The 230,686-nt window shown below is 42.8% G+C and carries 219 protein-coding genes, 1 pseudogene and 2 riboswitches (1 of these 222 running past the window's edge); of the genes and pseudogenes, 172 read left to right on the top strand and 48 right to left on the bottom strand.

All coding sequences use genetic code 11. The annotated features are described in order from the left end of the window. The 3 genes from MHI27_RS17650 to MHI27_RS17640 all read left to right on the top strand — a co-directional run. On the top strand, positions 1–2,340 hold the 3' portion of the coding sequence (locus MHI27_RS17650) for an ATP-binding protein (protein WP_405174331.1). The gene continues 771 nt to the left of window position 1, outside the view; the window shows 2,340 of its 3,111 coding nt (coding positions 772–3,111); its start codon lies off the left edge, out of view; the stop codon is at positions 2,338–2,340. Between the two features lie 3 nt (positions 2,341–2,343). Continuing rightward, positions 2,344–3,435, top strand: coding sequence for a response regulator (locus MHI27_RS17645; RefSeq protein ID WP_405174330.1), 1,092 nt, complete (start codon positions 2,344–2,346; stop codon positions 3,433–3,435). A gap of 142 nt (positions 3,436–3,577) precedes the next feature. After that, positions 3,578–7,690: an S-layer homology domain-containing protein gene (locus tag MHI27_RS17640; protein ID WP_405174329.1), complete on the top strand. Its 4,113-nt coding sequence runs from the start codon at positions 3,578–3,580 to the stop codon at positions 7,688–7,690. Positions 7,691–7,802: 112 nt separating this feature from the next. Here the strand turns inward: MHI27_RS17640 and MHI27_RS17635 are convergent, their stop codons facing one another. Continuing rightward, on the bottom strand, positions 7,803–8,288 hold the full coding sequence (locus MHI27_RS17635; RefSeq protein ID WP_076298799.1) for a DUF2975 domain-containing protein: 486 nt from the start codon (positions 8,286–8,288) through the stop codon (positions 7,803–7,805). Positions 8,289–8,509: 221 nt separating this feature from the next. On the opposite strand from MHI27_RS17635, the gene MHI27_RS17630 reads away from it, so the two are divergent. From MHI27_RS17630 to MHI27_RS17620, 3 genes are read left to right on the top strand one after another with little or no spacing between them, the layout of a single operon-like run. Further along, a complete protein-coding gene (locus tag MHI27_RS17630) occupies positions 8,510–9,028 on the top strand; it encodes an ankyrin repeat domain-containing protein (protein WP_405174328.1) in 519 nt (172 codons plus the stop codon). A gap of 1 nt (position 9,029) precedes the next feature. After that, on the top strand, positions 9,030–9,392 hold the full coding sequence (locus MHI27_RS17625) for a DUF4180 domain-containing protein (RefSeq protein ID WP_076283444.1): 363 nt from the start codon (positions 9,030–9,032) through the stop codon (positions 9,390–9,392). Between the two features lie 31 nt (positions 9,393–9,423). Further along, positions 9,424–9,801 (top strand): iron chaperone, encoded by a 378-nt coding sequence (locus tag MHI27_RS17620; protein ID WP_405174327.1) that lies wholly within the window; start codon positions 9,424–9,426, stop codon positions 9,799–9,801. Between the two features lie 85 nt (positions 9,802–9,886). Here MHI27_RS17620 and MHI27_RS17615 read toward each other — a convergent pair whose 3' ends face one another. After that, complete coding sequence (locus MHI27_RS17615; protein WP_076298801.1) at positions 9,887–10,825, bottom strand: transcriptional regulator; 939 nt, start codon at positions 10,823–10,825, stop codon at positions 9,887–9,889. A 145-nt stretch (positions 10,826–10,970) separates the two neighbouring features. Here MHI27_RS17615 and MHI27_RS17610 point away from each other — a divergent pair, with 145 nt between their 5' ends. After that, the gene (locus MHI27_RS17610) at positions 10,971–13,724 is read left to right on the top strand and encodes a glycoside hydrolase family 2 protein (RefSeq protein ID WP_405174326.1); all 2,754 of its coding nucleotides are present in this window, start codon (positions 10,971–10,973) and stop codon (positions 13,722–13,724) included. A gap of 97 nt (positions 13,725–13,821) precedes the next feature. Here the strand turns inward: MHI27_RS17610 and MHI27_RS17605 are convergent, their stop codons facing one another. Continuing rightward, a complete protein-coding gene (locus MHI27_RS17605; protein ID WP_341055462.1) occupies positions 13,822–15,516 on the bottom strand; it encodes a M3 family oligoendopeptidase in 1,695 nt (564 codons plus the stop codon). A gap of 299 nt (positions 15,517–15,815) precedes the next feature. Here MHI27_RS17605 and MHI27_RS17600 point away from each other — a divergent pair, with 299 nt between their 5' ends. From MHI27_RS17600 to MHI27_RS17565, 8 genes are all read left to right on the top strand, one after another. Next, the gene (locus MHI27_RS17600; protein WP_076298804.1) at positions 15,816–16,238 is read left to right on the top strand and encodes a VOC family protein; all 423 of its coding nucleotides are present in this window, start codon (positions 15,816–15,818) and stop codon (positions 16,236–16,238) included. 226 nt (positions 16,239–16,464) lie between these two features. Next, positions 16,465–17,649, top strand: coding sequence for a GntR family transcriptional regulator (locus tag MHI27_RS17595; RefSeq protein ID WP_405174325.1), 1,185 nt, complete (start codon positions 16,465–16,467; stop codon positions 17,647–17,649). A gap of 234 nt (positions 17,650–17,883) precedes the next feature. Beyond that, positions 17,884–19,149: a glycoside hydrolase family 125 protein gene (locus tag MHI27_RS17590; protein WP_405174324.1), complete on the top strand. Its 1,266-nt coding sequence runs from the start codon at positions 17,884–17,886 to the stop codon at positions 19,147–19,149. 43 nt (positions 19,150–19,192) lie between these two features. Then, a complete protein-coding gene (locus MHI27_RS17585; RefSeq protein ID WP_405174323.1) occupies positions 19,193–20,497 on the top strand; it encodes an ABC transporter substrate-binding protein in 1,305 nt (434 codons plus the stop codon). A 65-nt stretch (positions 20,498–20,562) separates the two neighbouring features. Next, on the top strand, positions 20,563–21,450 hold the full coding sequence (locus tag MHI27_RS17580) for a carbohydrate ABC transporter permease (protein WP_042188999.1): 888 nt from the start codon (positions 20,563–20,565) through the stop codon (positions 21,448–21,450). Positions 21,451–21,483: 33 nt separating this feature from the next. After that, on the top strand, positions 21,484–22,371 hold the full coding sequence (locus MHI27_RS17575) for a carbohydrate ABC transporter permease (RefSeq protein WP_405174322.1): 888 nt from the start codon (positions 21,484–21,486) through the stop codon (positions 22,369–22,371). 33 nt (positions 22,372–22,404) lie between these two features. Then, complete coding sequence (locus MHI27_RS17570; protein ID WP_405174321.1) at positions 22,405–23,460, top strand: glycoside hydrolase family 76 protein; 1,056 nt, start codon at positions 22,405–22,407, stop codon at positions 23,458–23,460. Between the two features lie 12 nt (positions 23,461–23,472). Next, positions 23,473–24,534: a glycoside hydrolase family 76 protein gene (locus MHI27_RS17565; protein WP_405174320.1), complete on the top strand. Its 1,062-nt coding sequence runs from the start codon at positions 23,473–23,475 to the stop codon at positions 24,532–24,534. Between the two features lie 103 nt (positions 24,535–24,637). Here the strand turns inward: MHI27_RS17565 and MHI27_RS17560 are convergent, their stop codons facing one another. Together MHI27_RS17560 and MHI27_RS17555 are read right to left on the bottom strand one after the other, a co-directional pair. Further along, positions 24,638–25,744 carry a glycoside hydrolase family 88 protein gene (locus MHI27_RS17560; RefSeq protein ID WP_405174319.1) on the bottom strand — a complete coding sequence of 369 codons (1,107 nt, stop codon included), beginning with the start codon at positions 25,742–25,744 and terminating at the stop codon, positions 24,638–24,640. A gap of 135 nt (positions 25,745–25,879) precedes the next feature. Beyond that, positions 25,880–26,737: a helix-turn-helix domain-containing protein gene (locus tag MHI27_RS17555; RefSeq protein ID WP_405174318.1), complete on the bottom strand. Its 858-nt coding sequence runs from the start codon at positions 26,735–26,737 to the stop codon at positions 25,880–25,882. Positions 26,738–27,636: 899 nt separating this feature from the next. On the opposite strand from MHI27_RS17555, the gene MHI27_RS17550 reads away from it, so the two are divergent. Next, positions 27,637–28,014, top strand: a complete 378-nt coding sequence (locus MHI27_RS17550) for a DUF1304 domain-containing protein (protein ID WP_405174317.1) — start codon at positions 27,637–27,639, stop codon at positions 28,012–28,014. A gap of 144 nt (positions 28,015–28,158) precedes the next feature. Here the strand turns inward: MHI27_RS17550 and MHI27_RS17545 are convergent, their stop codons facing one another. Beyond that, positions 28,159–29,046 (bottom strand): fructose bisphosphate aldolase, encoded by an 888-nt coding sequence (locus MHI27_RS17545; protein ID WP_341055445.1) that lies wholly within the window; start codon positions 29,044–29,046, stop codon positions 28,159–28,161. A gap of 772 nt (positions 29,047–29,818) precedes the next feature. Between MHI27_RS17545 and zwf the strand changes: the two genes are divergently transcribed. The 3 genes from zwf to MHI27_RS17530 all read left to right on the top strand — a co-directional run bounded on the left by zwf (position 29,819) and on the right by MHI27_RS17530 (position 33,131). After that, positions 29,819–31,354, top strand: a complete 1,536-nt coding sequence (zwf, locus tag MHI27_RS17540) for a glucose-6-phosphate dehydrogenase (RefSeq protein WP_405174316.1) — start codon at positions 29,819–29,821, stop codon at positions 31,352–31,354. A gap of 72 nt (positions 31,355–31,426) precedes the next feature. Next, positions 31,427–32,320, top strand: a complete 894-nt coding sequence (gnd, locus tag MHI27_RS17535; protein ID WP_042188983.1) for a phosphogluconate dehydrogenase (NAD(+)-dependent, decarboxylating) — start codon at positions 31,427–31,429, stop codon at positions 32,318–32,320. Positions 32,321–32,486: 166 nt separating this feature from the next. Then, complete coding sequence (locus MHI27_RS17530; RefSeq protein WP_405174315.1) at positions 32,487–33,131, top strand: class I SAM-dependent methyltransferase; 645 nt, start codon at positions 32,487–32,489, stop codon at positions 33,129–33,131. Positions 33,132–33,211: 80 nt separating this feature from the next. On the opposite strand, the gene MHI27_RS17525 is transcribed toward MHI27_RS17530, so the two are convergent. After that, positions 33,212–33,967: a DeoR/GlpR family DNA-binding transcription regulator gene (locus MHI27_RS17525; protein ID WP_076283464.1), complete on the bottom strand. Its 756-nt coding sequence runs from the start codon at positions 33,965–33,967 to the stop codon at positions 33,212–33,214. Positions 33,968–34,286: 319 nt separating this feature from the next. Here MHI27_RS17525 and MHI27_RS17520 point away from each other — a divergent pair, with 319 nt between their 5' ends. The 16 genes from MHI27_RS17520 to MHI27_RS17445 all read left to right on the top strand — a co-directional run bounded on the left by MHI27_RS17520 (position 34,287) and on the right by MHI27_RS17445 (position 54,783). Continuing rightward, positions 34,287–35,438 (top strand): iron-containing alcohol dehydrogenase, encoded by a 1,152-nt coding sequence (locus tag MHI27_RS17520; RefSeq protein WP_405174314.1) that lies wholly within the window; start codon positions 34,287–34,289, stop codon positions 35,436–35,438. A 27-nt stretch (positions 35,439–35,465) separates the two neighbouring features. Then, the gene (gene rhaB, locus MHI27_RS17515) at positions 35,466–36,932 is read left to right on the top strand and encodes a rhamnulokinase (RefSeq protein WP_405174313.1); all 1,467 of its coding nucleotides are present in this window, start codon (positions 35,466–35,468) and stop codon (positions 36,930–36,932) included. Between the two features lie 38 nt (positions 36,933–36,970). Further along, positions 36,971–38,227 carry an L-rhamnose isomerase gene (rhaA, locus tag MHI27_RS17510; protein ID WP_405174312.1) on the top strand — a complete coding sequence of 419 codons (1,257 nt, stop codon included), beginning with the start codon at positions 36,971–36,973 and terminating at the stop codon, positions 38,225–38,227. A 49-nt stretch (positions 38,228–38,276) separates the two neighbouring features. After that, positions 38,277–39,122 carry a rhamnulose-1-phosphate aldolase gene (gene rhaD / locus MHI27_RS17505; RefSeq protein ID WP_405174311.1) on the top strand — a complete coding sequence of 282 codons (846 nt, stop codon included), beginning with the start codon at positions 38,277–38,279 and terminating at the stop codon, positions 39,120–39,122. 163 nt (positions 39,123–39,285) lie between these two features. Further along, positions 39,286–40,380: an NADH:flavin oxidoreductase gene (locus MHI27_RS17500; protein WP_042188971.1), complete on the top strand. Its 1,095-nt coding sequence runs from the start codon at positions 39,286–39,288 to the stop codon at positions 40,378–40,380. A gap of 107 nt (positions 40,381–40,487) precedes the next feature. Beyond that, the gene (locus MHI27_RS17495) at positions 40,488–41,927 is read left to right on the top strand and encodes an SWIM zinc finger family protein (RefSeq protein ID WP_405174310.1); all 1,440 of its coding nucleotides are present in this window, start codon (positions 40,488–40,490) and stop codon (positions 41,925–41,927) included. Between the two features lie 47 nt (positions 41,928–41,974). Next, complete coding sequence (locus tag MHI27_RS17490) at positions 41,975–43,852, top strand: HEAT repeat domain-containing protein (protein ID WP_405174309.1); 1,878 nt, start codon at positions 41,975–41,977, stop codon at positions 43,850–43,852. A 6-nt stretch (positions 43,853–43,858) separates the two neighbouring features. Continuing rightward, positions 43,859–44,953 carry an AAA family ATPase gene (locus MHI27_RS17485; RefSeq protein ID WP_076298824.1) on the top strand — a complete coding sequence of 365 codons (1,095 nt, stop codon included), beginning with the start codon at positions 43,859–43,861 and terminating at the stop codon, positions 44,951–44,953. Beyond that, entirely contained in the window at positions 44,953–47,292 is a 2,340-nt protein-coding gene (locus MHI27_RS17480; protein ID WP_405174308.1) for a DUF5682 family protein, read from the top strand. The genes MHI27_RS17485 and MHI27_RS17480 overlap by 1 nt, the downstream gene beginning before the upstream one ends. A 2-nt stretch (positions 47,293–47,294) precedes the next feature. Beyond that, positions 47,295–48,515: a VWA domain-containing protein gene (locus MHI27_RS17475; protein WP_076283474.1), complete on the top strand. Its 1,221-nt coding sequence runs from the start codon at positions 47,295–47,297 to the stop codon at positions 48,513–48,515. A gap of 403 nt (positions 48,516–48,918) precedes the next feature. Continuing rightward, positions 48,919–50,505 (top strand): tRNA (N6-isopentenyl adenosine(37)-C2)-methylthiotransferase MiaB, encoded by a 1,587-nt coding sequence (miaB, locus tag MHI27_RS17470; RefSeq protein ID WP_405174307.1) that lies wholly within the window; start codon positions 48,919–48,921, stop codon positions 50,503–50,505. A 28-nt stretch (positions 50,506–50,533) separates the two neighbouring features. Then, entirely contained in the window at positions 50,534–50,983 is a 450-nt protein-coding gene (locus MHI27_RS17465) for a RicAFT regulatory complex protein RicA family protein (RefSeq protein ID WP_042188957.1), read from the top strand. A gap of 165 nt (positions 50,984–51,148) precedes the next feature. After that, entirely contained in the window at positions 51,149–51,919 is a 771-nt protein-coding gene (locus tag MHI27_RS17460) for an NUDIX domain-containing protein (protein WP_042128449.1), read from the top strand. A 30-nt stretch (positions 51,920–51,949) separates the two neighbouring features. After that, a complete protein-coding gene (locus MHI27_RS17455; RefSeq protein ID WP_405174306.1) occupies positions 51,950–52,489 on the top strand; it encodes a cysteine hydrolase family protein in 540 nt (179 codons plus the stop codon). Positions 52,490–52,541: 52 nt separating this feature from the next. Then, positions 52,542–53,993, top strand: coding sequence for a nicotinate phosphoribosyltransferase (locus tag MHI27_RS17450; protein ID WP_076283476.1), 1,452 nt, complete (start codon positions 52,542–52,544; stop codon positions 53,991–53,993). A gap of 100 nt (positions 53,994–54,093) precedes the next feature. Next, the gene (locus MHI27_RS17445) at positions 54,094–54,783 is read left to right on the top strand and encodes a DUF6273 domain-containing protein (protein ID WP_405174305.1); all 690 of its coding nucleotides are present in this window, start codon (positions 54,094–54,096) and stop codon (positions 54,781–54,783) included. 110 nt (positions 54,784–54,893) lie between these two features. On the opposite strand, the gene MHI27_RS17440 is transcribed toward MHI27_RS17445, so the two are convergent. Beyond that, positions 54,894–56,237, bottom strand: a complete 1,344-nt coding sequence (locus MHI27_RS17440) for an amino acid permease (RefSeq protein ID WP_076298829.1) — start codon at positions 56,235–56,237, stop codon at positions 54,894–54,896. Between the two features lie 322 nt (positions 56,238–56,559). Here MHI27_RS17440 and MHI27_RS17435 point away from each other — a divergent pair, with 322 nt between their 5' ends. The 3 genes from MHI27_RS17435 to MHI27_RS17425 all read left to right on the top strand — a co-directional run bounded on the left by MHI27_RS17435 (position 56,560) and on the right by MHI27_RS17425 (position 60,977). Then, a complete protein-coding gene (locus tag MHI27_RS17435) occupies positions 56,560–57,570 on the top strand; it encodes a 2-oxoacid:acceptor oxidoreductase family protein (RefSeq protein WP_076283479.1) in 1,011 nt (336 codons plus the stop codon). Positions 57,571–57,595: 25 nt separating this feature from the next. Further along, positions 57,596–59,902 carry a thiamine pyrophosphate-dependent enzyme gene (locus tag MHI27_RS17430; protein WP_076298830.1) on the top strand — a complete coding sequence of 769 codons (2,307 nt, stop codon included), beginning with the start codon at positions 57,596–57,598 and terminating at the stop codon, positions 59,900–59,902. 370 nt (positions 59,903–60,272) lie between these two features. Then, positions 60,273–60,977 (top strand): hypothetical protein, encoded by a 705-nt coding sequence (locus tag MHI27_RS17425; RefSeq protein ID WP_405174304.1) that lies wholly within the window; start codon positions 60,273–60,275, stop codon positions 60,975–60,977. Between the two features lie 731 nt (positions 60,978–61,708). Here the strand turns inward: MHI27_RS17425 and MHI27_RS17420 are convergent. Then, positions 61,709–62,221 carry a molybdenum cofactor biosynthesis protein B gene (locus tag MHI27_RS17420; protein ID WP_405174303.1) on the bottom strand — a complete coding sequence of 171 codons (513 nt, stop codon included), beginning with the start codon at positions 62,219–62,221 and terminating at the stop codon, positions 61,709–61,711. A 172-nt stretch (positions 62,222–62,393) separates the two neighbouring features. Between MHI27_RS17420 and MHI27_RS17415 the strand changes: the two genes are divergently transcribed. The 3 genes from MHI27_RS17415 (at position 62,394) to MHI27_RS17405 (ending at position 64,567) form a co-directional block, all read left to right on the top strand. After that, entirely contained in the window at positions 62,394–63,419 is a 1,026-nt protein-coding gene (locus tag MHI27_RS17415) for a CobW family GTP-binding protein (RefSeq protein WP_405174302.1), read from the top strand. 94 nt (positions 63,420–63,513) lie between these two features. Continuing rightward, positions 63,514–63,861 (top strand): four-helix bundle copper-binding protein, encoded by a 348-nt coding sequence (locus MHI27_RS17410; RefSeq protein ID WP_042128424.1) that lies wholly within the window; start codon positions 63,514–63,516, stop codon positions 63,859–63,861. Positions 63,862–64,102: 241 nt separating this feature from the next. Further along, a complete protein-coding gene (locus MHI27_RS17405; protein WP_042188942.1) occupies positions 64,103–64,567 on the top strand; it encodes a hypothetical protein in 465 nt (154 codons plus the stop codon). On the opposite strand, the gene MHI27_RS17400 is transcribed toward MHI27_RS17405, so the two are convergent. The 3 genes from MHI27_RS17400 to MHI27_RS17390 form a co-directional block, all read right to left on the bottom strand. After that, positions 64,544–65,797: a winged helix-turn-helix domain-containing protein gene (locus MHI27_RS17400; RefSeq protein ID WP_076298839.1), complete on the bottom strand. Its 1,254-nt coding sequence runs from the start codon at positions 65,795–65,797 to the stop codon at positions 64,544–64,546. The two genes, MHI27_RS17405 and MHI27_RS17400, sit on opposite strands and share 24 nt — an antisense overlap. 107 nt (positions 65,798–65,904) lie before the next feature. After that, positions 65,905–67,992, bottom strand: coding sequence for an ABC transporter ATP-binding protein (locus tag MHI27_RS17395; protein WP_042188937.1), 2,088 nt, complete (start codon positions 67,990–67,992; stop codon positions 65,905–65,907). A 47-nt stretch (positions 67,993–68,039) separates the two neighbouring features. Further along, on the bottom strand, positions 68,040–69,788 hold the full coding sequence (locus MHI27_RS17390) for an ABC transporter ATP-binding protein (RefSeq protein WP_405174301.1): 1,749 nt from the start codon (positions 69,786–69,788) through the stop codon (positions 68,040–68,042). Between the two features lie 546 nt (positions 69,789–70,334). Between MHI27_RS17390 and MHI27_RS17385 the strand changes: the two genes are divergently transcribed. Continuing rightward, positions 70,335–70,652: a HesB/YadR/YfhF family protein gene (locus tag MHI27_RS17385; RefSeq protein ID WP_042188934.1), complete on the top strand. Its 318-nt coding sequence runs from the start codon at positions 70,335–70,337 to the stop codon at positions 70,650–70,652. 77 nt (positions 70,653–70,729) lie between these two features. On the opposite strand, the gene MHI27_RS17380 is transcribed toward MHI27_RS17385, so the two are convergent. Then, positions 70,730–71,245 (bottom strand): hypothetical protein, encoded by a 516-nt coding sequence (locus MHI27_RS17380; RefSeq protein ID WP_042128412.1) that lies wholly within the window; start codon positions 71,243–71,245, stop codon positions 70,730–70,732. A gap of 124 nt (positions 71,246–71,369) precedes the next feature. On the opposite strand from MHI27_RS17380, the gene MHI27_RS17375 reads away from it, so the two are divergent. The 3 genes from MHI27_RS17375 (at position 71,370) to MHI27_RS17365 (ending at position 74,701) form a co-directional block, all read left to right on the top strand. After that, positions 71,370–73,118 carry an ABC transporter ATP-binding protein gene (locus tag MHI27_RS17375; protein ID WP_405174300.1) on the top strand — a complete coding sequence of 583 codons (1,749 nt, stop codon included), beginning with the start codon at positions 71,370–71,372 and terminating at the stop codon, positions 73,116–73,118. Between the two features lie 133 nt (positions 73,119–73,251). Beyond that, complete coding sequence (locus MHI27_RS17370) at positions 73,252–73,770, top strand: sigma-70 family RNA polymerase sigma factor (RefSeq protein ID WP_042194048.1); 519 nt, start codon at positions 73,252–73,254, stop codon at positions 73,768–73,770. Continuing rightward, positions 73,763–74,701 (top strand): DUF4179 domain-containing protein, encoded by a 939-nt coding sequence (locus tag MHI27_RS17365; protein WP_405174299.1) that lies wholly within the window; start codon positions 73,763–73,765, stop codon positions 74,699–74,701. Before MHI27_RS17370 ends, MHI27_RS17365 begins: the two co-directional genes overlap by 8 nt. 77 nt (positions 74,702–74,778) lie before the next feature. Here MHI27_RS17365 and MHI27_RS17360 read toward each other — a convergent pair whose 3' ends face one another. Both MHI27_RS17360 and MHI27_RS17355 read right to left on the bottom strand, forming a co-directional pair. After that, positions 74,779–75,222 carry a DUF441 domain-containing protein gene (locus MHI27_RS17360; RefSeq protein WP_405174298.1) on the bottom strand — a complete coding sequence of 148 codons (444 nt, stop codon included), beginning with the start codon at positions 75,220–75,222 and terminating at the stop codon, positions 74,779–74,781. Position 75,223: 1 nt separating this feature from the next. Then, positions 75,224–76,228 (bottom strand): YpdA family putative bacillithiol disulfide reductase, encoded by a 1,005-nt coding sequence (locus tag MHI27_RS17355; RefSeq protein ID WP_405174297.1) that lies wholly within the window; start codon positions 76,226–76,228, stop codon positions 75,224–75,226. A gap of 180 nt (positions 76,229–76,408) precedes the next feature. Between MHI27_RS17355 and MHI27_RS17350 the strand changes: the two genes are divergently transcribed. The 4 genes from MHI27_RS17350 to rsgA all read left to right on the top strand — a co-directional run bounded on the left by MHI27_RS17350 (position 76,409) and on the right by rsgA (position 80,002). Further along, positions 76,409–77,005: a metalloregulator ArsR/SmtB family transcription factor gene (locus MHI27_RS17350; protein WP_405174296.1), complete on the top strand. Its 597-nt coding sequence runs from the start codon at positions 76,409–76,411 to the stop codon at positions 77,003–77,005. Between the two features lie 121 nt (positions 77,006–77,126). Next, positions 77,127–77,582, top strand: a complete 456-nt coding sequence (locus MHI27_RS17345; RefSeq protein ID WP_405174295.1) for a DUF3939 domain-containing protein — start codon at positions 77,127–77,129, stop codon at positions 77,580–77,582. A gap of 160 nt (positions 77,583–77,742) precedes the next feature. Next, positions 77,743–78,414, top strand: coding sequence for an HAD family hydrolase (locus MHI27_RS17340; RefSeq protein ID WP_405174294.1), 672 nt, complete (start codon positions 77,743–77,745; stop codon positions 78,412–78,414). Between the two features lie 496 nt (positions 78,415–78,910). Beyond that, positions 78,911–80,002 (top strand): ribosome small subunit-dependent GTPase A, encoded by a 1,092-nt coding sequence (rsgA, locus tag MHI27_RS17335; RefSeq protein ID WP_076283500.1) that lies wholly within the window; start codon positions 78,911–78,913, stop codon positions 80,000–80,002. Between the two features lie 118 nt (positions 80,003–80,120). On the opposite strand, the gene MHI27_RS17330 is transcribed toward rsgA, so the two are convergent. Both MHI27_RS17330 and MHI27_RS17325 read right to left on the bottom strand, forming a co-directional pair. After that, positions 80,121–80,747: an FMN-dependent NADH-azoreductase gene (locus MHI27_RS17330; RefSeq protein ID WP_042188917.1), complete on the bottom strand. Its 627-nt coding sequence runs from the start codon at positions 80,745–80,747 to the stop codon at positions 80,121–80,123. Between the two features lie 497 nt (positions 80,748–81,244). Beyond that, the gene (locus tag MHI27_RS17325; protein ID WP_042128392.1) at positions 81,245–81,484 is read right to left on the bottom strand and encodes a hypothetical protein; all 240 of its coding nucleotides are present in this window, start codon (positions 81,482–81,484) and stop codon (positions 81,245–81,247) included. 142 nt (positions 81,485–81,626) lie between these two features. Between MHI27_RS17325 and MHI27_RS17320 the strand changes: the two genes are divergently transcribed. After that, complete coding sequence (locus tag MHI27_RS17320) at positions 81,627–82,295, top strand: hypothetical protein (protein WP_042188915.1); 669 nt, start codon at positions 81,627–81,629, stop codon at positions 82,293–82,295. Here the strand turns inward: MHI27_RS17320 and MHI27_RS17315 are convergent. Beyond that, positions 82,282–83,976, bottom strand: a complete 1,695-nt coding sequence (locus tag MHI27_RS17315) for an alpha-amylase family glycosyl hydrolase (protein WP_405174293.1) — start codon at positions 83,974–83,976, stop codon at positions 82,282–82,284. The genes MHI27_RS17320 and MHI27_RS17315 overlap by 14 nt on opposite strands. A gap of 273 nt (positions 83,977–84,249) precedes the next feature. On the opposite strand from MHI27_RS17315, the gene MHI27_RS17310 reads away from it, so the two are divergent. The 7 genes from MHI27_RS17310 (at position 84,250) to MHI27_RS17280 (ending at position 91,591) form a co-directional block, all read left to right on the top strand. Further along, complete coding sequence (locus tag MHI27_RS17310) at positions 84,250–85,272, top strand: ABC transporter substrate-binding protein (protein ID WP_149647282.1); 1,023 nt, start codon at positions 84,250–84,252, stop codon at positions 85,270–85,272. 52 nt (positions 85,273–85,324) lie between these two features. After that, on the top strand, positions 85,325–86,101 hold the full coding sequence (locus MHI27_RS17305; RefSeq protein ID WP_149647283.1) for an ABC transporter ATP-binding protein: 777 nt from the start codon (positions 85,325–85,327) through the stop codon (positions 86,099–86,101). After that, on the top strand, positions 86,101–86,937 hold the full coding sequence (locus tag MHI27_RS17300; protein WP_405174292.1) for an ABC transporter permease: 837 nt from the start codon (positions 86,101–86,103) through the stop codon (positions 86,935–86,937). Before MHI27_RS17305 ends, MHI27_RS17300 begins: the two co-directional genes overlap by 1 nt. A gap of 95 nt (positions 86,938–87,032) precedes the next feature. After that, positions 87,033–88,019 carry an aromatic acid exporter family protein gene (locus tag MHI27_RS17295; RefSeq protein ID WP_042188904.1) on the top strand — a complete coding sequence of 329 codons (987 nt, stop codon included), beginning with the start codon at positions 87,033–87,035 and terminating at the stop codon, positions 88,017–88,019. Positions 88,020–88,184: 165 nt separating this feature from the next. Then, on the top strand, positions 88,185–89,207 hold the full coding sequence (locus MHI27_RS17290) for an HD-GYP domain-containing protein (RefSeq protein WP_052404322.1): 1,023 nt from the start codon (positions 88,185–88,187) through the stop codon (positions 89,205–89,207). A 225-nt stretch (positions 89,208–89,432) separates the two neighbouring features. Next, positions 89,433–89,990: an outer spore coat protein CotE gene (locus MHI27_RS17285; protein WP_036687755.1), complete on the top strand. Its 558-nt coding sequence runs from the start codon at positions 89,433–89,435 to the stop codon at positions 89,988–89,990. A gap of 707 nt (positions 89,991–90,697) precedes the next feature. Continuing rightward, a complete protein-coding gene (locus MHI27_RS17280; protein ID WP_405174291.1) occupies positions 90,698–91,591 on the top strand; it encodes a putative amidoligase domain-containing protein in 894 nt (297 codons plus the stop codon). Between the two features lie 114 nt (positions 91,592–91,705). Here MHI27_RS17280 and MHI27_RS17275 read toward each other — a convergent pair whose 3' ends face one another. Then, positions 91,706–92,503, bottom strand: a complete 798-nt coding sequence (locus MHI27_RS17275) for a GNAT family N-acetyltransferase (protein ID WP_405174290.1) — start codon at positions 92,501–92,503, stop codon at positions 91,706–91,708. A 275-nt stretch (positions 92,504–92,778) separates the two neighbouring features. On the opposite strand from MHI27_RS17275, the gene mutS reads away from it, so the two are divergent. The 13 genes from mutS (at position 92,779) to glnA (ending at position 109,369) form a co-directional block, all read left to right on the top strand. Next, the gene (gene mutS, locus MHI27_RS17270) at positions 92,779–95,532 is read left to right on the top strand and encodes a DNA mismatch repair protein MutS (RefSeq protein ID WP_405174289.1); all 2,754 of its coding nucleotides are present in this window, start codon (positions 92,779–92,781) and stop codon (positions 95,530–95,532) included. 32 nt (positions 95,533–95,564) lie between these two features. Beyond that, entirely contained in the window at positions 95,565–97,550 is a 1,986-nt protein-coding gene (gene mutL / locus MHI27_RS17265) for a DNA mismatch repair endonuclease MutL (protein WP_341145558.1), read from the top strand. 42 nt (positions 97,551–97,592) lie between these two features. Continuing rightward, complete coding sequence (locus MHI27_RS17260) at positions 97,593–98,372, top strand: class I SAM-dependent methyltransferase (protein ID WP_405174288.1); 780 nt, start codon at positions 97,593–97,595, stop codon at positions 98,370–98,372. Next, a complete protein-coding gene (gene miaA, locus MHI27_RS17255) occupies positions 98,365–99,342 on the top strand; it encodes a tRNA (adenosine(37)-N6)-dimethylallyltransferase MiaA (protein WP_405174287.1) in 978 nt (325 codons plus the stop codon). The genes MHI27_RS17260 and miaA overlap by 8 nt, the downstream gene beginning before the upstream one ends. A 19-nt stretch (positions 99,343–99,361) precedes the next feature. Continuing rightward, positions 99,362–99,601: an RNA chaperone Hfq gene (gene hfq, locus MHI27_RS17250; protein WP_042128368.1), complete on the top strand. Its 240-nt coding sequence runs from the start codon at positions 99,362–99,364 to the stop codon at positions 99,599–99,601. 139 nt (positions 99,602–99,740) lie between these two features. Beyond that, positions 99,741–102,311 carry a PBP1A family penicillin-binding protein gene (locus MHI27_RS17245; RefSeq protein WP_405174286.1) on the top strand — a complete coding sequence of 857 codons (2,571 nt, stop codon included), beginning with the start codon at positions 99,741–99,743 and terminating at the stop codon, positions 102,309–102,311. Positions 102,312–102,521: 210 nt separating this feature from the next. After that, positions 102,522–103,076 carry a DUF402 domain-containing protein gene (locus MHI27_RS17240; RefSeq protein WP_076283512.1) on the top strand — a complete coding sequence of 185 codons (555 nt, stop codon included), beginning with the start codon at positions 102,522–102,524 and terminating at the stop codon, positions 103,074–103,076. Positions 103,077–103,080: 4 nt separating this feature from the next. Then, the gene (locus MHI27_RS17235) at positions 103,081–103,737 is read left to right on the top strand and encodes a YdcF family protein (RefSeq protein ID WP_405174285.1); all 657 of its coding nucleotides are present in this window, start codon (positions 103,081–103,083) and stop codon (positions 103,735–103,737) included. 93 nt (positions 103,738–103,830) lie between these two features. After that, positions 103,831–104,796 carry an AAA family ATPase gene (locus MHI27_RS17230; protein ID WP_042188887.1) on the top strand — a complete coding sequence of 322 codons (966 nt, stop codon included), beginning with the start codon at positions 103,831–103,833 and terminating at the stop codon, positions 104,794–104,796. A gap of 40 nt (positions 104,797–104,836) precedes the next feature. Next, positions 104,837–106,126 (top strand): GTPase HflX, encoded by a 1,290-nt coding sequence (gene hflX, locus MHI27_RS17225; protein ID WP_042188885.1) that lies wholly within the window; start codon positions 104,837–104,839, stop codon positions 106,124–106,126. A gap of 133 nt (positions 106,127–106,259) precedes the next feature. After that, a complete protein-coding gene (locus tag MHI27_RS17220) occupies positions 106,260–107,513 on the top strand; it encodes an aminotransferase class I/II-fold pyridoxal phosphate-dependent enzyme (protein WP_405174284.1) in 1,254 nt (417 codons plus the stop codon). Between the two features lie 83 nt (positions 107,514–107,596). Beyond that, complete coding sequence (locus MHI27_RS17215; RefSeq protein ID WP_042128355.1) at positions 107,597–108,007, top strand: MerR family transcriptional regulator; 411 nt, start codon at positions 107,597–107,599, stop codon at positions 108,005–108,007. A gap of 33 nt (positions 108,008–108,040) precedes the next feature. After that, positions 108,041–109,369, top strand: coding sequence for a type I glutamate--ammonia ligase (glnA, locus tag MHI27_RS17210; protein WP_042128352.1), 1,329 nt, complete (start codon positions 108,041–108,043; stop codon positions 109,367–109,369). Between the two features lie 115 nt (positions 109,370–109,484). On the opposite strand, the pseudogene MHI27_RS17205 reads toward glnA, so the two are convergent. The 3 genes and pseudogenes from MHI27_RS17205 to MHI27_RS17195 form a co-directional block, all read right to left on the bottom strand. Further along, positions 109,485–109,739: pseudogene (locus MHI27_RS17205) on the bottom strand (tyrosine-type recombinase/integrase); the annotation flags it as partial. Between the two features lie 528 nt (positions 109,740–110,267). Then, positions 110,268–110,513, bottom strand: coding sequence for a DUF2642 domain-containing protein (locus MHI27_RS17200; protein ID WP_076298864.1), 246 nt, complete (start codon positions 110,511–110,513; stop codon positions 110,268–110,270). Positions 110,514–110,647: 134 nt separating this feature from the next. Beyond that, a complete protein-coding gene (locus tag MHI27_RS17195) occupies positions 110,648–110,809 on the bottom strand; it encodes a hypothetical protein (RefSeq protein WP_405174283.1) in 162 nt (53 codons plus the stop codon). An 83-nt stretch (positions 110,810–110,892) separates the two neighbouring features. On the opposite strand from MHI27_RS17195, the gene MHI27_RS17190 reads away from it, so the two are divergent. From MHI27_RS17190 to MHI27_RS17160, 7 genes are all read left to right on the top strand, one after another. Then, positions 110,893–111,027, top strand: a complete 135-nt coding sequence (locus tag MHI27_RS17190; protein ID WP_405174282.1) for a hypothetical protein — start codon at positions 110,893–110,895, stop codon at positions 111,025–111,027. Next, on the top strand, positions 111,020–111,163 hold the full coding sequence (locus MHI27_RS17185; RefSeq protein WP_405174281.1) for a hypothetical protein: 144 nt from the start codon (positions 111,020–111,022) through the stop codon (positions 111,161–111,163). The genes MHI27_RS17190 and MHI27_RS17185 overlap by 8 nt, the downstream gene beginning before the upstream one ends. Before the next feature lies 1 nt (position 111,164). Next, positions 111,165–111,371 (top strand): hypothetical protein, encoded by a 207-nt coding sequence (locus tag MHI27_RS17180; RefSeq protein ID WP_405174280.1) that lies wholly within the window; start codon positions 111,165–111,167, stop codon positions 111,369–111,371. A 418-nt stretch (positions 111,372–111,789) separates the two neighbouring features. Then, positions 111,790–112,242 carry an ASCH domain-containing protein gene (locus MHI27_RS17175; RefSeq protein WP_405174279.1) on the top strand — a complete coding sequence of 151 codons (453 nt, stop codon included), beginning with the start codon at positions 111,790–111,792 and terminating at the stop codon, positions 112,240–112,242. Next, on the top strand, positions 112,239–112,670 hold the full coding sequence (locus tag MHI27_RS17170) for a hypothetical protein (RefSeq protein ID WP_405174278.1): 432 nt from the start codon (positions 112,239–112,241) through the stop codon (positions 112,668–112,670). Before MHI27_RS17175 ends, MHI27_RS17170 begins: the two co-directional genes overlap by 4 nt. Positions 112,671–113,058: 388 nt before the next feature. After that, positions 113,059–113,298, top strand: a complete 240-nt coding sequence (locus MHI27_RS17165) for a hypothetical protein (protein ID WP_405174277.1) — start codon at positions 113,059–113,061, stop codon at positions 113,296–113,298. A gap of 151 nt (positions 113,299–113,449) precedes the next feature. Continuing rightward, entirely contained in the window at positions 113,450–113,719 is a 270-nt protein-coding gene (locus MHI27_RS17160) for a DNA methyltransferase (protein WP_405174276.1), read from the top strand. A 136-nt stretch (positions 113,720–113,855) separates the two neighbouring features. On the opposite strand, the gene MHI27_RS17155 is transcribed toward MHI27_RS17160, so the two are convergent. Next, positions 113,856–114,023, bottom strand: coding sequence for a DUF4083 family protein (locus tag MHI27_RS17155; protein WP_231573285.1), 168 nt, complete (start codon positions 114,021–114,023; stop codon positions 113,856–113,858). Between the two features lie 565 nt (positions 114,024–114,588). Between MHI27_RS17155 and MHI27_RS17150 the strand changes: the two genes are divergently transcribed. The 6 genes from MHI27_RS17150 (at position 114,589) to MHI27_RS17125 (ending at position 117,621) form a co-directional block, all read left to right on the top strand. After that, the gene (locus MHI27_RS17150) at positions 114,589–114,771 is read left to right on the top strand and encodes a hypothetical protein (RefSeq protein ID WP_076298766.1); all 183 of its coding nucleotides are present in this window, start codon (positions 114,589–114,591) and stop codon (positions 114,769–114,771) included. Positions 114,772–114,811: 40 nt separating this feature from the next. Further along, entirely contained in the window at positions 114,812–115,246 is a 435-nt protein-coding gene (locus tag MHI27_RS17145) for a hypothetical protein (protein ID WP_405174275.1), read from the top strand. A gap of 24 nt (positions 115,247–115,270) precedes the next feature. Continuing rightward, a complete protein-coding gene (locus MHI27_RS17140) occupies positions 115,271–115,504 on the top strand; it encodes a hypothetical protein (RefSeq protein WP_405174274.1) in 234 nt (77 codons plus the stop codon). 520 nt (positions 115,505–116,024) lie between these two features. Further along, positions 116,025–116,228, top strand: coding sequence for a hypothetical protein (locus MHI27_RS17135; RefSeq protein ID WP_405174273.1), 204 nt, complete (start codon positions 116,025–116,027; stop codon positions 116,226–116,228). A 311-nt stretch (positions 116,229–116,539) separates the two neighbouring features. Continuing rightward, positions 116,540–116,800, top strand: coding sequence for a sigma factor-like helix-turn-helix DNA-binding protein (locus MHI27_RS17130; RefSeq protein WP_341061004.1), 261 nt, complete (start codon positions 116,540–116,542; stop codon positions 116,798–116,800). A gap of 269 nt (positions 116,801–117,069) precedes the next feature. Continuing rightward, entirely contained in the window at positions 117,070–117,621 is a 552-nt protein-coding gene (locus MHI27_RS17125; protein ID WP_405174272.1) for an RICIN domain-containing protein, read from the top strand. Between the two features lie 568 nt (positions 117,622–118,189). On the opposite strand, the gene MHI27_RS17120 is transcribed toward MHI27_RS17125, so the two are convergent. Continuing rightward, complete coding sequence (locus MHI27_RS17120) at positions 118,190–118,444, bottom strand: hypothetical protein (RefSeq protein WP_076298761.1); 255 nt, start codon at positions 118,442–118,444, stop codon at positions 118,190–118,192. 222 nt (positions 118,445–118,666) lie between these two features. On the opposite strand from MHI27_RS17120, the gene MHI27_RS17115 reads away from it, so the two are divergent. From MHI27_RS17115 to MHI27_RS17090, 6 genes are all read left to right on the top strand, one after another. Next, the gene (locus tag MHI27_RS17115; RefSeq protein ID WP_405174271.1) at positions 118,667–118,792 is read left to right on the top strand and encodes a phage terminase small subunit-related protein; all 126 of its coding nucleotides are present in this window, start codon (positions 118,667–118,669) and stop codon (positions 118,790–118,792) included. 119 nt (positions 118,793–118,911) lie between these two features. Beyond that, complete coding sequence (locus MHI27_RS17110; RefSeq protein ID WP_405174270.1) at positions 118,912–119,346, top strand: terminase small subunit; 435 nt, start codon at positions 118,912–118,914, stop codon at positions 119,344–119,346. 559 nt (positions 119,347–119,905) lie between these two features. After that, positions 119,906–120,109 carry a DUF5316 family protein gene (locus MHI27_RS17105; RefSeq protein WP_405174269.1) on the top strand — a complete coding sequence of 68 codons (204 nt, stop codon included), beginning with the start codon at positions 119,906–119,908 and terminating at the stop codon, positions 120,107–120,109. 266 nt (positions 120,110–120,375) lie between these two features. Beyond that, complete coding sequence (locus tag MHI27_RS17100) at positions 120,376–120,999, top strand: DUF4352 domain-containing protein (RefSeq protein WP_076298757.1); 624 nt, start codon at positions 120,376–120,378, stop codon at positions 120,997–120,999. 133 nt (positions 121,000–121,132) lie between these two features. After that, positions 121,133–121,633 carry a cupin domain-containing protein gene (locus tag MHI27_RS17095; protein WP_052404320.1) on the top strand — a complete coding sequence of 167 codons (501 nt, stop codon included), beginning with the start codon at positions 121,133–121,135 and terminating at the stop codon, positions 121,631–121,633. Next, positions 121,630–122,412, top strand: a complete 783-nt coding sequence (locus tag MHI27_RS17090; protein ID WP_371916508.1) for an MBL fold metallo-hydrolase — start codon at positions 121,630–121,632, stop codon at positions 122,410–122,412. The genes MHI27_RS17095 and MHI27_RS17090 overlap by 4 nt, the downstream gene beginning before the upstream one ends. A 125-nt stretch (positions 122,413–122,537) precedes the next feature. On the opposite strand, the gene MHI27_RS17085 is transcribed toward MHI27_RS17090, so the two are convergent. The 4 genes from MHI27_RS17085 to lexA all read right to left on the bottom strand — a co-directional run bounded on the left by MHI27_RS17085 (position 122,538) and on the right by lexA (position 125,119). Continuing rightward, on the bottom strand, positions 122,538–123,116 hold the full coding sequence (locus MHI27_RS17085) for a hypothetical protein (RefSeq protein ID WP_076298755.1): 579 nt from the start codon (positions 123,114–123,116) through the stop codon (positions 122,538–122,540). Positions 123,117–123,350: 234 nt separating this feature from the next. Further along, the gene (locus MHI27_RS17080; protein WP_405174268.1) at positions 123,351–123,731 is read right to left on the bottom strand and encodes a hypothetical protein; all 381 of its coding nucleotides are present in this window, start codon (positions 123,729–123,731) and stop codon (positions 123,351–123,353) included. Positions 123,732–123,880: 149 nt separating this feature from the next. Beyond that, positions 123,881–124,219, bottom strand: a complete 339-nt coding sequence (locus MHI27_RS17075; RefSeq protein WP_042188851.1) for a L,D-transpeptidase — start codon at positions 124,217–124,219, stop codon at positions 123,881–123,883. Positions 124,220–124,492: 273 nt separating this feature from the next. Next, positions 124,493–125,119, bottom strand: a complete 627-nt coding sequence (lexA, locus tag MHI27_RS17070) for a transcriptional repressor LexA (RefSeq protein WP_042188849.1) — start codon at positions 125,117–125,119, stop codon at positions 124,493–124,495. Positions 125,120–125,414: 295 nt separating this feature from the next. Here lexA and MHI27_RS17065 point away from each other — a divergent pair, with 295 nt between their 5' ends. From MHI27_RS17065 to MHI27_RS16980, 18 genes are all read left to right on the top strand, one after another. Next, complete coding sequence (locus MHI27_RS17065) at positions 125,415–125,828, top strand: LysM peptidoglycan-binding domain-containing protein (protein WP_405174267.1); 414 nt, start codon at positions 125,415–125,417, stop codon at positions 125,826–125,828. Between the two features lie 109 nt (positions 125,829–125,937). Continuing rightward, complete coding sequence (locus tag MHI27_RS17060) at positions 125,938–126,147, top strand: DUF896 domain-containing protein (protein ID WP_042188845.1); 210 nt, start codon at positions 125,938–125,940, stop codon at positions 126,145–126,147. A gap of 49 nt (positions 126,148–126,196) precedes the next feature. Beyond that, a complete protein-coding gene (locus MHI27_RS17055; RefSeq protein ID WP_339241616.1) occupies positions 126,197–126,724 on the top strand; it encodes a hypothetical protein in 528 nt (175 codons plus the stop codon). Positions 126,725–126,757: 33 nt separating this feature from the next. Continuing rightward, the gene (locus tag MHI27_RS17050; RefSeq protein ID WP_405174266.1) at positions 126,758–127,543 is read left to right on the top strand and encodes an HAD family hydrolase; all 786 of its coding nucleotides are present in this window, start codon (positions 126,758–126,760) and stop codon (positions 127,541–127,543) included. A gap of 248 nt (positions 127,544–127,791) precedes the next feature. Beyond that, positions 127,792–128,223 (top strand): FixH family protein, encoded by a 432-nt coding sequence (locus MHI27_RS17045; RefSeq protein WP_052404319.1) that lies wholly within the window; start codon positions 127,792–127,794, stop codon positions 128,221–128,223. A 174-nt stretch (positions 128,224–128,397) separates the two neighbouring features. Beyond that, entirely contained in the window at positions 128,398–131,775 is a 3,378-nt protein-coding gene (gene metH / locus MHI27_RS17040) for a methionine synthase (RefSeq protein ID WP_405176759.1), read from the top strand. A gap of 144 nt (positions 131,776–131,919) precedes the next feature. Then, the gene (rnz, locus tag MHI27_RS17035) at positions 131,920–132,867 is read left to right on the top strand and encodes a ribonuclease Z (protein WP_042188838.1); all 948 of its coding nucleotides are present in this window, start codon (positions 131,920–131,922) and stop codon (positions 132,865–132,867) included. Positions 132,868–133,150: 283 nt separating this feature from the next. Then, positions 133,151–133,939 (top strand): HAD-IIA family hydrolase, encoded by a 789-nt coding sequence (locus tag MHI27_RS17030; RefSeq protein WP_405174265.1) that lies wholly within the window; start codon positions 133,151–133,153, stop codon positions 133,937–133,939. Between the two features lie 46 nt (positions 133,940–133,985). Continuing rightward, positions 133,986–134,801: an Fpg/Nei family DNA glycosylase gene (locus MHI27_RS17025; protein WP_042188834.1), complete on the top strand. Its 816-nt coding sequence runs from the start codon at positions 133,986–133,988 to the stop codon at positions 134,799–134,801. Then, positions 134,701–135,648 carry a deoxyribonuclease IV gene (locus MHI27_RS17020; RefSeq protein ID WP_405174264.1) on the top strand — a complete coding sequence of 316 codons (948 nt, stop codon included), beginning with the start codon at positions 134,701–134,703 and terminating at the stop codon, positions 135,646–135,648. The genes MHI27_RS17025 and MHI27_RS17020 overlap by 101 nt, the downstream gene beginning before the upstream one ends. 2 nt (positions 135,649–135,650) lie before the next feature. Continuing rightward, the gene (locus MHI27_RS17015) at positions 135,651–135,995 is read left to right on the top strand and encodes a cyclic-phosphate processing receiver domain-containing protein (RefSeq protein ID WP_076283543.1); all 345 of its coding nucleotides are present in this window, start codon (positions 135,651–135,653) and stop codon (positions 135,993–135,995) included. Next, positions 135,992–136,315, top strand: a complete 324-nt coding sequence (locus tag MHI27_RS17010; protein WP_405174263.1) for a thioredoxin family protein — start codon at positions 135,992–135,994, stop codon at positions 136,313–136,315. The genes MHI27_RS17015 and MHI27_RS17010 overlap by 4 nt, the downstream gene beginning before the upstream one ends. Continuing rightward, positions 136,315–137,097 carry an ATP-binding cassette domain-containing protein gene (locus MHI27_RS17005; protein WP_339271686.1) on the top strand — a complete coding sequence of 261 codons (783 nt, stop codon included), beginning with the start codon at positions 136,315–136,317 and terminating at the stop codon, positions 137,095–137,097. Before MHI27_RS17010 ends, MHI27_RS17005 begins: the two co-directional genes overlap by 1 nt. Continuing rightward, entirely contained in the window at positions 137,094–138,161 is a 1,068-nt protein-coding gene (locus MHI27_RS17000) for an SAM-dependent methyltransferase (RefSeq protein ID WP_405174262.1), read from the top strand. The genes MHI27_RS17005 and MHI27_RS17000 overlap by 4 nt, the downstream gene beginning before the upstream one ends. 119 nt (positions 138,162–138,280) lie before the next feature. Then, positions 138,281–139,780 (top strand): serine/threonine protein kinase, encoded by a 1,500-nt coding sequence (locus MHI27_RS16995; protein ID WP_405174261.1) that lies wholly within the window; start codon positions 138,281–138,283, stop codon positions 139,778–139,780. A gap of 336 nt (positions 139,781–140,116) precedes the next feature. Further along, positions 140,117–141,670, top strand: coding sequence for an ABC-F family ATP-binding cassette domain-containing protein (locus MHI27_RS16990; RefSeq protein ID WP_042188823.1), 1,554 nt, complete (start codon positions 140,117–140,119; stop codon positions 141,668–141,670). Between the two features lie 72 nt (positions 141,671–141,742). Then, entirely contained in the window at positions 141,743–142,783 is a 1,041-nt protein-coding gene (locus MHI27_RS16985; protein WP_405174260.1) for a ThiF family adenylyltransferase, read from the top strand. Continuing rightward, complete coding sequence (locus MHI27_RS16980) at positions 142,728–143,621, top strand: response regulator transcription factor (protein ID WP_405174259.1); 894 nt, start codon at positions 142,728–142,730, stop codon at positions 143,619–143,621. Before MHI27_RS16985 ends, MHI27_RS16980 begins: the two co-directional genes overlap by 56 nt. A 42-nt stretch (positions 143,622–143,663) precedes the next feature. On the opposite strand, the gene MHI27_RS16975 is transcribed toward MHI27_RS16980, so the two are convergent. Beyond that, a complete protein-coding gene (locus MHI27_RS16975; RefSeq protein WP_339241593.1) occupies positions 143,664–144,164 on the bottom strand; it encodes a C40 family peptidase in 501 nt (166 codons plus the stop codon). 326 nt (positions 144,165–144,490) lie between these two features. Then, positions 144,491–145,132, bottom strand: coding sequence for a thiamine diphosphokinase (locus tag MHI27_RS16970; protein ID WP_379424046.1), 642 nt, complete (start codon positions 145,130–145,132; stop codon positions 144,491–144,493). 162 nt (positions 145,133–145,294) lie between these two features. On the opposite strand from MHI27_RS16970, the gene MHI27_RS16965 reads away from it, so the two are divergent. Further along, complete coding sequence (locus tag MHI27_RS16965; RefSeq protein WP_042194033.1) at positions 145,295–145,759, top strand: low molecular weight protein-tyrosine-phosphatase; 465 nt, start codon at positions 145,295–145,297, stop codon at positions 145,757–145,759. A gap of 136 nt (positions 145,760–145,895) precedes the next feature. Here the strand turns inward: MHI27_RS16965 and MHI27_RS16960 are convergent, their stop codons facing one another. Next, complete coding sequence (locus tag MHI27_RS16960) at positions 145,896–146,627, bottom strand: alpha/beta hydrolase (protein WP_405174258.1); 732 nt, start codon at positions 146,625–146,627, stop codon at positions 145,896–145,898. 265 nt (positions 146,628–146,892) lie between these two features. Between MHI27_RS16960 and pdhA the strand changes: the two genes are divergently transcribed. The 9 genes from pdhA (at position 146,893) to MHI27_RS16915 (ending at position 158,773) form a co-directional block, all read left to right on the top strand. Further along, a complete protein-coding gene (pdhA, locus tag MHI27_RS16955; RefSeq protein ID WP_042188812.1) occupies positions 146,893–147,960 on the top strand; it encodes a pyruvate dehydrogenase (acetyl-transferring) E1 component subunit alpha in 1,068 nt (355 codons plus the stop codon). Positions 147,961–147,975: 15 nt separating this feature from the next. Beyond that, positions 147,976–148,953 carry an alpha-ketoacid dehydrogenase subunit beta gene (locus MHI27_RS16950; protein WP_042188810.1) on the top strand — a complete coding sequence of 326 codons (978 nt, stop codon included), beginning with the start codon at positions 147,976–147,978 and terminating at the stop codon, positions 148,951–148,953. Positions 148,954–149,063: 110 nt separating this feature from the next. Beyond that, positions 149,064–150,716, top strand: a complete 1,653-nt coding sequence (locus MHI27_RS16945) for a 2-oxo acid dehydrogenase subunit E2 (protein WP_076283552.1) — start codon at positions 149,064–149,066, stop codon at positions 150,714–150,716. 2 nt (positions 150,717–150,718) lie between these two features. Next, positions 150,719–152,131 carry a dihydrolipoyl dehydrogenase gene (gene lpdA / locus MHI27_RS16940; protein ID WP_042188806.1) on the top strand — a complete coding sequence of 471 codons (1,413 nt, stop codon included), beginning with the start codon at positions 150,719–150,721 and terminating at the stop codon, positions 152,129–152,131. Positions 152,132–152,308: 177 nt separating this feature from the next. Next, the gene (locus MHI27_RS16935) at positions 152,309–153,283 is read left to right on the top strand and encodes a S66 peptidase family protein (RefSeq protein ID WP_405176758.1); all 975 of its coding nucleotides are present in this window, start codon (positions 152,309–152,311) and stop codon (positions 153,281–153,283) included. 107 nt (positions 153,284–153,390) lie between these two features. Then, on the top strand, positions 153,391–154,371 hold the full coding sequence (locus MHI27_RS16930) for a thymidylate synthase (protein ID WP_339241585.1): 981 nt from the start codon (positions 153,391–153,393) through the stop codon (positions 154,369–154,371). Between the two features lie 53 nt (positions 154,372–154,424). After that, positions 154,425–154,916 (top strand): dihydrofolate reductase, encoded by a 492-nt coding sequence (locus tag MHI27_RS16925; protein WP_149647325.1) that lies wholly within the window; start codon positions 154,425–154,427, stop codon positions 154,914–154,916. Positions 154,917–155,146: 230 nt separating this feature from the next. Beyond that, entirely contained in the window at positions 155,147–156,634 is a 1,488-nt protein-coding gene (locus MHI27_RS16920; protein WP_405174257.1) for a glutamate synthase subunit beta, read from the top strand. Between the two features lie 423 nt (positions 156,635–157,057). Next, on the top strand, positions 157,058–158,773 hold the full coding sequence (locus tag MHI27_RS16915; RefSeq protein ID WP_405174256.1) for a proline--tRNA ligase: 1,716 nt from the start codon (positions 157,058–157,060) through the stop codon (positions 158,771–158,773). Between the two features lie 11 nt (positions 158,774–158,784). Here the strand turns inward: MHI27_RS16915 and MHI27_RS16910 are convergent, their stop codons facing one another. After that, on the bottom strand, positions 158,785–159,648 hold the full coding sequence (locus tag MHI27_RS16910; RefSeq protein ID WP_405174255.1) for a pentapeptide repeat-containing protein: 864 nt from the start codon (positions 159,646–159,648) through the stop codon (positions 158,785–158,787). 186 nt (positions 159,649–159,834) lie between these two features. On the opposite strand from MHI27_RS16910, the gene MHI27_RS16905 reads away from it, so the two are divergent. Then, the gene (locus MHI27_RS16905; RefSeq protein WP_379424051.1) at positions 159,835–162,090 is read left to right on the top strand and encodes a DNA topoisomerase 3; all 2,256 of its coding nucleotides are present in this window, start codon (positions 159,835–159,837) and stop codon (positions 162,088–162,090) included. 89 nt (positions 162,091–162,179) lie between these two features. Here the strand turns inward: MHI27_RS16905 and MHI27_RS16900 are convergent, their stop codons facing one another. The 3 genes from MHI27_RS16900 to MHI27_RS16890 form a co-directional block, all read right to left on the bottom strand. Then, on the bottom strand, positions 162,180–162,905 hold the full coding sequence (locus MHI27_RS16900; protein ID WP_341060997.1) for a DsbA family protein: 726 nt from the start codon (positions 162,903–162,905) through the stop codon (positions 162,180–162,182). A 103-nt stretch (positions 162,906–163,008) separates the two neighbouring features. Continuing rightward, positions 163,009–163,755, bottom strand: a complete 747-nt coding sequence (locus tag MHI27_RS16895; RefSeq protein WP_076283560.1) for an HAD family hydrolase — start codon at positions 163,753–163,755, stop codon at positions 163,009–163,011. Between the two features lie 36 nt (positions 163,756–163,791). Beyond that, complete coding sequence (locus MHI27_RS16890; RefSeq protein WP_076283561.1) at positions 163,792–164,709, bottom strand: helix-turn-helix transcriptional regulator; 918 nt, start codon at positions 164,707–164,709, stop codon at positions 163,792–163,794. Between the two features lie 162 nt (positions 164,710–164,871). Between MHI27_RS16890 and MHI27_RS16885 the strand changes: the two genes are divergently transcribed. The 6 genes from MHI27_RS16885 to MHI27_RS16860 all read left to right on the top strand — a co-directional run bounded on the left by MHI27_RS16885 (position 164,872) and on the right by MHI27_RS16860 (position 171,375). After that, on the top strand, positions 164,872–166,026 hold the full coding sequence (locus MHI27_RS16885) for an MFS transporter (protein WP_076283781.1): 1,155 nt from the start codon (positions 164,872–164,874) through the stop codon (positions 166,024–166,026). A gap of 90 nt (positions 166,027–166,116) precedes the next feature. After that, a complete protein-coding gene (locus MHI27_RS16880; RefSeq protein ID WP_076283562.1) occupies positions 166,117–166,842 on the top strand; it encodes a phosphonate ABC transporter ATP-binding protein in 726 nt (241 codons plus the stop codon). Between the two features lie 28 nt (positions 166,843–166,870). Further along, positions 166,871–168,160 carry a hypothetical protein gene (locus tag MHI27_RS16875; protein WP_231573283.1) on the top strand — a complete coding sequence of 430 codons (1,290 nt, stop codon included), beginning with the start codon at positions 166,871–166,873 and terminating at the stop codon, positions 168,158–168,160. Further along, entirely contained in the window at positions 168,153–168,851 is a 699-nt protein-coding gene (locus MHI27_RS16870) for a response regulator transcription factor (RefSeq protein ID WP_042128265.1), read from the top strand. Before MHI27_RS16875 ends, MHI27_RS16870 begins: the two co-directional genes overlap by 8 nt. Next, entirely contained in the window at positions 168,848–170,305 is a 1,458-nt protein-coding gene (locus MHI27_RS16865) for a sensor histidine kinase (RefSeq protein ID WP_405176757.1), read from the top strand. The genes MHI27_RS16870 and MHI27_RS16865 overlap by 4 nt, the downstream gene beginning before the upstream one ends. An 11-nt stretch (positions 170,306–170,316) precedes the next feature. After that, a complete protein-coding gene (locus tag MHI27_RS16860; RefSeq protein WP_052404317.1) occupies positions 170,317–171,375 on the top strand; it encodes a GNAT family N-acetyltransferase in 1,059 nt (352 codons plus the stop codon). A 97-nt stretch (positions 171,376–171,472) separates the two neighbouring features. Here the strand turns inward: MHI27_RS16860 and MHI27_RS16855 are convergent, their stop codons facing one another. After that, positions 171,473–172,696 (bottom strand): glucose-1-phosphate adenylyltransferase, encoded by a 1,224-nt coding sequence (locus tag MHI27_RS16855; protein WP_339241566.1) that lies wholly within the window; start codon positions 172,694–172,696, stop codon positions 171,473–171,475. A gap of 216 nt (positions 172,697–172,912) precedes the next feature. Here MHI27_RS16855 and glgB point away from each other — a divergent pair, with 216 nt between their 5' ends. The 6 genes from glgB (at position 172,913) to MHI27_RS16825 (ending at position 180,638) form a co-directional block, all read left to right on the top strand. Beyond that, entirely contained in the window at positions 172,913–174,850 is a 1,938-nt protein-coding gene (glgB, locus tag MHI27_RS16850; protein WP_405174254.1) for a 1,4-alpha-glucan branching protein GlgB, read from the top strand. A gap of 48 nt (positions 174,851–174,898) precedes the next feature. Next, entirely contained in the window at positions 174,899–176,323 is a 1,425-nt protein-coding gene (gene glgA, locus MHI27_RS16845) for a glycogen synthase GlgA (protein WP_405174253.1), read from the top strand. 328 nt (positions 176,324–176,651) lie between these two features. Beyond that, a complete protein-coding gene (locus MHI27_RS16840; RefSeq protein WP_042188769.1) occupies positions 176,652–177,470 on the top strand; it encodes a transporter substrate-binding domain-containing protein in 819 nt (272 codons plus the stop codon). Between the two features lie 106 nt (positions 177,471–177,576). After that, on the top strand, positions 177,577–178,242 hold the full coding sequence (locus MHI27_RS16835; protein WP_042128253.1) for an amino acid ABC transporter permease: 666 nt from the start codon (positions 177,577–177,579) through the stop codon (positions 178,240–178,242). Further along, positions 178,229–178,951 carry an amino acid ABC transporter ATP-binding protein gene (locus tag MHI27_RS16830; RefSeq protein WP_042188767.1) on the top strand — a complete coding sequence of 241 codons (723 nt, stop codon included), beginning with the start codon at positions 178,229–178,231 and terminating at the stop codon, positions 178,949–178,951. The genes MHI27_RS16835 and MHI27_RS16830 overlap by 14 nt, the downstream gene beginning before the upstream one ends. 157 nt (positions 178,952–179,108) lie before the next feature. Continuing rightward, positions 179,109–180,638, top strand: a complete 1,530-nt coding sequence (locus tag MHI27_RS16825; protein ID WP_405174252.1) for a Ppx/GppA family phosphatase — start codon at positions 179,109–179,111, stop codon at positions 180,636–180,638. On the opposite strand, the gene ppk1 is transcribed toward MHI27_RS16825, so the two are convergent. After that, a complete protein-coding gene (gene ppk1, locus MHI27_RS16820) occupies positions 180,586–182,700 on the bottom strand; it encodes a polyphosphate kinase 1 (RefSeq protein ID WP_339265039.1) in 2,115 nt (704 codons plus the stop codon). The genes MHI27_RS16825 and ppk1 overlap by 53 nt on opposite strands. A 400-nt stretch (positions 182,701–183,100) precedes the next feature. Between ppk1 and MHI27_RS16815 the strand changes: the two genes are divergently transcribed. Continuing rightward, positions 183,101–183,760 (top strand): 3D domain-containing protein, encoded by a 660-nt coding sequence (locus tag MHI27_RS16815; protein ID WP_149647339.1) that lies wholly within the window; start codon positions 183,101–183,103, stop codon positions 183,758–183,760. A 130-nt stretch (positions 183,761–183,890) separates the two neighbouring features. On the opposite strand, the gene MHI27_RS16810 is transcribed toward MHI27_RS16815, so the two are convergent. After that, positions 183,891–184,772 carry a polysaccharide deacetylase family protein gene (locus MHI27_RS16810; protein ID WP_339796117.1) on the bottom strand — a complete coding sequence of 294 codons (882 nt, stop codon included), beginning with the start codon at positions 184,770–184,772 and terminating at the stop codon, positions 183,891–183,893. Between the two features lie 185 nt (positions 184,773–184,957). Between MHI27_RS16810 and MHI27_RS16805 the strand changes: the two genes are divergently transcribed. The 8 genes from MHI27_RS16805 (at position 184,958) to glp (ending at position 191,297) form a co-directional block, all read left to right on the top strand. After that, positions 184,958–185,992 (top strand): NADH:flavin oxidoreductase/NADH oxidase, encoded by a 1,035-nt coding sequence (locus tag MHI27_RS16805; protein WP_405174251.1) that lies wholly within the window; start codon positions 184,958–184,960, stop codon positions 185,990–185,992. Between the two features lie 87 nt (positions 185,993–186,079). Next, complete coding sequence (locus MHI27_RS16800; protein WP_405174250.1) at positions 186,080–186,784, top strand: dihydroorotate dehydrogenase electron transfer subunit; 705 nt, start codon at positions 186,080–186,082, stop codon at positions 186,782–186,784. Further along, complete coding sequence (locus MHI27_RS16795) at positions 186,777–187,709, top strand: dihydroorotate dehydrogenase (protein WP_341060987.1); 933 nt, start codon at positions 186,777–186,779, stop codon at positions 187,707–187,709. The genes MHI27_RS16800 and MHI27_RS16795 overlap by 8 nt, the downstream gene beginning before the upstream one ends. 23 nt (positions 187,710–187,732) lie before the next feature. Beyond that, positions 187,733–188,071 carry a hypothetical protein gene (locus MHI27_RS16790; protein ID WP_341124980.1) on the top strand — a complete coding sequence of 113 codons (339 nt, stop codon included), beginning with the start codon at positions 187,733–187,735 and terminating at the stop codon, positions 188,069–188,071. A gap of 70 nt (positions 188,072–188,141) precedes the next feature. After that, positions 188,142–188,810, top strand: coding sequence for a PspA/IM30 family protein (locus MHI27_RS16785; protein WP_042188756.1), 669 nt, complete (start codon positions 188,142–188,144; stop codon positions 188,808–188,810). Between the two features lie 123 nt (positions 188,811–188,933). Then, positions 188,934–189,338 carry a DUF350 domain-containing protein gene (locus MHI27_RS16780; protein WP_042188754.1) on the top strand — a complete coding sequence of 135 codons (405 nt, stop codon included), beginning with the start codon at positions 188,934–188,936 and terminating at the stop codon, positions 189,336–189,338. Positions 189,339–189,352: 14 nt separating this feature from the next. Continuing rightward, positions 189,353–189,859, top strand: a complete 507-nt coding sequence (locus MHI27_RS16775) for a DUF4178 domain-containing protein (RefSeq protein WP_149647342.1) — start codon at positions 189,353–189,355, stop codon at positions 189,857–189,859. Positions 189,860–190,034: 175 nt separating this feature from the next. After that, positions 190,035–191,297 (top strand): gephyrin-like molybdotransferase Glp, encoded by a 1,263-nt coding sequence (gene glp / locus MHI27_RS16770; RefSeq protein ID WP_405174249.1) that lies wholly within the window; start codon positions 190,035–190,037, stop codon positions 191,295–191,297. A 230-nt stretch (positions 191,298–191,527) separates the two neighbouring features. Here the strand turns inward: glp and xerS are convergent, their stop codons facing one another. After that, complete coding sequence (xerS, locus tag MHI27_RS16765) at positions 191,528–192,610, bottom strand: tyrosine recombinase XerS (protein WP_149647344.1); 1,083 nt, start codon at positions 192,608–192,610, stop codon at positions 191,528–191,530. Positions 192,611–192,774: 164 nt separating this feature from the next. Here xerS and MHI27_RS16760 point away from each other — a divergent pair, with 164 nt between their 5' ends. From MHI27_RS16760 to MHI27_RS16745, 4 genes are all read left to right on the top strand, one after another. Next, positions 192,775–193,320: a GNAT family N-acetyltransferase gene (locus MHI27_RS16760; RefSeq protein ID WP_405174248.1), complete on the top strand. Its 546-nt coding sequence runs from the start codon at positions 192,775–192,777 to the stop codon at positions 193,318–193,320. A gap of 184 nt (positions 193,321–193,504) precedes the next feature. Continuing rightward, positions 193,505–193,606: a sporulation protein YjcZ gene (locus MHI27_RS16755; protein ID WP_197069683.1), complete on the top strand. Its 102-nt coding sequence runs from the start codon at positions 193,505–193,507 to the stop codon at positions 193,604–193,606. Positions 193,607–193,787: 181 nt separating this feature from the next. After that, positions 193,788–194,435, top strand: a complete 648-nt coding sequence (locus MHI27_RS16750) for a TetR/AcrR family transcriptional regulator (RefSeq protein WP_076298730.1) — start codon at positions 193,788–193,790, stop codon at positions 194,433–194,435. A gap of 33 nt (positions 194,436–194,468) precedes the next feature. After that, entirely contained in the window at positions 194,469–194,948 is a 480-nt protein-coding gene (locus tag MHI27_RS16745) for a flavodoxin domain-containing protein (RefSeq protein ID WP_076298729.1), read from the top strand. 288 nt (positions 194,949–195,236) lie between these two features. Here the strand turns inward: MHI27_RS16745 and MHI27_RS16740 are convergent, their stop codons facing one another. Next, positions 195,237–196,172 carry a Gfo/Idh/MocA family protein gene (locus tag MHI27_RS16740; protein WP_405174247.1) on the bottom strand — a complete coding sequence of 312 codons (936 nt, stop codon included), beginning with the start codon at positions 196,170–196,172 and terminating at the stop codon, positions 195,237–195,239. A 111-nt stretch (positions 196,173–196,283) separates the two neighbouring features. Here MHI27_RS16740 and MHI27_RS16735 point away from each other — a divergent pair, with 111 nt between their 5' ends. Next, the gene (locus MHI27_RS16735) at positions 196,284–196,466 is read left to right on the top strand and encodes an HTH domain-containing protein (protein WP_405174246.1); all 183 of its coding nucleotides are present in this window, start codon (positions 196,284–196,286) and stop codon (positions 196,464–196,466) included. Then, the gene (locus MHI27_RS16730; RefSeq protein WP_405174245.1) at positions 196,466–197,239 is read left to right on the top strand and encodes a helix-turn-helix transcriptional regulator; all 774 of its coding nucleotides are present in this window, start codon (positions 196,466–196,468) and stop codon (positions 197,237–197,239) included. Before MHI27_RS16735 ends, MHI27_RS16730 begins: the two co-directional genes overlap by 1 nt. Positions 197,240–197,409: 170 nt before the next feature. Here the strand turns inward: MHI27_RS16730 and MHI27_RS16725 are convergent, their stop codons facing one another. Next, complete coding sequence (locus tag MHI27_RS16725) at positions 197,410–198,645, bottom strand: MDR family MFS transporter (protein WP_405174244.1); 1,236 nt, start codon at positions 198,643–198,645, stop codon at positions 197,410–197,412. Between the two features lie 143 nt (positions 198,646–198,788). Between MHI27_RS16725 and MHI27_RS16720 the strand changes: the two genes are divergently transcribed. The 3 genes from MHI27_RS16720 to MHI27_RS16710 all read left to right on the top strand — a co-directional run bounded on the left by MHI27_RS16720 (position 198,789) and on the right by MHI27_RS16710 (position 202,223). Continuing rightward, positions 198,789–200,564, top strand: a complete 1,776-nt coding sequence (locus MHI27_RS16720) for an ABC transporter substrate-binding protein (protein WP_405174243.1) — start codon at positions 198,789–198,791, stop codon at positions 200,562–200,564. A gap of 287 nt (positions 200,565–200,851) precedes the next feature. Beyond that, positions 200,852–201,775: a ketopantoate reductase family protein gene (locus MHI27_RS16715; RefSeq protein WP_405174242.1), complete on the top strand. Its 924-nt coding sequence runs from the start codon at positions 200,852–200,854 to the stop codon at positions 201,773–201,775. A gap of 34 nt (positions 201,776–201,809) precedes the next feature. Further along, positions 201,810–202,223, top strand: a complete 414-nt coding sequence (locus tag MHI27_RS16710; protein WP_405174241.1) for a VOC family protein — start codon at positions 201,810–201,812, stop codon at positions 202,221–202,223. A 383-nt stretch (positions 202,224–202,606) separates the two neighbouring features. On the opposite strand, the gene MHI27_RS16705 is transcribed toward MHI27_RS16710, so the two are convergent. After that, complete coding sequence (locus MHI27_RS16705; RefSeq protein WP_405174240.1) at positions 202,607–203,002, bottom strand: hypothetical protein; 396 nt, start codon at positions 203,000–203,002, stop codon at positions 202,607–202,609. A gap of 148 nt (positions 203,003–203,150) precedes the next feature. Between MHI27_RS16705 and MHI27_RS16700 the strand changes: the two genes are divergently transcribed. Further along, positions 203,151–204,089 (top strand): GNAT family N-acetyltransferase, encoded by a 939-nt coding sequence (locus tag MHI27_RS16700; RefSeq protein ID WP_405174239.1) that lies wholly within the window; start codon positions 203,151–203,153, stop codon positions 204,087–204,089. Between the two features lie 131 nt (positions 204,090–204,220). Here the strand turns inward: MHI27_RS16700 and MHI27_RS16695 are convergent, their stop codons facing one another. Both MHI27_RS16695 and MHI27_RS16690 read right to left on the bottom strand, forming a co-directional pair. Then, the gene (locus MHI27_RS16695) at positions 204,221–204,397 is read right to left on the bottom strand and encodes a hypothetical protein (protein ID WP_339241515.1); all 177 of its coding nucleotides are present in this window, start codon (positions 204,395–204,397) and stop codon (positions 204,221–204,223) included. Between the two features lie 239 nt (positions 204,398–204,636). Then, positions 204,637–205,095, bottom strand: a complete 459-nt coding sequence (locus MHI27_RS16690) for an Hsp20/alpha crystallin family protein (RefSeq protein ID WP_341060967.1) — start codon at positions 205,093–205,095, stop codon at positions 204,637–204,639. Between the two features lie 116 nt (positions 205,096–205,211). On the opposite strand from MHI27_RS16690, the gene MHI27_RS16685 reads away from it, so the two are divergent. The 4 genes from MHI27_RS16685 (at position 205,212) to MHI27_RS16670 (ending at position 206,877) form a co-directional block, all read left to right on the top strand. Next, a complete protein-coding gene (locus MHI27_RS16685; protein WP_036687577.1) occupies positions 205,212–205,436 on the top strand; it encodes a spore germination protein in 225 nt (74 codons plus the stop codon). A gap of 12 nt (positions 205,437–205,448) precedes the next feature. Continuing rightward, positions 205,449–205,670 carry a spore germination protein GerPB gene (locus MHI27_RS16680; protein WP_076283585.1) on the top strand — a complete coding sequence of 74 codons (222 nt, stop codon included), beginning with the start codon at positions 205,449–205,451 and terminating at the stop codon, positions 205,668–205,670. A 48-nt stretch (positions 205,671–205,718) separates the two neighbouring features. Beyond that, the gene (gerPC, locus tag MHI27_RS16675; protein WP_341060965.1) at positions 205,719–206,339 is read left to right on the top strand and encodes a spore germination protein GerPC; all 621 of its coding nucleotides are present in this window, start codon (positions 205,719–205,721) and stop codon (positions 206,337–206,339) included. Between the two features lie 160 nt (positions 206,340–206,499). Further along, positions 206,500–206,877 carry a hypothetical protein gene (locus tag MHI27_RS16670; RefSeq protein ID WP_405174238.1) on the top strand — a complete coding sequence of 126 codons (378 nt, stop codon included), beginning with the start codon at positions 206,500–206,502 and terminating at the stop codon, positions 206,875–206,877. Between the two features lie 239 nt (positions 206,878–207,116). Here the strand turns inward: MHI27_RS16670 and MHI27_RS16665 are convergent, their stop codons facing one another. After that, complete coding sequence (locus tag MHI27_RS16665; protein ID WP_405174237.1) at positions 207,117–208,073, bottom strand: alpha/beta hydrolase; 957 nt, start codon at positions 208,071–208,073, stop codon at positions 207,117–207,119. 87 nt (positions 208,074–208,160) lie between these two features. After that, positions 208,161–209,483, bottom strand: a complete 1,323-nt coding sequence (locus MHI27_RS16660) for an APC family permease (protein ID WP_076283589.1) — start codon at positions 209,481–209,483, stop codon at positions 208,161–208,163. Positions 209,484–209,610: 127 nt separating this feature from the next. Between MHI27_RS16660 and MHI27_RS16655 the strand changes: the two genes are divergently transcribed. After that, entirely contained in the window at positions 209,611–210,507 is an 897-nt protein-coding gene (locus MHI27_RS16655; protein ID WP_076283788.1) for a LysR family transcriptional regulator, read from the top strand. A gap of 63 nt (positions 210,508–210,570) precedes the next feature. Next, positions 210,571–211,476 carry a tyrosine-type recombinase/integrase gene (locus MHI27_RS16650; RefSeq protein ID WP_076283590.1) on the top strand — a complete coding sequence of 302 codons (906 nt, stop codon included), beginning with the start codon at positions 210,571–210,573 and terminating at the stop codon, positions 211,474–211,476. A gap of 90 nt (positions 211,477–211,566) precedes the next feature. On the opposite strand, the gene MHI27_RS16645 is transcribed toward MHI27_RS16650, so the two are convergent. After that, the gene (locus MHI27_RS16645) at positions 211,567–212,490 is read right to left on the bottom strand and encodes an L-lactate dehydrogenase (RefSeq protein ID WP_042188714.1); all 924 of its coding nucleotides are present in this window, start codon (positions 212,488–212,490) and stop codon (positions 211,567–211,569) included. Between the two features lie 172 nt (positions 212,491–212,662). Here MHI27_RS16645 and MHI27_RS16640 point away from each other — a divergent pair, with 172 nt between their 5' ends. From MHI27_RS16640 to murB, 15 genes are all read left to right on the top strand, one after another. Further along, a complete protein-coding gene (locus MHI27_RS16640; RefSeq protein ID WP_076283591.1) occupies positions 212,663–214,045 on the top strand; it encodes an amino acid permease in 1,383 nt (460 codons plus the stop codon). Between the two features lie 26 nt (positions 214,046–214,071). Beyond that, a complete protein-coding gene (locus MHI27_RS16635) occupies positions 214,072–215,361 on the top strand; it encodes a WD40/YVTN/BNR-like repeat-containing protein (RefSeq protein WP_405174236.1) in 1,290 nt (429 codons plus the stop codon). 241 nt (positions 215,362–215,602) lie between these two features. After that, positions 215,603–215,779, top strand: coding sequence for a hypothetical protein (locus tag MHI27_RS16630; RefSeq protein ID WP_179085723.1), 177 nt, complete (start codon positions 215,603–215,605; stop codon positions 215,777–215,779). Positions 215,780–215,970: 191 nt separating this feature from the next. Beyond that, the gene (locus tag MHI27_RS16625; RefSeq protein WP_042194012.1) at positions 215,971–216,363 is read left to right on the top strand and encodes a DUF2500 domain-containing protein; all 393 of its coding nucleotides are present in this window, start codon (positions 215,971–215,973) and stop codon (positions 216,361–216,363) included. 213 nt (positions 216,364–216,576) lie between these two features. Then, positions 216,577–217,008, top strand: a complete 432-nt coding sequence (locus MHI27_RS16620) for a cell wall hydrolase (protein ID WP_076283592.1) — start codon at positions 216,577–216,579, stop codon at positions 217,006–217,008. A gap of 125 nt (positions 217,009–217,133) precedes the next feature. Next, positions 217,134–217,595: a spore coat protein GerQ gene (gene gerQ, locus MHI27_RS16615; RefSeq protein ID WP_076283593.1), complete on the top strand. Its 462-nt coding sequence runs from the start codon at positions 217,134–217,136 to the stop codon at positions 217,593–217,595. A 311-nt stretch (positions 217,596–217,906) separates the two neighbouring features. Continuing rightward, a complete protein-coding gene (locus MHI27_RS16610) occupies positions 217,907–219,223 on the top strand; it encodes a hemolysin family protein (protein ID WP_042188644.1) in 1,317 nt (438 codons plus the stop codon). A gap of 159 nt (positions 219,224–219,382) precedes the next feature. Further along, positions 219,383–220,135 carry a thioredoxin domain-containing protein gene (locus MHI27_RS16605; RefSeq protein WP_042188642.1) on the top strand — a complete coding sequence of 251 codons (753 nt, stop codon included), beginning with the start codon at positions 219,383–219,385 and terminating at the stop codon, positions 220,133–220,135. Further along, positions 220,132–220,596 (top strand): disulfide oxidoreductase, encoded by a 465-nt coding sequence (locus MHI27_RS16600; protein WP_042128176.1) that lies wholly within the window; start codon positions 220,132–220,134, stop codon positions 220,594–220,596. The genes MHI27_RS16605 and MHI27_RS16600 overlap by 4 nt, the downstream gene beginning before the upstream one ends. 197 nt (positions 220,597–220,793) lie before the next feature. Continuing rightward, a riboswitch (cyclic di-AMP (ydaO/yuaA leader) is annotated at positions 220,794–220,952 on the top strand. Between the two features lie 123 nt (positions 220,953–221,075). After that, positions 221,076–222,893 carry an APC family permease gene (locus tag MHI27_RS16595; RefSeq protein ID WP_076298722.1) on the top strand — a complete coding sequence of 606 codons (1,818 nt, stop codon included), beginning with the start codon at positions 221,076–221,078 and terminating at the stop codon, positions 222,891–222,893. A 202-nt stretch (positions 222,894–223,095) separates the two neighbouring features. Further along, entirely contained in the window at positions 223,096–224,103 is a 1,008-nt protein-coding gene (locus MHI27_RS16590) for an ABC transporter substrate-binding protein (protein WP_405174235.1), read from the top strand. A 221-nt stretch (positions 224,104–224,324) separates the two neighbouring features. After that, positions 224,325–225,380 (top strand): FecCD family ABC transporter permease, encoded by a 1,056-nt coding sequence (locus MHI27_RS16585; RefSeq protein WP_405174234.1) that lies wholly within the window; start codon positions 224,325–224,327, stop codon positions 225,378–225,380. Continuing rightward, positions 225,380–226,414 carry a FecCD family ABC transporter permease gene (locus MHI27_RS16580; protein WP_405174233.1) on the top strand — a complete coding sequence of 345 codons (1,035 nt, stop codon included), beginning with the start codon at positions 225,380–225,382 and terminating at the stop codon, positions 226,412–226,414. The genes MHI27_RS16585 and MHI27_RS16580 overlap by 1 nt, the downstream gene beginning before the upstream one ends. A gap of 75 nt (positions 226,415–226,489) precedes the next feature. Continuing rightward, positions 226,490–227,290 carry an ABC transporter ATP-binding protein gene (locus MHI27_RS16575; protein ID WP_042188632.1) on the top strand — a complete coding sequence of 267 codons (801 nt, stop codon included), beginning with the start codon at positions 226,490–226,492 and terminating at the stop codon, positions 227,288–227,290. 151 nt (positions 227,291–227,441) lie between these two features. Then, positions 227,442–228,353: a UDP-N-acetylmuramate dehydrogenase gene (gene murB / locus MHI27_RS16570; RefSeq protein ID WP_405174232.1), complete on the top strand. Its 912-nt coding sequence runs from the start codon at positions 227,442–227,444 to the stop codon at positions 228,351–228,353. A 60-nt stretch (positions 228,354–228,413) separates the two neighbouring features. Here the strand turns inward: murB and MHI27_RS16565 are convergent, their stop codons facing one another. Then, positions 228,414–228,749 carry a hypothetical protein gene (locus MHI27_RS16565; RefSeq protein WP_076283600.1) on the bottom strand — a complete coding sequence of 112 codons (336 nt, stop codon included), beginning with the start codon at positions 228,747–228,749 and terminating at the stop codon, positions 228,414–228,416. A gap of 213 nt (positions 228,750–228,962) precedes the next feature. On the opposite strand from MHI27_RS16565, the gene MHI27_RS16560 reads away from it, so the two are divergent. Both MHI27_RS16560 and MHI27_RS16555 read left to right on the top strand, forming a co-directional pair. Further along, positions 228,963–229,811, top strand: a complete 849-nt coding sequence (locus MHI27_RS16560; protein WP_405174231.1) for an ABC transporter ATP-binding protein — start codon at positions 228,963–228,965, stop codon at positions 229,809–229,811. Next, positions 229,808–230,494, top strand: a complete 687-nt coding sequence (locus MHI27_RS16555; protein ID WP_076298719.1) for an ABC transporter permease — start codon at positions 229,808–229,810, stop codon at positions 230,492–230,494. Before MHI27_RS16560 ends, MHI27_RS16555 begins: the two co-directional genes overlap by 4 nt. A gap of 74 nt (positions 230,495–230,568) precedes the next feature. Next, positions 230,569–230,612: riboswitch (PreQ1 riboswitch) on the top strand. The last annotated feature ends 74 nt before the right edge of the window (positions 230,613–230,686 follow it).

The raw sequence follows: 230,686 nt of genomic DNA, 5'->3' as shown, positions 1-230,686 counted from the left end.
TATCATGGCTTGATTGGAGAACGTTCGCTGTTACTGTTTTTCCCAAACCTTTCGTTCATTGTGTTATACAAAGTGAAGGATATTAGCTCCATATCGTGTTTTATTGTTCTGGCTATATTTTTCTACCAAATGCACAAAAGCATAATCTCTTTAAAACTTACGCAATTCGTAACGATTATACTAGGCAGCTTTATAATATTGGTAGCAATCCTGCCTATTCGTACTTACACGCTTTTCTCTACCTATGTGATTATTGTATATGAATTGATGTTAATTTGGATGTTGTTTAGAGTGGCTATCTTGTATATCAGAAGTCCAGAAGTAAATCGAATCAAATCGTTGCTGCTGTTCTTGGCGATTCTTGCTATCAATCTGTACTCGATAGACATCATTCTGTTTGCTCTTTCGATGAAAGAAAACCTTTGGCTAGGACAGTTTTACATTGTAGCCTTTAATATCATTATGATCGTTCTGATTGTTCTCCGTTTTTTCGAGGCTTATCATACGATAGATGAAATGAAAAACCAGCTGATCGGTCTGGACAAAATTAAGGACGAATTTCTATCCAATACCTCTCATGAGCTGAAGACACCACTAAATGCCATAGTGAACATTACTGCTACACTACTTAATGGGGTTGAAGGTCCAGTTACCGAAAGGCAAGCGCAGAATCTAGCGATCGTAATGGGAAGTGGAAGAAGATTAACTTATATGGTAAACGAATTGCTCGATTATTCCAAAATGAAGCATGGAGATATCACCTTATATAAAAGCACCCTAGATCTGAAAGCTGTTGTAGATTCTGTTATCGGTATACATTCGTTTCTGCTCGGAGAAAAGTCGATCTTTCTCGTAAACAATGTTGCTTCAGAGTTTCCACCTGTACATGCAGATGGCAACCGTTTGATTCAGATTTTACACAACTTGGTAGATAATGCGATTAAATTCACGGAGCAGGGTGAAATAAATATTAGTGCCAGATTTACTCATGAATGGGTTGAGGTTCGTGTGGCAGACTCGGGAATCGGAATTGCACCGGATATGCAGAAACGTATTTTTATGGCCTTTGAGCAAGTGGACGAAGCTGAAATTTACAGTCATGGTGGAACAGGTCTCGGACTAAGCATTACCAAGAAGCTGGTTGAGTTACATGGCGGGAACATTAGAGTGGACTCTGTTGCTGGTACAGGATCGGTCTTTATATTTACTCTTCCACGATGGGATCGAACATCTAATCAAGTCACGGGTCCAATCGTGGATAAGACTCTTCCTTATAGAGAAGTTTTCTTTCCGCGCCAGGAGTATCCTATATATATCCAAGGTAAAATCAATGAGCCGATTTTGGTCGTGGACGATGATTTTGCCAACCTGCAATCTATGATCAACTTGTTCAAGCTTGAGGGATATTCCATTGTTGTTGTGAACCGCGGGCAGCTGGCACTTGATGAGTTATCGAAGAATTCAGACTTCTTTCTCGTTGTACTGGACATTACAATGCCGGATATTTCTGGCTATGAGGTTCTGCAAAGGATTAGAGAGAGATTCACACCCTTTGAGCTGCCTGTGTTAATGCTAACGGCGAAGAATAGAGTTAACGATATGAAAATGTCCATGGATAATGGGGCAAATGATTATGTGGGGAAGCCGTTTGAAGCGGAAGAATTAATGGCGCGTGTGAAAAGCCTGACCCGATTGAGAGCTTCTGTGAAGAAAGCTAAAGATGCCGAAATTGCCTTTTTACGTTCTCAGATCAAACCACATTTCTTGTACAATGCCCTGAATTCAATTGCTGCATTATGTGTGGAAGAACCTGAGCAGGCGGAAGAATTAACGCTGGAGCTGTCACAGTATTTGAGAAGCAGCTTTGACTTCAAACAGTTGGATTCGTTAACTACCTTGGAGGGTGAGCTAGAGCTAGTTAAAGCATATATTAATATTGAAAAAGTGCGCTTTGGTGCTAGATTACAAGTGGAATATGATATAACCGCAAATACGGATAGCCGGATTCCCCCACTTATCCTACAACCATTAGTAGAAAATGCTATAAGACATGGACTGATGTCCAATTTACGGGGAGGAAAGGTAACTATATCTGTGAAAGAGTCGGATCCTTCTGTGGTCAGCTTTGTTGTAGAAGATAATGGACGCGGAATGAGTGAGCACAAGCTGGAGGAAATCATGAAATCAGATGTAGATAAAAGAGGCGTAGGGCTTTGGAATATTAGTCAACGCATCAAACTTCTCTATGGAAAGAACATTCGTATTCAAAGTGTTGAAGGAAAAGGCACACGGGTTTCTTTTGATATCCCCAAACAACACATGAAGCGGATAGGAGGTTGAAGTATGCTGCGAGCCATTATCGTGGATGATGAAGAATTATCAGTAAAGCGCTTAAAAAGGATATTATCTCAGAGTGGAGAGATTGAAGTATACGATACTTTTCTGGATCCGACAGAAGCCTATGAATTTGTGAAGGGGAATTCGATTGATGTAGCTTTTTTGGACATTTCCATGCCTGACACAAATGGAATGAAGCTTTCCACCCTTTTGCATGAACTAGATGAATCGATTAATGTGGTTTTTGTTACAGGGTATGACGAATACGCACTGCAAGCCTTCGAACTGAGTGCTGTGGATTATTTGCTGAAGCCTGTAACTGCACAGCGTTTAACTAAAACTTTGGATAAGATCAAAAAAATGAATAGAGGTGTGACGGTTCAGCCCGTCATAGAAGTTCTCTTATTTAATGGACTAAAGATATACCGCCGTACGCAAGATAGAGAGCCCATCAAGCTAAGGAGCCCAAAAACCGAAGAATTGTTTGCCTTTTTGATTAGTAAAGGGACGGTTAGCCGAGATGAAATTATCGATACCTTATGGAGCGGGCTGGAGCCTGATAAAGCGTTGAAGAATCTGAACTCAACCCTATACTATATTCGAAAAGCAATCGGAACTAGCTTTATTAAAGCCAGCAGAACCGAAATTAGTATAGAGGAACGCAGTATTTATTGTGATTTGTATGAGTTTAAGCGACAGCTGAAGCAAATTAGGCAGGTCTCGAAAAAAGATTCTGAATGGTTCAATCAAGTAGAAACATTGTATACGGGGTCCTTTCTCAAAGGTAAAGCATACGATTGGGCTAGTGGGAAGACACGCCGACTTGAACAGGATTTTATTGGACTGCTGGAACTAGCTGCTAGATTTCATATGGAGCAGAACGAGCGTCAACAATCGCTGCACTACTTTGAGAGAATCTTGAAATTGGATCCCCTGAGAGAAGATATCCATCAGGAAATCATTCATTTGTATATTGAACTAGGGCGTATGAATGAAGCTTATCAGCGATATGGGCAATTGGAAGAGACCCTTCAACAGGAGCTTGGAACTTCACCTGATCCTAAGCTCAAAGCTCTGATTAAGAAGATGATGAACTAGTATAAAGAAAAAGAGAACCGACGAATCGATTAGAATTCGAAGGTTCTTTTTTTGTTTATTTTTCGTTTATCATAATTTTGTATAATACTCTCGATTATTGTCGAAATGATGACATGATTTAAGCTAGAGGGGGAAAAAGAGTTTGAAGCCATCATTTATGAAAATAGGCATTAGTATTTCGTTAGCCACTGGAGTTGTGGTGCAAGGTGTGGGGCCGATCCACACTCAAATAGTGAGTGCAAAATCGGACTTTGGTTGGATCGTGAATAGCCCAGCTGTGATACCGTCCATCAATGAAGACGATTCTTCCAACGCAGGCGTTGTTGTTTCCAGTCTTTTGTCAGGAAAGGTAACCGATCCAGCGACAACAGGGATTGCTGTGGTTTCTTTAGATAATACCAATGGTGCCTGGCAATATTACAACACATTGGGAAACATCTGGTATAATATCGAGCCAGTGTCTGACACTAAAGCTTTTCTGCTGCTGAAATCGGAGAAAATTCGTTTTGTCCCCGCTAAAGACTGGAACGGAACAGCTTCCATTGACTTTAAGCTATGGGACACTACAGCAACAGGGTATCAAAATTATCAAAAAAATGCGAATACCACTGTTTCTGCAGCATTCAACCCAGATCTAGGCACTGCTACAATTACTGTAAATCCAGTGAACGATGCACCTTATCTGACAGAACTGAATGGTGGGGACTATCTTAGTTTTGACGGCAATGGGGATTATGTGACGTTCCCAGATCAGCTGTTATACAAGAATTCTTTTACAATTGAAGGTAATTTAAAAGTCAATGGTTTTAATACCTGGATGAGATTCTTCGAATCTTCAATCGGTGAGGCAAACCACAATATATTTGTGGGTTTTAACGGAAAAAAAATGAGCTTCATAGCGTATACCAATAAAGGTGAGATTAACGTCACTGAAGATTTCCCGACTTCTAAATGGGTTCATGTTGCAATTGTTTATGATCACAGTCAGAAAAAGGGACGAATTTATTGGGATGGTGTTCTTAAGGCAGAAGGGGCTATGGATTTAAGTACAGTTGGAAATATGGCACGTCCGAACAACTGGCTTGGTAAAAGCACCTGGAGACAGGACGGAGATTACAGCGGTGGGATGAGAGACGTAAGGTTTTGGAGTAAAGCTAAAACCCAGAGCGAAATTGTTCGCGAAATGAACGTCGATTTGAATGGATCAGAGCAAAATCTGGCTTTGAACTATAAATTTTCGAATAGCAATGATGGTATTATTGCTGTCAATACACCGGCTGGTTCAGGTAAGAACGGTACCATTACGGGAGCAAGCTGGAAGCAGGACACAGGCTTTATGGGAAGTACTACAACGGAAAAAAATAAATCTGTATCACGCTCCTTTAAGGTCATTGATGTGGATGGGGATGACCTAAATGTATCAGCTACATCTTCTAATACTTCCCTAATTCCGAATAATGGACTGAAAGTAAGTGGAAGTGGGGATGTGCGGACGTTAGAAATAACACCAGCGAAGAATGCCTACGGAAACAGTGTGATTACTGTTACTGTAAATGATGGCACTATAAGTAGTTTATACACCTTCAATGTGCAGGTAAACGATGTGGGAGATGTCCTCGTAACTGGAGTGACTTTGAATAAAACATCACTTAGTTTAACAGAGGGTGAAGCAGGGGCTACACTAAATGCTGTAATAGAACCTGTTAATGCCACGAACAAAACAGTAACTTGGAGCTCCAGTGATGTAACTGTCGTGACAGTTGTTAATGGAGTGGTAACACCAGTTGGCGTAGGAACGGCAACGATCACAGCAACAACAACGGACGGAAGTTATACTGCGACATCCACCGTAACTGTGAGTGCTCCAGTTGTGAACGTAACCGGAGTGAAGCTTGATCAAGAGACGCTCAACTTAACTGCTGGTGAAGCAGATGCCTTACTAAAGGCGACAATAGAACCTGCAAATGCGACAGATACAGATGTGATCTGGAGCTCCAGCGATGAAACTGTTGCAACAGTCGTGGATGGAGTGGTTACACCAGTTGGTGAGGGTATAGCAATTATTACTGTAACGACTAAGGATGGAAGTTTTAAGGCTTCAACAACTGTGAATGTGGCAGCACCTAAGCCACCAATTGTTATAGTAACCGGAGTAACCTTAGACCAGCCAACACTTGATTTAACAGTTGGAGAAGGTGATAAAACGCTACAAGCGACAGTCGCACCTGCCGATGCAACCAATAAGGGGGTAATCTGGAGCTCCAGTGATGAAACAGTAGCTAAGGTTGTTTACGGAGTAGTAACCCCGGTTGGTGTTGGAACAGCCACCATTACGGTTACGACTAAAGATGGCAGTTATACCGCTTCAACAACAGTACATGTAAGTGAACCAATTCCACCAGTTGTGAATGTAACTGGGGTGAGGCTAGATCAGGAGACGCTCGATTTAACAGCTGGTGAAACTGTGGGAATACTAAAAGCGACAATAGAGCCTGCAAATGCAACAGATCAAGACCTGATCTGGAGCTCCAGCGATGAGACTGTAGCCAAGGTTGTGAATGGAGAAGTAACTCCAGTTGGTGAGGGAACAGCCATCATTACGGTTACAACGAAAGATGGAAGTTATAAAGCTTCAACAACCGTTACTGTGAAGGCTCCTGCTAAGCCAATTACAGCACCGGGTATTCCAACATCCGTAACTGCAACTGCAGAAAATGGTCAAGCGATCATCACCTTTACGCCACCAACCAACGATGGAGGAAGCGAAATCACAGGTTATCTTGTAACGGCTAATCCGGGAGAATTAACGGTTTCTGGAACTGGAAGTCCGCTTACTATCAGTGGCTTAATGAATGGTACTAGCTACACCTTTACGGTACAGGCCATCAATAAGGCTGGCTTTAGCGAATCATCTGCTGAATCCAATACAGTCATCCCGAGCGCTCCATCCAGTGTTGATGTTCCTTCTCAACCAACTCCATCAGCAACGCCGGCACCTGTAGCAAATGATGCTTCCATTTTAATCAATGGTAAAGCGGAAACCGTGGGAACTGCAACGAATGGTAAACGGAATGATCAAACGCTAACCACCATTGCTTTAGACCAGAAGAAGCTGGAAGACAAGCTCGCCGCTGAAGGTAAAGGTGCTGTGGTTTCTATCACTGCCACTAGTAAATCTGATATTATCGTTGGCGAACTAAACGGACAAATGGTTAAAAATATGCAGGGAAATCAAGCTGTACTTGAAATCAGAACGGGAGTTGCGACATTTACACTGCCTGCTGGGCAGATTGATATTGAGGCCTTATCCGCGCAGATTGGTAAGTCTGTAGCTTTACAAGATATTAAAATACAGATTGAAATCAGCGCACCAACTGCCGATCAAGTTAAGGCATTAGGAGCTGCTGCACAAAACGGATCATTTTCATTAGTCGGCGCTCCAGTAAACTTTACAGCTAGAGGTATTTACGGAGATAAGAGTATTGAACTTTCTCAATTCAATACGTATGTGAAACGTACAATTGCTATTCCGGATGGGATGGACCCGAATAAGATTACAACCGGTGTGTATATTGATCCTGATGGCTCAGTGCATCATGTACCTACTAAAGTGATAGTCATTGAAGGCAAATATTTTGCTACAATCAACAGTCTTAGTGGTGGCACTTACTCTGTAATCTGGCATCCGCTTGAATTCAGTGATGTTGCTAATCACTGGGCAAAAGATGCAGTGAATGATATGGGTTCCCGTTTAGTTGTCGAAGGGACTGGCAATGGTCAATTTACACCTGATCAAGCGATTACTCGCGCAGAGTTTGCGGCGATTGTCGTTCGCGGTCTCGGACTAGGATTGAGTCAAACAGCAACACCATTTTCGGATGTTAAAACTACGGATTGGTATAACAGTGCGATCAATACTGCATATGCATATCAATTAATCAATGGTTTTGAAGATGGCATGTTCCGCCCTGATGACCAAATTACCCGTGAACAAGCGATGCTAATTATCGCCAAAGCGATGAAAATTACAGCGCTAAAGGCTAACCTTCCTAATCAATCCGTTGAAGGATTCTTGAACCCATATACCGATGCCGGCAAAGCATCTGACTGGGCGATTAGCGCAATTGCTGACTGCTTGCAGGCAGGCGTAATCATGGGACGAAGCAGTAATGTACTTGCTCCCAAGGATGATATGACCAGAGCTGAGGTTGCAGCGATCGTTAAGCGGCTTCTTCAAAAGTCTGATTTAATTTAAAAATTGGCTCACAATATACATTGAAAAGAAAGAGTATTCATTCGATAACCTTCGAATGAATACTCTTTTCTTTTGGCTATATTAAATTCTAATGTTGATATTTGACTGCTAATCATACATTTTTTGGCTTTATATCTGGGGCATTTTTTAATGGCTTTTGAAGTGCGTCCACAATGGCTGCGATGATACTTGTTGCTAAAAGACCCATTAGACATAATGATGTAGGACCCGCTGGATCATCACTATCTGTAACTTTTGCAAGCACCCTTAAGCTTACTAGTCCTAACAAAATGAGGAAAATGACTGTAAAAGCACATTTCTTTATAATCTTCAAAGAGTTAAGGGATAATTCAGAGAAAGCATTGTTCTTTTCAATGTTGTTTAATAGTTTATATGCTTGGTACAGCGCAACAGAAAACGCAATACAGAATCCGTAAGCACATACTAAAAAGGGAATCAGGAAGTAAGCCGTATCTGGATGTACTTTTGCATCTCTTACCGCTATCTCAGGCAACCAGATACACAAAGCAAGCACTGCAATTCCAACCAGAAAAATAATTACTTTTAAAAAAGTGGTTGAACCTCGTTTAACATTCATTTAAAACACCTCACTTATTTAATGACTTCATGATTTTAGCATTTAATTTATTGATTTACAATAAATTTGTATTGTTTTTTGTGTTTGTTATTTTACGAGAAATGGTTATCGTCTTTAAAAGACGACAACATCATTTCTTCTTGTTAGCAGGAGAATGGCTTAACTATCCAGAAAAAATAAGCTAAATCATTTCTTCATCAATTGAAAAGAGGCGAAATCTAATGGAACTACGGCAAAGTATTAATGAAGTTTTTCAGTCGGCACAACATGGTGATGCTGCACGACTAACAGGAATTTTAGAATTCCATCCGGCTCTTGCAAATACGGAAAATAACGAGGGCCTTACACCTTTGGGATATGCAGCACATTTCGGTAAAGAAGCAGCGGTGCAGGTATTGATAGAACATGGTGCTGAGGTTGATGCAGTATCCCATTCCAAGATTAATTTCATTCCTTCAAATACTGCACTTCATGCTGCAATTGCTGGGGAGCGGAATATGGGTGTTATCCAACTGCTATTGAACAAGGGTGCTCAGACACATATTTTTGATAGCGATGGGCACACTGCCTTGCATTCTGCAGCTTTTCATTCGGATAATGTGGAGCTGATACGCTTGTTAATCGAACACGGAGCTGACATCCATGCTAAAATTGAAGGTGGTGAATCAGTATTAGCTATAGCTATCCAACAAGGAAACCACAACGTAAAAGAATTTCTTATTGAAAAAGGAGCAATTTAGAATGCAAATCACATTAAACCGTAAAGACAATTCAACAGTAGCTTTGATTTCCAGCGAAGGTATTGTAATTAATAATGTAAATGATGCACTCGATCTAATGGCAAACGTGAGATATCAAGAATGCGATAAAATGATTCTAAGAAAAGAGCAAATCACAGATGATTTTTTTGAGTTAAAGACGGGCCTTGCCGGAGAGATTCTTCAAAAGTATACAAACTATCAGATGCGAGTTGCTATTGTGGGAGAATTTACTGGCTATAATAGTAAAAGTCTGAATGATTTTATTTACGAATGTAATCAGGGGAATAAAATATTGTTCAAGAGTACAGAAGACGAAGCATTGGCAGCACTTCATCAAAGTTAAATATGAACTTGAAACAGAGAGGGGACTTACCATGGACGCTAAAATCACGTATGAATCGATCGATGACTATATTTCAAAGTTTCCATCTGAGATTCAGGAAATCCTTAGTACAATAAGAAAAGTAATAAAAGAAGCGGCACCTGATGCGATTGAAAAGATTAGCTATCAGATGCCTACTTTTACACTGCACGGAAATTTAGTGCATTTTGCGGCTTTCAAAAACCATATTGGATTTTATCCAACGCCTAATGGTATTGACGCTTTCAAAGAAGAATTATCAGTCTATAAAGGAGCAAAAGGATCCATTCAATTCCCTCTTAATCAGCCGATGCCCTATGAATTAATTAGTAAGATCGTGAAATTTAGAGTGGCTGAGAATATCAAAAAAGTTGAAGATAAGCGTAAGTAATTGGTGTGTAAAGAAAACATTGTCCACTGGCACATCTGAAGCTTTCGATCTACACTGGTTTCAGGTGTGCAATTCTTACGTGTTATCATGTACTCGATACTGAACGACGCACAAACGACAGGATAATATCCTGTGAGTAGTCTCCGAAACCACTTCCGAATAGATTAAGTCCTCGTCTATTGAGGGCATCCTCACGAATCTCAAATCGTACTCGAATGGGCTCATTAAATGCCAGCTTCAGTGAGCTAATTGTAGTAGGGGAAGAAGCAGTTCCATTTATTTTGCTACCCTGTTCTGAGATACTCCACTCTGTCAGCATTCCATATTCTGTACCCCCCTTCCATCGTTCGGGTGTTAACTTTCCTTTCCGGTTACCGAAATCTGATGGACAAGTCCAAGTACCGACATGTAGGTCATTTATAGTTAATGTGATGTCACTTGCCCAATCTTCCCGAAATGCAGGTGCTTCAGAACAAACCTCAGCCGAAATCCGAATCTCATCAAGCTCGACACCAGGGGGTAGTGGATTGGCAAAATAGTATTCGACATAGCCAGAGTCAGCGAACCATAAGAGAGATGCATCAACTCGTTCCGGCATGTAGAATACCCGTGGATCATCCTGAGAACCGATGACTCCGCCGTCTTTTCCAGTCATACCACAAGAGGGTTGAATAGAACAGTGGGAGAACATCCCGATGGGCATATGTATTTCTTCCGTTTGATGCAGACCATCGCCTAGCTTCGAAGGAAGATCGAGATGGATGGATCGGCAGGTGACCGCACATATTTTCTCGCGATTTGCACCCTGTGTAGATGAGATTAAGTTAACTTGCTCAAGGGTCTGTACATTGATTGAAATTGTTGGTTGAGCTACGCCAAGTGTCTCGGCCAATTGACTGACACTCATGGGCTTGTCACCAAGGGCTTCAAGAATACGGACTCTGACATCTCCAGAAAGTGCTTTAGCAACATCTAAGATGCGTGATGCGGGGTACCGTATCGTTTCTTGCGAAATATCATTCATTGGTTGTATTCCTTTTCGTTAGGATAGGTTGAGGATATTGTACACTGAAGATTCTATATTGTAAAATTATAATATACATTGCGAATTTTATATACTGGTGCTAAAATGAGCTCAACTTCTTATTTTGAAAGGCTGTGCTCATATCATGACAACTTCCGTACTGAATGTTGAGAGTCTTCCGATTCCTCGTCCCGAACATCCGCATCCACATTGGCAGCGCAACGAATGGATGAATTTGAATGGGGAATGGTCATTTAGCTTTGATCCGAGCAATGAAGGAATTAGCGAACATTGGTATTCCAATTCCGAAATCGCTTACAGTTCGATGATTACTGTTCCTTTTTCTTGGGTAAGTCCATTATCAGGTATTGGCAGTGATCATAAAGGGATAGGATGGTATCGGCGGACTTTGAAATGGCAGACTACCGACTCACAGACACGACTATTTTTGCGATTCGGGGCAGTAGATTATTCATGTGACGTTTGGATTAACGGAGTGCATGTTGGTTCACACCAAGGTGGATATGGTTCATTTGAGTTCGAAGTTACTCAGTACTGGGTTGAAGATTTAGACAATACAATTGTCGTTAGAGTAGAGGACTTCGATCATGATTACCAAACGCGTGGCAAACAAGGTTATGGAGAAATTCGCGGAATCTGGCAGCCCGTATGGCTAGAATCTCGGCCTCAGACTTATATGAAAGATGCTAAGTTTGTGACCACTATTGATGGGCAAGTGAACGTGACCACAAGAATCTTTGCACAAGAAAATGGATCGGCAGATTTCACGCTGAAATTCGCAGAGAATTCTATATTGCATACTGAGAAAATAGATCTTATCGCAGGGGAGAATGAATTTAAGCTCTCTATTCATATAACAGATCCAATTTTGTGGAGTCCAGATACCCCTTATTTGTACGAAGGCGAACTACAACTTAACGGATCTTTTGGCACAGACACAGTCAGTACCTATTTCGGAGTTCGAGAAATCCAAACTGTGCGTTTTGATGAGCGTGGTTATCGCTGGATTACCCTCAATGGTAAGCCGATTTATTTAAACGGTACCCTTGACCAGTCTTATCACAAAACGGGATATTTCACTTATCCGTCTGATGAAGATATGCGGGATGAAATCTATCTAATGAAACGTTTGGGACTGAACTTTGTGCGTATTCATATCAAGCCAGAAGAACCACGCAAACTATATTGGGCGGATAAACTGGGTATTTTGGTGATGGAAGACATGCCTTGCTTTTGGGGAAATCCCGATGTAAAAGCACGTAACGCGTATGAACGTGAAGCACTCGAGGTTATTGAACGAGACTATAATCATCCATCGATTTTCTCTTGGGTAATGTTTAACGAGACATGGGGTTTGAAGACGAACGCTCAGGACACTAGTCTGACGAGTGATGTACAGCAGCAGAACAGTTATTTCAAAGTAACACAGGAATGGGTTCGGGAACAATATCGCTGGGCAAAACGACTAGATCCATCTAGAATCGTTGAAGATAACTCACCTTGTAACTATGATCATGTGGAATCTGATATCAATACTTGGCATTTCTACATTAATGGTTATGATCAGCTTAGAGCTCATTTGAATGAGGTTGTAGACAAAACTTTTCCGGGTTCAGACTTTAACTGTATCGGAGGTAATGTACAATCTGATGCCCCGCTTATGAACAGTGAATGTGGTAACGTGTGGGGAATCGAAGGCGGGGCAGGGGATAGTGATTTAGCGTGGCATTACCGCTATATGATGAATGAATTCCGGCGGCATGATAAGTTATGTGGTTTTGTGTTTACCGAATTTCGCGATGTTACGAACGAGTTCAATGGTTATTATCGGTTAGATGGCAGCGATAAAGATTTTGGTTATGATGACTTTGTTCCCGGGATGACGATTTCTGATCTGCATTCTCCGGACTTCATCGTGATCGATGCACCGCCGTGTCAGACCGTAAACGCAAAGGATGAAGTTAAAGTTCCGCTCCTTCGTTCCAGCTTCTCAGATAAATATCATGGACAGCATGTGCAGATGAAGTGGGAGCTTTGGTACGACAATTTGGGAACAAGAGTTGTTGCACAAAGTGAGCATATGTCAGTGAATTGGGACGGATATGGAGTAGCAGATTTACCACCACTATTTATTATTATGCCCGATCAGGATGCAGTTGCAGTGCTAGCAGTTTCTTTGATAAATAATAAGGGAGAGGTAATCACTCGCAACTTCATTACGTTTGATGTAAGAAGCGGTAATCAGGGTGTAAGGTTTGAAGGGGATGGAGATTGTATTAGTATCCCTGTTGGTGCGTATAAAGAACACAACTTTAATCAACAATGGGAAGCTATTCAATGCGCAAAAATCAATGGAGCTGGGCAAGGCCGTTATGCATATGGTGTAACTCTTCCAGATGGTATGGAGAAAAAGATGATTGGCGAGATCGAAATCATGTTCGAAGCCAGCGCAAAGCGAGTATTGGCTCGAAATGTTGAAGGCGCAAAGCAAAATGAAATGGGACTTGATCTCATGCATGGTGCAGATGCTAGGGTGGAGTATAATCCGAATACGTATTATATGACCGACGAAGAACGTCATCCTTCACGTGTGAATGTTCTGATAGAAGGTCAACGGATTGGCTCCTTCTATTTGCCAGATGATCCGGCCGACAGCCGAGGTGTATTATCTTGGCATTATCAGCCATTAGCGAATAAGTTGGATGAGGCGGGCTCTTACGGCTATCTGTGTAAAGTAAGTGTACCGGGGCAGTTAGCAGCTAAACTAGATCGCAATCGTACTTTCCGTTTGGAGCTTCAAGCAGAGGGTGGAGGCTTAGCCTTATATGGTCGCAATGCGGGTCGCTACCCTATAGATTTATTGATTCGTTATCGATAACATACATGGGTGAAGTTGGATCATTCAATTTTAAAAAGCAATCCAAGCCATAAGGCAAGGATTGCTTTTTTTTGTGTTGAGCTTACCAGAGAATGGATTAAAGCTCTTTATCATTAATGCTGTTCAGCCAACCTTCAATATCCCCAATAACGGAGCTAATGCAGCCATCTTCAAATGGTGAAGTCAGACCCGCTAGTTCAACCAGTTTAATAAAGGACTTGCTTCCACCAGCTTGGCATAGCTCCAAATAATCGCTCCAAGCAGATTTGAAATCTTCGTTCGAACGTTTCCAGAATTGGAAGGCACATAGCTGTGCTAGTGTGTAGTCAATGTAGTAGAACGGTGAGGCAAAGATGTGGCCTTGTTTATGCCAGAAGCCCCCTTGTTCCAGATAAGTGTTACCTTCATAATTACGATGTGGTAAGTATTTCTTCTCGATGTCTCTCCAAGCTTGCTTGCGTTCAGCAGGAGTTGCTTCAGGGTTGCTATAAACAAAATGTTGGAATTCATCGACAGATACCCCGTAAGGAATAAACTGAAGGCTATCAGATAAGTGATTAAAGCGGTATTTATCTGCATCTTCTTCAAAGAACAAATTCATCCAAGGCCAAGCGAAAAATTCCATACTCATCGAATGAATCTCACATGCTTCATAGGTTGGAAAAGCATATTCTGGCACATTAATATTGCGGCTTTCATAAACCTGGAACGCATGACCCACTTCGTGAGTTAAAACATCAATATCCCCTGAGGTTCCGTTGAAATTTGAGAAAATAAAAGGGGCTTGGTATTGGCTGAAATAGGTGCAATATCCGCCGCCTTGTTTTCCTTTTTTGCTTACTAAATCCACCAGATTATTGTCCAGCATGAAGGTGAAAAATTCATCCGTTTCAGGGGAGAGTTCTTTGTACATCTTCTTACCGTTAGCTACAATCCAGTCTGGATCCCCTTTAGGGGTAGCGTTCCCGGTCTTAAAGCTAAAGTTCTCGTCGTAATATTTCAATTCATCTAGACCCAGTCGTTCAGTCTGACGTTTCTTTAACTGCTGGGAGACAGGTACGATATATTCAAGAACTTGTTTGCGGAAATTAGCAACCATTTCAGCATTATAGTCGGTACGCATCATACGGTCATAACCTAGCTGAACAAAGTTACTGTACCCAAGCTTTTTAGCTATGCGGTCACGGACCTTTACGAGCTCATCATAGATGCGGTCAAATTCAGTCTCGTGTTCTGACATAAAACCAAAACGAGCTTCAGAAGCACTTTTACGCATATCACGGTCTGTAGACAATTCGAAAGGTGCGAGTTGAGGCAGTGTACGCTCTTCACCTTCGAAAAGAATCTTGGCAGATGCGATAAGCTGGGAGTATTCAGTTGATAGTTTGTTCTCCAATTGTAAATCTTCAATGATTTCCGGACTAAACGTCCGCAGCGAGACTTCAGCAAGCTGGAGTAACTGCGCACCCCATTCCTTTTCAAACTCGGCTCTATATTTGGAATGTACGAGTGCTTTGTAGTAGTCAGTTATGTATTCCTGAACGACAGGCCCGATTTCGTCCATGAATTCTTGTTCGGCTTTGTAAAATTCATCTGTCGTGTTGATAGAATGACGAACGCTAACCAATGTCTGCATCGTGTCAAACTCATTGCGAAGCTTGTTAATGGCAGTGACGGAAGCTTTTTGCACCTCTAGTGGTGATGTGTCGTTGAGATCTTTCAGCAGGGCGTTAAAGTCTTGCTTGAATTTCTCTACATCCGGTCGCTCATAGCGGTAATCATCAAATTTCATAAAAAAATCAACTTCCTTTCTATACCAGATAGTCTCTATTATATAATCTGAACAGCCATTTACGATAGACCTGTGTAAGCTTTTTATGGTCGAAAAAAGAACAAATCTACAAAAGTGTAAAAAATTGTTAAGCAGAATGTGGTTTGATATTATCTATGAATATAGTAGATCTTATCAAGAGAAAATGGTCCATCCAGTTACGTGAGAGCAGATGAAGATGCATTGGGAAGAAGTACTGAACACAATTAATGAGCGCACTCGTACAACTTAACGAAGCGAAAATAGGAGGCTCGATATAGATGAAACCCCGAATTACAGTAATAACACTAGGTGTGGATGATTTGGAGAGAGCTTTGGTTTTTTACAGGGATGGATTAGGATTCCCGACCGAAGGGATCATTGGCAAAGAATTTGAACATGGAGCTGTTGCCTTTTTTGATTTGCAGGCAGGCTTGAAGCTGGCACTTTGGAATCGGAAAGATATGGCCTATGAGGCAAAGGTTCCATTATCCCCAGCCAGTTCAACAGAAATAACGATTGGCCACAATGTAGGAAGTAAAAAGGAAGCAGATCAGGTTATGGAGCTCGCTCAAAAGGCTGGTGCGAAGATCGTTGACCCTTTACATGATACCTTTTGGGGAGGGTATTCCGGTCACTTTATGGACCCCGATGGGCATTTGTGGGAAGTCGCATGGAATCCGGAATGGGAGCTCGAGAATTAAAGGAGTCTATTCAGAGCTTTGTTACTTAGTCTCTCTTAAACCGTATTCTCAGAATACGGTTTATCTCTGTTTCTATACGAATCTTTGAATTTTTTCACTTTACACTCTGAACCCTTCCTCCCTCTTTTTTTAACTGCTTCAGTACAAATGTCGACAAACTTAATATATCATGATATATTATTATGTATAAAGATGAAAAAATTAGAGTCAGGAGATAACGAAAGTTATGAATGAGACAACGTCATCCAAACCGATGTATGAAAAAATATTTGATGAAGTGAAGCAGCTTATTGTAAATAAATCCTATGGACAAGGGGAGCGAGTTCCTTCAGAAAAAGAACTGGCCGAAACCTATAATGTAAGTCGGATTACGAGTAAAAAAGCTCTGGAAATGCTAGCGGCCGAGCATTTAATTGTGAGAAAACCGGGAAGAGGTTCGTTTGTGGTTGATCCGGCAGTTGACTACATAGATTCAGTATTGTCTCCAAAGACGACCTCCGACGGGACGGTTTTTAATTCCTTTAACCATGAGGAAAAGACAATTGGTCTGATTATTACCGACTTTGGCAACAGTTATGGAACAGGCTTGATTTATGGGATGGAACAGGCTTCCCGTGATAATGATTGCTTCCTCGTTCTACGAAGAACATTTGGCGTACCAGAGAACGAAGAACAGTCTATTCAGAAGTTGCTTAGCTTGGGTGTAGATGGTCTGATTGTTTTTCCGGCTCAAGGCGAATTTTTTAATGCTGAGATTCTAAAATTGGTGATCGGCCGTTTCCCTTTAGTTCTGGTAGATCGCCATCTGAAAGGAGTAGCGGCTGCTTCGATCGGCACGGATAACATAAAGGCTGCACTTAAAGGGACGGAGTACTTATTTGATCTTGGGCATACTCATATCTCTTTCCTCTCTCCACCTCCAGCGGATACGACGGCTCTTGAGGAGCGGGTGGAGGGATTTATACAAGCACATGCGGAGCGGGGGATAGCTGTAGATAAGGGGTTGTGGGTTAGTGATTTAACCTCAACATTACCAAATTCCTTTAATGAAGAGAATATTGAACATGATATCTCACGGCTAGTTTCTCATTTACAAGAGAATCCAACAATAACGGCGCTTTTTGCTGTGGAATATAATATTGCCCTTCTGGCTAGAACTGCGGTTGAACGTCTTGGGCTGCGGATTCCAGAGGATATTTCGATCATTTGCTTTGATAGTCCACCAACTCCACTCGGATCGGGTTATGCGTTCACTCATTTGCGGCAGAATGAAGAAGAAATGGGGCGACTGGCAGTTGAGAATGTCCTGCAAATTATGAACGGCCAGACTGTATCGAATAAGATAATGCTGGAAGCTGAGTTGATTTCTGGTGAATCTACGGGTTCTGCTAAACCATCTAATTCTAATTAATTTTATGCGATTATCCATAAATTAGTTGTTATAAAAACCTATCTTTTTGGATGGGTTTTTTTGTTTGTTTTAGATAGATATTTATCATTATAGAAGTATTGATATATCATTATCAATAAATAAACATATTGACATACTAACCATATGACAATATACTAATTTGTGAAAGCGCTTCAAAGGAAAAAGAAAAAGGGGGTATTATAACTGAAAGCAACCAGAGAAATCCCTGAGTCGATGAAGAAACTGGCATCTAATGTAAAAGCGCAGCTGAGTGATCGTCCAAAATTAGCCGAAATGTTCGAGAAATGTATGGCTAACACCTGGAATACAACCTTAAAAAGAATGACGAATGGCACCACTTTTGTCATTACCGGAGATATTCCAGCGATGTGGCTGCGGGACTCGGCCGCTCAGGTTAGACCCTTTCTGATCCTTGCCTCCGAGGATGAAGAAATTGCGGACATGATTGAGGGACTTGTACTAAGACAATTCGCATGTATTCAGCTTGACTCTTATGCGAACGCGTTCAATGAAGAAGAAAATGGGAATGGCCATCAGGAGGATCTTACAGAGATGAGCCCAGGAGTATGGGAAAGAAAATATGAGATTGATTCATTATGCTATCCGATCCAACTGGGTTATCTGCTCTGGAAGAATTCGGGCCGAACTAGTCAGTTTAATGATTCATTTGTTAAGGGTGTAGAAAGAATTATTGCATTATGGACTACTGAACAGAAACATGAGAGCGATTCCAATTATCTTTTTCAACGGATGAACTGTCCACCTACGGATACATTAGCGCGTGAAGGCAAAGGAACGTTGACAGCATATACAGGAATGACTTGGTCTGGATTTCGTCCTAGCGATGATGCCTGTGAATACGGGTATTTGGTTCCTGCAAATATGTTCGCTGTGGTTGTTTTAGAGTATGTGTGTGAAATTGCCCGAGAAATCCTAAGGGATCAGGAACTGGAATTGAAAGCTAGAAGACTTTCTGAACAGATTAATGAGGGAATACGCCAGTATGGAATCGTAGATCACCCAGAGTTTGGGTCAGTCTATGCATATGAAGTAGATGGCCGTGGACAGGTGAATTTGATGGATGATGCAAATGTGCCGAGTCTGCTCTCAATCCCTTATTTGGGTTATGTGTGTACCGAGGATCCTATCTACAAAAATACCCGAAAGCTTATTCTAAGTAGCAATAATCCTTATTTCTTCGCTGGAAAGGAGGCTTCTGGTATTGGTAGTCCACATACGCCTAGTCGTTATATCTGGCCTATAGCTTTAGCGATCCAGGGTATGACATCTACCAGCAATGAGGAACAGGAATCCTTGCTTAATCTGCTGGAGAAGACGGATGCGGGCACCGGATTTATGCATGAAGGGTTTCATGTGGATAATCCTGACGAATTTACACGTCCATGGTTCTCATGGGCAAATATGATGTTCTGCGAGCTGGTGCTTATGTGCTGCGGGTTACAAGTTAAGCGAGGTTAATGTCTACAAGTTTTTTTAATCGACTCTAAAGGGGATAGAGAACATGAAAAAATGGCTGGTTACCACACTTGCTTTGGTTATGACAGCTTCACTTGCATCGGGCTGTGGTGGCAATAATGGGTCTACCGGTAAAGAGTCCGGAACTGCAAGTAAACCTGGAAGCAGTGATGGGAAAAAGACGGAGCTTACCTTCTGGGGGGATTGGGGCGGTGAGGGGCAGAAGCAATTTGAGACCATGGTTGATGCCTTTAATAAATCGCAGGATAAGATTCATGTAAAGTATGTGCTGCAGCAGGATATGATCACAAAGTTCCTGACTTCCGCAACCAATGGCGGCACTCCTGATGTGCTGTTTTGGGATCGCTGGAGAACTTCATTGTATGCTCCAAAAAACGTCCTGCATCCGGTTGACGAATACTTAACACGGGACGGTATTTCCAAAGATGACTTCTACAGCGAATCCCTTCGTGAGCTTTCATACGATGACAAATTATATGGGCTGCCGCTTACCGTAGATGCTCGTGCTCTTTTCTATAATAAGAAGCTGCTCGCAGATGCAGGACTTCAGCCTCCAACAACATGGGATGAGCTAGAGACGGCTGCTACGAAGCTCACCAAATGGAACGGCAATAAATTGGAAATTGCAGGTTTTTCAATGGGGGATTTGGGGCTTTTTAATATGTATCTTCAACAGGCTGGCGGTACCATGCTTACGGAGGATGGAAAGACCAATTTTAATAATGATAAAGGCAAACAGGTGCTAGAGTTCTGGGATCGCCTGATGAACAAAGATAAGGTGTATAAAGTAGGGTTTGAGCTTGGACTTGGGGAAGGGCAAGATGCTTTTGTCACAGGCAAAGTTGCTATGTTGTATTCCGGTCCGTGGATGCTCAGCACTTATAACAAATACGGTAAAGATCTAGATTATGGAATCGTTCCCCCTCCAGCTGGACCAAACGGGGATAAAGGCAGTGTTATGGGCGGATTTGGTCTGGTGATTCCAGAAGGCTCCAAACATAAGGAAGAGGCGTGGGAGTTCATTAAATGGTGGACAGCGAACAAGGATAACGCATTGCTCTGGGCCAAGACCAGTCTGAATCTGCCTGGCTATAAGCCGTCTATGGAAGATCCATTCTTCAAAGATGATCCCAAGTGGCAGCCGTTTCTAGAAACACTGGAGTTCGCTAAGGTTCGTCCAAACCACCCTGGTTATTCCGTGATGGAAACCGACGCGTTGGCACCTAATTTGCAGCTAAACCAGCAGAACAAGCTGAGTATTGACGAAACCTTGAAGAAATCACAAGAAGAAGGCGACAAAATGCTAAAGGATAATGAGGTAGTGAAGTAATAAGTAAGACATTTGAAGTAAGGGGGAGGTCTTGCCTCCCTTTTGCTTAGGAGGGGGTAGCTGAAATGGCTTCCATCAGAAAGCTAGAGAAACATCAGGCGCGGACGGCTTATTTGTTTATCACACCGACGGTGTTGCTGTTTACAGTATTCACGGTCATCCCCGTGGTAATGGCGCTGTATTTAAGCTTTACCAATTACGATGTACTTAGTAGAAATGATTGGATCGGTTTTGATAACTATCGCCGTTTGATAGAGGACAGTTTGTTATGGAAAACATTCCGAAATGTATTTTTTTATTCGATCATTTTCGTTCCGCTAAATATCCTGATTTCGCTGCTCCTCGCGATTCTACTTAGTCGAAGCTGGCGTGGGGTGAAGCTGTTCCGCACTCTGAATTATCTGCCAACTCTTACATCCGCCGTTGCTGCTGCTACCGTTTGGATCTGGCTTTTGCATCCTGAATTTGGTTTGGTTAACGGATTGTTGTCCTATGTTGGGATTACAGGTCCAGCTTGGTTATCCGAGACCCGAACGGCGATGTTGTCCATTATTATGCTTACCCTCTGGCAGTCGGTAGGTTCTAATATGATTATCTACTTGGCAGGTCTGCAAGGTGTGCCTGACTATTTGTATGAATCCGCAAGGCTGGACGGTGCCAATAAACTGGATTGTTTCCGGTATATTACTTGGCCGCAGCTACGTCCTACGACCTTTCTAGTCAGCACGATGGCAATCATTGGTGCGTTACAGTTGTTCGACCAAGCTTTTGTGCTGACGCAGGGTGGTCCAGCGAATATGACGAAGACTCCGGTTTATCTGATCTATCAACAGGGCTTTAATCAATTGCAAATGGGGTATGCGTCTGCACAAGCTTTTGTGCTTGCTGTGGCGATTCTCATATTCTCACTTATAAACATGCGGATCACAAAGGCGGAGGAGTCCATTGTATAAGCCGGGCTTGTCATGCAGAAAGGGGATAGAGGTATGGATACTAGTGGAAGTTCGTTATTAAAAAAAAGCTTAAGTAAATCTATTTATTATATAGTGTGCATTGTTATTGCAATCGTAATGTTTCTACCTTTCTATTGGAGTGTTCTTACATCTTTGAAGCCTGACGAAGAGATATTCGCCATGCCCATTCGGTGGTTTCCTTCACATTTGACCTTAGAGCATTATCGTAAGGCGTTTACAACGGTTCCATTTGCCCTCTTTTTCTGGAATTCACTTGTGCTTGCTGTAGCGGGTGTACTGGCGAATCTGTTTTTTGGTTCGATCAGCGGCTACGCATTCGCAAAGTTGAATTTTAAGCTCAATAAGCCAATATTCCGCGTGCTGCTAGCGGCGATGATGATACCGGGCATAGTGACGATGATCCCTACAGTTTATGTCATGCGTCATATTCCATTTTTCGGAGGTAACGATATTTTTGGCAGTGGGGGGAACGGGTTGATGAACTCCTTCTGGGGGATTATTCTTCCGGGAGCTTCAGGAACTTTTGCTGTGTTCTTTATGCGGCAATTCTTTCTTACCCTACCTAGTGACATGATGGAAATGGCCCGGATCGAAGGCTGTGGAGAGTTTAAGATATTTTGGCGCATTTATTTGCCGCTGACCAAACCAGCGCTGGCGACTTTAAGCATCTTTACTTTTCAAGCGGGCTGGAACAGCTTCCTATGGCCCATGATTGTACTAAATGACCCGGATAAAGCAACGATCCAGATGGGACTTCAAGCCTTCTCCTATAATTTCCAAACAGATTACGGTCCAATGATGGCTGGTGCGCTTGTTGCGATTCTGCCGATATTGGTGCTCTTTCTGGCACTTCAGCGTTATTTTGTGCAGGGGATTGCATTCAGTGGCATAAAAGGTTAATTCTATAAAAATCGAATCAGGGAGAGAGTTTATATGAACCAATTGGAGATCGGGATTTGGGAGGAACGGGCGAATCAAGCACAAGCTGCGCTGGATTCATTATTCTGGAATGAAGCGATCAAAATGTACAATATAGAAACACCTTGTCCAAACGGAGAATGTAATACCATTTTTCATTATTGGTGGATGGCTCATGCTGTGGATGTATTGGTAGATGGATTGCAGCGAACTAGAGAGGAATGGTATGCCGAACGGCTTTCCGCGCTTCATGAAGGTCTTTTGCGACGAAATGGGGGAGTGTGGCCCAACGAGTTGTATGATGATATGGAATGGATGGCTCTCGCGTGGCTCCGTGCCTATCAAGCAACAGGAGAGGAAGTTTATAAAGATACAGCCCTTCTTTTATGGGAAGACATTCAGACAGGCTGGAACGAGCATATGGGTGGTGGGATCGCTTGGCAGAAGTCACAGTTGGATTATAAAAATACACCTGCTAATGCACCGGCAGCTATACTGGCGGCTCGTTTGTATCAAGCCTTCGGTGAAGCTGAGAATCTAGAATGGGCGCTAAAAATTTATAGATGGCAAAAAAAGCATCTGGTAGACCCGACGACGGGTTTTGTATGGGATGGCATGAATCGCACGGGCAATGGCCAGATCGATAAGGATTGGAGATACTCCTATAACCAAGGTATCTATATTGGCGCAGCTGTAGAACTCTATCGTATCACTAAGGACCCATCCTATTTGGAGGATGCCCGATTAACTTTTTCCGCTGCTGCTCATGAGCTTGCTGAGGCTAAGGCGGGTGTACTTCCAGACGAAGGAAATGGAGATGCTGGATTGTTCAAAGGAATCCTGATTCGGTATACGGCAGAATGGGTCAAAGCTGATGCCGCAGCTGTTGAAGCTGTCGATTTTCTGCGTAGGAATGCTGAATCTCTCTGGAAGCAAGGAAAGTCAGAGGACGCAGCTTTGTTTGGCACGGATTGGACTTTGTCATCTACTGGTGTAATTCAGCTCAGCTCCCAGCTTAGTGCAATGAAGTTATTGGAGAAGATGGCTGAATTAACTAAGGATCAGATTTGAGGTGAACTTTTAATGACACAAGCAAAAGAAGCCCTAAAAGCGCTTAACTGGCAGGAAAGGTCGGAGTGGTTCCAACAATGTCTAGAACGTAATTATTATAATGCGGAGACGGGGATCATGAATCAATGGTATCCCAGAGAGTATAACGTTGCAGGTGAGAATTTTTATTACTGGTGGCAGGCTCAAGTCATTGATATTCTAGTGGATGGCTACGAGCGTAGCGGAGATCCTGCATATTCACTGAGAATCAAGGAATTGAGTGAACATCTCCAAGCTTATAACGGTGGGACTTTCAGGCATAATTACTATGATGATATGGAATGGACAGCATTGGCGCTGCTACGAGCTTATCGGGCAACTGGATATGAATCCTACTTAGGTGCTGTGCTAGATCTATGGGAGGATATAAAATCAGCTTGGAATGAACATTTTGGAGGCGGTTTGGCCTGGAAGAAGGATCAGCTCGATTATAAAAACACACCTGCCAATGCACCAGCCGTCATTCTAGCAGCTAGGTTATATGAACTTTTTCAAAAGCAGGAGGATCTGGAGTGGGCACTCCGTATCTATGAATGGAACAAAACATATTTAGTGGATCCTGCGACTGGTTTTGTGTGGGATGGAATGAACAGACTCGGGGATGGCCAGATTGATTTCGATTGGGAATTTACTTATTGTCAGGGAGTGTTTCTAGGTGCGGGCTTAGAGCTGTATAAGAATACGGGGGATGTCCATTACTTAGAAGATGCGAATCGAACTGCTAATACATGTATTGATCGTCTATGCGATCCGATGAATATGATGTTGCCTGATGAAGGCATCGATGATACTGGATTGTTCAAAGGGATTCTGATTCGTTATCTGGTTCAACTTTGTGGAGAGGTTCCTGAGGCTAGCAGGATTCGTGAGGTAATCATGGCCAATGCTCGGCAGTTGTGGGAAAAAGGTCTGGATAAACAGCCGGGTCTTTGTAGTCCATCGTGGGAATTGAAACCGGAGCTTCCGGTTCAACTGAGCATTCAACTCAGTGGCTTGATGTTGCTGGAAGGGGCCGCTGTACTCATGAGGGAATAGCTTAAAGGCGTATAAAGAAGCTTCTCATTTTAAATGGTGCAGTGATCTTCCATTTAATGTAGAGAAGCTTCTTTTTTGTTATTATAAATTAATCGTTTATCTGTTAGAAAATCCGATGTTTCCAACCATTCAATTTAGCGACAGCTTCAATATAATAGTAGTCTCCATAGATCAGCGATACATCGATAAAGGAAGTGCCGCTGCCCGTTCCATGCAATAAAATCGCTTCATGCTCTGGCTGCTCCCAAGTCGCGTAATTTTCGGTCAATGAGCGGAGGATTCGCTCCGCTGCATTAGCGTAGAGACTTTTTTCGCCTACAGGTACGATCGCTGCAAGCTCTAACAAACCTGAAGCGGCGATAGATGCCGCAGAGCTATCTTTGAACATCCGTTCGTCATCCGCTAGACGGAAATCCCAATAAGGAACTTGATCCTCAGGTAAAGCCGAGATGAAATAATGGGCAATCCGCTTTGCGGTGTTCAAGAACCGTTCATCTCCACTGTGGCGATAGGTATTGATGAAGCCGTACAGCCCCCAAGCCGTTCCACGGCTCCATGAGGATTCAGCTGAAAAACCTTGACCGCCAAAATTCTCAATATATGCCCCAGTCTCCGCATCGAAAGATAGAATATGTTTGGTTGATCCATCCTCGCGAATACCATATTGCATCGTCGTCTCCGCATGGCTAATAGCAATATGCTTATACCGTGGATCACCAGTTACTTTGCTCGCCCAGAATAGTAGAGAGATATTCAACATGCAGTCGATAATTGCCCAGCCATATTTATCTTCATTCCATGCGCGGATGAATTTGCCTACAGGATTATAGCGGGCAGCGAGGAAATTCGCCGCTTCAATCCCCCTACGCAGGGCATCTTCGCCACCCGTAATCGTATGTTTGATTACAGCTGTCGGAAGGAATTGAAATCCTACATCGTGATGCATCTCAACCGTTGGTTTGATAAACCATTCCTCCAAGGTTCCGTCCCAATGCCAAGCGGCTTTCTTGTATAAGTCTTTTCCAGTCATATCATGCATGATCCAGAGTAGCCCAGGCCAGAAGCCAGTGGTCCACCAGTCTGAACCAATATCATCAAATTTTCCATCTTTCCCTGCAAAATGTGGGCATTTGTCACCAATCTGCTCTACCATCTGTTCTACTTTTGTGTCGAGTCTGCACATAAGCTCTTGCCAATAGGATGATGTCATAATTACTGCCTCCAGTGTGGTGGTTAAGATATTATGAGTATAGCTTTCCTAGTGGCTGAAAAGTTTTGTTTTGCTACAATGAAATGTTCGAATATTGTCATGATGGAGGGTTGGAGGATGGTGAAAATGTTGGCGTTAATTATTCTTTCTATATTTTAATGGCGTTGTTCCGAGGACTTTTTTGAACAAGTGATTGAAATAGGAGGCGTTCGGGAAACCGACAATGATTCCGATTTGCTCCACAGGCAGGTCTGTCGTTCCTAACAAGCGGCAGGCTTGTTTGATTCTCCGGGCTGTTAAATAATCCACGAGCCGTCCGCCGGTCTCTTGATGAAAGATTCTAGAGATATAGGATTTGGACAAATGAATTTCCTCAGCCAGCTGATCCAGATTAACCTCCTCATGATAATGCTCTTCGATAAAGCTCATGATTTTTTCAGAATAGCGCAAGGTCCGCCGTTCTCCTGATTGGAATATCTGCTGATCTCCAGTCTTGATACTGCTCAATAATTGAAGGATTAACATCGAAATGTCTTCGGTATTTTCGCTTGAATTGCTTTTTTTATTGAGATCATATTGCTCCAGAGTCCACTCCGCAATCTCAACACGATCTTCAAGATCAATGGCGCAATGCGTGTTTTCACCTCGCCAAAGTGTTGTGAATAAAGCTTTTCTTTTCGAAAAGCCCACTAGCAGGTTCTCCGCAACATGTGGATCAATATAGAAGATGGATCTTTCAAAAGGACAAGCGGGAGAGACCTCAGAATAGATCCGGTGCAGCTGATAGGGCTGGAAAAAGAATAACATCCCCCTGCGGATATCGTACATCTGCTGATTGACAACAACATTTCCCTGACCGCCATGCACGAACATGATTTCACAGCATTGATGCCAGTGATAATAACCTTTGTAATAGTCGTCTGTATATATTTTGTAATCCCAAACTAAGGTCTTATGTTCTTCAAAAACAACGGGTTCGAATAGCTGCTTCATAGGCCCTCCAAGATGACAAAATACAAACATTTTTTTATTCCATTATAACTTTAAGGGTTATGAAAGCGATACAATAAAAATGAAATGAGTGATTCTATCGGGAGACATGCCGCCATGTTAGATTACATAAACAGAAGCCCAGAATCCAGAATTCAAAAGCTTAAAGCTGAACTCGACTTGAAAACTGCAAAAGTGCAGTTTTTATCAGTTAATTAGGTGTTGGTTAAGGATATTGCTGCAAATATACACGAATATGACTCTAAATTAACCTTGGTTATCTTAAAATTAGTGAAAAACTGTATTTATGCAGGAAAACTCCTCCGTGGATGAATAAAGGACTTAAAAGATGTAAAATTGCAGGATTTCTACAAGCGGTTCATCGCGTTGGGCTGGAGTTCATACTTTACAACAGATGATTGATATTTAAATGAATCTCTACATCAATTGGGCGTAATGGGCGAGCAAGCGTATAGGCAAGTCGGATGATTTCCCGTTCCGCCACACTCTCCAGACTAACTGACATGTGGACCAAAACCTTTGATTTCGATGACTAGCTTCACATACCAAGTGATGTATGCAAAGTCACAGAAATAGGATTGACCCCGCCAATCGAGCACTTCGAATTCAACAAAAGAACGTCCCGATCCATTCAAAAAGGAATGAATCGGGACGTTCTTCGTCTCGTACATTTAATTATAGTTAAGATTCTATTAGTTGACCAGACGAATATGACTTTAAAACTTCATAAATCAGTAGCTTGATTTCCGCATTCTTTTGTTGATTACTAAGAAGGGGATTTGAGTGGCTTTAATATGAAAATGATGATGGAATGTACAACTTTTAATTAATATGTGATACAATTAAATTGTACACAAATTAAATTAAGGAGAGTTAATCAAATGATCATAGCAGGTAATATCATGGTCGGTCTTGTTGCGTTAATACATATTTATATTGTCTATTTGGAAATGTTCGCTTGGTCAAAGCCCAAAGGGCTTCGAGTTTTTGGAATGACGCAGGAAGTTGCGGATGCTTCTAAAACTCTAGCAGCGAATCAAGGGTTGTATAATGGATTTTTAGCTGCTGGTTTAATTTGGGGACTGGTTCATCCAAATGTGAATTTCGGCCACCAAATTGTAATCTTTTTCCTCTGCGCTGTTATAGTGGCGGCGATTTATGGTGCACTGACGGTGAAAAAATCTATTTTGTTTATGCAAGGCCTTCCAGCTTTCATCGCTTTAATACTAGTAGTTTCGACTTGTTTTCCTGTGACTTAAGCAGAAGCGGCAACTAACTGTTTGCGAGCAATAACCTTAAAAAAAGTTAATCCAAAATAAAAAAAGGCTGTTTCCCGGCAGGTAATTACCTGTCAGGGAAACAGCCCTTTTTATGTCTTACTTCTTCACGAGGGGAAGAGCTACTTATTGAATAGAGGCAGCATAAATCGCTTCGACAGATTTGGAGAGGAGCGCGTTAAACTCTTCGTCTGACTGCCCAGAACTTAATCCTTGCGATAAAGCACGTGAGAAGCTGGCGATTAATCCTTGATTATGGGCGAGCTTATCGTTGGCCTCAGCTTGAGTGTAACCGCCGGACAAAGCGACAATTCTTAAAACGTGAGGATCGTCCATTAACTCGCGGTAGAAGTTATTCTCCGTGGGTATGGAGAGCTTAAGCATGACCTTTACGTCTTGGCCCAGCTTAGACAATTGAGCTGAAAGTTCTTCTTTTAACAGCTTTTCCGACGCTGTTTTATCAGCAGAATGGATATCAACCTCAGGCTCGATAATCGGAACCAGTCCCGCTTCTAAAATTTGCTTGCCGACTTCAAACTGCTGTTCAACTACTTTTTTGATGCCGGAAGGATTGGCTTCTTTAATCACCGAGCGCATTTTCGTTCCAAAGATATTCCGTTCGTTGGCCCGCTTCAGAAGATCACTTAAGCCGGGAATTGGCTTCATGAGCTGTACCCCGTTTTCTGGCTCGGCAAGTCCTTTATCGATTTTCAGAAATGGGACAATGCCTTTTTCCTCCCACAGATAATCAGCAGTATATTTTCCGTCGATGAGACGGTCCATTGTGTTCTCAAATAAGATTGCACCCAGTATATTCTTCGAATCAAATGCAGGGCTTTTGATAATGCGCGTTCGCATCTCGTGAACCATTGCATACATTTGATCTTCATTGGAGTAGCTGTCCTCTTTAATGCCATATTGCAGCAGCGCTTTAGGTGTACTTCCACCACTTTGGTCCAAGGCAGCTATAAATCCCTGTCCCGTCCGAATTCGATCCCATTGCTTCATATTCATGAAAAAATCTCCTTCCTTTCGTAAACTGAATGGAAATTCATGCGTTCTTTAATTATAACACTTAAAATACTGGCCTTAAACAAGAGGCAGGGTGAACAAGGAGGTAACCGTCCAACATGAGTTGGTAGCAACCAAAGAATTAAGGACTTCTTAGTCCGAATCAACCAAGGAGATCAGCGCGAGTTGACGTAAAGGACTGCATTGCAGCTATTTGTTTAGTTGGCGCATTTTTGAGAGAAATCGGACTGTAATAGCTCTTATCATCTCTCCGAAGCGTACTCTGATAATCTTCCTCGAAGATGACCTTTTTTATGCTTAAAAATCTAAGTTGAGATTAAAAGAAAGATCGATTTGTAATATTTTATGGACGTCGTCCATTTCAAAATGATCAATTACTTAAAGTTAGTTTGAAGATACGAGGGAGCGCGAGTAAAGGTGGCGACTGGAAATTTTATTCTTGTTACAAAGTGGCTGGTGTGATGATTTTCTAATCGGAGGGGGTAGATCGAAATTGGCTAAAGCCGCACTGGGATTGAGATTTTTCTTTAATCAACGTGAATATCCGAGTAATTTAATGCGAATGATCCAATACTATTTTCTTTGTGACATTAATCATAATTACCAATTCATAGCTTTGTGAAAATAATAACTTTTCGTAAATGTCGAAATGAGGTTGACGTATGAAAATATCAGTCGTATGATTGATTCTACTGAGTATGTTAGTAATTAAAAGTAAGTATATAAATAATGTATAACAACAGGAGGAATGAAAGTGGAATCATCAACATTTGTGCTATTCGGCGCTACAGGAGATTTGGCAAAACGTAAAATCTATCCTGCACTATATAACCTCTTTTTAGATGGTCAAATTTCAGGTCCTCTTTCTGTGATTGGATTAGGAAGAAGAGAAGTTTCGAACGAAGCCTTCCGTAAGCAAGTACTGCAATCCTTACAGACTTTTTCTAGACAACCAGCCGTTGACTCACCGCAATTGCAGGTGTTCTTGGAGGCTTTTGAATATAGCGTACTAGACGTAGGGAATACCGAAGATTACTCCAAGCTGCTGGAGCATGTTAAACGTCGCGAGCAATTTTTCAATATTCCGGAGAATCGGATGTTCTATTTGTCTGTGGGTCCTGAGTTCTTCAAGGAAATCGCAGCTAATATTCACTCAAGCGGTCTGGGCTCCACGAAAGGCTGGAAGCGTCTGATTATTGAGAAGCCTTTTGGCACAGATTTGAAATCAGCAAGAGAGCTGAATGATAGCTTGAATGCCGTATTTACTGAAGAAGAAATCTTCCGGATTGACCACTTCCTAGGTAAACCGATGGTGCAAAATTTAGAAGTTCTGAAGTATTCTAATCCAGTGCTAAGAGCGCTGTGGAAAAATAGATATATCGCGAATGTTCAAATTACGGCGAGTGAGACTGTCGGCGTTGAAGAGCGGGCAGGCTATTATGATAAAGCTGGCGCACTTCGTGATATGTTCCAGAACCATATGCTGCAGTTGATGATGATGATGGCAATGCAGCTTCCTAAAGGCAGTACACCTGAAGAAATCCGTGGGAAGAAAATATACGTCATGGAGCATCTTATTCCAATTAGCAAAGATGAGGTTAATAAACATGTTGTCCGTGGACAATATACAGAAGGTGAAATCAAAGGTAACCCTGTTGCAGGTTATTTAAATGAGCCGGGAATTAACCAATCCTCGCAAAATGAGACGTTTATCGCAGCGCGTTTATTTATAGATGATCCGCTCTGGAATGATGTACCTTTCTATGTTCGTACAGGTAAGAGAATGAAGGAGAAGTCCACACGTATTGTTATTGAGTTTAAAGAACCGTTTAATGATAGTAATAACTTGAACAAAGGAAATGACGTACCGAATTTACTGATTATCGAGATTGGACCGAATGAAGCTATAACGCTACAACTTAACACGAAAGATCAGCTGCAAAAAGGAAAGCTTGAGCCTGTCCGCGCTACTTATGAAGCGGGTACTTCAGATGTTCCGGAAGCCTACGAGAATCTAATCTTCGATGCACTTCGTGGAGATGCTACCTTCTTCGCTCACTGGAGAGAAGTAGAACTGTCATGGCAGTGGGTTACACCTATCCAGGAAGCGATGGAAGAGGGGCTTATGCCACTTCACACTTATGCTTCAGGTTCATATGGTCCAGATGCAGCTATGGAGCTATTGGGTGAAGATCGCTGGTGGTTCGATGAGGCAGATCAGGAGACAGAAGTTCTCTCTGCTCAGGCAGAAGTTGCAGCAACAGAGGAATCTATACGGCCAGGGGCGTAAGCCCCTGCCTGTTTTTTTTACCAATTTTGGAGAAATTACATCATAAGAATCTATATATCGGAGGGGAATTACATGAAAGTAGGATTAGTTGGATTAGGAAAAATGGGCTTCAATTTGGGTCAGAATTTGCTGGATCATGGACATGAGGTTGTTGCATTTGATTTGAATGCACCTGCTGTTGAGGAAATGAAAGCTAAAGGTGCCAGTGGAGCAGTAACGCTCCCTGAGTTGGTACAACAATTGGAAACGCCTAGAATCATTTGGATTATGGTTCCACATCAGGTTGTGGACTCTGTCATTGCTGAGATCACACCTTTGTTATCAAAAGGAGATATCGTCATTGAAGCGGGCAATTCACATTATAAGGAATCCATTCGCCGATATGAGCAATTGAAGGAACATGGAATCAGCTTCATGGACGCAGGTACATCCGGAGGGATGGAAGGAGCGCGTAACGGCGCTTGTTACATGGTTGGTGGAGATCCTGAAGCTTGGGAGGTTGTGGAGCCCATCTTCCGTGATACGGCTGTGGAAAGCGGCTTTTTATATGCCGGCAAAGCTGGTAGTGGCCATTTTCTAAAAATGGTTCATAACGGTATCGAATACGGCATGATGGCTGCCATCGGTGAAGGCTTTGAGGTGCTGGAAAAGAGTGAGTTTGATTATAACTTTGAGGAAGTCGCCCGGGTGTGGAATCATGGTTCTGTCATCCGTTCTTGGCTGATGGAACTGGTTGAACGTGCGTTCTCGAAAGATGCTAAATTGGATGAGATCAAAGGGATTATGCACTCCTCCGGAGAAGGCAGATGGACGCTCGAAACTGCATTTGATCTGCAAGCTGCAACACCAGTGATCGCGATGGCGTTATTAATGCGCTACCGTTCACTAGAGACCGATACCTTCACTGGTAAAGTAGTGGCTGCACTTCGTAATGAATTTGGTGGACATGCCGTTGAAACGAAGTAAATAATGTTAATCATTAGCCCGAATTTCCTCGCAATTCATTCTGCGGTGAAATTTGGGCTTTTGTTTTGCAAAAATTAATAAATGGAGAGAATAGATCGAGTACGACTTTAATCTTTTTAACATATTTTAGAGTTAGATGGGGAAATTACGATAAGGGGGAGTTGACATGCGAAGCGGAATTCGAGAAAGACTTCATTTTCTGTATAAATTTCTGCATGCGCCCCGACAATTAGGAAGCGTGACTCCCAGTTCGCGCTGGCTGGCAAAAACGATGCTCGACATCATTCCGTGGCAACAAATTCATAATATAGCTGAACTGGGTGCGGGTACTGGAGCCATCACAAGATTTATTCCAAGCGGGGAAGAGACCGAGATGAATGTGCTCCTGTTTGAGAAGGATCCTGATTTTCGTCATCAACTAAGACTTAATTTCCCTGACCGTATTTTTTATAACGATTGTTTGCGGCTACGGCTTGCGCTTCATAATAGAAGGTTGGAGAAGTTAGATTGCATTGTAAGCAGTTTGTCTTTTAGGAATTTCTCAGTCTCAGATCGGACGCTTTACATTGAGCAAATCATATCTTCTTTAAAAGAGGGCGGTTGGTTCATCACTTTTGAATATTTTCCTCAAATGAAGAAGGAATTAATGCAGCATTTTGATATTGTGAGTGTTAAATGGGTGCTGTTAAATTTCCCGCCAGCGCTTGTTTATATTTGCAGGAAGAAGGCTTCTACACAAGTAAAGCAATCAGATCATATTCATTCTTCCATAGATGTAATATCAATTTCTCAGGTTTCTACGGAAAGATAAGGATGAAAAATTCAACAAATGCCGTCACCCATACTCACTGGGGAACGGCATTTTTTAGGCTCAGTATGTTATTACCTCTGTTAATAGAGAACCTCAATATTGTCCTCGTTCAGACGTTTTAGCCAAGCTTCAGAAGGCTTACGGTCAGTAATCAAGAAATCAATATGGGCAAGCTCAACCAGCTTTGTAAAAGCAGTTTTATCGAATTTGGTGTGATCCGCCAGGAGTATGACCTTATTAGCTTGTCGTAGCATGTACTTCTTGAGCTCACACTCTGGTTCGTTGGAATCTGTGATGCCTCGTTCCATATCCATTCCTTTGCAACTGATTACCGCTGTATCCACATTGTATCTTTGAATGGTGTCATGGGCTACCGGTCCCACCAGCGACAACGATCGGTAACGAAGTGAACCGCCAGTAGAGATGATATCCATCCCTGAATTCGAGAACTCATGCAAAATATTAATAGAATTTGTGATGATGGTTAGATTGTTTTTGTTTCCCAGCAATTTTAGAAACTCAAAGGCTGTAGAGCTTGGATCTACCATTAATGTATCTCCATCATTGATTAAATCGAGCGCCTTCAAGGCGATTCCCCGTTTAATATCTGTATTCAAGGCATTACGTGTAACAAAAGGCAGATCCTCATTCGTATGGCGATTCAGCATAGCACCGCCATAGGTACGACTAAGGATGCCATCCTTCTCTAGCTTCTCCAAATCTCTGCGTATCGTCTCTTCAGTGACCTCAAACATTTTACTTAGATCGGATACTAGAACGCGTTTATCTTGATGGACGAGATCTATTATTTTTTTGCGTCTTTCGGCTGCAAGCATAGGAATCACCTTTCCAAAGCTATATTTTACAATCATAGCGCTTAATATCTGTGTTTTGCAATAAAAACAACTTAAAAACATCTGTACTTTCCAATAATATTCACAAAACAGATATAAAACAAACAAAAACAACATAAATAATATTTAAAAAGTTGACAATAAAGATTTAGGGGCATACGATGAAGAAGGAAAAAATTGCCTTAGAGATTAATCGAGTTAGTGTGATGCAAGGCCGGCCCAGCTGCTATTCAGAGGCCAGCCTGAGGCGCAGCAGACGGAATACAACGATTATTGAACTCATTAGGAGGCTGGTCAAGCAATGAGCACGCATGTGTATTACGTTCCATCGATCAATATTATGGGCAAGGGATGCTTACAGGAGATTGGTCCTTACATTCAAGAACTTAATTTGAAGAAGGCACTTGTAGTTACAGACAAATTTCTTATGAAGAGCGGTATTGCTGGTAAATTGCTGACAGTCTTGGATGAAGCGGGTATTGAATATGCCATTTATGATGAAGTGAAGCCCAATCCAACCTGTAAAAATGTTCATGATGGCGTGGATTATCTCAAATCACAGAATTGTGACTATCTGGTCTCCATCGGTGGTGGGTCGCCACAGGATACTGCTAAAGCCATTGGTATCCTTGCCACAAATGGCGGTCACATCAAAGAATATGAGGGCGTACACAAGTCGAAACATAAATCGCTGCCGATCGTTGCTGTGAATACCACCGCAGGGACTTCAGCTGAGGTCACTATTAACTATGTAATCACAGACGAAGAACGCAAAGTGAAGATGGTAATGGTGGATAAGAACAGTATTGCTACAATCTCAGTTAACGATCCAGAGCTTATGGTAGATAAACCCGCTGCACTTACGGCAGCAACAGGAATGGACGCTTTGACGCATGCAATTGAGGCACTAGTAACGCCAGGAGCATATCCGGTAACTGACGCTACGGCACTAGCCGCAGTGGAGATTATTTTCGCTAACTTGGCCCGTACCGTGAAGAATGGCCATGATATTGAGGCTCGTGAGCAAATGGTGTATGCGATTTTCCTAGGCGGACTTGCCTTCAATAATGCAGGGCTTGGTTATGTGCACGCGATGGCGCATCAGCTTGGCGGTGTATATGATCTGCCACATGGCGTATGTAACGCAATGCTACTCCCATATGTGGAAGAAGAGAATGCCAAATATGTGCCTGAGAAATTCAGGGCTATTGCTAAAGCGATGGGGTTAAACGTTGAGAGTCAAACTGATAAGGAATGCGCGGACTTCGTAATTGAGTCGATCAAGGCGTTGTCTAAAGAAGTAGGCATTCCATCTAAACTATCTGAGCTTGGAGTAGATGAGGTCGATCTTGATCTTTTAGCAGAGAACTCAATGAAGGATGCTTGTGCACCGGGTAACCCTTTTATTCCAACGAAGGAAGAAGTTATTACTCTATTCAAAAAAATACTATAACTCATCCCTTACTTTAGGAGATTCTTTATGAATAATCATATCGCCGTTGATATTGGTGCCTCTAGTGGGCGGTTAGTACGCGGAATACTGCAAGAGGGCGTCCTCACCTTAGAGGAGCTTCATCGGTTTAGCAATCGTTTTATAGAACAAGAGGATTCTTGTTTCTGGGACATAGATTATTTATTCGAGCAGATTATTATAGGGCTTCAGAAAGCCAAGGGGCAAGGCATTACAGCGTGTACGCTGGGTATAGATACATGGGCTGTAGATTATGTTCTTGTGGATGCAGAGGGAACCCGTATTCAAGAGGTTTACGCTTATCGTGATCGTAGAACCGATCTGGCTATGGATAAGGTAGCAAAGCACATTTCACCTCAAACCATATATGAAAAGACTGGTATTCAACAGTTATCTTTTAATACGTTGTATCAGATTTATGTTCACTGTGAAGAAGAAATAGCCAAAGCGGATCAAATCTTACTCGTGCCTGATTATCTGTATTACAGATTAACGGGTCGCAAAATCAATGAGGTTACTAACGCATCTTCTACTCAGCTATTGAATCTAGAGAGTCGAGATTTCGACCATGACCTGTTGGATTTTCTGGATATTAAAAGAGAGCAGTTCGCTACATTGACTGAACCGGGAGTAATTATTGGCCCCCTCGATGAAGCACTAATTCAGGAATATGATCTTCCGGATTGCCAACTGATCTGTGTAGCCACACATGATACAGCTTCTGCAGTGCTGGGTGCTCCTCTCCAAAAGAACTCAGCGTATATTAGCAGCGGAACATGGTCTTTACTCGGTGTGGAACGAACTCAGCCTCTTAATTCTATGAAAGCCATGGAGGCCAACTATACCAATGAGTGGGGCGCATACGGAACCTACAGATTCCTCAAAAATATTATGGGCCTATGGCTCATCCAAGAGGTTCGCAGGTTGATGAACGAACGATATAGCTTTGCGGAGCTAGCCGATCTTGCACATGGAGAAGAAGGCTTCCGGAGCCTGATCTCCTGTAATGATCCAAGATTTCTCAATCCTTCAAATATGATAGAAGAGATTCGTAATGCCTGCGCAGAGAGCGGGCAGCCTGTTCCTGAGACGCCAGGTCAGTTGGCTCGCTGTATTTTTGACAGCTTAGCATTATCGTACCTTACTTACTTGGAAGAACTAGAAGAACTATTAGAAAGCCGAATCGAGGTTCTGCAAATTGTGGGTGGAGGTGCTAACAACAGCCTGTTATGCCAACTGACTGCTGATGTTATAGGCAGAGAAGTTAAGGCTGGCCCAACGGAATCCACAGCACTTGGTAATATAGTGGTGCAGATGATTAGCGCGGGAAGCATAACTGATATTAATGAAGCAAGAGATATTATCGCCGAATCATTTGAGATAAAGGCGTTTACACCGCGCCCGACCGCCCATCTTGAAGACATTCTAATTCGCTGGAAAGAGCTTCAGTTGTCCAAAATACAACATCAAATCTAATTAAACTTACGCTATATGATTTTAGGAGGAACTACAGCATGGATCAGAGTATTATCACTAGCTATAATGAAGCCAAAAAATTATACGCAGCCCATGGGATTGATGTGGAGAAAGTGCTGGAGCGGCTCGCGCAAATTAAGATTTCCATCCATTGCTGGCAGGGCGATGATGTACAAGGGTTTCTTTTTAAAGATAAAGAACTAAGCGGGGGAATAGCAGTAACAGGAAGTTATCCCGGTCGAGCTGGCACGCCAGATCAATTGCGCCAAGATTTAGAAAAGGCATTATCCCTCATTCCAGGCAAGCACAAAGTAAATTTACATGCGATCTATGCGGATACAGATGAAAAAGTTGATTTAGATGAATTGGAGCCGCGCCATTTCCAATCTTGGGTAGACTGGGCGAAGGAGCAGAGGCTGGGACTTGATTTTAACCCTACTTGTTTCTCACATCCTAAATCTGCGGACGGTTTTACGCTAAGTCACTCGGACGATGAAGTTCGTAACTTCTGGATTAAGCATTGTAAGGCTTCTCGGACGATTGCCGAGTATTTTGGTAAAGAACTGGGTCAACCGTGCGTGACTAACTTTTGGGTACCAGACGGATATAAAGATACACCAGTCGATCGTTTAGCTCCAAGAGTGCGGTTAAAGGAGTCACTGGATGAGATTTTTAGTGTGGAAATAAATCCTCTCTATAATATTGATGCTGTAGAAAGTAAATTGTTCGGAATCGGTTCTGAGAGTTATGTGGTTGGTTCGCATGAGTTCTATATGGGCTATGGTTTAACTCGCGGCAAAGCCATCTGTTTGGATGCCGGACATTTCCATCCTACTGAGATGATCTCAAATAAGCTATCTTCGATTCTTATGTTTAGTGAGCAGCTGCTGCTGCATGTAAGCAGACCCATCCGTTGGGACAGTGACCACGTTGTAACTATGGACGACGAGCTGCTGGAAATCGCCCGTGAATTGGTACGTGGGGATTTACTCTCCCGAACGAATATCGGACTTGATTTCTTTGATGGCAGTATTAATCATATCGCTGCTTGGGTGATTGGTACACGTAATACCATTAAGGCGTTACTTCGCGCAATGCTCGAACCGGTGGAAGAATTGAAGCGAATCGAGCGGCTTGGTGATTACACTTCACGACTAGCGTTGGTGGAAGAATTCAAATCGTATCCGTTTGGAGCCGTGTGGGATTATTATTGTGCATCACAAGATACACCCGTTCGGGAGCAATGGCTGGCTGAAGTGAAGCGTTATGAACAGGAAGTTCTGTCTGCAAGATAGAGTGCTTGAGTGGACGTGGAGAGCAAGATATACAAAGGAGAGATTGACAATGAGTACATCTGTATTAGAATCCAAAGGTTATATTGCCAGTAGTGAGGCTCCATTTATTCAGGAAATGTCAGAGATTACCCGTCATATGTGGGAGCTTGGCTGGGATGAGCTGAATGGCGGTAATGTCAGCTATCTGCTGGATGAGAATCAGGTTGCTAAATATATTAACGTTCTAGAACCACTACGCACCATTAAACTTACCTTCCCTGTAAAAGAATTAGCCGGCAAATACTTCATCGTGACAGGCTCTGGCAAGTATTTTAGAAATGTGATCAAAGACCCGGAAGCCAATCTTGGTGTGCTTCGTGTAAGTGCGAATGGTGAAAGCGTGGAAGTGTTATGGGGATTACGGAACGGCGCTGTACCTACTAGTGAATTGGCTTCCCATTTCATGAGCCATATTGAGCGACTGAAGGTGGACCCTACGCACCGTATCGTACTGCATACACATGCTACGAATGTTATCGCGATGACCTTCACGCATGATCTAGATGAATTGAAGTTTACGAAGACGCTTTGGGAAATGTGCACAGAGTGCCTTGTTGTTTTCCCGGATGGCGTTAGTGTCATTCCATGGATTGTTCCTGGCAGCAGTGAAATCGGCCGCGAAACCGCGAAGAAAATGAAGGATCACCGCTTGGTCATCTGGCCGCAGCACGGGATTTTTGGCACTGGCTCCACTATGGATGCCACCTTTGGTCTAGTTGAGACTGTAGAAAAGGCTGCTACGATCTACAACTTGATTGGCGGAAGAGAAATTAAGCAAAAGATCACGGATCAGCAACTGTGGGATTTAGCTAAGGCGTTCGGAGTAACTCCAAAAGCTGGTATTCTTGAGGTTTAAGAAGTTCGTAATGGGATAAAACCCGGGCGTTCGCAGATTTTGCGGGGTCCGGTTTTCTATGATTTTCCCTACATAAAGATCTTAAAAATTTGCATTTTCCATCTTCTGGGGAGATAATTAGCCTTACTTAAAGTAATCAAATAATCAATTGGAGGTAATATGTATGAACACAGAGCTATTATTTTCACCTATTCAAGTGGGAAATCTTTCGCTGTCAAACCGAATCGTCATGGCGCCGATGACTCGTGTATACTCACCGGATGGTGTACCAGGAAGTAATGTTGCCGCATATTACCGTAGACGGGCAGAAGGTGGAGTAGGATTGATCGTTACCGAGGGTACAGCTATTAATCATCCTTCGGCAGTCAGCCACGCCAATATTCCCAATATACATGAAGAAGCAGCTTTAGAGGGCTGGAAGCAGGTAGTAGAAGAAGTTCACGCAGCTGGAGGTAAGATCATACCCCAATTATGGCATGTGGGAATGGCGCGAACTATAGGGGAAGGTCCAAATGTTGAAGCCCTTCCTATTGGCCCTTCGGGTCTGAATTTAGCAGGAGAACCTGTGACTGAGCCACTGACTACAGCTGAAGTTGAAAGCTTAGTCTCAGCATTTGCTCAAGCGGCAGCGAACGCGAAAAAAGTGGGTTTTGATGGTATCGAGATTCATGGTGCACATGGTTATCTGATAGACCAGTTCTTCTGGGAAGGAACGAACAAACGTACCGATCGTTACGGTGGCGATTTGGTTGGTAGAACTACATTTGCAGTAGAGGTTATTGAAGCGTGCCGTAAAGCGGTTGGGCCAGATTTTCCGATCGTGCTACGCTTCTCTCAATGGAAATTGGGTGCCTATGATGAGAAGCTGGCAAAAAATGCAGATGAGCTCGAAAGATTCCTTACTCCACTTAGCGATGCTGGCGTTGATATTTTCCACTGCTCCACTCGTCGCTTCAGCCAACCTGAATTTGAGGGATCTGAGCTTAATCTCGCAGGGTGGACCAAGAAAATCACGGGGAAACCATCAATTACGGTGGGTTCTATCGGTCTTCACAGTGATTTTTTTGCAGAAGACTCAGCTCAGAAGACAGAAGATAACATTAATGAATTACTAGAAAGAATGGACCGTGAGGAATTTGATTTGGTTGCTGTTGGCAGAGCATTAATAAGCGATCCGGCTTGGCCTGCCAAAGTTCAAAGTGGAGCAATAGACGAGATCATTCCATTCACAGCTGAATCGACAAAAACTCTATACTAAAGGGAAAGAACAGCGGGTTATGGACAGCTCTGTTTTTAGAATAATTTTCATTAAGGGCTAATATTATCATAGATATTAAAAAGCGTAATAGGTAAGGAGGATATGGGTTGATAGATATCACAGAAGTCTTCATAGATACTCTAGCACCGAACAGTGCAGCAATTAAGAACGGGCAAGGACTAGTTAAGAAGAGACGATTCGTCCAATTGAATCAGTCGGAAGACGGCGTGGTTCTGTTTGGTGAATGTGGTGGTAGCGGTAGCAGCAACTATTATCCTTCTGCTGATTTTGTTGTTTCTGACAAACCGGTGATGCGTTGTACTTGTCCAAGTAGGCAGATTCCTTGTAAGCATGTCCTCGGATTGCTATATGCCTATGTAGGCAAGGAGACTTTCGTATCTGCAACGATTCCTGAAGATCTTGCTGTTAAACGAGAAAAGATGAGTAAGCGTGAAGAACGAAAATCTGAGCTTGCTGCGGAAGGGGCTAATGTTAAGCCCAAGAAAGTGAACAAGTCCGCACTTAAGAAAAAGATTGGAGCTCAACTGGAGGGCTTGGCTGTACTGGAGAAATTGACCCAATCGCTTATACGTGCAGGACTTGGAACAATAGACGCCAAAGGTGTAAAGGATATTCAGGTGCACGTGAAGATGATGGGCAATTATTACTTAACTGGTGCACAAATTGAATTAAGACGATTAGCTTTATTGCTCTCTTCTTCTGACAATCGTGAGAAAACTTATTCATTAGCAATAGAGCAGCTAACCCGAATTCATGCGTTCATTAAGAAAGGGCGCGCTCATTTAACTATGAAGCTGGAAGATCCGGATATGTCTTTGAATCATGAATCTACGATTGAAGAATGGCTTGGTCATGCTTGGCAGCTAACGGAGCTTAAGGAATGCGGTCTGATGAGCTCAGATGTAGAGCTGATCCAGCTTTCATTCCTCAGCTATGATGATGAAGCCAGACAGGAATATGTAGACCTCGGCTACTGGATAGAAAAATCTACAGGTGATATACATCGTACGCTCCAATATCGTCCTTATAAAGCAGCTAAGTATATTCATGAAGAAGATAGCTTCACTGATGTTGCACTTATTCCTTCCTTCTATCGTTATCCTGGTGACCGGAACCGGAGAGTTCGTTTCGAGAATATGTCAACACGGCCTCTGACTAATCAGGATGTAGAGTGGATCGTTTCTAAGGCAGTTCATTCTTATTCCGACTGCTTCAAGCAGATAAAAAATCAGTTGAAGAATCCGCTAGCGGACAAGAATCCTGTGTTGCTGCTGCATGTGAATAAGATTAGCAAATCGCAGCAAGATCAGTTCGTCATTACGGACGAATCGGGCCAGCATTTGGTGTTAGACCAAATAGTAGCACTCGAGCAGGATACACTTGCACTGTTACAATACTTTACACTCGAAGAATTATCGGATACTACGATGCTGCTTATGTTTGAACATCAACTCGATACAGGACGATTGAAAGCACAACCGTTAACCCTTATCAAAGGGATGGAGATGATCCGTCTCTTATATTAAAAAAATTAAGAAAGCATAGTTTCACATAAACTTTGGGAGGAATATCCATGAGTACAGCTTTACTACAAGAGCTTCATCAAGAAGTAAACCGGCTGTATATAGCTGGAAGTGAGCTCGCTGCTGAGGATTTCCGCTTAAAGCGGCTATTGCCACAGTTTCAACAGTTAGGTGAACGTGCTCCCATATTCAAAAGGTTAGGAGAGGGAATCGTTGCGGTCATTGAACCAGATCATTCCGAGGGATCTTCCTCTGCTCAGAACCTACAGGAGCTCAGTGTGCTGCTTAGCTCGGTGCTATATACACAGGGGGCGACTTCGCCTGATGGTGAACTGCTTGAGGTGGAAGTCCATCCGGTGAGATTGCCTACTCGGTTCTCATATCGTAAGCTGTCAGCGGTACAGACGGCATTAAAGACTCGCGGGGGAGGACGATATGAGATTATCAAGGAAGCTTTTGAGACAGGACTGTTTCAAGATCTTCGAATGATTCATCCCGCGTTAGCAGCCCTCCAAGATCCATATGTTGAGATCGCCGAGCTTGTAATGAAGCAGATCCTGCCAGCTTATGGGCCTCAGATTATTCCGATCCTTATCGATCAATTTGATCCTGCTGGAGGAATAGTAGAGACGAGAAAGCTGTACGTGATCGCAGTATTAGGTGGTGATAGCGTTCAGGATCTGATCTATCAAGCTGCAGATTCAGGATCAGAAGATGTTCGAGCCATGGCTATTTCTCTGCTCGCAGGTCAGGGACAATATGAAATCGAATTACTGGCTTGGAGTACAGATAAGAAGAAAAAGATTCGCGAAGCTGCCTATAATGCGCTGGCTAAGAGCGACTCGGTAAATGCGGTGAACCGGCTGCATGAGGCATTTACGGGAAAAGATAGTGAACTTGTAGTTCCTGCATTGAGACAATGTCAAGCCCAAGAGCTCACAAAACGACTTGTTGTAGAGTTATCAGATATGCTTCAAACTGTCTCAGAGATTATGGGCGATACGAAGAAGAAAGACGGATTATGGAATAAGGTAGTCCAGTATCTTCGGGTTTTATCTTACAAACGCAGTCCTGAACTAGAGAAACTATATTTTAATGTTCTCGAGCAGTATCCATTATATATGAATCAGCTAAAGTGGAATTCATTGATCGAGGAAGCAAACTCCTATTTTAGACAGATAGATTCTATCGAAGCGAGACGTATATTACAGCAAACACTTGAGCGTGATCTTGTCTACTATAGAAACAATAGAAGATATGTGAATGATGTTTTTAAAGATGCGTATCTCTACTTGTCACCAGAGCGTGTGTATGAACAATATGTTGAAGTTCTAAAGCATTATGCGCCATCTTCAACTAGCAATGCTTCTTCAATGGCGCAGCAACTGCTGCGCACCATATCTGAAGTTGTAGTTCAACGATATCATGGAACTTATGATGCAGTTTGGAATTCACCTGTAGACCAGATTCAATATATGTATAAGGTCGTAATGCAGCCGCCCGAGGTACTGGCTGTTCAATGGGATTCACGGTGGCTTGACGCTTTTATAGAACTGGATCAATACGAACTGGTAAGTGCCTTTGCAAGGCCGGGACATGCCGAAGCAATGCAGTATTTGCTTCGTAAATTGACCGATAATCCTGAATTCCGCCATCGGTTTTCCAATATTCTCTTGATGGGCTTAGCACGTACAGGGATAAATAAACAACATTTGCAAGAAGCTCTCCTAGTGGCTTTGGAAGATGATAGAAATACAGAATGTCGATTAATTGAACCGTATACATTTGAACAGCTATGTCAGCTTCCAGCGAGTTTTGCGAGTCGAATAATAACTGTTCTACCTCGATTTAGTGAGGTTGCAGAAGAACAACTTGAGTATGTCATTCGTCTCATGCAAGGACCATCAAACCCAAATGAAGAGGTGTAGCTAACGATGAGTCAAGAACTATTACAAGATATTATGAGGCTTCCAGCAGAAAGACTGTATGAGCATGAGTTGGAAGCGCTTCGTAAAGCGGACACTGGTAAGGTTCCAGCAGGATGGCAGATGTCGCCCCAATCAGTACTGAAGTTTATCGTTGGCGGTAAAGCAGGGAGTACCGAGATTACACCTAAGTACATTGGTAACAAACGATTAATAGAGATGGCGATAGCCACGCTGGTAACTGATCGTGCACTGCTATTAATCGGTGAGCCGGGTACAGCAAAGTCATGGTTATCTGAGAATTTATCAGCTGCTATATATGGACAATCAGGACTTGTCGTACAAGGTACTGCAGGTACGAGTGAAGAGCAGGTGCGCTATTCGTGGAACTACGCAATGCTGCTTGCACAAGGCCCTACGCCGGAAGCGCTAGTGAAGAGCCCTATTATGCGAGCGATGGAGGATGGGGGCATTGCACGTTTTGAGGAAATATCTCGTTGTGCATCTGAGGTACAGGATGCGTTGATATCCATCTTATCGGAGAAGACGATATCCGTTCCTGAGCTAGGTAAGGAGATGAGTGCGCGCAAAGGCTTCTCGATCATTGCAACAGCTAATACGAGAGACCGTGGTGTAAATGACATGTCAACTGCCTTGAAGCGACGGTTTAATATTATCGTCCTTCCAGCCCCTGCGGATTTGTATACTGAAGTTGAGATTGTGAAGAAACGAGTTCGTGAAATTGCCTCTTCCTACGATTTGCAAGCGGCGCTCCCTGCAGACGAAGCTTTACATAAGGTCGTGACCATCTTCCGTGAGTTGCGTAGCGGGATGACATTGGATAAGAAGGAGAAGGTGAAGTCTCCAGCAGGTGTGATTTCCACAGCTGAAGCGATCTCGCTCTTAACGAATAGTATGGCGCTGGCTGCAAGCTTCGGTAATGGAGAACTGACGGACGAAGATCTGGCCGCAGGGCTGCAAGGTGCCATTGTGAAAGATGATGATAAGGATCAACTTGTCTGGAGAGAGTATCTCGACAATATTATGAAAAAACGTGGCGCAGATTGGCGGGGGTTATATACAGCTTGTAAGGAGATGAACTAGTGGAGAGCGAAACTACTGGAGCTGGCGTGCATATTTTTGGGGTGCGGCATTTGTCTCCTGGTGGTGCGCAGCATCTATTGAGCTTCCTTCATGAAATAGAGCCCACAGCTGTGTTAATTGAGGGTCCATCGGATGCCACACCTGAGATTCGCCATGTCATCAACATGACAACCAAACCTCCTATTGCCATTCTAGCTTTTACGGAGGAAGTTCCTGTGCGTACAGCCCTTTGGCCGCTTGCGCTATATTCCCCCGAATATCAAGCGATGAGATGGGCGGAGCAGCAAGGGGCATATACAGCTTTTATAGATTTACCTTCATCAGTGGTCATCGCGTTACAGGATATACGAACCAAAAGTAGAGATTCTGTTGAACAGAGCGATGAATCTGAAGTTAACAATACGGTTGAGAAGGCTGCTGAAGAAGCATCTCTATATGATAGAGTAGCTGAGCTGGCTGGTGAGCTTGATTATGATATGTATTGGGAGCGCAATTTCGAACACAACACTAACAAAGGTGCATATCAGGAAGCAATTATTTCCTTCTCATCCCAAATGCGTCAGATTTCTGAAGAAAATGAGAGACATAACAACATAGTAGAATATGCACACAATACGATACGTGAAGCTTATATGCGTCGTCAGATTCAGGATACAATCGCTGCTGGCCATCAACCAAATAAGATCGTTGTTGTATGTGGAGCATACCATGCAGCGGCGCTTGTTGATCTGGCATCTGGTATGTCGGATGAGGAAATAGATGCTCTTCCTTCTCTAAATTCGAAGCTAACACTTATGCCCTACACGTACTATAAGTTATCTTCTTTGTCTGGCTACGGAGCAGGTAACCTCGCTCCTCATTATTATCAAATGATGTGGGAACGTATGATGAATGGCTCACTTGAAGACTTGCCGAATCATTATCTGTCTACCGTAGCCAGATACTTGCGTAATACAGGGACACACCGTTCCACAGCGGAAATTATCGAAGCCGTTCGCTTAGCTGAATCATTAGCTGCCCTTCACGGTGGAAGTGCTCCGACGTTAAGAGATCTAAGAGATGCTGCGCTGACTTTACTGGGGCGTGGAGAGCTAAGTGTGATCGCAGAAGCGCTTGCTCGTACAGATATCGGTACTGCTATTGGTGAGTTGGCAGAGGGGATTAGTCAGACGCCGATTCAAGATGATCTGAATCGGCAATTAAAGCGCTTGAAGCTTGAGAAATATAAAACCCCAGTGGCAAATGATCTTGAACTAGATCTCCGAGAGAACCGAAGAGTGTCTTCTGAGGAAGCAGCTTATTTAGACTTAAATCGTTCCTTTCTTTTTCAAAGGCTCAGATTACTTGGGATCGATCTAGTGAACATAAGAGCAAGTGGTCAGACTGGCGCAACGTGGGCAGAGCATTGGGTAATGAAGTGGTCTCCTGAAGTTGAGATCCAGGTCGTTGAATCTACGCTACTTGGGGAAACAATTGAGATTGCTTCAGCTTATGTATTGCAACAAAAATTAGATGGCAGCAGTACCATTGCGGAAGCGTCAGCACTTATTCGAACGGCTTATGAGTGTGGAATGATACACCAGATGGAAGCCGGACGGCAGACGCTTCAGCGTCTAGCTGTTGATACTCGAGATGTGGTGCAGATTGCTGCTTCCATTCATGAGTTATCTCTTCTGATTCAATATGGCGATGTTCGACGGATTGATACCAAGCCGCTCATTCCTTTGCTTGAACAACTGTTCAGACGAGCCTGTCTGTTCTTGCTGGATGCGAGCCAATGTAACGATGAGGCTTCAGGTGAGATGCTTAAAGCTATGAACATACTGAATCAGGCAGCTATTGCGCATAGTGAGGAATTAGATGAGCTGTTGTGGATACAAGAGCTGAAACACTTGTCAGAGAGGGATGACTGCAATCCGCGTTTATCTGGAGTGGCGTGTTCCATTTTATTGGAGCGTAATGCGATGACTGCACAGCAATGTTCAGAAGAAGTATCGAGGCGCCTGTCGCCAGGTATACCCGCAGAACTTGGAGCAGGCTGGTTCGAAGGGATGTCTATGCGTAATCGATATGTACTGTTGTCTCGATTAAGTCTGTGGGAACAATTGAATGAGTATATTAATTCATTAGATGATGAAGAATTTGTACGTGCATTAGTATTTTTACGGCGTGCTTTCAGCACCTTTGAACGAAGAGAAAAGACGATGATTGCCGAACTTCTAGGGGAGTTGTGGGGTGTGAACACCGAGCAGGCTGCTGAGATTCTGACGGGTGAGCTGAAGGAGGCCGAAGCGAAAATGATTGAGGATTTGAATGAATTTGACTTTGGAGATATATGACGATGAGTACATCCGTGGATTCAAGTGTTGTAGCTCGGTGGCGCCTTATTCTTGGTCAGTCTGCAGAAGAGCAATTGACGGTTTCTAGCGGAAACGCAAGTATTCACCTGTCTGAAGATGAACTCATCATGGACCAAGCACTGGCTGCTATCTATGATGAGACGAGCGATATCGTAAATAGTGGTGCTGCTAACTCTTCGGCTACAGGACAAAGAGGAGCGGGATCAGGTAAATCTGCACCCCGGTTGGCAAAATGGTTAGGAGATGTTCGCAATTTCTTCCCAGAGGATATCGTATCGGTTATTCAACATGATGCGATGGAGCGGAAGGGCTGGAAGCAATTATTGTTTGAGCCGGAAGTTCTGGCAACAGTGAAGCCTGATATACAGCTAGTAGGTACACTACTTTCGCTAAAAGGGAAAATTCCTGAGAAGACAAAAGATACGGCTCGCCTGTTAGTGAAGGCGGTTGTGGATGATCTTGTAAAGCGTATGGAGGAAGATCTGCGTCGGGCGGTGACGGGTGCACTGAATCGCAGAGAGCATTCTCCATTACCGTCACTTAGTGGTATAGACTGGACACGGACGATAAAACGCAATCTGAAGCATTATGATGCAGAGCGACAACAGATTATCCCTGAGAGATTCTACTTTTATGATCGGGCAAGACGCAGTAAGGAATGGACAGTCATTGTGGATATCGATCAGAGTGGTTCTATGGCAGAATCAATTATTTGGGCTTCAGTAGTTGGTTCTATTTTTGCAAGCATCCCTTCGCTCAGTACCCGAGTAGTTGTATTTGATACAGAGGTCGTTGATCTGACAGAGCAATGTGCGAACGATCCTGTTGACATGTTATTCGGGATTCAGTTAGGTGGCGGTACAGATATACAAAAGTCTGTTGCTTATTGCGAACAGTTTATCGATCAACCGAAGAAGACATTATTTATCGTTATTTCGGATCTTTATGAAGGTGGGAACCAGGCAGGCTTAATCCGTCGTATGCGTCATCTGAAGGAATCTGGAGTTAGAACGATGTGCTTGCTGGCTTTATCTGATGAAGGCAAACCTTTCTATGATGAGCATGTGGCGAGATCTTTGACTCGCGATGGAACACCCTGTTTTGCGTGTACACCTGCACTGCTGCCACAGTTAGTAGAAGGTGCACTAAAAGGACAGGATCTTACTGAATTAGCAAAGAAACTTGGTACAAAAGGGATTTAAAAAGAGTCGTGCTATTACAAGTTTCATTAAAAGCGATATTCAGACAAGAACTGTGATTCATTACAGTTTTTGTGGCGTATATAAATATCATACCCCCCTTTATACAATATAATTTGGCCCTGTCGCTCGTCGGCAGGGTATTTTTTTATGGAAGTCTTTTAGAAGAGCTATTATCCTGACCTATTAAAATTTTCTTTTAGAGTATGCTCTGCTCTCACGCTGTGGTAAAATAGACCTGATTTTTCAAAAAAATACGCAAGTTAAGTTTTTGCTTGATAAGCCTAAATCAGTGCATATTGGAATTGACATCTAAGATGGATGTAATGTTATAGAATGTGCTATAATTTTATATTAGGTTAAAACAACAATAAGCTACATTTTAGATAGAGGACGTGAAAACAGCATGACTAAGGGGAACCATAACTCACCGGACTTAAAATCCGGCAAGGGTTCGAAAGATTATTCGAAATATTTTGATTTTAGCGATGCGAAGGTAATTAGTGAAGAAGAAGGTAAGATTACTTATCGGATTAAAGGAAGAAACGTTCAAATTAATAGCCAGCCTGATTATAAAGAAGGAAAACGGCGTGGCAAGGAAGAAATAGAAGTGCATTATGATTTCGAGATTCCTGAAGAGATGCAGAATTTCGGAGTAGACAAATATTATCATATAACGACTTATGGCTGCCAAATGAATGAGCATGACACGGAAACGATGAAGGGCCTGTTGGAACAGATGGGCTACAAAAGCGTCGATGATCGGAATCATGCGGATCTCATTCTGCTCAATACTTGTGCGATTCGTGAGAATGCCGAGGATAAGGTGTTTGGAGAGCTTGGTCACCTTAAGAACTTGAAGATTGAGAAGCCAGGTCTTTTGCTGGGCGTGTGTGGCTGCATGTCGCAGGAGGAAGGCGTAGTTAATCGAATTATGTCTAAGCATGGATTCGTGGATATGATCTTCGGTACGCATAATATTCACCGTCTGCCACACCTCATTAAAGAAGCTGTATTCAGTAAAGAGCTTGTGGTGGAGGTATGGTCTAAAGAGGGCGATATTATTGAGAACTTACCGAAAAAACGTGAAGGCATGCGGGCTTGGGTAAACATTATGTATGGCTGTGATAAGTTCTGTACGTACTGTATCGTACCTTTTACACGAGGAAAAGAACGCAGCCGCCGTCCGGAGGACGTTATTGCTGAAGTAAGAGAGCTCGCGCGTCAAGGATTCAAGGAAGTGACTTTGCTGGGGCAGAACGTAAACGCATACGGTAAGGATTTTACAGACATCGATTACACCTTTGGTGACCTAATGGATGATATGCGTTTAATTGATATTCCGCGCATCCGCTTTATGACATCGCATCCACGTGATTTTGACGATAAATTGATTGAAGTACTCGGCAGAGGCGGCAACCTGGTGGAGCATATCCATCTACCGGTTCAATCGGGAAGTACTGCCGTACTTAAGAAAATGAGTCGCAAATATACTCGTGAAGCTTATCTGGAGTTAGTTCGTAAGATCAAGATAAGTGTGCCTAATGCGGTATTAAGTACCGATATTATCGTTGGTTTCCCTGGTGAGACGGATGAGCAATTCGAAGATACTCTTTCGCTAGTGCGCGAGGTTGGGTATGATATGGCATATACGTTCATTTATTCACCTCGTGAAGGTACCCCTGCAGCTGCTATGGAGGACAATGTACCGATGTCAGTGAAGAGCGAACGTCTGCAAAGACTCAATGATCTCATTAAAGAGAATAGTCGGATCATTAATGACCGTATGCTAGGTGAAGTCGTCGAGGTACTGGTAGAAGGCGAGAGTAAGAATAACTCGGAAGTCCTTTCTGGCCGTTCCCGTGCGAACAAGCTGGTCCATTTTGAAGGGTCGAAGGAGCTTATTGGCACATTTGTAAAAGTGAGAATTACAGATACCAAAACATGGTACATCAAAGGGGATATTGTGGCAGAAGCTGCTGCTGTTCATTAATCATCACATACGAATGGGGAGATGGCTTGTGAGTACAGAAGAACAACGTTTGAATAAATATGGAATGAAGACTTATAATACCCGTGACTTGATCGTACGCGAGGATATTATGGGTAAAGCCAAAGAACTGGCTACATTGATCTCGACAAGTGAAGAAGTAAAGCATTTTCAGCAGGCTGAGCAAAAAATCCTGAACCACGAGCGTGTACAAGGCCTGATTGCAACGATTAAGAAAAAGCAGAAGGAGATTGTTGCCTTCGAAAGCTTTAAAAATAAAGATATGGTAGCCAAGATCGAGCGTGAAATTGAAGTGTTGCAGGATGAAATTGACGGCATTCCAGTCGTGAACGAATTTCAGCAGAGCCAGAGTGACATCAATTATCTACTCCAGCTTGTCATTTCCGTGATTAGAGATACCGTTTCGGAAAAAATAAATGTGGAAGCCGGCACCGAGGCGCCTCCGACCACATGCGGATAACCCACACTCAGTTTAGGGGGCGGATGCAGATCCGCCCCTTTAAGTTTCACACTATACATAATCCTAATCTTTCTATGTCCAGTTGTTGATTTTAGAAGTTAAGGTTTGGTACATTTAAAGATACGAATTAGTAAAATTATAGCTTCGGAAAAGGATGGGGCAAATATGAGCGAAAATGGGGAACAAACCTATAACGCCAAAAAATATCGTACACCGGACGGAGTTCCGGCCGACATCGTAATGTTTACACTGACCAAACGCGAACGTAAGACGGTCACGAAGACGCTTCCCTTACGTGAGCTTAAGGTAATGTTAATTAGACGAAAGAAATGGCCATGTGCTGGAATGTGGGCTCTCCCAGGCGGATTCTGTCAGGAGGATGAGTCCATTTATGCTGCGGCTACACGTGAACTCAAAGAAGAGACTGGTGTAGATGGTGGTCATTTGGAATATCTGGGCGTTTACAGTACACCAGGCCGCGACCCTCGCGGATGGATTATCAGTCATGCTTTTTTTGCCCTTGTAGAAGAATGGATGTTGGAGCAAAGACAAGCTTCGGATGATGCTGGCGAGGTAGGTTTATTTACATTGCAGGAAGCACTTGAAGAGCTGGAGCTCGCTTTTGACCACCATGATATCATCAAGGATGCATACTTGCGCATTCAACAACAAATGCTTCAGACTACGATCGCAAGACAGTTTTTACCTAGACATTTTACCCTTAGTGAGCTCTATCAAGTCATTCAAACGGTAGTGCCGGAATTTAAGGAACCGAATTTTATTCGTAAAATCACTTCAACACGTAGTCGTCAGGGTATATTAAAAGAAGTAAGAGATGAAGAGGGAAATGCGCTTAGTTCAAATCAATACTCCCAGCGTCCCGCACAGCTCTATATGTTCACAGATCATGAGCCTTTGTTATCCATCTACACGTAGTGGCTTAAATCAGGAGAGGGGATTAATCTCATGAAAGCACTAATAGTGATCGACTTTACGAATGATTTTGTTAACGGAAATCTGCCGGTTGGTCAGCCAGCCGTAGATATCGAGCCTAGAATCAGCCAATTAACGTCGGAGTTTGTCCAAAGTGGCGATTATGTCGTTATGGCCGTGGATTTACATGAAGAGAATGACCCTTACCATCCGGAGAGCAAACTTTTTCCTCCTCATAATATAAGCGGGAGTGAAGGACGTGAGTTGTTCGGAAGTTTGAAATCTGTGTATGAACACAACCGCGATTCCATCTATTGGATGGACAAAACGCGTTATAGCGCTTTTAGTGGAACTGATCTGGAAATCAAGCTGCGGGAGCGTGGCATTACTGAACTACATTTAATTGGGGTCTGCACCGATATTTGTGTACTGCACACAGCAGTGGATGCATATAACAAAGGGTTTGCAATTATTGTGCACGAAGATGCAGTTGCCAGCTTTAATCCAAATGGACATACTTGGGCGTTAGAACATTTCCGGGGAAGTTTAGGAGCAGACGTTGTTAAGGCATAATACTAGAACAGAATATACACATATAGCAGCGTAGATATTAGGAGATGAGGACTTGAGAAGAGAACTTGCGCTACATACGGATAAATATCAGATCAATATGATGTACGCTCACTGGGTGAATGGAACTCATAAACGGAAGGCTGTATTTGAGGCTTATTTCCGGAAGCTACCTTTCGGTAACGGCTATGCTGTGTTCGCAGGGTTAGAGCGTATTGTTGGTTATATCGGCGGCTTGCGGTTTACCGAAGATGATATCCGTTATTTGTCTGAGCAAGAAGAAAACTATGCTCCCGCTTTTTTGGAGGAACTGTTGCAGTTTCATTTTCAGGGAACCGTTCATTCGATGAAAGAAGGCGCTTTGATTTTTCCAGATGAGCCATTAATCCGTGTGGAAGGGACAATTATGGAGGCTCAGCTGGTGGAGACAGCCATTCTGAACTTCATGAACTACCAGACGTTGATCGCTACTAAGGCTTCACGAATTAAGCAGGTGGCTCCGAATGACATCTTGCTGGAGTTTGGTACCCGGCGTGCGCAAGAAGCCGATGCAGCGGTGTGGGGGGCTAGAGCAGCCTATATTGGCGGCTTTGATGCTACTTCAAACATGCTGGCAGGCAAAATGTTTAGTATTCCGACCAAGGGAACACATGCACATTCCTGGGTTCAGAGCTTTGGCAGCGAGCAGGAGGCTTTTGATGCCTATGCTAAGGTGATGCCGGACGAAGTTACGCTATTGGTCGACACCTTCGATACACTCCGTAGTGGGGTGCCTAATGCAATCAATACAGCCAAGAAGCTGGAGGCACAAGGTAAAAAAATGGTTGGTATCCGTTTGGATAGTGGTGACTTGGCTTATCTATCCCGTCAAGCGCGTAAGATGTTGGATGATGCTGGCCTGGATTATGTGAAGATAGTCGCTTCCAACGATTTGGATGAGAACACGATCATGGATCTGAAGCTGCAAGGCGCAGCGATTGATACTTGGGGTGTGGGTACACAACTGATCACCGCCTCTGACCAGCCCTCTCTGGGTGGCGTCTATAAGCTGGTGGAAATTGAGTCCGCTACTGGAGAAATGATCCCGACGATCAAGATTTCTTCCAATCCTGAGAAAGTATCTACGCCTGGCAAGAAGGACGTATTCAGGATTATCGGTAAAAATGGCAAAGCGCTTGCGGATTATATCTGCTTTCCAGAAGAGGAAGCTCCACGTAACGGTGCGCGGTTGAAGCTGTTTAATCCGCTGCATCCATACATGCATAAGTATGTCGAGCGTTACGAGGCATTGCCTATGCTAGAACCGATATACGTTAACGGATTCCAAGTGTATACTTTGCCGGATTTGAATGAGGTTCGACGTTATCATCGGGAGCAAAAGGATCTATTCTGGCCGGAGTATCAACGTAAGCTGAATCCCGAAGTATATCGGGTGAATTTGAGTGAAAAGGTCTGGACTAGCAAGCAGCAGTTAATCGCTGAGCATATACGACCGGATATTGAATAGATTTTGCAGGATTAATTCTGTCAACAGTGTTAACGCGGGAGAGTGATATACCCGCGTTTTTTTGTTTTTACAGAGGCTTGTAAATAAGGAGGAGAACTTAATGGAAGAGGGGAAGCTTGCTTTAGCGCCGAACAGGAACGTTAAGCCAGGCGAAATCATTACTTTCGGCACGTATTCACAATCGAAGGATGGTAAAGAGCTGCCGATTGAATGGCGTGTTCTCCATAACTCAGGTAGCGAACTGTTCGTTTTGAGCGAGGACATTTTGGAATGCAAGAGGTATCACGGCAAGAGCGCAGATATTAAATGGCGTGATTGCGTGGATATTACGTGGCACGACTGTGATTTGCGTGAGTGGCTGAACGATGAATTCTATAACAGCGCATTCAATGCTGCCGAGAAGGTATTAATAAAAACGACCCGTTGCTCAGATAACGGAGAGGGTACCCCAGATACAGAGGATAACGTTTTTTTGCTTAGCGTTGATGAGATAAAGGCATTCTCAGAGATACACGGAAAAGAACTACGGCGTGCGGTTGGCACGGAATTTGCTAAAATGAAAAAGCACGATGGATGCAGCCTATACATTTACGATAAAACGGATAAAGATAACTATATAATTAAAGACGGCGAAGAAGTTGGCTGCTCTTGGTGGTGGCTGCGAACACAGGGAAACAAACCTTCGCGTGCGTTTTTTGTCGGACCGAGTTACAGTATTCGCAGCTATGCGAATGTCAGTGTAGCCCGTGACGGCGTCCGTCCCGCTATGGTAATTAATCTTCCACGATAAAGACAATCGGTTTAGAGTGGCAATAATTAAAAAGAGGCGTGTCCCTCTCTTCGCTAGTGTGAAGAACAAGGGATACACCTCTTTTTGATACATCAGCCAAGCTAAATACTTCAGTTTTTCTTCTTAAATTTCACGAAGGACCAGATCGTAAGCATCAACAGAACTGCTAGGCATGTTCCTATACTGATACGGTTCTGAACATCGAAGAGAAAAGAAACCGCGATAACAGTTAAACAAACCAGTGTAACAACGGTTATATAAGGGAATCCCCATACCTTAAAGGTTGGTTCTTTCGGATAAGATTTTCTCAGTTTAAGTTGTGACATACAAATGCTGATCCATACGAGAATAACCACAAAGCCTGGAACAGCCATTAGCAAACGGAACAATCCATCCTGGGCGAAGTACGCTAACAAGGAACCAATAACAAGAACAACGGCACAGAGCTTCAGACTGTTGATGGGTACACCTTTTGCAGAGGTTTTTGCCAAGCTGCGTGGTGCTTCGCCCTGTGACGCCATAGAATGCAGCATCCGAGTGGCGCCATAAATACCAGAATTGGCCGCAGAGAGCACCGCTGTAATCAGAATAAAGTTCATGATGTGATCGGCACCCTTAAGTCCTGTTGCGGCTAATACCTGAACAAACGGGCTTGTATGCTCATTCAGTTGATTCCATGGTATTAATCCACAGATGATTAGGATCGGCAAGGTATAGAACAGAATAACGCGCAGAATGAAGCTTTTGACAACCTTAGGTAAGACCTTCTCTGCATCCTGTGTCTCCGTCAAGGTAAGTCCAATCAACTCTGACCCACCGTAGGAGAACATAACGACAAGAAGGGCAGAGAAGATGGGGGTCCAGCCTCGTGGGAGAAATCCACCATAGTCTGTAAAGTTGTGTAAGTAAGGCGTAGCTTCAGTCATTGGCAACAGCCCGAAAATTAATGAGCTTCCTAAGATAATGAAGATGATGATCATAGCAATTTTGATACCTGCTAACCAAAACTCCGTTTCTCCATAACCACCTACACTCATCATGTTGATGCCGATAATTAAAGCGCCACTTGCAAGACTGAGCAGCCATAAAGGAACATCCGGTAACCAGTATTGCAAGAAGCTGCCTGCTGCCAGCACTTCAATCACACAAACGGTCAACCACATGAAGCAATATAACCAGCCCACGATAAAGGAGAGTCGTTCTCCAAAAGCCTCACGTATGAAGTCCTTCATATTCCTATTCGGGTACACCGTAGCCATTTCGGCTATTGCCCCCATGACCACTAAGAGTAGCAGGCCTGCTAATACATAAGTAAGAATAACCGCAGGTCCGGCAATACTTATGGTCTCAGAACTTCCTTTAAAAATCCCCGTACCGATTACTCCGCCCATCGCCATAAAGCTGATATGCCGAGGAAGCAATTTCTTCTGTAATGATGCTTCGTTTGACTTCACAATTAATGCCTCCTAAGCTGTCTTCGAAAAATTACACCAAGCATCAGTTTATCCTGAAACGGACTAGTTGAAAAGTAAAAATAACACACATTTTTATGAAGAGGCGCGACTTTTCACTGGAGTGTGATATTTATCATGCAGAATGTGATGAATTTAACATCTTAATTTTTAATTTTATTGCTAAATAAAAGTAGCTAAATAAGCTTAGGTAACACATGGAAAATGCAAGATTTGTCACTTCGCGACTTGCAAAATCAAGATACAATCGTTGAAAAAGTCAAAAGGATATTATACTGATGACATTCTGAAAGGGGCTATGTCGGTGGTACAGTTACCAAAAGTGAACGAACTCGGATTTTTTGAGATTCGTCTGGAATCAATTGGAGGGCTAGGCGCGAACTTAGCTGGTAAAATGCTTGCAGAAGCAGGCGTTGTCGGTGCTGGAATGAATGGAGTGAGCTTTTCATCCTATGGTTCTGAGAAAAAGGGATCAGCGGTAAAGGCACATATCCGTTTTTGTGATTTGAACACACATATTCGTGACACTTCACCGGTAGAACGACCTCACGTCGTAGGCATATTCCATGAAGCGTTGGCAAAGACCGTCAACGTGACTAGCGGAATTTATGATCATAGCACGGTGCTAGTGAACTCGGCTAAGTCGCCAGAAGAATTGAAGTCCTCCCTGAACATGATGGCAGGAACTATAGCTGTCGTTGATGCTACATCGATCGCATTAGATGAGAAGAACCGCGTAAACATGGCAATGTTAGGTGCGTTGTTCCGGATGTGTGATTTCTTGGATCCTGAAATTATGAAGGGGGTTATCGAGAAATCACTTGGCAAAAAATATCCGCAGGCTGTTCAATCCGCACTAACTACTTTCGAACGTGGATTTAATGAAGTTACTTTCATGCATTTCCCTTTGCCTGAAGGTGCGATTATGCCTGAGTTCGTTCGGTCCGATATTTCGGCCTTAGGTTATGAAACTCAGCCTATTGGTGGTACCATTACGAATCCTGGCAGCAGCTTTTTAAAGAATCTTAGCATTTCAAGATCCGGTTTATTGCCTCATTTTAAATTAGAGGATTGTATTCATTGTGCGCAGTGCGATACGGTATGTCCTGATTTATGTTTTGTTTGGGATGAGCAGCCTGATAAGAAGGGACGTCCGCAAATGTTCCTGCAAGGCATCGATTATCAATACTGCAAAGGCTGTTTAAAATGCGTAGAAGCTTGTCCTACAACGGCTTTGTCTGGCGAACGCGAGGAAGATGGCTACGCTGAGAGCCATACGGTCCGGCATATTTTTGATCTTGTTACTGAGGCTTAATTAACGGAGGAAAGGTGGAACACACGTGGCTATTGATTATGAAAAAGAAGTAAGCTCTACGAAGGTTGAGCAGAAATTCCTATATGAATCCGGCAATGAAATGGCGGCTTATGCAGCCCATCAGATAAATTATCATGTCATGGGTTATTTTCCGATCTCCCCATCGACAGAAGTCGCTCAATTTCTAGATACCATGAAAGCGAACGGTCAGCATGATATTATGCTTATTCCATCAGATGGCGAACACAGTTCTGCAGGAATCTGTTATGGGGCTTCGACGGCTGGTGGACGTGTATTTAATGCTACCAGTGCTCAAGGTTATATGTTCATGCTAGAGCAATTGCCGGTACAAGCTGGTACACGGATGCCTATGGTAATGAATTTGATCTGCCGCTCGATATCCGGTCCGCTTAATATTCATGGTGACCATTCTGATTTGTATTTTGCGCTAAATACGGGCTGGCCGATTCTGATGTGCCGTGATCCACAATCCGTTTATGATATGAATCTGATGGCACTTAAGCTTGCTGAGCACGCCAAAGTGCGTCTTCCAGTAATGGTAGCATCAGATGGGTATTTTACTTCTCACCAGAAACGTCGAGTACAGGCATTTACTCACCGTGAGGATGTTCATAAATTCGTTGGCCCACAACCACCGGTAGGCTTCACAGATACACTAGACCGCAATAATCCAGTTACCGTAGGTCCTTACATGAACGAACCTGATTATATCAACAACCGTTATCAGCAGTCGGTAGCGATGTATAATGCGGGTGAAGTCTTCGAAGAAATTGCTAAGGAATTCGCTGAATTGACTGGACGCCACTATCCAATGATCGAAGAGTATCGGATGGAAGATGCGGAAGTAGCCGTATTCTTGATGAACTCTGCCTCAGAGATTATTAAAGATGTTGTGGATCAGCTTCGTTTGCAAGGGATCAAAGCAGGTGCAATTTCGCCGAATATGATTCGTCCTTTCCCGCAGAAGCAAATGGCTGAAGCGCTGAAAAATGTTAAGGCAATCACCGTAGGCGACCGTGCGGATTCGGTTGGTGGTCACGGCGGTAATATGGTAAATGAGATCAAGGCAGCCTTGTTCACCTATGGTAACACTACTACAAAGGTAATTAGCCGTATTTACGGGTTGGGCGGTAAGGACTTCTACGCAGAAGATGGTCATGCATTCTTCCAATTAGCATTGGATGCCGTTGCTGCAGACCGTGTTGAAGTTCCATTTGACTACTATGGTCACAATCCAGGTGCACCGGACAAAGCGCCACAGCGTCTATTGAAGCCGATGGACTTTGATTCGCTGAAGACAGGATTAATTACGGTTAAACAGGATGAAGCAACAGGGAAATTAAGTGTGCGGATACCCCCACTGCGCAGCTTGACGAAGAAACCTAAACGGCTTGCACCAGGTCATGGCGCTTGTCCAGGCTGTGGGATTTTCTCAGGACTGGAGACGTTCTTCAAAGGCATCGAAGGGGATATCGTAGCGCTTTATCACACGGGTTGTGCGATGGTAACAACTACGGGTTATCCATATTCTTCTCATAAATCTACGTTTATTCATAACCTGTTCCAAAATGGTGCAGCTACCTTATCCGGTGTCGTAGAAATGTTCTGGGAACGCAAACGCCGTGGTGAATTGGACGGACTTGGGCTTCAAGACGACTTCACATTTGTAATGGTAACTGGTGATGGCGGTATGGACATCGGAATGGGACCTGCGATTGGGGCTGCACTACGCGGTCACAAAATGATTATCGTAGAGTACGATAACGAAGGTTACATGAACACAGGTGCACAGCAGTCCTATTCCACACCACTGGGTCATCGTACATCTACATCCAGCATTGGTAAGAATCAGCAAGGTAAAGTTACACAGCATAAGGATACTGCGCAAATCATGGCAGCTACTAACATTCCATATGTCTTCACAGGTTCCGAAGCTTACCCGCAGGATCTTGTGAAGAAAGCGGCAAAAGCACAATGGTACGCTCAGAACGAAGGACTTGTGTACGGTAAAATCCTGATCGCATGCCCACTGAACTGGATGTCTGAGGATAAAGAGGGTACCAACATCGTTTCGCTGGCTGTTGAATCTTGCTTCTTCCCTCTATATGAAGTGGAGCACGGTTCTACGAATATTACGTACAATCCAGAGGATAAGGGCAAACGCGTTGAGCTCTCCGCTTGGTTGAAGACAATGGGCAAAACCCGTCATTTACTGAAGCCTGAGAATGAGCCAGCTTTACGCAGCTTCGAGGCAGAAGTGGAGCGTCGCTGGAATCGTCTGAAAGCGAAACATGAGCATCCTGATTTGTAAAATATAATGATTCATAACCCGGCAGATTAGTCTGTCGGGTTATTTTTTATTTAACTTTATAGAACAGATTTGTCATTGACATTAAATACGTCAAAATTATCGCTAATACTTCGTATGTGGATGCTGTACAGGAGATTCAGGGGGGTTCAAGGGTTCGGAAGATCGGAATGCTTATGAACAGAATTCACAAAGCGTCCTTCTTTAGATGGGAGATCTCTGATGTCATGATTCAATTTGTAGCCAATTATCCAGATTCTTTTTTAAGGGCTGAGTAATAATTTGGAGTTGTAAGACATGCTGGGAGTCCTCTTGGTGCCACCTTGGATGTGGTATTATATGGAGAATGTAGGAGAGAGGAGAACTGATTTTAATGAGCTGGATCTTTTGGATTTGTTTTATTGTTTCTTTACTAGTTTCCTATTGGGATCAGCGAAAAACATTGAGATTAAAGGATTGGGCGTTAATTATTGGGGCTTTTTTACTTTGTGAGTTCTACGTCAATTTCTTTGGGTTACTGATTCCTGTGGGTTTTATCATTGGATTGATTGTTATGAAAAAAAAGAAGCAGTTTCTTTTTTCAAAAGCACTTATTTTTGGGTTGATTAGTGTCTGTGTTATTTTCTATGGTCCTAAGATTAGTTTGAATGAAATCCATGAGCTAACGAAGGCTAATAAATATACTGAGCAATTTAATCAGATTAAATCCGTTTCACAATTTTCCGTCGAATCAGATATTAACGATGTACTTCGGACGTCTGTAAATCAATTAAAAGTTAATAATCCAAAGTCAGAAATACCTGTAGAGGATCCTCATGTAGCCTTCAGTATATGGGTTCTCCAGCATAGAGATGTAGCAATTAAGGATTTAGATTGGTTATGGTATGAGGCTCCGTTAGAATTACATTATTATTGGCAATCTAACCGCCCAGATCAGCGGGTTACATTGGAATACGTTTTTTTTAATGAGGTTGGATACATGGGTGTGTTTGAAAGAGAGAATGAGAAGGAACCCTACTATCTGCGGAAGATATATGAGTTTGATCGGTTGAAAACATTTAATCCACAGATCCCTTGATCATATAAAAATGGAGGTTATTCACTAAACTACGACTTATGAAGGGATATTTACGCGTAAAAAGTCAATATCGGACACAGTTGACCTTAAACGCAGCTTTTTTGCACATTTCAAATGTTAACGGACCCCAGTGCAGCTATTAGCATGAAAAACAACAAAAAAGAGCCCTTTTCGAAGAAATAGGGACTCTGAAGTCCGAAACTCTTCTAAAAAGGCTGAAAACTAGCGAATAATGTCAACTGGGTCCGACAGACTCTGGGAATATAATCTAAATACACAAAGCAGCGAATCTATGAAAATAGAATAATACACAAGCAGTCAAATGTTTTCTACAGAAAAAAGCGAGAGAAGACCCAATGCATTTTGCACGGGTCTGTCTCTCATTTATAGGGGACTTTTAATAGTGTTGTGAAGTAGAGTTATCTTCCGCCTCTAGGCATCATGGAGTTATCAACAAATACATCTTTAACAGAATAAGTGTAGCAATGGCGAGGTACTGGTACACAGTGGTGACGTCTTACGATTTCAACTGGATGAATCACATTTACTACTTGTGGGTGGAAGTGATCTTGATAAACCACCTTAGGTGGGTCAGTAACCGTTTGGGCCGGGCATTTTGGACATTCAGACATTTCCTTCAGCTCCTTTTGTGTGTGGACTTACCGTATTATACGCACAGAACAAAAGCCTGCTTGGTTGTTTGTCTATTGTATTTAAAAATGGGTATTTGCTTAACGCTTGTAAATTTCACGCATAACATGGCGAAGTTCCGGGATAATTAGCCGTTCCATAGCCAGTTTTACGGCTCCAGTAGAGCCGGGCATAGAAAAGATAGCGGTCTTTCCCATGGTGCCTGCAATGGCTCGACTAAGAATAGCTGCCGAACCGATGTCCTCTGTGAAGCTTAGCATCCGAAAAATTTCACCGAAGCCAGGTAATGTTTTATCTAGCAAAGAGGCAACAGCTTCATACGTCGTATCCCGTGGAGAAATCCCTGTTCCACCTGTCAGGAGTACAGCTTCTATTCCAGCGTGGTCAACACATTTATATAATAGCTCACGAATATCTTGATAATTATCTTTCGTAATGGTGCTGCCTATCACTTCATACCCGGCTTCTTCGAGCATAGAATTAATCAAAGCTCCTCCGGTATCTGTTTCAATAGTTCTGGTGTCCGAGACAGTAATGATATAGCAGGAAACGGTTTGAGGCGCTTCTTTCCGATGTTCTTCAACAGATGACAAATGGCTCAACTCCTAGATTAGAGATGTTATCATGATAGGGTATGGCAGAAGTAAAGACAAGCTTACTTGTACTCACAAAATTCAGCAGGAATTTGGGGTGCCGCTTGCGTGCTTCGCGCGCATGTAGTACACTCGCTACACATAACTGTAATTTGCTGGGGAGCGATGAAACATGGAACAGGTCGTACCTGTGTATATATTGTCAGGATTTCTGGGGAGCGGCAAAACAACACTGCTGCAGCGCCTACTAGATCATTGGAAAAATCAGGGTTTACGCCCTGCAGTAGTGATGAATGAGCTGGGTGAAGTGAATTTAGATGGATTGTTAGTTGAGCAAACTGTCCCTATGGCAGAACTACTTGGTGGATGCATATGCTGTTCTATCCGAAGTGATCTTAGTACAGAACTCGCATCACTGATCAAGAAGGAGACTCCGGATGTCGTAGTGATCGAGGCAACAGGCGCTGCGAATCCGCTGGAAATTGTGGATGGCGTAACCGAGATTTCGTTGTATCAAAAAGTAGAACTGAAAAGCTTGATCACCGTCGTTGACGCCGCGCATCTTCTTGAACTGTATCGCGCACAGCAGGGGGCAACTTATCGTTTGATGCAGGAGCAGATTCGCTGCGCTTCTGTCTTGCTATTGAATAAAATTGACCGTGTAACCGCTGAAGAGGCGGAGGAGGTTAACGCTGTACTGCGGAAATGGAACGCTTATGCACCCATTCTGCCAACTGTGCGTTGTGAGGTGGAACCGGAGGAACTGCTGCGTGATGCAGGTGGAGTTCTTACGGATAAACAGCTGGAAGAGGTTGAGGACGCGAGCGAAAGCTTCTTGCATGATGAAGATGAACACACTACTGGTGGCACACATACTAGCCACGATCATGTGATGGCGTACACACATTATTTTAAACGTTCAGTAAACAGTGAAGAATTCGAACAATTCGTTAAGGAATTGCCGCGTGATGTTTACAGAGCTAAAGGTATTGTGACCTTTAATGACACCTCCAGCCGGTTTCTTTTCCAATATGCCTATCGTGAAGCTGATTTTATGAAAATCACACCACAAGGCGAAGTGCCTGACGTTGCCGTATTTATCGGCGAACATTTCTCATCAAATGAACTGCGCACTAGGTTACTGGAGATGGAGGGACGTACCTTCGTTCGTCCTAGTACAGTTAAGAGAAGTCTATAATCAGATCTCCTTGTCAGAAGTTGTAATGGTTCATTCCTAATCTTGTAGGTTAATAGTATCGCATACCCTATAAAAATACAGGAGGTTTAAGGCTATGACCCGAATTCAATATCAGGAGTGCATTGACGCTTGTTTAGAAAGTATGAATGCCTGTAATTATAGCTATGTCTCAAGCCTAAAAGAATATGATCTTGCTTCTCTGCGTGAAAGCATGCGGCTAGATCGTGAATGTGCGGATATTTGTTCATATGCCGTACAAGCGATGACTCGCCAAAGTCCGTTTGTAGCCGGAATTCTCCGTCTGTGTGCCGAAATTTGTGAAGCCTGTGCAGATGAAAGCAGCAAGCATATACATACACATTGTCAGGAATGTATTGATGCCTGCCGTAGATGTGCTGAGGCGTGTCGTTTGATTAGCGATGCGGTTGAAGTATACGCGTAAGGTTGTATACCCAACCTAACTATATAATAAGCAAATGACCAGACCATTGCTGTGGATGTACAGCATGGTCTGTTTTTCTTTTTAGCACAAGGCTAGATTAAATTTCGTTTCTAGAAGAGGAAATATGTAGGGAACTGGAGAATTAACAGTAGATATGAAGCGAACATAAACTTCTCCGAATCACCTGGATGATATCAGTTTATTATAGCTCTGGCAGGCCGAATAGAAGTGGAGGGGAAAGATGAAGCATACACAAGTACCAGAGAGTGAACAATCCAAGGAGTTATTTGCGTATTTTGGACTAGCAGTTTATTATGGTCAAGCTCTAGAACAGCAGTTGACCAATTTGTTATTGCTCACCAAATTATCACAAGGGAAGACGCCCACTGAAGCAGATCTGACTGATTTGTATCAGCGAAAACTCAGCAATTCACTCGGTCAACTCATCAAAGAAATCCAGCATCACTTTCCTTTCTCAGAGCAAGAAACCGCTCAGCTAGAAGAAGTGTGGAAGCAGCGTAACCATATCGTTCATGATTATTTCAAGGAACGGATACAAGAAACGTTCACCCCCGCTGGAAGGGCGAAAATGATTGAGGAGTTAAAACGATTCAAAAATAAAGCAAGAAGGCTAGAAATCAAATTACAAGGCTATTGTACAGAAATGTTCACGAAACTGGGGTTAGAAGAGGAGACTTTGCACTAATAACCCTTCTAATCCGCACTCCTCTACAACCTCCGGTCTAAAATGAATCTTAGAAGCTCTAACGCAGCGTGACAGTGCAGATAGAGCTTCGCCTAATGCCGGAAGCATCTCTGGCGTTAGGTGTTCACCTGGTTCCCACCACCAATTCATAATGTTCAATGTTTGGCTCTTCTTATCCATCACCGGTTCAAATCTCGCAATAAAACGATCATTATATAATATAGGCAGTACATAATAACCATACTCCCGTTCCAAGGCTGGTTTATAGACTTCCCAGCGGTAATGAAATCCAAATAATTGTCGGATCAGCTCTCGATCCCATATCAAGTTATCGAGTGGAGCCAAGACAGCCGCAAACGAATAACTTGAATGACTCTCAGCATCTTCAGACTCCTGCTGTATTACAGCTTCTAAAGTTAGAGCGTCCATGCTACGGATGTAGAGTGGAAGTTTAATACCCTCCACTAGAACTTCTCTGAGACTGTCCGCCATTAACAGTCTTTGAATCGCTTCAGTACGTTCCTTGCTCTTTAGACCAGAAATTCCAAGCCATCCGTCGCCAGATTTATTCCATAACAGTCCGATGCTACCTATTCTACGCAGCACATACCAATCATTAAATTGTTCATCAGTGGGGTTAGGGTCTTCAGTGTTTAAAAGATTATGAGGAAGCAGGCGTTCAGTGAAATCGTAATACCGACGGGTATGAACACGATGATGAACGACTACTTCCCCCCAAAAGTACATACTTTCCAAAGCGGCCCGGGTTAATCTAGCCGGAGCCCAAGCCCAATCCACCTTATCCTTACCATCTAGATCCAGAGAGGAGAGGGGACCGCGCTTTAATAGCTCTTCACGAACCTGTTCTACTGTAGCCATTACTGGCTCATTGGCCCGATGGCGTGTGGCTGATGCCTCTCTTCTGCGTTTAAAATAAGGCCAGTCCTCTGTACAATAAATGGACATGTTCTTGTCCCAGCCATCTATTAGAAGTCGGTCTTGATACAGTAGCTCTTGGGCTTGCTCAGGTGTGAAACCGGGAACTCGTGCTTGGAGGACAAGCTCATGGTTATGGCCTGCGATGTTAAGTGGATCATATTGGATACAGCCTACGTGACGAACGTAATCATAAACACTAAGTTTACCGGCAGGAAGAGCGCCCCTAGTTAACTTTTGGTGAGCCAGGAGAAAAAGTCGAGCTTGCTTCTTAGTTATAGTGTATGTACGCATCAAAAGCCTCCTTCACCTATATGTATTATTTTTCATTTTACAGAACAAACGTTCTAATATCAAGTATAGAAAAACCCTGAATCACAGGATGTGACTCAGGGGATCGATTACATCTTCTCTAACGATGGTTGCAAGCTGCCTAACGAAGGTCGGGAGGGTGCACCATTGTTATTGTCTATGCTGTTAGAACCAGCACCTACTTGTAGCTGGTACATCCGGAAGTATCTACCGCCGAGTGCCATCAGCTCATCGTGGCTACCGCGCTCTACGATCTCTCCGTGATGCAGAACAAGAATCTGATCTGCGCTGCGAATTGTAGATAGACGGTGCGCGATGATGAATGTGGTACGTCCTTTTTTGAGGACTTCTAATGCATCTTGAATGACGCTTTCTGTCTCCGTGTCGATATTGGAGGTAGCTTCATCAAGAATCAGAATAGCTGGGTCGAAGGAGAGCGCTCTGGCAAACGAAATCAATTGCCGCTGACCTGCAGAAAGGGTGCTCCCTTTTTCAATAACCGGTTCATCAAAACCTTGAGGAAGGTGGGCCAGCAATTTATCTGCTCCGACTTCCCGTAAAGCCCGTTCAACCCGTTCGCGTGAGATTCGTTCATCCCCCAGGCTGACATTGGAAGCAATAGTACCAGTGAAGAGGTAAGGGTCTTGAAGAACAATCCCCATGTGATTGCGTAGCCATTGCTTCGGAATATCTGTAACCTTCTGGCCATCAATCGTGATTTCACCTTTCTGTGGATCATAGAACCGGAATAATAAGTTGATTATCGAGCTTTTTCCGGAACCGGTGTGACCTACTAGTGCAACAGTTTCGCCTGGGCGTGCTTCAAAGGAAATATCGCGAAGGACGAAGTCTTTTTTATAAGCAAAAGATACGTTCTTAAACTCCACTTTTCCTTTATAGCGCGGCATGGAACCATCGGTAACATTCTCCCCAGGCTCATCCATAAGAGTAAACACACGACCCGCAGACACCATAGAAGTGTCGAGATTTGCAAGCTGATTCACCATACCTGTAATCGGTTGGAACAAACGTCCAAGCACATCGACGAAGGCGTATAGAACACCTAAAGATACAAATGTAGAACCCGTAATACTGCCATGTCCGAAATACCAAAGCACCATCACAAAAGAGAGACTGCGTAGAGAGTTCACCAGGTTGTGGGAGGTGAAGGCATTCAGATTCAGCATTTTATTCTGATATTTCAAGTAGTCATCGTTCAGATGCTCAAATTCTTCACCAAGCTGCTTCTGACGGCGGAATATACGAACAATGGACATTCCTTGAATCGATTCATTAATGATAGCGTTAATCTCACTCAGACGGGAGCGGATGATCGTATTGTATTTTGTAGCGATTTTGCGGTAGAGCACGATCCAAAGAATAAGAATCGGGATGATGAACAAGCTGATCAGACCTAGCCGAACATCGAGCAGGAACAAGGCGATGTATACACCAGTAATATTAATAATACCAGTACTGAAATTAGAGAGAACGGCAATAAATAGATCCTTAATCGCCTCGGTATCATTAGTTACACGTGACACTACCTTACCTGCTGGCAAGTTGTCAAAAAAGTAAACCGGAAGTCGCTGGATATGCGCATACACATCTGTTCGTAGTTTTCGGATTACCTGATTCGCCGAAGATTGCAGCCAATAGGTTTTACCGAATTCGGCAAAGATCGAGATGACCAGGAAGATAGCGTACAAACCGACCAGCTGATAAATACCAGGGAGCTCAGGTTTGTAAAAATCAAATAGTTCATCCGCTGAAAGTTTAACCGCAGGATAGATGACTTCATCCTGGCCGCGCGTGATATGCATTTCACCATTACTGAACTTTCTCTCACCATCGGACTGTGTTACGGCTTCATTGATAAAGTAGAAACTTCGTCCCGATTGAAGAATGCGAATTTCTTGACCCTTAGCTTCCCCGGGTTCAAAACGGTCTCCGCGTTTGTAATAAGCGTTGTTATACTGAACCGCCTCATCTGGTGATGCAGTACTAAAATAAGGCTTTTCGATGGCCAACATATGATTGTCAATCATGCTTTTGGCAATAAATGGACCTGCCAGTTCAGCCGCTACCCCGATGGAGAGGAGTAGAAGGGCTGCGATAAAGGTTTTTTTTGCGGTCAATGCGTATTCAAGCAGGCGTTTGCCTGTACTCTTTGTCAACGGTGACACCTCCTAAAAGTTTTGCATAGTCATAGCTAGTATGTCTTTTAATCATTCGATAAATTATTCTCTACTTGTTGCCGGTCATACTGCTCGCGGTACCAGCCATTCAGATCCAGCAGCTCTTGATGCGTACCACGTTCCACGATATGTCCGTTATCAAGTACGACGATCATGTCGGCATGTTGAACAGCAGAGAGGCGGTGCGTAGAGATCAATGTAGTCTTTCCCGCACGCTCTTGGCGAATATTCTCAATGATCTGAGCTTCAGTACGAGCGTCAACAGCGGATAAGGCATCGTCCAGAATCAGTACATCTGGATTTGCGATAAAGGCTCTGGATAAGGATACACGTTGTTTTTGTCCACCGGATAAGGATACTCCACGTTCACCAACCAACGTATCTAAACCATCGGATAATGTTCCTAAGTCATTTTGGAAGGCGGCAGCTGTGATAGCTTTCATGATCGTATCGTCATCCGCGTTGTCTAGACCAAATTGAATATTCTGACGTACTGATTTGGAGAAAAGGATCTGCTCTTGAGGAACATAACCCATCCAGCTGTGTAGCTGATCCAATGAAATCTGTTGAATCGGAACTCCAGAGATGAGAATTTCACCATTACCTGTCGGATATTCACGAAGCAGCTGTTTGAGGAGCGTTGATTTACCGCTTCCCGTACGACCGACTACACCTAGTGTTTGCCCTTGGTTTAAGGTCAGACTGACATTGCTTAGATTGTCAATCGTCGATGAGGGATAACGGAAGGTCACATCGTTAAGTTCAATTCGGGTAGGATTAGCAACTTGAACCGGATTGGCCGTACTTTGAACATCCGCTTTGGAGTTTAGCGTCTCATCAATACGTTCGAGAGAAGCACCACCACGTTGCATGATGTTAATAAGCTCTCCAATAGCGAACATCGGCCAAACGATCATTCCGAGGTACATGTTAAAGGAGACAAGATCCCCTAGGGTGATCTGATTACGGAACACAAGATATATCCCATAGGTAAGACCGATAATGTAGCTGAGCCCTACGCAGAACCGAATCGTCGGTTCGAAGAAGGCATCGACACGGGCGACGGCCATGTTCTTGTTGTATACATCTTCTGTAATATCCGAGAATCGTTTCTCATCAAGTCTCTCTTGTACATAAGCACGGATAACTCGCACACCTGAGACAGACTCGAGAACCTGATCATTCATATCTCCGAACGCATCTTGTGCTAAGCTGTAACGATCATGGATCGCTTTACCATAAAAAATCATAGCTATTGCAATTAGTGGTAATGGTAAGACTGCTGCAAGTGTCAGCTTCCAGCTGACAAGAAAACCCATTGCGAATAGTACGACAGTGAGGTAAATTGTAGAATCCACCAGGGTGAGCATCCCGAATCCAACGGTAGCTGAGACAGCTCTGATATCATTGGTTGCCCGAGCCATCAGGTCGCCGGTTCTATTGCGTTCGAAAAACGACGGGGTCATGGTCATCAAATGATTCATAAATCTCGAGCGCAGCAGGCGCTCTACGAGGTTGGAGCCTCCGAATAATTTGTGCATCCATATGTAGGTAATCCAATAAATGACTAGCAGCAAAATGAGGATCATACCGATGTACTTGGCTAACGATGCTGTAGTAATAGAACCGCGTACTATGTCGTCAATGGCATTGCCTAGCAGACGTGGGGGGAATAATTCAAGAACACCTACACCAATAAGTAAGATAAGGCCAATCAGGTAACGCCTTTTTTCTCGGCGAAAGAACCAGCCGAGATTACGGAGAACGGAGAACAAGTAAATCCCTTCCTTTCGAGTTAAAGTACTAGCTGTGATGTTGGAAAAAAGCGCAAGTGGTTATCTCAACAGCAACGAAAAAACGACGTTGTCGTCCTTCAAAGATGACAACCGACAAAAAAGGCATATCATCCGAAAACGGACGATATGCCTGTAATTTACAGCTATCATGCGCACGGTGCTATACAGCACCAGGCATGTGAGAGACCTTCAAGAACTAAAGTTATACGATCAATTACACTCGCAGGGAACTTCAGGATGGTTTCACCACTTGGGCTGCTTCGGTATTCGGTTGATTGGAAATTCCAACAATAGTTATTTGATATGGCTGTAACTTCGTAAACACCGCGCTCACCCCTTTCATTGATTTAATAATAACTTTTGGTAATAACTAGTAGACCGTTAGTTATGATCAGAGTTTATCACTCGGTTCGCAAAGTTGTCAAATTAATTTTTGAAGAGCTTGGGAAAACATTAATTGTATAAAGGTGTTTGAATATCGATTCATTTTCAGTATGATTAGACTATACAAAGGAGCTGAGAGAGATGAACATGGAAATTAGTCAAGCAGCGGCAGCTTGGTTTAAAAGAGAACTGGATCTTAAGAATGGAGACTATATTCGTTTATTTCCCCGCTATAGCTCGGGAGGTGGACTTCACCCTGGTTTCTCACTGGGTATCGGGACGGAGGCACCAGGACGTCCGGCAATACAAGTTGAACAAGACGGTATTGTGTTCTACATGGAAGAGCAGGACTTATGGTATATGGAAGGTTACGGCTTAACTATTGTGTATTCTGAGGCAGACGATGACATTGAATATAAGTATGAAGCCAAATCGGTGCCTGGCGGAGTACAGGTTTAAATGTCTTAATTTTGTTTTTTTTTACTAATGTGAAAAGCCCTTGCCAAAAGGCAGGGCTTTTTCTAGTGTTGATATAATCAGTGCGAATTGCGAAACGTTTCTTCCTCCATAGCAAAATCGAAATCGTCAATGTCGTATACTTGAACAGGGACTCCACCTTCAATAATGCGTTGAATCAGCTCGAATTGATCTGTAAGAATAGGCACCTTCTCACGTTGTGAGGACAATAGAAGCTCCGTTTCGATAGGATCGAACGTTTCGCCGTAGACAGCGGTATCCATGCTGTTAATGATGGTAATCTTTGATTGTCCGCCTAGTAGAATACCAGAGCTTTTTGCCCAAGGAACGGCCAGACAGCGGTTGATTTTTTTAGCATTAAGTGGCTCTTCAAAATAGGCAATGAGCTCACCAATCTTGAGTTTGACATGCTTGTCATCATCTGGACGGTTCATTAACGGATCATCACTGTCCCGCAGTTCGTATAATTCCATCACGGTCGTATAAGGCACTATATATTCTACAGGGCTGCTCGATATGAGAAGCTGGCCGTAAATCGCCATCATGACGGCTTCCGTCACAAATTGTCTAGACATCTTTATCCTCCTGAAGTTCGGGTACTGCTATCGTACTTATGGACTTAAAAATATAAAAACACTGTAGAGCGCAAAAGTCAACTGTACTTAGCAACTCAGTAAAGAGAAAGGACAGAATATCCCTGTGAAGCAATGGAAATCATATTTTACTTTTGTACAGCCTTACATGAAATGGATTGTGTTTACGCTCTTTATAGGTATGATCAAGTTCAGCATCCCGTTGACACTGCCTATGATTCTGAAATACGTAGTCGATGATCTGCTGATGAACCCTGCCATGAGTGCCCAGGAGCGGGTATCGCAATTGATGCTCATCCTCGGAGGCGCTTTTGTTTTATTCGTAATTGTAAGGGGACCGGTGGAGTATTACCGGCAGTATTTTGCCCAGCTGATCACAAGTAAGATATTGTTCGATATGCGGAATAAGCTATACAGTCACTTACAGCGGTTATCGCTGCGGTATTATCAGAATACAAAAGTGGGCGAAGCGATTTCAAGATTTATAAATGATGTGGAACAGACTAAAAATTTAGTAGAAGTCGGAATGATGAATGTATGGCTGGATTTATTTACGCTAGTGTTTGCGCTTGGTTTTATGTTTTATTTGAATCCAGTGCTGGCGCTAGTATCTATCGCTGTACTTCCGTTCTACGCCTTTGCGGTAAGTAAACTATATAAACGACTTAAAGTGTTAACGAAAGACCGTTCACAGGCTCTGGCTGGCATTCAAGGCTATCTTCATGAACGGATTCAAGGCATTTCGATCATCCGCAGCTTCACCATGGAAAAAGTGGATCAGAAGCAGTTCGAAGATATCAACGGTAACTTTCTCAAAAAAGCGATGGCTCAAACTCGTTGGAATGCGATTACCTTCGCGATTATTAACACACTAACGGATATTGCACCACTGCTAGTCATCGGATACGGTGGTTATCAAGTGATTCATGGTAATTTGACTGTGGGAACCTTTGTTGCTTTCTTCGGCTATCTGGACCGGATGTATGCGCCGCTGCGTCGATTGATTAATTCCTCGACAGTGCTCACGCAAGCCTCGGCTTCCCTTGAACGGGTGCTTGAGCTGCTGGACGAGCCTTATGATATCGTGGATAAACCGGGAGCAAGACCTCTGACGAATGCACGTGGTGAAATTGATTTTCATAATGTTTGGTTCAAATACAACGAAGAAAATGATTGGGTACTGAAGGATATTAATTTAAGTATCAAACCTGGTCAGACGGTCGCTTTTGTTGGAATGAGTGGTGGCGGGAAGTCCTCTCTCATAAGCTTGATCCCGCGATTCTATGACATAAGCAAAGGTAGCCTCCAGATGGATGGTCAGGATATACAGGGTTTGACGCAGGAGAGTTTGCGAAGAGCCGTTGGGATGGTGCTTCAAGATAATTTCTTATTTAGTGGGTCTGTACGAGATAATATCTTGTTCGGCAATCCTAATGCTACAGAGGAGCAAGTCCTCTCGGCGGCGAGAGCTGCCAATGCGCATGATTTTATTGAGCAGCTGCCGCTAGGCTATGATACAGAAGTGGGAGAACGTGGAGTGAAGCTGTCCGGTGGGCAAAAGCAACGGGTTGCCATAGCAAGGGTGTTTCTTAAAGACCCTAAGGTTCTTATATTAGACGAAGCTACGTCAGCGCTGGATCTGGAATCAGAGCATTTAATTCAACAAGCGCTGCAATCCCTCTCGTCTGAACGTACTACACTCATTGTTGCGCATAGACTGTCTACCATTACACATGCTGATCAGATCGTGGTGCTTGAGAACGGTGAAATCACAGAACGTGGTACACATGAGGAACTAATGGGACTGGACGGAAGTTATGCGAGATTGTTTAACGTACAGCATTTGGATACATGATAAGATCTAACATTATAATAAATTACTTAGGTGGTCTTCTCGGGAGAGAGGGCCATTTTTTTAAATCCATTTGAGTCTTTTTGAATATCACGTGCGTCTAAAAAATATAAGCAACATGAAAGGTAGTGAGAACTTGAATACAACAGAGCTGGAGGAAAAGGCGATAGCGGGTGATGAAGACAGCTTTACTGCATTGATAGACGGGATGCAAGAGCGTCTTTACCGTATGGCGTACTCCTATGTGAGGAATAAGGATGATGCGCTGGAGATTGTACAGGAGACCGTCTATAAAGCGTTCATCTCAATTCATAAACTGCAGCAACCTCAATATTTTAAAACTTGGCTCACAAAAATAGCCGTCAATTGTGCCTTGGACTTTATCCGAAAATCTAAAAAAATCGTGTATATGGAGAAAGATCCCGAAGGCAGCTACGCTTCAGAACCCATAGAGGATGTCATTGATCTTCAGGAGGCGCTAAGAGTTCTTGATAAAAGATCAAGAATGATCATTGTGATGAGGTATTTTGAAGACTTGCCCATAAAGGAAATTGCCGGGGTATTGGACATGCCAGAGAGTACGGTGAAAACCGTCATCTATCGGGGATTAGGGAAATTAAAAATTAATATGAAGGGGAGTGAGTACTTTGGATAATCAACTTGAACGTTTACAGAAAGCATACAACGATATTGAAATCCCCGAAGAAGTATCACAAGCTTCTCGAAAAGGTATTGAAAGAGGAAAACGCTATAAACAACAGAAAAGAGGAGTAAAAATGAGCGGATTAAAATGGACAGGATCAGTTGCAGCAGCAGTTATCATTTCTTTTACAGTGGGTGTAAATACTGTACCCGCTTTCGCGGATAGTATGAATCAAGTGCCCGTTCTAGGTAAGCTGGTAAGTGTATTGAAATTTACGGATGGAAGTGCAGGCGGCGGCACGATTCAGGATGGAGTAGATGTCAATTTCATTTCGTTGAAACATCAGAAGAACAGTGATCAAATGATTTTAAACTTTGCAAATTCGGACAATACACAAGACCTTGCAAGCTCTTATAACGTAAAATTCACTGACAATCCTTATACAATGACCGTAACCGTGAGTGGGGCAAGGAACTTCTCAGCTGTTAAAGATCTTGAGACATTAAAAGAAAGCAAGTATGTTCAAGATGCTTATCCTTTAATTACATTGGATGACTCGATGATACGTTTCAATGTAACCTTCAAAGAGCCAGTTGCTTATGAGGTAAAGGAATATAAGGAGCCGGCACAGGTGGCGATTACATTGAAGGATAAGAAGGGTGACGTGGAAGAAGGAACTTCTATCTATTCACTTAGAACAAACTCAGAGCCTTCCGGCGAGAGTCAAGGTATGGCTGAAGAGATGTTATACGGGTTAGAGAACGTGCGCGTATTAAAGGATCAGAAGGGATTATTCCTAGTGGAAGCTGGGTATTTCAATACAGAAGCAGAAGCTTTGGCCCAACTGAAAAAAATTCAAACAGAGCATGGGGTTGGTGATCTATTGTTTGTAGAAAAACGATCGTCTCAGGAGATTCCACAATCCATTTCTCAGGCTGAATAAAAATAAAATAGAGCAGCGATTCTCTCGATAGTGGAGAATTGCTGCTCTATTTTTGTGTTGAATGGTTGCTCCACCTTTTACATTTTGCCAATCAAGAGCGACAAAATACCGGCTGCGATAAGCGGTCCTACAGGGACACCCTTGAACAATGCAACGCCAATCACTGTTCCGATCAGGAGACCCGCAACAACTGTGGGCTGGTTGGTCATAAGGATGGCTCCGCGCCCACCAAGATAAGCGACGAGAATGCCGATCGCAATCGCAAGAAGAGACTTCCAGTGGAGGAAGGACTGACCGACCATCTGTAGCGATATTTTTCCGTTGGCCAAGGGCGTCATGACCCCGATCGTAAGAATGATAATCCCAATGGTTAAACCATATTTCTCAAGCCAAGGGAAGGTCTGCTGCAGGCCAAGAACTCTTAGCAGTAGTAGGACGACCATTGCTATTGTTACAGGGGAATTACTGCTTATAATACCGAGCGCAGCAAGACCAAGCAAAAGCAAAGAGGTCATGTCCATCTTAAACGTTCAACTCCTTATTGTGAGAACTGCGCTTCGCAAGAATGTGATCTGCGATAAGTTTACCATGCCCACGTCCTGTCTCAATAAATACTTCATTCGCATTGCGACCTGAAGCGATTACTCCAGCAACATAAAGACCTGGAACATTACTTTCCATAGTTGAAGGATTAAAAGCTGGCTTATCCATATCGTCATCCATAACTACGCCGGCAGAAGTGAGAAGCACCCGGCTAGGCCGGAAGCCTGTCAAAGCAAGGACGAAATCATTATCTATGGATTTTTTGTCTCCATTATGACTCGTAACTATAACCGAACAAGCCGTAATTTCAGTAACACGTGATTCCAGATGTAGAGTGATTTTACCCTTTTGTACCATCCCTTCAAAGATTGGCCGAACCCAAGGCTTAATATTCGAGGAAATGCTCTCACCACGATAGACCATATCGACTGTAGCTCCAACGCGCATAAGTTCCAGTGCTGCATCTACCGCTGAATTACTGCCACCAATGACAGTAACTTTCATCCCTGTATATGGATGGGCTTCACCGAAATAGTGGGTAACTTTAGGAAGTTCTTCCCCTGGAATACCGATCATATTCGGTTGATCAAAATAACCTGTAGCGATAACGACATTTGCAGTGATTCGTGTGTGATGCTCACCACGCATATTGGACGTATGTACAGCATAGGTTCCATCTTCCAGAGGCTCAATGGATAACGCTTCTTCGTAAGCGGCGATATCTAGACCATACTGCTTCGCAGCCCGGCGGTAATAGACAAGAGCTTCATGGCGGTATGGTTTATCATTGGTCGAGGTGAAAGGAACGTCTCCGATTTCTAATAACTCAGCGGTACTGAAGAATTGCATATTTGTTGGATACAAATAAATGGAGTGTACGATAAAGCTTTTTTCAATAATGAGACTGGACAGTCCTTGGCGCTGGCATTCGATAGCTGCCGAGAGGCCGCAAGGACCTGCACCGATAATAATTACATCTTTCATACAGTGGGTTACCTCCTGATTGTTACTATCTTTTCTTTAAATCCTACCCTAAATTCATTCATTTTGCCATAAGCATAAGATTAAACACAATAACCATTGCAAGCATAATGTTGATTGTTATATAATTAGATATATATCTAATGTGTATCTAGCTTATGAAGGTGAAGGAGTGTGATTCCAATGCAGTTAGAAAAAATAGTGAACTATCATAAAGCTTTGGCTGACCCAACACGTCTTCGTTTATTGTTGCTTCTGTCACAAGGAGAAATGCACGGACAAGCGCTGGCTGAGAAATTGAATTTATCACAACCAACGGTAACTCATCATGCAGCGAAATTGCGTGAAGCAGCTCTAATAAAGGAACGACGTGACAAAAATACAGTTTATTTTAAGTTGAATCCAGATTTCATTAGTAGTGGCGCTGAGGCTTCACTTCAGTTTATTTTTTCGAAAGGAGCGAGAAATATGGAAGAGAAATCACCTGAAAATAGTCTAAAGGAGTCTGTGCTGCGTAACTTTTTTTCGAAGGATGGGCGGCTTCGGCAAATCCCGGCACAATATAAGAAGAAACTGATCGCACTTCAGTACATGGTTGAGAAGCTAGAGCCAGGGGTAGTTTATAGTGAGAAGGAAATTAACGAGTTTATTAAGCAGTTCCATGAAGATTTTGCTACCATTCGGCGTGAATTTATTATGCATCAGTTTATGTATCGTGAGAATGATAAATATGAACTTAATCCCCAAGAAATTTGGACACGTTGGGAAGATGTCAAATAATGATCATAAAGTTGTTAACAATTTGTGTCTGTTGGAAATATGCTGATTAAGAGGGAGGAATTCGAATATAATAGAATTGTAAGCGTTAACAAAGATAGTTTTTCGAAAGGAGACTTGTCTTATGTTTTTTAAACGCACAAAAAAACAACCCCAATCCGATCATATTACCGTTACCTTAACCCAAGTCAAGCAGGCGATCAGACAGTTTGAAGAAGATATGCCTGCGCTCATTAATAGAACAGCCTTAATCCTTGAAGACAAAAGAATAGATTTGAGCAGACTAAAACGGTATTTAGGAGGAATTCCAGAGCAGAATTTCTATATGTCACGCGAGACCTATGAAGTTTTCGAGGAACAAGATAAGCTTGTTCCGTATTACCTTGATATGGTTCAGTCCGCTGTAGACAATTACATCAGTGATACAGGACAGTTGCCACTTGTTGAAGATGCATGGTTACCTGAGGTTCATTATCGTTTGCTAGCCACAGAAAGTTATCTCAAAGAAACCCCTCCTTTCCCTCTGTATATCACAGAAGAGGAAATGATGCTGACACATCGTGCGGAGCATTTTGAGTAAATGAATAAATCAAATATAAAGCCTATAAAGACTGTTCAGTAGAAGGGGAGACAGCTGTTCCTTTTTACAGAATGGTCTTTTCATTGTCTTCAAAGGCATAGTACAATAGATTTCTGTAAGTTAAATTTTATAATCAACAGCATATAAGGGGAATCGCTTGATGAAAGAAGTACAAGCTATATTATTTGATTTGGATAATACTTTAATGGATCGTGACCATACATTTCGCAGTTTTAGTACTCAGTTTGTTCAGGATTTTCTAGGACATTTGGAAGCTGAAGAAGCGCAGAAGGTAGTAGAAGATATGATTCACAGAGATGCTGATGGTTACCGTGATAAGGACGGATTCTTCGTAGAGCTAAGCGAGGTACTGCCTTGGGAAACACCAGTTACGGCTGAACATATTCGTGCATATTATGATGCGAGTTATATCAATCATGGTGCTACGATGAAGGATGCTGTGGACGTTCTGAAGTACTGCAAAGAGCGCGGTTATATACTTGGTCTGGTTACCAACGGCAAAGTAGATATCCAGAACACCAAAATTGATACCCTTGCCCTGCGAGAGTACTTCAAGGCTATTGTCATTTCTGGAGAAGTAGAAATCGCTAAGCCTGATCCTAAGATTTATCAACTTGCATTAGACAGATTGGGAGTTACTGCGGATCAGACATTGTTTATTGGAGATCACCCCGTGAATGATATCTGGGGTGCAGGGAAAGCAGGGCTACAAGGCATTTGGCTGCAAAGAAAACATACTTGGGACGATCAATTGGACATACAACCTTGGAAGATAATATACGAGTTGAATGAGCTTAAGTCCATTTTGTAATTTTATCAAAATTTATAGTTGACATTATACGGCAGCGCCGTTTATGATAACAGCATCTTATTTCGGAAGGAGACGATGTTTTATGACAGTTCTAAATGTAATGAACTCAACTGTTGTGGATACGTGTCTTCCGGGAACAGCGGCTGCCGAATAAGTTATTCGTGCAGTTTAGCAGGTAAGCTCTATTACGCTTATTAGAGCCGCGGGAACCGTATTGGGTCCGGCGGCTTTTTTGCGTATATAGAATCGATAGGAATTGTAGTTAATTGTCTATTTCTCTATATATCGCACGGGAAAATGAACTTATCCTTGTCTTTAGGATTAGACATTTTCCTGATTATGTGTACACTTTTTGTCCTTTTCGTTCTAGAAGAGTTCATGAAGTGTGACCGCCGCCGGAGTCTTAAATTCCGACGGCTTTTTGTGTTCTCGGAAAATGCTAGCAGTACATGGTAAATAAAAACAAAAACTTAAACAGATCTTTAGGAGGATTCAAATGACTAACATACAGCAATATGGTTGGAATGAAAATTGGAGTTCAAAATGGGATGAAAAGTGGAAGGAGACGGAGGATAAACGGCTTGTACCCGGAAGAATTGTAGGCGATTTTGGCAGTAAGTATAGGGTGATGACTGATTTGGGAGAGACATGGGGGGAGCTATCAGGCAAGCTGAGACATACGTTTGTCGCTTCAGGTGATTTTCCAGCGATCGGCGACTGGGTGGCTCTTTCAATGCAGGATGGCGGTGAGCATGCGATTTTACATGGGATTTTGCCTCGGCATAGTGTCATCTCACGCAAGGTAGCTGGTAACACACAAGAGGAGCAGATTGTTGCCTCGAATGTAGACACTTTATTTCTGGTCAGTGCTTTGAATGATGACTTTAATGTTCGGCGGATGGAGAGATACTTAATCATGGCTTGGAACAGCGGGGCCAATCCAGTCATTCTACTGACCAAAGCAGATCTTTGCCTAGATGCAGAGAGTAAAATTGCCGAAATGGAAAGCGCCGCTCCAGGTGTGCCTGTTCATGCGGTTAGTGCACTGCAAGATAATGGCCGTGAGAAGTTGCTGCCTTACATTGGGAGTGGACAGACAGTAGCTCTAACGGGCTCATCAGGCTGCGGCAAATCTACGATGGTCAACTGGTTATGTGGAAAGAATCTTCAGCTTACACAGGATGTAAGAGAAGGAGATAGCCGTGGACGTCATACCACTACCCACCGTGAACTGTTTATTATGCCGGACGGAGGAATCATAGTAGACACACCAGGGATGCGTGAGCTGCAGCTGTGGGAAGATGAGGGTGGATTAGATCTGGCGTTCAGTGATATTAGCAGCTTAGCTGCTGCATGTCGGTTTAGTAACTGTAGACATGAACGTGAGGAGGGCTGTGCGGTACTTGAAGCGGTTCATAACGGTGAGCTCGAAGAGAAGAGACTGCTGAACTACCGAAAGACACAGCGGGAGCTGCTGTACCAGAGCACCAAAGAGGTGAAGCTCAAGAGAAAAACTGCAGCTTCTTCTAAAGTTCATTCGACAAGGACTAGAGGGTACGGTTGGCGTAAAGAACTTGATGAGTATTAGAAGAACTTTATAGACAGCGACGGAGCCAAGAGTAGTGTTCCAATAGGCTAGATAGTCAAAAAAAGGGTGACCCTGAGCTCAGGGTCACCCTTTTTATTAAATTCTCTTATAGCTTGTATTAGAACGATGCTGCAGTTTCCTTAGCCAATTGCAATCCGTTCTCAATAATTTCAGCGGATTGTGCAGGAAGTTGGTTGTGGCCTTCGATGATTACTTGAGTAATATCTTTGATACCCCAAAGGTTAAGGTTACCAACGATGAAGTTTACAGCCATTTCAGCACTTGCTGCAGGACCTTCGGAATAAATGCCACCTCTAGCGTTCAGTACGATTGCTTTTTTACCTGTCAAAAGACCAACTGGACCTTCAGCAGTGTAAGAGAATGTTTTGCCAGCTTGGCAAAGGTAATCGACATAAGTATGCAATACAGCTGGTACAGTCATATTCCACAGTGGGAAACCGAATACTACTTTATCAGCAGCGATAAACTGTTCCAGATATTTATTAACTACAGCAGCACCTGCTGCTTCTTCAGCTGTTAGTTCGTAACCTTGAGCAGCTTTGTACATACCAGTGATCAGGGTATTGTCGTAGTAAGGAAGTTGCTCTGCGAACAAATCAAGTTCAGTGATTTCATCTTCTGGATTGTTAAGTTTGTAGTTCTCCAAAAATTCATTGTAAAGCTTAACACTTACCGATTGTTCTGCTGGACGGTTGTTTGCTTTGATAAATAAAACATTAGACATTATGATTGCTCCCTTGGATGTGTGTATTTAATATTAACTATAAATAATATAGCATGTATTATTTTGTTTGTAAATTATTTTTTTGTGATTTTTTTTGGGGGGGAAAAGAGTATTTTATAAAGGAACAAGAGTTTGAATAATAGAAATCCCGGTTAATAAACTTACAAGGAAACAGGAAAATATTGCCTATATTCATAAGGATCTGAATGAATTAAAAGGAGCGATGGACATGTCCATTGATCGGTTTATCATTAAGAAATTGGATAGCTGTCACGAAGAGCATACACGCCAAAATTTAGTGAGACTCTTTAAACTTCGAATACAGAAAGCTGAAAAAGCAGAGAATAAGAACTATAAGATTAGCTGATATTGTCCCATACTGGTGTAATCATTCATTACTAAAGCTGCAAAACTTAAAAACAGCAAGTCTCTTTCAGAGACTTGCTGTTTTGTCTGCCAAAGGATAAAAGAAACTTTACAAAAAAACTACCCCTCTATTAATAGAGGGATAGCGCCAATGAATCATTCTCACTATAACTGTGCAATATAGCCTCAGAGCCTTTAATTTCGATACTAATTAATGAATTCAGGCATTTCTGGATAGCATTCTTGCCCTTTTGAATTTTGAGCTCCAACGTACTGTTAAGTAATCTAAGTACTTTTTGAGTGGGCTGTTTATTTTCTGTTGTGAAATACACAGGTACAAGTTTGTTCTGAAATGTGATGAGCATTCTCATTTTGAAGACACCTCGCTAAAAGTATTTCATGTTAATGATAATACCCTTTGTTTCTTAATTTTACCTTAAAATTAGCTTATGATAACATAAAGATTGTTAGATTAATATACATATATATGAAATACAGGAAGGATACAATGATGTGAATGACAATGGATTGGCCGATTTAACGCATTTTTTATTTCCAGATGAAGTAATGGGGCAAGCAGTTCTGGATCAGTTACATACAGGTTTAAACGCAGAACGGATCTGTAGATTGAAATATAAAGAGAAGGAGGAAATGAAGGATCTGTGTCTGCAAATACATAAAGACCGGATACTAGTAATCTGCAATAGTAACCCGGAAACCCTGCCCTATGAATTAAAGGATGAAAGTGAAACGGAGAGCTTTTGTCTTCAGCTGTTCGAATGTGAGAACATGAAGGAGCTCTTTAATCACGGGATTCCGGCATTACTAATGTCAAAAAGAAAATTTGAGGAGCTGAAAAAAAGCTCATGCTCATCCACGCTGCAAATGCTCTCAGATTGTTTAGCAGCAGAGACAGGGGATGATGTACATTCCATCCAACTAGCACGGGTGATGAAGTGCTTCATGGCGGAAGGAGAATTACGACTCTGCACGTCCAGTGACAGTGGATGGAGCTTCCAGAAAGCACGCTTCTTAGGCGATCATTCCAGTGGCTGGTTGTTACGAATGAGCAGTGATCCATCCAAAGACTGGCTTATAGCCCTCCCGATTACAAAAGCTCAATTATGTGGGTCAGTAACAAAGTGGGTGTTACATTCTTCCGCGTTTCTCACTCCACAATAGCAGTTGAATAAGGAGGGAGGGTAAGTTGATCTGAATTCAAGATCGATTTGACAGCAATCGTCTTTAGGATCTTGGAGTAAGAGAAACCCTCGACATTGGGTTGTAGTACAATAGTTTGTTCTTCTCCAGTAAGGTTATGAACGACGAGCACCTGATCCTGTGTTGTTAGTCGTTCGTAAGCCATAACCCCGGGATTGCCAGAAGCATAGTCACGGATTCCGCCATCCCGGAGCGCAGGAATCTCATTTCTTAGCGCAATAAGCTCGCGATATCTTTCTAGCATTGAACCACTGTCATTCAGCTGGCTCTCAACATCAACGTTTATCGCACCCGCATTATTACGTCCGGCCTCCCAAGTAGTCTGCCCCTCTCCTTGATCGGCTGCACTCCATCTCATAGGCTCTCGAAGTCCTTCATCTGGCTTCACACCGAGCATTCCAATTTCTTCACCATAATAGATAAAGGGATTCCCAGGCAAAGTTAACAGTAGGGCTGCTGCCATTTTTGCATGATTCGGGTTATTGTCTAATTGACTCATGACTCTGTTTTGATCATGATTCGTCAAGAAAGTAGCATCGGTAAATTGGTTATCGGATATTTTGGAATACAATTTATAGGTTCGTTCCAGCGTAAAGGCCGTCCCGCTGTCTTTTTCAGTTTTTACAGAGTTCACCAGTGTTTCTGCTAAGCCAAAGTTAAAGCTTGAGTTAAAAGCTTGATCTAAATAAGCTCCGACAGTGACAGCAGAATTCTCCCAGACCTCGCCAACTATATATGCCTCTGGATTTACTTCATTCATAGCCTTGCGGAACTCCTGCCACCAGGACACATTTTTAGCGGTAGTAGCCTCACTTTTATCACTCAAAAGATCTTCGTAGATATGCTTCGCAGCATCTAGTCGGAAGCCATCCACACCTTGCTCCAGCCAAAATTTTCCGATGTCCTTCATCTCAGTACGAACTTCTGCATTATCGAAATTCAGATCAGGCATGCCTTCCCAAAATCCGCCCAGATAATGACTGCCAAGTATAGAATGCCACGCACTGCCACCGCCAGCAGCGCTGGCTCCATTTGCGGGACGACCTTGATCTTCAGCCCAGACGTACCAATCGCGATATTTGCTGTCACTGTTTTTAGCCGAGTCTACGAACCATGGGTGTTCTTTGGAGGTATGATTCACAACCAAATCCATAATTATTTTTATTCCTCGTTTATGCGCTTCTTTAATTAGCTCCTGCATATCCTCAATCGTCCCATAATCAGGATTAATCGCACGATAATCGGTTACATCATATCCATGATAGCTTGGTGATGGGTTGATGGGCATGAGCCAAATCCCGCCAATCCCCAAATCAGTCGTGGTTTCAGGATTCCCATCATTTAAGTAATCCAGCTTTTGGGTGATCCCTTTTAGATCTCCAATGCCATCGCCGTCTGAATCATAGAAGGAACGAACAAATAATTCATAATAAACAGCGGAAGGTTGTTCATCCGTCTTATTTATCAATGCTTGAGGTGTAGCGGTGCTCTGAATGGAGTCTGCTTTAGGGGAGGGCGTGGCAATGGATGTTTTGTTGCTTTGATTACCAGAACAACCGGACAGCAGTAATGTGGTTAGACTGATGCCCACCAGAGAGCATATTGTGATTTTTTTGGTTTTGAATGTAACACCTTTATACATATGTAATAACTCCTTCTATTGCAAATTTTCTAATTCAAGAAATGGAAAGCGCTTTATTTCCTATAGTACTCGAATGCATCCCCATTGGTAAAACGTTTGCACAGATACAAAAACAGCAAATTAAACGATATTTATCCATTCCTTCAATAAAAGTCGCTAGTATCATGGTTATTCTTGGATTTCCCTAGGTTATTGGAGGTTTTAACCTTTTCGTAGGCATCTGCATATGCTTTAAGCAAGGGCGAAGGACCCGGTAAGAAAGGAGAATGAAGAATGAAGATTAGGAAAAAGCTGTCATTGTCGCTCATGATCATTACTTTATGCTTTTCAGTGCTTGCCGGTTGCGGCGGAAAGTCAGAGTTGGTAAAGGTGAAGATTGGTGAAGTCACCCGTTCTGTCTTTTATGCACCCGAATATGTTGCCTTATCACAAAATTTCTTTAAAGACGAAGGACTTGACGTAGAGCTACAGACGATCCCCGGTGGAGATAAAACCATGACTGCACTCCTCTCAGGTGCCATCGATGTTGCATTGGTAGGTTCTGAAACCTCCATTTATGTGTATCAACAGGGTTCAGATGATCCGGTCATTAATTTTGCACAGCTGACTCAGAGGGATGGAACGTTCTTGTTTGCCCGTAAAGCTGACGGAGCGTTTAACTGGGATAAAGTGAAGGGTTCTACCTTCCTGGGGCAAAGAAAAGGCGGAATGCCACAAATGGCAGGTGCGTTTACTTTATCTAAAAAAGGAATAGATCCTACTAAAGACATTACCTTGATCCAAAATATTGACTTTGCTAATATTGCCGGTGCTTTTGCTTCAGGTACAGGCGATTATGTACAGCTGTTTGAACCACAGGCTTCAATCTTTGAACGTGAGAACCGAGGTGCAGTAGTGGCTTCGTTTGGTGTGGAAAGCGGCTATTTACCGTACACCGTGTTTATGTCTAAGAACAGCTATATTAGTAAAAATGGAGACACGGTACAGAAGTTCACAAATGCGATCCAGCGTGCTCAGCTTTGGGTGAAGGAACATAGCCCTGAAGAAATCGCGGATGCGATTATGACTTATTTTGATAAGACGGATAGAGATATCGTGGTTTCTGCAGTCAAACGTTATAAGGAACAGGATACCTATGCGGTTAATCCAATTATAGATCAAGAAGAATGGAACAATTTGCTTGATGTGATTGATAATGCTGGTGAGCTTAAAGAACGCGTTCCCGCTGACAAAATAGTGAATAACAGTTTTGCTGAGAAAGCTGAGAAGAGCATAACGAGCAGCACTTCAAAATAAGAGAGAACCAAAGATCCTAAATAAGATGTGTAAATTGAAGGAGGGGCTGACAATGCTTCCAGTAGTGCAATTAAAGGGAGTAACGCATGCCTATCTTGGCGACCGTGAAGCTTCACTGGCCGTTGAGGACCTGAACCTTAATGTCGAGCAAGGAGAGTTCGTTAGCTTAGTCGGACCAAGTGGTTGCGGTAAGACGACTCTCCTATCGATTATTGCAGGACTGCTGCAGCCATCTCAAGGCGAAGTGTTCGTAAATGGCCAACCCATAATGGGACCCTCACCAGAGGTTGGGTATATGCTGCAGCAGGATTATCTTTTTCCTTGGCGGAGTATTCTGGATAATGCCATTCTAGGACTAGAGCTGACTGGAAACTTGAACGAAGAGAGCAGAAAGCGGACGTTGGAGCTACTTCGAGAGATGGGCTTAGAGGGCAAAGAGCACGCCTTTCCTACTCAGTTATCAGGTGGGATGCGGCAGAGAGTAGCTCTGGTACGCACCTTGGCAACGAATCCTGGACTCCTTCTACTAGACGAGCCGTTCTCGGCACTTGATTACCAGATCAAATTACAGCTGGAAGATTTGGTCTCTGAGACCTTACGCAGCAGGGGGACAACTGCAATATTAGTTACTCATGATCTATCTGAGGCCATTGCGGTAAGCAGCAGTGTTATTCTTCTACAACGAAATCCAGGGAAGATCCGAAAAGTATTTTCAGTGCCAGAGCAAATCCGGTCAGCACCTCCGCTATTTGCACGTGATCAGCCAGGCTTTTCGGAGCTTTTTCATGAAATATGGAAAGAGATGGAGATTGCAGGGAGGGAAAGCTAATGAAGCATACGGAGCAATCGGGGTTATTAGCTTCCCGTGAACAGTGGCTACAACAATTGCATGGCGATTATAAAAAAACGAAGCACCGCTGGCGCAATCAGGTGATTGTTGTAAGGAGCAGCCTGTTACTGCTGTTTTTTGTTCTCTGGGAAGCTGGCGCAAGAATGGGCTGGATTGATGAGCTATTATTCAGCTATCCCACAAAAATCTTCCGGCAGATCTGGGGAGATATAGTCAGTGGAAGCTTGTGGCCGCATCTGGGGATGACGGTAGGTGAGACTGCGGTAGGCTTTGTACTAGGAACGCTATTAGGGACACTACTTGCTGTGATCATTTGGTGGTCTCCTTTTTTATCAGCAGTGCTTGATCCGTATATGGTCGTATTTAACAGTATGCCGAAGGTGGCTCTGGGTCCGATTTTTATCGTCATGTTCGGAGCCGGATTCACTGCTATCGTTGTTACTACTTTATCTATAACGGTGATTATAACGACGCTTGTTGTGTACAATAGTTTTTGCAGTGTGGATCCGAATCTGGTTAAGGTGGTTCGTTCCTTCGGAGCTTCCAGAGTTCAGGTGTTCTTTAAAGTAATTCTTCCAGCCTCGTTCCCGACGGTGGTCTCCACCTTAAAGGTGAATGTGGGGATGTCATGGGTAGGAGTTATCGTAGGGGAGTTCCTGGTCGCTAAATCGGGTCTGGGTTATCTGATTATTTATGGTTTCCAGGTCTTTAATTTCACGCTAGTGATGTCCAGTCTTTTGATTATCGCGGCCGTGGCTACAGCAATGTATCAATTAGTGGTATATCTTGAGAAGCGGTTGTTATCCCGGAGATGAACCTTATGTAATATTGTGTCCGTACACAAAATCTTGTAACATGTCTATATCTTTACCTATTTATTGGGTTAGTGCTTGTAAGGAGAGATAAGGCTATGGGATTTCGTGTGATAAAAACAGCAGCAGCTACGTTATTATCCGTACTAGTTGCGTCTGCAGTGGGTATACCTAATGCGCAGAGTGCAGGCTTGCTGGCAATTTTGGGTGTAGAGGTTACTTTGAAAAGGAGTTTCCGAACGATAACGGCTCGTTTTTTAGCCTCGCTCGTGGGACTCTTTTTTGGCTGCATCCTATTCTGGCTTCTAGGGTTCCATTACTGGGTGCTCGGGCTGTATGTACTCGTGGGCTTTCCGATGATTGTAAAGTCTGGCTACAAAGAAGGAATTGTCACCAGCTCGGTTATCGTGTTTCGCGTGTTTGGACAAGCTGAACTATCGCTCCATGTCCTGTTGCAGCAAATAGAGCTTCTGGCTATTGGGCTCGGTTCAGCAGGGCTGGTAAACTTGATTTACATGCCTCAGACTGGTGGGGTCATTTATGGGATCCGTAAGGAAGTGGATCGCTATTTTTCGGTTATTTTTACACAGATGGCCCGAACGCTTCGAGATCCTGCGTATATTTGGGACGGCAAAGAATTAATTGACGCAGATAATACAGTGCAGCGGGGATTAACGGCAGCTACCCGTGAGATGGAGAATCATGTTATTCATCCTGATGAAGCATGGAATGTTTATTTCTACATGCGGAAGGAGCAACTGGAATCGATTCAAAGTATGATGCAGCTGCTTTCTCAAGTGTACCGCCATTTACCGCATGGGGAGATGGTTGCTGAGTTATTTGACCAGCTTAGCGGGGATGTGCTTGCGGAAGAATATACTGGACGAACTGAACATTTACTGGACGAGCTAACAAGAGAATTCGAAGAAATGGATCTGCCAGAGACACGTGAGGAATTTGAAGTGCGCTCAGCTATTCTTCAGTTGTGCAGGGAACTGGCACTTTATTTAAAGATCGCTAAGCGGCATAAAATCCCGGTCAGTTACAAGCCGGAGAAACGTTTGAAGATTCGAAATAAGGCTTAAATTGAAGCTTTAATAAACTGAAGTATTAACTATCTCTGTCAAAATCACGATAAGATATGTATGAGCTAAAAGTTGATCACAGGATATGATTAACGATTTTATGGTGAGTTCAAATAATAGCAGGAAGTTCGGTAGTCGAATTTTCCGCATTGGCAGGTGAGGCGTATGGACAAAGTTATGGAATCATTTATAGGAAAACAGCTTATAGCTAACCTTTTTAATGACAAAGGAGTATTTGTTTTACCCGCATTGACTTTATTAAGTGCTGAGCATATACGATTAATCAATCAACATAAGATCACCCTAGAGTCTCATGACGTCGTACAGCTGGATAGCGCGGAATTTTTCCAACTTGCAATCGATGATTGCACAGCTGCGATAGAGAATATTTTTGAACAGCTTCGTCATAACAAAAACAAACGAATTCCTATGCTTGAAGTTAGAAATGAAGTCATTCCGTTTATTCAGCAGGTAAGCGAAAAGAATGACTTCTACGGCGTATTGGCTGCACTGCAGTCCAAGGATGATTATACATACAGACATAATGTAGCGGTTGGTATTTTATCTACATTGCTAGGTAAATGGCTAAAATTAAAGCCTGAGGATTTGAGTATGCTGACGATCGCAGCGACCCTTCATGATATCGGAAAAATGAGGATTCCGGATGAATTATTAACCCGGCCGGGCCCGTTGACCGCTGAGGAGTATCAGCTTATGAAAAAGCATACGACCTATGGATACGAGATGATCCGGGACACTATTGGAACCAATCATTTGCAAGCGCTCGTCGCCCTGCAGCATCATGAAAGAATGGACGGCAGTGGTTATCCATTCGGTGTACTTGGGAATCGGATCACTGATTTCAGTAAAATTGTTGCAGTAGCAGACGTGTTCCATGCGATGACATCCGACCGGTTTTATCGTAAAGCTTCACCTCTTTATGAAGTGTTGCTTCAGATGGAGGAAAACGTATTTGGCAAGCTTGACCCTTATATTTGTAGAGTCTTTATTAATAAGTTAATGCAGTCAATGATAGGGAATGAAGTGGAATTGACAGATGGACGGACAGGGAAAATCATTATGATTCTTGCTACTGATCCACTGCGTCCCCTCGTGAATATTGATGACGATTTTATTGACCTGAGCAAACATAGATCTATTGGTATTATGCGCGTAATCCCGCAATAGCGGGCTTTATAAGGTTTTTTTAACGTTCAGAATGGATATGTATCAGGCTGGACCATTTTTATAATCTACTCATATCTGTACAAATTTTGAAATAAAATGAACTATAAATCTTCTGATAAGACCCTCTGGAGGGCTTACTCAAATTTATTTATAGACTAACAATCAACAAATGCCTAGAACCTGCATACACTTGATAGTGAATGATTGTATGGAGGAGGTTTAAAGATGTCATTAAGCCATAAACGTCAAACAAGGGAGATCATTACGAAGGCAATTTGCGGCAAAGGTCGTAAGTTCTCTACAGCAACCCATACCGTGACTCCGCCACATCACCCGACTAGTATTCTGGGGGCTTGGATTATCAACCACCAGTACGAAGCGGTTGCCGCCGGGAACGGAATCGAAGTAATTGGTACTTACGATGTAAACATCTGGTACTCGTACGACAAGAACAAGCAGACCGAGGTAGCTAAAGAAACGGTCTCCTATGTGGAGCTCATTCCGCTTTCGTACCTGGACACGAGACACCGCACTTCTACCGTTGAGGTCTCTGCGGAGGCAACGCAGGAACCCAACTGTGTAGAAGCGGGCGTATCGCCAGGCGGAGGCAGTGTGACACTTCGCGTAGAGCGCGAATTCGAAGTGGAGTTGGTGGCTGAGACCAAAGTCCGTGTGTATGTCACTGAGCAAAGCGATGATCCAGAAGACAAGGATTATGATTTTGAAGGTGATAGCTTCGATTACGATGATCTAGACCCTGACAATCTGGATGATGAACTGTAAGGAAGGATACGCCGCCGTTAACTGAGTACTGATGGGTTATGGTCCATTATATGTAGGGAGGGCGGCGGCGTAGAGGGCGAATGCCCTCCTTTTTTTTATTTATTTTTAGAATTAAAACTGGAATCAGAGTGGATGAAGAACAACTTGGTTCATATGAATGGGCATGAAGTGCTACTGCAGGGCTTTCAATCTTGGGCTGCGATGGATGGAGGGGCAGGAGAATGAATGAGGGGTTTAAGGTGTATTGGGGATTGTCATCAGCACAGAGAGAGTCTAGATTATTTCGGAGCGGGATTGAAGCGACGCTCACTTCGTCTAGTAAGCAGGAACTGTTGCGAATGAAGGGCTCAGAAGCATCTCTGCGGAGAAACCAGACCTCTGGTGAAAGAAATCGCTTAGAAGATACATATGATACTCTGCCTTCCGATAAGGCCCATAAACAGTGCTATAACATACTCGTGTATAATTTGAGCGTTCTGCAGATCACTCCACTAGGAGCAGGCCCAGGTATGCGCGCAGCCTCCGATTTGCTAGCCGGGGCTGTGCGAATGGATAGAGTCGATAGCAACGAATCAATGGGGGCTGCACCAGGAGTATGGCGTGGAGTAATGAAATTACTTCAGCGTATTGCTGTTCGGACTTTGTACAGCTTGGGGCTGGATAGCGGTGAGGTCCTTCTGAGGGCAATGGGGAATAGGAGGTATGTCGTGGAGGGAGTCACTCCACTACTACAGAGTTCCGGCAAATCATTGCCAGAGCCTTATCGTTCCGCAGCATTAGCGCTGGAACGGAGCCTTGCTCTGGAGCAGCCAGGCCGCAGCGGCCTGCTCATGGGTATGGACCCGGAGTTTATCATCCTCCGGGAGTCCACGGGCCGCGTCGTGCCTGCGTCGCGGTACCTGCCCACGGACGGCGTCGCCGGCTGCGACGCCGGCCCTCCGGGAACGCGCGGCGCGTTCCCGGTCGCCGAGCTGCGCCCCCAGCCGCGCGGGGAACCACGCGCGCTGCTGGCGCAGCTGATGTCCGCCGCGGCTACGGCGGACCGGCTCATCGCCGATCGCACGCTGCGCTGGCGGGCGGGAGGCATGCCGCTGACGGGCTGGGCCCTCGGCGGCCATTTGCACTTCAGCGGCGTGACGCTGACGGCGCCGCTCTTGCGCGCGCTCGACAACTATCTCGCGCTGCCGATGCTTTTGCTTGAGGACGTCCGCGCGGGAGCGCGTCGTCCTCGTTACGGCGTGCTCGGCGATTTCCGGATTCAGCCGCATGGCGGCTTTGAGTACCGGACTTTGCCGAGCTTCCTGGTATCCCCGGTCATCGCTAAAGGCGCGGTCTATCTGGCTCACCTTATCGTGAGCCATTATGAAGACCTGACGCTGCGCCCGCTCGACCTGGAAGACCTGCATATCGCCTACTATGACGGCGATAAATCCCCGCTGCGCGACGCAGTACCCCCTCTGCTGGCGCAGCTACGCTCTCTAGGCGGCTACGAGAAGGCCGCCCAATACATAGAGCCTTTATTTCAGTATATCGCCTCTGAACGAACGTGGGATGAATCTCGCGATATCCGTGAGCTGTGGTGCAGCAAAGTTAAAGCTTGAGCTTATATTTCAAAATATTAGAAAGTATTAATTTTTCACATATCCCTTATATCTAATATTTCTCGCATAAACGCTTACCGTCCTAATAAGGACGCCCAAGGCGTTTATGCTTGTCTACATGTACATGATGCTCCAAGAGCCGATATCTTGAAATCCAAGTCGTTTGTATATGACCCCAGCATGAGGGTTGTCATAAAAGAGGCATAAAGACTTCCCTTCAGAGAGTAAGTCTGTGCATAGCTGTGCAACTACGCTTGTAGCTAATCCTTGCTCTCTGAATGCTTGATGAGTGGCAACTCCTACAATCATAGCTGACATGGAATTTTCCGCTGATGTTGAGGCCGTTGTAATCACCTGATCTTCACTTTTCATATAATACGTACGGCCAGTGCCAGTCGCCAATGTTTTACGTAGGCTAGTTCTCGATCCATCCCGACTGCTTTCAAACTCTTCTATTGTATCCGTAAGCGAACAAATCGCTTCCACATCCTGGATGGTTGCTTTATTAATGTTATCAACGGAAGAAGAGGACTGTTTAATTTTGGCATTCATTTCCTTTAGCTCAGCAAAGTATAATTGCTTTTCTTGTTTAAAGATAATTACTCCGTCAAAGGCTTTTACCACTTCGGTTACACCGGAAATCATATGAATATCGTTATCTTGTCGCATGATTGTAGCGAATCCTTCCACATCAAACGGCCCATCCGCGTAAGGAAGATAGCTTCTATAGAAACGTAATAGCACGGCTTTTATCCGACCATCAGATGGATCTATTTCTCCCCACAATGCCATAAAATCCTGTTCAAACCCGAAATTCTCTACATCTCCAATGATGAACAAATTAAGAGCAGGCTCTTTCTGTAGCAACGCCATTAGAAGTTCCCGATCATCCTCCGTAAGTCTTCGTATCATTTGATATTCTCCTTTTATTTTCTTATGATCTAACGCTCTGTGTTAAGATTTTACAATATTAAGATGCAGAAGAATACACCTCCTTCTAATGAACGATGGATGCTTGAAATATAAACAAAAGGTACTACCCAATGAGCTTCAGTAATAGTGTCGGATTTCGTGATTTTTTGTCTGAGGATCGAGAAGAATGAACTTCTATGCGGATGCAGGGTGACTTTGTACGCAAATTTTCTGTTATAATGGAGGACAGCAATAAATAGGCATGGAGGTTGACCATGGCACAATATACGCCGATGATTGAGCAATATTTAAAAGTGAAGGAAGGGGCAAAGGATGCCTTCCTATTTTTTAGACTGGGCGATTTCTATGAAATGTTCTTTGAAGATGCCATTTTGGCTTCTAAGGAGCTTGAAATTACGTTGACAGGTCGCGAAGGCGGGGGCGCAGAGAAGATCCCGATGTGTGGAGTACCTTATCACGCCGCCGAGGGTTATATTCAACGCCTGATTGAAAAAGGATATAAAGTCGCTATTTGTGAGCAATTAGAGGATGCTTCTGTCACAAAGGGAATGGTGAAACGGGATATCGTACGTGTCGTGACACCTGGAACAGTTATGGATGGAAAAATCATTGCCGACAAAAGCAACAATTATCTTGTTTGTGTAACCGAAAGTGATGGGATGATGGCATTAGCTGCATGTGATTTAACTACAGGTGAATTGTATGTTACTTCAGTTTTATCTGGTGCAGAGTGGCTGCGCGATGAGATTGGCATTTATGAACCGGCTGAGATCATCGGAGACCCGACGTTATTGGAGCTTTTACGTAGTGAAACGCCTCTGTTGGCGAAACCTGTTGTGTACACACCTTGGGAGAAACGTGAGGAGGAGCTGGCACGTCGACAATTCGGTGAAGCTGCATGGGTTCGTCTGGAGAAAGAACGTGGACAATGTCTAGCGCTGCTAATCTCCTATCTAAACGAGACGCAACGGCGTTCAATGGGACAACTTAGTCAAATTTCTCCTTATGAACCAGGTAATTATATGATTCTTGATCCGTTCACACGCCGAAATCTGGAGCTAACAGAGACGGTCCGAGAACGTTCTAAAAAAGGATCTCTTCTATGGCTACTAGACCGTACCGAAACATCCATGGGTGCGCGATTGTTACGTCGTAGAATAGATAAGCCGCTGTTGCAGCGCGCTCCGATCGAACGTCGCCTAGAAGCAGTTGATTATTTGTACAACCAGTTTATTGTTCGAGAGGACCTGCGTTTAGCGTTGAAGGAAATTTATGACTTAGAGCGGCTGGTAGGTCGTATTGCCTTTGGTAGTGCGAATGGTCGTGACATGAATGCCTTAAAGCTATCACTGGCACAAATCCCTGCTTTGAAGGAATTATGTATGACTTCGGGATCTGCAACCCTACGCGAGATCGGTGCTAGCATGGATGAATGTGCCGAGATACGGGAGGATATAGATCGAGCAATTGTTGAAGATGCGCCGGTGTCCGTGCGAGACGGAGGGATTATCCGTTCTGGTTATCATGCCAGGTTGGACGAGCTGCGGGAAGCTAGTAGTAATGGTAAACGTTGGATCGCCGAACTGGAAGCGAAAGAACGGCAAGCCACAGGCATCAAATCACTGAAGATCGGATATAACAAAATCTTCGGATATTTCATAGAGATCACCAAATCCAATCTGGCTTCGTTGCCGGAAGGGCGTTATGAACGTAAGCAGACGCTTGCAAATGCAGAGCGATTTGTTACACCTGAGCTTAAAGAGAAAGAGGCACTGATTCTTGAAGCGCAAGATAAAATGACAGATTTGGAGTACAGCCTGTTTACTGAACTGCGTGATCGAATCAGCGGCCAAATTCCGCGACTGCAGAATCTTGCGGAAAAGGTAGCTGAGATTGATGTGTATCAATGTCTGGCAGCCGTCAGTGCCGAGCATCGCTTCGTAAAACCTGTTCTATCGGATGGGTACGATCTTCGACTTGAAGGTGGTCGTCATCCTGTCGTGGAGGCTGTGTTAAAGGACTCGGCTTTTATAGCAAACGGAAGTACGCTAAGTAAGGAAGACGGAAATATTCTTTTGATCACTGGTCCTAATATGGCTGGGAAAAGTACCTATATGCGGCAGGTTGCACTCATTTGTATTATGGCTCAAATTGGCTGTTTCGTTCCGGCCACCAGTGCAGAAGTTCCGCTAATTGATCGAATCTTTACTCGTATTGGGGCAGCTGATGATTTGATCGGAGGTCAGAGTACATTTATGGTAGAAATGGCCGACATACAGGTCATGACAGAAAAAGCAACAGCCCGGAGTTTAATTATTATTGATGAGCTTGGTAGAGGAACATCGACGAGTGAAGGCATGGCGATTGCACAAGCGGTAATTGAGTATGTGCACGATACCATTTCTTGCAAAGCTTTAGTTTCGACGCATTTTCATGAATTGGCTCACTTAGAAGAAAGTCTTAAAGGGCTTAAGAATTACTCTATGGCCGTACAGGAGAGCGGGGATAAAGTTAACTTCCTGCGTAAGCTTGTTCCGGGAGCGGCAGACAGTAGCTATGGGATTTATTGTGCACGCCTAGCTGGGCTTCCTGAAGGGATCATTGATCGTGCTTACGGTCTGCTTCTGAGTATCGAGCAGGTGGCTCATCCAGGTGGTTCCTCTATTCATTATGGGGGTGGACTAGAAAGTCAGGCCGCTGCAAAAGAGGTCGCAACTACATCTACCCAACAACCCGATAATGTCATCGCAGAAACTTCGGGGATTCCTGCAGACTCCTATTCATCAATAGCAGATGAAGTAGTTCAACTGTCTATCTTTGGCGAGGAAGAACCACGTAAGAATCGGAAAGGTAGTGCAAATCAGTCGGCTGTAGTAACTGAAGTACAAGAGAATCCTGCGATAAAAGAATTCATCACTTCTGTGCGTAACGCAGATCTTATGAATATGACTCCGCTTCAGGCTATGAGTCTGCTGAACGACCTGAAGATGAAAGCAAAGGATCTTTAATTATTGATTGCCTAAATAAGAGGTGAATGAAATTGGCCAAAATTCATATATTGGACGAGCATATTGCCAACCAGATTGCTGCGGGTGAAGTTGTAGAGCGACCAGCTTCTGTTGTGAAGGAGCTAGTTGAGAATGCTATTGACGCAGGAAGCACAAGGATTGAGGTTTCGGTGGAGGAAGGCGGTTTACAGAGCATCCGAGTAAAAGATAACGGCTCGGGGATCGAGCCTGAGGATTGCGAGACCGCCTTTTATCGTCATGCCACAAGTAAAATCGCTAATGGGCGTGATCTATTCCAGATCACTAGCTTAGGGTTCCGAGGTGAGGCGCTCCCCAGTATTGCTGCGGTATCCAAAGTCTCTCTTCTAACGGCTACTGCCGATGACGGCAAAGGACGCCTGATTGATATTGAGGGTGGTAATTTAATTCGGAATGAAGATTCCCCTTCGGGCCGTGGGAGCGATCTAGCGGTGCGTGAATTATTTTTTAACACACCGGCACGGCTGAAATACATGAAGAGTATCCAGACGGAGCTTGGTCATATATCGGATGCCATGTATCGAATGGCGTTAGCCCATCCGGGAATCTCTTTTACCTTGCATCATAATGGCAATCAGCTGCTGCACACGCTTGGTAATGGTGATCTGCTGCAAGTGATCGCAGCGGTGTACGGAACCTCCGCAGCCAAGGCTATGTTGCCGATTACGGCAGAGGACTTGGATTATCGTATTTCTGGTTATATTAGTCGTCCGGAATGGACACGCTCAAATCGAAACGCAGTGACTACCATTGTGGGAGGACGATATATTCGCAGCAATGGTCTGAACGCAGCGATCATGCGTGCTTATCATACTTTACTTCCGATTAACCGCTATCCACTGCTGGTGCTCGAACTGGACATGCATCCTTCACTTGTGGATGTCAATGTTCATCCAGCTAAGCTGGAGGTTCGGTTTAGTAAGGAGAATGAGCTTTACACGTTTGTTGAACAAGAAATTCGTAAAGTGTTGTTAGGGCAAAGTTTGATACCGCGTCCCGGTAAAGAAACCATTGGGCCAAAGGGCAGCAGTTCATTTATACAGGAGCAGTTTGCTTTTTCTAAAGGGTCAGTTCCGGCACCCCCACCGTCTGAGGTGGGCAAGGATCCAGTTCCTCAGGGATCTGGTAGTTCCTTTAGTAGACAACAACCATCAAATGTTGAACAGAGCGCCAGGGAGATCAGAAAAGAGGGGCAGATTGATACTCCGATGACTCGTGAAACGGCTCCATCCTACGGGTCAGGATACCAGTCTTCCTCTTCACAAGGACGTCAAAATAATGTGAGCAACAACTATGCTAATGGATATCGCCCGCAAGAAGCTTCATCCCTGCAGAGGCAGATTCCTTCTGCCCAAGCGTTATGGGCACCGCCAGTCGATGAAGAACCTGGGCTTCCTGCCTTCCCGGAACTAAATTATATCGGACAGCATCATGGGACTTATATTATCGCTCAGAATGACGGCGGGCTGTATCTCATTGATCAACATGCGGCTCACGAACGCATAAATTACGAGTTTTTTTATGAGAAGTTCGGTCGTCCTGAAGACGCTTCTCAGGATCTGCTTTTGCCAATTACGCTTGAGTTCACGCCTTCGGAAAGTCGTCAACTTAGTGAACGTTTACATTGGTTTCAGCAGGCTGGAGTGTACCTTGAACATTTTGGAGGACAGACTTTTCTGATTCGATCTTTGCCGTATTGGTTTCCTGAAGGCGAGGAGAAGGCGATCGTTGAAGAAATGGCGGAGTGGGTCTTGAGTGAACGATTGATTGACCTAGCAAAGCTACGAGAGAAATCGTCTATTCTATGCTCGTGTAAAGCCTCCATCAAAGCCAACCAGAAACTAACAGAACAGGAAGTCGAGGCCTTATTGTCTCGTCTGGCAGCATGCAGACAGCCGTATACTTGTCCACATGGGCGTCCGATTGTGATTTCTTTTTCATCCTATGATTTAGAGAAATTGTTCAAACGGGTGATGTAATTGTACGATTAGAAATTTGTTTATAGCAAGACTGGAGGCAACATGATTATAACTACGGGTTATAGCCCGATAATGGATATTGTAGAGCGAGCTCAGAATCTCGCAGAAAGAACGGGCTGTAAATACGCTCCACGCGAGAAATTCTCTATACCCAAGATGGTGGAACACTATGGAGATGAGGATATACTAATTCTTTCTCAAGAAGCCGTTCGTTTACACCGATTAGGGATGGAGCCTATGGAGTTTCACCCAAGCATGGGTTTCGTTCGTGCGAAACGGATTCTAAAGGGTGATATAGAACCGATGCTTGTCGCTGCTCGAATGCTTCCCGGAGATAGCGTACTAGATTGCACAGCGGGTCTAGGTGCTGATTCGTTGCTATTTGCTGTGCATGGTGGTGAGTCCTCAGAGATTACCGCTCTGGAGAGCTCATTGCCGCTGTATGCACTGCTCTATGAAGGGATGCGGCATTATACCTCTGGGCAAGTAAGGGTTAATGAGGCCTTGCGTAGAATTAATGTCGTTCATAGTGAACATTTGGACTACTTACGTGCTCTACCGGATCGAAGTGTAGATATTGTGTACTTTGATCCTATGTTCCGAGTGCCGCTGACCGGTTCTGCTTCGATTTCCCCCCTGCGGCAGTTTGCTAATCGTGCAGCATTATCACTAGAGAGTGTAGCTGAGGCGGTAAGAGTGGCCCGTAAAACTGTTCTTTTGAAAGAAAAGGCTCTAAGCGGCGAATTTGAAAGGCTTGGCTTTACAGAGCTGCTCCGGAGCAACTCCAAAACATCGTACGGGGTGATACACATTGATGACTAAAGAGAGACATAAGGTTCTAGTCTTATTAGGACCAACAGCTGTAGGTAAAACCAGGTTAAGTTTGGAGCTTGCGGCTGCATATAACGCAGAGATTATTTCTGGAGATTCGATGCAGGTTTATCGTGGTATGGATATTGGTACAGCTAAGATTACTCCAGCTGAGATGATGGGAATTCCTCACCACCTAATCGACATTCATGATCCACAGGACCCATATTCTGCTGCTGAATTTCAGGAACAAGGTAGCAGACTTATCGAAGAGATAAGCAGTCGTGGGAAACTTCCATTTATTGTTGGGGGAACGGGTCTCTATATTGAGTCCTTATGTTACGGTTTTCAATTCTCTGAAGCTGTGGCTGACGAAGCTTTCCGTAAAGAACAGGATCAATTTGCAGAAGAACATGGAGCGCTTGCACTGCATGCCAGACTTGAAGCCGTTGATCCGGTCAGTGCAGCGAAATTGCATCCGAATGACCGCCGTAGAATTATACGGGCACTGGAAATTCATCACCAGACAAACACCACACTTTCCGCTTCTCATGCAGCTCAAAAGAAGGAGTCGCCCTATGACTTATGCCTTATCGGTTTGACAATGGACCGGAAAATACTATATAAACGTATTGAGGACCGAATTGATAGCATGCTTGCGGATGGTCTTGTTGCTGAGGTGAAGGGACTGCTGGAAAACGGCTACAGCAGAAGCCTTGTGTCCATGCAGGGACTGGGCTACAAGGAAATTGCCGCTTACCTCGCAGGGGAACTGACGCTTGAGGAAGCTGTGATACTGCTTAAACGCGATACTCGCCGATTCGCCAAAAGACAGTTGTCATGGTTTCGCCACATGAAGGAAATCGAGTGGATCGATGTCGAAGGTGAGCAAAACTTTTCTGAGAATTTCTCGAAAATACGTGCTATAATAGCAGGAAAGTTTCTCTCAGGTCTTGAATATACTTCTGAACAATATAATTGAACCATTGGGGGTACGTCATATGAACAAGTCCATTAACATCCAAGATACATTCTTGAACCAACTACGCAAAGAAAATATCCCTGCTACAGTATATTTGACCAACGGCTTTCAAATCCGGGGAATTATTAAAGCATTCGACAATTTTACAATCGTTATTGACAGTGATGGACGCCAGCAAATGGTGTATAAGCACGCGATTTCCACTTTTACACCACAGCGCAGTGTGTCACTTATGCAGGACAATAGTAACGAAGAATAACATTAACAAAATTGAAGTGAAACCTTTCTTGTTAATAAATCGTTTGAATAGAGTGTGAGAGAGCAACCTGAGAAGGTTGTTCTTTTCATTCAGAGAAGTCCATACATGATTTATTCAAGGAAGGGAGTCAGGAGGCATCATGTCTAGAGATGATACATCAAGGACGAACAACAATAGAAATAGAGGATCGTCCAGTTCCAATTCAAAACCAAAACCGAAAAGTAAGAAGAAAAAGAAGTTTTTGACTAAAAAGCGTGTGCTGTGGAGCTTGTTCTTTGCTACAGCGTTGGCCATTTTCTGTGCGCTTGGCGGTTATCTGTTCATTATGCTGAATGGGCAAAAACTTCTCCTAGAGAACCAAGACAAACTGACCGTAAATGAAACTACAAAAGTATATGACCGCAATGCTAATTTAATCGGCGAATTATCGCTTGAGAAAAGCGATCCTGTAGAGTATGAGAAGATTCCACCGTTATTGATCAATGCCTTTGTGGCCACAGAAGATAAACGCTTCTTTGAGCATTCTGGTGTGGATTTATGGTCAATCGGCCGGGCAGCGGTAAAAGATATTGCTGCACGCAGCATGGTAGAAGGTGGTAGTACCATTACTCAGCAGCTGGCCAAAAACATCTTTTTGACACGGGATAAAACATTTTTCCGTAAAGCGACTGAGGTATCCATTGCTGTAGCATTGGAGAACCAGAAATCTAAAGAAGAGATCATTACGATGTACCTGAACCGAATAAACTTTGGGGGTACGATCTACGGAATTAAAGCAGCATCTGAAAGATATTTTGGTAAGAGTGATCTGAATGATCTGAAAGTTTGGGAAATTGCGACACTGGCTGCGATGCCTAAGGGACCGTCTCGTTACAACCCTCTGCGTAACCCGGATCTTTCAAAGGAACGTCGCGCAGTAGTGCTTCAGCTCATGTACGAACAAGGTTATATTACGGAGCAAGAGAGAGACGAAGCACAAGCCGTGGATTATAATTATAAGCCACCTGAAAAGAAACAGCGTTATCAAGCTTTTATTGACTTCGCAGTGGAAGAAGCAGAAGAAAAGTTTGGACTATCCGAAGATGATCTGAATATTGGTGGTTACAAGATATACACCACGATGGATAAGCACGCTCAAGAAACCGTAGAAGATGCTTTTGCAGACAGTGATAACTTCGAGAAGAGTGTAGACGACGAACTGGTACAAGGTTCTATGACCATCGTGAATCAAGAGAATGGCGGCATTGTCGCACTTCTAGGTGGACGGAATTATGAGAAAAAAGGCTACAGCCGTGTAAATGGCAGCCGACGTTCTCCTGGTTCAGCCTTTAAACCAATCGTTGCTTATGCTCCAGCACTGGAAACTGGAAAGTACGACAAGTATTCTACGTTAAGCAACGAGAAGCAGTGTTTTTCCAACTATTGCCCAACTAACCTTCACGGATATTCCAAGAGTATTAGTATGAGTGATGCTATACAGAAATCAGAGAATATTCCTTCGGTCTGGTTGCTTAATGAAATTGGAGTGAATACCGGATTTAAGTTTGCCAAGAAATTGGGGATTGGACTGGAAGACGAGGACAAGAACCTCTCACTGGCTCTCGGAGGTATGAGCAAAGGAACGAATACACTGGAAATGGCACAAGCTTACAGTGCTTTTGCAAATGGCGGTGAACTTCGAGAATCATATTCCATTAAATCGATCACTGATAGTAGTGGAGAGACCGTCTTCAAGGCTAATACAACGCCTGATCGTGTTATGAGTAAGCAAACGGCTTATCAAATGACCGAGATGATGCAAAAGGTTGTAGAGAGTGGTACGGGTAGAAAAGCAAGGATTGATCGTCCAGTTGCTGGTAAGACCGGTACGACTCAAAGTGGATATTCTGGAATCAGCTCGAACCGTGATGTTTGGTTTGTGGGATATACACCTGAATGGACAGCTGCTGTGTGGATGGGTTATGACAAGCCAAGCAAGAAACATCTGCTTAAGAATAGCAGTGGGCTTGCCGCAGCATTCTGGGGTAAAGTGATGGAGGAAGCGTTAAGGGATGTTCCTAAGAAGTCCTTCCCACAGCTAGATAATGAAATCGCTCCTGCACCTACAGAAACACCTGAACCAGCTAAGAATGTTAGTGGACTTACTGCAGCTTATGATCCATCTACGATGACAGTAAATCTGGGCTGGCAGGCAGTTCCTGTTGCGGGTGTAGAATATCGTATTTATCGTAGAGAGACATCCGAGGCTGATTTCGGTTTACTGTTAAATACGGTCACGACTAGTGCAGGAGACTTTAGTGCAATGCCTGGTCTGGTTTACGAGTATTACGTTACTTCCTACGATCCTGCAACCCAAGTAGAAAGTGAACCATCGAATGTGGTTACTGTCTCAGTGCAGGATGAGATGCCAACACCTGAGCCAACCATTGATCCTAATCTCCCGACACCAACCCCTGAGAATGGTGGAGACAATGGCTGGGATAATGGCAACGGTGGAAATAATGGTAGTGGCAACGATGGAAGCGGAAATAATGGTGGAACAGGAACCTTGCCTGAATTCACTACGCCTCCACCGTCAGCAACAACGATACCTACCGCTCCGCCAGATGTACCTTCTGGAGGCGGAAGTTCGGGGAATGACAGTGGTAATGCAACACAAAGCCCTGATCAAGAGGCTAGCAATGTGAATGGTGATTCTTCTGTTCAATAGTGATGCTTTGAATTTATGAAGTTAGCTTTTCTTTTCCTGAGGCTGTCTCAAAAGTAGTGAATGCTACTTATGGGACAGCTTCTTTCTTTTATAACTCCATATTTTTCTAATCGAATCTGTGATAAAAATTTGCTGTATTTTGCGGGATGTTTTGAGTGTATCCTCTAAATGTGGTAAGCTGAAGAAACCATACTGGAGAGGGTAATTTCTATGAAACGTAAATTCGGAGACCGGGCCAACTGGCGCCGGATTACGCGTCGCCATTTTGCCTGCCGCTATGTGGAGAGCCGGGAATTCAGCGGATATATTACGCTTTATACCATCTACGGGCTGAAAGAACCACTGTGGAAGAGCTATGGACGGCATACATATCGTATTGCGGATAAAGGTTATTCCTGGCTGCAATATTTCCCCAAAGACAGTCACTATATTGTGACGGCTATGTTTGACGAACGGCAAAATATCATTCAATGGTACATAGACACCTGCAAGGTGCAGGGCGTCACAGACCAAGGCGTTCCATGGTTTGATGATTTGTATCTGGATGTGGTTGTGCTTTGGAACGGCGAGGTTTATTTGCTTGATGAGGATGAATTAGAGGAAGCGCTGGAGAGGGAAGATATTTCCGAGAGTGATTATAAACTCGCCTGGGAGACAGCCAATACTATTTTACGCGGCATCGATGCTCATGCTTTCCCTTATTTCTCACTATCTTTGAAGCATCGTGCCGAATTATTTCATCATGGAGAATTCAGGAGGAAATAAAGAAATGGAATGGTACGTCTACGGAAGAGGGTCTTCCCCGATTCGGATTGTTTCCAAAAAACGCAGATTCTGGACGAAACGAACGTTACTTATTGCTTTATCAATTATTGTGATTGCTGGATTGTTGTGGTGTGCTTATTCGTTAAACAATATTAATAAAGCTGCCACGACAGATCCTATGCAAAAGGCGGATGTTGGGATCATTCTTGGCATGTCGATGTGGGGGGATGAGCCTAGCCCAGGACTTAAGGAACGGCTGGATTACGGACTGAAGCTTTATCAAAAAGGGATGTTCCCACATCTTATTGTATCTGGTGGTTTAGATAAACCTGATTTACAATACACCGAAGCTCAAGGAATGCGTAATTATTTGGTTGCTAAAGGAGTGCCAGATAGCGCCATTTACGTAGAGAATGAAGCTACCAGCACTTACGAGAATCTTTTGTTTAGTAAAGAGATTATGGCGCGTGAAGGTTTGTCTTCAGCAATAATCATTACGCATACTTACCATGGGTGGCGGGCTCATGAAATTGCTGACGAGCTTGCATATGTGAATCCTGAGCTGGGACTTACAGAATCCACCGTTCTATCGATGACAAGACATAAAACACGTGAGATTCTAGCCTATACGAAATGGAAGCTTCAGCAGCTATTCCTGTGATTTGTCCAAAAAATCCCGAATCTTCTAATAACACTTCATTTACTGGAATAGACTTGATTAGAGAAGTCAGCCCTGGATAATGAGGTGATACCGATGAGCGGACGCGTAGCAGCGGCCAGTGGACGGGAGGAAGAAAGACCGTCTCGACAAATCAATATTGTATTGCGGAGTCAAGAGCCTCCGGCTATAACTAACCCTTCTGGAGAGAGTCGGCCGGTACCTCCAAAAAATCACGGCCACACTAGCCTATTCCAAGAGTTAACGCAAGAATTGGAAGGTTTAGTGGGTCTGGACAATATCAAAGAGCTAGTCTTTGAAATCTACGCCTTGTTACAGATTGCTCAGATGCGAACTGAGGCAGGACTTGCAAGCGGCGGGCAAGCTTATCACATGGTTTTTAAAGGGAATCCCGGAACTGGCAAGACAACCGTGGCTAGAATCGTAGCTAAGCTGTTCCAGCGTATGGGTGTACTGACCAAAGGACATCTCATTGAGGTGGAGAGAGCCGACCTTGTAGGAGAATACATCGGTCATACTGCACAGAAGACTCGCGATCTGGTAAAAAAGGCTTTGGGCGGTATTTTGTTTATCGATGAGGCTTATAGCCTTGCTCGCGGTGGAGAAAAGGATTTTGGAAAAGAAGCGATTGATACGCTCGTCAAGGCCATGGAGGATCATCGCAGTCAATTTATACTTATCTTAGCGGGGTACTCTGGAGAGATGGAGTATTTTTTGATGAGCAATCCCGGATTGCCTTCACGGTTTCCGATACAGGTGGAATTTCCTGATTATACGATCGATCAACTGCTGCAAATTGCTGAACTCATGGCAAAAGATCGCGACTATATTTTGATGCCACAGGCGATACTCAAGTTAAAGCAGCATTTGTTAGTAGAGAAGACGGAGAGTCTTCATGCTTTCAGTAATGCGCGGTATGTTCGCAACGCCATTGAGAAAGCTGTTCGGGGTCAGGCTGTAAGACTGTTAAACCAGTATGAAAGTACCAGCCCAGGCAAGCAGGAATTAATGACGCTTCGAACTGAGGATTTCAAATTATGAATTACAGGATACTATCACCGTCATAAGGAGCATGACATACATGGCAATAACAACGCATGATACGGAAACAGATGTACAAGATCGAGCGATATTGGTAAGTCTCGTCACAGATAAAATTAAAAGAACCGGAATTGATCCAGAGCTTTCACTACAGGAATTAGTGCAATTAGCCGAAACCGCTGGTGTTGAAGTTCTGGATGTGCTGCGTCAAAACAAGGAAACGCCTGATTCTAGATGGTTTATTGGTAAGGGTAAAGTAGAAGAGCTACGGATGGCTGCTGATGCTCTCGGGGCTAATACAGCTATCTTTGATCAAGAATTGTCCGGAGCCCAAGTCCGGAACCTTGAGGAGGCTCTGGATCTTAAAATTATTGACCGGACGCAGCTTATTCTGGATATTTTTGCGGGGCGTGCGAAGACGCGAGAAGGAATTATTCAGGTAGAGCTGGCACAATTGTCCTATCTGTTACCCCGGCTTTCCGGCCAAGGGAAGAACTTATCCAGACTAGGTGGAGGAATTGGTACCAGAGGTCCGGGTGAAAGTAAGCTGGAAACCGATCGCCGACATATTCGTGATCGGATTACGGAGCTGAAACGCCAGCTGGATGAGGTTGTTAAGACTCGTGAGCTACATCGGGAGCGTCGCCGCAAGGCGGGAGCAGTGCAAGTCGCACTTGTTGGGTATACGAATGCAGGGAAATCAACGCTGCTTAAGCAACTAACCGATGCGGATGTCTATATTGAAAACCAGTTGTTTGCCACACTGGACCCTACTTCACGTGTGCTTGAGCTAGCAGGTGGAAAAGAGGTCGTGCTTACGGATACTGTAGGCTTCATTCAGAATCTTCCGCATGATCTTGTCGCATCTTTCCGTGCAACGCTGGAGGAAGTGAATGAGGCTAATTTGGTGCTACATGTGGTGGATGCCTCTTCACCAATGCGTGAGGAGCAGATGGAGATTGTCCAATCCATCTTGCAGGATCTTGGTGCATCTGGTACACCGCAAATCGTACTTTTTAATAAAATTGATCTATGTCAGCCTGAGCAACTGGAAATGTTGCCTACAGGTACAGGGTACTTGAAGATCAGTGCATTTAATCCTGAAGATTTAACACGGATTACCGAAATGATCGCCGATGAACTGGCTGGCGACACACTCAACTTCCGCATTCCCGGAGACCGAGGTGACATTTCTTCCTTGCTCTACAGGGTGGGAGAGGTTCTGGAAACGACATATGATGAGAACGATGTGCTCTATAACGTTCGTCTTAATAAAGAGGATTATGACAAATGGGGTTACATGCTTGCTGATTTTGTGGACCAGCAGTAATATTGTCTGTCATTCCTAAGGTGGAAATGCTTCGTTTATAGGTATAAAATAATAGCTAATCTAGAAAGCGTCAGTTTACTGCCGCTTTCTGTCATTATGATGGCAAGTAAATGTAAGGAGCGAATAAGAACGAATGGTAGTTTTTGCAGAGGATATTTTGAGCGCGGCAGAGGCCGCAGAAGTTGAAATAGAAGGCGCTGTCAAAGCTCTTGATCGTATTGTAGATAAGAATCAGTGGAAGGTTATAGAAGCGTTCCAGCGTCATCAAGTCAGTGATTTTCACTTTGCCGGTTCTACGGGGTATGCGTATAATGACCGTGGCCGTGAAGTGTTGGATCTTGTCTATGCTGACGTTTTTGGTGCGGAATCTGCACTGGTACGCCCGCATTTCGCTTCAGGAACACACACCATATCAACAGCCCTATTTGGTGTACTGCGTCCAGGAGATGAGCTGCTATACATCACAGGACGTCCGTACGATACCTTACATAAGGTAATTGGTCACACAGGGGATGGGACAGGTTCTCTCGCAGATTTCGGAATTACTTACCGGGAGGTTTCTCTTACTGCTGATGGCAAGATCGATTGGGATGAGGTAGCTCTCGCTATTAACGAAAATACTAAAGTGATTGGAATCCAAAGGTCACGCGGATATGATTGGCGTGCTTCTTTCACAGTGGCTGAAATTGGTGAAATGACTTCGAGGGTAAAGGTGTTGAAACCGGAAGTGATTGTCTTCGTAGACAATTGTTATGGTGAGTTTACCGAAGAGCTTGAGCCTCCACAGGTTGGTGTGGATCTAGTAGCAGGATCGTTAATTAAGAATCCGGGTGGGGGTATTGCTGAGACAGGCGGTTATATTTGTGGCCGACAGGATCTTGTAGAATTGGCAGCTTATCGATTAACCGCTCCTGGCATAGGTGGTGAAGTAGGGGCTATGTTAGGAACAACACGTGGGCTTTATCAAGGGTTGTTCATGGCTCCACACACGGTCGGACAAGCTTTAAAAGGGAGTATTTTTGCTGCATCCGTATTTCAGCGTTGCGGGTTTGAGACAAAGCCAGCGTGGAACCAGCCTCGTACAGATTTGATTCAGGCGGTTTCCTTTGATGGACCAGAACACTTAATTGCCTTTGTTCAGGGCATACAACGCGCTGCAGCTGTGGACAGCCATGTGGTACCAGAGCCGTGGGATATGCCAGGTTATGAACATCCTGTTATTATGGCTGCAGGTACGTTTATACAAGGTGGAAGCTTGGAGTTATCTGCAGATGCGCCTATACGAGCTCCTTATATTGGCTATATGCAAGGCGGGTTAACCTATTCACATGTTAAATATGGCGTTTTGATGGCACTTCAAAGTATGCGTGAAAGAAAATTGCTGTAAGAATATCTCACATACCATTGACACGCTGTATTAGGAAATGTACAATGAGATCAGAAAAAGATCATTGGAAGGTTGGATGAGTCATGGGTGATGAAATCCGCAGAAATATGGCACTATTTCCTATTGGAATTGTAATGAAGCTGACTGATTTGTCCGCGAGACAAATTCGTTATTATGAGCAGCACAGTCTGATCGTACCAGCACGTACGTCGGGGAATCAGCGTTTGTTCTCTTTTAATGATGTTGAGCGCCTATTAGAAATTAAAGCTCTGATCGAGAAGGGTGTTAATATTGCTGGCATTAAGCAAGTAATGAATCCTGTCTCTAAGGAATCAGAGGAAGCTACTGTTATTACCCCTGATACAGAGGTAAGACGTAGAGAGTTATCCGATTCCCAGCTTCACCGAATGCTGAAGCAAGAACTAGTTTCCGGTAAAAGACCGGGACAAGTGTCTCTGATTCAAGGTGAGTTATCCCGGTTTTTTAATAAATAATAATATATAGAAGTTCGAAAGGGAGAGGATCACATGAGCTTTTCTAAAGAGGATATTTTACGCATTGCCAAGGAAGAGAATGTTCGTTTTATTCGTCTGCAATTTACGGATCTATTAGGTACTATCAAGAATGTAGAGATTCCAGTTAGCCAATTGGAAAAAGCGCTTGATAATAAAATGATGTTTGATGGTTCTTCCATCGAAGGTTATGTACGGATTGAAGAATCTGATATGTATCTCTTCCCTGACCTAGATACATGGGTAATCTTCCCTTGGGTGACTGATAGTCGTGTAGCTCGTCTGATTTGTGACGTCTACATGCCAGATGGTACACCTTTTGCTGGAGACCCGCGTGGTATCCTCAAACGTTGTCTGAAGGAAGCAGAAGAAATGGGTTTCACAGCTATGAACGTTGGACCAGAACCTGAATTCTTCCTATTCAAGACAGACGAAAGAGGCAATCCTACTACGGAATTGAACGACCAAGGTGGATACTTTGACTTAGCGCCAACGGATTTAGGGGAAAACTGTCGTCGTGAAATCGTACTGACCCTTGAAGAAATGGGCTTTGAAATCGAAGCTTCCCACCATGAAGTAGCTTCGGGCCAGCATGAAATTGACTTTAAATATGCTGACGCGATTACTGCTGCTGACCAAATTCAAACCTTTAAGCTCGTCGTGAAAACGGTAGCCCGTCAACACGGCCTGCATGCAACTTTTATGCCTAAACCATTGTTCGGTATCAACGGATCTGGTATGCACGCTCACCAATCCTTGTTTAAAGGCAAAGAAAACATGTTCTACGACGAAAGCGACAAGCTGGGTCTGAGCAAAACTGCACGTTACTACATGGCTGGTATTTTGAAGCACGCTCGTGCTTTTGCAGCGATTACTAACCCAACAGTGAACTCATACAAACGCCTTGTTCCTGGTTATGAAGCACCTTGCTACGTAGCTTGGTCTGCAAGTAACCGTAGCCCAATGATTCGTATTCCGGCTTCTAGAGGTCTTAGCACACGTGTTGAGGTTCGTAACCCGGACCCGGCAGCTAACCCTTACCTCGCACTTGCTGTTATGTTGAAAGCAGGTCTTGACGGAATTAAACGTAAGCTTGATCTTCCAGCTCCGATAGACCGTAACATCTATGTGATGTCTGAAGAAGAGCGCATCGAAGAAGGCATTCCAAGCTTGCCATCCGATTTGAAAGAAGCACTTAGCGAAATGATCCGCAGTCATGTTATCACCGAAGCTCTCGGCGAACATGCTTTGGCTCACTTCTACGAGCTAAAAGAAATCGAATGGGATATCTACCGCACACAAGTTCACGAGTGGGAAAGAGCGCAATACATGACTCTTTACTAGAATAAATCAGCCCTTGGCGCTCTAAGCGTTAAGGGTTTTTTTCTGTGTGGGTAAGGTTTGGAGGTTTTGTGGAAGGTTAATGAGCGCCCCCGTAATGCCCCCTAAAAATGTAGTTTCATTCGAGGATACTTCTCATATGAGCTTCAAATTTCTCCACACTGCTTTCATTTATTTTCTTTGAAATATGTGTGTATATGTCCGCTGTGATTCTCATACTACCGTGACCTAAACGTTCTTGTACGTACTTCATATCGTTACCAGTCTCAAGTAAAAGGACAGCATGAGTGTGTCGAAGAGAATGGATCGGCAGCGCTGGGAGACCAATACGTTTCAAAATTCGCAAAAAAGAATTGAATAGAGAGGATTTCGGCTAACCCGTGATGAAGCCGCGGCATGTGTTAAGCCACTTTATATCACAGGTGGACCCGGATGGCGTCCGGAACGTCCGAAAGGCTGGACAATTCTTCCGAAATATCGTGTGCGGAACTTAAAGTTCATGTGGAAGCTACAGAACAACCTATTGCTTATCTTCATGTGCGAAACGCAATACCACCCGTAAGAAGGTGAAGAAGGAAATATCTCCTTTGAAGCAAAAGATATTCGCTGAACACAAACCAGGAAAGAGTACGGCAGATAGAGGGGAATTTCCGCGAGATTAGATTGCTTGAGTTGTTTGAGACCAACGATCTAAAGAACTTCACTGCAATGTTTACTGGTGCTCTTAATGGCTATGCTGCACAGGGGTCTTATCATCCAAATGATCGATTTGAAGATTATAAGATTTGTATAACAACGAGATTATTGCATTATTGGTTATCAGGAATGCTGAACAGTTAGCTACAAGAGGCAAATAGATATGAAAAAAGAGCTGTTTTCACAGCCCCTCTGGAATAGAAAATTACTCAGGCATGATCCAAACAATCTCACATATCCGGACAAAGAACTTTCTACCTCTAGTATCTAACACAACATGGTCTGGTTTGACATCAACTACACATCCGCTGACTCCACCACGAGTAGTTTCTAACACAACTTGTTTTCCAATAACAGATTTTAAGGTTTCTACAACATATGGATCAACAGGGTATACCACGATGGGTTGTGGCATTTGGTGCATTTGATGCATTGAATTCATTTGGTTCATTGGATAGTTCAACATATTACCTCCCAATTGGTTATACGTCATCCTATGCTGATGCCTAGCCAATGTACTGGGCAGTAACCCATTTTCAAAATAAGGCTAAGCCATTAATCGGTGGTAGCCCCAGTAGCGGAACCTCATTTATCTTTAGGAGTTTTGGGTTTACCTGTCTGAGACAAGGCAACACCAAAAACAATTCCTAAACCAATACCTAATGCAATGTTGTGGAATGCAAATCCAAAAGCAACAGCAAAGCATATTCCTAGACCCAAGCCGTAAAACTTTTTATTTTTATCCATATGTAACACTCCGATTTCAATTATTTAACAATTGTACGTGGCTTATCAAAATAAGTTAAGTTAGTCCAAGGGAGGGAAAAGACATGGAAACATGGGATGAATACCGTTGTGAGTGCGGCAGGAAATACGCGATTGAGCAGATCTCGGGCGATGAACTGGAGGAACCAGCTTGCCTGGAGTGTGGCGTAACGAATAGTGAGTTGCTGACGGATGAATAAGCTGCAGATTCTGTTCTGTATCGACTACAACCTTGAAATTATCGCTGATTTTGAACGGGATATACAAGGAGCTGAAAAGCAACTGCTTCAATGGAGGCGAGATTATAATACTTGGAGCACAGATCCGGGCTGGTGAAATGATTGAGTGGCTTGAGAAATCCGGACTGATACCGGAAGACAAAGTAATCATGCATTCATGCTACGAAGCTCGGAAGGAAAAATACAAGGATAAGGTTTGGACGGTGAAGTCGGAACCGTGGGACTTGTGCGGATCAGAGGTAGTGCTGCTGGAAGGTTTTAATGGCGGGTTTGCCACTGAATATCAAAAGAAGGTAGAGGGTTAACCACCCTCTCCCATATAAAGGAGAGGACAAATAACCAGTATGTATTGAAAGAACGATTATGCAAACAAGTTGCTCAGCGCCAGGGGTTGGACAAATGGGGAGACTATAATCGGGGGATGCTTGGTGACCTCAAACGATCGATGACGAGATAAATTAAACCCAACCAAGGTATGAAAATTGTCAGTATGACAGCAATAACAATCTTCCATATTTCGGATTTCTTTTTCCACATAACTCTAGCAACAAAAATTGGAACAAGTATACGTAGTGCATATATTCCAATACCAATGAGTATATATTCCATTTCAAATTCTCCTTATGTATTATTTATTCTCTTTTTACTATCGGTTGGAAAATAAATCATTATTAACATTGCTTCAATTTATTTGAAAATACGATGAAGAAATGAGGCAAAGCCATGAAGTCCATAACCATCATTCAGCCGTGGGCAACACTGATAGCTCTCAATGAGAAGAAGTTTGAAACGCGCAGCTGGCCCACAAAGCACAGAGGACCACTCGCTATCCATGCAGGGAAGAAGATTGATAAAGAGGCCTGCGAAGTGCCAGAGATTAAAGCAGCGTTGGCTCGGAACGGTTATACAGTGGACAACTTACCGACTGGGGCTGTGGTAGCTATTTCAGAGTTGAAAGATTGCTTCAGAATCCGGCGAGATGTGCTGGGCGGAGTGATTGCCTTAGAATCAGACACTCGAAAAACTCACTTCAATACTCTTGATAAAGAGTATTCCTTCGGATGGTTTGATCAAGGACGCTATGCTTGGGAATTGGCAGACATTAAGCAACTGCTGGCTCCGATTCCAGCCAAAGGGCAACAACAGATTTGGAACTGGGAAGGAGTGCAGTTATGAGTGAATCGGGAAAAATTCCCTTATCCAGCATGACACCAGAACGGATAGAAGAGATAAAGAGAAATTTTAAAGCAGGTTCTCCATGGTGGTTCATGATTGAAAAGGCAGAAATTGCGTATTTAATTCACTCACTAGAAGAGTCACAACAACAGAACGCGCGTTGGAAAGAAGCTGTAAACGGGTTGATGATGGCTGACACAGATGTTCAGAGGGATTTAGCAGAGGCACAGCAGACCATAGCCCGGCAACAGGCGGAGTTGGATGAATATCAAGGGCAAATGAAAATCCTGACCGAGTGGGCGAACGCAGAGGAAATGAATGTTTCTGATTTGATTTCTGAGCGAAATGATCTACAGGAAGCATTTGAAAAGATTAAATCCGCGGCGCCAAATCCTTTTTATCACATGGCTTCGGATGCTCTGAAGTGAAATAAGGAAGGGAGCAACAAGTCTTGACACAGGTAAAGGATAAGACAAACATTTGCCCCCGAGAGAGGGCAGAGGCGGCATTTATCACGCTTAGTATTGTTAAGTAGACACATAAGGCGTAACAAATGCTATTCGTTTTTCTTCTGTATCAGCTTCTCTATATAAATCCAAACATAGTAAGTAATCCAAAATGCCATCATGGTTGCTTATAATGCATAAGACCTTTTATCGTATGGAAGAGTGAAAGCCAAGATGATCCCTAGAATGAGGAACGGTGGTGAAAGGGTAAAATATTTCTTTTTATGCAATTTAACTATCTCCTTATTATTAATTAGTTATAAGTACATTATCACTATTAACAAATTATGGGAAGTGCGGACATGATCCTATGCGATCTACCATATGCACAACGCAGAGCCCTTGGGATTCTATCCTGCCGTTTGATCAGCTATGGAAGGCATATGAACGGATCATTAAGGATAACGGGGCAATCGTCTTATTTGCTAAAGTCCCATTTGATAAGACACTCGCAGCCAGCAATATGAAATTATTCAAATATGAATGGATATGGGAAAAGAACAAGGTAACAGGACACTTAAACAAAGGTCATGCCGCTGCAAGCTCATGAAAACATACTAGTCTTTTATAAAAGGCTGCCGACCTATAATGCTCAAATGAGTTAGGGACATAAACCAATGAATGCAGCGACTAACAACCATAAATCATTTGTTTAGGGTGATGGAATTCCGTGGTCAAACGAGGCTGGAAAGACTGAGAGATTGCCGCGCAGTGTCTTGTACTATCCGGTAGTTAACAACGATGATCTTGAACTAATCCATCCAAATCAAAAACCAGTGGAGTTGTGCGAATACCTCATACGCACCTACACCAACCCTGGGGAAACCGTCCTAGACAATTGTGCTGGAAGTTGTACAACGGCTGTGGCTGCATCAAGGACTGGAAGAAAATATATCGCTATAGGGCGTGATGAACGACATGCTGCAGACGGAATGGAACGGTTGAAGAATATGCAATTAACGTTGTTCTAAGGGGCGAAGGCCATCGTCCGACAGCATAAACCCAGCAACGCGGGGGCCGCACCAGATCATTAAGGAAGTAGGAGTATCCCTCCTCTCCCAAAGGCACAGTAGACGCATACTGCGACATAAAAAAAGATAAAAGTGATTATGCACCCTTATCTTTTTCAAGCAATTCAATTATTCTGTCTAATTTTTTCTCTATGCTAGCATTTTTATCTGAAACCTTGTTTTTAGTTAGATAATCTCTTTTTAACAGTAAAACCAAGGGAATCGCCCAAACAAATGCCAATGGTATTAAAAAAATATATTGCAAGATAACACCTCATTAATAGTTATTGTTTTATTATAACAAACTAAAACTAAAAAAAAGAACTTATTTGAAGTTATTTACTGCGCAGTACGAAGATACATGACATTAAGGGATAGAGGAGGTTACAGCACTCCTCACCCAAAGTTTATGACGCAGTAGACGCATACTTTGAAGCAAAAGTATTTACAACTTAGATTTCTCTTTATACTTTGACCAATTTATCCAAGATAAACTAATAAAACCTAACGCCATAAGCAGAATTTGTATTGGATCTCGATAAATATCGAATACAATTCCGATGCCAACAGAGAGAGGTATTAATATAAGACAAATAATAGAAAGCCATTTATTAATATTTTGATTTTCCTTCTTTATGTTATTCATGTTTATCCCCTTTCAAAAAAATGATAATTATTAACAAATGTATTATATCATGCCAACTTAGGTTGATGTCCACATGCTGCACAGTACGAAAATACTGGGACGGAGATGGATTAATAGCCCTCCTCTCAAGGAGGATATAAATGATGGAATTGGCTGTACTGAACTTATAAGGGGGCTGAGACACATGGATAAGCATGACATTGTATACGTTTTGATTAACACGCTGCATGGAAAGGTAGAAATGGCAACGCAAAACGATTCTGAGGCATGGGCATTTTATCGGGATATGAAGGGAATTCGAATACAAGTGTTCATGAACATGAATCTGATTGCAAGTATAGAGCCTACAGTATCAGCGCTGGATTAATTTAGGGGGCTGAGACCCCAATCAAAGGAGACGATACACGATGAATACTTATGAAGTATGGGTCCAGTGGAACGAATGGGATGATCCTTGGTGCAGACGAACAGTACAAGGTGAAACTGCTGGGAAGACTAAGTATTCATTTTGGGAATACCTTCAGGATGGATTGTGGGAAGAGAAGTTCGGTACAGTAGTCAAGAAATTGCGCTGCCGGAAGATCGGCGGTTTCAAGATCAGTGACTTGTTCACCAATCCAGCGACCTTCCGGGAGATTTGCGAGCGCCGTGCAATTGACTTCACATATCAAGGAATGAAGATCGAGGTTGACGGGCAATGTGGCGTGATGGTGGGTGGCAATAACTCGGGAAATATTGACGTTTGCTTCGAGGGGAAATACTACGCTGAGAACTGCCATCCCTGGTGGCGTACTAAATACTTTGATCGTAAAGGAAATTTGATTAAAGAATTCTTGGACTAATAGAGGTATAAGGGGGAGAAAAGGATGAAAGAAGTAAATGCAGATTTGTACCATGTGCTCAATGAAAACGAAACTGGCCTATATACTCAGGAATTTCATAAGAACAAAACGGTATATGCCTACGTTCATCTTGATTTTTCAGACTTGGAGGACTTCGCAGAAGCCGTAGTTACCTATCCGTTTGAAGAGGGCGGCATGAAAGTCACGATGTTTGAGAGAACAATTTGCATTGACTTGAATGACATCATAGAAGGGTAAGGACATAGCTTGAGTAGTTATAAAAAATGCTTCGATGAAGACACTTGGGACAGGTACAAAGAGCAGATCGAAGAAATGGAACTTGACTATTAGGCCGAAGGCCATCGAATCAGATCGAATAATTCCAGTAAAATGGGGCCCGGGTAATCATAGATCTTAACCATTAAAGATATACCAAAGTAATCCATAAGCGATTCCGAAGTAAGCAATCACACCCAGTAAAGAGATGGACAAAAGAATAATGATAACTTTCTTACCGTTCATAAAATTCACCTCTTATTTAATATAGCACGGGTTGAGAGAGGAACAAGAGACTTTGATAATCCGAAAGCGAGGAAATCATAATAAGCGATTGGTACTCAGGAATCAAAAGCAAGGAGATTGAATCTACAGGCGGTGGGCAAGGAAAGATTAAGAGATCACAACTCACGGAGGAAGAGAGAGCAAACCTAGATTCGAAATATCCCAAACCTATTGGTAAGGCTGCTGAGCGTCCATTTGTGATAAAGAGATCCGTAGAATGAGATACAAGAACACTCAAAAAGCATTGTCGGACGGGCATAGACAGTTTATCTTTACTGAAAGCCCAAGAAAACCTGTAGAAGTGCTGAAGTGGGGACCGAGTTGGGTTAGATTCAAAGATGCATACAACACATATCCTATCAGTACAATCATGAAGATGTTCTCTGATGGTGGAATGTATTTATACAGAAAAAAGCCCTGATGCGTCAGGCCAATAGCAGCTTTTATCCTCGACCAAATTATACCACAAAGGGGAATGAGGATGAACATCGCCAATAGCTAGGCTCCTGCAGTAAAGGTAACGGACTTAGCTCCAGCAATTGCCCTAAACTATCGACTCTCCCTTAAAGGCGCGGAGCGAGCATATAGGAAGGCTGATGCTGATGATAAAAAGGTGATTTCTGGAATGAATCTGACTGTGAGTTTGTCATTGAGTGGCTGAATTCAGGGAATAAACGTGGGATAGAAAGGCGAGCAGTATATCAGCGTGAGATACTGATGGACCCTATTCGAATGCAATCATTTATCCAACAAAGTAATGCAGGGAGTCCAAGTAATTTATCAGAGTGGCAAAGATTTCAGATTGAAGATGCATTATCAACATTGAGTCCTCGCGAAAAGGAATGTTATGTATTAGCTTTTGGCAATTGCTACTCGCGTATTCAAATTGCTTATCTTCTTGGAATGAAAAAGGAGAGTGTTAACGAGTATATTGCCCGAGGGCAGGTGGAAGTTGGAAAATCACTTCAAAATAGTTTGTTTTTATGTGATTAAATTGACAACATCTCTTTTGTAACCGATGTATAATTAAGGAATAATTTTCCTATATTTGAATTGATTTCTTCTAGATCTATTTCTATGAACATCATTGCGAGCGCTCGCCTTCAAACGATAGAAATAGAACCTCATCATGAGATTTGATGAAATGGGTATTACTTACTTTTTATCAAAGGAGGCGACAACATTCTAATCGTCTATAATGGAGTTTAATTGGGAGAGGTTGAAATCTGACTAAATGAAAATTAAAGGAGTGGACTTATCTTATGAAACGGTTACTCAATAGGAAATGGTTGATAGCGATTCTGGCACTTGTATTTATTGGATCCGCAGCATCTGCTGCATTTACTCAGACGATGCATGCTGATGGAACGAACCCTAAAGTCATTATAAATGTAAATAGCAATAAAGCATTGGGAGTCAGTGGATGGGATAAACAAGCGGATGGGGCGCTTATCATACAATGGCACTTTAATTGGAATTCCATTGTTAATGATCAAAAATGGTATTTCGAAGATCTAGGAGACGGCTATTATCACATCAGAAACGTAGAAAGCGGAGATTTACTGGAAGTCAGCGAATCTTCTACATCCGATGGTGCTAATGTGATTCAATGGCCGGATAATGGCGGATGGAACCAGCAATGGAAAGTTGTTCCAACCAATCTGGATAGAGGTGACTCGTCGTATATTATCAACCGAGGTAGCGGCAAGTATTTGGATATATCGGGACAATCGACATCCGATGGAGGACAGGCTATCCAGTGGGATTATAATCGCGGCGCCAATCAGCGCTGGTTCATTCCGCCTGCATCGTAACACATATGAAGCTAATGCCACGCCGTTTCTACACATAGAAACGGCGTGGTTTTTTAGATAGAGAAATTCAAGTTGAACATCCGACACGTATAGATAATTATAGATTCGGAATACAAGTGGCGAATACAGTTTTTGAAGACACTCTTTGCTAAATTTCATATCCTCTCTTTATTTGGAATATCGATGTCCGAAGTATAGTCGAGCAAATGCAGCACCGAATGCTCTTGCACTGTTATATAAGGTGTCAAATTAATGTTCATAAATATCCTCCTTATCTAGTGTTGGTGAATCAAATCTATAACAAAGAAATCAATAAAAACAATGAGATTTTTAATTATTTTGAAAGTTGTCACCCGATAGCCACCTATATATAGGAGGAACCTATTAACTATTCGACTCTTATAATGAATGGTGTGTGAAAAACCCACGCCAGCCGATGAGCTCACGGTTAATTGAGCTCGACAATGATATAATAAAGATGTGGTGACCATAGCTGAATATTATTAAACAAAAAACGGAAAGCATCCTCTTAGGTGTGCTGTTCGTTTTTTTTGTTTATGTTATTTCATTAGCAACGACTTTTACATTCAGCTTCAGCAGCATTAACAGCTAATTTGCAAGCTGCTACCGCAATGGGATTACTTAGATTATTGCAAGCATCTCTACCGGCGTTAGCAGCTGCGGAACATAGATCCTCATAGGCTCCCATCAAGCCTACATCAGAAAAAGTAACTTCGACAATATCGCTAATTATTTGGAGATCAGATGGAGATACCTTTTGTTTAACAATGGAATTGTTTAAAGCTGGATTGTTAATGGTCATTATTTTTCATTCTCTTTAAAGTGTTTTGTATATTACAGGATTAAGATGCACTTTGTTTGAAGGGATAATACGCAATTTAAATGTGGATAATTTGTGAGGTTATAAAATACTCTTTAAAATTTTCTTATAACCCCATAATCTAAACCCAAAAAGCTGCAGAGGTGACGGTGAAGTAAGGTACATGGGTAAAGATCCTGAATTGTCGGGGGTGGTGATAATGTAATGCCAAGAGCACGTGATCCAAACCGGGACCGCGCACTAGAGATATGGCGTGAGCACGGTGGGGAAATAACAAACAGGCAGATATCCGAGCAACTGGATATTGATGAAAAGAAGGTAGCCGTCTGAAAGCAGCGTGATAAATGGAGTGTTGTACAACAATCATCAAATAATGTTGTACAACAGCCAAAGGAAAAAAGAGTGTTGTACAACAAAAGAAGCCGAAATCCAATAAACAGAAAAAAGAAGTGGCTCGGGTTGATCCACCTGAAGTAGAAGCTGAGCTAACTGACAAGCAAAGAATGTTTGTCCTTGAATATATGCGAGACTTCAACGCAACTAGAGCGGCCTTAGCTGCCGGTGATTCAAAGAGGGCTGCCTATTCCATAGGATGGGAAAACCTGAGGAAACCTGAAATACAGGCAGAAATCACAAGGTTGAAGGATCAGATGGTTGGTGAGATCGGGTTGAGCGTTCATCGGGTTATAGCCGAGTATCTTAAAATCGCATTTGCTGATACTTCTGATTATGTGGAATTCAGGTCCCAAGAAGAAACAGTTATGAGTGAATATGGTCCAGTGTTAGATAACGAAGGTGATCCAATTACTAGACCAGTAAGCTATATGTGTTTTAAATCCTCAGAAGAGGTCGACGGAACGTTAGTGAGTGACAGGGATTTTTGATAAAGGATTTAAAAGACTATTAAAAAACCTGTTGAAGGAGAGCGTTAAAAAGGGGTGCGCATGGTTGCATGTTTATTTAAGAAGGGAGTGCCCTTTCAGCGATGGCTGTTGAGGCACTCCCTTCTTTTTGAGGATATTCTTGAGCAATAACAAACTGCATTAATTTAGTCGTCTGAATAGGCTTATAGGTTCGCATACAAGGTTGCTATCGGACCGCGATGCAGTTATTGGCCTGAAAAGTACCCAATTATGCTCTAAAGAAGCAACAAGGTTACTGGAGTCCGAAATCCTGCACAAAAGACGATTATTTTGTAAATAACGTCATCTGAGTCCAAAACTCGAAGAAGAGGACTCTCTCCGTTAGTGGAGAAACTAAGTAGACACCAGAAGGGCTGCAATACCAATCGCAAAAAAAATAGCACCTGTGCTCATACCCATGATTCCTCGATTATGTGCATTCTCGTCATACATCATTTTAACTTTTCCAATTAGTAGTGGAGAATAATGTTAGAATATCTTATATATAGATATACAATACTTTCCTGGGAGGAGCACTAATATGCGCATTTTCATATATATAGGACTGGCTTTTTTTGTGATCTCTGGTATATGTGTTGGAGGATTTACGACAGGTACTCAGCAAAGAGGGAATTTTTATTCGGAATCCAAAGAAGACCGTAAAATTAAAAACAAAGTAGCGAAATGGTCTGCTTTAAGAGGGGTTATCTCCTGTGGTATAGCTGGACTAGTATATTTGTTGTGATATTTACCTCACTCAAGTTCAAGAGTGGTAAAGAGTGCAATACATGACTTTTTACAAGAACCTTTAGACCCTTTATGTCTTTGCCATTGAGGTTTTTTATATTTATAGTTCTAGTAAAATGGAATTTAATATGACAGTCACAATTATTCTTATCATTTGACATAATTTTATATTTTTCTTGCAAAGGTATATCTTTCATAGGATAATATGGGTATATTTTCCTAGCAAAAGTTGGAAAAGGATATTATCTGAGAGGAAGTAGAATATTGAAAACAAAGAAACCTTTTTTTAAAAAATGGTGGTTTTGGCTTATTATTGTTTTTGTTGTAATAGGGGTGATTGGATCACAGGGGAATGATAGTGAACCTACAGTATCAAAATCAGAACCAGCAGTGGCAAAGGTAGATGATACTGCAGCAACAGAGAAACCGGTCGAAAAGGAAAAGCCTACCAGCAAGCCTACAGAAGAGCCAAAGGAAACGATGATAACTGAAGTTGGACAAACCATCACAACTAAGAATTTTAAGCTTACAGTTGAATCTCTGGAAAAGCCTAAGGGAAATGATTATGTACAACCATCAGAGGGTAATGAGTTTGTAGAAATCGGAATTATACTTGAGAATATTTCCAGTAAAGATTATATGGTAAGCTCTATGCTAATGTTCAATGCATACCAAGACAGCTTCTCCATAAATGAAGATCTCTTGGCTCATACTTTGGATAGTCAAGTAGGAACAATGGACGGCGCTTTAGCTGCAGGAAAGAAAATTCGTGGCAAACTAGCTTACCAGCTTCCTAAGGATTGGAAAGAACTTGAAATCAATACTGATTTTACGGTTTTAAGTTTTAGTTCAGATGGAGAAATCAAAATCGTTCTTCAAAATAAATAGGATATTTCACATATAAGAGTCTCGCCAAAGCTGGCGGGGCTTTTTTTATTATTAAACCTGATAATCTGCATTTACATAAAGTACCAAACCGATTATATTGAAAGAAAAGCGTAATGGATGAGGGGTGTTATATTTGGCGAAGATTTTTAATGAAAATACAGTTTCATTTAAACAAAAGTTATCTCCGATCCCTGAGTTTGCTTGGCATACGAGTGAGAGGTTAGCTGAGATCGCAAATTCTAAACATCTTGTCTTCGACATAAGATCGCTTGATCCAGATAAGTATTCCTTTCCTTATCATTTTCATAGAAACGCTGAAGAAATATTTGTGATTTTGACGGGAAAAGCGATGTTAAGAACTCCCGAGGGTTTTAGTGAGGTTTCTGAAGGTGATGTACTATTTTTTGAAATAGGACCTGAAGGAGCGCATCAACTTTATAATCATACGGATGCCCCTTGCAAGTATCTTGATCTCCGAACGAACCAGGGCATAGATGTTTGCGAATATCCGGACTCAGGTAAAATCAACATTCTCCCCTATCAAGAAATTTATCAGGCGGATCAACAAGCGGACTATTATAAAGGAGAAGAGCAGGTAAGGGAGAAATGGAACGGAATGGAGGATCACACTTGATTCAAGATCGATGGTTCACAGTCACGAAAATTGATCCAATTACTTATGCAATCAGTGAATATGGACATTGGGAAAAGGTGCACTCTTTTTTGTTGTTAGGGAAAGAACAAGCGGTGTTGATTGATACGGGATTAGGCATCGATAATATAAAAAGAATAACGGATCAGTTAACGGATTTACCTATCGCTGTCATCACTACGCATGTGCATGCAGACCATATAGGCAGTCATGGACAATTTGAGACGATCTATGTTCATAAAGAGGATGAGGATTGGCTAATTAATGGAATACGAGGTTTGACCCTTGCCCAGATCAGAAAAGATATGAGCCGAGATATTACTCTTCCTGTTCCTGAGACATTTGATCCTAATAGGTATACGCCTTATCAAGGGAAACCAACAGCTCTATTGCGAGAGGGAGATGTGCTTAATTTAGGCGGGCGTAGATTAGTAATTTACCACACACCGGGTCATTCGCCAGGTCATATTAGCATCTTTGATCATGCCAACGGGTATCTGTTTACAGGGGATTTGTTGTATGATGTTACGCCAATTTATGCTTTTTATCCCTCTACTAGTCCGGCAGATTTAGTGGCTTCTTTAGAAAAGATTGCGCAAATTCCAAATGTATCTCAAGTATTCGGCTCTCATAATACGTTGGGTCTAGATCCAGCTATTTTGCAAGAGGTTATGAAGGCAGTTCGTGAACTACGTGAACGGGATCTTGTCGCTCATGGTACGGGCATTCACCGATTTAACGGATTTAGTGTGCAATTTTAAAATGAATGTTGGATGCAGCGAAAACGGCCCTCTCAAAAGGACCGTTTTTTTGTCTTTCCTTAAGGTTTTCAAAATTTCTAATTGGGAAAGGTAAAGTGAAGTAATAATAGGCGGAAGGGGGGCATTCATTCGGATACGATCGACCTGAAGAAAGCATGTAATTGTTGGACTTGGGAGTAAGCTTCTTTGTATTGATTATCGGATTGTTGAATGGGCAATAAGCCTGGCAAGAAGGAAATACTATACACAGGTATTTCATTGCTGTTCATGTATATTTTAAGCGTAAGTTCCTCAATAACATCAGCCTCTTCGTCAAAGCTATTAACCACATTAATATCCGCACTTGAAGCAGTTGATTTGCTGTTTTGTTGTCGTTTAGATACTTTTGAAAGGGTTAGTGCGTTAACAACAATCTCTGATCCCATTATATTGTCGAACGAGTATAGCTTTGCTATTGCTTTTTTGCTTGTTTTCGGATTGCTGGTACCTATTGCTATTTTTTTATAAGGTTCATTAAGGGCGATCAAGTGAGATTGATTGGGCGGAATGAATGTTTTGGTGAATATAATATTAAAAGATGAGGTTGCGTTTAACAGCTTAGAAAGTTCAGAAGAAGTAGATAGTTTTTTTAATTCTATAATAACGGCACTTAGAATTAAGACTCCTCCTACAATGGCAAACATATACATTAAGAAAATCAGCATGTAATCACACCTCCAATGATCTCAGTAGAGCAAGATTTATTGCTTATTGAAAGATATGCCTGAATTCTCTCTACTAGTATCTGTTAAGAGCGAAAATCGTGGGAATTTAGGAAACGACTACTGATTAGAAAAGAGAAAGCACCCAGAGATCTGCCGATTTTGCAAGCTGAGTGCAAAATTGGGGCAACTGCTGGAGTGCTTTGTTGAGAGCTTTTTAAAATAAATATGTCAAGATCATAAGAAATTGAAGGCTGTGATTTGATCAGTATAAACAATTAGCTGTTTGTATTCGATCGGAGATTCATAGTGAGTATAGGGTCTTACAGAAACATCATTAAGGACTACAAAGTTATAGCTGAAATTTTTATCGGGATGTTCCGCACCTAAATAAGATATGTATTCATCTACAATGACATCATCCATTAGAGATTTTAAGTCAAAAACATCCTCTTTATTGGAGGTGGAAGGGGAGATGGTCCCTTGAATACTGCCGAATGAGGTGAGTAAATTTACTTTTTTTCCACCCACTTGATCGTTATTTAACAATAAGCCAGAGAGTTTAACAAGTGCATCGACTTTAAAATCGACGAGGGTTCTAATTTTTGAGTTGTTCAAAACGAGACACTTCCTTTCAATTTGAAATCCTGTTAACATTATTCGACATATAACCACATAATTCCTATTAGGTCATCAAAAATACATAAATACAAACACGACCCCTCCATTGAACCATGAGTGAGGCGTGTTTATCTATAGAGATAGATTTAATTCCTGATCGTTACTCGTGTTCCAATCGGTACAATCGCAGCTAGTGCTAACACATCTTCATTGTACATACGAATACAACCGTGGGATACTTCGTGCCCTATGGATGAGGGATCATTATTTCCATGTATCCCATAGTGAGGCTTAGATAGCCCCATCCAAAAGACCCCAAATGGACCACCTGGATCGGGTTGTTTGTTGATGATTGTGAATTCACCGAGTGGTGATTGAGTTAACATTTTACCGATTCCGACTGGGAAGCCCCTGATCACAATGTCGTTATCAAGAAGATAAAGCATACGCTGCGTCAGATCAACTATAATCCGGTAATTTGGCATTGTGCAACACTCCTTTCTAATTAAGATATGAGGAGGATGCCTAAACGGTTATTCATTAAAAATGGTCATTTTAGCCTATGAGAACAAATGTTCTGTAATTGATAAATGGAGTTTGATAACAATAAAAAAGCTATTCTGCATTTGCAGAACAGCTTTTTTAAAAAAATAAAAGAAAGTATATATTTTTACGATATACCCTATCCTTATACTTCTCGTAGAAACGGATACCGTCCTTTAGGACGGTATCCGTTTTCGCTAGGTAGGAGTGCAAACTTAGTGGATATCTCGAAATAATCCGATAACTCTGCCGAGAATGGTTACGCGATTAAGGCGAAGAGGCTCGTACGCCGGATTCTCCGGCTGAAGACGTATATGATCACGTTCTTTATAAAAAGTCTTAACGGTTGCTTCATCTTCTTCGGTCATAGCTACAACGATATCTCCGTTATCAGCCGTTTGTTGTTGACGAACAATAACATAGTCGCCATTCATAATCCCAGCTTCGACCATACTGTCACCTTGAACCGATAACATAAATACTTTGTTATCTCCAACATAGTGAGTTGGAAGCGGGAAGTAGTCTTCAATATTCTCAGTAGCAGTGATAGGAACCCCGGCGGTAACCTTACCTACGACAGGAATGCGAGCGACGGTTTGCGCGAAATGATGGACATTCTCGGAATCCTCTTGGCCAAGCAATTCTATCGCACGAGGCTTCGTTGGATCTCGACGGATAAGTCCCTTCTTCTCTAGCCGATCTAAATGACCGTGAACTGTGGAGCTGGAAGCAAGACCAACAGCTTCTCCAATCTCCCGGACGGAAGGAGGATAACCCTTGCTGCGGACTTCGCTACGTATAAATTCCAGGATCGCCAGCTGGCGACTTGAAATCTTTGACATTGGAATCAACCCCATATAGTAATGTTTGGGAAAATTATAACATAGAACTACCGTTCGCACAAACATAAGTTCTAACTATTATAAATATTAATTCGAAAGAGTTAATAAATGGTAGTCTTGTATTGATTGCGTTTCCTTCATCTAAACGATAAGAGTGATTCTTTATATGAAGAATATGGTAAATATTAACCTCTGAAAAAAAGAGAACAATTGTTCTAAAATAGTATTGAAGAAAACACATGTTCGTGTTATTATAATTTCAAAAGTAAGAACAAGTGTTTGGAGGATGATATTCATGTTAAAATACAGTACATACCGTAGCATCTACGATAAAGCCCCAGTGGTTGAATCTTTAGGACATAATCCTATTACCCGTTATTCAGCTCAGATTAAAGAGATTACAGAGTTTTTGCTTGAAGGCTTGATGCGTTTGTTCCGTAGAGATTTTGTTATTAAACTGACATTGATCATCGTGCTCGTACTATCAGGACTTACAGTAGTAGGTAATGTATTTGCAGGATCTACTACTTTAATGAAGGATGAGAAGCGCGTAGTGGTTGAACGTGGAGATACACTTTGGAGTATTGCTCTTGAGAATAAACCTTCTGATATGAAAACGGCTGTATATATAGAAGGAATTAAAAAATTCAATGGCATTAAAGGTAGTCAGATTAATGCTGGAGATATTCTCACTTTACCTATATATTAATATTCTAAGAACATAATAAGAAGACATGAAGAGCTTGCAGGGAGTAAACCTTGACAAGCTCTTTTTCTCATGGCAGAGTTAGAATTAATTTATAAGGGGAGGGAAAGTTTTGAATATTGATGAGTTGGTCGCGCGTATTAACGAATTGGCACGCAAACAGAAGAGCGTAGGCCTTAATCAAGAGGAAACGGCGGAACGCGCCAAGCTTCGTGAAATTTATTTGGGGAATATTCGCAATAACTTCCGAGCACAATTGAATACGATTGAATTGGTCGATAATGATGAGCATGAACAAGGTAACAAGGGGCGTAAGCATTAACACCCTGTTCCTTTTCATAGATATTACTGGATGACTAGGGGGAACGCATATGGCCCGTTCTTGGGAAAGAATGGTTCAACGCAACACGCAGCAAATTAATAAGCAAAGAAAGAAACAGGGGAAGGAAACGATTTACGCATCTAAATCTAAATCTCCTGGTAAGAACAGCGAAACCTTTAAAGGCCGTAACATTGCATTTCCAGTAGTGTTATTAGTGCTTGGTACTATGTTTTGGATGATTGGTTCAGTGGACCAGGCCAAAGGTAATGGTATGCTTATGAATTGGCTAGGAGTCGTTTTGTACTACTTACTAGCGGCACTTTTGTTCTTCCGACGTCCGTACTTGAAGGTAGAGAATGCTAGACTATCTACTATAAAATTCAACCGCGAACGGTATCTGCCAGCTTCTGATATTGAGAAAATCATCCTTTCGCGTGGAGCTGTTGTAATTAAGCATAAAGGCAAACGCACGAAATGGATTTTTACCAGACTTATGAATCGTTATGATACACATGCGATGGGGACTCGACTGGAAGCATTCGCAAAAGCTCACCAAATTGAAGTAGTTCACGAATAGAAATTAACCAGCCATGGGAGAGGGAGACCTGTAATGCCAATTTCCGCCGTACTATTTGACCTTGATGATACACTGCTCTGGGATGATCGGAGCGTTAATGAAGCATTTCGTTCTGCATGTGAAGCCGCTGGGGATACGATTGATCCACAAGAACTGGAACTTGCGGTGCGTAAAGAAGCCATTGGACTATATGAATCCTACGAAACGAACCCGTTTACAAAGATGATTGGGATTAATCCGTTTGAAGCACTTTGGGGGAACTTTACTGCAGGTGAACAGCCGGAATTCCGTCAATTGGAGCAGCTTGCACCGGGGTATCGTAAAGAGGCATGGCGTCGTGGTCTTGCAGTACTTGGTGTAGAGGACGAAGTTCTTGCTGAGACATTAGCAGCCAAATTCGCAGCAGAGCGTAGAAATCGACCTTACATCTATGAAGAAACGATTCAGGTGCTTGAAGAACTGAAGGGGAAAGTGAAGCTATTGCTTCTGACTAATGGATGCCCTGCATTGCAACAAGAGAAACTAGATGGCGTACCTGAAATCGTTCCTTTCTTTGATCACATCGTGATTTCTGGAAGCTTCGGAAAAGGAAAGCCGGATAAGGAAATTTTTCTGCATGCCCTAGAACTTTTAGATATTGCACCTGAGCAAGGGGTTATGGTCGGAGATAAGCTTACAACGGATATTCGTGGTGGGCTGGCAACAGGTTTGACTACAGTTTGGATTAATAGAAAAGGCAAACAGCCAGATCCGGAAATTCAGCCGGATTATGAAATCAAACATCTTGGAGAGCTTCTTTCATTAGTCCAATCTTTATAAAATTTCATTCATTTAAGCTTAAAGAAGGCAGTGAGTTCCTAGGTATCTAGGAGACTTGCTGTCTTTTTTATATCTACATCATATTTAGTATGATAGATGAGATTTACTAGTATATGATTTAAGTCACAAGAGTTTAGCTGAATTGATGCGAAATACTGAAAAACCAATAATAATGTGTATAATAGATGGAGAATGTATAACATGAATTGGTAGATTCTTAGTAATCAATTCGACTGGGAGGAATCTAAATGAAGATTTCAAGAACAATAGTTCCTTTATTATTAGGTGCAACACTTTTAGTATTGGGAGGATGTTCATCAGACCAAACTAAACATTCTGGCGTACATAATATGAATATGAACATGGACATGTCTATGGAACCTATCAAGGTCGAGTTACATTGGAATCCTGAAGAGGTTGTTGTAAATCAGAAGGTGACCTTTGAAGCAGTGGTGACGCAAGACAACTTGGCAGTAGATGATGCGAAAGAGGTTCTGTTCGAAATTGTGAGTAAAGATGATAGTGAACAGAAAATTGAATTTAAAGGGAAGCTAGTCAGTGATGGAATCTATCAAGCAGAGGGAACACTAACGAAAGAAGGACAATATATTGTTACATCACACGTAACTGCTAGAACTCAACATTCTATGCCTAATAAAGAACTCTCTGTAAAACCATAATTAAAAGAATAGCAATTCCTATGATTACAGATAATGCAGAGTGGAAAGGAAGGCTTTTCGAAATTCCTTTATTCTGCTAAACTTACTCTAATGTTTTACTGGGGGGACTATACGTTGGCTAAATATACACTTGAGGAAAGCTTACAACAAAGAATATTAATTCTAGATGGTGCAATGGGCACAATGATCCAACAGGTGCCTCTGACAGGTGAGGATTTTGGTGGGGAAGAATTGGACGGCTGTAATGAAATGCTAGTATTAACTCGTCCAGAAGTAATTCAGACGATTCATGAGCAGTATCTAGAAGCAGGTGCTGATCTCATTGAAACGAATACATTTGGTGCAACGTCTGTTGTACTTGCTGAATATGATATTCCGCAGCGGGCTCGTGAAATTAATCTGGTTGCAGCAAAACTAGCCCGTAATGCCGTTGATAAATATGATACACCAGATCGTCCCCGCTATGTCGTAGGTGCGATGGGTCCTACAACAAAGACACTCTCTGTTACAGGAGGCGTCACTTTCCAAGAGCTCGTTGATAGCTACGAGGAACAGGCAGTGGCATTGATTGATGGTCAAGTAGATGCGTTATTGCTAGAGACCTCTCAGGATACGCTGAACGTGAAAGCTGGAAGTATAGGTATTCGAAATGCATTTGAGAAGACGGGTATCAAACTGCCAGTGATGATTTCGGGAACAATAGAGCCGATGGGTACCACACTTGCCGGTCAGAACATTGAAGCATTCTATATTTCTTTAGAACATCTGAAGCCTATCTCTATAGGTCTGAACTGTGCGACGGGTCCAGAGTTCATGCGTGATCATATTCGTTCACTTTCTGCAATCTCTTCAGCGGCTGTGAGTTGTTATCCGAACGCTGGACTGCCAGATGAGAATGGGCATTATCATGAATCTCCTGATTCTCTTGCGCGTAAAATTGCTGCGTTTGCAGAAAAGGGATGGCTTAACATTGCGGGAGGTTGTTGCGGAACGACACCGGAACATATCCGTGCTATGTCGGAGGCACTTTCACAATTCTCTCCACGTCCGCTTGCAGGAAATCATCCGCCGGCACTTTCTGGGATTGAACCTATTTATATTGAGAACGACAACCGTCCATACATGGTTGGTGAACGTACGAATGTATTAGGATCGCGTAAGTTTAAACGTCTTATCGTCGAAGGTAAATATGAGGAAGCCTCAGAAATTGCCCGTGCACAGGTGAAGAGTGGTGCTCAAGTTATCGACGTCTGCGTGCAAGATCCGGACCGTGATGAGATTGAAGATATTAAGCTGTTTCTAGAATTAGTTGTAAAAAAGGTTAAAGTTCCTTTGATGATCGATACTACCGATCCGAAGGTTATTGATCTGGCGTTACAGTACTGTCAAGGTAAGGCGATAATTAACTCCATTAACCTTGAAGATGGTGAAGAAAAATTTGAGCTGGTCACTCCATTGATTCATAAGTATGGCGCAGCTATCGTAGTGGGTACGATTGATGAGACAGGACAAGCAATCAAGGCTACGGACAAACTGGAAGTTGCCAAACGTTCCTACGACTTACTAGTGAACAAATACGGATTAGCTGGAGAAGACCTTATTTTCGACACGCTTGTGTTCCCTGTAGGAACCGGGGATGAACAATATATTGGCTCTGCTAAAGAAACTATTGATGGGATTCGTCTAATCAAAGAAGCACTTCCAGGTGTTCATACGATCTTGGGGATCAGCAACGTTTCCTTTGGATTACCGGAAGCAGGACGTGAAGTGCTGAATTCAGTATTCCTCTATGAGTGCACTAAGGCTGGATTGGATTATGCGATCGTAAATACCGAGAAGGTAGAACGTTATGCGTCTATTCCTGCTGAAGACCGTCGTCTTGCGGAGGAATTAATTTATAATACGAATGACGACACGCTTGCTGCTTTTGTAGCCGCCTTCCGAGGGAAAAAGGTTGAGAAAAAAGAGAAAATTTCTAACCTGTCACTAGAAGAGCGTCTGGCTTCATATGTAGTTGAAGGCACCAAAGAAGGACTTATTCCAGACCTTAATGAGGCGCTTACCAAATCAGGACCTTTGGAGATTATCAATGGCCCGCTAATGGCCGGGATGTCAGAGGTTGGACGGCTGTTTAATAACAATGAGTTGATTGTTGCTGAGGTGCTGCAAAGCGCTGAAGTGATGAAGGCTTCTGTTGGTCATTTAGAGCAGTTTATGAAGAAGGATGAGACATCGGTAAAAGGTAAGATCATGCTGGCAACTGTAAAAGGCGACGTGCATGATATAGGTAAGAATCTGGTGGAGATCATCTTATCCAATAATGGTTATCAGATCATTAATTTGGGTATAAAAGTACCACCTGAGACCATTATCGAAGCGTTTCGTCGTGAAAAAGCCGATGCGATCGGATTGTCTGGACTACTCGTAAAATCGGCACAGCAGATGGTGCTGACTGCGCAAGACCTACGCACGGCTGGGATTGATGTGCCTATTATGGTAGGTGGTGCTGCCTTGACCCGCAAGTTCACCAAAACACGTATCCGGCCGGAATATGATGGACTGGTATTATATGCTAAGGATGCTATGGATGGACTCGATATTGCTAATCGGCTTATGAATCCTGTTGAACGGGAGAAAATTGCCGAGGAAATTCGAGTGGAAGCAGAATCCGCAGTGGCAGTTGCTCCTAAGCAAGAGCTTCCTACGCTGACTAGAGCTGTACGCTCCAAAATTTCTCCAGATGCACCTGTATTTGTTCCACCCGATTTAGAGCGCCATGTCATTCGTAATTATCCATTGGGGCATATTATCCCTTATGTGAACATGCAAATGCTGCTCGGTCACCATCTGGGGCTACGAGGTTCTGTAGAGGCGCAATTAGCTGCTGGTGATGAGCGGACTGTGGAGTTGAAAGGTACTGTCGATGACATTCTACATCAAGCGATGCTGGAAGGTACGATTACTCCTCATGCGATGTATCAATTCTTTCCGGCACAATCAAGTGGTAACGATATTATCGTGTATAATCCACAGAATTCAGCCGAGATTCTGCATACCTTTACTTTCCCAAGACAAGGTGTTGAGCCTTATCTCTGTCTAGCGGACTTTTTGAAGTCGGTCGACAGTGGAATGATGGACTATGTTGGATTCCTCGTGGTAACAGCGGGACACGGTGTTCGTGAGCTCTCTACAGCCCTTAAGGATAATGGCGATTATTTACGCTCACATGCGTTACAATCTGTAGCGCTGGAAGTAGCAGAAGGATTAGCGGAGCGTGTTCATCACATGATGCGTGATACATGGGGCTTCCCAGATCCTGCAGATATGACCATGAAACAAAGACATGGGGCAAGATATCAAGGGATTCGTGTATCCTTTGGTTATCCTGCATGCCCAGATCTGGAAGATCAGGGACCACTATTTAAACTATTATCCCCAGAGGATATCGGTGTTCACCTTACAGAAGGCTTTATGATGGAGCCTGAGGCTTCCGTTTCGGCGATGGTATTCGCTCATCCAGAAGCGCAGTATTTTAATGTAGAGAAGCTGTAATTCTTTCATTTATACACCCGGTCTGTAGGGGGATTGTATCCCTTTCAGCGGAACCTCCCGTAACTGGGGGGTTTTTTGCTGGAAGAAGGACGTTTAGAATAGATAAGAGATTGTTCAGCCGTTAAGACGAAGGGAGGACAAAGGATGGAATTATATTTTTTAGGTACGAATGCAGGGGTACCAACTATACAACGCAATGTAACGTCGATTGCATTAAGACTTCTTGAAGAACGCCGTAGCATTTGGATGTTCGATTGCGGGGAAGGGACTCAGCATCAGGTTCTTCGCTCACCGATTCGCCTAGGGAAGCTGGAAAAGCTATTTATTACACACTTACACGGAGATCATCTATTTGGTCTTCCAGGTTTATTATCTAGTCGTGGTTATCAGGGAGGGACTTCTCCTTTAACGGTTTATGGTCCACCTGGATTGAAGGCATACTTAGATATATCCTTAGCTGTGAGCCAATCCCGAATTCCATACAAGATTGAGATTGTTGAGCATACAGGAGGAACGGTATTTGAGGATGATGGTTTTAAAGTGGAGGCAGCATTATTAGAGCATCGTATTGATAGCTATGGTTACCGGGTAACGGAAAAGGATAGTCCTGGGAGCCTCAATACGGAATTACTAAAGAGTTTTGGCTTAAAGCCTGGACCGTTATATGGAAAATTAAAAAAAGGTGAAGATGTTATAACGGATGACGGTGTTCGTATCTGCGCTGCTGATGTTGTTAGAGAACCTAAAAGAGGGCGTATTGTTACGATCTTGGGAGACACAAGACCTTGTTCAGGAGCTTTAGAACTCTCACTTCATGCAGACCTTATCGTTCATGAAGCAACCTTTGCTCATGATCTGGCAGAAATGGCGTATCAATACCATCACAGTACCGCACGTCAAGCTGCAGAGCTAGCAAAGGAAGCCAATGCAGGCCAACTATTGTTGACTCATTTCAGCTCTCGTTACAGTTCGTCTGAAGAGTTAATTCCTTTGCTGGAAGAAGCTGAACTCATTTTTCCAGAGACATTATTAGCGGAGGAATTCGGCACATATCCAATTTATCGAAGACAAAACGGGCAATTGGGGAAATGATTATTTTCCGGGAAAGCGCAGGAAATGACAGTGCTATGCTAAAAAATGCTGGATGAGTCTCTCGTTCGATTTCATTCGACGAAGTGTGTTAGATTTAAAGTAATTACAGCGTGAAAGAGGTACGAATGGCTGGAAATCTTGCCGAAAACAATCGGGCAATACCACCAACAAAAAGTATTATTAAACATTCTAAATCCAAGCTGGGCTTAGGTTAAATGTTTATTAATACCATTATTCATTAATCACATTAATTAAATTTCTTATGGAAATAGAGGGATTTATAATGGAACAGATTAAAGGATTATTGATTGACTTAGATGGTACGTTATACCATGGGCATAAAATGATTCCTGGTGCTGATTTACTGATTAAAGGTCTGCGTGAAGCGGGCATTCCTTTTTTATTTGTTACCAACAATTCATCGCGTACAGCGGCTAATGTGGCTGCACATTTATGTGGAATGGGAATCGATGCGAAAGCTGAGGAGGTATGTACCTCATCAATGGCGGCCGCACGTTACATAGCTGAGGAATCACCTGGGGCTGCAGTGGCGATACTTGGAGAAGAGGGTTTGCATGTGGCTTGTACCGAAGCTGGGCTCCGCATTGTCACAGACTCACCCGATTATGTACTGCAAGGCATCGATCGCTCCTTCAACTATACGTCGCTCTCGCAAGCTTCACGCTGGATTCTGGGAGGATCAAAGTTTGTACTCACTAACCCAGACTTAATGCTGCCATCAGATGATGGCATTATGCCTGGCGCAGGTACGATCGGAGCAGCCATCGAGGCTGCTAGTGGAGTGAGTCCAGTAGTGATTGGCAAGCCGGAATCCCATTTAATCAAATTTGCGACAGATCTTCTTGGTATAGAGCCTGAACATGCAGTGGTTGTCGGTGATAATATGCGTACAGATATAGCAGCTGGAGTAAATGCGGGCTGTCGTACAGTTCTTGTATTTACCGGATTAACCAATGCAGAAAATCTTGACCACTATAAAAACCTTACCGGAATCTCACCGGATGAAATTTGTGCCGATTTAACTGAACTTAAAACGTTTCTCGGTGTATAATAGCTAGGATCTTATTACTTCACCAACCTAGAAGGGACGATGAGCTATGCCGGAATTGCCGGAAATGGAGAATTATAGAAAGCTGCTTAGTCAGCATATTATAAATGTGCCAATATCTGATGTAATCGTGAACAGAGAAAAATCAATTAATATGGAAACAGAAGCTTTTAGAAATGCATTGATCGGTGCGCGTGTTGTTTTTGTTGAGCGGCGTGCCAAGTATATTTTGTTTCATCTTCATGATGGACGAAGACTACTTTTACATTTAATGCTTGGTGGAATACTTTTTTATGGCACGGAGGAAGAACGGCCGGATCGTAACACACAAGTCGAAATCGCATTTGGAGATCATATCCTTTACTTTATTGGACTTCGCTTAGGTTATATACATTTGCTGTCGGTGAAGGAAAGCGAAGCCACAATGGGTAAGCTTGGACCTGAGCTGCTGGATCGTCGGATGACGCTGGAAAGATTCACTGCATTATTAAAGGGACGGAGAGGTGCGCTCAAAAGCCTGTTAGTAAATCAGCATGTGATGGCTGGAGTCGGGAATTGCTATGCTGATGAGATTGCCTTTGAAGCTAGGCTTTTACCTTCTGCACTAGTACAAAATTTAACAACTGAATCTATAGCCCGTCTTTATGAGAGCATCCAAAAAGTACTGACTGAGGCGACTGAAATTGGTGGGTACATGGAAATGCCGTTTATGACTGGGGATACTGTTACAGGTTCATATAATAATCAATGTAAAGTGTATGATCGTGAAGGCGAGTCTTGTCTTCGTGATGGGGGAACGATTATCAAAACAGAGCAGTCTGGACGCAAAGTGTTTTATTGCCCAAACTGTCAGCATGACGAATAGCTCCAAAATAGGGGCACATGTTAGCATTCGCGGTGGTTATGGGAGAGCTGCCCGATTCGCTTGGGAGAGCGGTGCAACATGTTTTCAATATTTTCCTAAAAATCCGCGTAGTTTGAAACTTAAACAGGTAGATGTAAGAGATACGAGGGATTGTGCGCTCTTTTGCCAAGACAAAGGGATTGCTTCGATTGCTCACACACCCTATGGGATTAACATGGCGGCTGGTGTAGATGATGTTACTCCGCGAAAGGTTTATGTAGCCTCTCTCTTAAATGATCTGGAGATTGCAGAAGCTTGTGGTTCATTAGGCATCGTTGTTCATTTTGGACATTTTGGTGGAATGGAGCCGTTACAAGGCTATCAAAATATTATACAATGTATGAATGAGGTGCTTCAGTCCTGGGATGGACGTACTAAGCTGCTTATAGAGAATCAAGCGGGCAACCATGGAAATGAAGGAATTACACTTGAAGAACTCGTGAAAGTTCGAGAGCTTAGCCAATTTTCGGAGAAAATAGGATTTTGTTTGGACACCTGTCACGCTTACGCAGCTGGTATCTGGAACCCTGAGCGAACGGAAGACTTCCTTGAACGAGGAGAGCGACTTGGATTTTGGCCACATCTTGTTGCTGTTCATTTAAATGATTCTAAGTTTCCTTTCGACTCAAGACGCGACAGACATGCTGGAATCGGACAAGGACATATTGGAGAGCAGGGGCTGAAAAGCTTATTGTCCTCCAAGCTTTTACGAAGCTCAGCTGTTGTCATGGAAACGGAGAAGGGTGCGGATGGCAGTCACCGAAAAGAAATTGCTACTGTGCGTGGTTGGTTTGAAGCGGAGGCGTAATTGTGATTCATATCTATATGGATGATCTTCGAAAGGTACCTAAAGGGTTCGCTCTGGCTCGTTCGACGGAAGAATGTCTTCTAATGCTGCGTGAGTGCGAGGTGGATATTTTATCACTGGATTACGATATGGGGCCGGGTGATTATTCGGGTGGAGAAGTTGCCAGACGGATCGTACTGGAAGGACTGTTCCCCCGAGAAATCTATTTGCACACATCCAGTCTGTGGGGGCGAAAAGAAATGTATGAGATCTTATATACTGCTAAACCTGAGGGGATGCTTTTGGTAAATGGTCCCCTAAGTTCTGATAAGCTTCGCGATATCGCCGAGGAGACGAACTTGAAATGAAGGTAATGAATGAAGTGGAATTACTGGAGGCGCTCAAGAGTTCAGGAGAACCGCTTGTAGTATTCTTACACACTCCACTGTGCGGTACTTGTAAGGCTGCTGAACGGATGTTAGAGGTGGCGGCTCATCTATTGCCTGCTGATCTTCAAATGGTTGCAGGCAATGTGAACATGCTGCCGAATTTGGTACAACAATATCGTATTACGAGCGTTCCTGCACTACTTGTAGCTTCTGCAGAACGGGAGGATGATCCGAAAGTTTATTATTCCATGGTTTCAGTTGAGCGAGTACTGGAATACATAAGGAGTGTTATATCATAATCATTTCATTACAACATTTATCTCTCCGCAGGGAAGAAAACTTAATCTTGGACGATGTGTCACTAGAAGTTAAAGAAGGTGAGAACTGGGTCATTTTGGGACGGAATGGCTCTGGTAAAACTACAATTTTAGAGATGATGACGGGTTATTTGTTTCCTAGCAAAGGGACTGTAGAAGTGCTGGGTTATAAATATGGACAATGTGATATACGTGAGGTTCGTAAAGAAATTGGCTATATCGGGCCTTCCTTGATGGAAAAGATGTCATTAAATGATCCGGTGTGGGAAGTCGTAGCAACAGGTGCTTACGCTTATTTACGTTTCTACGAGACGATCCCCACCGAAGTAAAAGAGAAAGCAATCAGCATGCTGGAAGATATGAATCTTGGCAATATGGCATTTCATCCTTTTGGGACCTTGTCACAAGGGGAACGTAAAAAAGCTATGCTGGCAAGATGTCTTATGGCTGACCCTAAGCTATTAATTATGGACGAGCCATGTGCGGGCCTTGATCTATATGAAAGGGAAAAAATGCTGGCTGAAATAGACAAGCTGAGACAGCGTAATGTTTCTGTAGTATACGTAACTCACCATGTGGAAGAAATTGTCCCGCTTTTCACGCATGTTGCATTAATTCGTGAGGGTAAGCTAGCTGGATCTGGACCGAAAGAAGAAGTATTAACGAAAGAAATGATCTTGGCCACTTATGATATTCCTGTTGATGTTGAATGGGATAGCGGTCGTCCCTGGATTAAAATTAGACCTGGAGGCAAAACGATTTGAACGATTTAAGACAAGATACCGAAGAGCAGAACATTGCTCCGGAAGAAGAAGTGTATTCCCGATATATTTGTACAGCTAATCACGGCTTTGCACCTTATGCGCAAGAAGAGCTTCGCCGTTTATTTGGTGCTGTGAAGAGTACCTTGTTATTACCAGGAGAAATCTTTCTGGCTACATTGCAATGTGAACCAGAGGAAGTAGCGCGCTTACTCACACAGAATCTTCCCATTTTCCTGCGTCATATACAGCCTGTTCAGTTTCAGGATGAAGGAACCATGGAAGCTCTACAGCGTTTGGCGGTGTATTTAAGTCGCCACACTGAGCTTGAGGGTGAAAAGATATCCCTAAATGTTCGTAAAGGTGATCCTTCCTTTTGGCAGGACAGTCCAGGAGAACTTCGTGAATGGCTCCAAGAGCAATTGCAGAACTTAGGCGCAGAATTTACTGTGCAAGATCCAGCCTGGGTTATTTCAGTCTACGCAGACGGGAATGCCTTATATGCAGGTGTGTCCAGACCAGAAGCGAATTTATCTAGCTGGAATGGCGGTGCCATCCGTTTCCGAAAGGAGGATGGACAAATCTCACGTGCCAAGTTTAAACTAATGGAAGCCGAGAAGGAGTTTGATATTCCTTTTTACAGTTTCCGTAATGCGTTAGATATTGGTGCTTCTCCAGGTGGGTGGACTTCTTTCTTACTAGAACGTGGAATGAAGGTTACAGCTGTTGACCCTGCGTTAATGCATGAGTCCCTTCGTAATTATCCGGGCTTGAAAATCCTTCGTAAAAACGCAGGAGAAGTAAAATTCCGGGACAATGAATTTGATCTGCTCGTGTGCGATATGAGCTGGAGTCCTAAGCTGATGGCGAAGCTAGTAACCGGGTTACTCCACAGTCTGTCACCGGGTGGGACGGCCATTGTGACCGTAAAACTGATGCATAAGAAACCACTTGCGATGATCAAAGAAATTATTGCGATGTTTGAAGGGGAGCGCATGCAGATTCAGCGTGCAAAGCAGCTATTCCATAATCGTGATGAAATTACACTTTATATGATTAAATACTAATCAAACAAATTTTAATTTTCTAAGGGAAAGCATCCCGTTATTAACGTGACCGTATTTTGCGGTAAGAACGTTAATGGCGGAAGCTTTCTCTTTTTTTTTTGCGAAAAGGGGGAGTAAGTTTGTATTTTGAGACGAAACTTAAGATTGGACAGGTTATTGATGACAGATACAGAATTACGGGCCATATTGGTTCAGGTGGGATGAGTAATGTTTATCTTGCGGAAGATTTGCGTCTAAAGGGTAAACGATGGGCTGTAAAAGAAAGCTTATGCTTAGATGAGCTGCATTCTGACATCCAAGCGGAAGCCGATATGTTAATTACACTAGACCACCCACGATTGCCGCGTATTGTCGATTTCTATCTTCCAGATCGAGAAGGGTATTCCTATTTAATCATGGACTATATTGAAGGTGTGAGCTTGAGTCAGCTAATGAAGGATAATCCCGGACCTTTGCCAAGTGACTTCATCATTCAGGCGGCTAAACAGCTTTTAGAAGTCCTTCAATATCTGCATAGTCATCAACCACCGATTATCTATCGTGATCTAAAGCCTTCAAATATCATGTTGACACTGCAAAAAGAACTGATGTTAATTGACTTTGGGATCGCACGAAGCTACAAACACGGTATCTCTGAAGATACGGTTAAGCTTGGTACGGTTGGATTCGCGGCACCTGAGCAATATGGAAGTGGGCAGAGTCAGCCGGTATCCGATTTATATGGATTAGGTGCATTAATTCTCTTTATGGTAACTGGAGGGCAATGTAGTCAATGGGAGTCTGGGATGGAGGATCGGCTATATAACCATATGCCAGCTGGCATTATTCCAATCATAAGACGCTTATTACGACATCACCCGGAAGAGCGTTATCAGAATGCGGAAGCAGTTCTACAGACGCTAATTCGTATGGAGTCCGAAATGGTTAGAGTAAATGATTTTACTATTTCAGTCCCACATTCTCTAGAAAAGAGAAAAGCGATGGTCATTGCCATACTCGGAGTTGCTTCAGGTCTTGGAACAACACATACTTCATTCGCAGTGAGTAGCTTACTTGCACAGAAGGGGGCAACTGCATGGGTTGATTTTTCTCCTGATTCATCGGTTTATGAACGCATTCGCAGCATGTTACATACACAGATTACAACTGTTGCATCCAAGGATGAGATATCTGCTTTTTCATGGAAAGGGGTGCATTATTGGAAACGTCCTATTCACGGAAAAATGGCTGATTTGCTGAGAGGGGATTATCAATTTGTAGTGTTGGATCTTGGCATTGGGGAATATGAAGGGGCGCTTGATGAGTTCAAATATAGCGATATGCCGATTCTAATTACTTCTGGTGCAGATTGGCGACTCGAAGATTTACTAGTGTGGCTTAGGCGTAAAAGGTTACAGCCTGAAACGAATTGGAGGGTGGGGTTACCACTCGCAGAACGCTCAACTGTACAACTGTTGCAGACCGCTATAGGTACAGATAATATTTATGGACTACCTTTTCAGCAAGATCCATTCAAGCCTAAGGGGAAGTTGGTAGAAGAGATCAATGAAATGTTTGAGGGAGTATTAGATGTACCCAGTAAGGGGAAAAGCCGTAGTTTTTTTCAAAAGAAAGGCTGAATAAAGCGGTTCTCTATGCTTCCTCTTTTCACTCAACTAACTTTTAGTTCAGTGTTGCATTAAAGTGTGTTAAAATATATATTTATACGTGTTTTGAAAAATATAAGAAAGTATAAGTTTTACACTATACTTTACCTTTATATTTCTTGCATGAACGCTTACCGTCCTACAGGGACGCTGAAGACGTTTCTGCTTGAAATATAAGAAAGTATAAGCTTCACACTATACTTTATCCTTATATTTTTACGAGAAACGTTTGTCGTCTTTAAAAGACCACAACGTCGTTTCTTCTTATTACGCATTATTTAAGTATAGACAGGAGCTTGCGGAGAATTTATGAGTTTACTTAGTGTAGAAGACGTTTCCCACAATTTTGGGGATCGGACGTTGTTTAAAAATGTTTCTTTCCGGTTGTTACCGGGTGAGCATGTAGGAATCGTAGGAGCAAATGGCGTAGGAAAATCGACGCTTATGAATATTTTGACTGGAAAACTGTTGAAGGATAGTGGAAAAGTAGAGTGGACGCCTCGCGTCCGTTACGGTTACTTGGATCAGCATACGATCTTAACGCCAGGGAAAACCATCCGTGATGTATTGAAGGACGCTTTCTTGCCACTTTTAGAGCTGGAACAGGAAATGCTAACTATAACTGAAAAGATGGGCGACGCTTCTCCTGAAGAGTTAGAGATGTTACTCGAGCAAATGGGGGACATTCAGGAACAGCTGGACATCGGAGATTTTTATCTTATTGATGTAAAAGTGGAGGAAATGGCGAATGGTCTTGGCCTATCCGTTATTGGACTTGACCGTGATGTCGCTTCACTAAGTGGGGGTCAGCGCACAAAGGTTCTGCTCGCGAAGCTTCTGCTTGAGAAACCGAATGTACTATTGCTGGATGAGCCTACTAACTATTTGGATGTTGAGCATATCGACTGGTTAACTAACTATTTGAAGCAATATCCATATGCATTTATATTGATCTCTCATGATACGGAATTCATGAATAAAGTCGTAAATGTGGTCTATCACCTGGAGTTCGGTAAACTTACTCGATACACTGCGAACTACGAGAAATTCCTGAATATGGCCGAGATGAATAAGATCCAACACATAGATGCTTATGAGAAACAACAGGATTTTATTAAGAAACAAGAGGATTTCATTCAGCGTAACAAAGCTCGTGCCTCCACATCTGGCCGGGCGAAGAGCCGTGAGAAACAGCTGGATCGTATGGATCGAATTGATCGACCAGAAGAAGCTGCAAAACCTACCTTTAAGTTTAAAGAAAGTCGGGCCAGCGGGAAAACAGTCTTCGAAGGCATTGATTTCGAGATTGGTTACGACCGTCCGTTGCTTCCTATGCTGAACATGACCATTGAACGTGGAGAGAAGATCGCTATAACTGGTTGCAATGGTGTCGGTAAATCGACGCTACTGAAGACTATTCTTGGCGTGATTCCTACGTATAGCGGTAAAACCTATCTAGGAGATTATCTGAACTCAGCGTATTTCCAACAAGAAGTGAAAGCAGCTAATCTTACACCTATTGAGGATGTCTGGAATGAATTTTCTAGTCTAACTCAGAATGAAGTGCGTGGACATCTTGCTCGCTGTGGTCTGAAAAATGAGCATATTACCCGACCGCTTAGCATGCTGAGTGGTGGCGAACAAGCTAAGGTCCGTCTCTGTAAGCTGTTGATGCGTGAGAGCAACTGGGTTCTGTTCGATGAACCTACCAATCACCTTGATGTTATTGCCAAGGCAGAGCTGAAGCGGGCATTACAAGAATATAAAGGCACAGTCCTGCTCGTCTCCCATGAACCTGATTTCTATGAAGATTGGGTTACGAAAATTTGGGATGTTGAACAGTGGTCAGCAGTACAAGTATAGAATCTTCATACTCCCGGGGAATAGCAGACGATCTGCTGTTCTCCGGTTTTTGGATACGGGGAGGGAAACCGAATGATTCATACAGATGGTCGTGAAGATCGTTATTCTCGTCAGGTGCGATTTGCGCCATTTGGAGCAGAGGGACAAGAAAGGCTCGCGCAGTCTAGTGTTTTAGTAGTCGGAGCAGGTGCGCTTGGTACAGGGATTGCAGAGACGCTGGTACGCTGCGGGGTAGGCAAAATTATTTTAGCTGACCGTGATTATGTAGAGTGGAGTAACCTTCAGAGGCAACAGCTCTATACTGAGGTAGATGCTATTGAACGTATGCCTAAGGCTGCTGCTGCGCAGCGCAAACTTCAACAGATTAATTCTGAGGTCGTTATTGAAGCCTATGTTATAGATGTTCGTGCCGAAGAGTTGGAAGAGCTTGTTTCAGGGGTTGATCTGATCATGGATGGTACAGACAATTTTGATACTCGGCTCATTATTAATGATATGGCGCAAAAGCACGGTATTCCTTGGATCTATGGTGCATGTGTTGGGAGTTATGGAATATCCTATACGATTTTGCCAGGAGAAACTCCATGTCTCAATTGTCTTCTAGGTACAGTACCGCTAGGAGGTGATACCTGTGATACCGCAGGTATACTTCCGCAAGCAGTACAACTAGTTACGGCAAATGCAACGGCAGAGGCGCTGAAACTACTAGGTAAGCGTAAAGAACAATTAAGAAACAAACTGTTAACGTTTGATTTGTGGCGGAATGAATACCATGAAATTGGAGTGAAAGCTGCCAAAAAGAAAAACTGCCCTTCTTGTGGGAGTCATCCGATCTATCCCTATCTAATGGCAGCGAATACCGAACGAGGCGATGTTCTTTGTGGAAGGGATACAGTACAAATTCGACCTGCGAGACCACAGAAGCTTAACTTGCAGGAAACTGCGGACCGTTTGTCTCGTTTAGGAAGCGGAAGCGTGGACAGCAACGCTTATCTGGTTTCTTTTATAGAAGGGCCTTATCGGTTAGTAATTTTTGCTGATGGTAGAGCGTTGATTCATGGAACAAAAGATATTGCTGCTGCTCGGAGCTTTTATCATCGATATTTTGGATAAAGAAGCTGTAAATAGGTGTTCAGGCCATTTCTTAGGAATGGTCTTTTTGTTTTCCGGGAATTCTATACGTACCGCAGTGATGCTGGTGCAAGTCATATGGATATGGGGGAACTTTGTGATTGAGCAAATAATATGGTATATGGCTGATAGCAGTAGTAGAGAAGAAGATCGAACCGTTATAGAAAGTGTGCTACAAGATATTGGACTTGAAGCAACAAAAAGCGAAGATCCCGAGGATCTCCGCTTATCCATATCAAAAGTAGAACCGGTACTGCTGCTTGCTGAGTTATGCGAGGTGGGGACTTGGGAAGGCTGGGACATAATTTCCGCTGTAAGAGCTGAGGGGATGATACTACCAGTAATGGTGATTTCCGGTAAACAATCTGAATCTGGAACTGGGGCAGTTTCGGCGTTCTCAGCCGGGGGTAATGAATATATGACAAAGCCTTTACATACCGGTGAATTCAAGCACAGGATTCTAAATTTGTTAACCCTTACTGGACGGCGTCGAAATTTAAATCAAATACTGAGAGTCGATGGTTTAATGCTCGATCCCAGCCGCAGGTTTGTAAGTCGCGACGGGATCGAGTTAAAAATGACACCCAAAGAATTTGATCTATTGTATTATCTCGCTGCGAACCAAGGAATGATATGCTCTCGCATCGAGATACTTAAGGAAGTATGGGGTTACCAATTTCACGCAGATACCAATGTTGTAGATGTTTACATCAGACATATCCGTTTGAAAATGGATAAAGGTCACCGGAACAAGTTGATTCACACCGTTCGCGGAACAGGATATGTAATGAGGGCGCCCGAAGGCGGCACCACATCCTGAGACTATTTCTCTATTATAGTTAGAACTCTACAGAGTCGTTGTTTACAGTACGCGGCGAGCCTTTAAATATGTTTTTTTCCAATTACCGGAGTTAAGATCGGAAATCGTAACACCTGGTTTACCGTAAGTGTGCAGAATTTTGCCATTGCCAGCATAAACAGCAACGTGAGTTACATTTTTACCGTTTGCTCTGCTACCGCTCGAGAAAAATACTAGATCACCTACACGAAGGTCAGCTTTCGATACTGCTTTCCCTACTTTAGATTGATCTACGGATGTACGAGGCAATGTTACATTATATTGTTTAAAGATGTATTTTGTAAAAGAAGAGCAGTCAAAAACTTTAGTAGTAGAAGTGGATGCACCGAATTTGTAAGGCACTCCCATATATTTCTTCCCGAGATTAACTACGCTTTGACCTTTAGATACGGAAGCTGCTTCAACTTTCGTTGCGCCTACGCCTGTTGCCATCATTGTACCCAAGCCCATTGTAGTAACCATTCCTATAACAATCGCTTTTTTAATCCATTGTTGTTTATTCATGTTGTATTACCTCCAAGGTGTTAGTCTTTGTTGTTGTGTTTGTCTGTCTTGCTTGCCTGATTCGTAGTATAGCAGGTTATCTATGACATAAAAATTGGAAGAGGTGCAATAAAGTGAGGCCGGGTATGGGTTGTAAGCGTTTTATTAAAAATTCATTAAAAGTTACAAAAAATTAATAATTTGATGTAATAGAATCTTAAAAAAGCCGGAAAACCCTTGGTACAAAAGAGTTTTCACGGCTTTTTCGAATTTGAGATAAAAGTTACAATGATGTTTCTAAACTATAAAAAAAGTAGCATTTTACGTTAAACATGATCTCTATGTATCTAGTCTTTACTCTGAATGATCAGCAACAATCCACTTCGAATGGTAACCGTCCCTGAGGATGAAACCAGTTTGTTACTCACACCAAGTGATTGTCCAAGCTTTAGTGTAGCGTCCGTCAATGGATATTGAAATCCTTCTAAGGTAATACCCGATACTTCTGGGGTTAAAGGCAGTAAAGACACGTAGGTATAGCCTAAATCGTTGATAACAGCCTGGGATCCTGTAAGGGTTATATAGTTATGCGTGTCCATGACGTAGCAGTTGATTTGACGTTGTAGGGCTCTTGTCATCATTTGAATGCTAGCCAGGGAGTGGTCAATTCGAGTACCCGTAACACCTAATAGTAGAATAGAATCGGGTTGCTGATCCATTGCAATATCTAGCGCCATCTCGCTATCTGTCAAATCTTTATTCACGGCATCACAGGTGATAGTCTTCTTACTTTTGTTTTCAATATCTTGAAGTGCTTCAGGCGAAACGGAATCAAAATCACCTACTGCTATATCTGGTGTATATCCGTGAGAAATGAGAAATAGCGCTCCCTGATCCGCACCGATAATAAAATCATCTTCATCTAATAGGTTGAAATATTCTGGAGACAGTTCTCCACCTGCAAAAATTACGACTCGTTTGGATGACATAACATCCATTCCTCCTCTTAAACCTCTTGTTGAGTATCCTGTCCAGTATAATGCAGATCGAAAGGTTGCACAATTGACCTCGACAACGCTAAAATGAGAGTGTGCGATCTTTTGAGTATAAATTCACATATATTTAGGTTTAACAACTGGGAGGTGAACGAAATCGTAAGCGTACTGTTTGTATGTCTGGGTAATATTTGTCGATCACCAATGGCGGAGGCTGTTCTGCGGCATAAGATTAATGAACGAGAACTATCTGATAAGATTCTTGTAGATTCAGCGGGAACTGGAGATTGGCATATAGGAAAAGAGCCGCATGAAGGAACAAGACGTATCCTTGATCAGAACGACATTAGCTATGAGAACATGTTAGCACGGCTAGTCGACAGTGAAGATTTTCAAAAATTTGACTATATCGTCTGCATGGACAAGTCTAATGGAGAGAATGTTCGAAAGATTCCTGGCGGGAAAGACGCCGAGCTAATGTTCTTCATGGACTTATTGCCTGAGGAGGAGCTGCGCGAAGTGCCGGATCCGTATTTTACAGGTAATTTTGAACAGGTATATGATTTGATCAACGCGGGCTGTGACATATTGCTGGAAAGAATGATAAGAGAAAAGCTGTAACCCATTCGGATTACAGCTCTCTCTGTATGATTCATATGGTAAATCGAGGGAAATTGCTGGATTTAACTGTAAGCGCAATCAAGTAATCTACATACTGTTCTTTAGATGTTCACTATTTACTACTATCAATAGGTCATTATGCGTTTAAGAAATAGAGTAGAGATTCTGGTAGCTCTTTCTGCCAGAAGCCCCAGAGATGAAGTCCGTCTTTCTCTCGGTAGGATACGGTTGCTCCGCGTGATTCAAGCAATGTTTTTGTTTCTCGATTCATCTGAACAAAATCATAAATGCCAGTATCCGTTTTGTATTCTGTTTCCTGCAGACCAACGACCATATTAATGTTGAGCCAGGAGAGATCCTCTTCTTTAGCCAGCATGTCGCGGGATTCAGGATAGAATGCACCGGAAAGGCTGATGATACGTGTGAAGATCGCAGGATAAGCAAGTGCAAGGTGGAGCGAAACACTGCCCCCAAGGGAGTCGCCTGCTAAGATTCGTTCGTCCGGAGTATGGCGCACAGGATATTTTTGTTCAATGAAGGGAATAATCTCTTCGGAAAAGCAAGATAAGTACTGCTTGAATCTGCTTCCAAAAGGAGCGTATTCTTGAGTCCGAACAGCGACGTCTACTTCGACACCAACAATGATGAAGGGCTCCACGTCTTCTTCTATAATAAGACGTCCAGCGAGTGTAGCGATGCGGCCAAAGTTAAAGAACTCTTCGCCGTCTTGGCAGTACACCACTGGGTAGCTCAAGACTTCGTTGTAGCCGGGAGGGAGATAGATGCGTAATTTACGTTCCTCCTGCAGATGTTTACTCCAAAGCGTTTCTTTTACAATTGTGCGTTTCAGAAAAACAGAATCGCTCATAGTTGCCACGTCACCTTTCTTGTCGAATTTTGCAATACACAACGGTTTGCTCTAAAATGAATAGCTGAGTAACTGTGTGATTAATCATTTACTTGTTCCAAAAGCTTTAAACTGTTATATAAAAATAAATCACCTGTTATACATACAAAATTTAAAGGAATATAAATTTTATAAGTATTTCTTTGACGAAAGTAACCAAACAGGTGTATAATAATATTATAACAGAGGCAGCTGATATTCAAATTTTTTTATTGAGGTGAAGATAATGAGTAAAGTTCCTTATGAAGTGTATACAGAGGACGTCGAGGCTCTAACGGTACTTTCCCCGGATGGAGAAATTATCAACAAGGATAAAATGCCTGATTTAACCGACGATCAACTGAAAGAAATTATGTATCGTATGGTATTTACCCGTACTTGGGATGATCGTGCAGTAAATCTTGGTCGTCAAGGCCGTCTTGGTTTCTACGCACCGGTATCCGGTCAAGAAGCTACTATGATTGGTAGCGAGTACGCTTTGGAGAAAGAAGACTTCTTATGCCCAGGCTACCGTGATATTCCGCAGCTAGTATGGCACGGACTTCCATTGTACCAAGCATTCTTATATTCCCGTGGACACCAACATGGTGGAGCTATTCCTGATGGCGTTAATGTATTGATGCCACAAATTATCATCGGCGCGCAAATCCTGCACGCTACAGGAATTGCAATGGGCTTTAAATTGAAGAAACAAAAGAGTGTTGCAATTACTTACACTGGTGATGGCGGTTCTTCTGAAGGCGACTTCTATGAAGGCTTGAACTTTGCTGGTCGCTTTAAACTGCCTGTTATCTTCTTTGTTCAAAACAACGGTTACGCGATTACGACTCCATTCGCAAAACAAACAGCTTCCAAATCGATCGCTCACAAAGCGGTTGCAGCTGGTATTCCGGGAATTAAAGTTGACGGCATGGACATCTTTGCAGTAATCAGTGCTGTTCGTGACGCTGCTGAGCGTGCACGTAATGGCGAAGGTGCTACATTGATCGAAGCTGTAACTTACCGTTTCCGTCCACACTCCCTTTCTGACGATGCAAGTAAATATCGTTCGAAAGAAGAAGAAGGACAATGGAGCGAAAAGGATCCAATCAACCGTCTTGCCAAGTATTTGGAGAAGAAAGGTCTTTGGACTGAAGAAGATACGCTGCGCGTGAAAGACGAAGCGAAAGCTACTGTTAACGAGCAGATTAAAAAAGCTGAACAAACCGAAAAAATGACTATACCTGGCTTGATCGACAGCATGTTCGAAGTAACACCTAAACATCTGGAAGAGCAAAAAGCCGATTTTGAATAAGGGGGATATCAGGCAATGGCACAAATGAATATGAAAGAAGCGATCCGCGACGCGATGCGCGTTGAACTGAATCGTGACCCTAACGTTCTTATCTTCGGAGAGGATGTTGGTAATGTAGGTGGCGTTTTCCGTGTAACGGAAGGGCTGCAAAAGGAATTTGGCGAAGATCGTATTTTTGATACTCCACTAGCTGAGTCCGCTATCGGTGGTCTGGCATTTGGTCTTGGTGTACAAGGCTTCCGCCCAATTGCAGAAATTCAATTCGTTGGTTTTATCTTTGAAGCACTTGATCAGATCGTTGTTCAAGCGGCACGTCTGCGCTGGCGTTCTGGCGGTAAATATAATGCTCCAATCGTATTCCGTACTCCTTTTGGTGGCGGAGTTAAGGCTGCTGAGCTTCATACAGATTCACTCGAAGGTTTGATTGCACAAAGCCCGGGTATTAAAGTAGTAATTCCTTCAAACCCATATGATGCTAAGGGACTTCTTATCGCGTCTATCCGCGACAATGACCCTGTATTCTTCATGGAGCATTTGAACCTTTACCATGCATTCCGTGCTGAAGTGCCAGAAGGTGAATACACTGTTGAACTTGGCAAAGCTAACGTAGTACGTGAAGGTGCTGATGTATCTATCATTACTTACGGGCTGATGGTACATACAGCTACCAAAGCAGCCGAGCAACTCGAAAAAGAAGGCATTAACGTTGAAATTATTGACCTTCGTACTGTAAGTCCAATCGACATCGACACTATTGTAGCGTCTGTGAAGAAGACTAACCGTGCTATCGTAGTACAAGAAGCTCAAAAGAGCTCCGGTGTTGCTGCTGAGGTTATTGCACAAATTAACGAAAAAGCATTGCTGCACTTGGAAGCACCTGTTCTTCGGATCGCAGGTCCGGACACAGTATATCCATTCGCACAAATTGAAGATACATGGCTTCCAAACCCTGCGCGTATTATTGCAGGCGTGAAGAAAGTTTTGGATTTCTAAAATATTTTTTCTATGAGAAACGGTTGTCATCCTTTATGGATGACAACGTCGTTTCTTCTTCTGAATTCTAACCATAAGATCAGTCCCAATTTCACAAGGAGGTTTTCAAAGTGGCAAAGTTTGAATACCGATTCCCTGAACTAGGTGAAGGTTTGCATGAAGGTGAAATCATCAAAATGCATATCAAAGCCGGTGACAAGGTAACGGATGATGATATCGTAATGGAAGTTCAAAATGATAAGGCGGTAGTTGAGGTGCCTTGTCCAGTGAACGGTACCGTGTTGGAAGTTTTGACTAAAGATGGCCAAGTTTGCCGTGTTGGCGAAGTTGTAGCTATTATCGAAGCTGAGGGCGACGTGCCTGAGCAAGAAGGTCATGCTGCTGAAGAAGCTCCAGCTGCACCTGCACCTGCTGCACCAGCTCCTGCGAATGCTAAATCAGCGAACTTTGAATATCGGTTCCCAGAACTGGGTGAAGGTCTGCATGAAGGTGAAATCATCAAAATGCATATCAAAGCCGGTGACAAAGTAACCGATGATGATATCATCATGGAAGTTCAAAATGACAAGGCAGTAGTTGAAGTTCCTTGTCCAGTGAACGGTACTGTGTTGGAAGTTCTGACTAAAGATGGTCAAGTATGCCGTGTTGGCGATGTTGTAGCTATCATTGCTGCAGAAGGTGACGTTCCTGAACAAGCAGGTCATGCTTCCGCAGAAGCAGATGCAGCAAAAGGAAGTGCAAATACCACTTCTTCCCCTGCAGCAACTAGCCCATCTGATGCTAAACAAGGTGGATCTGTTAGTGCAGCACCAGCACCTGACCGTGATGTGTTGGCTACACCTAGCGTTCGTAAATTTGCTCGTGAGCAAAAAGTGGATATCTCTAAAGTGAACGGAACTGGAAAAGGCGGCAAAATCACTCGTGAAGACGTTGAAGCATTCTTGAAAGGTGGTTCAGCACCTGCGGCAGCGGCAACTCCTGCAGCGGCAGCTTCTGAAGCTCCTAAGGCTGCTAAAACTGAAGCTAAAGCAACATCTGCAGCAGCGAGCGGTAATGTTAGTCTTGAAGAAGAACGTGTACCATACAAGGGCATTCGTAAAGCGATCGCCAATGCAATGGTAAAATCGGCTTACACTGCACCGCACGTTACAATTATGGACGAAGTAGATGTTACTGAACTGGTAGCATTCCGTACACGGATGAAACCAATCGCTGAGAAAAAAGGCGTTAAGGTTACTTACCTTCCATTCATTGTTAAAGCATTGGTTGCAGCTTCCCGTCAATTCCCAGCGCTTAACGCTATGATTGATGAAGAAGCAGGCGAGATTGTTTACAAGAAATACTACAACATCGGTATCGCTACTGATACACCAAACGGCTTGATCGTTCCAGTTATCAAGGATGCTGACCGTAAGAGCATCTGGATGATCGCTAGCAGCATCACTGACCTTGCAGTTCGTGGTCGTGACGGTAAATTGTCTGCTAACGAAATGAAGGGCAGCACGATCTCCATCAGTAACATTGGTTCTGCTGGCGGTATGTTCTTTACTCCAATCATTAACTTCCCTGAAGTGGCTATCCTCGGAACTGGCCGTATCAGTGAAAAAGCAGTAGTTAAGAATGGTGAAATCGTAGTTGCTCCTGTAATGGCGTTGTCACTCAGCTTTGACCACCGTATTATCGATGGTGCGACTGCTCAAAACTTTATGAACTACATTAAATCGCTGCTCAATAATCCTGAGCTGCTGGTTATGGAGGTATAATTATGGTAGTAGGAGACGCTTCTCTAGATATTGACACATTGGTCATTGGTGCAGGTCCTGGTGGGTATGTGGCGGCAATTCGTGCCGCCCAGCTCGGCCAAAAAGTCCTCATCGTGGATAAATCGGAACTCGGCGGTGTATGTTTGAACCGTGGATGTATTCCTTCTAAAGCACTGATTGCTGCTGCACATCAGTTCGAATCTGCTAAGCATGGTGAAGTTTTCGGTGTTACTGCTGAGAACGTTAAAGTGGATTTTGCTAAAACTCAAGAGTTCAAAAACGGCGTAGTTAAGAAAATGACTAGCGGCGTGACTAGTTTGATGAAAGGCAACAAAATTGAAGTATTTAACGGCGAATGCATGTTTATCAGCGACACAGAAGCACGTGTGTTCAATGATCATGAATCCCCACGTTACCGCTTCAAACACTGTATCATTGCAACAGGTTCCCGTCCGATTGAACTGAAACCTTTCCCATTCGGTGGACGTATTCTATCTTCGACTGAAGCTCTTGAGCTTCCAGAAATTCCGAAGAGCATGATCGTAATCGGTGGTGGTTACATCGGCGCTGAGCTTGGCCAAATGTACTCCAAATTCGGTACTAAAGTAACAATCATCGAAGGTTTGGATACTGTACTTCCAGGCTTTGATAAAGATATGACTCGTCTTGTTGCGAAAAACATGGCTAAAACTGGCATCGAAATCGTAACTAACGCTAAAGCTGAAAGTGCTGTACAGAACGACAAGGAAGTTACCGTGAAATATTCTGTTGGTGGCGAATCCAAAGAAGTTACTGCGGATTACTTGCTTGTAACTGTAGGCCGTCGTCCTAACACTGATGGTGAACTTGGACTAGACCTGATCGGTCTTGAGCTCGACGAGCGTGGATTGATCAAAGTCGATCACCAAGGTCGCACAAGCATTCCTAACATCTTCGCTATCGGCGACGTTGTTCCAGGTCTGGCGTTGGCTCACAAAGCTTCTTACGAAGGTAAGATTGCCGCAGAAGCGATTGCAGGACTTACATCTGTTGTTGACTACAAAGTCATCCCAGCAGTTGTGTTTACAGATCCTGAATGCTCAAGCGTTGGTTTGACTGAGAAAGAAGCGAAAGACAAAGGCTACAAAGTGAAAGCTGGTAAGTTCCCATTTGCAGGGAATGGCCGCGCCGTATCTTTGAACAGCCCAGAAGGTTTCATCAAAATTGTTGCTAACTCCGAAAACAATCTTGTGCTTGGTGCACAAATCGTTGGTATCGAAGCTTCTAACTTGATCGCTGAACTTGGTTTGGCAATTGAAATGGGCGCAACACTTGAAGATATCGCTTTGACTATTCATGCGCATCCAACCCTTGGCGAAATCGTCATGGAAGCTGCTGAACTGGTTGAAGGTCACCCTATTCACGTAATGAAATAATTTCTCTACCCAATTGCTCTAGCAGGCACTGAAAGGCGGAACGCATTTGCGTTTCGCCTTTTTGAGTTTTCCACTTTTTTGAAAAAAGATATAATGGGAGGAGATGAAACAATTTGAGCGAATACACTATAAAATCATTCATCCGTATTTTAAAAACTTATATAGGGAGGACAAATGATGAAACCCAATAAGTTAAAGCCTGGTGATGAGTTGCGAATCATCTCACCTGCCAGAAGTCTGTCGTTAATCGCTGCTGAACAAAGGAAAATTGCCAAAGAACAGCTGCAAAAATTAGGTTTTCGGATATCATTTTCCGTAAATTCTTTTGAGAAGGATGATTTTGTTTCCTCATCGATCGATTCTAGAATAGAGGATTTGCACGAAGCTTTTTTAGATCCGAATGTTAAAGGGATTCTTACGACCATTGGAGGCTTTAATAGCAATCAACTGCTACGTTATATCGACTATTCCATCATTGCAGAGCATCCTAAACGATTATGCGGGTATTCGGATATTACTACTTTAAGTAATGCAATCTATGCTAAAACAGGATTAGTTACATATTCCGGACCACATTTTTCTAGCTTCGCAATGCTTCACGACAATGAATATACCACCGAATATTTCCGTAAGCTGATGATGGACAACAAAGAAATAGTGGTGAGGCCTTCGAAGCATTGGAGTGATGATGAGTGGTATCTGGACCAGGAGAACCGTGTATTTATCAGAAATGAAGGTCCGTTCATTATCAATGATGGAGAAGCGAAAGGGACAATTATCGGTGGGAACCTGTGTACATTAAATCTTTTGCAGGGAACGGAGTATATGCCAAGTTTAAAAAATTCGATATTATTTCTTGAGGATGATTATGAGTCATCGCCTGCAACCTTTGATCGGGATTTACAATCGCTGATTCATCAACCAGATTTTCAGCATGTTAAAGGATTGGTTATTGGCAGATTCCAACAAGGATCACGTATGACTAAAGAACTGTTGATCAAAATCATAACTTCAAAAGAAGAGCTATCAGACATTCCTGTCATTGCAGACGTGGACTTTGGACATACCTCCCCAATGATTACTTTCCCTGTAGGTGGACAAGCCTCACTTCGTGCTTATGGGGTTAGAGTAGAGTTAAGAATATCAGAGTAGTGAACTCCTCGGATTATTAAATAAATTTAAAAAATATCTTACCTTCTACAAAATTCGGATTTTTCAGATATAATATATGAGGTGAAATATTACGGAGGTGCATTAAATTGAATAATGAGTTAGAACAAACCTATTTGAATTTTTTACAATATATTTTAGATAATGGTGTAAAAAAAGAAGATCGTACCGGAACAGGCACTATTAGTGTATTTGGTTATCAAATGCGATTTGATTTATCAAAAGGCTTCCCCTTATTTACAACAAAACGGACACCGTTCCGTTTAATCGCAAGTGAATTATTATGGTTTATTAAAGGCGACACAAACATTCGTTATTTATTGAAAAATAATAATCATATTTGGGATGAATGGGCTTTCAAAAGATGGGTTGAATCAGACGAATATACAGGTCCAGATATGACTGATTTCGGGAATCGTTGTTTAATTGATGAAGACTTCAATCAAGTTTATCAAGCAGAGATGAAAGCATTTTGTGATCGTGTCTTAGAAGATGATGCGTTCGCAGCGAAGCATGGTGACCTAGGGAATGTTTATGGTAAGCAGTGGCGAAATTGGACATCTTCTACGGGAGAATCCATTGACCAATTACAAGATGTAATTCATCAGATCAAATCAAATCCTGATTCTCGTCGTTTAATTGTAAGCGCATGGAACCCGGAAGATGTTATAAATGCTGGGGCAAAAGGGAGTAAAGCAGCGTTACCACCTTGCCACGTTATGTTCCAGTTCTATGTTGCAAATGGTAAATTAAGCTGTCACTTGCTGCAGCGCAGTGCTGACTCTTTTCTTGGAGCTAACTTCAATATCCCGTCTTACTCCTTACTTACACATTTAATAGCACATGAGTGTGGTCTAGAAGTAGGCGAGTTTGTATATAGCATTAGTGATGCACATATCTATTCAAACCATGTTGATCAAGTAAAAGAGCAATTATCAAGAGATTTAAGACCATTGCCAACATTGGTTATTAATTCAAATAAGAAATCACTTTTTGATATCGAGCTGGAAGACCTTATCATTGAAGGGTACAATCCGCATCCTTCGATTAAAGCGCCGATCGCAGTATAAATTAATGGTTATCAAGATTTTTTGATCTATATAGGTAGGAAGGAGCGTGTATCATGAGTATTAGCTTAATATGGGCAATGGGCACCAATCATGTTATTGGAAAAGATAATGATATGCCTTGGCATTTACCGCTTGATTTCGCTTATTTCAAAGCAGAAACACTGGGGAAGAGAATGCTTATGGGCCGCAAAACGTGGGATTCGCTCGGAGGGAAGCCTCTAAAGGGCAGAACAAGCTTAATTATGACTAGAGATACTGATTATGCTCCTGAAGGTGCAGAGGTTGTACACACGCTTGAGGAAGCTCTCAGCGAGGGTAGAAAAGACGATGAGCTGATGGTGATCGGCGGTGCGGAAATTTATAAGCTGATGTTGCCGTATGCTGACAAGTTGATGTTAACGCAAATTGAACAGGATTTTGAAGGGAATACCCGGTTTCCTGATATTGACTGGAGCGTGTGGAAAGAAGTTTCCAATAAGAAGGGAATTCGTGATGAAAAGAATCCGTATGATTACCGTTTTCTTGTTTATGAACGTACGGAATAGCAATAAAACGTTTTCTCTGACATAACATGTGAAATAGTACAAAAAATCAGTAGATTAATCCATTACTGTGCAAAAGTAATGAGTGCTACTATAATTAAAATTAGAAATGATAATCTACAGGTATAGAATGTGCTGGTACTTCATTGCGCTGCTCACGACCATACGAAGCCGCAATATGCTACAATGTACTATACTTCAACACGAAGAGAACGGATGGGGGAAACGTAAACATGTCTACACCTACAGGTTTTATGGAGTATAAACGGCAGCTCCCAGGTGATCGGGATCCTGAGCAGCGGGTAAAAGACTGGGAGGAGTTCCACCATCATTTATCCGAGGACGAGCTTCAGACACAAGGAGCGCGCTGCATGGATTGCGGAACGCCGTATTGTCATACAGGAATTGATATGGCTGGAGGAACCTCGGGTTGTCCAGTTCATAATCTAATTCCAGAGTGGAATAATTTGGTGTACCGCGGTCTCTGGAAAGAAGCCCTGGAACGTCTGCATAAGACGAATAATTTCCCTGAGTTTACTGGAAGCATTTGTCCTGCTCCTTGCGAAGGCTCTTGCACAGTGGGTCTAATTGGACAGCCGGTGACCATTAAGACCATTGAGTTAGCTATTATTGATAAGGGGTTTGAAGAAGGCTGGGTTGTACCTAATCCTCCAGAGAAACGTACAGGCAAAAAGATTGCAATCGTAGGCTCTGGACCTGCTGGACTCGCAGCAGCAGCTCAACTTAATAAGGCTGGACATACAGTAACTGTATTTGAACGCAGTGACCGCATCGGCGGGCTGCTGACATATGGCATTCCCACTATGAAACTCGATAAGAGAGTTGTTCAACGTCGTGTAGATTTATTAGCTGCAGATGGTATTAATTTTGTAGTGAATACAGAGATTGGCAAGGATATTCCTGCTCAACAGCTAGTGGATGAGTATGATGCGGTTGTTCTGTGTGGTGGAGCTACAAAGGCACGTCGTTTTAACGTTGAAGGCAGTGAGCTTAAGGGTGTTATGTACGCCATGGACTATTTAAATGGTACGATTAAGAGCTATTTGAATTCCAATCTTGAAGATGGCAACTATGTATCTGCTGAAGGTAAAGACGTGATCGTCTTGGGTGGCGGTGATACTGGATCTGACTGTGTTGCTACAGCACTTCGTCATGGCTGCAGCAGTATCACTCAATTTGGTACACATGAAAAAGCACCTCTTCAGCGTGATCCGATTGCTAACCCTTGGCCACAATTCCCGAATGTATATAGCCTAGACTACGCGCAAGAAGAAGCTAAAGCCATATTTGGGGATGACCCACGTGAGTTCTCCATTATGACTACTAAATTCGTAGGTGATGATGAAGGTAACTTGAAAGAACTGCATACTGTACAGATCCGCCGGATCGTGGATGAGACAGGTCGTAAGATCTATCAACCTGTTCCAGGCACCGAAGCTGTATATCCTGCTCAATTAGCTTTGATAGCCATCGGTTTTGATGGGCCAGAACAAGATATTATTCAAGAGCTTGATCTTGAGACAGATCGTCGTTCCAATGTGAAAGCACGTTATGGTAAATTCAATACCAACGTGGATAAAGTGTTTGCTGCTGGCGATATGAGACGTGGTCAAAGCTTGGTTGTATGGGCCATCAACGAAGGACGCGAAGCTGCGCGTGAAGTGGATAAATACCTGATGGGTTCAACCGTTCTTGTTTAAAACGTTAAGATAATAATTGTCTAATAAGCCGTTTCAAAAGCAGTTTACCTGCTGGAGAAACGGTTTTTTAAATAAAGCGATGCTTGACGTAGATATCAGTATCATATAAATTAAATACATTATTCACATGATAAAAGCATTGACCAAGGATCTACGATTCAAGAAGCGTTAGAACAGAGAGGGAACCCACCGGGTGAAAGGTTCCTCAAACACGTGTGAGTGGTATCCTGCCTTGGTAGCTGTAGCGATAGTATCTACTAACCCGCTACCGGAATCGACCGTTATCCGATTTGAGGATTGCCAAATCAGAATAGATTGTATGTTGAGCTGGCAGTTAAATAAGGGTGGTATCACGACACATTCGTCCCTGACGAATGTGTCTTTTTGCATTTAGAGAGATAATTTCTGAGGAGGGTATTTAAGATGCGACAAAGCAATTTATTATTAACAACACTGCGTGAGGTGCCTTCGGAAGCGGAGACAAACAGTCATCAGCTACTGCTGCGTGCGGGGTATATCCGTCAATTAGCTGCTGGAGTATATAACTATTTACCACTTGGACGGCGGGTTTTGCGAAAGATAGAAGCGATTGTGAGAGAAGAGATGGATCATTCCGGAACGCAGGAGATTTTAATGCCATCCATGCAGCCTGCGGAACTTTGGAAGGAATCAGAACGTTATGATGTTTATGGTAAGGAGTTGATGACTTTTAAGGATCGTCATGAGCGGGAATTCATTCTCGGTCCAACGCATGAAGAAGTAGTAACCACACTTGTGCGGAATGAGATCAGCTCCTATCGTAAGCTTCCTGTTACCGTGTATCAAATTCAGACTAAGTTTCGAGATGAACGGCGACCACGTTCTGGATTGCTAAGAGGAAGAGAGTTCTTGATGAAGGATGCGTACTCTTTTGATATAAGCTCAGAAGGACTTGATAAATCATACCACCAAATGTTCGATGCTTATCACCGGATATTTAAGCGATGTGGATTGAAGTTCAGAGCTGTTCATGCAGATTCTGGTGCAATTGGCGGAGAAGGGGGCAGCCATGAATTTATGGCACTGGCTGATATCGGGGAAGATACGATTGCGGTATGTTCCTCTTGCGATTACGCAGCCAATCTGGAACAGGCAGAAGCTGTACGTCCTGTTAAGAAGGAAATGAATTTCGAAGTACCAGCGATAGAGAAATTCCATACTCCAAATTTACGTACTATTGATCAATTAGAGCAGGAGTTGGAGATCCAACCAGAGCAGATTATGAAAACATTGATCTACGAAGGTAGCGGACAATTCTTTGCTGTAGTGGTTCGAGGAGATCATGAAGTTAATGAGATAAAAGTGAGTAAATATATCGGAGCGATGGAGATCGGTCTTGCTGACTATGAAGCTGTGAAATCCTTAACGGGTGTAGAGAGTGGGTTTGTGGGGCCTGTGGGACTTCAATTAACTGTACTAGTTGATGCCGCAGTTGCTGAGATGACGGAAGGTACGACGGGAGCAGGAGAAAAAGATTATCACTTCCGTAATGTTGTACCTGGTAGAGATTTTGGGCTTGAGCATGTGGGGGATTTTCGCAATGTAGCGGAAGGAGAAGCTTGTCCACATTGCGAGGATGGCGTTCTTCATTTTCATCAAGGCATTGAAATCGGACATGTCTTTAAATTAGGTACCAAATACAGTGAGAAGCTTGGAGCTTCCTTTTTAGATCGTTTAGGCAAAAGTCAGCCTATGATCATGGGTTGTTACGGAATTGGAATCTCGCGTCTATTGTCCGCAATTGTAGAACAGAATCATGATGATCAAGGAATAATGTGGCCAGTTGCATTAGCGCCTTATCAGGTTCATATTTTGATGATGTCCATAAAGGACTCGGAGCAACTGGCAGTTGCAGAGGAGCTTTATAATCAACTTACTAAGCTCGGTTTTGAGACGCTGCTAGATGATAGGAATGAACGTGCTGGCGTTAAATTTAAGGATTCAAGCTTGATTGGTATACCCGTAACGCTAGTAGTCGGTAAGGAGGCTGCACAAGGTAGGGTGGAGTATCTAGAAAGAGCCTCCGCTGCGGGTAAAGAAGTCTTAGAAAAGTTAGAAGCAGTTTCTCGTATCCAAGAATTCTTTTCGCAGCTGAATTAAACTTCTATAACTCAAACTGAAAGCCATTGTTCAGGGCGGGAAAGTGGTGGAGGTAACTTTGTGAGATCATCACCTATTGCCGCATTAATCTGACCCTGAGTTAGAAAAATGCTCTCTGATAGATCAGCGCCCCTAAGGTCAGTGTCACGGAAATCTGCACCAATAAGATCTGCACCTCTAAGATTAGCGCCTTTAAGGTCAGCGGCAATCAAATAGGCTCCCCTCAGGTTGGCGCCCCTGAGATCTGCATTTTTAAGATTTGCGCCGACAAGGTCAGCACCACGGCTGAAAGTTCTCGATGCTTTTTTTAGTTTACGACGAGCCTCAGTACGCACAAGTTCACTGACTTGCAGCAGTAACAGATTAATCTTTGCTCGATGAGCGTCAACATTCACCTTCTGTAGAGAATCAGGGTTAAGTAAAGTGAGTTGTTCCGTCTCATCGAGTGCTGTTTGCAGCTCAACATGTATTGAATGGGTTATATCTAAGTTCAATGATTCATTTAAGTACCATAGCAATTCGTGCAAATGCCACATGGCCGTAAATACCTCGAACATTTGCTTTGCAGTTTTTGGATTCTTCCGCCAGTCCACACCGGTATAAGTAACCTGAGAAAGCTTTTGCCCAGCCCCAAAACAGTCATATACAGTACAACCACGAAATCCAAGCGCTCTTAAATCTGTATGTACACCACAGCGAAAGTCTGATTGTAGGTTATGGCACGGCTGGCCAGCTGCTTTATCCATAGCAAAATCCACTGAAGCTGAAAAAGGTAGTGCGGAACAGCACAAACCGAAGCATCTCTCACATTCTGCTTTTAAATAGTGACCGTTTTTGTCCTTATAAGGTTCTGTAAATTTGTGATTTTCAGACACGTTTTGATTCCTCCGATATATAAACCTCGTTTACCAAACTATTCTAATTCATAGAAAAGACAAAGGGAAGTCTGAATTTTACCTAGGCCTACTAACCAATCCATTAAAAAAAACCGAGGTTAATGGTATAATAGAATACTGGACGCATTTTGGACTTAAGAACGAAAAGGTAAGGAGCGATTGTTTTTGAAGACACTCATTATTGCGGAGAAACCGGATATGGGGCGGAATATCGCCGCCGCAATAGAACCGAAGGCCAAAAATTACCGTTCCTATCTTGAAGGGGAGCAGTACATTATTACTTGGGCAATAGGGCATCTAATCGGTTTGGCCGAGCCGGATGCTTATGATGTTAAATACAAAAAGTGGAATATTAATGATCTGCCCATTATTCCAGACCAGTTCAAACTGGTTCCTAATGCGCGGACAATCGACCAGCTCAAGGTAATTGGAGATCTTGCGAAACGTAGCGATCTTCTAGTGAATTCATGCGATGCCGGGCGAGAAGGGCAGCATATCTTTTCACTCATTCAACGACATTTGAAGCTGGAGCATCCTGTGAAGCGGTTGTGGATCTCGGATCTGACGCCAGAGACCATTCGCAAAGGATTCCAGGAGCTGAAGGATGGATCGGAGTACGAGAATCTAACGAAAGCAGCAAAAGCTCGCAGTGAAGCGGATTGGCTCATCGGCATGAACGGATCACGTGCTTTTACTACAAAGCATAATGTGCTGCTGTCCGTGGGTAGGGTTCAAACTCCCGTACTCGCGCTGATTTACGACCGTCAGAAGACGATTGAGGCGTTCTCTTCCCTAAAGTTTTTTGAGGTGGAGGGACATTTTACTCAGAATGAAATGACCTATAAAGGCATGTGGCAGGGGGATCGGCTGACTGACGGGGATAAGGCGGAGGCGCTAGCTGCCAAGGTCAAAGGAAAACCGGGCCGGATTGAGTCTTACGAGGTTAAGGAAACAAAAGAGTATCCGAATAAGCTGTACGATTTGACGCTGCTGCAGCGTGAGGCGAATGGAAAGTACGCTTTTTCCGCAAAAAAGACGCTTGATATTGCTCAAGCGTTATATGAAAAACATAAGGTGATCTCTTATCCGCGGACGAACTCCAACTATGTTACAGAACAGAATATTCCTGAGATGCATAAGACGTTATCCGCGCTGCAAGGGACGGCGTATGATGAGTGGGTGAAGGGTGCGAATCGCAATCTCGTTCATAAAGGGAATAAATTCATCTGCAACCCCTCGAAGGTTGAGGATCACCACGCGATTTTGCCTACATATCGTAAAGCATCAGGACTTAGTGCAGATGAAGGAAAGCTGTATGATTTGATTGTGCGGCGTTTTTTGTCTCAGTTCTATCCGGCAGCGGAGTATAAAGTGCATACGGTGATGACCGAGGTAGAAGAGGAAAAGTTCAAAACCACAGTCAAGGAATTATTAAGCCTCGGCTGGAAGGTCATTTACGCGGACCAGAAGAAGGATAAAGCGAAGACTTCCAAGGGTAAGAACAAGGATGACGAAGAGGACGAAGAGATCGAAGTGAATGAACCATTTTCTATTGCTCCGGCAGAAGAAGTGGTTTGTAGTGAGGCTATTGTTAAAGAGAAAGATACTCAGCCACCTAAGCATTACACAGAAGGTACGCTGCTTCGAGCGATGGAAAGTGCCGGAAAGCAGATTGAGGATGAAGAGCTTCGCGATGCTATGAAGGATTCAGGGCTTGGAACTCCGGCTACCCGTGCAGCAACGATAGAACGGCTGAAGAATGTCGGATACATCGAAATGCAGGGCAAAAAAATTGCCATCACGCAAAAAGGACGAACAGCCATTGAGCTGATTCGTGGAGCGGGTATTGAGCTGTTGACTTCACCGGAAATGACCGGACAATGGGAACGTCGTTTGAACGAAATATCTAGAGGAACGGCGTCAGACGGGCAGTTTATGGAGAATGTAAAAAGATTCGCCTGTATGATCGTGGATAAAGTACGCGTACAATCACGAGCGTCCAAAACCTCTTTTGAAGGGGAGACGCCTTCTGTCAATACAGGTGCTAAAGGCCGAGGCGGAGCAAGCACAACCCGTAAAACGAGCGACAAACCTGCGGCGCCGCGAAAGCGCAAGGCAAGTAGTGAAGAGGAATCTGCCAATTCAGGACCTAAGGTCATTGGAAACTGTCCGCGTCCCGGCTGCGGTGGAATGATTTTTATGGGTAAAAAAGGCTACGGCTGCTCTCATTACAAGGAAGGCTGTAAATTCGTGATTTGGAAAGAGAATCATGGTCGTACACTCACGGATGCACAAGTGAAGGCGTTGATTGAGAAAGGTCGGACGGGCAAGCTAAAGCTTACCAGCGAAGACGGTACACCTCTGGAAGGCAAGCTAGTGCTTCAAAATATGGATACGGGCGAATTAGCAATTGAATCATAGTCGATCAAAAAGAATGTGTGTACGGTAAAAAGGTGTCTCTAGCCATGATGGATACATGGCAGAGACACCTTTTTAATCATGCCTTATAATTATTCAGCGGATTTAGCCAGCTGCGCTTCAATCGCTGCAGTTAACCCTTCATAGGAGGAGTCAGGAAGCAGGGTTCCGTTTACCATAAATTTAGGTGTACCATTAACCCCGTACGATCCCGCGATCTTGAAGTCTTCTTTGACGTCGAACATATAGGTATGATTCTTGAGATCTGTTTCGAATTGAGCGAAATCAATACCTTCAATGTTATCTTTGACGAAATTTAGAATGAACTTCTGTGTGGCCCATATTTTGCTCTCATCGCCTTGATTGGCGTACAGTTTATGGAGATATTCCCAGAACTTCTCGTTGCTTTGCTTATAAATGGCTTCACCTGCACTTGCAGCAAGATAGGAATCTCGATCCAAAAAGGCAAAGTTCATGAAGAAAAGCTCAACTTTTCCAGTATCCACGTAGTCCTTAACAAACGTATCCAGATATTTCTCCGTCCAGTTTTTGCAGGCAGGACATTTGAAATCTGCAAATTCGATGACTTTGATTTTGGCATCAGGACTACCAAGATGAGGTTGCTTTTCATATTTCAGCCCATCAACAACAATGCTCCCCTTCACATCAGTGTAGTTAGGTAAACCCTCTGTACTGTCCGTCTTGTCATTTAGAATGAAGACAATAACAGCGACAAGGATTACAACAACTATACCTAAGAGCATGGGAAGCATTTGTTTGTTAGTTCGAGAATGGTTGGACTTCACTTTCTTGTTCATATCTCATCTCCTGCCTCATTTAGGAATTATACAAAAATAGTATAAACATCCCAGAGGTAGAGTAGATATGTCATTTGTAACAATGTCTGAGGTTACTTTGCACCTAGAGTTTCTGCAGGGTAGCAGTACGAATAACAGGAGGCACCTCATGGATGGAGGAAATGGTCTTCACTGCTTGTTGCATTTCTTGCTCCAGTTCAATAAGGTTATAGCTCCATTCATTCTGTTGCTTCAGATAGATACTGTTAATGCCTGCGGTTACTGCCGGTAGTACATCTGTACGTAAAGAGTTACCAATCATCCAGGTGCGTTTGCGGTCAAAGCCTTGCGTAGTCAAAATATTTTCAAGTGCCTCAACATTTTTATGTTGACGAATATAGATCCGGTCATCAAAGTAAGCATCTAGCTTCATTTGCTCAATTTTACGTTGTTGGATCGTATCGTCTCCACCTGTGTACAGGAATAAATGGTGACCATCCTGCTTCAGAGTATCCAACGTTTCAACCATGCCAGGGTAAGCTTCGATTTCTTGATCATAGACGCTTAGTCCAAGCTTGTGTAACTGTTGTTCTTGAAAACGGTCCGTCGGACGATTATATTTTGCGCAGAAATAGCGGTAGGTAGCGATTAGGGATTTAGGGAAATTATCGCTGGCAAGACCACTTGTGTTGACCGTGTGCACGTCAATTTCTATTTGTTTGTCGCGTAGGTCACTGGTGCTCGGGCCAAATTCGTTAAACCAATCAGTCATTAGCTCAAAATATTGCCCTAAAATCAGATCGAAATATTTGTTGCAGTGGACCAGTGTATCATCTAGATCGAAAATCACCTGTTGTGTCATGTATTTCATATCTCTCACTCCTTGGATCTGTATCTGTATAGTGTTCTATAGATAAATATAAGACTCTAGGAACATTTGAAGCTCTGATGCGCCGTCAGGGCGAATACTGAAACGTTCATCTTGTTCACCTCTAAGATGGATGCGGAGTAGGCCGGCTACTCGTAGAATCATAAGGTGATGCATCAGCATTTCTCTGGATTGATTAAGATCTGATTGCATCTCCCACAACGACTTGGGTTCATGTGCGACATAGCGAAGCAATCGAAGTCTGGTGGGGTCGGATAGTGCCTTGGTCATGCGCAAAAGCACCATAGGTGGTTCATTTTCGTCTTCTAAAGGTACATCTACAGGGTATTGTACGATCACCATGGTTTTGTAGAAGCAGTAGGTGTTAATCGGACGATTATGAACAGTTGGTAGTAATACAATCGTTTTTAGATCCGTGATCTCCTCGAAAACTACACCGCCAGACGCGTATTCAATTAGAGAAATGGGATCCATTTTACTTTCAAGCATTTTTTTCTCAGAAGCATCTTCAATTAATAGCGGTAATATTTTGTGCTCCACATGGCGGAAGTATTGCTCGTACCAGAGACGCAAGAGTGGACTATAGCTGCTCCGAATCCGAAAAGCATCTTCAATCGTAAACTCCTGAATGAGCGGAGCGATTTGCTGATAACATTCTTCTATGGAGGCTGAATCCAGATCATCTAAGAAATGCTGCACTGAAGTTGCGGGTCCTCGAATGTAAACCCAGGCATATAGCACATCATAATCCGTAAAAGGCCACTCGGCGGCTTGCATTAAAGCTGTTACCTTATGAGGAGAAATGCGATCTTCCACATCACTTATCCAGTGGGGACCAATGTCCAAATTGGAGATCCATTTTCTAGTTACATATAACATAAAACTGTCCAGCAGTTCATAAACCGGCGATACGTCGATCTTTAATTCGTACTCCATGTCTCATGCACCCCCAGGAAATCCGTAACATCTTCATATTATCTCTTGTTTTGAAGAGGGTTGTCCACTATAATGTTCGGTGTTTGCCAATTGGCGTTAGAACAAATTAGCGTTATTAATCATAGGGGGATATCATCTGTGTCAGACCGGCCAAAATTATCTATTCGAAGTAACAGCAAAATGAATTTCATGATTCTTATTACCGCTACTATAGCGGCTGGACTCAGCCAAGGAATGCTGCTTCCCGTATTATCCATTCTATTGGAGCAGAAAGGAGTTTCCTCTTCGCTTAATGGACTTAATGCAGCTGCTTTATACATAGGATCATTCGGAATGACCTTGATTGCTGAAAGAGTTCTCGGAGCGATTGGATTCAAAAAATTGATTGCTGGCGGGATAAGCTTAGTCTTAGTAAGCTTGCTTTTATTCCCCTTTTTTCCTGGAATCAAAATATGGTTTGTGTTACGTCTACTTGTAGGTGTTGGTGATGCAGCTATCAATTATGCCGCCCAGCTATGGGTGCTGCTAATGACACCTGCCGAGCATCGTGGACGAAATCTTTCCCTGTATGGGATGTCCTATGGTCTGGGCTTTAGCTTGGGGCCACTTGGAATTAGTCTGCTGCGCTTTGGTCAGGCAACACCCTTTATTGTTCTAGCTTTTCTTTTTTTGCTGGTCCTAATACTAGCCGTTACAATGCTTCCGGATTCACGTCCAGATAAAGTTGAGAGTGGAGAAAGTCAGGTACGCCGGTTTGGACGTTGTTACAGTCTAGCGTGGTTTGCTTTAATTCCTGCACTCCTATACGGTTTCATGGAAGCAAGCTTAAACAGTAATTTTCCAGTGTATGGCCTCCGGATCGGATACAGCACGGATCAAATTGCAGCCTTATTGCCTTTTGCGGGCATTGGAGGACTGTTGTTACAATTCCCGCTAGGACTGTGGAGCGACCGTTTTGGTCGAAAGAAGGTATTGATTCTTACTGGGATTGGAGGCGGGATTGCCTTCGCATTACTGCCATTAGCAGGTGACCATTTCAAAGTGACTATGGTGCTGTTGATGATTGCTGGTGGACTTGTAGGCTCCTTTTTCTCGTTAGGGCTTAGTCTGGCTGCGGACATTTTACCACGACATTTACTGCCTGCTGCAAATGTGGTTGCTTCTTTTCATTTTAGTATAGGCAGTATTATAGGTCCAGGGATCGGCGGTTTGCTCATGCAAGTCGGCTGGGGCGGGGGGATTTTCGGCTTGATGGGCGCTTTATATATCGCCTTCGGATTGCTTGGGTTATTTTTCTCGCCACGGCAAAAAATTTGAGGTAAGATAAGAACGAGTGCTCGCATGGAAATTCATCTGGCTTTCAGAGTACACTATAGATTATAGATAAAGACAGGGAGAGGCTGAACTATGATCACAGTTGAACACTTAGCCAAGGCAGTTGGGGAAGATAAGAATCCAGTTCTACAGGATATAGGGTTTCAATTAGAACCGGGTGAGTTCGTAGCAATACTTGGAGCTAGCGGTAGCGGTAAGACCACTTTACTGCGCTGTTTAGCGCTGCGTGAGAAGTGGGATAGAGGGAATTTTAGAGTGGACGGTACAGATATAATGGCGAGTGCCTTTACAGGTAAAAGAAAAATCCGCCGCGAGTGGGCATACCTGGAGCAGAATGCAGAGCTCAATCCTAACCGTACTGCATTGAAAAATGTACTGATCGGCCAGTCTTCACAAACGCCGTTATGGCGAATGGTCACTGGGATGGTACGTTCAGATGATTATATGGGTGCAATGGATGAACTGGACGCCCTTGGCCTCCTGGATAAGGCGAAGATGAAGACAAGTCAACTTAGTGGCGGAGAAAGGCAGCGTGTAGCGATTGCTAGAGCGTTGACTCACGGTGCTAAAGTGATTTTAGCGGATGAACCGGTTACGGGATTAGATCCTAAATCCGCGGAGAGTGTCTTGGAAACATTGCGGAAGCTGTGTAAAGAAACCGGTCTTACGGTTGTAACGGTGTTACCGATTGAATTAGCGGAACGTTTTGCTACGCGTCTATGGGTACTAGAAGATGGCAGAATTAAGCATGATATAAAGGGGCGTAGATTAACGTTCCAAGAACGTGCAAATCTTTAAATATAGGACACGGATAAGGAAAAGAGTGATGAAGTTGAATATGAGAAGTCTTAGGTGCTTTGTAGCCGCAACGCTGACGTTATCCGTACTGTCGGGTTGTACTTTCATCAGTGATCCTGTTTCTAAGATGAAATCCCCACAATTGTCTGCTGACAAAGCAACACTTATGGCTGCTATTAATTCACTTAAGCCAGCAGGTTCCACGTTGATTCGTCCGACCAATGACGATGATAGTACCATCTTTACTGAGGATCTCAATAAGGATGGAGTTATGGAGACGCTAGTGTTCTATAGGACTCCAGGTGAAGCCGTACAGATTCACGGGATGATACTGGAGAAACAGGGCGACACATGGGTCAAAAAACTTGTATTCGATGGCGACGGGTCTGTGCTGGAATCGGTTGATTTGAAGGATATGACGGGTGATGGGAAGCTTGAAATTGTTACCGGCTATTCACAAGGTGAAGAAAAGGGTCTTGTCGTCTATAGCTATTCCAGCGGAACATTAGAAGAAGTGCTTTCACATCCTTATACAAAATATATGATTGATGATCTTAATGGGGATGGAATTGAAGACATAACCGTTGTTTACTTTAAAAGAAATGAATTTGCAACCATTTCGGTCTATCAGTACAATGATGGCTTTAAGGTACTCGATAAGCTTGATAATATCGACCCTTATTTTAATAATTATTACAATATTGTTGCAGGAAAAATCTCAGAGAATAAAGAAGGAATCGTATTGGATGCTGCGGTGGATTCCCAATCTGCCTATACCTCTATTGTCGTTATGGAGAATAACAAGCTGCGTGTGGTATTACCAGGCGATGCGCGGACTTATAAAGATCGTCGGATTGCAAGTGAAGATATTGATCATGATGGCATTATTGAAATTGGATTGCTTGAGGCGCCTAAAGGATGGGAGTATTTCGATCCAGCTGAAATTCCATACTTTACCTCCTATTATAAATGGGATGGGAAAGAAGGTCTGACCTTCGCAACCCAGCTATATCATGATCCATCGGATCGATTCAATATTAATTTTTCTCCGGAATGGCATGGAAAGGTGACAGTTGATACGAAATCGGTTCTGGATAAGAACCTTAAGTTTATCATGTCAGATACCGGTGAGACGGTTGCTGAGGTTTCCTTCTTTTCTCCTTCAGAATGGGATCGCGTAAAAAATGACGGTTGGGATTTGCTTGCACGTGATGCAGACAAGGTCATCGCCTACCGCGGTAAGTTAGAACAAAGTACAACAAAGGAAGGAAGCAATAAAATTGCTTCCCCTATAGAAAGGAAGGGAATAGATGAGTAAAGTACTGATACTGGAAGATGAGGAGTCCATTCGTAGTTTTATTGTCATTAACTTGAAGCGTAATGGGTTCGAAGTGATAGAGGCTGCGGATGGGCATGAAGCTCTTCACAAGTTAACCACGATCCCTGATATTGATATCGCTCTGTTGGATGTAATGGTTCCGGGTATTGATGGATTTGAAGTGTGTAGACGGGTCAGAGAAACCAATGAGCGTTTGGGTATTATTTTTCTGACAGCCAAGGTTCAAGAGCAAGATAAAGTGTATGCATTGTCTGTAGGAGCGGATGACCATGTTAGCAAGCCATTCAGCCCGACAGAACTGATTGCTCGAATTCAATCTTTGCTGCGCCGAGTGAACGTTCATCGTGAACAGTCAGCGAAAGTTTCATTCGTTTCAGGGCCATTTACCTTGGATCTTATTTCCAAACATTTTAAACGTGATAATGAAGCGATTGAACTGACGCCAACGGAATTTTCGTTGATTCAATTCTTCCTCGAAAAAGAAAATACACCGCTCAGCCGCGATCTTCTGCTGGATCATGTGTGGGGCAAGGAGTATATGGGTGATCCCAAAATTGTGGATGTGAATATTCGTCGTCTGCGTCAAAAGATAGAGAATAATCCGTCAGAGCCTGAATTTTTGCAAACGGTATGGGGACACGGATATAGATGGAAAGGCCAAGTACAATGATTAAGAAGGGGATGCGCAGACAAATTGTTCTACACTACATTCTTGTAGTTTTTTTGGCGCTTCTCCTCGTAGAAGTTATCTTCCTGCTTGCCATCAGAACGTATTATTATGACAGTGTATATAGCAAGATGAAAAATCACATTACCACGGCAGAGTCGTTTTTTCATAAATACGAGCTAGATGGCGATAACAACTCGAATCAGCTGCAAGTACTGCTGGATAGATTTGAGCTGCCCAATACAGAGCTAGAAGTATTGACCATGAATGGTGACATGATTACCAGTTCAACCGGTTTTCAGCCTGATCGTACGATTACAACTAGTGACGTCCCTGAAGCGGTAGGGGGCAGTATTGGCCGCTGGGTAGGACGCCAGAGTGGTACTAACGAGAGTGTTATGGCTGTGTCCAAGATGCTGCAGGTTCACGGACGTGATACGTATATTCTAAGATATCTTACTTCACTTGAGGGTATCAACAACGATTTGCTTAATCTTACGTTACTGTCAATTGGAATAGGTGCAGCTGTTATGGCTGTTGTTATCGTGTTCAGCTTCGGACTTGCCAATTCAATCGTAAAGCCGCTCAATAACATTACGGCGGTATCAGCCCAAATGGCTAAGGGTAGATTTAATGTGCGGATTAAGGGGAATTACAAATTTGAGATTGGTGACTTGGCTTCAACGCTGAATTATATGGCTCAGGAAATTGTGCGCAGTAATCAGATTAAGGATGATTTCATCTCGTCCATTTCACATGAGCTTCGGACACCCCTTACTAGTATCAAGGGCTGGAGTGAAACCTTGGTCTCTGGTGGCTATGATCCGGAGGAGACGAAGCTTGGAGTCAGCATCATTTCCAAAGAAAGTGAACGCTTGATTGGTCTAGTAGAGGAGATTCTAGACTTTTCAAAGCTGCAGCAGAACCAAATGAAGCTGTCCATTGGGATTGTTGACGTGAAAGTGTTACTTCAGGAGACTATACTTAATATTTGGGCCAAGGCGGAGAAGAAACGGATTCACCTGCTTCTTGAATGTGAAGACGGGATCTATGTTAAAGGGGATGCCAATCGTCTAAAACAAGTGTTCTTGAATCTGGTAGACAATGCCGTGAAGTTTTCACATGAGGAGTCCAGTATAGAATTGTCTGCGAAGAGAATTTCGGCTACAGAGACTGCTATCATGGTTCGTGATAGTGGGATTGGGATTAGTGAAGCACATATCTCCAGAGTGAAAGACCGTTTCTTTCAAGTGGATGCGTTGAACGGGGGAACGGGCTTAGGTCTAGCCATCTCACAACAAATCGTGGAACTTCACCATGGGAAGCTTGAAATGGAAAGTGAGATAGGTAGTGGAACTGAAGTTACCGTAATCTTGCCACTTACTGAGAAGCTGCCTGAAGTCAATTCAGATCATGTAGCACAAATAACAGCTACCTTACCTGAATCAGATGTCTAGGAGGTATGGAAATGGAAGTATGGGGGAATTCGATTAGGATCGTTCGTGGAGAACCTGATCGGACTGGTGATATCTTGAGGCTGCTGCAGGAAGCAGCAAATTGGATGGAACGAAATGGGATTAAGCAATGGACCCCCGGCCAATTTAACGAGAATGATATCACAGGCTATTTCACTGATAGGCATGTTTATCTTGCGATTGACGATGAAGCAGTAGTTGGAATGTTCACATTACAATTCAGTGATCCTCAATACTGGGGAAGCAAAAACGATGAGTCTTATGCATATTTGCATAGATTAGCTGTAGCGGGTTCACACCGCAGTCAGGGACTTGGTCAGCATATGCTTAAATATGCTGCGGTGCGAGCCAAAGAACTTGGCTGCAGAGGACTCAGATTTGATACAGTCGCACATAACATTAAACTCAATCGTTATTATCAGAGCATGGGTTTTCATTACATGGGTACTAACGATATGGGAAATGGTCGTTTAGTGAACCTGTATGAGCATTTTGAGGAACAACCTGATTCCGATCGTCTGATTCTTAGATTTATTTCTGAATCGGACTTTGAGCACCTGAAACGATGGAGTGTCTCACCTGAGTATCTGAAGCAATGGGCTGGACCTTCACTAACTTTTCCTCTTGACGATGACCAGCTTACTAAGTATTTAGATGGGGCTAATCATCCAGCGAATTCTGATCGCCTTATTTTCTGTGCGGTGCATGAAGCTACTCAGCAGGTCGTGGGACACATCAGTTTTTCAGCCATAGACCGGGCGAATCGATCTGCACGTATTGGCAGAGTAGTAGTAGATACTGATTATCAGGGCAGAGGCTTTGGAACAAGGATGATGAATGAAATGCTCCGGATCGGATTTGAGAGCTTGGATCTGCATCGTATTTCTCTGGGAGCTTTTGCTTTCAACACCGTTGCCCTGAAAACCTATGAAGCATTGGGCTTTAAGCGGGAGGGTGTAGAGCGCGAATCAGCGCTGTTTGGGGAGCAATATGTAGATTGTGTGGAAATGAGCATTTTAGATCGAGAATGGTTAGCGCTCCATGAATCATAAAGGTTAACTTCTAACAACCGAAGGGGCTGTTGCTCTGGTCATGTTCGACCAGGACAACAGCCCCTTTTTATATAAAGTATTTATATATATAATGGTTTTATGAAGGGAGAACTTCCCGTAGACGTCCTGTCTTCTCATAAACATCCTGAAACAGACGGGAGGGTTGATTTCGAACCGCTGGCTTAGGAGCTACGGTCTCATTGGGCCCAACAACTACGATATTATTAATACTTCCCTTGACGACAGCACCATCCTTAATAATGGCACCTTCGCCAATAATGGCATTTTCGATCTGTACTCCACGTCCGATTCGAACGCCAGGCATAATAACGCTTTGTTTAATTTGGCTCATTTTGCCAATTTCCACACCATTGAAGATTACAGAACGTTGCAAGCTGCCTTCTTGCGTGCAGAATTCATTCACGAGAGAGTCCGTTGATGGAATCTGAACACGTGGTTTGTGAACAGCAAGCTTAGTCCGGCGACTCCGGCTATACATCGGCCAATGAGCTTTGTCGAGCTTCATGCCATTGTTTTTTTGCAGAAGATCCATATGTGCTTCCCAGAGACTACCCACAGTACCTACATCTCTCCAGTATCCTTTGAAGCGGTAAGCGAATAAATCATCATTCTGATCAAGCATCGTTGGTATAACGTCTTTACCAAAGTCATGACTGGAATTAGGATTAGCTGCATCCCGCAACAAGTGCTCCTTCAGATAAGCCCACTCAAACAGATATATACCCATAGAAGCTAAATTACTTTTAGGTACTTTTGGTTTTTCCGCAAACTCAGAGATTTTTAGTTCATCATTTACGTTCATCACTCCAAAACGACTAGCTTCATCCCAAGGCACCTCCATTACGGAGATGGTGGCTTTTGCAGCCTTCTCTACATGGTAATCCAACATTTTCCGGTAATTCATATGGTAAATATGATCACCGGATAGAATGAGAACATGTTCTGGATTACGGCTATCGATATACTCAATATTCTTATAAATCGCATCAGCAGTTCCTGTATAGCTGTCTCTGCCTTCAACACCGGAAGGAAGCAGGGTTACACCTTTATCCTTTTGACTATGTAAACCCCAAGGTTCACCTTCACCGATGTGTTCATGTAAGGATTCAGCTTCATATTGCGTCAGGACACCTACTGTATCAATTTTAGAATTTACACAATTACTTAGTGGGAAATCAATAATTTTATACTGTCCACCGAAAGGGACTGCAGGCTTAGCCATACTGGAAGTCAAGGGAGCCAATCTGCGGCCTTCCCCTCCTGCCAAGAGCATGGCGATACAATCTTTTTTGTTATTCATTTGTTATCCCTCCCATTTATTTTGTCAATGCTTGATATATAAACTCACGACAAGCACTTGAAACGACATAGGTGAAGTATATTGCTGTGTAAAAAGAAAAATTACAATTAATATTTCTTTATCAGAAAATCTTTTGTTTTCACATCAAATCATTTTCAAAATGGTAATATTCGGGTAATGTAATAGGTACAAGCATTCAAAAAAGGTGGTGTAGAATTGGCTGAAAAAGCAACAATCGATACCCTTCCGTCAGCATCTGATATTTATTTGTTCCATGAGGGCACCAATTATCGCAGCTATTCTATGCTGGGTGCGCACACTGCCGCTGAAGAAGGCGTTACGGGCGTGCGCTTTACCGTGTGGGCTCCTCATGCGACATATGTAGGACTAGCTGGTGATCATAATGGCTGGGATGGAACGCAGGACATGGACTCGTTATATAAGATACCCGATTCAGGATTTTGGAGTCGTTTTTTTCCGGGAATACAGCCGGGAACTTTTTACAAATACAGGATTGTTGCCAGTGATGGCTCCAGCTTCCTAAAAGCGGATCCTTTTGCCTTCAAAGCTGAGGTTCGACCGGCGACTGCATCCGTTGTTACGGATCTCAGTGGTTATCGTTGGGGAGATGCTGCATGGCGGAGAAAGAGTAAAGCTCCATATCATCAACCGATGAACATTTATGAGATGCATTTTGGAACTTGGCGTCAAAAAGAAGATGGGGAATTTTACAGCTATCAGGAAATGAGTGAATTATTAATTCCTTATTTGGTGGAAATGGGTTATACCCATGTTGAGTTTATGCCGCTTGCTGAGCATCCATACGATTTGTCATGGGGCTATCAAGGTACGGGGTATTTTGCGGCTACGAGCCGATATGGTGAACCCCATGAGTTGATGTATTTAATCGATCATTTGCATCAAGCTGGAATTGGTGTCATTCTGGATTGGGTTCCGGCCCATTTTGCAAAGGATGCACACGGTTTAAGAATGTTTGATGGCTCGCCACTTTATGAATATGCAGATCCAATGTTAGCGGAAAAACCAGGCTGGGGAACCCTATCGTTCGACTTCAGCAAGCCTGAGATTTCTTCGTTCCTCATTTCTAATGCACTCTTTTGGTTTGAGTATTATCATATTGACGGGATGCGTGTAGATGCGGTTACCAGCATGCTTCGTCTCGATTTTGAAAAACAAGCTCATCAATATCGACGCAATGTGAATGGTGGTCTGGAGAATCTAGAGGCCATCAAATTTATTCAGAACCTGAATAAGGCGATATTTCAGTATTTTCCTAAGGCATTAATGATGGCAGAAGAATCTAGTGCTTGGCCGGGAGTTACAGCACCAGCTCATGAAGGTGGCCTCGGTTTTAACTACAAATGGAATATGGGATGGATGAATGACACATTGGGCTACATAGAACATGATTTTTGGGGGCGCCCTCATCATCATAATTTATTAACATTTCCAATATGTTATGCTTATGCCGAAAATTATGCATTACCGTTATCACATGATGAGGTTGTACATGGCAAAAAGTCGTTACTGGACAAAATGCCCGGTTCTTATGAACAAAAGTTCGCAGGACTTAGACAGCTACTTGGTTATCAAATATCTCATCCCGGAAAGAAACTCCTGTTCATGGGTGGAGAATTTGGTCAATTTATTGAGTGGAAGGATCAGGAGCAGCTGGATTGGCTACTGCTGGACTATGACAGCCATCGCGGCATGCTAGCTTACACAGCTGCACTTAATAAACTGTATCGCTCGGAGAAAGCCCTGTGGGAGCTTGATCATTCCCAAGAGGGTTATCAATGGATTGATGCAGATGACAATGAACAAAGCGTAATTTCATATCTGCGAAAAGGCAAGAAGCCTGGAGATACGTTGCTGTTTATCATCAATTTTCAACCTGTCCAGCGTCAACAGTATCGTATAGGGGTTCCACGCCCAGGGACTTATGAAGAACTTTTTAGCTCGGAAGATGTAGCGTTCGGAGGTTCGGGTATACACAACTTGCCTCAGAAGAGCAAAAAGTTAGAATGGCATAATCAGGTGAACAGTATAGAGCTAACATTACCGCCTCTTAGCTTCCTGGTGTTTAAGAAAACGGCACGAGTGGGTAAGAGTAAAGAGGCAAATGAGTCATAGATTAAAGAACGAATAGAGAATCCGTACACTTTAAAGGGGGAAATAATCATGAAAGTTTTATTTGCCGCAGCTGAAGCTCATCCATTTATCAAAACGGGTGGTCTGGCCGATGTCATTGGGGCATTACCTAAAGCGCTGAAGGATGCCGGGGTAGATGTACGAGTGATTTTGCCTAAATATCGTGGGATTCCAGAAAAGTTCACTTCAAAAATGGAGCATTTAACAGAAGTGTATGTGCCAATCGGTTGGCGTAATCAATACTGCGGGATCGAACATATGGTTTATGACGGTATTCCCGTTTACTTTATCGACAATGAATATTATTTTGGACGGGACGGAATCTACGGATATATGGACGATGGGGAACGCTTCGCGTTCTATAATCGTGCGGTGCTGGAGTGTCTGCCAGCTATTGATTTTCAGCCGGACGTCTTGCATTGCCATGATTGGCATGCGGCTGTAATCCCAATGCTGCTTCAGGGTCATTATCGACACAATCCATTTTACAGCGAAATGCGAAGTGTATTTACCATACATAACCTGTTGTATCAGGGTGTGTTTCCATATGAGGTGCTTGGGGAGCTATTGGGTCTTGACAGCAGTTATTTTGGAGGCGTGGAGTATTACGGGAATGTGAATTTCTTAAAAGGTGGCATTGTATACAGCGACCGTGTCACCACAGTAAGTCCAACCTACTCGGAAGAAATTCGAACACCTTATTATGGTTACGGACTGGATGGATTGTTGAATGCGCGAGCGGATGTTTTGAGCGGTATTGTGAATGGAATAGATACAAAAAGTTATAATCCTGCAACAGATACAAGTCTTGTTACCCGTTATCGTTCTAATCTGGCGAAGAAAACGGAGAACAAATTAGCCTTGCAGGAGGAATTAGGACTACCTGTGGATGCTAATATTCCGATGGTGGCTATGGTTACTCGTCTTGTGGATTCCAAGGGTTTAGATTTGCTTACGCGTGTATTGGATGAGCTATTGTATAAGGATGACATTCAATTTGTTCTGCTTGGAACGGGGGATGAGTCCTATGAGCGATGGTTTAAGGAAGCGGCTTGGCGTTATCCGACAAAGCTATCTTCACAAATCCTCTTTAATGATGCACTCTCACGCAAAATATATGCTGCTAGTGATATCTTTCTTATGCCTTCCAAGTTTGAACCTTGCGGGATCAGTCAACTTCTCGCTTTACGCTATGGTAGCATACCTGTTGTGCGGGAAACTGGTGGCCTGAATGACACTGTTCAAGCTTATAATGAAGAATCCGGTGAAGGAAACGGCTTTACGTTCAGTAACTACAACGCCCACGATATGATGTTTACGCTTCGCCGGGCGATCTCATTATACAAGCAGCCTGAACACTGGAAAAAGATTACGAAAAACGCATTCGCTGGCGATTATAGCTGGAATGTATCGGCGCAACAGTACATTGATATTTATAATGAAATTACGGAATAAGGATTCATTAGATTCCGTAATAGGTTAATAAGGGAGTGCACTGAAGTATAACTCATACTTTAGTGCACTCCTTTTTTTGAAGAAAATTAGGGGTGATTTGCCGCATGATTTGGTTAAGTTAGGGAATAGTAAAAATGTATAAAATTATATAAAATTTGAATAAATGTTGAATAATATGTTTCAGAAGAATGAATTCTTTGCTTTGAAACCCAATAAAAGGAAGTTAATGTCACAATTATGCCTTTGCATATTCATGCGTTCTGATTTATAATAAGTCGGTCAAAGAGACAACGTGGATTTTTTTCATATGAATAGGGGAGATATAGAAATGAACAAATGGGGTAAACTTAGTTTAGGTATGTTATTAGCAGTAGGCCTGTTGTCAGGCTGCGGTCAAAATAAAAATGATAGTGATACCGCTGCAAGTGGAAATGCAACTAACGGTGGGGCTACTAAGAAGCTTACTATGGGCACAAGTGCAGATTTTCCTCCGTACGAATTCCATAAAGTAGTAGACGGTAAAGATACTATCGTGGGCTTCGATATCGATATCGCTAAGGAAATTGCTGCTGATATGGGTGCTGAACTTGTAATTAAGGACTTGCCATTCGACTCACTATTGAACGAATTGTCCAGCGGAAGAGTAGATATTGTAATTTCTGGACTTAGCCCGACGGAAGAACGTAAAAAAGCTGTTGATCTTTCAGACATTTATTACAAGGCTGAGCAAGCGATTGTTGTGCGCGAAGCGGACAAAGATAAATACGCCACTATGGATGCTGTAAAAGGTACTAAAATTGGTGTGCAGACTGGATCCATTCAAGAAGAAATTGCTAAAGGGATCGAGGGAGCGAAAATCACTTCTCTTGGTAAAATCTCCGAAATCGTTCTACAATTGCAATCCAATCGTGTAGATACTGCTATCATTGAAGGGCCCGTCGCCAAATCATTCGTTAAGAATGTTCCTGGTCTTGTAATTACTGATGCTAAGCCAGAAGTTGAAGATGACGGTTATGCTATTGGTATTAAAAAAGGAAATAAAGAGCTACTGGATCAAGTGAACAGCACACTGACACGTTTAAACTCAGAAGGTAAAATTGATGAGTACGTAACGGCAGCTAGTGAGCTTGCAGATAGCACGAAGTAAAGAAACAACGGATATTTTTAAAGTCTGCTAAAGTAAATTGTATGTGTATACAGAAAATAGCGACAATAAGCTATTTTCTATTTTTTTGGAGATGGGAGGATAGGTTATGGACATTACTTTATTTAAAATGGCTTATGATTATCGTGATTTTTTCCTAACCGGTTTGCAGTATACCTTGCTGCTTGCTGTTCTAGGCGTCTTCTTTGGTTTTATTCTAGGGATTATTGTTTCCTTGCTACGTATGTCCAAATGGGGTGTGCTTCGCTTCTTGGCAACAGCCTGGGTAGAATTCCTTCGTGGTACACCTATGCTTGTACAACTGTTTCTGATCCATTATGGATTGGCTACATTCGGGATTGAGTTTACACCGATTCAGTCGGGGGCAATCACTCTATCCATTAACAGTTCTGCTTACCTTGCAGAGATTTTCCGTGCTGGGATACAAGGGGTAGATCGTGGACAAATGGAGGCAGCCCGTTCGCTTGGAATGAAGCAAGGGATGACTATGCGCCATATCATACTCCCGCAGGCACTCAAGAGTGTTCTTCCGGCAATCGGAAATGAATTTATTACCATTATCAAGGAATCATCGATTATTTCTTTTATCGGCGTTACGGATTTGATGTTTCAAGCACGTACGGTTACAACGATTTCTTACGATGGTATGACACCACTTGTAATTATCGCATTTATGTACTTTGTGCTGACATTTACGCTATCGAAGATCCTAGGTAGACTGGAAAGGAGGCTGAATACCGATGATCGCCGTTAAGAACTTGCAAAAAAATTACGGAAAGCTGGAAATTCTCAAGGGAATTGACTTGGAGATTCATAAAGGTGAGGTCGTCGTCGTTATCGGACCGAGTGGATCGGGTAAAAGTACCTTTCTGCGCTGTTTGAATCTCCTGGAGCAGCCAACTGGTGGCGAAATTACTTTTGAAGGTGAATCTATTACCTCCAAAAAGCACGATATTAATGTCACACGTGAGAAGATGGGAATGGTATTTCAGCAGTTTAACCTCTTTCCTCACAAAACAGTTCTGCAGAACATTACACTAGCACCGATTAAGGTGAAAAAACAGCAGCAGTCCGAAGCTGATAAATTCGCAATGGAGCTGCTCAAGACTGTAGGCCTAGAAGATAAAAAGGATGCTTATCCTGCTCAACTGTCAGGAGGACAGAAGCAGCGGATCGCGATTGCCCGGGCGCTGGCGATGCAGCCTCATGTGATGCTCTTTGACGAGCCAACCTCAGCCCTTGACCCAGAGATGGTCGGTGAGGTGCTGGAGGTTATGAAGAAGCTTGCAGAAGATGGGATGACAATGGTCATAGTTACGCATGAGATGGGCTTTGCACGCGAAGTGGGCGACCGTATTCTATTTATGGATGGCGGCGTGATTGTAGAGCAAGGTACACCTGCACAAGTATTCGGAAATCCTCAGCATGTACGTACACAGGATTTTTTAAGTAAAGTGTTATAAGTAAGTCAAATTGTAGCGGCGCTCGGGCAAGTTATCCGGGTGCCGCTTTATTTTTTTAACAGTTGCGTAATTTGAGGATATAATGGACTGAGTTCATTTATTTATGTAAACCATGTATAATAGATGGTCAAACAACTTGAAAAGGAGTACATACATAATGAGAGATGATCTGCGCCGGATAGGCATTATCGATATTGGTTCTAACTCCATACGTCTTGTAATCTATGATACAACGCCGGAGGGAGGCTATAAGATCATCAAGGAGTGTAAGTACTCTGCGCGTCTTAGTGAGAAGATTACGAAGGAAGGTCGACTGGAGCAGAAGGATATGGAGACGATCATCCCAGTCTTGCACCAGTTTAAGGAGATCTGCAATGCTTTTGATGTAGAAACCATTCGTGCGGGCGCTACAGCGGCAATCAGAAATGCTGCTAACTCCAGTGAAATTATTACCTTTTTGTCAGAAGCTTCAACCATACCCATTGAGGTTATCAGTGGTCATCAGGAAGCTTACTTTGGCTTCTTAGGTGTCATAAATGCATTTAATGTTGAAGATGGTTATGTCATCGATATTGGTGGCGGGAGTACTGAAATCACACTTTTTCGCGGGCGGCGTTATCAACATAGTATTTCCTTTCCGTTCGGAGCGGTGAATACCAATCTTATGTTTGGTCAAGGTGGGAACTGGAATGGAGAGCAGATTCAGAAGCTCGAGACCTATGTTCTGGGGAGATTGGTAGAGCATGATTGGCTTAACTCAACAGCAGGTCTTCCACTGTTTGGTTTGGGAGGTACGGTTCGTTCTCTAGGTAAGCTGCATCAAAAGACTAGAGCATACTCATTACCTAACTCTCACGGTTACACCATGGCCAGTGAGACGATTGAGCATTTTATGAACACATTACCTTCAATGCCTTATGATAAGCGTAAAGACTTAGATGGGTTGTCTAAGAGTCGAGCAGATATCATCGTATCCGGGTTGATTATTTTCCATACGGTATATCAGTATATTGGGGCTAGCCAGGCTTTAATCAGCGGGGAGGGGCTCAGGGAAGGTATGCTACATGATCTACTAAAGCCGGAGCAACCGGTGCGAGACAGTGCGCTTGAATACAGTTTAAATACGATTATTCGGTTTGATATTCGTACTTCTAAACGGTATTTAGATCATATTAACAAACTTGCTCTAAGTCTGTTTGACGCGTTCAAGGATGAGGAGAATAAAGCTGAACATGAGATGTTAATTTATGTATCCATCATGCTACATCGGACAGGGTCTAACATTAACTATTATCAATCTAAACGACACACCCTGTATTGGCTGATGAATTCACCGATTCGTGGACTGACACACCGCCAGCTTATCCTGTGCGCGATGATTGCCTCGTATAGCACAAAAAGCCGGAAGCAGAAATTGTCCCAGATGTATAAGGACATTTTACTGCCTTCCGACGAAGAGTGGATTCATAAGCTCGGATCGCTTGTACAGCTTAGCATTGCACTAGACAGCACCGAGATCGGGATTGTAAGCGGCCTGAAGGCTAATCTCCACGGCAATACTCTTAATCTGGATCTTGAGGGCGCTTCAGCGCTTCTGATTGGTCTAGAGGACATTGAGAACGCCTTGAAAGCATTTAAGAATGCTTGGGCGGTGAAGGTAAAACTCGATTTTCCTTCCAACGTGTAACATCCATTGCTGCGAACTGGCTCCGGAAAGGGGCCTTTTTGTCGTCTGGTTGCTCGTAATACCCATTAGGCTGTAAGAAGCTGGCTTTCACATTATCTTTAAGGGATAGTTCAAGAATCTTTACGATTTGTTTACGAATATTGCTGTCTCTTACCGGACACATCAGCTCGATCCGTCGGGTTAGGTTTCTAGTCATCCAGTCTGCGCTGGATAAATACACCTCAGGCTTCCCGCCATTTTCAAAATAGTAAATTCTTGAATGCTCCAGAAAGCGGTCGACAATACTGCGAACCGTAATGTTTTCGCTCAAACCTTCAATCCCCGGACGAAGACAACAAACCCCCCGAACGATTAAATCGATAGATACACCGGCCTGTGCGGCACCATATAAATCGTCGATGACTTGTTGATTAGAGAGTGAGTTCATTTTGGCAATGATACGTGCAGGTCTTCCAGCTGCAGCATGCTCCGCTTCACGCTTCATTAGCTTTTGTAAGGAAAGGCTCATGTCCGTTGGAGCTACAATGAAGGAATTCCAGTCAAAATCAGCGGAATAGCCAGTCATTTGATTAAACAGCTCGGAAGCATCAAGTCCGATATCGCTTTGAGCAGTAAATAGACTTAGATCCGTGTAGACTTTGGCGGTACTGTCATTGTAATTTCCTGTGCCTACATGCACGTAACGACGTAATTCATGGCCTTCCTGACGAACAATCAAGGTGACTTTGGCATGTGTTTTGAGTCCAACAAGACCATAAACGACATGGCATCCGGATTTTTCAAGTTGGCGAGCCCAAGCGATGTTCCGTTCCTCATCAAATCTGGCTTTTAACTCAACAACCACTGTTACCTGTTTTCCGGATTCAGCAGCATTAGCGAGTGCGGTGATCAGAGGAGAGTTTCCGCTCACGCGGTATAAAGTCATCTTAATGGCCATCACTTGTTCGTCCTCTGAGGCTTGAATGATAAAGTCCGTCATCGCATCAAAGGATTCGTAAGGGTGGTAGACCAGAACATCCCGCTCACGTAATACCTCGAAGAAATCCTCGTTCTCTTCAAATTCAGCAGGGTAGACGGGTTCAATGCTTGGATAGTTTAAGTAACTAAAGCCCTTAATACTGCCGGCGAAATTACGAAGGAAACTTAGATCTAGCGGACCTTCAATTTCGAATACGAAATCTTCAATTTCAAACTCAGCTTGCAGCTGTTCCAAGGCATATGGATGAATTCCTTTTTGTACTTCAAGTCTTGCTGGAACACCGCGGCGACGCTTGCGCAGCTCCTTTTCAATCTCTTCTAGAAGATCCTCGGCCCCTTCTTCGTCGATCGTGAGATCAGAGTTGCGGGTCAAACGAAATTCACTAACAGCAACGGGCTCATAACCACTAAATAAAGTTTGAATGTGATGACGGATGACATCCTCTATAAATACGAACTGCCGTTTCTTACTGTTAGACCGGTGTGGTAGCGGGATACATCTTGGCAGATTAGATGGAATTTGCAGAATAGCAAAAAAAGGCTCTTCTTCAAGGCCATTCTTACGAGTAAGAACTACTGCTAAATAGATAAATTGGCTATGTACGAGTGGAAACGGTCGACTCTGATCTACAGCCATTGGCGTAAGTACAGGATAGATGATATCCCGGTAATATTGTTCTATGGACTGTTCCTGTGCATGAGTGAGATCCTCATAATCCACAAAAACGATACCTTCTTTATGCAAACTCCGTGAAATATCACGGAAAATCCGGTATTGGTCGGCAACAATTTTGGTAACTCGCTTGATGAGACGTTTGTACAGACCGGAAGGGGTGTAGCCAGTGAAATCTTTTTTAGTATAGCCTGCCCGGATTTGATCTTGAATTCCTGCCACTCGAACGCTTATGAATTCATCAAGGTTGCTTGAGACGATAGCCAGAAATCTAGCTCGTTCCATTAGCGGATTATCAGGGTCTTGAGCTTCTTTCAGCACGCGTCGGTTAAATTCGATCCAGCTCAAATCTCTATTGAGGTAAGCGGTGGCTGGGCTGCTTTGGTTGTTTTTATTCTCTTCTGTATTCATGGGACCTCCAAATATGATTCGTTGTCTATATCTATTCTATTTATCATATTCTATCATTCTACTATTGGATAAAGCATGAAATGTTAACGCTATGTAAAATCTTCGGGAATTTTATATGATAATTTTTAAAAATGGTGCATGTATCTTTTAATGTAGTTAACATAATGAAAAATATGTTAACTACAATCCGGAAAAATGACAATATTGAAACTTGATTTTTCACAATGGTAACAATTACATAAGCACAGGTTACAAAATTGTGATATATTAAGTCCTGTCAGTTTTACAAAAGACTGCAACACATCAAGAAATCACACACGGGTTGTACATAAGTACTTAAAATGTACACGAGCGTATACGGAAGTGATACCGTTCACGCCCATCTAATGAGGAGGCAATTATGAAGAACAGATTTAGAACAATTAAAACCCTTGCTGCAATTATGGGAATCAGTGCATTACTGCATGCCGTTCCAGCTCATGCAGACAGCGTTCATATCGCTAAGGATGGCAACACTTTTTATACTTTATCCAAGCAATATAATGTAGGTGTGAATGAATTAATGAAAGCAAACCCAAACGTTGCAGCACTTAACATTTACGAAGGTCTTGAAATTACTATTCCTAGTAAGATGCAAGCTGAGTCCGTAACTACAACTGACAAATCACCAGTGATTACACCAAGTCTGAATGTAAACTCAGAGTCCAAAACAGTTGAAGCATGGGGTAAGTCCTTTAATTATGACAAATCGATTCAAGTCAAAGCTTCAGCTTATTCTTCTGCAAGCAGTGAGAACGGCGGATGGGGTGCAGTAGATTATTTCGGAAATCCTCTCAAGCTTGGAACTATTGCTGTTGATCCAAATGTGATTCCTCTCGGTACCAAAGTATTGGTGACAGGCCATTCACATGATGGATTGCCTAAAGATGCATTCTTAGCAACGGCAACGGATGTGGGCGGTGCTATAAAAGGCAATCGTATCGATATCTTTATCCCTGGTAGCCAAAGCTTTGTATCATCATTCGGTTATCAATATGTACAATTATACATTGTTAAATAGATAGATAAAAATAGAGAGAATACCTATGAGATATGAAAAGTTCTAAAATAAGGTTACACAGGAAACGGAGGAAGTCCTTAGCGGCTGCCTCCGTTTTTTGCGTATTATAAAATATATATTTGGGGGTAATTTATTTACTTTTGGACACTTGTAGTAATTGAGGAACGGTAACGAAAGTATAGCCCCGCTTGCGCATAATAGTGATTACTTCAGGTAAAGCCTGAATCGTTCCCTGTAGATGACTACCTGGACCGCCTCCACCGTGCTGAAGAATAATCGCTCCTCTCCCAATATGGGCTAGAATATTATTTCTGACTTGGTTTTTGGAAAGTCCTTTCCAGTCCAATGAGTCCACATTCCAATTCACGAGCGTGTAGCCATGGCTTTTTGCCCATTTTAGCTGCTGTTCACTGATATCCCCATAGGGTGGGCGAATTAGTCGTGGTTTATATCCGGCCAAGGTTTGTATAATATCCTCGGTCTTTATGATTTGTGATTGAAAATCATTCATCGCAAGCTTTACAAACTGAGGGTGGTTATACGAGTGATTTCCAATCGCATGTCCTTCTCTAATCATTCTTTTCACCAAAGCTGGATGTTTTTTTGCTCGGCTTCCCACCACAAAGAAGGTTGCTTTGACATTGTATTTTTTCAGGATGTTAAGCAATTGGGGGGTAAATCTTGGATCAGGAACATCATCAAAAGTAAGTGCTATGACTTTATTCCGAGGTCCACTAGTCTTAAAAGTCTCTGGGTATTTGTGTAATAGCTGACTTAATGTCAGACCTTTAGTGTTTTTATTGCTGTTAAGTGTCGAACTATTTGTAGCAGCGCTACCTGCTGAAATTGCCGTATCTTCGTCTGAAGCGGGTACACTTTGTGTTTGTTCTTGCGGAGTCTTCTGACTCTGCACAGGCGCTGACGCAACCTCTGAAGAATAGGTTGGGAATAGCATAGTTATGATTGTTCCTAATATTACAAGCAGTTTCTGACCTCTCCGTTGAAAATACATCCCCATCTGCCTCCTTTACTACCTGATCACCGTCATATTCTTAATTGTTATCTCCATAGATGGGTAGATTTATGCTGATAACAATACAGTATTGGTTAAGATTTCTTGAAGGAACCAATGCGTGTATACTAATAGAACGGGGAATTCCCGAGTCAATTACAGATTACGGAAGGATGGAGACATGAATGTCTGATTTGTTTGCACCGTATGAATTGAAGGGGTTATCGCTGAAGAATCGTATTGTCATGCCACCTATGTGCCAGTATTCGGTGGATAAAGAGGATGGCATCCCTAATGATTGGCATTATGTTCATTATGTAAGCCGTGCTATTGGCGGTACAGGATTTATTATCGTGGAAATGACTGGCGTACATCCAGATGGTAGAATCACTAATCGAGATACAGGAATCTGGAGTGATTCGCAAATTGAAGCTTATCGTAGAATCACGGATGGTGTTCATGCGTATGGATCAAAAATCGCTGTTCAATTAGGACATGCTGGACGAAAAGCTGTGGATGCAGAGCCGCCTGTGGCTCCATCAGCAATTCCTTTTGATGCTAATTTCAAAACGCCACAGGCCCTTTCTAAAAAAGGAATTTCAGAATTAATTGAGGCCTTCCGTGAAGGGGCGCGCAGAGCTATAGAGGCAGGATTTGATACGGTCGAAATTCATGGTGCACATGGTTATTTAATTCACCAGTTTCATTCTCCATTGACGAATACCAGAGATGATGAATATGGACAAGATCCTGCGTTGTTCGGAGAACAGGTAGTTAAAGCAGTCCGAGAAGTGGTTCCTGTAGACATGCCATTGATTATGAGAATATCTGCGAAGGAATATGTAGAGGGTGGATATGATGCTGAATACGCTCTGGATATTTGCCGACGGTATAAGAATGCTGGAGTGGATCTGTTCCATGTTTCTTCTGGAGGAGAAGGTCCTATAGGTTCAAATGGAGGGCCCAATGCAGGCCCTGCTTATCAAGTGGATCTGGCAGAGTTTATCCGTAGTGAATTACAGGTGCCTGTAATTACAGTGGGGCGGCTTGAATCCTTTACTGAGGCACAGTCCATCGTCGCGGAAGAACGGGCAGAGCTGATAGCCGTTGGCCGTGGGATGTTGAGCGATCCCTATTGGGCTTTACATGCGGAAGAGGCGCTTGGAAGCGTACGTAATGTACCCAAACCTTATGAACGCGGGATCTGGAAAAAGGGATAGCGCGCTTTGAATGTGAAGTTTGTCACAGATTTTATGCTCCTTCTAAGGCAATCTTAATAAAGATAAAATTTGAAGGAGCTTGATAACGTGGGGATGGTTTTAAGTAACGATCGGCTAACTGACGGAGTGTACCACCTTAAAGTTGAAACGAATAGCGGCGGTGAAATGGGTCAATTCTACATGTTACGGGCATGGGATGCTTATCCGATCCTTTCCAGACCGTTAAGTATACATGAAGTAAAAGAAGATAGTGTCGAATTTTTATATCACGTAGTGGGGGAAGGCACTGAGATATTTTCACGGTTGACTCCTGGTGACTCAGTGGAGCTTGAAGGGCCTTTTGGCATGGGATTCCCACAGGTCGAAGGCAAGGTTGCACTTATTGGTGGTGGAATCGGAATAGCGCCGCTATATTATTGTGCAAAGCAGCTGCCTAGTTGTGATATCTTTCTAGGTTTTAGTCGGGAAGCTTACCGGACAGAAGCTTTTCGTCCATTAGCAGCCGAGCTTACAGTAGATGTAGGCGGATTTATTTTGGATCGTGTGGATTTTAGTCAATATGATCATGTTTTCGTTTGCGGCCCACATCCTATGCTTAAAGCTGCACAGCTTAAAGGCATAGCGGCCGAAGAGGCAGGAAGCAATACAAAAGTTTATCTCTCTCTAGAGAACCGAATGGCTTGCGGCATTGGTGCCTGTCTTGTTTGTAGTGTTTCTTGTCGTGATGGTCAGCGAAAAGCCTGTGCAGATGGACCCGTGTTCCTTTCTGAGGAGGTGATTTTTCATGACTAAGATGAGTACAACAATTGCAGGCGTTCATTTTAAAAATCCGATTGTAATGGCTTCAGGAACATTCGGCTTTGGTCGTGAATATGGAAAGCTGTATGATGTATCTTTGCTAGGTGGAATCTCAGGGAAAGGGCTCACCCTCCATCCAAAAGCAGGTAACCCTGGCACTCGAGTTTATGAGACAGCCTCTGGCATGCTGAATAGTGTAGGATTGGAAAATCCCGGTGTAGCTGCGTTCTTGGAAAAAGAATGCCCTTATTGGGAAACACTCGATACAGCCCGTTTGGTGAATCTTGGCGGCGGGACGCTTGAGGATTACGTACTTGGAGCAGAAATGATCCAGCATGATGCAGATCTTCGATCAAGCGCAGGTAAACCAGCTGTTGATATGATTGAGTTGAATATTTCCTGTCCAAATGTAAAAGAGGGCGGAATTGCATTTGGAATCAAGACTTCAGAAGCGCAAAAAGTAGTACAAGCTGTTAGACGTGCCACTAAGCTACCACTTGCGGTAAAGCTGTCTCCAGGTGCTGAGAATATCGTTGAGATGGCGCAAATGTGTGAGGCAGAGGGAGCAGATGCTGTCTCGCTGATCAACACCATTTCCGGGATGAAAATTGATGTGCGACGGAGAAGTAGTGTATTTAATAACTTGTATGCCGGACTGTCCGGACCAGCGATTAAGCCAGTTGCTTTGCGCATGGTGCATCAAGTCGCACAGAACATATCTATTCCAGTAATCGGAATGGGGGGCATCACCACAGCTACTGATATTATTGAATTTATTATGGCAGGTGCTTCGGTAATCCAAGTAGGAACCTACAATTTCATGAATTTGAGAGCAGGTAGCCAGCTTGTTGAAGAGCTTGAGCAATTCATGGTTCAAGAAAATATTCAATCCTTGGATGAAATACGTGGCATTATTTAAAGTGGAGTAGTGAGGAGATACTATTGACTTCTAACAAGATTAACCCTGAGGATATTGAGCTGATGGCGACGCCTGTCGGACGTGATCTCTTACTCGTAATTAGTGGGGGCGTTCGTCATATTGGAGCGGCAAGTACTGCGTATTTAAATGGAGAGCGGGTGGAAGTGCAGACCTCTGCGGTTCCTCATCATAAAGAGCATACGATAAGCGAAGATATTGCCATTAGGGTAGCTGAGGCTTTAAACAGGACGGTCACAGTGGTTATGGGCATTCATTACGACGATCTCACGGCAGAAGGTATTAAAGAGGTCGTTGAGATCGTAAATAATAAAGTAATTCAATATTTAGCGCAACAAATGTGAAACGGGATTGGCAATTCTGCGTAAAAGATATCAAGTGAGTATTTAAATTATCTTTTGGAGGAATGAAACCATGTCTATATTTAAAAGATTGCGCGATTTAACAATGTCTAACGTGAATGCGATTATCGACAAAGCAGAAGACCCGATTAAGATGACCGATCAGTACATTCGTGATATGACCGAAGATTTGGAAGATGCAGAAAAAGCGGTAGCGGCTCAAATCGCTATTGAGAAAAAGTTCAAGCAGCTATATGAAGAGCAGGAAGCACTTGTTAACAAACGTACGCAACAGGCACATGCTGCAGCTCAAGCTGGTAATGTTGACCTCGCTCGCCGTGCTCTGGAAGAGAAGAAGGCTGCTGAAGCTAAACTGGTAGAATACAAAGCTAGCTTCGACCAGAACAAAGCATCAGCGGATAATCTTCGCGGCAAACTTGACGAGATGCGTAAGCAGCTCACTCAAATGAAGAACAAACGCGAAACCTTGGTTGCACGTTATAATGCTGCCAAAGCTCAAACTGAAATTAATAAAGCGATGAGCGGTTTCAGCTCTGATTCCGCATCTGCTGGCCTGAAACGTATGGAAGAAAAAATGCTGCAAGCAGAAGCTCAAGCCGAAGCTAGCAACGAGATGAGCTCGGGCAACAAATCACTTGATGATGAGTTCGAGAAGTTGAACAAAGATCAAGCAGTAGAAGATGAATTGGCTGCTCTGATGAAACAATACGAGAAGCAATAACATTTGATCTTAGCCGTTTCACGGCTGATGTTCACAGGCGAAGGGGAGACAGGAATATCGTTTCCTCTTCGCTTTATCTATGCTTATGACAGCATGCAAAATGAATAAGCGGGGGCTATTAGAATGGATTTCCATATCCTGGTGTCCATGGTCGTGTGGACAGTGAGCGGCGCGGTGTTGCTGTTTGTGCTGATGTTCGTAGATTCACTCTTCACTCGATACAATGATTTAGAAGAGTTAAAGGCTGGAAATATGGCAGTTACTACACGTTTTGTAATGAAGCTATTGGCACAGGCATTCATTTTATCATCATCGATAGCTGCTTCTAACAGCCTGCCAGATGCTTTGCTGATCTCGATTGTATCTTTTTTTCTTTTGCTTATATTGGAAAGAACGGTCCGTCTCCTCTTGGCTAAATGGGGGAGTCTGGATCTGGATCATGGTACACAGCTTGGCAAAATCGGGTACGGCTTATTATCAGGCTCACTGCAAATTACGGGAGCTTTAATTATTTCTGCATTTATGTAGGGGGAACGATCAAGTTGAGTATATGGAAACGTATAGGTAATCTTTTCTCCAAACCAGCGGCACAGGAAGTTCAGAAAAGTATGCTTAATTTGTCTCCCGGAGACATCTGTGAAGTATCGCTCGTTACCTACGAGGTAACCGGCAGGACCCATAATCGCGGACGAAATGCGGTAGTGCTGACATTAAGAGATGGTAGTCAAATTGCCTATTTGCATATTGAGGAGCGGGAACAGCTGCAATATGGTTTATATAAACCTATTGATGGGCGCTTAGATAATCCTGCTGAGGTTCCAACAACACTTGAACTGGATGATTATACATTTTTTCTGGAGGAAGAGTATGATGGATATGTTGCTGCCCTAGGCCAAACCCCTTTTATGAATGGTGGAGAGCAGCATGTATGGCAATATCAGTCAGATGATTCTCGGCTTCTGCGTGTAGAATGGCAACATGGACGGTTCATGCTGTATGAAGGGGAGAAAGTAATTCCTGGTGATGTGAAGGTAATTAGAGCATCCTAGACATGAATCGTAAGAGATGTGATCTTGAGATCGCATCTTTTTTTTGTAATTACGTAGATGAAATCGGTAAAGGATTTAATGTCGTTTCCACCATTCATTTTACTTCAGGATAGCTCATGTTAAAATAGTACCTATTGTACTGCAAAAAACGGACGATTTAGAGCGGAGGTATGGTATGAAGGATCATAAATTTCAGCGCAGCGCGCTTCAAGTAAAAGAGGTACAGGCCAAAATAATCAAATTTGCGAATCCGCTAGAGTCACAGGAGGTCTCATTGAATGAGGTCTGTGGACGTTATTTGGCTGAGGAAGTGATTGCGCCACATTCTTTTCCCGCGTTTAACCGTTCTAGCATGGATGGATATGCAATTATTGCAGCAGATACCAATCACTGTGTAAATGGACAAGTCGTATGGTTAGAAATGGTGGACAATATTCCATGTGGCGCTGTGGCTTCGGTAGATATAACTTCGGGAACAGCAGCAAGGATAATGACTGGAGCACAAGTGCCGTTAGGGGCAGATACTGTAGTTATGCTAGAAGTAACGGAGACACGTGAGGAGGAAGGAAAGACTTACGTAGGTATTCGAAAGAAGCAGGAAGCGAAGTCTAATATCACACCGATGGGGCTGGAGTTAAGCTCTGGTGAGCTAGTGCTGCCAGCGGGACGATTAATCTCTGCGGGGGATATAGCTGTTCTGGCAGCGTTTGGCATACATACAGTGAAAGTCTATCGTCGGCCCAAGGTAGCTATCTTTGCGACAGGCACAGAGCTGCTAGAGGTACATGAACCACTACAGCCTGGCAAAATTCGAAACAGCAACTCACCCATGCTCGAAGCTTTAGTCAAAGAGGCAGGTGGGGAGCCCGTGATGCTGGGATCTATTGTGGATGATCTGGAGCTGGCTCGAAGTAAAGTACAGATGGCGCTGGAAACCTATGATTTTGTAATCACTACGGGTGGAGTATCGGTAGGAGATTATGATATTATGGGCGATTTGGTTCGTGAACAGAGTGGAGATATGTTATTTAATAAAGTGACGATGCGTCCGGGGAGTGTAACCACTGCTGCTGTTAGAGGTGGTAAGCTGCTGTTAGCCCTATCAGGTAATCCAGGTGCTTGTTTCGTTGGTTTTCAATTGTTCGCACGTCCGGTTATCAGATTAATGCAGTGTGCGTCACAGCCGTTCTTACCAGAATGGAGCGCCACACTCGGTGCAGATTATAACAGAGTAAATGACTTTACCCGATTTGTTAGAGCGCGATTAGAGATCCGTGAAGGCAGCCTTTATGCCATTCCAGCAGCGATAGACGAATCTTCCGTGATGGTCACGATCAAGGATAGTGATTGTCTGATTGTTGTTCCACCAGAGGAACGAGGCTTATCTGCGGGTGCTAAAGTGACTATTATCAAGCTTCCGGGAGAAATACGGGGATAGGATAAAGGTAAAATGCTTTTTGACATTAACAATAGGACGGAAATAGCTAATTATCTAATATGCCAACGATATTATTTACAACATTTCAATATATGAAAAATTCACAATAGAAAAGCTAATAATTCAACATAATGCTAATCTGATCAGTCTTTCTAATCCATGTAAAAAGAGAGCCGGCCACACCTTTTCCATAAAAATCGGATAGGGTATGGCCGGCTTTTCGCAAAAAATTAACTATCCAAACGTCGTTCAATCGCCTCAGACATCGTTTTGTCCGTGAGATGAGCATAGATCTCGGTTGTTTCTGTCGAAGCATGCCCGAGCTGTTCTTTCGTTTTATAAATATCGTTTTGCAGATAATAGTCTGTTGCAAAAGAGTGACGAAGCTTATGTACCGTTAGATAGGGCTTACCAAAGCGTTTTGCATATTTTATAATCATTTCTTGAATGGCTCTTTTGGTCATGCGTTTGCCTTCTTGCCGTCCATTGGGCAAAGCGATAAATAAAGCTTTTTCCCTTTTTGGCGTTTTATAACGGGATTGACGTAGGCTTAAATAAAGAGCTAAATCCTCTTTAGCTTGTTCTCGAAAATAAACAGGGGTTTTGAAGGTTTCATCATTGTTCCCTTTTCGGGTGACGTAGATCAGCTTGTTGTTAACATCCAGATCATCTACGTTTAGATTGACTACTTCGGATACACGAAGACCAGAATTCAGAATTAAGCTGGCAATACAGGCATCGCGTTCACGATTTAATTGAAAGGAGTAATAGGCTTGTTTGTTCCCTTCAACATCTCGTCCATATCCTTCGAAAATGTACCCCACAAATTCCAGCAGTTCCTCATCCTCTAGAATCTTGCCCTTTAATTTAGCAGCAGTATCCTTAGGTTTATGCGTTCGTTTAACTTCAACCTTAGCCATAATGTTTCGCTTAAGCAATGGATAGAAGTTCTCGTCCTCAGCGATTTGACTTAAATAATGAAATAAAGAGCGTAATGCGGACAGCTTACGGGACACGGTTACTCGTGTATTGGTTCCCTCAGCTCGGGTAGTGAGGTGTAGGCGGTATCCAACAATACTATCCATATGCAGGGTTTCTAATTCCAGCAGAGTGATCTCTGTATTGGAGCTGGCCTGTGAGAGGCCTTCTGCACGCAGCCATCCAAAAAAGGACTCATAGTCCCGAATATACTCCAGCAGGGTGGAAGGAGATAGATCAGGACGCTTATAATCAATAAACTGCTGAACGAACCAAGGCATGAGAGGTAGCTTTAGATCCAGTTTTTTACGGTCATCGTTCTTTTGAACGCTCATGTGATTCACCTTTTCCATAGTTTGCATATCATTTCTTCTTTCTATCTTATCATGTTTTGTCCTTCCTTGGGCTTTGATCAAAGCTAATTACTAGTGATGAACTTGCTCCTGAAGTAACTAAGTTATATGATGTGTAGTAAACATAAATCGCAGAGGTGCACTAAATGGAACTTGGAATGGAGCTGGTTCCCAAAGAGCGGAAACAGACGATAAGCAAACTAATGCAGTACTATTTATATGATTTCACCCGTTATCTGGAACTTGATGTAGATCAAGATGGAGTATATCCAGATTATCCGGGATTAGAATCATTTTGGAGTAGTGGCAACAATAAATTTGCGTATTTGTTCAAAGTAGACGGGAATATTGCCGGATTTGCTTTGGTAGAACGGTTGTTGTATGATCCCGAAGGGCAATTTTACATGACTGAGTTTTTTGTGATGCAAAAATATCGCCGGAGCGGTGTGGGGACCTGGGCCGCGCATAAATTGTTTGATATGTACCCAGGCGACTGGAAGGTGTCACAGGTACGCGCGAATACGCCTGCCCGTAATTTCTGGCATAGAGTGATTGGAGAGTACACAAATGGAGAATTTAAAGAGCGTTTTAATCCGCCTCAAGGAAATCCGAGTCAATACTTCAACACATTAACTAATAATAAGGTTAATAATTGTAAAGGTAACAGCGATGATGTAGTCATGAAAAATTAATGGTTATCTCACGATAATTAAGATAAATGCGGAAATAGTTAACATAATAATTATTATGTAAACAAATAATGAAAAACCTAACAGCCTTAACAGGAATGTTGGGTTATTTTTGTTCATTTCACCCAAGCACAGAGTGGGATTTAGCATATCTTATGGTGTACTCAATTACAAAGGAGGAGTTAAAATGGGCGAATTCGCAGGAGGATATGGTGGGTTTACTTCCACAGGAGCGATTCTGGTTCTGTTTATCCTGTTGGTTATCATCACTAAAACTCTTTGTCTGTAATCCTTTAACATCATGAAGTGTGGTTCCGCCAGTCTATAAGGACTGGCGGTTTTTTATGTCTGGATAGGACCTTAATCGTTGGGAGTTGTATGTGACTTACTATATAGAAAAGAGCGTTATAAATTATATATATTTAACAGTGTTCAATGACTAAACGATGTTCAAATTATAAGGAGACGTAATGATGACCAAAGAACAAAGGCAAATGCGTGAGCGTGAGGAAATGAAGAAAAGAATTTTAGAGGCTGCGGCTTTGTTGATTGCAGAGGAGGGGATTGAAAAGCTTTCTATTCGCAAAATTGCAGAGAAAATCGAGTATTCTCCGGGTATTATTTATCATTACTTTCAGGGTAAAGATGAAATTGTGGTGAGATATTTGCAACAGAAATATACAGATATGGTTGACGGGCTTCAGTCTGTACAACGAAAGGCAGAGCATGAACTGCCACCAGAGATGCTTTTGAGACAATCGCTTGAGCAATGGATCAGGATGACCCTTTCCACAAGTGTTGAGTACCGTAATGTTATGCTAAATGATACACCGGCTGTTCTTAGTTACACAGCAGTTCTATTCAAGGGAGCTGGTCAGGAGCGTAAAGCGATAGGTATGCTCTGTCAATGTCTATCTAGGTTCGAATCGAAAGAACAACATATGGAATCTTCGATAGAGCTCACTGCTCAAGTGATGTGGAGTGCTGCGTTCGGATTAATTATGCGTTTGATTGTGGAAAAGGATTTGCCTGAAGATCAGGTTGAAGCACTGATATCTTGTTATTTGGATTCTATGGTTTCAATAGCAACCAGGGAGATACGTGAGCCTTTAACATAGTAGGATGATCAGAGGGTGGAGGGAAGAATCAGAATGAAGACGATTATTATTTATACTTCTAAATATGGATGTACAGAGAAAGCTGCCTATTTATTGAAAAATCAATTGGATGATGAGACTGAAGTAGTTAATTTAATGCATGCTAAAGAGCCTACATTAGAACGGTACGATACTGTCATCTTAGGTGGGTCTATTTACTTTGGGAAAATACAAAAACAAATGACGGAGTTTACTTCAAAATATCAAAATGAACTAGCTAAAAAGCGCGTTGGATTGTTTATTTGTGCAGGAGCGAAGGGGGAGCAAGCCATACAAGAATTGAAATCTTCATTTCCAGAGAAGCTGTATAACCAATCAATTACAAAAGAAGTGTTCGGTGATGAGATTTACGAAGAGAAGATGACTGCATTAGATCGAGTGGTTCTGCGAGTGGTAAAAGGGAAGAATAAGAGTGTAAATGGATTATCCAAAGAGACGATAGAACGTTTCGCACTTGCGCTAAAGAAGCGGTGAACGAGTGTGGAAAATCGATTTCCTGAAATCAGTTAACATAATCATTATTATGTTAACTGATTATTGTTTCAGATACCAATTATCATTAGTTAGGAGAAGGGGCCTTATAAAAAGTATTGATTTTTGATTTTATCGCTATTATTTTCCGCTATTTCATCATATGAAAAATTCACAATAGATTAATCAAAATCCACTACCGCCTCACCCTTGACACTACACATCAATAAACAATTCACCTCACCCTACAAACAAAACCCATGAAAAAGGATATAACATCCCTTGATCCATTTATACAAGCTTTTTTTCAATGCAAATAGCTAGTTCTATAGCTTGTATCGCATTGTCTAATTCAATTACTGATGAACTACCCTCCACTAGACATTGGAGTGCATACTCCAAACTTTTTTCATAGGGATTAGCTGGTTCTAACAAAAGATCTTGTTTACCTACAGCGGTATATTCAATTAATGAGCTTTCAACAGCTCCATTCATGTTGTCACTCTCTTGATAGACAAGCTTGCCTTGTTCAAAATAAGCCTCATAGCCTACGGTAAAAGGATACGAAGCCGGCATTTGTGAAGAAACAACGATCTCTGCGGATACATGAGGTTGTTGAAAAATTGCACGGACAAAGGCTTGATTACTTTTACCACCATCGGATCCCCAAACGGAGTGCGGCTCCATAGACCCCAACATCCAGGTCACAAAATCCAATTCGTGAATCATCAGATTTGTAGCGATAGCGTGTAGACCGAGGTCACCCCACAAAGGAGGCGTTTCTCTTTTTAAGGTAAGAGATAAGAGTTTTCCGTATTTCTCATTATGAGTCGCTTCGTAAAGATATTTGTACGCAGGATCGAATTTAATAAACTGGTTGACGAGAATTCGCGAATCATACAGTTGTTCAGCTTCCTTCATCGCAAGAGCATCTTCTAAGTTGTAGCAAACCGGTGTCTCACAGAATACATGTTTTCCATGCTTAAGCGCATCGACTGCATACTGCCTATGTAAAAAAGAGGGCAAACAGATATCAATCACATCGATGGTGGAATCAAGCATAATATCGTCAATATTGGTAGTTATCTCAACGCCTAAAGATTGTTTTAGCTCCTGCAGCTTAGCTTCGTTCCGACCAAAGATAATTACTTTGTCTACTCGATCCATTGTCGTCCATAACTGTGAATGATAAGCTCCGAATCCAGTTCCCAATACGCCTATATTCATGTGTATCAGCTCCTTTAATGTAATGAACTAATCATAACCATCTATTGTTGACAACAGCTTGGCAAGAATTATGATGTATACTATAAAAAAAGAAAAACTTGGAGGCTCCCCATGCGCTTGCATCGTTTGATTGCAATTTTATTATTAGTGGAATCAAGAGGGAAGATGAAGGCCAATGACTTAGCTGAAGCCTTGGAAACCTCCGTACGTTCTATCTATAGAGACATTGATGTATTAGCTGAAGCAGGAATACCACTGTTATCCACGCCGGACCGAATGGTGGCATCTCCTTGATGGAGGGGTATACTGTTAACCTAAATCAGCTTCATGGGGAAGATGTAATCAATCTATTTTTAACAGGAATGGGGATTCATACTGGCGGACATACAGATTCCGGATTAAAGCTAAAGACAACCCTCTTGAAATTAGAAAAATCATTACCCGCTTCCTATCAAAATGATATCCAGAAGGCACAAAGACGTTTTTATTTTGATGATACACCTTGGTGGACAGAACGCTTAGAGATTCCATGTCTGGAATCGATTCGAACTGCTGTTTGGAGATCTCAGAAACTACAGATTGAGTACCACAAGATTAACGGAATCATCTCGAGCAGGAAATTACAGCCCTATGGTCTAGTTGTGAAAAAAGAAGAGTGGTATCTTATAGCCTACTGTGAAGAAATCGAACAAATCCGCACGTTTAAATGTGAGCGAATCGCCTCTATACAGCTTATAGATGAAGAGTATGCTATCCCTCAGGACTTTTCATTAGAAAGGCACTGGAAGCAGCAGGAGAGGGGATTCAAGCAAGCTTGTAAAGAGGAAGAGATCTACCCAGTATTGATTAGAACGGATAAGAGGAGAGAGGCCTCGCTACACGGGGTGGAGATTATGAATAGAGTAGAGGAAGGAGATCAAATAACCCTTACTGTAAATATGTATAGCTATGATAGTGCATGTACGAATATTTGGGGAATACTTGGACAAGGCGAGATTGTGGAACCTTCGGAACTGAGACAATATGTGAAAGTACAGGCGAATTTGCTACAGGAGGTTTACAATTAGCATGATTTTTTTGTGAAAAAGGGACCGTTTCGATTGCATGTTCTGCAATGAAACGGTCCCGCTCATTTGTGAATAGGCTTTATTCATTCAATTAGTTTACATAATAATTAATATGTTAACTAATTTGGGATTGCCCCAAAATAACCTTTAGATTTAAAAAATTTAGCCTTTTATGTGCTAGCGTCTACGCCAAGAGATAACTTCTCTCTAGCAGTAAGCCTCTTGTGCGCTACGAATAGAAAAGGAAGACCTATAGCCGTGGTTAAAGCGAGTGGCAGGAAGATCGTAAGGCCATTCTGAGCTCCATAATGATCCAGCAATACACCGCCGAAGATAGGCGCGATTACACTCCCCAAATTGTTAAAGCCAATCGTTCCAAAGTACGTACCCTTCATTTCTGGCTTCGCGATCCGATCAATTAACATATCCATCATCGTAAAGAGCAGTACTTCCCCTATCGTAAATAGTACGACACTAAACATTAGAAGGGCTACACCTTCAGCTAAACCTACTAAGAGAAGACTAATAGCAACGCAGATATTTCCGAGAATCAATGGAACAATCGGTGAGAATTTGCTTGCAGTACGTACGATAGGATACTGTACCACGAGTACTGTAATGGCATTGAGTGACAACATATAGGAGAATAATTGCCCACCATTTGTGAAATGGGTGTTCATTGCTAAATATTGCGCCATAGTTGAACCAAAATGTCCGTATCCAAGTACACAAAAGATTGTACCAAGTAGAACTGGCAAGAATAAACGGTCTCTACCGGTTGTTGCCAAGGCTTCAAGTAAACGTGGTGGTTCAGCTTGCGTATGATTCTGCATGGTTGAACGATGCAATTTAAATTGGACGAATAATACAAGTCCATATGCAACATATACAACACCAGCGATCATAAAAGGAAACGTTGATTCGGCAGAACCGAGCTGTACTCCAATAATCGGACCAAAGACAACACCAAGGTTAATCGCAGCGTATCTAAGATTGAATACAAGCAGCTTACTTTCAGCAGGGGTAATGTCGGATAAAAGTGCCCGTGATGTGGGCTCAAACACGGATCTGCATAAACCGTTCAGGGTGTTGACCAGGAAGAACACCCACAGATGTTGTGCAACAGAGAATCCGAAGAATACTGCTGCCCAGCCAAATACGGAGATTAACATGACAATTTTGCGGCCTACAATATCCGAGATATATCCTCCGTAGAAGCTGGCCATTACGCCCGCCAGAGAGCTGACAGCTACCGTAATCCCCGTTTGTGTGGGGGTGGCTCCAAGGACTTGGGTTAAATAGATGGATAAGAACGGAATGCTCATTGAAGTTACCAAACGTCCGAACATCGTACCGACGATGATGGTCCAAGCTAGTGGGTGAATATGCCTAAGATGCTGGTTCATAATTGAAAAGGTCTCCTAATCTGATAGCTATAATTTAGTACTGCATATTCATTAACGATATATGTATAATTATAATGATAAAAGGGGGAAGTAAAAGTGTAAGAATTACTTACAGTGTTTCACCTTTAAAGGAGTGATCGATCGTGGACCAAATTAGTAATCATTTTTTATGTTTAGCAATAGCCATCCCATCCTCAATAGATATAGGGGAAGCTAATCCTGTGACGATAGATAGACTAGCTTCGATTCTGTGCTGCACTCCGCGTAACGTAAAGTTTATTCTGCGAAAACTTGAAGAGCAGGGTTTTATACACTGGCAGCCTGGAAGAGGACGTGGAAATATCTCGCAGCTAACTTTTCTTCGAACGATTGAAGAGGTGCTGGAGGACAGCTTTCAGGAACTGATTAATAAGGGGAAGATTAAGGAAGCTATAGAGTTATTAAGTCGTGGTCAGGTTAGCGACACATTAAAGGAACGGTTATTAATGGTGTTAAATAAGCAGATGGGCTTCCGTAGTGAAACGGAGTCGACATCAGGATTGGATGTCTTGCGAATTACACGAAACCGGCACATGGAAGTGCTGGATCCAGCTTATGTATATACCGCGTTTGAATCCTATTTACTCGGACAAATTTATAGCACATTAGTTACCTATGAGGCGGCAAGTGATACCTTTCTTCCCGGATTGGCGCATATGTGGGAAGCAAGTGAAGATTATACTAGTTATATTTTTTATCTACGGAAAGGTGTGCGATTCCATCACGGCAGGACTATGACCTCTAGAGACGTAAAAGAGACATTTCAACGACTTATAGATTTGAACAGTCCGGCGTTGAGCTTGTACAAAGATATTGAACGAGTAGAGCTTGAAGGAGATCACAGGATCAGGTTTGAGCTGTCTCGTCCGAATCTCTTTTTTCTCCATATGTTCAGTTGTATTCATATGTCGATTCTTCCTCATGACGTAGATCTTGTAAATGAAGTGTGTGGAACAGGGCCCTATCGTTTACTAGATCTTAATGAAGATGTGCTAGTCCTCGCGGCATTTGACTATTATTACGGTATACGTCCGCTACTAGATCGTGTAGAAATCTGGTATTTGCCAGAACAAGCTTCAAATGAACGATTGTATGAACTTCCTGAATCTGCTCAGGAAGGTTTGTTACCTAATATCATCTGTAACCACAGTATTGAATACCCTGCCTTGGGATGCCGATATCTCTTGTTCAATTTCCATAAAGACGGAATTCATCAACACCAACTATTCCGGCAGGCTATACGAATCCTTTACAATCGAGAAGCCTTAATTAAGGAGTTAGGAGGGAATCGTAGTTCCCCTGCTGATAGCTTTTTACCTTGGGAGAGCAGTAAGAGAAGTATTATTGAGCCTACTCTGGAACATGCGAGAGAGCTTCTAGTGGCAAGTGGCTACCAGGGGGAGACCTTAAGATTAGCTACAAAAGATAAAAAAGAAGAGCGAGAAGAAGCCCTGTGGCTTCAAGCACGAGCTGCTTCAGTAGGACTGCATATTGAGCTGTATTTATTCAACGAGTTTAACTCAGCAGATATAAAGAACTCCTCCGAAATCCTCCTTGCTGAAGAGGTTCTTGAAGATGATTGGCAGTGGGGAATGGTTAACTACTTTAATAATAAACTTAATTATCTTTTTTCTCTGCTGAGAGATGAACAGATCTTGTTATTCTCAGATGTACTTACCGATTTCACGCAATCCCCAAAGGAAGAAAGAATTAAGTTGCTGGATCAGGCAGAAGGTGTGCTTAGGGACAACTATTGGGTGTTATATGGTTGTCATATGAATAAAAAAGCGCAGCTAAATCAAAGCTTGTTTGGACTTCAAACCAGTTCCTTCGGATTTCTGGATATCTCAAAACTGTGGATCAAAACTACTAGTCTGTAAGGAGAGTTACCTAAATATGCTTGTACAGGAATGTTTTCTTTTGCTATACTTTCCAGGGAGGCTGTATCGATAAATCATCGAATGGTGCTCTAATAGGTTTTAATAAATGAATAGTAATTAACTTGTAGCCATGGAGGTGAACTCGTTGGATTTTGCTCAGATCCGTAAGGACCGAGACAAAAGAACGGTCGATACTTGACTCTTTTTTTGCCTTTCGGACCTGTTTAGCAGATAGCTAAAAGGTCTTTTTGTTTGTTTAAATTAAGGGAAAAGAAGGGGAGACTATTATGCGTTTTCTTATCGTGGGTGCAGGAGCTATAGGTGGATATTTCGGGGGGCGTCTAGTTCAAAAAGGAGAAGATGTTACTTTTCTCGTCCGAAATGCCAAACAGATTCAGTTAGAAGCGGACGGTTTGATTGTAAAAAGTGTTCATGGGGATTTTCAGACTTCTGTACGAACGATTTCTAATAGGGAAGCAGTAGAGCCCTTCGACTGCATTATTATAGCGGTCAAGGCATACCATTTGCCTCAGGTGATGAATGACATTGAACCCTACGTCGGTAAACATACACTGATCCTCCCGCTCCTCAATGGTTATGATCAATTTAGCATTTTGCAGAAGCGTTTTGGCCCAGAACATGTGCTGGGTGGTCTTTGTTATATAGAAACAACTCTAGATTCAGCAGGTACTATCGTTCAAAGCAGTTCGTTCCATAGTATTGTGTTTGGTGAATGGGCAGGTGGTGAGTCAGAACGAACACAGTTGCTTCTGAGTCATTTGGATCATGCTGGATTCACAGTGACATTAAGTTCTGACATTCAGCGCGAAGTGTGGCAGAAATATATATTTGTAGCTAGTCTAAGTGGGATTACCACTTTAATGGATAGCTCTGTTGGGCCTATTTTTGCTTCCCCAAAAGCACGTGCAATCTATGAGCAGCTTCTTCAAGAGATTGTTAGCTTGGCTCAAAATGCTGGAATGCCTGTGGGACCGGAAAATATAGCTTCCACGATGCAAAAGATGCTTTCTGTGTTACCTGAATTTACTTCATCCATGCATCGGGATATGCATAAGCAACTACCTGTAGAAGCGGACCATCTGCATGGGGCACTTCTGGCTATGGCTGTTCCGGGTCAAGGCGCGTATCCGGTTCTCGAAACCGTGTATGCCCGTTTGAATGTATACGAAAGCGTTAATGATATGAAATGATCTACTTTAAATCACAATAAGGAGCTGGACAATTATGAAGGAAACGAATCAAAAGATCATGACTTTTCTAATGTTCGAAGGTAAGGCAGAAGAAGCTATGAATTTCTATACGTCCTTGTTTGATGATTCCGAAGTTATTAGCATTAAGCGATATGGAGCGAATGAAGCAGGACCTGAAGGGAGTGTAATGCAAGCTTCCTTTTCTATGCATGGACAAGTATTTATGTGTATAGATAGTTATGTTCAGCACGGGTTTACCTTTACTCCAGCGATATCCTTATATGTGAATTGTGAGAGTGAAGCTGAAATTGATCGTGTCTACGAATCATTAGCACAAGGTGGACAGGTCCTAATGCCTCTTGGAAGCTATCCGTTTAGTCCGAAATTTGGCTGGGTAGCGGATAGATTTGGCGTGACCTGGCAATTAAATTTTTCGGGGAATGTGTAGCAAGAAAACTTTGAAGAAGGCCCATATCAGGAATGCCCGGTATTTGAAAGTGATCAATTGATGTATAGAGTGGCTGTATACGATTCTGGCTGGATGAATATGCAGGACATGGTTACGTTCGATTTAGTATTGTAGAGAAAGATAGTGATAAAGCTGTTGGTACTGTTGAATTTTTTGCGAGAAATGAGAGCGTTGAAGGGGTAGGACTGATTGGTGTTCTAAGGCTTGATCTGATCTCGAGGGCTGCAGTTCAGGAGGTATAATCGCAAGCTGCATAAATGAAAGAGGAGGTGAACCTAATAGGGTTTACCTCCTCTATTTTTACGAGAAACGGTTATCATCTTAAAAAGACGACACTATCGTTTCTTCTTAGAAGAACGGATTTAATTACATTGCTGAACAACAGTTGTGCCCTCATTAGTAATCGTGACAGTTGAATAACCAGATAGATACTCTGTATAACCGCATACAGTTTCTTGGGTGGATTGTCCTCTTGCGTCAGTATACTTAAGGTATATAGAACCTTCACCACTTAAGCTCAGTGTAGGTTTGAACCTTTTCGTTTCACCTTTCTTGATGGGACTTGTAAATAATTCCTTGGAATCCGTATGGATTAAACCTATTTCAATAGAGCTAATATCATCATCCGACTGATTATCTACAGTGAGCAAGAAACTCTTAAATGGACTTAGAATATTGGATATCGTACTGATCCCGAAAGCTATCACAATACCCATTGAAAATATAGCAATACCTATAAAAAATCGTCTCTTCATCATGCAGTCCCCCTATGTAAGTAAGACAGGGTTCATTAGAATAATGTTACGGTATATAAGAATTAATTATAACTATTCATTAACAAGTGAAATTGGAAGAGTTGTGCTACCCTTAATGTATGCCAAAATTTATATGAAGAGGGGTTTGGTTTTGACAAAATCTACGATTCTTTCATCAGAAGGAATAACGATTCGTAATTTTGAACAAGGGGACATGCCATTACTGGGTGAGTTATATAACTCGGTTACTTCGCGGGGAAATGCTGTTTTTTGGTGGGTTGGTGATGAGGAAAACTGGGAGAATGTGTACTGCGCCTTTGAAAATGGAATAATGGTTGCCAAGGGTCAAGTAGAGATCATAAATATTGTGCCGCCTGGGCGTTCAAAGGAAAGCAGACATTCGATCTATTTGAATTTGAAAACAATACCTGAACGAGAAGAAGACTACGATTTATTAGAGAGCATGTATCAAACGCTCCTCTTGAGAGCACTTGAATTGAAGGAAACTTTATCAACAGCGTACAAAACGACGCTCTGTGTCGGGAATAACGCATCAGAGATCGCAAATACGCAATTTTTTGAAAAAGAAAAGGGCTTCTGTCAATACAATAGTTTATTTAAAATGAATCATACTCTCGATCATTCCTACACCGTACCAGAACTGAAAAAGGAATTTGAATTTGCAACTTGGATGATGGAGACGCCACAAGAAGAAGATCTTTATTTAGAATTGGAAGCAGAGGTTTGGCCAGAAACCCCACTCGGGAAAGAACGGCTATCTCAGTTTAAGCAAAATCCGCTTTGGAACTCTATGGTTGTTCGAGAAGGGGAGAGGGTTGTAGGCAGCTTGATGGTATGGCAGGAAGAGAAAAGTGGGTATATTGAAAATGTTTTTGTACTAGAGCCGTGGAGAAGATTTGGGATTGCTACGTACATGCTTTCTCAAGCGTTAAACTATTTCAGAACACATGGACTTGAAGAAGCTTATTTAATGGTGTTAACAGATAATGATTCTGCATTGCATCTTTATGAATCTGTCGGATTCAGTTTATCGAGTGAGGAAAGACGGTATCGTATAGAACTCCTATAGTTTTTGAAGTGGAGGATTACTAAGCAAAGTGTGATTCAGTTTCATCGAGGTTCGATGACAGGATTGCACTTTTTTAGTAATCCGTTCGCCTTGTAATAAATGATGACTGGAAATCCTCTGAACAATTTTGTTCAGTTACTGTTAGTTACTTGTTTACCCTCGCATTTCTTACACACGTTAACCTTTTCGCCAGAAAGTCCTTTTCCGATGTACAAAAGCTTAATACGAGTGCTGCCGCAGATCAGACATGTTCCTCTGCTTCGGGATGGCATACGCCAGAGTGCTTTGCCGCGCTTGTTTTTGGACATAAATAGCCCACCTTTGCGATTGATACCCTATCTTATGAGCGAGGGAACCTTAAAGTTCGGAGAATGAAGCTTATAAATTCCTTTGTGATTGCAGATAAAATTAAGGATAAAAAGGGCAAAAAACGCCCTAAAAAAAACAGCGCATAACTTAAATTATACGCCGTTTTAGTTTTAAGACGTTTTTTTGAGGAGAGATCTCCAACTTAGACGAGCAAAAAGGAGGGATTTTAAGGATTTTTTTATAAATAACGGATGTCGATATCTCTAAATTTACCTACTGACATTTTCGGCATTCTGAATTGCAATGATCCTTGTTTATAAGTGCCTCTGCTCTGATCCGGATTGACTGGAATGGGGAGTGGGATGATCTCGCTATGATCTTTTCCGAGACCGCTTAATTTGATTTGTGTTCGGTTGATTTGTGCCCAAATACTTTCGGGGTGAATTCCACTTGGAATACGAATTTTCGTGATCAAATAATTATGTGTGTCTAGATGCTCAAATTGCAGACTTGAGGTTTCGTCCGTCAATGAGGAAGAGGTGGCCGCGGTAGCTTCTCTGATTATTTTTTCAACATAGCCATCGATCTGGCTTGGATCCAGCTTCCATTGCTCTTCAAGCGACTTTAAGGATAACTTTTTCTTAAAAAAGGGATCTTCGTTCATCCAATCTAAAGGGTTCGATTTATTGGGGCTCATGAATGCTGAACCTCCTTCATTTTTTTATCCATTGTATGGGCGTATGACTTATTCAGTGACATCTGGGCGGATATCTACATAGAATAGGTTATCATTCCGAAGGGAGGAGTGGTTTGGTGGTTTCAATTATCGGCAACATTAAAATCAACAGCGTAGGCCCCAGTTCCACAGTCTTAGTAGGAAATACGGCATCTGTTATCTTGAGCAGTAACTCCAAAATCTATGCCGGTGCCAACTCCTTCTCCATAGGTGACTCCATAGGTACAAACATTACGAATAATGCAGCCAGCAGTACGAACACGATGGATTCAGATGTGGTGGATCAAGTATCGCCTCCTTAAGGGTGGGTTTACATGAATATTACGGTGTATCAGTGCATATCGGTCAATCATCTGAAAATTGGTACGATCTCAAATTCATCGGTACTGCAGATCGGTACTTCCGGCCGAATTAATGCCTTGTCTCATAGTTATCAGTCTAGTGACGTTCCGGAATCTCCTCCTGCGCCATCGCCAGCGGTAAGTGATTCACCTCTTGTACCCTTGCCTCCACCAACTGAACTATATACACGCTAGAATTAGGCTCTTATCCTTCGCATACAATAAACCATAGGAGGGGGTTGTATGCACCCGTATTATGTTCAGCAAGTCTTTAATGCACTAAGATTGCAAGCAGAAAAGATTCAACTGCTAGAGAAACAACTCCAAGATTTAAAAGGGGACGTAGACAGCATAAAGAACAATAAAACTGCAAGTATAGGTCCTATAAATTATCATTTTGAACAATTGAAAATCGAGAAGTTGGAAGGCACTTTAAATATAGGCATTACACCAAATGAGGGAAATAATCTGGATGAAGCGATGATCAATGGTAAGCCTATTGGGGAGCAAGAGGGAGGGACACCAACTGCATCTGCATTATCGGATAAAATTCGTCCAGAGATTCTGAAGTATGTGCAAGAGGAAGTTCCTTCTCAATTTTCACGCTTAGAAAAAGAGCAGAACTTAAGTATTGATGAGCAGTATATCCAAATGGTAACCCAGGATCTGCTGAATCAGATGGATGGCCGGATTAACGAGTATGTAAGCCAGCTTTCTGCCGCAGAAGAAGGGCGTGGATACACAGAAGAGGAAAGTGCTTCTATTGTTGAACAAATCAAACGAGATATTGTTACGGCGGTAGAACGGCATTTGGAAATAAACATAACTGGAAGGCGGAAGCCGCATGAAAGTAACCGTGATTAACAGAGACATAAATGTAAACGCAGTAAAAGTGGTTTCGATATCAGGTTCTTCGGTATTTTTAGTAGGGGATACGCAGACTATTAACTGTTCTTCGGCGTCTGACAGCGTGATAGAGTATGCTCCGAGTGCTCCAGATCAAGTCCAAAAAGGCAGTTAATAAATGCACACCTCACGTATACTAGATGTGTATATCAATAATCTGTCTGACAGTTCGATTTTCATATGTGGATCTGTAGAGCGGATTCAGTCCAAATTCGTGGGCAGTAAAGAAAATTACCTATATAACATACAAGAGATTAATAGCAATAATAGAGAGGCTTTACGCTTAGACATCCCTCTTGCGACCTGGTCGAACCAAGTGAATGATGATGTTGAGATTTTAAATGATTCTGAGGAATCAAGCATTAATATTAAATTTATTAAAATCTTATCGATTGGCTCTGGAACGACCTTCCAGATTGGAAATGGTGGCTCAGTTCATCTGGAGAGTCGAACCAGTGAGTTCAAGCGAGAAATAGCTTCAGAAGATGAGGGGTAATTTGGCATATTTGTTGATACTTATTTTATAAAAATAAAATAGTTTACATAATCATTATTATGTAAACTAATAAAAGGTACTATCCTATAAGAAAGTACTTTTCACAAATAAGGGACCTTCGAGCTACGAAAAAGAGGGCCATCAAAGGTATTCTGCTATAGAAATAGCATTAAACTTATAATTAGAGAAAGCCTGCAAATGTGCAGGCTTTCTCTAATTTGGTGAACGGACATATTTATTTAGAAGTCTTCGCGAAGCCATGTCGTCGCCAGCTTGATGGCGGCTTTTTTGGCATTGGTTTCAGCTAAAGGATTAAGCATCACGAAATCATGTATGATCCCTTGAAAACGAACTGCCGTGACTGTGACTCCAGCTTCACGTAATTTGGCGGCATAAGCTTCACCTTCATCACGTAGAACATCTGCTTCACCCGTTATGACTAGTGCTTCGGGTAGATCGCGTAACTGATCTACACTTGCTCGAAGCGGGGAGGCTGTGATCTGCTTCCGCTCCTCAGGGTCAGTTGTATATTGATCCCAGAACCATTTCATTCCATCACGCTGCAAGAAGTATCCTTCTGCGAATTCATGATAAGATTCGGTATCAAAGGAGGCATCCGTTACCGGATAGAATAAAAGTTGTTTCCCTATCTTCGGGCCACTGCGTTCTTTAGCCATAAGCGTAATGGCGGCTGCCATATTTCCACCGACACTATCACCGCCTATGGATAGCTTGCTAGCATCAAGTGCATGTTCACTACCCTGTGCAGCGATCCATTTCAGAACAGCATAGATTTCTTCAATTGCTGTAGGATATTTAGCTTCTGGAGAGAGGCTGTAATTTGGAAAAACAATGGCAGCCTCCGCTCCAACAGCTAGCTCACGGATCAAGCGGTCATGGGTATGCGCATTACCAAACACCCAGCCAGCACCATGAATGTAAAGGATCACTGGCAACGACGTGGAAGAGGAGCTAGGGGGCCGAACAATTCTTATGGAAACATTACCATTAGGTCCTCCTGGCACCATAAGATCTTCAATTTCGACTTCAGGTTTATATATCTCACTGGATTGTACAGTATCTACCGTCTCACGGCCTTTTTCTGGTCCAAGATCAGGAAGGAACGGAGGTTTGGAATTATCATCGGCAAATTTCTGCGCTGCTGGCTCTAGAATGATCTTTTGTTGATTTGACATGATGTATCGTCTCCTTTATCTGGTCATAGTATAGTTTACCCTCTTCATACCATAACCATCTAAACGAATGCTGAAACGATATGAGTCTTACAATGCTTTTTGTTGATCCTCACGAATTTCACTTTTTAAATCCCTTATTCCGGCAACCGTTTGTTTATGTTTGATACGGAAGATCAAAATAAACATCAAAGTAATAAGTAACGGATAGCCTATCGCCCAGCCCGTAAAAGGAAACACAGCAGCGGTAGCTAGAAAAGAGATCCAGCTAATCGTTACGCCTAATCTGCTTCCCTTAAGAAGGCGTATCCCCGCAGCACAGCCTCCGATATAAGTCAGGATAAATGTCGCATTTGGAAACTGGATTAAAGTAGTGATAGATATCAATCCGCTGCTGTACAGTGATATGACCGTTACAAAACAGAGGAGCAGGAAAGCTATCCCACCGATAGGGGTATGATATGGTTTGGATAGTCTCCCCATCCATTGCGGTGCATAGCCCTGACGTGATAACGCATAAGCCACACGCGAGGCAGCACCGGCATAAGCGATAATGGTGGCGGTACAGATGAAGAGACCTGTAAGTCCTGCGATAAATCCTCCCCAGCGTCCAAGTGGCTGGCTGATGATCCAGACAAGTGAAGTGCTCGACCCACCTTTAAGGTAGCTTTGTGTGCCAACCGTTGCTAAAGCGGATAAGAAATATAGAACACCTACAATAATAGCAGCGATGGTCACACCTTTAACTGCAGCACGTTGTGGATCTTTGAACTCCTCAGAGAGATGTGAGACAGCTTCCCAACCAATAAAACACCAAAATAAGATTGCTGCAGCCTGTCCAATGCTCATCCATCCGTGTGGAGCAAAGGGAGTGAAGTGTTCAATCTCCATCCGAGGAAGCGCAGTAGCAAAGGAGAAGACGAGAACAGCTACAATCGCAATCACTACAGCAATTTGTACCTTTCCCGCCACTTGCATACCAATCCAGTTTGTAATTAGACCAATGGCCAACATCACCGCAGCGATAGTAATTCTCGCAGGTTCATCCCAGCCCATTGCGGCTGTCATATAACCAGCTCCGGTCAGTGCAGCGACAGGCGCACCAATCGGAACAGACATTAGGAAGAACCAGCCCACTAAAGATCCGGCTTTAGGTCCGAAAGCAAGGGTGACGAAGTGGGACACGCCTCCTGCGTTAGGAAATTTGGCAGAGAGCAAGCCCATCGATAAGGCCATTGGCAAAATCAACAGCGTCATAAATCCCCATGCCAGCAATGAAGCGGGACCTGCCATTTCTGCAGCCAGTCCGGGAACGATTAAGACTCCCGAGCCCAATACTGCGCCGATATAAAGAGCTATGGCTTGCGGCATGCCGATGTTTCTTCGTAAAGTGGTTGAACTTGGATCTTTCATGATTATTAATCCTGCTTTCATTGTCTTTTATTATAGAGTAGCAGATAATAGATCCATTGGAAAAACAGATTTTTTGAATAGTATCCATTCGAAATTCCGATGGGTAACTATTATTCAGGGGGCACGTATGGAATCACGTCATCTTTTTACCTTTATAGTCGTAGTGGAGACGGGTAGCTTCACACGCGCTGCACAGAAGCTTGATTATGCACAATCCAGTATTACCGCACAGATCCAAGCATTAGAGACTGAAATAGGTCAGCCTTTATTTGATCGGATCAGTAAAAAGATCATCCTAACCGATGCAGGCCGCCGTTTGCTCCCATTCGCTCAAGAGATCTCCAGAATGCACTCTCTAGCGCAAGATGCTCTTCGCTCCGAGAGTGAGCTAACAGGGTCTTTACGCATTGGCGCACCTGAATCCCTGGCTGCTTTTCGTTTACCAGGCATTATCAAGGAGTTTCGCGTGAAATATCCAAAGGTCCAAATTCTTCTGAAGCCTGGGGCCTGCTGGGAGCTAACGGATTTAGTTCGATCCGGTGAATTGGATTTGGCCTTCCTACTGCAACCAGAGACGGAAGATAAAGATCTGAATATAGAAACACTGGTGCATGAACAAATGACTCTGATCGCTCCGCCGGATCATCCCTTGTTGAGTCTTCCAGTGGTAGAACCGTTTCATCTTAAGGGAGAAACGATATTGCATACGGAAACTGGTTGTAGCTACCGTACTTTATTTGAACATCATTTAAACAGACACGGGGTATTTCCGGACCCTACGTTAGAGTTTTGGAGTATTGAGGCGATCAAGCAATGTGTTATGGCGGGTCTAGGCATCGCTTTTATTCCAATGATTACTGTGAACAATGAATTAGCGGAAGGGAAGTTAGCTAGGCTGAATTGGAATGATGAATCGCAGCGTGTGGCTACTCAAATTGCCTATCATCATAAGAAATGGAAATCTCCTGTTCTAACAGAGTTTTTAAAAGCTGTGCAAAAGCATGCTGAAAAATGGAGCAGCTAAGTTTAATTCTTGTAGCTATTCTATGGTACAATAGATTGTCGAAAACAAGGGAGGCTCGAAGCCATGAATGAGTGGAGTGAAGACTACGAAGAGGGGCTTGAGGCTTTTTTAATCTGGATGAAGGATGCCGGTTACACTCCCTATACGCAGAAATCCTATTTAGTGGATGTAAAACAGTTTTTAGAAAGTCTGAATGGTAAAAAGCTAGAGTCCGTAAAGAAGCTACATGTTATTTCTTTTCTTACGTCAGTGCGTGAACGTGGTGTAAGTGATGCTACCCGTAACCGGAAGCATGCCTCAATTAACTGTTTTTTTAAGGCATTAATTGAGCTGGAATTGCTTCTAACCAATCCTGCAGCTGGGATTAAGAAATCTAAAACTGAGATCAATCGCGAACCGGTCTACTTAGATGAAGGTGATCTGGGGCGATTTTTGTCTTCTATAGATGGGAAATACAAAGGTCGTAATTTAGCAGTCTTTTTACTGATGTCCTATATGGGGCTTCGGGTGGGGGAAGTCCACACACTTAATTTAAGTGATTATAATGTAGAGAGACATTCCCTTCGAGTGTTCGGTAAGGGACGTAAATGGCGTAATGTACCGATTCCAGAGGATGTGGTACCTTTTCTCGATCTGGCGATTGAAGAACGTTTAAATCCTTGGCGCAGTAAAGAGGAAGCTATGTTCATTTCACAAAAAGGACGCAGGCTGTCCATACGTGGCATTCAGCAAATCGCTGCGGACACCTTCGATCGTTTCCAAAGGGATGTGCCTGCTGCACAACGTCGACCCTATTCCAGCCATAAGCTACGACATTCCTTCGCTACCATGCTGCTACGAAAAGGTGCGGATCTGAGGACGGTTCAGGAGCTACTGGGGCACTCTTCCATTCAGACAACAACGGTTTACACGCATATCACGAGCCGTGAGAAGGAAGAAGCCATGTCGAAATTGCAAGTCCAGATTTGATAGAATTCAAAGTGCAATTCTTTTCGTGAAAAAGGGGCTATCCCCGGCCATGTATCATGACAACAGGGAGAGCCCCATGTATTCATTTGCTTATAGTTCTAGCTTAGCTATCTCAGCTTTAAGCTTCTCGGCAGATTTCTGGAATAGAGCTCGTTCTGTCTCATTTAATGGAAGATCTAGTACTTCTCGTACACCGGACCGATCTACGACGCAAGGGGCGCCAAGGTAGACATCCGAAACTCCGTTATAATTATTCAATAAAGTAGATACGTTCAATACAGAGCCTTCATTATGAAGAATGGATACTACAATACGATCTAGTGCTAATGCTATTGCGTAAGAGGTTGAGCCTTTGGCATCAATAATTTCATAAGCGGCATTCTTAGTATCCTGGAATATTTCATCTTGTTCTGCTTCGTCAAAACCGAGATCAATCCCGGCAACATTCGCTAGACTCCAAACAGGAAGTTCCGAGTCTCCATGTTCCCCGATAATCTGACCATGAATACTGCGTGGATCAATTTCTTTGTGGCGTCCAATCAGGTAGCGAAAACGTGCACTATCCAGCACCGTTCCGGAACCGATGACTCTTCTGCGATCAAAACCGCTTATTTTCAAAGTGGCATATGACAAAATATCTACAGGATTAGTAGCAATAAGTAGTATCGCATGTTGATTATATTTGGTGATTTTTTGAACGATATCTTTGAAAATTGAAATGTTTTTGCGGAGAAGATCTATCCGGGTTTCACCCGGTTTTTGTGATGCACCGGCAGTTACAATGATGATATCCGCTTCACGGCAATCTTCATATGTACCAGCCCATAGCTTCACACCACCAACAAAGGGCATGCCGTGATTCATATCCAATGCTTCTCCAAGGGCTTTCTTTTGATTAACGTCAATAAGTACGAGCTCAGGCATACGTCTCCGTAGCAGTAATGTATAGGCTGTTGTTGTACCAACTGCTCCAGTACCAATGACTACGACACGATTGGGTTTCGGGGGGGCCATGATTCCATCTCCTCAGTAATTAAAATTTTTAGCTTTTAATCTTGTCCATCATAATCGCTAACGATATTGTTTTCAAGCAGGTCTTATTTAATGCATTACCCCATTTTGGGCATACTTAATAGAAATTCTCTAATCAATTTGACAACAAGACTAGACAGGAGAGAATGTGAGAATGGATTTATTTCGCAAAAAACCGCTAATCGCACCTTCAAACTCGGGTGCAACCAAGTTAAACAAAACACTTGGTGCGCTGGATCTAACCATGTTAGGTGTAGGAGCGATTATTGGTACTGGTATTTTTGTAATGACAGGAGTAGCGGCAGCAGAACACGCTGGTCCTGGCCTTGTCATTTCATTCCTGTTAGCCGCGTTTGCTTGCGTGCTGTCAGCCCTTTGTTATTCAGAGTTTGCATCGACCATCCCGGTCTCCGGAAGTGCCTATGCTTATAGTTATGTAGCTTTTGGAGAATTACTCGCTTGGATTTTGGGTTGGGACCTTGTGTTAGAGTATGGCGTTGCAGCAGCTGCAGTAAGCAGTGGATGGTCAGGCTATTTGCAGGGACTTTTAGAGGGCTTTGGTATCCATATTCCTACAGCACTATCCGGGGCGTATAATGCGGAAGCAGGTACCATTATTAATTTACCAGCAGTAATAATCATTTTACTAATTTCCTACTTACTAACTCGGGGAACTAAAGAGACTGCTCGTTTTAATGCGATTATGGTCGTTATCAAAATAGCTGTAGTGCTTTTGTTTATCGTAACTGGATTTTTCTATGTTAAACCAGAGAACTGGACTCCATTTCTACCCTTTGGCTATCAAGGTGTTGTAAACGGTGCGGCAACTGTCTTCTTTGCCTATATAGGTTTTGATGCGTTATCGACTGCTGCAGAAGAAGTAAAGCAGCCACAGCGTGATTTGCCTATAGGGATTATTTCATCCCTTGCTATATGTTCTGTATTGTATATCCTAGTTTCACTTGTATTAACAGGTATTATACCGTATACGGATCTCAATGTTAGTGATCCCGTTTCTTATGCGCTTCGTGTTGTAAATCAAGATATGATAGCGGGCCTAATCTCTGTTGGAGCTATTGCGGGAATGACCACCGTACTGCTCGTAATGCTGTTCGGTCAAACCCGACTGTTATTCGCAATCTCACGTGATGGCCTTCTACCACGAGGATTGTCTAAGATCAATGCTAAAACACAGACACCTATTCGTAGTACGTGGATGGTTGGGATCATTATAGCTGTATTAACGGGCTTTATTCCTTTGGATCGATTGGCTAACTTAACAAGCATTGGAACACTGTTTGCCTTCTTTGTCGTTTCTTTGGGGGTAATTGCCCTGCGTGTTATTCATCCCAATATGAAAAGAGGGTTCAGAGTACCCTGGGTACCCTTCATTCCATTGCTAAGTGCGGCAACATGCGGATATTTGATGTATAATCTAGGAAGTGAGACATGGATTGGGTTTCTGATATGGACGAGTCTTGGACTTCTGATCTATTTTCTATACGGCTACCGTAATAGTAAGTTAAATCATAAATAAGATTCCAATTGAGAGGAGAGAGGGCATTGACATCTAGAACCGCTGGATTGAAAACTCTAAGAATGTTTATGATGCTATTTTTTTTAGCGTGGATAGTCTCAGCATGTTCTTCACCACCACCGGAGCCTTCTCCACAGCCACAGCCTACAGAAGCACCGGAAGAAGGACAGACGATTACTCTGATTACACCACCAAGTAACGATACTAACAAAGAGAGTGGCCCGAAATATCAGGTTCAAACTCGAATTACGGGTTTTCATCTGCTTAGTGAGACAGAGGGCATGGTATGGGGTGTAACAAAAAATGAACTTCGTTTGTACGTTACCCATAATAACGGGGCGACCTGGGCTAATATTTCTCCTGCACCCAATGTGCAGTTCCTGTCCACACCTGTCTATGGAAAAGGTATCTTTTTTACTGACTCTAATCATGGTTGGATTATAAGAAGTGCTTTTGGTACAACAGAGAATATAGTGCTACGAACCACAGATGGAGGGAAAAGCTGGAAAATCTCTTCATTAGGTGATGATAATAATGTATCTTCCGTTTATTTCAATTCACCAACACAGGGATGGCTAATGACCTCTGCGAACGCTACTCCTAATAAGGAAAGCAAGGCGATTTATTCAACGTCAGACGGTGGGGCCACATGGGAAGAAGTGATGCAGAATGAACAGTATAATCCGAACCTTCCCAATCATTCGATCCCGTTCACAGGTGTAAGTACTGGAATGATCTTCAAGAGTCGTGTAGAAGGATTTGTGACTTTGCAGACCGGTGCCCTTCCTAAGATCTTTATAACTAAGGACGGTGGTCAGAGTTGGAATCCAGGACAGTCTTTTCTGGTAAATGAACAACTGGAAAGCTGTGACAGAGTCATTACTGGCAAACCAGAGTTCTTCGATGCTAGTAAGACTAATGGTTGGATGTCTGTGGGCTGCCAAAATGATAAAGATAAGACGATTACTTACCATGGTTACTTTACCGCTAATGGTGGAGATAACTGGAAATTTACACCATTTGAATTAAAGAGTCCAACCGGAGGGAATCATCAGAGCGCTCCGACGTTTCTGAATTCGCAAGTTGGTTGGGCCATTATTGGTGATACTCTTTACCATACCGCTAACCAAGGGAAAACTTGGCTCCCTCTAAAGGAGAGCAGTGTTCTGCAGTCTAAGCTTGAGGAATATCCTGAGACGATTAAGATGCAGTTTATTTCCACAGAGGTGGGATGGCTTTTACTTGAGAAAAAAGAACAAAAACGCTCGCTCCTCTTACAAACTACAAATGGTGGGATTAGTTGGCGTGTGATGTAAAGTGAAGTGAAGCTGTTTCAAAAGTAGAGGATAATACTTTTGAAACAGCTTTTTTTGAATAAGAATGAACTTCTAAATCAATATGTTTTTGATTGATTGAATATAAGGAAAAAACTTAATTAAAATTTTCTTTATAGATGTGAAAAAAATCACATGACATTTAAATGATCGTGTGATATATTTAACACATAGAACAAGTTCAAATTTTCACAAACTTAACTTTCGAATAGGAGAGATTACAATGAAAACTTTTGAAACAGATTATATGACAAGAAACCTGCTGCAACTTTGCTACAACTGTGATGACGCTCACCTGTGTGAAACGGAAGAACAATGCAGAGCATGCTGGGCAGACAATGGTATGTTAGATGTTGAGACTGACGAAACGAAGCAATTGCTAGACCTCGTTCATGCTTAATCTGATCACTCGAAATTATGATTAAAGACCACTCGATTTCTTGATTTCTAAGAAAACGAAGTGGTCTTTTTGCATGAAGTCTCACTAATTTAATGCTTTCTGGACTAGAAGAGGCATATACATGTACAGAAGTGCCTGAAGTTAAGTTAAGGGTTGAATTAATGGGTATGAAGGGGGAAAATGTCATGGGAATGGGCCCGGATCTTTCATGGATGTTTGATTTCTCTGGAACAGTGATGCCAATTTTTCTCATTGTAATGGTTGGTATTCTTGCAGTATCAGCAGGCAGGGGTTTGCTTCAATGGAGCCGGAACAATAGCTCACCCATGCTAACCATCCCTGCCCGTATCGTCAGCAAGCGGAGTGAAATAAGACAGCAGCAGGTTCAAGAAGATAATGGTTCAAGTCGTACGAGTACAACCTACTACTTAACGTACGAATTGAATGGGGGCAGTCGAATTGAATTTAAAGTAGATGGCCATGAATATGGAATGAGTGCAGAAGGCGATAAAGGCATGCTTACTTATCAAGGAACCAGATATCACGGATTTGAGCGACAACCACAATACTCCACAGCGGAGTAGTCATTAGCTATACATTCATTCTTAAACCATTCTTCTGTTCCATTCAACGGAGCAGAGAGAATGGTTTTTATTTGCGGACTATTAAGAAGCTAACGGAAAGCAAATGGCTTTAAAATTAGGTTGGAACTGTCACCTCTTGGGCTAATGCACATACAATACACCATGCAGTTAAGAACGAGGTTGTTAACGAAGCAACCCCAAGGAGGAGACAGCGTGGCCGTCATCAAAACGAACTCGGAAGATGTGAAGGTGCTAGCGCGGTTGATGAGAGCGGAAGCTGAGGAAGATGGAGATCTCGGTATGCTTATGGTCGGCAATGTTGGTGTCAACCGGATTCTTGGCAATTGCCTTGATTTTTTGAACATTCGTAATGTGAATGACATGGTCTATCAAAGTCCAGGAGGATTCGAAGCCCCGCAGAAAAGCTACTTCTATCAACGAGCAAGAGAAGCAGACATTCGTCTTGCTAAACGTGCAATTGCAGGTGAAAGAACATGGCCAGCGACCAATGCTTTATGGTTCTTCCGTCCTGTAGGAGATTGCCCTCCAACCTGGTATAACCAACAAAACACAGGCCGCTTTAAAGCTCATTGCTTCTTTACTCCGACTGGAGAAGATTGCCCGGCTGTATTTATTGGTAATTAACAGGGTAACTGTGTAAAAGAGAATTACTCATTATTATGAGTAATTCTCTCAGTAAGCTAGTGTAAAGGTTCTTTTGTGTCCAAAGGGAGCAACTGCTCCGATAAACATTTAGGAGGTTTCATTAAATGATCGTTCAACCATACCGTCCCGTCACTTATACTATTGGTAGTGTTTCTTCTTCAGGTATGCAAATGCCAATGTCTACAGGAATGCAAGGAATGCAAGGCATGGGTAGCATGCCGCCACAAGTTAGCAGCGGAAGTCCGATGACACCAGGAGGGGTTGTAGTTCAAAACCCACCTCAACAGTTTGAACAATCGTATATCGAAAATATTTTCAGACTGAATTTAGGCAAAGTAGGTACATTTTATTTTACTTATGAAAATAACAAAGAGTGGAATGCCAAAGTTTACAAGGGTGTGCTGGAAGCTGCGGGCCGTGACCACATTATTATTAGTGACCCAGTAACTGGTCAACGTACTGTATTACTTATGATTTATTTTGATTATGCTACATTTGATGAGCCCCTTACTTACCAGTACCCTGGAGTGATCGGTAATCCTCCAACAACAAGAAACTGTCGCTAATCAAGTCCTTATATTTCTGGATGAACCCCAACACTTAACGGTGAGGGGTTTTCTTTATACATACTGATATTTTGGAATAATAAGGGGAATAAAGACCCATTTTTTTTCGAAAGGACACGCATGCTTGCGGTTTGCCCCAATATATTAATATAATAAAGTATATATTCAAAAACGTGATTCCAGACTGGAGATGAAACCATTGGGAAATTGATACTGAAAGGAACAACTGGCAAGCTTCTTGCCGATACTCTGAAAAAACGAAGGAGGTGGGCCTATCCATCCGTACGGAGAATGATGGATAGGATTATAAATTGAGCGACCCTTTACCCGGTATATTACACGTAGGTCTTATTATTCTGTTGGTATTATTAAATGGATTTTTTGTTTCAGTCGAATACGCAATGGTGAAAGTACGAAGCGGTAGAATTGATACCCTTATTGAAGAAGGTAGTAAAAAAGCTTTAAAAGCGAGAAGCATCGTACGCAACTTGGAAGGTTATCTATCCGCCTGTCAGCTTGGTATTACATTGGCTTCACTTGCGCTAGGATGGTTGGGGCAACCCGCTATAGCTAACCTTGTTGGGCCCTTATTAGGAAGTATAGGTTTTGGAGTAACCGCTGTTAATGTTGTATCTTTGATTATTGCTCTAATGTTTATCACTATCTTGCATATCGTACTAGGAGAACTTGCACCTAAGACTATTGCAGTTAACAAGGCTGAATCTGTCCTTTTGCTAACATCTGGGCCGATGAATGTGTTTTACAAGATCATGTATCCAGTGATTTGGATCGTAAATGGGCTGGCACGTGGTTTATTACGGATCTTCCGTTTATCCCCTGCTTCAGAGCTGGGAACGGCGCATACGGAAGAAGAAATCCGTATTATCATGCAAGAAAGTAATAAAAGCGGCTTTATTGATAATACCGAAATGGCGCTGGTTGACAATATTTTTGAATTTGTGGACACAATGGCCCGTGAGATCATGATTCCTCGAACAGAAATGATTTGTCTGAATAATCATCTTTCAACAGAAGAGAACCTTGAGATTGCTTTTGATGGAATGAGGACGCGTTACCCAGTCTGTGATGGTGATAAGGATCATATCCTAGGCTTCATTCATATCAAGGACTTAATTAGGGATCGTGAACAAAGCTATAATAAATTGATTCGTCCTATACTAACCGTACCAGAATCTATTCAGATTAGTGCTTTGCTGAAAGTCATGCAGCGCGCAAAGACACAAATCGCCATTCTGATTGATGAGTACGGTGGAACATCAGGAATGGTTACGCTGGAAGATATCATGGAGGAAATTGTAGGAGAAATTCAGGATGAGTTCGATGAAGAACGTCCTGGTGTTGAGAAGCTGGGGGAGGATGAACACTCCATCGACGGCTTGATGCTTATTGAAGAGATCAATGATCTTTTGGGGCTCCATATGGATACTGAGGATTATGATACGATAGGCGGTTGGCTGTATTCTAAATTGGAGGTTAATCCACCTCAAAAAGGACAGTCTGTAGAATTTGATGATCATCTGTTTATTGTGGAAGAAACGGATAATAAGCGGATTTCTCGAATTAAGCTGCTGAAGTTACAGCTATTGACTGAAGAAGCTGGTGCATAACGAACTTATTAGTAATATTAGGACACAGTGCTATAGCGCTGTGTCTTTTTTACAGCGTTTTTACAGTATTGTTTGCCAAAAAGAGATTAAAAATTATATAATTTTAAATGTATATGATAAAAACTACATTAGTCCACAGAGGACAGAAAGGAACTTTCCTTGAGTAAACCTAATAAAAGTACAAGCGTTCCCCAGCTTAGCAAACAAGAGAAACGGCGGGTAGAACAGGAGCAGCAAAAGCAGAAGACGAGAATTTTAATTATTAGTTCAATAGCTTTAGTAGTCATCATTTTTGTTGGATTGTTTATGTTAGCTTCGAAAGATGCCGCAAAAAATGCCACTTCGGGAGAACCAGTAGCATTCAATTACAGTGAGCTACCTAGAGTCGGTAAAGAGGATGCACCTGTTAAAATTGTTGAATTTGGAGACTTAAAATGTCCAGCGTGTTCCCAATTTGCAACTTCAGTTAAACCGAAAATTGTTCAAGATTTTGTCAACGAGGGAAAAGCAGCGCTCTACTTTGTAAATATGGCTTTCGTTGGTCCAGACTCTGAAACTGCCTCACTTGCTGCATTATCTGTTTACCATCAGAATCATGATGAATTCTGGAAGTTCTATGATGCTGTATATGCTCAGCAAGGTGATGAGAGCGAAGAATGGGCGACTGAAGATTTCTTAGTAAGCCTTGCGGAGAAAGAGAAGTTAGCTATCGATTACGAACTGCTTCGTAAAGATATTAAGGATCGTACGTATGCAGATGAGCTGAATAAGGGTATGCAGTTAGCTAGTGAAGCTGGGGTGACGACTACACCATCCCTTTATATCAATGGAGTAATGACTGCGGATCCATTTAACATTGAAGCGATTTCAACTGAGATTAACGACGCCGCAAAAGCTGTGGAGGCAAAGTGACAAAGTTCCTATCTTTTTGCAAGCGTAACTGCCTGTATCTGGCCTGGTTCGTCTCTTTAGTTGCTGTTGCTGGTAGCTTGTATCTGAGCGAAGTATTGAAATATGAACCTTGTAAGCTTTGCTGGTTCCAGCGAATTTTTATGTATCCTCAGTTATTCCTCTTGGGAATTGCAACCTTTCGAGGGGATAAAAGGATTATCCCATATGTACTTCCACTAAGCTTGATTGGTGGCAGTATCTCGATCTATCATTATGCGGAGCAGAAGATTCCTGCGTTAAGTAAAGTGCTTCCTTGTACAATTGGTGTTCCTTGTAATAAGGATTACTTGAACTTTTTTGGATTCATTACGATTCCTTTCCTTGCATTAATCGCTTTTGCTTTAATTAGCATTTTACTTTGGTACGGACGCAAGGAAGAAGAAGTGATGGAGTTAGATACAGAGGAAAGTTTAGGATTTTGATTTTTTAATTTTAAATGATCCGAAAAAATGTGAAAAGTGATTAAAAACACGATCCAGAGGGATAATTGAAGAGAATGAAAGAGAGCATCCAATAAGACGCTGTATTTGCGCTTACTGGATGTTTTTTCATTCTTTTTTCATTTTTTTCAACGCTTTACTGTATACACTTTGTAGACTAATATTAGACCTTGTGAGAAGTTGAATATGCGCTGAATTTTCTTAGGAAAAACGGGGGAACCAAACTTGGCATATGTGCCAATGGGGTGAATCGGAATGGGTCGATTAGACTTATACCGTAGGGCTAAACCACAGCCCGAATCCGCCAGCTAACCTCGTAAGCAAAGGTGGGATAATGACCATGCATAGCATGCGGATCATTTCCGTATGCTATTTTTAGTGTCTGCATTTATGAAATCCACCAATGAAAACAGCGCGCGGAAATTCCGTTTCAGCTCCCAAAGAAAGGAACTGTATCCACCATGGTAAGCAAGGTAAAACGACTATTGATCGGGCGTCCGATGAAGTCGAACGAACTCGATCATGAAAAGTTATCCAAGGTTAAAGCACTGGCTGTCCTGTCTTCTGATGCGCTCTCGTCTGTAGCCTACGGAACGGAACAAATTTTGATTGTACTGGTGGCTGCGGGGTTTACTGCCATCTGGTATTCCCTGCCAATTGCATTAGCCGTATTGGGCCTGCTGGCCATCCTGATTTTATCCTATCGGCAGACGATTTACGCTTATCCTCAGGGAGGCGGAGCTTACATCGTTGCCAAGAGTAATCTTGGTGTTCCGACGGGGCTCTTAGCAGGAGGGTCTTTGTTAGTGGATTACATTCTGACCGTAGCTGTTAGTGCGTCGGCAGGGACGGATGCGATCACATCGGCTTTTCCAAGTCTTCATAATCACACCGTTCTTATTGCAGTATCAGTTATTATTTTACTTACTTTGATTAATCTTCGCGGAGTTACAGAATCAGCTTCATTCATCGCAATCCCAGTGTATTTGTTTGTAGTGTCGATTGTAGTGTTGATTATCTCCGGTATTATTAAATATGCAGCAGGTGGCGTACATGCGAATGTCCCTGAAATTGGCTCTGCTGTTTCTAATGTTAGTTTGTTTCTACTATTAAAAGCCTTCAGTTCTGGCTGTTCGGCACTTACGGGTGTAGAGGCTGTATCTAATGCCATTCCAAACTTTAAAGCACCAGCTGAAAAGAACGCAGCCAAGACCTTAATGGTTATGGGGGTTATACTTGGATTTATGTTTACAGGTATCACACTACTGGCGTATTGGTACGGCATAGTGCCTGATGAAAAGGCAACGGTTGTTTCACAGATCGCTGAATCGACCTTTGGCCGCGGAACCTTATATTTTTTCATTCAAGGTATCACAGCAGTAATTTTGTTCTTGGCAGCTAATACAGCTTACTCAGCGTTCCCGCTGCTCGCATTTATGTTTGCAAAAGATAAATATATGCCACATGCTTTTATGGTTCGTGGAGACCGTCTAGGTTTCTCTAATGGTATTATTTTTCTAGGTGTTCTGTCTGCTGTGCTTGTAGCTGCATTCCACGGAAATACAGAAAGCTTGATTCCACTTTATGCGGTTGGTGTATTCATTCCTTTCACATTGTCACAGCTAGGAATGATGGTTCATTGGTTTAAAACAAAACCAGCGGGATGGAAAAAAAGATTTGTTGTAAATACCATCGGTATGCTGACTACATTGACGATTACGCTTATTTTTATCATCACTAAATTCTCAAGCGTATGGATGGCTTTCATTTTCTTACCTGCTGTAATGTTCGTGTTCCACCGGATTCACAAGCACTATTTGAACACTGCAGATCAGCTTCGTATATGCCCGAGTACAGATAAACCTTTGATTAAAGGCAGTACGGTTGTTGTTCCTGTTGCGGGTGTAACACGTGCTGTACTACATTCCATCAGCTATGCCAAGTCTCTAACGGATAATGTTGTAGCCGTGTATGTTGGCTTTGATGAAGAGGACATTCAAAAAATGGAGCAACGGTGGGAGGAATGGAATCCGGGTGTACGCCTGATTGTACTTCGTTCCAGATATCGCAGTATTATTCGTCCGTTAGTGAAATTTATTGATACAGTGGAGTGGAAGACCGCAGCGACGGATCATATCACGATTCTGATTCCACAGTTTATAACTAAGCATTGGTGGCAAGCTGTACTTCATAATCAGACCAGCTTTTTAATCCGTTCGTATCTAATGAATTCAAAAGATGTTGTAGTTGCGACTGTCCCATATCATTTGAATAAATAATGGATCATTAAGGAGAGGCTATATCCGGAACGTTCGGAATATAGCCTTTTTTTGTATTTTTAAGAAGGAAATTATTGCAAATACACAAAATTTAAAATTTATATGTTGACATAGAGAATGAGAATCAATATCATTTAAAAGTGAGACTGAGGTAGTCAACACCTTTGAATAACATAGGATGTACACACTAGGAGGGTATTTAATGTTTTTGTTTAACAGAAAAAGATTTGGAAGCATGAAATTAACGATGATCGGATTAATGGTGATGATGCTATTCTTATCCGCTTGCGGTAATAATAATCCCGGTAACGCTTCAAACGCAGGAACAGACCAAGCGACGGCACCTACTGCTGAAGCTACAGAAGCTCCTGCAGCTCCTAAGACGTTAACGGATGCAATGGGACATGAAGTAACGATTCCAGCTAATCCACAACGTGTATTGGGTTCTTATTTGGAGGATGCTTTGGTGACTCTAGGTGTGACTCCAGTAGCGCAATGGTCCGTGACTAATGGTATTCAAGATTATCTGTCCACTGAATTGAAGGAAGTTCCTACGATCAGCTACGATCTTCCGCTCGAGGCAGTAACCAGCTTCGCTCCGGATCTTATCCTCATCCCATCGGAGTCATCTGTACAGAATGGTATCTATGACCAACTGAATAAGATTGCACCGACTTATGTGATTGGGGATAAGCTAAATCAAGATTGGCGTAAATCGCTACTCAAGATTGGTGAAATTCTGAACAAGACCCCTGAAGCAGAGAAAGCCATTAAAGATTATGAAGACAAGGCGGCTGCAGCGAAAGAAAAGCTTAAAGGAGCTATTGGAGATGAGTCCGTGGCGATTTTATGGTTGGTACAAAAGAACTTCTATATTGTAGACGAAACCCGCAGCAGTGGTGCTGTATTATATACAGACCTTGGTGTAAAGCTGCCTAACTTAGTAACAGAAATTCCTGTTGGTACAAGAGCTACTTGGAATCCAATTTCGCTAGAGAAGCTTTCTGAGCTGACAGCAGATCATATTATCCTTGTAAATAGTGATAAGACTGAGGGTTCGGAGATTCTGGACAGTGCAATTTGGGAAGGAATCCCGGCTGTAAAAGCTGGTAATGTACATGAAATGAGCTCAACAAGCAGTTGGCTATACAGTGGTGCTAACGCTGGTGGCAAAATTATTGACGATGTGTTAAAAAGTTTTGTGAAATAAAGAGTCGTAATTCACCATGAATGAGACTGATCATTTGGGTGAGGAAGGGCGTGCAGATCAAGTATCTTAGGATACTTAGATCTGCACCATTTTTTTATAAACCGTTCCTGTATTACTGAAAAATAACTCCTACAATTGTACAACCTAATTTTTTTTGCGATAATGAGAATGATTGTTGTTATCATATAGACCATTGTAACTATCGATTAAGGAGACGACTCATGGTTTCACCCTCAGATTTCGCACATCGTAATAAAAATGATACACAAAAAGCTCTACATACCCGACCGGCAGCTGCAATGGGTATTCTAGTGTTTGGACTCGCTGCCATTGCTTTTGGACTGGCACTTTCGGTCTCAGTGGGTGCGGCAGATATCAGGCTAGCTACGGTATGGGAAGCAATATTTCATTTCAATCCAGATGTACAAAAACATCAGGTGATAAGAGAACTGCGATTTCCACGCGCGATAGCAGGTGCTTTGGTCGGTGCTTGCTTCGCTGTAGCAGGGGCAATCATGCAGGGGATGACAAGGAACCCTCTTGCGGATTCAGGTCTGTTAGGCTTGAATGCGGGAGCAGGTGTAGCGCTGGCCATAGTTTTTGCTTTTGCACCTTCGATCTCATTCACTTCACTTATGTTGTTTTGTTTTATAGGTGCTGCTATAGCGTCTTTTATCGTATTTGGAATCGGGTCGCTATCTTTTAATGGCCTTACCCCTTTACGTTTGACGCTGGCAGGTTCCGCGGTTAGTGCACTACTGGTTGCTGTTAGTCAGGGCATAGCTATTCTTTTTAACTTATCCCAGGATATAGCCTTCTGGTTGGCTGGCGGAATGGGTGGGGCAAGCTGGACTCAGATCAAGATTATTTTCCCTTGGGTGTTCGTGGCATTAATCGCAGCGATGATGTTAGCGCGGTCTGTCACCTTGCTCAGCTTAGGAAGAGAAGTTGCAGTTGGTCTGGGGCAGCGGACAAGATTAGTACAGTTGGCATGTATGATTGTTGTAGTAGTTCTTGCCGGAAGTGCAGTCTCAATGGTTGGACCGATTGCTTTTATAGGACTAATTATTCCACATGTAACACGTTATTTCGTCGGAGTGGATTATCGCTGGATCATTCCTTGTTCGGCAGTTCTTGGGAGCGTATTGATCATCTTTGCGGATATCGCCGCTAGAATGATAAATGCCCCTTATGAGACGCCGCTAGGCGCATTAATTGCCATCATCGGTGTACCTTTCTTTATTTACTTAGCGAGTAAGCGGAAGGGGGAGCTGTAATGCACAGAACAACCCTTTCTCCCAATGATAATGAACGCCGTACACGTGCTATTACAGTGTTATCGCTCCTTGCCATATTGATCGTTGTTGTTTTTATTGTCAGTATGAATACAGGATTTATGCGTCTATCCCCACGGGAGGTATTACATACACTGCTGGGTGATGGAACTCATCAGCAAAAGCTTATTTTATTTGATTTCAGATTACCTCGCATCGTAATTTCATTGTTGGTTGGAGCGGGCTTTGCAGTGTCAGGCTGTATTTTACAAAGTCTCGCAAGAAATGCACTTGCCGAACCGGCTACGCTGGGCATAAGTGCGGGTGCTGGTTTTGCGGTAATCATTTTTATCTCGTTTTTTCCGGCTACAACAGCAGCTCCGGTATTTGTCTTGCCGCTCTTAGCGCTTGGAGGGGCTAGCTTAACCGCCGCTTTAATCTATATTCTTGCTTATAGAAAAGCAGATGGTCTATCTCCAACAAGGTTGATCCTTATCGGGATTGCAGTCGCTGCCGGAATTAACGCTTGCCAGCTGGTGTTGGCACTTCGGCTTGATCCTAATAATTATCAGTTTGTAGCGACTTGGATCGCCGGGAAAATATGGGGTGGCGATTGGAGATTCGTCCTTGCTCTGCTACCTTGGATAGCGATTCTGTTACCGTTCGCCTTCTATAAAGCCCGTATTCTTAATGTATTGAATCTAGGGGACCATACTTCAGTAGGACTTGGAATGCGAGTGGAGAACGAGCGTATTCTCCTTCTAGTGACAGCAGTTGCGCTTGCCGGCTCCTGCGTTGCTGTAAGTGGAGGAATTGGCTTTGTCGGCCTAATTGCACCACATCTTGCCCGCAAGCTTGTGGGACCCCGTCATCAGGTATTATTGCCCGCTAGTGCGTTGACAGGGGCGCTTCTTATGATTACTGCTGATACTATCGGCAGATGGGTGTTACAGCCTGCAGAAGTTCCAACAGGCATCGTGGTTGCGATCATTGGTGCACCTTACTTTTTATATTTACTCGCCAAATCGAAAGCATAATGCGTACGAAGCGAGTTTTACTATGTAGTTCATTCTAGGAGCATCGCTCCATAAAACTTTTAAGGAGTTGTTAACATGTCAGAACGTTTGAACACAGAAGAGTTAAGTATTGGGTATGCAGAGGCTACAATTGTTAAAGGGTTGAACTTAACTATCCCTACGGGAAAAATAACCGCACTAGTGGGCGCTAACGGTTCTGGAAAATCTACAATTCTTAAAACAATGGCCCGGATCATGAAGCCTAAGAGCGGCAGCGTAATGCTGGACGGCAAATCGATCCATAACTTTTCAACGAAAGAGGTAGCTCGTCAGCTTGCGATCTTACCGCAAAACCCAACGGCTCCAGACGGACTAACGGTCTCTGAACTTGTCAGCTATGGCCGTTTCCCGCATCAAAAAGGATTTGGCACAATGACAGCAGAGGATCGCAGCATTATCTCCAACGCAATCACTGTTACAGGTATGGAGCCTTTCCATGACCGTCCGATTGACCGCTTATCTGGAGGACAACGTCAGCGCGCTTGGATCGCTATGGCATTGGCGCAAGAAACTGACATTCTATTCCTGGACGAACCAACAACATTTCTAGATATGGCTCACCAGCTTGAAGTTCTACAGCTTCTGCAAAAGCTGAATGAGGAAGAAGGCCGTACCATTATCATGGTCGTGCATGATTTGAATCATGCTACTCGTTATGCACAGCATATGGTAGCTATTAAATCCGGTACTGTGGTTAGTGAAGGCTCACCTACTGAAGTTATGACACCAGATGTACTGCGGGAAGTGTTTGGAATTGAGGCAGATATTGTTCCAGATCCACGCACCGGTGTGCCGCTGTGCCTTCCTTACGAGCTTGCTGCATACAAAGCTGTGTAATCATAATTGAAAATCATACAACGAACAGGCTCCCGTCATTGACAAGGGAGCCTGTTCGTTGTTACAGTTGTGGTTGCCTACAAATCCATGATACCACTACTAAAAATAGATCAAGGACCATCATTTATACATGGTTAAAGGAGCATGAAACATGAATATTGACAAAATTCAAAATGACCTAGAGCAGCTAATGACTGCAGGGATTGTGAAGAGTCATGAGAACTTAAAAGATCACGTGTATACCAAAATGGGCGGTAAAGCTGATATTTTGGCAGCACCAGCTACTTATGAGGAAATTCAAAAGATCGTTACATATGCGGAACAGAATGGGATAAACCTTACGGTGCTTGGGAACGGCTCCAATGTGATTATCCGTGATGGAGGTGTGCGTGGAATAGTTCTGCAAACGGCAGGACTAACGGATGTGGGGATTCGAGACAATCTCTTATATGCGGAGTGTGGCGCTAAGATTATTGATGTTTCCAGATATGCGCTGGATATGGAGCTTACGGGTCTTGAGTTCGCCTGTGGTATTCCAGGAACGGTTGGTGGAGCGTTATACATGAACGCAGGCGCTTACGGCGGAGAAATTAAAGATGTACTGCATAGTGCACTGGCTATAACTAAGAGCGGACAATTAGTGACTCTGCAAGGGGATGAGCTGCAATGGGGTTATAGAAAAAGCGTGTTCGCAAGCGGTGAATACATCGTACTTGAGGCCAATTTTGCTATGACTTCTGGTGATGCATTAGCTATCAAGTCGAAAATGGATGAACTTACTTATCTGCGTGAATCCAAGCAACCGCTTGAGTATCCTTCCTGTGGTAGTGTCTTTAAACGTCCTCCAGGTCGGTTTGCAGGTCAGTTAATTCAAGAGAGTGGCTTGCAGGGAACAAGAATTGGTGGTGCTGAGGTATCCAAGAAGCATGCAGGGTTTATTGTAAATGCAGATAATGCAACCGCCAGCGATTACATTGGGCTAATTCACCATGTAAGAGAAACTGTGAAGGATAAATTCGGCGTGGAGCTTGAAACTGAAGTGGAGATCATTGGGGAAGAGTAACTATTAATTAGAAAGAGCCCACAGATTACTGTGGGCTCTTTTGCTGTCATTACATATGGCTTAATCCACTGAAAGGGTATATTTAGCTCTCTCAGTAGTTATTCCAGCCTTGCGATCACTTATGTCCTCAATCCGAAGCCCGTCAATAGCTAAGTCATAGGTGGAGTGTGGTAGCGATACTAGCTCACCATCGGCGTTTAAAGTGCTGCCAAATCCTTTTAATATTAATGCACTCCCAAGATAATCATCGATAACATCCTCCGCACTCCGAAACTCAACAGCCTCTAGATTAAAATGAATTTTATCCAGATCACGAAGCTCTTTCTTTTCAATTACAATAGTTTCATTCACATGACTGTTAATCCAGTCCATAAGTTTCTGTATACTTTGTTCCATTAGATGATCCCACCCTTACCTCGAAGATTATTATGTTTAAGTTACCCTTTTCTTAGGATTTGAATCCTTACTTTTGCCACATCTGAGCGGATTTGAACAAAGGAAGGTACTGAGGAATAGCGAATGTTACAGAATAGCAACAACAGAGATAATCCTCTACAACCAGAATAAGGATAGAAGAAAGTTAACTATTCTAAAAAGGGGGGAGTGTTATTGATTCAGCTAACTGAGGTCTCAAAATATTATCAGGAGAGGTGTGCAGTTGATCGAATTACTTTCACGGTGGAGAAAGGTGAGGTCTTTGGATTTCTAGGTCCCAATGGTGCAGGGAAGACTACAACGATGCGCATGATGACAGGGCTTCTTCAGTCTACAAGCGGAGAAATTTTAATTAATGGCATGAATATTTCACGTCATAAAAAAGAAATCCATGCTCAAATTGGTGTTGTTTTCGAGCTTCCGAACCTATACATGCGTAGTTCTATTCGAAATAATCTGGAGCTGTTCGCTGATCTGTATAGGGTAGCAGGAAATCGAGTGAATGAAGTCATGGAAACCCTCCAGCTGTTAGATAAGGAAAAAGCTAAAGTAAGCAGCTTATCCAAAGGCTGGAAGCAGCGTGTTTTAATCGCCAGAGCATTATTACATAAGCCTCAAGTGTTGTTTTTAGATGAGCCTACAAGTGGGTTAGATCCAAATTCAGCTTCACTCATACGTAATCACGTCAAGAGAATTCAAGAAGAAGGCACAACCATTGTCTTAACGACGCATGATATGTACGAAGCCGAGGAATTAAGCGTTAGAGTGGGCATCATGCACGCTGGTGCATTAGTGGCACTCGATGAACCGCATAGACTTAAGACCATTTATGGTAAACCAGAAATTGAAGTTAAATATCAGCAGGATGGTAAAGTGGTTATGAAATCCTGGCCGATTGCAGAAGAAGCTACTAAAGATCATATCTATCAGTTAATGTCTACGAATCAAATTCTAAGTATGCACAGCAAAGAAGCTTCGCTGGCAGATGTATTCGCTGCCCTGACGGGAAGTGAGCTAAGTTGAGTTATCAGATATGGAAGCTGTTTAAACATGAAAGTAAGGATATACTGGGTAATCCTGCGACTGTAATTCTAATAATTTTGCCTATATTTATGGCTAAAATCATCATTACTGTAGTGGACAAGAGCGGTTTGGACTTCATGCTTCTTTCTACATGGATATTATTTGCGCAAGTGATGGTTGGGATCATGATTACCGGCCCAGGATTAATTGAGGAGCGGGAGAGTAAGACTTATGATGCGCTGTTGATTACTCCGCTAAGCAGAGGCCAGATTATTACTGCGAAAGCTGGATCTGTTCTTGTTTTTTCTTTGTTATCACAGATGATTGTTTATGTACTAAATCAAGGTTTGACAATGGATTTACTCCCTTCCTTATTGTATATGTTATTGGGTGGAATTATCTTTGTGCAAGTTGGAATTATCATTGGTTTAAAGGTAAGTTCCTCCAAAAATGGTTCAGCCATCAGCTCCGCATTTATGGTTGTTTTTTTCTTAGTAGCTTCTGTGTACGTCGCTCTTCCAGAATGGACCTATCCGATCTTTGTTATTCTGCCAAGTATTGAAATCGTCCAGAATTTGAACAGTATTCTAAATGGAGAAGGAGTATTGCTCCTAGAAAGCCTGCTTTTACTCTTGTGGATTGTGGTGCTTTCGCTCTGGATTTGGAAGACGGGCAAAGCGTAGAACTTGTCAGAAGCAAATTACCGTGGTATAGTTCAAGACGCAATATGCATGAAGAAGAAGTCTGCACGGATTGTGCAGGAGAGGTTCGCGAACTCCCTCTATAAAAAACTAAGAGTATATTAAATCTTATAAGCGGATGCAGTCCTTAACCCGGACGTTGCTTCCGTTTCTTCTTAGTGGAGCAAAGTTTTC

The sequence above is a fragment of the Paenibacillus sp. FSL H8-0261 genome, from assembly GCF_045040645.1.
Classification (GTDB): Bacteria; Bacillota; Bacilli; order Paenibacillales; family Paenibacillaceae; genus Paenibacillus_AQ.
This window is presented reverse-complemented; position numbering and strand designations above follow the sequence as displayed.

Coding starts and splice junctions, on each gene's coding strand:
- MHI27_RS17645 (WP_405174330.1), top strand. CDS start 2,344: ATGCTGCGAGCCATTATCGTGGATGATGAAGAATTATCAGTAAAGCGC.
- MHI27_RS17635 (WP_076298799.1), bottom strand. CDS start 8,288: ATGAATGTTAAACGAGGTTCAACCACTTTTTTAAAAGTAATTATTTTT.
- MHI27_RS17630 (WP_405174328.1), top strand. CDS start 8,510: ATGGAACTACGGCAAAGTATTAATGAAGTTTTTCAGTCGGCACAACAT.
- MHI27_RS17625 (WP_076283444.1), top strand. CDS start 9,030: ATGCAAATCACATTAAACCGTAAAGACAATTCAACAGTAGCTTTGATT.
- MHI27_RS17620 (WP_405174327.1), top strand. CDS start 9,424: ATGGACGCTAAAATCACGTATGAATCGATCGATGACTATATTTCAAAG.
- MHI27_RS17615 (WP_076298801.1), bottom strand. CDS start 10,825: ATGAATGATATTTCGCAAGAAACGATACGGTACCCCGCATCACGCATC.
- MHI27_RS17610 (WP_405174326.1), top strand. CDS start 10,971: ATGACAACTTCCGTACTGAATGTTGAGAGTCTTCCGATTCCTCGTCCC.
- MHI27_RS17605 (WP_341055462.1), bottom strand. CDS start 15,516: ATGAAATTTGATGATTACCGCTATGAGCGACCGGATGTAGAGAAATTC.
- MHI27_RS17600 (WP_076298804.1), top strand. CDS start 15,816: ATGAAACCCCGAATTACAGTAATAACACTAGGTGTGGATGATTTGGAG.
- MHI27_RS17595 (WP_405174325.1), top strand. CDS start 16,465: ATGAATGAGACAACGTCATCCAAACCGATGTATGAAAAAATATTTGAT.
- MHI27_RS17590 (WP_405174324.1), top strand. CDS start 17,884: ATGAAGAAACTGGCATCTAATGTAAAAGCGCAGCTGAGTGATCGTCCA.
- MHI27_RS17585 (WP_405174323.1), top strand. CDS start 19,193: ATGAAAAAATGGCTGGTTACCACACTTGCTTTGGTTATGACAGCTTCA.
- MHI27_RS17580 (WP_042188999.1), top strand. CDS start 20,563: ATGGCTTCCATCAGAAAGCTAGAGAAACATCAGGCGCGGACGGCTTAT.
- MHI27_RS17575 (WP_405174322.1), top strand. CDS start 21,484: ATGGATACTAGTGGAAGTTCGTTATTAAAAAAAAGCTTAAGTAAATCT.
- MHI27_RS17570 (WP_405174321.1), top strand. CDS start 22,405: ATGAACCAATTGGAGATCGGGATTTGGGAGGAACGGGCGAATCAAGCA.
- MHI27_RS17565 (WP_405174320.1), top strand. CDS start 23,473: ATGACACAAGCAAAAGAAGCCCTAAAAGCGCTTAACTGGCAGGAAAGG.
- MHI27_RS17560 (WP_405174319.1), bottom strand. CDS start 25,744: ATGACATCATCCTATTGGCAAGAGCTTATGTGCAGACTCGACACAAAA.
- MHI27_RS17555 (WP_405174318.1), bottom strand. CDS start 26,737: ATGAAGCAGCTATTCGAACCCGTTGTTTTTGAAGAACATAAGACCTTA.
- MHI27_RS17550 (WP_405174317.1), top strand. CDS start 27,637: ATGATCATAGCAGGTAATATCATGGTCGGTCTTGTTGCGTTAATACAT.
- MHI27_RS17545 (WP_341055445.1), bottom strand. CDS start 29,046: ATGAATATGAAGCAATGGGATCGAATTCGGACGGGACAGGGATTTATA.
- gnd (WP_042188983.1), top strand. CDS start 31,427: ATGAAAGTAGGATTAGTTGGATTAGGAAAAATGGGCTTCAATTTGGGT.
- MHI27_RS17530 (WP_405174315.1), top strand. CDS start 32,487: ATGCGAAGCGGAATTCGAGAAAGACTTCATTTTCTGTATAAATTTCTG.
- MHI27_RS17525 (WP_076283464.1), bottom strand. CDS start 33,967: ATGCTTGCAGCCGAAAGACGCAAAAAAATAATAGATCTCGTCCATCAA.
- MHI27_RS17520 (WP_405174314.1), top strand. CDS start 34,287: ATGAGCACGCATGTGTATTACGTTCCATCGATCAATATTATGGGCAAG.
- rhaB (WP_405174313.1), top strand. CDS start 35,466: ATGAATAATCATATCGCCGTTGATATTGGTGCCTCTAGTGGGCGGTTA.
- rhaA (WP_405174312.1), top strand. CDS start 36,971: ATGGATCAGAGTATTATCACTAGCTATAATGAAGCCAAAAAATTATAC.
- rhaD (WP_405174311.1), top strand. CDS start 38,277: ATGAGTACATCTGTATTAGAATCCAAAGGTTATATTGCCAGTAGTGAG.
- MHI27_RS17500 (WP_042188971.1), top strand. CDS start 39,286: ATGAACACAGAGCTATTATTTTCACCTATTCAAGTGGGAAATCTTTCG.
- MHI27_RS17490 (WP_405174309.1), top strand. CDS start 41,975: ATGAGTACAGCTTTACTACAAGAGCTTCATCAAGAAGTAAACCGGCTG.
- MHI27_RS17485 (WP_076298824.1), top strand. CDS start 43,859: ATGAGTCAAGAACTATTACAAGATATTATGAGGCTTCCAGCAGAAAGA.
- MHI27_RS17475 (WP_076283474.1), top strand. CDS start 47,295: ATGAGTACATCCGTGGATTCAAGTGTTGTAGCTCGGTGGCGCCTTATT.
- miaB (WP_405174307.1), top strand. CDS start 48,919: ATGACTAAGGGGAACCATAACTCACCGGACTTAAAATCCGGCAAGGGT.
- MHI27_RS17460 (WP_042128449.1), top strand. CDS start 51,149: ATGAGCGAAAATGGGGAACAAACCTATAACGCCAAAAAATATCGTACA.
- MHI27_RS17455 (WP_405174306.1), top strand. CDS start 51,950: ATGAAAGCACTAATAGTGATCGACTTTACGAATGATTTTGTTAACGGA.
- MHI27_RS17445 (WP_405174305.1), top strand. CDS start 54,094: ATGGAAGAGGGGAAGCTTGCTTTAGCGCCGAACAGGAACGTTAAGCCA.
- MHI27_RS17425 (WP_405174304.1), top strand. CDS start 60,273: ATGAGCTGGATCTTTTGGATTTGTTTTATTGTTTCTTTACTAGTTTCC.
- MHI27_RS17415 (WP_405174302.1), top strand. CDS start 62,394: ATGGAACAGGTCGTACCTGTGTATATATTGTCAGGATTTCTGGGGAGC.
- MHI27_RS17410 (WP_042128424.1), top strand. CDS start 63,514: ATGACCCGAATTCAATATCAGGAGTGCATTGACGCTTGTTTAGAAAGT.
- MHI27_RS17405 (WP_042188942.1), top strand. CDS start 64,103: ATGAAGCATACACAAGTACCAGAGAGTGAACAATCCAAGGAGTTATTT.
- MHI27_RS17400 (WP_076298839.1), bottom strand. CDS start 65,797: ATGCGTACATACACTATAACTAAGAAGCAAGCTCGACTTTTTCTCCTG.
- MHI27_RS17385 (WP_042188934.1), top strand. CDS start 70,335: ATGAACATGGAAATTAGTCAAGCAGCGGCAGCTTGGTTTAAAAGAGAA.
- MHI27_RS17380 (WP_042128412.1), bottom strand. CDS start 71,245: ATGTCTAGACAATTTGTGACGGAAGCCGTCATGATGGCGATTTACGGC.
- MHI27_RS17360 (WP_405174298.1), bottom strand. CDS start 75,222: ATGGACATGACCTCTTTGCTTTTGCTTGGTCTTGCTGCGCTCGGTATT.
- MHI27_RS17355 (WP_405174297.1), bottom strand. CDS start 76,228: ATGAAAGATGTAATTATTATCGGTGCAGGTCCTTGCGGCCTCTCGGCA.
- MHI27_RS17350 (WP_405174296.1), top strand. CDS start 76,409: ATGCAGTTAGAAAAAATAGTGAACTATCATAAAGCTTTGGCTGACCCA.
- MHI27_RS17345 (WP_405174295.1), top strand. CDS start 77,127: ATGTTTTTTAAACGCACAAAAAAACAACCCCAATCCGATCATATTACC.
- MHI27_RS17340 (WP_405174294.1), top strand. CDS start 77,743: ATGAAAGAAGTACAAGCTATATTATTTGATTTGGATAATACTTTAATG.
- rsgA (WP_076283500.1), top strand. CDS start 78,911: ATGACTAACATACAGCAATATGGTTGGAATGAAAATTGGAGTTCAAAA.
- MHI27_RS17330 (WP_042188917.1), bottom strand. CDS start 80,747: ATGTCTAATGTTTTATTTATCAAAGCAAACAACCGTCCAGCAGAACAA.
- MHI27_RS17325 (WP_042128392.1), bottom strand. CDS start 81,484: ATGAGAATGCTCATCACATTTCAGAACAAACTTGTACCTGTGTATTTC.
- MHI27_RS17315 (WP_405174293.1), bottom strand. CDS start 83,976: ATGTATAAAGGTGTTACATTCAAAACCAAAAAAATCACAATATGCTCT.
- MHI27_RS17310 (WP_149647282.1), top strand. CDS start 84,250: ATGAAGATTAGGAAAAAGCTGTCATTGTCGCTCATGATCATTACTTTA.
- MHI27_RS17305 (WP_149647283.1), top strand. CDS start 85,325: ATGCTTCCAGTAGTGCAATTAAAGGGAGTAACGCATGCCTATCTTGGC.
- MHI27_RS17300 (WP_405174292.1), top strand. CDS start 86,101: ATGAAGCATACGGAGCAATCGGGGTTATTAGCTTCCCGTGAACAGTGG.
- MHI27_RS17295 (WP_042188904.1), top strand. CDS start 87,033: ATGGGATTTCGTGTGATAAAAACAGCAGCAGCTACGTTATTATCCGTA.
- MHI27_RS17290 (WP_052404322.1), top strand. CDS start 88,185: ATGGACAAAGTTATGGAATCATTTATAGGAAAACAGCTTATAGCTAAC.
- MHI27_RS17285 (WP_036687755.1), top strand. CDS start 89,433: ATGTCATTAAGCCATAAACGTCAAACAAGGGAGATCATTACGAAGGCA.
- MHI27_RS17275 (WP_405174290.1), bottom strand. CDS start 92,503: ATGATACGAAGACTTACGGAGGATGATCGGGAACTTCTAATGGCGTTG.
- mutS (WP_405174289.1), top strand. CDS start 92,779: ATGGCACAATATACGCCGATGATTGAGCAATATTTAAAAGTGAAGGAA.
- MHI27_RS17260 (WP_405174288.1), top strand. CDS start 97,593: ATGATTATAACTACGGGTTATAGCCCGATAATGGATATTGTAGAGCGA.
- miaA (WP_405174287.1), top strand. CDS start 98,365: ATGACTAAAGAGAGACATAAGGTTCTAGTCTTATTAGGACCAACAGCT.
- hfq (WP_042128368.1), top strand. CDS start 99,362: ATGAACAAGTCCATTAACATCCAAGATACATTCTTGAACCAACTACGC.
- MHI27_RS17245 (WP_405174286.1), top strand. CDS start 99,741: ATGTCTAGAGATGATACATCAAGGACGAACAACAATAGAAATAGAGGA.
- MHI27_RS17240 (WP_076283512.1), top strand. CDS start 102,522: ATGAAACGTAAATTCGGAGACCGGGCCAACTGGCGCCGGATTACGCGT.
- MHI27_RS17235 (WP_405174285.1), top strand. CDS start 103,081: ATGGAATGGTACGTCTACGGAAGAGGGTCTTCCCCGATTCGGATTGTT.
- MHI27_RS17230 (WP_042188887.1), top strand. CDS start 103,831: ATGAGCGGACGCGTAGCAGCGGCCAGTGGACGGGAGGAAGAAAGACCG.
- hflX (WP_042188885.1), top strand. CDS start 104,837: ATGGCAATAACAACGCATGATACGGAAACAGATGTACAAGATCGAGCG.
- MHI27_RS17220 (WP_405174284.1), top strand. CDS start 106,260: ATGGTAGTTTTTGCAGAGGATATTTTGAGCGCGGCAGAGGCCGCAGAA.
- MHI27_RS17215 (WP_042128355.1), top strand. CDS start 107,597: ATGGGTGATGAAATCCGCAGAAATATGGCACTATTTCCTATTGGAATT.
- glnA (WP_042128352.1), top strand. CDS start 108,041: ATGAGCTTTTCTAAAGAGGATATTTTACGCATTGCCAAGGAAGAGAAT.
- MHI27_RS17200 (WP_076298864.1), bottom strand. CDS start 110,513: ATGAACCAAATGAATTCAATGCATCAAATGCACCAAATGCCACAACCC.
- MHI27_RS17195 (WP_405174283.1), bottom strand. CDS start 110,809: ATGGATAAAAATAAAAAGTTTTACGGCTTGGGTCTAGGAATATGCTTT.
- MHI27_RS17190 (WP_405174282.1), top strand. CDS start 110,893: ATGGAAACATGGGATGAATACCGTTGTGAGTGCGGCAGGAAATACGCG.
- MHI27_RS17185 (WP_405174281.1), top strand. CDS start 111,020: ATGAATAAGCTGCAGATTCTGTTCTGTATCGACTACAACCTTGAAATT.
- MHI27_RS17180 (WP_405174280.1), top strand. CDS start 111,165: ATGATTGAGTGGCTTGAGAAATCCGGACTGATACCGGAAGACAAAGTA.
- MHI27_RS17175 (WP_405174279.1), top strand. CDS start 111,790: ATGAAGTCCATAACCATCATTCAGCCGTGGGCAACACTGATAGCTCTC.
- MHI27_RS17170 (WP_405174278.1), top strand. CDS start 112,239: ATGAGTGAATCGGGAAAAATTCCCTTATCCAGCATGACACCAGAACGG.
- MHI27_RS17165 (WP_405174277.1), top strand. CDS start 113,059: ATGCGATCTACCATATGCACAACGCAGAGCCCTTGGGATTCTATCCTG.
- MHI27_RS17150 (WP_076298766.1), top strand. CDS start 114,589: ATGGATAAGCATGACATTGTATACGTTTTGATTAACACGCTGCATGGA.
- MHI27_RS17145 (WP_405174275.1), top strand. CDS start 114,812: ATGAATACTTATGAAGTATGGGTCCAGTGGAACGAATGGGATGATCCT.
- MHI27_RS17140 (WP_405174274.1), top strand. CDS start 115,271: ATGAAAGAAGTAAATGCAGATTTGTACCATGTGCTCAATGAAAACGAA.
- MHI27_RS17135 (WP_405174273.1), top strand. CDS start 116,025: ATGAGATACAAGAACACTCAAAAAGCATTGTCGGACGGGCATAGACAG.
- MHI27_RS17130 (WP_341061004.1), top strand. CDS start 116,540: ATGCAATCATTTATCCAACAAAGTAATGCAGGGAGTCCAAGTAATTTA.
- MHI27_RS17125 (WP_405174272.1), top strand. CDS start 117,070: ATGAAACGGTTACTCAATAGGAAATGGTTGATAGCGATTCTGGCACTT.
- MHI27_RS17120 (WP_076298761.1), bottom strand. CDS start 118,444: ATGACCATTAACAATCCAGCTTTAAACAATTCCATTGTTAAACAAAAG.
- MHI27_RS17115 (WP_405174271.1), top strand. CDS start 118,667: ATGCCAAGAGCACGTGATCCAAACCGGGACCGCGCACTAGAGATATGG.
- MHI27_RS17105 (WP_405174269.1), top strand. CDS start 119,906: ATGCGCATTTTCATATATATAGGACTGGCTTTTTTTGTGATCTCTGGT.
- MHI27_RS17085 (WP_076298755.1), bottom strand. CDS start 123,116: ATGCTGATTTTCTTAATGTATATGTTTGCCATTGTAGGAGGAGTCTTA.
- MHI27_RS17075 (WP_042188851.1), bottom strand. CDS start 124,219: ATGCCAAATTACCGGATTATAGTTGATCTGACGCAGCGTATGCTTTAT.
- lexA (WP_042188849.1), bottom strand. CDS start 125,119: ATGTCAAAGATTTCAAGTCGCCAGCTGGCGATCCTGGAATTTATACGT.
- MHI27_RS17065 (WP_405174267.1), top strand. CDS start 125,415: ATGTTAAAATACAGTACATACCGTAGCATCTACGATAAAGCCCCAGTG.
- MHI27_RS17055 (WP_339241616.1), top strand. CDS start 126,197: ATGGCCCGTTCTTGGGAAAGAATGGTTCAACGCAACACGCAGCAAATT.
- MHI27_RS17050 (WP_405174266.1), top strand. CDS start 126,758: ATGCCAATTTCCGCCGTACTATTTGACCTTGATGATACACTGCTCTGG.
- MHI27_RS17045 (WP_052404319.1), top strand. CDS start 127,792: ATGAAGATTTCAAGAACAATAGTTCCTTTATTATTAGGTGCAACACTT.
- metH (WP_405176759.1), top strand. CDS start 128,398: ATGGGCACAATGATCCAACAGGTGCCTCTGACAGGTGAGGATTTTGGT.
- rnz (WP_042188838.1), top strand. CDS start 131,920: ATGGAATTATATTTTTTAGGTACGAATGCAGGGGTACCAACTATACAA.
- MHI27_RS17030 (WP_405174265.1), top strand. CDS start 133,151: ATGGAACAGATTAAAGGATTATTGATTGACTTAGATGGTACGTTATAC.
- MHI27_RS17025 (WP_042188834.1), top strand. CDS start 133,986: ATGCCGGAATTGCCGGAAATGGAGAATTATAGAAAGCTGCTTAGTCAG.
- MHI27_RS17010 (WP_405174263.1), top strand. CDS start 135,992: ATGAAGGTAATGAATGAAGTGGAATTACTGGAGGCGCTCAAGAGTTCA.
- MHI27_RS16990 (WP_042188823.1), top strand. CDS start 140,117: ATGAGTTTACTTAGTGTAGAAGACGTTTCCCACAATTTTGGGGATCGG.
- MHI27_RS16985 (WP_405174260.1), top strand. CDS start 141,743: ATGATTCATACAGATGGTCGTGAAGATCGTTATTCTCGTCAGGTGCGA.
- MHI27_RS16980 (WP_405174259.1), top strand. CDS start 142,728: ATGGAACAAAAGATATTGCTGCTGCTCGGAGCTTTTATCATCGATATT.
- MHI27_RS16975 (WP_339241593.1), bottom strand. CDS start 144,164: ATGAATAAACAACAATGGATTAAAAAAGCGATTGTTATAGGAATGGTT.
- MHI27_RS16970 (WP_379424046.1), bottom strand. CDS start 145,132: ATGTCATCCAAACGAGTCGTAATTTTTGCAGGTGGAGAACTGTCTCCA.
- MHI27_RS16960 (WP_405174258.1), bottom strand. CDS start 146,627: ATGAGCGATTCTGTTTTTCTGAAACGCACAATTGTAAAAGAAACGCTT.
- pdhA (WP_042188812.1), top strand. CDS start 146,893: ATGAGTAAAGTTCCTTATGAAGTGTATACAGAGGACGTCGAGGCTCTA.
- MHI27_RS16950 (WP_042188810.1), top strand. CDS start 147,976: ATGGCACAAATGAATATGAAAGAAGCGATCCGCGACGCGATGCGCGTT.
- lpdA (WP_042188806.1), top strand. CDS start 150,719: ATGGTAGTAGGAGACGCTTCTCTAGATATTGACACATTGGTCATTGGT.
- MHI27_RS16935 (WP_405176758.1), top strand. CDS start 152,309: ATGAAACCCAATAAGTTAAAGCCTGGTGATGAGTTGCGAATCATCTCA.
- MHI27_RS16925 (WP_149647325.1), top strand. CDS start 154,425: ATGAGTATTAGCTTAATATGGGCAATGGGCACCAATCATGTTATTGGA.
- MHI27_RS16920 (WP_405174257.1), top strand. CDS start 155,147: ATGTCTACACCTACAGGTTTTATGGAGTATAAACGGCAGCTCCCAGGT.
- MHI27_RS16915 (WP_405174256.1), top strand. CDS start 157,058: ATGCGACAAAGCAATTTATTATTAACAACACTGCGTGAGGTGCCTTCG.
- MHI27_RS16900 (WP_341060997.1), bottom strand. CDS start 162,905: ATGAACAAGAAAGTGAAGTCCAACCATTCTCGAACTAACAAACAAATG.
- MHI27_RS16895 (WP_076283560.1), bottom strand. CDS start 163,755: ATGAAATACATGACACAACAGGTGATTTTCGATCTAGATGATACACTG.
- MHI27_RS16890 (WP_076283561.1), bottom strand. CDS start 164,709: ATGGAGTACGAATTAAAGATCGACGTATCGCCGGTTTATGAACTGCTG.
- MHI27_RS16880 (WP_076283562.1), top strand. CDS start 166,117: ATGATCACAGTTGAACACTTAGCCAAGGCAGTTGGGGAAGATAAGAAT.
- MHI27_RS16875 (WP_231573283.1), top strand. CDS start 166,871: ATGAAGTTGAATATGAGAAGTCTTAGGTGCTTTGTAGCCGCAACGCTG.
- MHI27_RS16870 (WP_042128265.1), top strand. CDS start 168,153: ATGAGTAAAGTACTGATACTGGAAGATGAGGAGTCCATTCGTAGTTTT.
- MHI27_RS16865 (WP_405176757.1), top strand. CDS start 168,848: ATGATTAAGAAGGGGATGCGCAGACAAATTGTTCTACACTACATTCTT.
- MHI27_RS16860 (WP_052404317.1), top strand. CDS start 170,317: ATGGAAGTATGGGGGAATTCGATTAGGATCGTTCGTGGAGAACCTGAT.
- MHI27_RS16855 (WP_339241566.1), bottom strand. CDS start 172,696: ATGAATAACAAAAAAGATTGTATCGCCATGCTCTTGGCAGGAGGGGAA.
- glgA (WP_405174253.1), top strand. CDS start 174,899: ATGAAAGTTTTATTTGCCGCAGCTGAAGCTCATCCATTTATCAAAACG.
- MHI27_RS16840 (WP_042188769.1), top strand. CDS start 176,652: ATGAACAAATGGGGTAAACTTAGTTTAGGTATGTTATTAGCAGTAGGC.
- MHI27_RS16835 (WP_042128253.1), top strand. CDS start 177,577: ATGGACATTACTTTATTTAAAATGGCTTATGATTATCGTGATTTTTTC.
- MHI27_RS16830 (WP_042188767.1), top strand. CDS start 178,229: ATGATCGCCGTTAAGAACTTGCAAAAAAATTACGGAAAGCTGGAAATT.
- MHI27_RS16825 (WP_405174252.1), top strand. CDS start 179,109: ATGAGAGATGATCTGCGCCGGATAGGCATTATCGATATTGGTTCTAAC.
- ppk1 (WP_339265039.1), bottom strand. CDS start 182,700: ATGAATACAGAAGAGAATAAAAACAACCAAAGCAGCCCAGCCACCGCT.
- MHI27_RS16815 (WP_149647339.1), top strand. CDS start 183,101: ATGAAGAACAGATTTAGAACAATTAAAACCCTTGCTGCAATTATGGGA.
- MHI27_RS16810 (WP_339796117.1), bottom strand. CDS start 184,772: ATGTATTTTCAACGGAGAGGTCAGAAACTGCTTGTAATATTAGGAACA.
- MHI27_RS16805 (WP_405174251.1), top strand. CDS start 184,958: ATGTCTGATTTGTTTGCACCGTATGAATTGAAGGGGTTATCGCTGAAG.
- MHI27_RS16795 (WP_341060987.1), top strand. CDS start 186,777: ATGACTAAGATGAGTACAACAATTGCAGGCGTTCATTTTAAAAATCCG.
- MHI27_RS16785 (WP_042188756.1), top strand. CDS start 188,142: ATGTCTATATTTAAAAGATTGCGCGATTTAACAATGTCTAACGTGAAT.
- MHI27_RS16780 (WP_042188754.1), top strand. CDS start 188,934: ATGGATTTCCATATCCTGGTGTCCATGGTCGTGTGGACAGTGAGCGGC.
- glp (WP_405174249.1), top strand. CDS start 190,035: ATGAAGGATCATAAATTTCAGCGCAGCGCGCTTCAAGTAAAAGAGGTA.
- xerS (WP_149647344.1), bottom strand. CDS start 192,610: ATGAGCGTTCAAAAGAACGATGACCGTAAAAAACTGGATCTAAAGCTA.
- MHI27_RS16760 (WP_405174248.1), top strand. CDS start 192,775: ATGGAACTTGGAATGGAGCTGGTTCCCAAAGAGCGGAAACAGACGATA.
- MHI27_RS16755 (WP_197069683.1), top strand. CDS start 193,505: ATGGGCGAATTCGCAGGAGGATATGGTGGGTTTACTTCCACAGGAGCG.
- MHI27_RS16750 (WP_076298730.1), top strand. CDS start 193,788: ATGATGACCAAAGAACAAAGGCAAATGCGTGAGCGTGAGGAAATGAAG.
- MHI27_RS16745 (WP_076298729.1), top strand. CDS start 194,469: ATGAAGACGATTATTATTTATACTTCTAAATATGGATGTACAGAGAAA.
- MHI27_RS16740 (WP_405174247.1), bottom strand. CDS start 196,172: ATGAATATAGGCGTATTGGGAACTGGATTCGGAGCTTATCATTCACAG.
- MHI27_RS16735 (WP_405174246.1), top strand. CDS start 196,284: ATGCGCTTGCATCGTTTGATTGCAATTTTATTATTAGTGGAATCAAGA.
- MHI27_RS16730 (WP_405174245.1), top strand. CDS start 196,466: ATGGAGGGGTATACTGTTAACCTAAATCAGCTTCATGGGGAAGATGTA.
- MHI27_RS16725 (WP_405174244.1), bottom strand. CDS start 198,645: ATGAACCAGCATCTTAGGCATATTCACCCACTAGCTTGGACCATCATC.
- MHI27_RS16715 (WP_405174242.1), top strand. CDS start 200,852: ATGCGTTTTCTTATCGTGGGTGCAGGAGCTATAGGTGGATATTTCGGG.
- MHI27_RS16710 (WP_405174241.1), top strand. CDS start 201,810: ATGAAGGAAACGAATCAAAAGATCATGACTTTTCTAATGTTCGAAGGT.
- MHI27_RS16705 (WP_405174240.1), bottom strand. CDS start 203,002: ATGATGAAGAGACGATTTTTTATAGGTATTGCTATATTTTCAATGGGT.
- MHI27_RS16695 (WP_339241515.1), bottom strand. CDS start 204,397: ATGTCCAAAAACAAGCGCGGCAAAGCACTCTGGCGTATGCCATCCCGA.
- MHI27_RS16690 (WP_341060967.1), bottom strand. CDS start 205,095: ATGAGCCCCAATAAATCGAACCCTTTAGATTGGATGAACGAAGATCCC.
- MHI27_RS16680 (WP_076283585.1), top strand. CDS start 205,449: ATGAATATTACGGTGTATCAGTGCATATCGGTCAATCATCTGAAAATT.
- gerPC (WP_341060965.1), top strand. CDS start 205,719: ATGCACCCGTATTATGTTCAGCAAGTCTTTAATGCACTAAGATTGCAA.
- MHI27_RS16670 (WP_405174238.1), top strand. CDS start 206,500: ATGCACACCTCACGTATACTAGATGTGTATATCAATAATCTGTCTGAC.
- MHI27_RS16665 (WP_405174237.1), bottom strand. CDS start 208,073: ATGTCAAATCAACAAAAGATCATTCTAGAGCCAGCAGCGCAGAAATTT.
- MHI27_RS16660 (WP_076283589.1), bottom strand. CDS start 209,483: ATGAAAGATCCAAGTTCAACCACTTTACGAAGAAACATCGGCATGCCG.
- MHI27_RS16655 (WP_076283788.1), top strand. CDS start 209,611: ATGGAATCACGTCATCTTTTTACCTTTATAGTCGTAGTGGAGACGGGT.
- MHI27_RS16650 (WP_076283590.1), top strand. CDS start 210,571: ATGAATGAGTGGAGTGAAGACTACGAAGAGGGGCTTGAGGCTTTTTTA.
- MHI27_RS16645 (WP_042188714.1), bottom strand. CDS start 212,490: ATGGCCCCCCCGAAACCCAATCGTGTCGTAGTCATTGGTACTGGAGCA.
- MHI27_RS16640 (WP_076283591.1), top strand. CDS start 212,663: ATGGATTTATTTCGCAAAAAACCGCTAATCGCACCTTCAAACTCGGGT.
- MHI27_RS16630 (WP_179085723.1), top strand. CDS start 215,603: ATGAAAACTTTTGAAACAGATTATATGACAAGAAACCTGCTGCAACTT.
- MHI27_RS16625 (WP_042194012.1), top strand. CDS start 215,971: ATGGGCCCGGATCTTTCATGGATGTTTGATTTCTCTGGAACAGTGATG.
- gerQ (WP_076283593.1), top strand. CDS start 217,134: ATGATCGTTCAACCATACCGTCCCGTCACTTATACTATTGGTAGTGTT.
- MHI27_RS16595 (WP_076298722.1), top strand. CDS start 221,076: ATGGTAAGCAAGGTAAAACGACTATTGATCGGGCGTCCGATGAAGTCG.
- MHI27_RS16590 (WP_405174235.1), top strand. CDS start 223,096: ATGTTTTTGTTTAACAGAAAAAGATTTGGAAGCATGAAATTAACGATG.
- MHI27_RS16585 (WP_405174234.1), top strand. CDS start 224,325: ATGGTTTCACCCTCAGATTTCGCACATCGTAATAAAAATGATACACAA.
- MHI27_RS16580 (WP_405174233.1), top strand. CDS start 225,380: ATGCACAGAACAACCCTTTCTCCCAATGATAATGAACGCCGTACACGT.
- MHI27_RS16575 (WP_042188632.1), top strand. CDS start 226,490: ATGTCAGAACGTTTGAACACAGAAGAGTTAAGTATTGGGTATGCAGAG.
- murB (WP_405174232.1), top strand. CDS start 227,442: ATGAATATTGACAAAATTCAAAATGACCTAGAGCAGCTAATGACTGCA.
- MHI27_RS16565 (WP_076283600.1), bottom strand. CDS start 228,749: ATGGAACAAAGTATACAGAAACTTATGGACTGGATTAACAGTCATGTG.